The 230,686-nt window shown below is 32.8% G+C and carries 208 protein-coding genes, 3 tRNA genes and 17 pseudogenes (2 of these 228 running past the window's edge); 102 read left to right on the top strand and 126 right to left on the bottom strand.

All coding sequences use genetic code 11. The features are described from left to right. Nucleotides 1-189, bottom strand: partial view of a hypothetical protein gene (locus AD998_07410; protein ID KOY85993.1) — the 5' portion only. It extends 564 nt beyond the left edge of the window; 189 of the gene's 753 nt are visible here — the first part of the coding sequence; its start codon is at nucleotides 187-189; its stop codon lies off the left edge, out of view. A gap of 107 nt (nucleotides 190-296) precedes the next feature. Between AD998_07410 and AD998_07405 the strand changes: the two genes are divergently transcribed. The 7 genes and pseudogenes from AD998_07405 (at nucleotide 297) to AD998_07375 (ending at nucleotide 6,614) form a co-directional block, all read left to right on the top strand. After that, nucleotides 297-1,472, top strand: coding sequence for a thiouridylase (locus tag AD998_07405; protein KOY85992.1), 1,176 nt, complete (start codon nucleotides 297-299; stop codon nucleotides 1,470-1,472). Between the two features lie 4 nt (nucleotides 1,473-1,476). After that, nucleotides 1,477-1,800, top strand: a complete 324-nt coding sequence (locus tag AD998_07400; GenBank protein ID KOY85991.1) for a hypothetical protein — start codon at nucleotides 1,477-1,479, stop codon at nucleotides 1,798-1,800. A gap of 348 nt (nucleotides 1,801-2,148) precedes the next feature. Beyond that, nucleotides 2,149-2,790: a superoxide dismutase gene (locus tag AD998_07395; GenBank protein ID KOY88104.1), complete on the top strand. Its 642-nt coding sequence runs from the start codon at nucleotides 2,149-2,151 to the stop codon at nucleotides 2,788-2,790. A gap of 83 nt (nucleotides 2,791-2,873) precedes the next feature. After that, entirely contained in the window at nucleotides 2,874-3,257 is a 384-nt protein-coding gene (locus AD998_07390) for a hypothetical protein (GenBank protein KOY85990.1), read from the top strand. A 4-nt stretch (nucleotides 3,258-3,261) separates the two neighbouring features. Continuing rightward, the gene (locus AD998_07385; GenBank protein KOY85989.1) at nucleotides 3,262-4,428 is read left to right on the top strand and encodes a DNA polymerase III subunit gamma/tau; all 1,167 of its coding nucleotides are present in this window, start codon (nucleotides 3,262-3,264) and stop codon (nucleotides 4,426-4,428) included. A 71-nt stretch (nucleotides 4,429-4,499) separates the two neighbouring features. Further along, nucleotides 4,500-4,940, top strand: coding sequence for a hypothetical protein (locus AD998_07380; protein ID KOY85988.1), 441 nt, complete (start codon nucleotides 4,500-4,502; stop codon nucleotides 4,938-4,940). 240 nt (nucleotides 4,941-5,180) lie between these two features. Further along, nucleotides 5,181-6,614 (top strand): annotated as a pseudogene (locus AD998_07375) (hypothetical protein). An 80-nt stretch (nucleotides 6,615-6,694) separates the two neighbouring features. Here the strand turns inward: AD998_07375 and AD998_07370 are convergent. From AD998_07370 to AD998_07330, 9 genes and pseudogenes are all read right to left on the bottom strand, one after another. Beyond that, nucleotides 6,695-7,366, bottom strand: a complete 672-nt coding sequence (locus AD998_07370) for a hypothetical protein (protein KOY85987.1) — start codon at nucleotides 7,364-7,366, stop codon at nucleotides 6,695-6,697. A 255-nt stretch (nucleotides 7,367-7,621) separates the two neighbouring features. Beyond that, nucleotides 7,622-7,810 (bottom strand): annotated as a pseudogene (locus tag AD998_07365) (hypothetical protein). Between the two features lie 31 nt (nucleotides 7,811-7,841). Continuing rightward, nucleotides 7,842-9,248: a cytochrome C oxidase gene (locus AD998_07360; protein KOY85986.1), complete on the bottom strand. Its 1,407-nt coding sequence runs from the start codon at nucleotides 9,246-9,248 to the stop codon at nucleotides 7,842-7,844. Between the two features lie 99 nt (nucleotides 9,249-9,347). Beyond that, entirely contained in the window at nucleotides 9,348-10,838 is a 1,491-nt protein-coding gene (locus AD998_07355) for a hypothetical protein (protein ID KOY85985.1), read from the bottom strand. Then, on the bottom strand, nucleotides 10,813-11,298 hold the full coding sequence (locus AD998_07350) for a hypothetical protein (GenBank protein ID KOY85984.1): 486 nt from the start codon (nucleotides 11,296-11,298) through the stop codon (nucleotides 10,813-10,815). The genes AD998_07355 and AD998_07350 overlap by 26 nt, the downstream gene beginning before the upstream one ends. A gap of 6 nt (nucleotides 11,299-11,304) precedes the next feature. Next, a complete protein-coding gene (locus AD998_07345; protein KOY85983.1) occupies nucleotides 11,305-11,595 on the bottom strand; it encodes a hypothetical protein in 291 nt (96 codons plus the stop codon). Between the two features lie 149 nt (nucleotides 11,596-11,744). After that, on the bottom strand, nucleotides 11,745-11,963 hold the full coding sequence (locus AD998_07340) for a phosphate ABC transporter substrate-binding protein (protein KOY85982.1): 219 nt from the start codon (nucleotides 11,961-11,963) through the stop codon (nucleotides 11,745-11,747). A 76-nt stretch (nucleotides 11,964-12,039) separates the two neighbouring features. Further along, on the bottom strand, nucleotides 12,040-13,026 hold the full coding sequence (locus AD998_07335; protein KOY85981.1) for a pyruvate dehydrogenase: 987 nt from the start codon (nucleotides 13,024-13,026) through the stop codon (nucleotides 12,040-12,042). 86 nt (nucleotides 13,027-13,112) lie between these two features. Then, nucleotides 13,113-13,946, bottom strand: coding sequence for an MBL fold metallo-hydrolase (locus tag AD998_07330; protein ID KOY88103.1), 834 nt, complete (start codon nucleotides 13,944-13,946; stop codon nucleotides 13,113-13,115). Between the two features lie 89 nt (nucleotides 13,947-14,035). Here AD998_07330 and AD998_07325 point away from each other — a divergent pair, with 89 nt between their 5' ends. After that, entirely contained in the window at nucleotides 14,036-15,001 is a 966-nt protein-coding gene (locus AD998_07325) for a hypothetical protein (protein KOY85980.1), read from the top strand. Then, nucleotides 14,998-15,597, top strand: coding sequence for a dephospho-CoA kinase (locus AD998_07320; GenBank protein ID KOY85979.1), 600 nt, complete (start codon nucleotides 14,998-15,000; stop codon nucleotides 15,595-15,597). The genes AD998_07325 and AD998_07320 overlap by 4 nt, the downstream gene beginning before the upstream one ends. Here the strand turns inward: AD998_07320 and AD998_07315 are convergent. The 4 genes from AD998_07315 to AD998_07300 are packed head-to-tail and all read right to left on the bottom strand — an operon-like array spanning nucleotide 15,587 to nucleotide 18,512. Next, complete coding sequence (locus tag AD998_07315; protein ID KOY85978.1) at nucleotides 15,587-15,994, bottom strand: hypothetical protein; 408 nt, start codon at nucleotides 15,992-15,994, stop codon at nucleotides 15,587-15,589. The two genes, AD998_07320 and AD998_07315, sit on opposite strands and share 11 nt — an antisense overlap. A 3-nt stretch (nucleotides 15,995-15,997) precedes the next feature. Then, nucleotides 15,998-16,486: a GTP-binding protein gene (locus AD998_07310; GenBank protein ID KOY85977.1), complete on the bottom strand. Its 489-nt coding sequence runs from the start codon at nucleotides 16,484-16,486 to the stop codon at nucleotides 15,998-16,000. Continuing rightward, nucleotides 16,425-17,360 (bottom strand): hypothetical protein, encoded by a 936-nt coding sequence (locus tag AD998_07305; GenBank protein ID KOY85976.1) that lies wholly within the window; start codon nucleotides 17,358-17,360, stop codon nucleotides 16,425-16,427. The genes AD998_07310 and AD998_07305 overlap by 62 nt, the downstream gene beginning before the upstream one ends. Nucleotides 17,361-17,375: 15 nt before the next feature. Further along, nucleotides 17,376-18,512, bottom strand: a complete 1,137-nt coding sequence (locus tag AD998_07300) for a cell division protein FtsW (GenBank protein KOY85975.1) — start codon at nucleotides 18,510-18,512, stop codon at nucleotides 17,376-17,378. A gap of 143 nt (nucleotides 18,513-18,655) precedes the next feature. On the opposite strand from AD998_07300, the gene AD998_07295 reads away from it, so the two are divergent. Together AD998_07295 and AD998_07290 are read left to right on the top strand one after the other, a co-directional pair. Further along, the gene (locus AD998_07295; GenBank protein ID KOY85974.1) at nucleotides 18,656-19,423 is read left to right on the top strand and encodes a triosephosphate isomerase; all 768 of its coding nucleotides are present in this window, start codon (nucleotides 18,656-18,658) and stop codon (nucleotides 19,421-19,423) included. Nucleotides 19,424-19,531: 108 nt separating this feature from the next. After that, nucleotides 19,532-20,851 carry a hypothetical protein gene (locus tag AD998_07290; protein ID KOY85973.1) on the top strand — a complete coding sequence of 440 codons (1,320 nt, stop codon included), beginning with the start codon at nucleotides 19,532-19,534 and terminating at the stop codon, nucleotides 20,849-20,851. A 12-nt stretch (nucleotides 20,852-20,863) separates the two neighbouring features. Here AD998_07290 and AD998_07285 read toward each other — a convergent pair whose 3' ends face one another. Both AD998_07285 and AD998_07280 read right to left on the bottom strand, forming a co-directional pair. Further along, nucleotides 20,864-21,595, bottom strand: coding sequence for a methyltransferase type 11 (locus AD998_07285; protein ID KOY85972.1), 732 nt, complete (start codon nucleotides 21,593-21,595; stop codon nucleotides 20,864-20,866). Nucleotides 21,596-21,678: 83 nt separating this feature from the next. Next, the gene (locus AD998_07280; GenBank protein ID KOY85971.1) at nucleotides 21,679-22,158 is read right to left on the bottom strand and encodes a hypothetical protein; all 480 of its coding nucleotides are present in this window, start codon (nucleotides 22,156-22,158) and stop codon (nucleotides 21,679-21,681) included. A gap of 174 nt (nucleotides 22,159-22,332) precedes the next feature. Here AD998_07280 and AD998_07275 point away from each other — a divergent pair, with 174 nt between their 5' ends. Continuing rightward, complete coding sequence (locus AD998_07275) at nucleotides 22,333-23,055, top strand: hypothetical protein (GenBank protein KOY85970.1); 723 nt, start codon at nucleotides 22,333-22,335, stop codon at nucleotides 23,053-23,055. 56 nt (nucleotides 23,056-23,111) lie between these two features. On the opposite strand, the gene AD998_07270 is transcribed toward AD998_07275, so the two are convergent. After that, entirely contained in the window at nucleotides 23,112-23,774 is a 663-nt protein-coding gene (locus tag AD998_07270) for a hypothetical protein (GenBank protein ID KOY88102.1), read from the bottom strand. Nucleotides 23,775-23,794: 20 nt separating this feature from the next. Continuing rightward, on the bottom strand, nucleotides 23,795-24,394 hold the full coding sequence (locus AD998_07265) for a hypothetical protein (protein KOY85969.1): 600 nt from the start codon (nucleotides 24,392-24,394) through the stop codon (nucleotides 23,795-23,797). Between the two features lie 431 nt (nucleotides 24,395-24,825). Between AD998_07265 and AD998_07260 the strand changes: the two genes are divergently transcribed. Then, a complete protein-coding gene (locus AD998_07260; GenBank protein KOY88101.1) occupies nucleotides 24,826-26,964 on the top strand; it encodes a hypothetical protein in 2,139 nt (712 codons plus the stop codon). A gap of 1 nt (nucleotide 26,965) precedes the next feature. Here the strand turns inward: AD998_07260 and AD998_07255 are convergent, their stop codons facing one another. From AD998_07255 to AD998_07240, 4 genes are read right to left on the bottom strand one after another with little or no spacing between them, the layout of a single operon-like run. Next, nucleotides 26,966-27,439, bottom strand: a complete 474-nt coding sequence (locus AD998_07255) for a hypothetical protein (protein KOY85968.1) — start codon at nucleotides 27,437-27,439, stop codon at nucleotides 26,966-26,968. 40 nt (nucleotides 27,440-27,479) lie between these two features. Further along, complete coding sequence (locus AD998_07250; GenBank protein KOY85967.1) at nucleotides 27,480-28,226, bottom strand: hypothetical protein; 747 nt, start codon at nucleotides 28,224-28,226, stop codon at nucleotides 27,480-27,482. 24 nt (nucleotides 28,227-28,250) lie between these two features. Beyond that, nucleotides 28,251-29,024: an AMP nucleosidase gene (locus AD998_07245; protein ID KOY85966.1), complete on the bottom strand. Its 774-nt coding sequence runs from the start codon at nucleotides 29,022-29,024 to the stop codon at nucleotides 28,251-28,253. A gap of 1 nt (nucleotide 29,025) precedes the next feature. Then, nucleotides 29,026-30,126: a hypothetical protein gene (locus AD998_07240; GenBank protein KOY85965.1), complete on the bottom strand. Its 1,101-nt coding sequence runs from the start codon at nucleotides 30,124-30,126 to the stop codon at nucleotides 29,026-29,028. A 99-nt stretch (nucleotides 30,127-30,225) separates the two neighbouring features. On the opposite strand from AD998_07240, the gene AD998_07235 reads away from it, so the two are divergent. From AD998_07235 to AD998_07220, 4 genes are read left to right on the top strand one after another with little or no spacing between them, the layout of a single operon-like run. Then, the gene (locus AD998_07235) at nucleotides 30,226-30,810 is read left to right on the top strand and encodes a hypothetical protein (protein KOY85964.1); all 585 of its coding nucleotides are present in this window, start codon (nucleotides 30,226-30,228) and stop codon (nucleotides 30,808-30,810) included. 57 nt (nucleotides 30,811-30,867) lie between these two features. Beyond that, nucleotides 30,868-31,767 carry an epimerase gene (locus AD998_07230; protein ID KOY85963.1) on the top strand — a complete coding sequence of 300 codons (900 nt, stop codon included), beginning with the start codon at nucleotides 30,868-30,870 and terminating at the stop codon, nucleotides 31,765-31,767. Next, complete coding sequence (locus tag AD998_07225; protein KOY85962.1) at nucleotides 31,768-32,793, top strand: hypothetical protein; 1,026 nt, start codon at nucleotides 31,768-31,770, stop codon at nucleotides 32,791-32,793. It begins immediately after the preceding gene. Then, on the top strand, nucleotides 32,790-33,950 hold the full coding sequence (locus AD998_07220; GenBank protein ID KOY85961.1) for a hypothetical protein: 1,161 nt from the start codon (nucleotides 32,790-32,792) through the stop codon (nucleotides 33,948-33,950). The genes AD998_07225 and AD998_07220 overlap by 4 nt, the downstream gene beginning before the upstream one ends. Here AD998_07220 and AD998_07215 read toward each other — a convergent pair. The 9 genes from AD998_07215 to AD998_07175 all read right to left on the bottom strand — a co-directional run bounded on the left by AD998_07215 (nucleotide 33,910) and on the right by AD998_07175 (nucleotide 41,173). Then, complete coding sequence (locus tag AD998_07215) at nucleotides 33,910-34,638, bottom strand: hypothetical protein (GenBank protein ID KOY88100.1); 729 nt, start codon at nucleotides 34,636-34,638, stop codon at nucleotides 33,910-33,912. The two genes, AD998_07220 and AD998_07215, sit on opposite strands and share 41 nt — an antisense overlap. A 26-nt stretch (nucleotides 34,639-34,664) precedes the next feature. Continuing rightward, complete coding sequence (locus AD998_07210) at nucleotides 34,665-35,462, bottom strand: hypothetical protein (protein ID KOY85960.1); 798 nt, start codon at nucleotides 35,460-35,462, stop codon at nucleotides 34,665-34,667. A gap of 4 nt (nucleotides 35,463-35,466) precedes the next feature. After that, nucleotides 35,467-36,897 carry a radical SAM protein gene (locus AD998_07205; protein KOY85959.1) on the bottom strand — a complete coding sequence of 477 codons (1,431 nt, stop codon included), beginning with the start codon at nucleotides 36,895-36,897 and terminating at the stop codon, nucleotides 35,467-35,469. 2 nt (nucleotides 36,898-36,899) lie between these two features. After that, entirely contained in the window at nucleotides 36,900-37,832 is a 933-nt protein-coding gene (locus AD998_07200; GenBank protein ID KOY85958.1) for a hypothetical protein, read from the bottom strand. Nucleotides 37,833-37,837: 5 nt separating this feature from the next. Further along, nucleotides 37,838-38,698 (bottom strand): hypothetical protein, encoded by an 861-nt coding sequence (locus AD998_07195; protein ID KOY85957.1) that lies wholly within the window; start codon nucleotides 38,696-38,698, stop codon nucleotides 37,838-37,840. Between the two features lie 24 nt (nucleotides 38,699-38,722). Further along, entirely contained in the window at nucleotides 38,723-39,265 is a 543-nt protein-coding gene (locus tag AD998_07190) for a hypothetical protein (GenBank protein KOY85956.1), read from the bottom strand. A 45-nt stretch (nucleotides 39,266-39,310) separates the two neighbouring features. Beyond that, nucleotides 39,311-39,676, bottom strand: coding sequence for a hypothetical protein (locus tag AD998_07185; protein KOY85955.1), 366 nt, complete (start codon nucleotides 39,674-39,676; stop codon nucleotides 39,311-39,313). 4 nt (nucleotides 39,677-39,680) lie between these two features. Next, nucleotides 39,681-40,100, bottom strand: coding sequence for a hypothetical protein (locus tag AD998_07180; GenBank protein KOY85954.1), 420 nt, complete (start codon nucleotides 40,098-40,100; stop codon nucleotides 39,681-39,683). Nucleotides 40,101-40,303: 203 nt separating this feature from the next. Beyond that, nucleotides 40,304-41,173 carry an NmrA family transcriptional regulator gene (locus AD998_07175; protein KOY85953.1) on the bottom strand — a complete coding sequence of 290 codons (870 nt, stop codon included), beginning with the start codon at nucleotides 41,171-41,173 and terminating at the stop codon, nucleotides 40,304-40,306. A gap of 160 nt (nucleotides 41,174-41,333) precedes the next feature. On the opposite strand from AD998_07175, the gene AD998_07170 reads away from it, so the two are divergent. From AD998_07170 to AD998_07160, 3 genes are all read left to right on the top strand, one after another. Continuing rightward, entirely contained in the window at nucleotides 41,334-41,687 is a 354-nt protein-coding gene (locus tag AD998_07170; protein ID KOY85952.1) for a transcriptional regulator, read from the top strand. Nucleotides 41,688-41,791: 104 nt separating this feature from the next. Then, nucleotides 41,792-41,876 (top strand) — tRNA-Leu (locus AD998_07165). Nucleotides 41,877-41,945: 69 nt separating this feature from the next. After that, nucleotides 41,946-43,355, top strand: coding sequence for a hypothetical protein (locus AD998_07160; protein KOY85951.1), 1,410 nt, complete (start codon nucleotides 41,946-41,948; stop codon nucleotides 43,353-43,355). Nucleotides 43,356-43,406: 51 nt separating this feature from the next. Here the strand turns inward: AD998_07160 and AD998_07155 are convergent, their stop codons facing one another. Continuing rightward, the gene (locus tag AD998_07155) at nucleotides 43,407-44,438 is read right to left on the bottom strand and encodes an ATP-dependent DNA helicase RuvB (GenBank protein ID KOY85950.1); all 1,032 of its coding nucleotides are present in this window, start codon (nucleotides 44,436-44,438) and stop codon (nucleotides 43,407-43,409) included. Nucleotides 44,439-44,668: 230 nt separating this feature from the next. Between AD998_07155 and AD998_07150 the strand changes: the two genes are divergently transcribed. The 3 genes from AD998_07150 to AD998_07140 are packed head-to-tail and all read left to right on the top strand — an operon-like array spanning nucleotide 44,669 to nucleotide 46,631. Beyond that, nucleotides 44,669-44,941 (top strand): hypothetical protein, encoded by a 273-nt coding sequence (locus AD998_07150; GenBank protein ID KOY85949.1) that lies wholly within the window; start codon nucleotides 44,669-44,671, stop codon nucleotides 44,939-44,941. Nucleotides 44,942-44,949: 8 nt separating this feature from the next. Next, nucleotides 44,950-46,446, top strand: a complete 1,497-nt coding sequence (locus tag AD998_07145) for a biotin carboxylase (protein ID KOY85948.1) — start codon at nucleotides 44,950-44,952, stop codon at nucleotides 46,444-46,446. Next, nucleotides 46,446-46,631 carry a hypothetical protein gene (locus AD998_07140; GenBank protein KOY85947.1) on the top strand — a complete coding sequence of 62 codons (186 nt, stop codon included), beginning with the start codon at nucleotides 46,446-46,448 and terminating at the stop codon, nucleotides 46,629-46,631. The genes AD998_07145 and AD998_07140 overlap by 1 nt, the downstream gene beginning before the upstream one ends. 28 nt (nucleotides 46,632-46,659) lie before the next feature. Here the strand turns inward: AD998_07140 and AD998_07135 are convergent, their stop codons facing one another. From AD998_07135 to AD998_07115, 5 genes are all read right to left on the bottom strand, one after another. Beyond that, a complete protein-coding gene (locus AD998_07135; GenBank protein ID KOY85946.1) occupies nucleotides 46,660-47,646 on the bottom strand; it encodes an alcohol dehydrogenase in 987 nt (328 codons plus the stop codon). Between the two features lie 116 nt (nucleotides 47,647-47,762). After that, a complete protein-coding gene (locus tag AD998_07130; GenBank protein ID KOY85945.1) occupies nucleotides 47,763-48,644 on the bottom strand; it encodes a 5,10-methylene-tetrahydrofolate cyclohydrolase in 882 nt (293 codons plus the stop codon). A 68-nt stretch (nucleotides 48,645-48,712) separates the two neighbouring features. Beyond that, nucleotides 48,713-49,249 carry a hypothetical protein gene (locus AD998_07125; protein ID KOY85944.1) on the bottom strand — a complete coding sequence of 179 codons (537 nt, stop codon included), beginning with the start codon at nucleotides 49,247-49,249 and terminating at the stop codon, nucleotides 48,713-48,715. Nucleotides 49,250-49,256: 7 nt separating this feature from the next. Further along, complete coding sequence (locus tag AD998_07120; GenBank protein KOY85943.1) at nucleotides 49,257-49,670, bottom strand: hypothetical protein; 414 nt, start codon at nucleotides 49,668-49,670, stop codon at nucleotides 49,257-49,259. Next, complete coding sequence (locus tag AD998_07115; GenBank protein ID KOY85942.1) at nucleotides 49,671-50,492, bottom strand: hypothetical protein; 822 nt, start codon at nucleotides 50,490-50,492, stop codon at nucleotides 49,671-49,673. 324 nt (nucleotides 50,493-50,816) lie between these two features. Here AD998_07115 and AD998_07110 point away from each other — a divergent pair, with 324 nt between their 5' ends. From AD998_07110 to AD998_07095, 4 genes are all read left to right on the top strand, one after another. Beyond that, complete coding sequence (locus AD998_07110; GenBank protein ID KOY85941.1) at nucleotides 50,817-51,515, top strand: hypothetical protein; 699 nt, start codon at nucleotides 50,817-50,819, stop codon at nucleotides 51,513-51,515. 61 nt (nucleotides 51,516-51,576) lie between these two features. Further along, the gene (locus AD998_07105; GenBank protein ID KOY85940.1) at nucleotides 51,577-52,038 is read left to right on the top strand and encodes a YHS domain protein; all 462 of its coding nucleotides are present in this window, start codon (nucleotides 51,577-51,579) and stop codon (nucleotides 52,036-52,038) included. A gap of 216 nt (nucleotides 52,039-52,254) precedes the next feature. After that, the gene (locus tag AD998_07100; GenBank protein KOY88099.1) at nucleotides 52,255-53,193 is read left to right on the top strand and encodes a hypothetical protein; all 939 of its coding nucleotides are present in this window, start codon (nucleotides 52,255-52,257) and stop codon (nucleotides 53,191-53,193) included. Further along, the gene (locus tag AD998_07095) at nucleotides 53,190-53,690 is read left to right on the top strand and encodes a hypothetical protein (protein KOY85939.1); all 501 of its coding nucleotides are present in this window, start codon (nucleotides 53,190-53,192) and stop codon (nucleotides 53,688-53,690) included. Before AD998_07100 ends, AD998_07095 begins: the two co-directional genes overlap by 4 nt. Before the next feature lie 167 nt (nucleotides 53,691-53,857). On the opposite strand, the pseudogene AD998_07090 reads toward AD998_07095, so the two are convergent. Both AD998_07090 and AD998_07085 read right to left on the bottom strand, forming a co-directional pair. After that, nucleotides 53,858-54,580 (bottom strand): annotated as a pseudogene (locus tag AD998_07090) (hypothetical protein). A gap of 1,298 nt (nucleotides 54,581-55,878) precedes the next feature. Beyond that, entirely contained in the window at nucleotides 55,879-58,992 is a 3,114-nt protein-coding gene (locus AD998_07085) for a hypothetical protein (protein ID KOY85938.1), read from the bottom strand. 441 nt (nucleotides 58,993-59,433) lie between these two features. Here AD998_07085 and AD998_07080 point away from each other — a divergent pair. Further along, nucleotides 59,434-59,730: pseudogene (locus tag AD998_07080) on the top strand (hypothetical protein). 24 nt (nucleotides 59,731-59,754) lie between these two features. Here AD998_07080 and AD998_07075 read toward each other — a convergent pair. Continuing rightward, nucleotides 59,755-60,522, bottom strand: coding sequence for a hydrolase TatD (locus tag AD998_07075; GenBank protein ID KOY85937.1), 768 nt, complete (start codon nucleotides 60,520-60,522; stop codon nucleotides 59,755-59,757). A 177-nt stretch (nucleotides 60,523-60,699) separates the two neighbouring features. On the opposite strand from AD998_07075, the gene AD998_07070 reads away from it, so the two are divergent. After that, on the top strand, nucleotides 60,700-61,650 hold the full coding sequence (locus tag AD998_07070; protein ID KOY85936.1) for a translation factor (SUA5): 951 nt from the start codon (nucleotides 60,700-60,702) through the stop codon (nucleotides 61,648-61,650). Here the strand turns inward: AD998_07070 and AD998_07065 are convergent, their stop codons facing one another. After that, on the bottom strand, nucleotides 61,651-62,037 hold the full coding sequence (locus tag AD998_07065; protein ID KOY85935.1) for a hypothetical protein: 387 nt from the start codon (nucleotides 62,035-62,037) through the stop codon (nucleotides 61,651-61,653). Between the two features lie 139 nt (nucleotides 62,038-62,176). On the opposite strand from AD998_07065, the gene AD998_07060 reads away from it, so the two are divergent. The 4 genes and pseudogenes from AD998_07060 (at nucleotide 62,177) to AD998_07045 (ending at nucleotide 68,802) form a co-directional block, all read left to right on the top strand. Next, entirely contained in the window at nucleotides 62,177-62,806 is a 630-nt protein-coding gene (locus tag AD998_07060) for a hypothetical protein (protein KOY85934.1), read from the top strand. A 120-nt stretch (nucleotides 62,807-62,926) separates the two neighbouring features. Beyond that, on the top strand, nucleotides 62,927-64,210 hold the full coding sequence (locus AD998_07055) for a hypothetical protein (GenBank protein KOY85933.1): 1,284 nt from the start codon (nucleotides 62,927-62,929) through the stop codon (nucleotides 64,208-64,210). 51 nt (nucleotides 64,211-64,261) lie between these two features. After that, entirely contained in the window at nucleotides 64,262-65,371 is a 1,110-nt protein-coding gene (locus AD998_07050) for a hypothetical protein (protein KOY85932.1), read from the top strand. A 35-nt stretch (nucleotides 65,372-65,406) separates the two neighbouring features. Next, nucleotides 65,407-68,802: pseudogene (locus AD998_07045) on the top strand (copper transporter). Nucleotides 68,803-69,137: 335 nt separating this feature from the next. Here the strand turns inward: AD998_07045 and AD998_07040 are convergent. The 10 genes and pseudogenes from AD998_07040 to AD998_06995 form a co-directional block, all read right to left on the bottom strand. Then, nucleotides 69,138-71,519: a hypothetical protein gene (locus tag AD998_07040; GenBank protein KOY85931.1), complete on the bottom strand. Its 2,382-nt coding sequence runs from the start codon at nucleotides 71,517-71,519 to the stop codon at nucleotides 69,138-69,140. Nucleotides 71,520-71,634: 115 nt separating this feature from the next. After that, entirely contained in the window at nucleotides 71,635-71,946 is a 312-nt protein-coding gene (locus AD998_07035) for a FeS assembly SUF system protein (GenBank protein ID KOY85930.1), read from the bottom strand. A 38-nt stretch (nucleotides 71,947-71,984) separates the two neighbouring features. After that, nucleotides 71,985-73,319, bottom strand: a complete 1,335-nt coding sequence (locus AD998_07030) for a hypothetical protein (GenBank protein KOY85929.1) — start codon at nucleotides 73,317-73,319, stop codon at nucleotides 71,985-71,987. A gap of 87 nt (nucleotides 73,320-73,406) precedes the next feature. Then, nucleotides 73,407-82,208: a hypothetical protein gene (locus AD998_07025; protein KOY85928.1), complete on the bottom strand. Its 8,802-nt coding sequence runs from the start codon at nucleotides 82,206-82,208 to the stop codon at nucleotides 73,407-73,409. A 36-nt stretch (nucleotides 82,209-82,244) separates the two neighbouring features. Then, nucleotides 82,245-83,618: a hypothetical protein gene (locus tag AD998_07020; protein KOY85927.1), complete on the bottom strand. Its 1,374-nt coding sequence runs from the start codon at nucleotides 83,616-83,618 to the stop codon at nucleotides 82,245-82,247. Continuing rightward, nucleotides 83,602-84,735, bottom strand: coding sequence for a hypothetical protein (locus tag AD998_07015; protein KOY85926.1), 1,134 nt, complete (start codon nucleotides 84,733-84,735; stop codon nucleotides 83,602-83,604). The genes AD998_07020 and AD998_07015 overlap by 17 nt, the downstream gene beginning before the upstream one ends. A gap of 78 nt (nucleotides 84,736-84,813) precedes the next feature. Continuing rightward, nucleotides 84,814-85,659, bottom strand: a complete 846-nt coding sequence (locus tag AD998_07010) for a hypothetical protein (protein KOY85925.1) — start codon at nucleotides 85,657-85,659, stop codon at nucleotides 84,814-84,816. 434 nt (nucleotides 85,660-86,093) lie between these two features. Next, a pseudogene (locus tag AD998_07005) lies at nucleotides 86,094-87,968 on the bottom strand (High-affnity carbon uptake protein Hat/HatR). A gap of 11 nt (nucleotides 87,969-87,979) precedes the next feature. Next, nucleotides 87,980-89,428: a hypothetical protein gene (locus tag AD998_07000; protein ID KOY85924.1), complete on the bottom strand. Its 1,449-nt coding sequence runs from the start codon at nucleotides 89,426-89,428 to the stop codon at nucleotides 87,980-87,982. 40 nt (nucleotides 89,429-89,468) lie between these two features. Then, nucleotides 89,469-92,621, bottom strand: coding sequence for a hypothetical protein (locus AD998_06995; GenBank protein KOY85923.1), 3,153 nt, complete (start codon nucleotides 92,619-92,621; stop codon nucleotides 89,469-89,471). A gap of 82 nt (nucleotides 92,622-92,703) precedes the next feature. On the opposite strand from AD998_06995, the gene AD998_06990 reads away from it, so the two are divergent. Continuing rightward, nucleotides 92,704-94,194, top strand: a complete 1,491-nt coding sequence (locus AD998_06990; GenBank protein ID KOY85922.1) for a hypothetical protein — start codon at nucleotides 92,704-92,706, stop codon at nucleotides 94,192-94,194. On the opposite strand, the gene AD998_06985 is transcribed toward AD998_06990, so the two are convergent. The 3 genes from AD998_06985 to AD998_06975 form a co-directional block, all read right to left on the bottom strand. Beyond that, nucleotides 94,178-94,633: a hypothetical protein gene (locus AD998_06985; GenBank protein ID KOY85921.1), complete on the bottom strand. Its 456-nt coding sequence runs from the start codon at nucleotides 94,631-94,633 to the stop codon at nucleotides 94,178-94,180. The two genes, AD998_06990 and AD998_06985, sit on opposite strands and share 17 nt — an antisense overlap. 23 nt (nucleotides 94,634-94,656) lie before the next feature. Beyond that, nucleotides 94,657-95,190, bottom strand: coding sequence for a hypothetical protein (locus AD998_06980; protein KOY85920.1), 534 nt, complete (start codon nucleotides 95,188-95,190; stop codon nucleotides 94,657-94,659). A 69-nt stretch (nucleotides 95,191-95,259) separates the two neighbouring features. Beyond that, entirely contained in the window at nucleotides 95,260-95,970 is a 711-nt protein-coding gene (locus tag AD998_06975) for a hypothetical protein (GenBank protein ID KOY85919.1), read from the bottom strand. 201 nt (nucleotides 95,971-96,171) lie between these two features. Between AD998_06975 and AD998_06970 the strand changes: the two genes are divergently transcribed. The 3 genes from AD998_06970 to AD998_06960 all read left to right on the top strand — a co-directional run bounded on the left by AD998_06970 (nucleotide 96,172) and on the right by AD998_06960 (nucleotide 99,624). Then, nucleotides 96,172-97,209, top strand: a complete 1,038-nt coding sequence (locus AD998_06970) for a 23S rRNA (adenine(2503)-C2)-methyltransferase (protein KOY85918.1) — start codon at nucleotides 96,172-96,174, stop codon at nucleotides 97,207-97,209. Between the two features lie 203 nt (nucleotides 97,210-97,412). Further along, the gene (locus AD998_06965) at nucleotides 97,413-98,696 is read left to right on the top strand and encodes a hypothetical protein (protein KOY85917.1); all 1,284 of its coding nucleotides are present in this window, start codon (nucleotides 97,413-97,415) and stop codon (nucleotides 98,694-98,696) included. Between the two features lie 64 nt (nucleotides 98,697-98,760). Then, nucleotides 98,761-99,624, top strand: a complete 864-nt coding sequence (locus AD998_06960) for a hypothetical protein (GenBank protein ID KOY85916.1) — start codon at nucleotides 98,761-98,763, stop codon at nucleotides 99,622-99,624. A 37-nt stretch (nucleotides 99,625-99,661) separates the two neighbouring features. On the opposite strand, the gene AD998_06955 is transcribed toward AD998_06960, so the two are convergent. The 3 genes from AD998_06955 to AD998_06945 form a co-directional block, all read right to left on the bottom strand. Next, entirely contained in the window at nucleotides 99,662-101,032 is a 1,371-nt protein-coding gene (locus AD998_06955; GenBank protein ID KOY85915.1) for a cystathionine beta-synthase, read from the bottom strand. A gap of 110 nt (nucleotides 101,033-101,142) precedes the next feature. Beyond that, on the bottom strand, nucleotides 101,143-101,679 hold the full coding sequence (locus AD998_06950) for a hypothetical protein (GenBank protein ID KOY85914.1): 537 nt from the start codon (nucleotides 101,677-101,679) through the stop codon (nucleotides 101,143-101,145). Between the two features lie 22 nt (nucleotides 101,680-101,701). Further along, on the bottom strand, nucleotides 101,702-103,486 hold the full coding sequence (locus AD998_06945) for an elongation factor 4 (GenBank protein KOY85913.1): 1,785 nt from the start codon (nucleotides 103,484-103,486) through the stop codon (nucleotides 101,702-101,704). Nucleotides 103,487-103,631: 145 nt separating this feature from the next. Between AD998_06945 and AD998_06940 the strand changes: the two genes are divergently transcribed. From AD998_06940 to AD998_06930, 3 genes are read left to right on the top strand one after another with little or no spacing between them, the layout of a single operon-like run. Next, nucleotides 103,632-103,910 (top strand): hypothetical protein, encoded by a 279-nt coding sequence (locus tag AD998_06940; GenBank protein KOY85912.1) that lies wholly within the window; start codon nucleotides 103,632-103,634, stop codon nucleotides 103,908-103,910. 46 nt (nucleotides 103,911-103,956) lie between these two features. Next, entirely contained in the window at nucleotides 103,957-104,742 is a 786-nt protein-coding gene (locus tag AD998_06935; protein KOY88098.1) for a hypothetical protein, read from the top strand. Nucleotides 104,743-104,746: 4 nt separating this feature from the next. Beyond that, the gene (locus AD998_06930; GenBank protein KOY85911.1) at nucleotides 104,747-105,859 is read left to right on the top strand and encodes a hypothetical protein; all 1,113 of its coding nucleotides are present in this window, start codon (nucleotides 104,747-104,749) and stop codon (nucleotides 105,857-105,859) included. Here the strand turns inward: AD998_06930 and AD998_06925 are convergent. The 5 genes and pseudogenes from AD998_06925 to AD998_06905 all read right to left on the bottom strand — a co-directional run bounded on the left by AD998_06925 (nucleotide 105,850) and on the right by AD998_06905 (nucleotide 109,772). Further along, nucleotides 105,850-106,452: a hypothetical protein gene (locus AD998_06925; GenBank protein ID KOY85910.1), complete on the bottom strand. Its 603-nt coding sequence runs from the start codon at nucleotides 106,450-106,452 to the stop codon at nucleotides 105,850-105,852. The two genes, AD998_06930 and AD998_06925, sit on opposite strands and share 10 nt — an antisense overlap. Before the next feature lie 60 nt (nucleotides 106,453-106,512). After that, nucleotides 106,513-106,959: a hypothetical protein gene (locus tag AD998_06920; GenBank protein KOY88097.1), complete on the bottom strand. Its 447-nt coding sequence runs from the start codon at nucleotides 106,957-106,959 to the stop codon at nucleotides 106,513-106,515. Nucleotides 106,960-107,090: 131 nt separating this feature from the next. Further along, nucleotides 107,091-107,757: pseudogene (locus AD998_06915) on the bottom strand (hypothetical protein). A 4-nt stretch (nucleotides 107,758-107,761) separates the two neighbouring features. Continuing rightward, nucleotides 107,762-109,033: a hypothetical protein gene (locus tag AD998_06910; protein ID KOY85909.1), complete on the bottom strand. Its 1,272-nt coding sequence runs from the start codon at nucleotides 109,031-109,033 to the stop codon at nucleotides 107,762-107,764. Next, nucleotides 108,999-109,772, bottom strand: a pseudogene (locus AD998_06905) (hypothetical protein). Before AD998_06905 ends, AD998_06910 begins: the two are co-directional and overlap by 35 nt. Before the next feature lie 1,499 nt (nucleotides 109,773-111,271). Here AD998_06905 and AD998_06900 point away from each other — a divergent pair. From AD998_06900 to AD998_06875, 6 genes are all read left to right on the top strand, one after another. Beyond that, nucleotides 111,272-113,218: a hypothetical protein gene (locus AD998_06900; protein ID KOY85908.1), complete on the top strand. Its 1,947-nt coding sequence runs from the start codon at nucleotides 111,272-111,274 to the stop codon at nucleotides 113,216-113,218. Nucleotides 113,219-113,306: 88 nt separating this feature from the next. Then, nucleotides 113,307-113,720: a hypothetical protein gene (locus tag AD998_06895; protein KOY85907.1), complete on the top strand. Its 414-nt coding sequence runs from the start codon at nucleotides 113,307-113,309 to the stop codon at nucleotides 113,718-113,720. Between the two features lie 34 nt (nucleotides 113,721-113,754). After that, nucleotides 113,755-114,207, top strand: a complete 453-nt coding sequence (locus AD998_06890; protein ID KOY85906.1) for a redoxin domain protein — start codon at nucleotides 113,755-113,757, stop codon at nucleotides 114,205-114,207. 72 nt (nucleotides 114,208-114,279) lie between these two features. Beyond that, nucleotides 114,280-115,959: a hypothetical protein gene (locus AD998_06885; protein KOY85905.1), complete on the top strand. Its 1,680-nt coding sequence runs from the start codon at nucleotides 114,280-114,282 to the stop codon at nucleotides 115,957-115,959. A gap of 22 nt (nucleotides 115,960-115,981) precedes the next feature. Next, on the top strand, nucleotides 115,982-116,710 hold the full coding sequence (locus AD998_06880) for a hypothetical protein (GenBank protein ID KOY85904.1): 729 nt from the start codon (nucleotides 115,982-115,984) through the stop codon (nucleotides 116,708-116,710). 28 nt (nucleotides 116,711-116,738) lie between these two features. After that, the gene (locus AD998_06875; protein ID KOY85903.1) at nucleotides 116,739-117,176 is read left to right on the top strand and encodes a hypothetical protein; all 438 of its coding nucleotides are present in this window, start codon (nucleotides 116,739-116,741) and stop codon (nucleotides 117,174-117,176) included. Between the two features lie 17 nt (nucleotides 117,177-117,193). On the opposite strand, the gene AD998_06870 is transcribed toward AD998_06875, so the two are convergent. After that, complete coding sequence (locus AD998_06870; GenBank protein KOY85902.1) at nucleotides 117,194-118,171, bottom strand: cation diffusion facilitator family transporter; 978 nt, start codon at nucleotides 118,169-118,171, stop codon at nucleotides 117,194-117,196. A 216-nt stretch (nucleotides 118,172-118,387) separates the two neighbouring features. On the opposite strand from AD998_06870, the gene AD998_06865 reads away from it, so the two are divergent. From AD998_06865 to AD998_06820, 10 genes are all read left to right on the top strand, one after another. Next, nucleotides 118,388-119,083 (top strand): hypothetical protein, encoded by a 696-nt coding sequence (locus AD998_06865; protein ID KOY85901.1) that lies wholly within the window; start codon nucleotides 118,388-118,390, stop codon nucleotides 119,081-119,083. 33 nt (nucleotides 119,084-119,116) lie between these two features. Beyond that, nucleotides 119,117-120,367, top strand: coding sequence for an ABC transporter permease (locus AD998_06860; GenBank protein ID KOY85900.1), 1,251 nt, complete (start codon nucleotides 119,117-119,119; stop codon nucleotides 120,365-120,367). Between the two features lie 27 nt (nucleotides 120,368-120,394). Further along, the gene (locus tag AD998_06855; protein KOY85899.1) at nucleotides 120,395-121,633 is read left to right on the top strand and encodes an ABC transporter permease; all 1,239 of its coding nucleotides are present in this window, start codon (nucleotides 120,395-120,397) and stop codon (nucleotides 121,631-121,633) included. 56 nt (nucleotides 121,634-121,689) lie between these two features. Further along, complete coding sequence (locus AD998_06850) at nucleotides 121,690-122,838, top strand: RND transporter MFP subunit (protein KOY85898.1); 1,149 nt, start codon at nucleotides 121,690-121,692, stop codon at nucleotides 122,836-122,838. Nucleotides 122,839-122,969: 131 nt separating this feature from the next. Next, on the top strand, nucleotides 122,970-123,896 hold the full coding sequence (locus AD998_06845; protein ID KOY85897.1) for a hypothetical protein: 927 nt from the start codon (nucleotides 122,970-122,972) through the stop codon (nucleotides 123,894-123,896). Beyond that, nucleotides 123,897-124,250 carry a hypothetical protein gene (locus tag AD998_06840; GenBank protein KOY85896.1) on the top strand — a complete coding sequence of 118 codons (354 nt, stop codon included), beginning with the start codon at nucleotides 123,897-123,899 and terminating at the stop codon, nucleotides 124,248-124,250. It begins immediately after the preceding gene. A gap of 14 nt (nucleotides 124,251-124,264) precedes the next feature. Continuing rightward, entirely contained in the window at nucleotides 124,265-124,615 is a 351-nt protein-coding gene (locus tag AD998_06835) for a hypothetical protein (GenBank protein KOY85895.1), read from the top strand. Then, complete coding sequence (locus AD998_06830; GenBank protein ID KOY85894.1) at nucleotides 124,612-124,953, top strand: hypothetical protein; 342 nt, start codon at nucleotides 124,612-124,614, stop codon at nucleotides 124,951-124,953. The genes AD998_06835 and AD998_06830 overlap by 4 nt, the downstream gene beginning before the upstream one ends. Next, a complete protein-coding gene (locus tag AD998_06825; GenBank protein ID KOY85893.1) occupies nucleotides 124,950-125,252 on the top strand; it encodes a hypothetical protein in 303 nt (100 codons plus the stop codon). Before AD998_06830 ends, AD998_06825 begins: the two co-directional genes overlap by 4 nt. Before the next feature lie 4 nt (nucleotides 125,253-125,256). Next, nucleotides 125,257-125,793, top strand: a complete 537-nt coding sequence (locus tag AD998_06820; GenBank protein KOY85892.1) for a transcriptional regulator — start codon at nucleotides 125,257-125,259, stop codon at nucleotides 125,791-125,793. Here AD998_06820 and AD998_06815 read toward each other — a convergent pair. After that, a complete protein-coding gene (locus tag AD998_06815; protein KOY85891.1) occupies nucleotides 125,774-127,069 on the bottom strand; it encodes a hypothetical protein in 1,296 nt (431 codons plus the stop codon). The genes AD998_06820 and AD998_06815 overlap by 20 nt on opposite strands. 87 nt (nucleotides 127,070-127,156) lie before the next feature. On the opposite strand from AD998_06815, the gene AD998_06810 reads away from it, so the two are divergent. Both AD998_06810 and AD998_06805 read left to right on the top strand, forming a co-directional pair. Further along, on the top strand, nucleotides 127,157-127,450 hold the full coding sequence (locus AD998_06810) for a hypothetical protein (protein KOY88096.1): 294 nt from the start codon (nucleotides 127,157-127,159) through the stop codon (nucleotides 127,448-127,450). A gap of 1 nt (nucleotide 127,451) precedes the next feature. Then, nucleotides 127,452-127,781 (top strand): hypothetical protein, encoded by a 330-nt coding sequence (locus AD998_06805; GenBank protein ID KOY85890.1) that lies wholly within the window; start codon nucleotides 127,452-127,454, stop codon nucleotides 127,779-127,781. A gap of 41 nt (nucleotides 127,782-127,822) precedes the next feature. Here AD998_06805 and AD998_06800 read toward each other — a convergent pair whose 3' ends face one another. Then, entirely contained in the window at nucleotides 127,823-129,322 is a 1,500-nt protein-coding gene (locus AD998_06800; protein ID KOY85889.1) for a glycine--tRNA ligase, read from the bottom strand. Nucleotides 129,323-129,471: 149 nt separating this feature from the next. On the opposite strand from AD998_06800, the gene AD998_06795 reads away from it, so the two are divergent. Continuing rightward, nucleotides 129,472-130,053, top strand: a complete 582-nt coding sequence (locus AD998_06795; GenBank protein KOY88095.1) for a hypothetical protein — start codon at nucleotides 129,472-129,474, stop codon at nucleotides 130,051-130,053. Nucleotides 130,054-130,063: 10 nt separating this feature from the next. Here the strand turns inward: AD998_06795 and AD998_06790 are convergent, their stop codons facing one another. From AD998_06790 to AD998_06770, 5 genes are all read right to left on the bottom strand, one after another. Further along, the gene (locus AD998_06790) at nucleotides 130,064-130,516 is read right to left on the bottom strand and encodes a hypothetical protein (protein KOY85888.1); all 453 of its coding nucleotides are present in this window, start codon (nucleotides 130,514-130,516) and stop codon (nucleotides 130,064-130,066) included. A 4-nt stretch (nucleotides 130,517-130,520) separates the two neighbouring features. After that, nucleotides 130,521-131,123: a hypothetical protein gene (locus tag AD998_06785; GenBank protein KOY88094.1), complete on the bottom strand. Its 603-nt coding sequence runs from the start codon at nucleotides 131,121-131,123 to the stop codon at nucleotides 130,521-130,523. Between the two features lie 107 nt (nucleotides 131,124-131,230). Next, nucleotides 131,231-132,685, bottom strand: a complete 1,455-nt coding sequence (locus AD998_06780) for a UDP-N-acetylmuramoylalanyl-D-glutamate--2,6-diaminopimelate ligase (GenBank protein KOY85887.1) — start codon at nucleotides 132,683-132,685, stop codon at nucleotides 131,231-131,233. A 19-nt stretch (nucleotides 132,686-132,704) separates the two neighbouring features. Continuing rightward, on the bottom strand, nucleotides 132,705-133,502 hold the full coding sequence (locus AD998_06775) for an alpha/beta hydrolase (GenBank protein ID KOY85886.1): 798 nt from the start codon (nucleotides 133,500-133,502) through the stop codon (nucleotides 132,705-132,707). A 20-nt stretch (nucleotides 133,503-133,522) separates the two neighbouring features. Next, nucleotides 133,523-135,163, bottom strand: coding sequence for a hypothetical protein (locus tag AD998_06770; GenBank protein ID KOY85885.1), 1,641 nt, complete (start codon nucleotides 135,161-135,163; stop codon nucleotides 133,523-133,525). Nucleotides 135,164-135,314: 151 nt separating this feature from the next. Between AD998_06770 and AD998_06765 the strand changes: the two genes are divergently transcribed. Next, the gene (locus AD998_06765; protein ID KOY85884.1) at nucleotides 135,315-137,324 is read left to right on the top strand and encodes a hypothetical protein; all 2,010 of its coding nucleotides are present in this window, start codon (nucleotides 135,315-135,317) and stop codon (nucleotides 137,322-137,324) included. A gap of 18 nt (nucleotides 137,325-137,342) precedes the next feature. Next, nucleotides 137,343-141,422 (top strand): hypothetical protein, encoded by a 4,080-nt coding sequence (locus AD998_06760; GenBank protein KOY85883.1) that lies wholly within the window; start codon nucleotides 137,343-137,345, stop codon nucleotides 141,420-141,422. Nucleotides 141,423-141,602: 180 nt separating this feature from the next. On the opposite strand, the gene AD998_06755 is transcribed toward AD998_06760, so the two are convergent. The 4 genes from AD998_06755 to AD998_06740 all read right to left on the bottom strand — a co-directional run bounded on the left by AD998_06755 (nucleotide 141,603) and on the right by AD998_06740 (nucleotide 145,032). Continuing rightward, the gene (locus tag AD998_06755; protein KOY85882.1) at nucleotides 141,603-143,033 is read right to left on the bottom strand and encodes a hypothetical protein; all 1,431 of its coding nucleotides are present in this window, start codon (nucleotides 143,031-143,033) and stop codon (nucleotides 141,603-141,605) included. 90 nt (nucleotides 143,034-143,123) lie between these two features. After that, nucleotides 143,124-144,212, bottom strand: a complete 1,089-nt coding sequence (locus AD998_06750) for a hypothetical protein (GenBank protein ID KOY88093.1) — start codon at nucleotides 144,210-144,212, stop codon at nucleotides 143,124-143,126. A 161-nt stretch (nucleotides 144,213-144,373) separates the two neighbouring features. Next, nucleotides 144,374-144,856: a hypothetical protein gene (locus tag AD998_06745; protein KOY85881.1), complete on the bottom strand. Its 483-nt coding sequence runs from the start codon at nucleotides 144,854-144,856 to the stop codon at nucleotides 144,374-144,376. Beyond that, complete coding sequence (locus AD998_06740) at nucleotides 144,853-145,032, bottom strand: hypothetical protein (GenBank protein KOY85880.1); 180 nt, start codon at nucleotides 145,030-145,032, stop codon at nucleotides 144,853-144,855. The genes AD998_06745 and AD998_06740 overlap by 4 nt, the downstream gene beginning before the upstream one ends. 171 nt (nucleotides 145,033-145,203) lie before the next feature. On the opposite strand from AD998_06740, the gene AD998_06735 reads away from it, so the two are divergent. The 3 genes from AD998_06735 to AD998_06725 are packed head-to-tail and all read left to right on the top strand — an operon-like array spanning nucleotide 145,204 to nucleotide 148,700. After that, entirely contained in the window at nucleotides 145,204-146,484 is a 1,281-nt protein-coding gene (locus AD998_06735) for a histidinol dehydrogenase (protein ID KOY85879.1), read from the top strand. After that, nucleotides 146,484-147,893, top strand: a complete 1,410-nt coding sequence (locus tag AD998_06730) for a hypothetical protein (protein ID KOY85878.1) — start codon at nucleotides 146,484-146,486, stop codon at nucleotides 147,891-147,893. The genes AD998_06735 and AD998_06730 overlap by 1 nt, the downstream gene beginning before the upstream one ends. A 3-nt stretch (nucleotides 147,894-147,896) precedes the next feature. After that, nucleotides 147,897-148,700, top strand: a complete 804-nt coding sequence (locus AD998_06725) for a hypothetical protein (protein KOY85877.1) — start codon at nucleotides 147,897-147,899, stop codon at nucleotides 148,698-148,700. Between the two features lie 3 nt (nucleotides 148,701-148,703). Here AD998_06725 and AD998_06720 read toward each other — a convergent pair whose 3' ends face one another. Next, the gene (locus tag AD998_06720; protein KOY85876.1) at nucleotides 148,704-149,894 is read right to left on the bottom strand and encodes a hypothetical protein; all 1,191 of its coding nucleotides are present in this window, start codon (nucleotides 149,892-149,894) and stop codon (nucleotides 148,704-148,706) included. A gap of 217 nt (nucleotides 149,895-150,111) precedes the next feature. Between AD998_06720 and AD998_06715 the strand changes: the two genes are divergently transcribed. After that, on the top strand, nucleotides 150,112-151,875 hold the full coding sequence (locus AD998_06715; GenBank protein KOY85875.1) for an antibiotic ABC transporter ATP-binding protein: 1,764 nt from the start codon (nucleotides 150,112-150,114) through the stop codon (nucleotides 151,873-151,875). 180 nt (nucleotides 151,876-152,055) lie between these two features. Here AD998_06715 and AD998_06710 read toward each other — a convergent pair whose 3' ends face one another. The 3 genes from AD998_06710 to AD998_06700 all read right to left on the bottom strand — a co-directional run bounded on the left by AD998_06710 (nucleotide 152,056) and on the right by AD998_06700 (nucleotide 156,076). Then, a complete protein-coding gene (locus tag AD998_06710) occupies nucleotides 152,056-152,472 on the bottom strand; it encodes a hypothetical protein (GenBank protein KOY85874.1) in 417 nt (138 codons plus the stop codon). Nucleotides 152,473-152,683: 211 nt separating this feature from the next. Next, nucleotides 152,684-154,372 carry a hypothetical protein gene (locus tag AD998_06705; GenBank protein ID KOY85873.1) on the bottom strand — a complete coding sequence of 563 codons (1,689 nt, stop codon included), beginning with the start codon at nucleotides 154,370-154,372 and terminating at the stop codon, nucleotides 152,684-152,686. A gap of 459 nt (nucleotides 154,373-154,831) precedes the next feature. Continuing rightward, nucleotides 154,832-156,076: an MFS transporter gene (locus AD998_06700; GenBank protein ID KOY85872.1), complete on the bottom strand. Its 1,245-nt coding sequence runs from the start codon at nucleotides 156,074-156,076 to the stop codon at nucleotides 154,832-154,834. A 105-nt stretch (nucleotides 156,077-156,181) separates the two neighbouring features. Between AD998_06700 and AD998_06695 the strand changes: the two genes are divergently transcribed. The 4 genes and pseudogenes from AD998_06695 (at nucleotide 156,182) to AD998_06680 (ending at nucleotide 159,452) form a co-directional block, all read left to right on the top strand. Continuing rightward, complete coding sequence (locus AD998_06695; GenBank protein KOY85871.1) at nucleotides 156,182-156,766, top strand: ACP phosphodiesterase; 585 nt, start codon at nucleotides 156,182-156,184, stop codon at nucleotides 156,764-156,766. 118 nt (nucleotides 156,767-156,884) lie between these two features. Then, entirely contained in the window at nucleotides 156,885-157,901 is a 1,017-nt protein-coding gene (locus AD998_06690) for a GTPase CgtA (GenBank protein KOY85870.1), read from the top strand. Nucleotides 157,902-157,947: 46 nt separating this feature from the next. Further along, the gene (locus AD998_06685; GenBank protein KOY85869.1) at nucleotides 157,948-158,448 is read left to right on the top strand and encodes a Fur family transcriptional regulator; all 501 of its coding nucleotides are present in this window, start codon (nucleotides 157,948-157,950) and stop codon (nucleotides 158,446-158,448) included. Between the two features lie 650 nt (nucleotides 158,449-159,098). Further along, a pseudogene (locus AD998_06680) lies at nucleotides 159,099-159,452 on the top strand (hypothetical protein). A gap of 78 nt (nucleotides 159,453-159,530) precedes the next feature. On the opposite strand, the gene AD998_06675 reads toward AD998_06680, so the two are convergent. The 15 genes and pseudogenes from AD998_06675 to AD998_06605 form a co-directional block, all read right to left on the bottom strand. Continuing rightward, on the bottom strand, nucleotides 159,531-160,016 hold the full coding sequence (locus AD998_06675) for a hypothetical protein (GenBank protein ID KOY85868.1): 486 nt from the start codon (nucleotides 160,014-160,016) through the stop codon (nucleotides 159,531-159,533). Between the two features lie 4 nt (nucleotides 160,017-160,020). Beyond that, nucleotides 160,021-160,287 (bottom strand): hypothetical protein, encoded by a 267-nt coding sequence (locus tag AD998_06670; protein ID KOY85867.1) that lies wholly within the window; start codon nucleotides 160,285-160,287, stop codon nucleotides 160,021-160,023. Between the two features lie 6 nt (nucleotides 160,288-160,293). Then, the gene (locus AD998_06665; GenBank protein KOY85866.1) at nucleotides 160,294-160,551 is read right to left on the bottom strand and encodes a hypothetical protein; all 258 of its coding nucleotides are present in this window, start codon (nucleotides 160,549-160,551) and stop codon (nucleotides 160,294-160,296) included. A gap of 72 nt (nucleotides 160,552-160,623) precedes the next feature. Further along, the gene (locus AD998_06660; protein KOY85865.1) at nucleotides 160,624-161,385 is read right to left on the bottom strand and encodes a hypothetical protein; all 762 of its coding nucleotides are present in this window, start codon (nucleotides 161,383-161,385) and stop codon (nucleotides 160,624-160,626) included. A gap of 8 nt (nucleotides 161,386-161,393) precedes the next feature. Next, nucleotides 161,394-162,509, bottom strand: coding sequence for a hypothetical protein (locus tag AD998_06655; GenBank protein KOY85864.1), 1,116 nt, complete (start codon nucleotides 162,507-162,509; stop codon nucleotides 161,394-161,396). Next, nucleotides 162,506-162,781, bottom strand: coding sequence for a hypothetical protein (locus tag AD998_06650; GenBank protein ID KOY85863.1), 276 nt, complete (start codon nucleotides 162,779-162,781; stop codon nucleotides 162,506-162,508). Before AD998_06650 ends, AD998_06655 begins: the two co-directional genes overlap by 4 nt. An 88-nt stretch (nucleotides 162,782-162,869) precedes the next feature. Further along, nucleotides 162,870-163,508, bottom strand: a complete 639-nt coding sequence (locus AD998_06645) for a hypothetical protein (GenBank protein KOY85862.1) — start codon at nucleotides 163,506-163,508, stop codon at nucleotides 162,870-162,872. A gap of 11 nt (nucleotides 163,509-163,519) precedes the next feature. Beyond that, the gene (locus AD998_06640; GenBank protein KOY85861.1) at nucleotides 163,520-163,798 is read right to left on the bottom strand and encodes a hypothetical protein; all 279 of its coding nucleotides are present in this window, start codon (nucleotides 163,796-163,798) and stop codon (nucleotides 163,520-163,522) included. A 58-nt stretch (nucleotides 163,799-163,856) separates the two neighbouring features. Next, complete coding sequence (locus AD998_06635; protein KOY85860.1) at nucleotides 163,857-164,921, bottom strand: hypothetical protein; 1,065 nt, start codon at nucleotides 164,919-164,921, stop codon at nucleotides 163,857-163,859. Between the two features lie 39 nt (nucleotides 164,922-164,960). Next, nucleotides 164,961-165,863 (bottom strand): hypothetical protein, encoded by a 903-nt coding sequence (locus AD998_06630; protein KOY85859.1) that lies wholly within the window; start codon nucleotides 165,861-165,863, stop codon nucleotides 164,961-164,963. 43 nt (nucleotides 165,864-165,906) lie between these two features. Further along, the gene (locus AD998_06625; protein KOY85858.1) at nucleotides 165,907-166,431 is read right to left on the bottom strand and encodes a hypothetical protein; all 525 of its coding nucleotides are present in this window, start codon (nucleotides 166,429-166,431) and stop codon (nucleotides 165,907-165,909) included. Between the two features lie 11 nt (nucleotides 166,432-166,442). Next, nucleotides 166,443-166,928 carry a hypothetical protein gene (locus tag AD998_06620; protein KOY85857.1) on the bottom strand — a complete coding sequence of 162 codons (486 nt, stop codon included), beginning with the start codon at nucleotides 166,926-166,928 and terminating at the stop codon, nucleotides 166,443-166,445. Between the two features lie 19 nt (nucleotides 166,929-166,947). Further along, nucleotides 166,948-168,123 carry a hypothetical protein gene (locus tag AD998_06615; protein ID KOY85856.1) on the bottom strand — a complete coding sequence of 392 codons (1,176 nt, stop codon included), beginning with the start codon at nucleotides 168,121-168,123 and terminating at the stop codon, nucleotides 166,948-166,950. A gap of 321 nt (nucleotides 168,124-168,444) precedes the next feature. Further along, a pseudogene (locus AD998_06610) lies at nucleotides 168,445-168,816 on the bottom strand (hypothetical protein). After that, entirely contained in the window at nucleotides 168,813-170,915 is a 2,103-nt protein-coding gene (locus AD998_06605) for a hypothetical protein (protein KOY85855.1), read from the bottom strand. The pseudogene AD998_06610 and the gene AD998_06605 overlap by 4 nt, the downstream one beginning before the upstream one ends. A 302-nt stretch (nucleotides 170,916-171,217) precedes the next feature. Between AD998_06605 and AD998_06600 the strand changes: the two genes are divergently transcribed. Both AD998_06600 and AD998_06595 read left to right on the top strand, forming a co-directional pair. Then, on the top strand, nucleotides 171,218-173,722 hold the full coding sequence (locus tag AD998_06600) for a DNA topoisomerase IV (protein ID KOY85854.1): 2,505 nt from the start codon (nucleotides 171,218-171,220) through the stop codon (nucleotides 173,720-173,722). A 190-nt stretch (nucleotides 173,723-173,912) separates the two neighbouring features. After that, nucleotides 173,913-174,263, top strand: a pseudogene (locus AD998_06595) (hypothetical protein). 217 nt (nucleotides 174,264-174,480) lie between these two features. Here the strand turns inward: AD998_06595 and AD998_06590 are convergent. Beyond that, complete coding sequence (locus tag AD998_06590) at nucleotides 174,481-175,560, bottom strand: acyltransferase (GenBank protein ID KOY85853.1); 1,080 nt, start codon at nucleotides 175,558-175,560, stop codon at nucleotides 174,481-174,483. 17 nt (nucleotides 175,561-175,577) lie between these two features. Then, nucleotides 175,578-176,123, bottom strand: coding sequence for a hypothetical protein (locus AD998_06585; GenBank protein ID KOY88092.1), 546 nt, complete (start codon nucleotides 176,121-176,123; stop codon nucleotides 175,578-175,580). A gap of 281 nt (nucleotides 176,124-176,404) precedes the next feature. On the opposite strand from AD998_06585, the gene AD998_06580 reads away from it, so the two are divergent. Genes AD998_06580 through AD998_06570 form a run of 3 tightly spaced genes read left to right on the top strand, consistent with a single transcriptional unit; the run spans nucleotide 176,405 to nucleotide 178,835 of the window. After that, nucleotides 176,405-177,013, top strand: a complete 609-nt coding sequence (locus AD998_06580; protein KOY85852.1) for a hypothetical protein — start codon at nucleotides 176,405-176,407, stop codon at nucleotides 177,011-177,013. A 38-nt stretch (nucleotides 177,014-177,051) separates the two neighbouring features. Next, nucleotides 177,052-177,834: a hypothetical protein gene (locus AD998_06575; GenBank protein ID KOY85851.1), complete on the top strand. Its 783-nt coding sequence runs from the start codon at nucleotides 177,052-177,054 to the stop codon at nucleotides 177,832-177,834. After that, a complete protein-coding gene (locus tag AD998_06570) occupies nucleotides 177,831-178,835 on the top strand; it encodes a hypothetical protein (GenBank protein ID KOY85850.1) in 1,005 nt (334 codons plus the stop codon). Before AD998_06575 ends, AD998_06570 begins: the two co-directional genes overlap by 4 nt. Here the strand turns inward: AD998_06570 and AD998_06565 are convergent. Beyond that, a complete protein-coding gene (locus tag AD998_06565; protein ID KOY85849.1) occupies nucleotides 178,832-180,202 on the bottom strand; it encodes a DNA repair protein RadA in 1,371 nt (456 codons plus the stop codon). The genes AD998_06570 and AD998_06565 overlap by 4 nt on opposite strands. Nucleotides 180,203-180,302: 100 nt before the next feature. Beyond that, a complete protein-coding gene (locus AD998_06560; protein KOY85848.1) occupies nucleotides 180,303-180,650 on the bottom strand; it encodes a hypothetical protein in 348 nt (115 codons plus the stop codon). Between the two features lie 257 nt (nucleotides 180,651-180,907). Here AD998_06560 and AD998_06555 point away from each other — a divergent pair, with 257 nt between their 5' ends. Both AD998_06555 and AD998_06550 read left to right on the top strand, forming a co-directional pair. Continuing rightward, on the top strand, nucleotides 180,908-181,909 hold the full coding sequence (locus AD998_06555; GenBank protein ID KOY88091.1) for a homoserine O-acetyltransferase: 1,002 nt from the start codon (nucleotides 180,908-180,910) through the stop codon (nucleotides 181,907-181,909). Between the two features lie 83 nt (nucleotides 181,910-181,992). Next, a complete protein-coding gene (locus AD998_06550) occupies nucleotides 181,993-185,274 on the top strand; it encodes a peptidase S41 (protein KOY85847.1) in 3,282 nt (1,093 codons plus the stop codon). A 296-nt stretch (nucleotides 185,275-185,570) separates the two neighbouring features. Here the strand turns inward: AD998_06550 and AD998_06545 are convergent, their stop codons facing one another. From AD998_06545 to AD998_06530, 4 genes and pseudogenes are all read right to left on the bottom strand, one after another. Further along, nucleotides 185,571-186,017: a thioesterase gene (locus AD998_06545; protein KOY85846.1), complete on the bottom strand. Its 447-nt coding sequence runs from the start codon at nucleotides 186,015-186,017 to the stop codon at nucleotides 185,571-185,573. A gap of 969 nt (nucleotides 186,018-186,986) precedes the next feature. Then, nucleotides 186,987-187,823: pseudogene (locus tag AD998_06540) on the bottom strand (penicillin binding protein transpeptidase domain-containing protein). A gap of 44 nt (nucleotides 187,824-187,867) precedes the next feature. Then, the gene (locus AD998_06535; protein KOY85845.1) at nucleotides 187,868-188,281 is read right to left on the bottom strand and encodes a hypothetical protein; all 414 of its coding nucleotides are present in this window, start codon (nucleotides 188,279-188,281) and stop codon (nucleotides 187,868-187,870) included. 262 nt (nucleotides 188,282-188,543) lie between these two features. After that, a complete protein-coding gene (locus AD998_06530; GenBank protein ID KOY85844.1) occupies nucleotides 188,544-190,763 on the bottom strand; it encodes a hypothetical protein in 2,220 nt (739 codons plus the stop codon). 310 nt (nucleotides 190,764-191,073) lie between these two features. Here AD998_06530 and AD998_06525 point away from each other — a divergent pair, with 310 nt between their 5' ends. The 9 genes and pseudogenes from AD998_06525 (at nucleotide 191,074) to AD998_06485 (ending at nucleotide 197,555) form a co-directional block, all read left to right on the top strand. Beyond that, nucleotides 191,074-191,586 carry a hypothetical protein gene (locus AD998_06525; protein ID KOY85843.1) on the top strand — a complete coding sequence of 171 codons (513 nt, stop codon included), beginning with the start codon at nucleotides 191,074-191,076 and terminating at the stop codon, nucleotides 191,584-191,586. 122 nt (nucleotides 191,587-191,708) lie between these two features. Beyond that, nucleotides 191,709-192,245, top strand: coding sequence for a hypothetical protein (locus tag AD998_06520; GenBank protein KOY85842.1), 537 nt, complete (start codon nucleotides 191,709-191,711; stop codon nucleotides 192,243-192,245). 261 nt (nucleotides 192,246-192,506) lie between these two features. Beyond that, on the top strand, nucleotides 192,507-193,088 hold the full coding sequence (locus AD998_06515) for a cyclic nucleotide-binding protein (protein ID KOY85841.1): 582 nt from the start codon (nucleotides 192,507-192,509) through the stop codon (nucleotides 193,086-193,088). A 66-nt stretch (nucleotides 193,089-193,154) separates the two neighbouring features. Further along, nucleotides 193,155-193,724 (top strand): annotated as a pseudogene (locus AD998_06510) (hypothetical protein). 78 nt (nucleotides 193,725-193,802) lie between these two features. Next, a pseudogene (locus AD998_06505) lies at nucleotides 193,803-194,282 on the top strand (hypothetical protein). Between the two features lie 11 nt (nucleotides 194,283-194,293). Continuing rightward, nucleotides 194,294-195,106, top strand: a complete 813-nt coding sequence (locus AD998_06500) for a short-chain dehydrogenase (protein KOY85840.1) — start codon at nucleotides 194,294-194,296, stop codon at nucleotides 195,104-195,106. Nucleotides 195,107-195,386: 280 nt separating this feature from the next. Next, nucleotides 195,387-196,040 (top strand): hypothetical protein, encoded by a 654-nt coding sequence (locus AD998_06495; protein KOY85839.1) that lies wholly within the window; start codon nucleotides 195,387-195,389, stop codon nucleotides 196,038-196,040. After that, nucleotides 196,037-196,591, top strand: a pseudogene (locus AD998_06490) (short-chain dehydrogenase). The gene AD998_06495 and the pseudogene AD998_06490 overlap by 4 nt, the downstream one beginning before the upstream one ends. A 258-nt stretch (nucleotides 196,592-196,849) precedes the next feature. After that, nucleotides 196,850-197,555: pseudogene (locus AD998_06485) on the top strand (hypothetical protein). 217 nt (nucleotides 197,556-197,772) lie between these two features. Here the strand turns inward: AD998_06485 and AD998_06480 are convergent. Beyond that, nucleotides 197,773-197,857: transfer RNA gene (locus tag AD998_06480), tRNA-Leu, on the bottom strand. A 121-nt stretch (nucleotides 197,858-197,978) separates the two neighbouring features. Between AD998_06480 and AD998_06475 the strand changes: the two genes are divergently transcribed. Both AD998_06475 and AD998_06470 read left to right on the top strand, forming a co-directional pair. Continuing rightward, complete coding sequence (locus tag AD998_06475) at nucleotides 197,979-198,602, top strand: hypothetical protein (protein ID KOY85838.1); 624 nt, start codon at nucleotides 197,979-197,981, stop codon at nucleotides 198,600-198,602. Between the two features lie 127 nt (nucleotides 198,603-198,729). Beyond that, on the top strand, nucleotides 198,730-199,611 hold the full coding sequence (locus AD998_06470) for a hypothetical protein (GenBank protein KOY85837.1): 882 nt from the start codon (nucleotides 198,730-198,732) through the stop codon (nucleotides 199,609-199,611). A 2-nt stretch (nucleotides 199,612-199,613) separates the two neighbouring features. Here the strand turns inward: AD998_06470 and AD998_06465 are convergent, their stop codons facing one another. Further along, the gene (locus tag AD998_06465) at nucleotides 199,614-200,516 is read right to left on the bottom strand and encodes a hypothetical protein (protein KOY85836.1); all 903 of its coding nucleotides are present in this window, start codon (nucleotides 200,514-200,516) and stop codon (nucleotides 199,614-199,616) included. 196 nt (nucleotides 200,517-200,712) lie between these two features. Here AD998_06465 and AD998_06460 point away from each other — a divergent pair, with 196 nt between their 5' ends. Next, complete coding sequence (locus AD998_06460) at nucleotides 200,713-201,555, top strand: hypothetical protein (protein KOY85835.1); 843 nt, start codon at nucleotides 200,713-200,715, stop codon at nucleotides 201,553-201,555. 23 nt (nucleotides 201,556-201,578) lie between these two features. Here AD998_06460 and AD998_06455 read toward each other — a convergent pair whose 3' ends face one another. From AD998_06455 to AD998_06395, 13 genes and pseudogenes are all read right to left on the bottom strand, one after another. Then, nucleotides 201,579-202,415, bottom strand: a complete 837-nt coding sequence (locus AD998_06455) for a hypothetical protein (GenBank protein KOY88090.1) — start codon at nucleotides 202,413-202,415, stop codon at nucleotides 201,579-201,581. 20 nt (nucleotides 202,416-202,435) lie between these two features. Next, on the bottom strand, nucleotides 202,436-202,618 hold the full coding sequence (locus AD998_06450) for a hypothetical protein (GenBank protein ID KOY88089.1): 183 nt from the start codon (nucleotides 202,616-202,618) through the stop codon (nucleotides 202,436-202,438). A 94-nt stretch (nucleotides 202,619-202,712) separates the two neighbouring features. After that, entirely contained in the window at nucleotides 202,713-204,896 is a 2,184-nt protein-coding gene (locus AD998_06445) for a cytochrome C oxidase Cbb3 (protein ID KOY85834.1), read from the bottom strand. A 17-nt stretch (nucleotides 204,897-204,913) separates the two neighbouring features. Then, on the bottom strand, nucleotides 204,914-205,105 hold the full coding sequence (locus AD998_06440) for a cytochrome C oxidase Cbb3 (protein KOY85833.1): 192 nt from the start codon (nucleotides 205,103-205,105) through the stop codon (nucleotides 204,914-204,916). A gap of 30 nt (nucleotides 205,106-205,135) precedes the next feature. Then, nucleotides 205,136-207,601 carry a hypothetical protein gene (locus tag AD998_06435; GenBank protein KOY85832.1) on the bottom strand — a complete coding sequence of 822 codons (2,466 nt, stop codon included), beginning with the start codon at nucleotides 207,599-207,601 and terminating at the stop codon, nucleotides 205,136-205,138. 2 nt (nucleotides 207,602-207,603) lie between these two features. Then, nucleotides 207,604-207,927 carry a hypothetical protein gene (locus tag AD998_06430; protein KOY85831.1) on the bottom strand — a complete coding sequence of 108 codons (324 nt, stop codon included), beginning with the start codon at nucleotides 207,925-207,927 and terminating at the stop codon, nucleotides 207,604-207,606. A 294-nt stretch (nucleotides 207,928-208,221) separates the two neighbouring features. After that, a complete protein-coding gene (locus tag AD998_06425) occupies nucleotides 208,222-208,659 on the bottom strand; it encodes a hypothetical protein (protein KOY88088.1) in 438 nt (145 codons plus the stop codon). 53 nt (nucleotides 208,660-208,712) lie between these two features. Then, entirely contained in the window at nucleotides 208,713-209,498 is a 786-nt protein-coding gene (locus AD998_06420) for a short-chain dehydrogenase (GenBank protein ID KOY85830.1), read from the bottom strand. A 30-nt stretch (nucleotides 209,499-209,528) separates the two neighbouring features. Then, nucleotides 209,529-210,038: a hypothetical protein gene (locus AD998_06415; protein KOY88087.1), complete on the bottom strand. Its 510-nt coding sequence runs from the start codon at nucleotides 210,036-210,038 to the stop codon at nucleotides 209,529-209,531. Between the two features lie 84 nt (nucleotides 210,039-210,122). Then, the gene (locus AD998_06410) at nucleotides 210,123-210,659 is read right to left on the bottom strand and encodes a hypothetical protein (protein KOY85829.1); all 537 of its coding nucleotides are present in this window, start codon (nucleotides 210,657-210,659) and stop codon (nucleotides 210,123-210,125) included. After that, nucleotides 210,659-211,699 (bottom strand): hypothetical protein, encoded by a 1,041-nt coding sequence (locus tag AD998_06405; GenBank protein KOY85828.1) that lies wholly within the window; start codon nucleotides 211,697-211,699, stop codon nucleotides 210,659-210,661. The genes AD998_06410 and AD998_06405 overlap by 1 nt, the downstream gene beginning before the upstream one ends. A gap of 82 nt (nucleotides 211,700-211,781) precedes the next feature. Then, nucleotides 211,782-212,114 (bottom strand): annotated as a pseudogene (locus AD998_06400) (hypothetical protein). A 5-nt stretch (nucleotides 212,115-212,119) separates the two neighbouring features. Further along, nucleotides 212,120-212,737 (bottom strand): hypothetical protein, encoded by a 618-nt coding sequence (locus tag AD998_06395; GenBank protein KOY85827.1) that lies wholly within the window; start codon nucleotides 212,735-212,737, stop codon nucleotides 212,120-212,122. 157 nt (nucleotides 212,738-212,894) lie between these two features. On the opposite strand from AD998_06395, the gene AD998_06390 reads away from it, so the two are divergent. Both AD998_06390 and AD998_06385 read left to right on the top strand, forming a co-directional pair. After that, nucleotides 212,895-214,283: a hypothetical protein gene (locus AD998_06390; protein ID KOY88086.1), complete on the top strand. Its 1,389-nt coding sequence runs from the start codon at nucleotides 212,895-212,897 to the stop codon at nucleotides 214,281-214,283. 84 nt (nucleotides 214,284-214,367) lie between these two features. Next, nucleotides 214,368-214,955 carry a hypothetical protein gene (locus tag AD998_06385; protein ID KOY85826.1) on the top strand — a complete coding sequence of 196 codons (588 nt, stop codon included), beginning with the start codon at nucleotides 214,368-214,370 and terminating at the stop codon, nucleotides 214,953-214,955. A gap of 36 nt (nucleotides 214,956-214,991) precedes the next feature. Here the strand turns inward: AD998_06385 and AD998_06380 are convergent, their stop codons facing one another. The 5 genes from AD998_06380 to AD998_06360 form a co-directional block, all read right to left on the bottom strand. Beyond that, a complete protein-coding gene (locus AD998_06380) occupies nucleotides 214,992-215,375 on the bottom strand; it encodes a hypothetical protein (GenBank protein KOY85825.1) in 384 nt (127 codons plus the stop codon). Further along, nucleotides 215,335-215,574: a hypothetical protein gene (locus AD998_06375; protein ID KOY85824.1), complete on the bottom strand. Its 240-nt coding sequence runs from the start codon at nucleotides 215,572-215,574 to the stop codon at nucleotides 215,335-215,337. The genes AD998_06380 and AD998_06375 overlap by 41 nt, the downstream gene beginning before the upstream one ends. Before the next feature lie 21 nt (nucleotides 215,575-215,595). Then, a complete protein-coding gene (locus AD998_06370; GenBank protein KOY85823.1) occupies nucleotides 215,596-216,063 on the bottom strand; it encodes a hypothetical protein in 468 nt (155 codons plus the stop codon). A 115-nt stretch (nucleotides 216,064-216,178) separates the two neighbouring features. Then, a complete protein-coding gene (locus AD998_06365; protein ID KOY85822.1) occupies nucleotides 216,179-217,243 on the bottom strand; it encodes a branched-chain amino acid aminotransferase in 1,065 nt (354 codons plus the stop codon). Between the two features lie 76 nt (nucleotides 217,244-217,319). Then, on the bottom strand, nucleotides 217,320-217,874 hold the full coding sequence (locus AD998_06360) for a cob(I)yrinic acid a c-diamide adenosyltransferase (protein ID KOY88085.1): 555 nt from the start codon (nucleotides 217,872-217,874) through the stop codon (nucleotides 217,320-217,322). A gap of 353 nt (nucleotides 217,875-218,227) precedes the next feature. Between AD998_06360 and AD998_06355 the strand changes: the two genes are divergently transcribed. From AD998_06355 to AD998_06345, 3 genes are all read left to right on the top strand, one after another. After that, the gene (locus tag AD998_06355; protein KOY85821.1) at nucleotides 218,228-218,959 is read left to right on the top strand and encodes a hypothetical protein; all 732 of its coding nucleotides are present in this window, start codon (nucleotides 218,228-218,230) and stop codon (nucleotides 218,957-218,959) included. Between the two features lie 46 nt (nucleotides 218,960-219,005). Next, a complete protein-coding gene (locus AD998_06350) occupies nucleotides 219,006-219,692 on the top strand; it encodes a hypothetical protein (protein KOY85820.1) in 687 nt (228 codons plus the stop codon). A 97-nt stretch (nucleotides 219,693-219,789) separates the two neighbouring features. Continuing rightward, the gene (locus AD998_06345; protein KOY85819.1) at nucleotides 219,790-220,083 is read left to right on the top strand and encodes a hypothetical protein; all 294 of its coding nucleotides are present in this window, start codon (nucleotides 219,790-219,792) and stop codon (nucleotides 220,081-220,083) included. Nucleotides 220,084-220,272: 189 nt separating this feature from the next. Here the strand turns inward: AD998_06345 and AD998_06340 are convergent. Then, a tRNA-Phe gene (locus tag AD998_06340) sits at nucleotides 220,273-220,348 on the bottom strand. A 109-nt stretch (nucleotides 220,349-220,457) separates the two neighbouring features. Between AD998_06340 and AD998_06335 the strand changes: the two genes are divergently transcribed. From AD998_06335 to AD998_06310, 6 genes are all read left to right on the top strand, one after another. Beyond that, entirely contained in the window at nucleotides 220,458-221,789 is a 1,332-nt protein-coding gene (locus tag AD998_06335; protein ID KOY85818.1) for a Fe-S oxidoreductase, read from the top strand. A 171-nt stretch (nucleotides 221,790-221,960) separates the two neighbouring features. After that, nucleotides 221,961-222,707: a 3-ketoacyl-ACP reductase gene (locus tag AD998_06330; protein ID KOY85817.1), complete on the top strand. Its 747-nt coding sequence runs from the start codon at nucleotides 221,961-221,963 to the stop codon at nucleotides 222,705-222,707. 81 nt (nucleotides 222,708-222,788) lie between these two features. Beyond that, a complete protein-coding gene (locus tag AD998_06325) occupies nucleotides 222,789-223,598 on the top strand; it encodes an rRNA methyltransferase (protein KOY85816.1) in 810 nt (269 codons plus the stop codon). A gap of 54 nt (nucleotides 223,599-223,652) precedes the next feature. After that, the gene (locus tag AD998_06320; protein ID KOY85815.1) at nucleotides 223,653-224,759 is read left to right on the top strand and encodes a hypothetical protein; all 1,107 of its coding nucleotides are present in this window, start codon (nucleotides 223,653-223,655) and stop codon (nucleotides 224,757-224,759) included. A gap of 10 nt (nucleotides 224,760-224,769) precedes the next feature. After that, nucleotides 224,770-225,099, top strand: coding sequence for a hypothetical protein (locus tag AD998_06315; GenBank protein KOY85814.1), 330 nt, complete (start codon nucleotides 224,770-224,772; stop codon nucleotides 225,097-225,099). 473 nt (nucleotides 225,100-225,572) lie between these two features. Beyond that, nucleotides 225,573-225,968 carry a hypothetical protein gene (locus AD998_06310; GenBank protein ID KOY88084.1) on the top strand — a complete coding sequence of 132 codons (396 nt, stop codon included), beginning with the start codon at nucleotides 225,573-225,575 and terminating at the stop codon, nucleotides 225,966-225,968. Between the two features lie 30 nt (nucleotides 225,969-225,998). Here AD998_06310 and AD998_06305 read toward each other — a convergent pair whose 3' ends face one another. Continuing rightward, nucleotides 225,999-226,850 carry a hypothetical protein gene (locus AD998_06305; protein KOY88083.1) on the bottom strand — a complete coding sequence of 284 codons (852 nt, stop codon included), beginning with the start codon at nucleotides 226,848-226,850 and terminating at the stop codon, nucleotides 225,999-226,001. A 241-nt stretch (nucleotides 226,851-227,091) separates the two neighbouring features. Beyond that, nucleotides 227,092-227,727 (bottom strand): hypothetical protein, encoded by a 636-nt coding sequence (locus AD998_06300; GenBank protein KOY85813.1) that lies wholly within the window; start codon nucleotides 227,725-227,727, stop codon nucleotides 227,092-227,094. A gap of 190 nt (nucleotides 227,728-227,917) precedes the next feature. Here AD998_06300 and AD998_06295 point away from each other — a divergent pair, with 190 nt between their 5' ends. Continuing rightward, nucleotides 227,918-228,391, top strand: a complete 474-nt coding sequence (locus tag AD998_06295) for a hypothetical protein (GenBank protein ID KOY85812.1) — start codon at nucleotides 227,918-227,920, stop codon at nucleotides 228,389-228,391. 21 nt (nucleotides 228,392-228,412) lie between these two features. Here AD998_06295 and AD998_06290 read toward each other — a convergent pair whose 3' ends face one another. Beyond that, nucleotides 228,413-228,679, bottom strand: coding sequence for an acyl carrier protein (locus AD998_06290; protein ID KOY85811.1), 267 nt, complete (start codon nucleotides 228,677-228,679; stop codon nucleotides 228,413-228,415). 201 nt (nucleotides 228,680-228,880) lie between these two features. Between AD998_06290 and AD998_06285 the strand changes: the two genes are divergently transcribed. Next, nucleotides 228,881-229,261 (top strand): histidine kinase, encoded by a 381-nt coding sequence (locus AD998_06285; GenBank protein KOY85810.1) that lies wholly within the window; start codon nucleotides 228,881-228,883, stop codon nucleotides 229,259-229,261. A 41-nt stretch (nucleotides 229,262-229,302) separates the two neighbouring features. After that, nucleotides 229,303-229,683: a hypothetical protein gene (locus AD998_06280; protein KOY85809.1), complete on the top strand. Its 381-nt coding sequence runs from the start codon at nucleotides 229,303-229,305 to the stop codon at nucleotides 229,681-229,683. A 2-nt stretch (nucleotides 229,684-229,685) separates the two neighbouring features. Here the strand turns inward: AD998_06280 and AD998_06275 are convergent, their stop codons facing one another. Next, nucleotides 229,686-230,686: the final stretch of an alanine racemase gene (locus tag AD998_06275; protein KOY85808.1), read on the bottom strand. It continues 1,465 nt past the right edge of the window; only the last 1,001 of its 2,466 coding nucleotides appear in the window; its start codon lies off the right edge, out of view; its stop codon occupies nucleotides 229,686-229,688.

Raw genomic sequence — 230,686 nt, 5'->3', positions numbered from 1 at the left:
TAAAATCTGTAAAATTTCTTCTGCTTTGTAACCATTTGCCCAAAAAGCTCCAATAATTGCTCCCATACTCGTTCCTGAAATACAAGAGATTTCGATTTTTTGTTCTTCTAAAACTTTCAGTACACCTACATGAGCAAAAGCTCTTGCTCCGCCTCCCGAAAGGGTAAGCCCAATACGTTTATTTCCCAAGTTTGTAGAGTTTTGAACTATGAAAAAAAGAAAATTGTTGGTTGTTTATAATGCTTCAAATATGGAAGCAATTTAACATTTAGATTTTACAATTAAAATACAAAAATATGTCGAAAAGAGTTGTTGTAGGGCTTTCTGGTGGTGTTGATTCAAGTGTTTCAGCCTATTTGCTCAAAGAACAAGGCTATGAAGTAATTGGAATTTTCATGAAAAATTGGCATGACGAAACGGTCGTAATCAATAACGAATGTCCTTGGATAGAAGACAGTAACGATGCCCTCATTGTTGCTGAAAAGCTAGATATTCCGTTTCGTGTGCTGGATTTGAGCAAAGAATACAAACAACGTATTGTAGATTATATGTTTGCAGAATACGAAGCAGGCAGAACGCCCAACCCTGATGTGCTTTGTAATAGAGAAATTAAATTTGATGTATTTTTGAAAGCAGCCATGCAATTAGGAGCTGATTATGTGGCTACAGGACATTATTGCCAAAAAGATAGCATTGAAAAAGATGGAAAAATAGTACACCGTCTGCTTGCAGGCAAAGACCCCAATAAAGACCAAAGCTATTTTTTGTGTCAACTCACTCAAGAACAACTTTCTAAGGCTCTCTTCCCGATTGGTGGCTTGCTCAAGCCTGAAGTAAGAGCTATTGCAAAAAAAATAGACCTGATTACAGCCGAAAAGAAAGATTCTCAAGGACTTTGTTTTGTAGGTAAAATTCGTTTGCCCGAATTTTTACAACAACAATTATCACCCAAAACTGGTAAAATTATTGAAATTAATGCTGATAGCTTTGTTTTTTCTGAGCAAAATACGCAAGATACGCTCGAAAGCCTCACTGCACCTTTTCGTTATGAACCAGAGTATGGAAAAGTAGTGGGAGAACACATTGGCTCTCATTTTTATACGATTGGGCAACGAAAAGGCTTACAGGTAGGTGGAAAGCCCAAACCTTTGTTTGTAATAGCTACTGATGTAGAAAAAAATGTAATTTATGTAGGACAAGGCAACGACCACCCAGGACTTAACAGAAAAGGGCTTTTTGTGGCAAACCCTGATACACACTGGATTCGAGAAGACTTAAAAATGAATATTGGTGAAAAACGTGATTATATGGCTCGTATTCGTTATCGCCAGCCACTCAGTAAAGTTACTCTACACCAAGAAGCAGAAGGTTTATATGTTATTTTCAATGAAAAACAGCAAAGCGTAACCCCTGGGCAGTTTGTGGCTTGGTATGATGGCGAAGAATTGATTGGCTCTGGAGTGATTGCGTAGTGTTATGGATATTTTAGTTAAGAAAAAAGTTCTTTATCTCTTCAGTATCAAAGATACTTGTCGGCAAGCAGTTATCAAGTTTCTCACTGATAAAATAGCACCTTTTTATTCCATTTTTGGAGATATTTATTCTTTTCCAGAAATTAAAGACCTTGATTTTTATGACTTACCTTTGGCTGAAAGGGAAACACTTGCTATACCAAGGTGGAAAGATAATATTATAAGTTCTCCAACAGATATAATGCCTCCTGTTGATATTGATTATCAAAAATACATTTTATTTGCAGATTTTGGATGGGGTTCAGATACACCACTTGCTCTAGATTAGAGAGAGAGTTTAGAAAATCCATCTATATTACTGTATTTATGGTGTCATGAAGACGACATCACAAATAGATGGCTTAAAATCGCAGAATGGGAATATTTATCAACTTATTTGAAACAAGTACAATAATCCATCTAATTTTTACTATTCAAGTTTATCATACAAGATTCCAAAATTTTAAAATTTTGGAATCTTAGTGTTTAAGAATATTTTTCCCGTTTTTATTAGTGTAGTATTTGAAAAATCGTTATTTTGAAGTCTATTACTACTAAACTGTTTTATATGAAACGCCGTAATTTTATTGAAAAAAGTGCTATTTTAGCATCTGTATTGGCTATTCAGCCCGATTTTATATGGGCAAACCCCCATCAATCTCTTGCTTTTGAACTTCCTCCTCTACCCTACGATTTTGCAGCTTTAGAGCCTCATTTTGACACTCAAACCATGCAGATTCATCATGGCAAGCACCATGCAGCGTATGTAAAAAATCTCAATGAAGCCATCATAGGGACACCTTTTGAGAAATTAAGTTTGGAAAATATTTTAGTAAAACTAACTACCAAAGATACTAAAATACGCAATAATGCAGGTGGACATTACAACCATAGTCTTTTTTGGAAGACACTCAAACCACAATCCGAAGGAAAACCCTCTGGAAAACTCGCTGAAAGTATTAATCAGCAATTTGAAAGCTTTGAAAAGTTTAAAGAAATTTTTACAGAAAAGGCTAAATCTTTATTTGGTTCAGGCTGGACTTGGTTAAATTTTAATAAAAAAAAGGGCTTATTCTTGGAAAATACACCGAATCAAGATAATTTGCTCATGAAAAACATTTATACTACTTCTGCAACTCCTATTTTGGGTTTGGATATTTGGGAACATGCTTATTATCTAAAGTATCAAAATAAAAGAGCCGATTATATTCAAGCCTTTTGGAATGTAGTAAATTGGGAAGAAGTGAGTAAATTGTATGAGATAGCTATGAAAAAATAATTTTCAATCTTATTTCCATAATTAATATCTCAACTTTATGTCTTCATGATGTTTTAAAAAATCAACTTCAGCACTTAATGATAATGAGTAAAAGTTATTTTTATATAGTTATAGATGATGATAAAATCAATAACTTAGTTTGTGAATCTGTGATTAAAAAGGTTCATGAAAATAATCAAGTAGTATCATTTTTAAGAGCAGAAGAAGCTCTTAATTATCTTTCTAATGCTAGCAACAATCATCCTGATGTTATTTTTTTAGATATTAATATGCCTGAAATGGATGGTTGGGAGTTTTTAGAAAGATTTTTGCCTATACGCAAAAATGGTACTTATGTGTTTATGCTTTCTTCTTCTATCAATCAAGCTGATTTTGATAAAGCTAAAAAGTATGCAGAAGTTTTAGATTATGTTGTTAAACCTTTTTCTAAAGAAAAATTATTGAAAGCAGTAGAAATGCTGCCTTAAAAATATGGATAATTTTATAGTTTCGGCTCGTAAATACAGACCTGCAACATTTGATACAGTTGTAGGGCAAGAACATATTACGACTACCTTAAAAAATGCTATTCAGAATAATCATTTAGCACAAGCCTTTTTATTTTGTGGACCCAGAGGTGTTGGAAAAACCACTTGTGCAAGAATTTTAGCAAAAACCATTAATTGTCAAGATCTTACACCCGAAGGTGAAGCCTGTGGCAAATGTGATTCATGTGTCGCATTTCAAAATAATGCTTCTTTCAATATTCATGAATTGGATGCTGCCTCTAACAACTCTGTGGATGATATTCGCAATTTGGTTGAGCAGGTTCGCTACCCACCTCAAAACGGAAAATATAAAATCTACATCATAGATGAGGTTCACATGCTTTCTAATGCGGCTTTCAACGCATTTCTGAAAACGCTTGAAGAACCTCCCAAATATGCTATTTTTATTTTAGCAACTACCGAAAAGCATAAAATCATCCCTACGATTCTTTCTCGTTGCCAGATTTTTGATTTCAATAGAATTCGTATTCAGGATATTGCTGGACATCTGGCTGGTATTGCTCAAAAAGAAAACATCAAAGCAGAGCCACAAGCTCTGCATCTGATTGCACAAAAAGCTGATGGAGGTTTACGTGATGCTCTTTCAATGTTCGATTTAATCGTTACATTCTCTTCTGATAACACTATTAATTATCAAAAGACGATTGAAAATTTGCATATTTTAGATTACGATTATTATTTTAAAATTACAGATGAGCTCATTAACAGCAATTTGAGTCAATCATTGCTTTTATTTGATGAAATCTTGAAAAAAGGCTTTGATGGACACTTGTTTGTAGTGGGTTTGAGTGAACATTGGCGTAATTTACTTGTTAGTAAAGACACTATTACCCTTCAACTTCTTGAAACTGCTGATGAAGTAAAAAAACGCTACGCTGAACAAGCTTCAAAAGTTTCTCTTTCTTGGCTTATTTCTGCCATGAACAGCCTCCAGCAAGTTGATATTCAGTATAAAAGTAGCAAAAATTCAAAATTGCTTGTAGAGATTAGCTTGATGAAAATTGCTCATTTACAACAAGCTATTGAGTTAGCTAAAATCCCTCCACAAGCTATCTCGGAAGAAGTAAAAAAAAAAGCCCTGAGCAATTAAGCACTGAGACTAAAAAAGAGGATTTTAAAAGTACTTTTACTATTCCAAGTACTACAAGCCTACAAAATAAATTGGTTGAGCAAGCCAAACACGCCTCTGTTACAGAAAAGAAAGATGCTCAAGAACATCATGTTGTATTTGGCATACGAGATATTGCTTTAGAAGAACTACAAGAGGCTTGGCATAATCTTTTGGAACACAAACGTCAAATGGCTGAGTGGCTCGAAGTAACAATTTTAGATAGAGTATTTGAATGGAAAAGCCCTGTGATTTATCTAAAACTGGATAATCCTATCCAACAAGAGCATGTCCAGAAAAACAAAGGAGCTTGGGTATTATTTCTGCAAAAACAACTGCAGAATGGCTTTTCGATACAAATTGAAACAGAACTCTTGAAAACTGAAGAGCGTAAAGTAGTTCCTTATACCAACACAGAAAAATGGCAGTTTTTAGCTCAAAAGCATGCATTATTAGATGATTTACGCAATCGTTTAGGGCTTGATTTGGAATAAAATATGGAATATTCTAAAGAATTTCAGAATCTTTTAGAGCTACTTGATAGCGAAGATGATACTAATTTAGAATTAGCTCTTCTTTTGGCAGAAAACCATCATGAAGAGTTTGAATCTCATTTTGGGCATAGTGTAGAGGCATACAAAGAGTTGGTTGAGTTTCTATATAATACTCCTTCTAGTAAGCATTCTATAAAACAAGTAAAACATTTAGATACTAGTTATAGTAAAATCACAAAAATACCAGAATCCATTGGGCTTCTTTCAAATCTTGAATCTATTCACTTAGAAAATTCTGATTCTCAGATTACAAATTTGCCTGAAAGCATTGGAAAATTATCTAAAGTCAAAAGTATTACCTTACATTGCTGTAGTATCACTCTATTACCTGAAACTATTGGAAATCTTATTTTACTGGAAAAATTTCATGCACACCATTCTTCTTTAATAAATTTACCTGACAGCATTGGAAACCTTTGTCATTTAAAAAGTTTAAGTTTAAACAAGATGCCTTATCTTGTGGAATTGCCTAACACTTTGTCTTTGTTAAAAAATCTTGAGGAGTTATATATCATGAATAATCATGGTCTCAGGATTTTACCTAGTTTTGAAAGTTTCACAAACCTAAATGCATTAAATTTAAGATATAATCAATTACAAGATTTTCCTCAAGGTTTTGAGAATTTAGTATCTCTTAAAACCTTAGATGTAGAATCCAATCTTATTCAAAATTTACCCGATGATTTTGGAAATTTAAGAAGTTTGAAAACTCTAAACTTAAAAAAGAATCAAATCACATATTTACCTGAAAACTTTGGAAATCTTACGAATTTAATCACCTTACATTTAGAATATAACCAACTCCAAACTCTTCCAGAGAGTTTTGGAAATCTCTATAAACTCATTGATTTAAGCTTGGTAAACAATAAACTAGAGAGCTTACCAAAAACATTTGGAAAAAAGATTTTTGGTAATACGTTGGCTCTTGATAAAATAGAAATACAAAATAATCAGCTAACAGCCCTTTCAGAGGGTTTTGGAGAGTTGGAAAAACTAAAATATTTGGATGCCCAAAACAATCAAATTCAATTGTTGCCCGAAAATTTTGGCAACCTCAAATCTCTCAATTATTTAAACTTAAAAAACAACCAAATACAAAAATTACCCGCTTCTTTTCAAAATTTAAAGGCTTTAAAAAAACTCGATTTAAGTCAAAATCAGATTGCAGATTTGAATTTTATTTTTGATATACAATATTTATCTTTTCTTAGTTTGGCTCATAACAAACTGGAAACATTACCCGAAAGTATTGGCAGATTACATAATCTAGCAGTTTTTAATATTATTCAGAACCAGATTTTCAGTCTTCCTGAAAGTTTTTTTGAGTTAAATAAACTTACAGAACTCCATTTAGATAACAATCAGTTGCATTTTTTATCAGAAAAGATATCTAATTTTCAGAATTTAACAGTTTTAAATATAGAACATAATGCTTTAGAAAGTCTCCCAGAAAGCATCGGAACACTCAAGAAATTAAGAAGACTTGCTTTGTCGCATAATAAACTTGAAATACTTCCTGAAAGTATTGGAGAGTTGGAAAACTTACAAACACTAACATTGGATGGTAATTTACTGAAAGAATTGCCCAAAAGTATCCAAAACCTAAAATATTTAAAAAAGTTAAAATTGCGTAAGACAGGTTTGAATATCAAAGAAATTAAGCCATATATCCCTTATGGTTGTAAAGTGTATATTTAGTGCTTTACCCCACACTCTACTGTTTGAGAAGCAGGCTCAATATATGGACTTACATAAGGTATTCCTAAATTTAAACCTCTAAAAATAAGCAAAACGCCTACCATTACTGCAAACATAGGCATCATTTTGAATATCTTTCTTCTCCATTCTGCTGTCAACAGATTTTTATAGATTGTAAGGCTCAACATCATTGGAAGCGTTCCTACACCAAATAAAAACATATACAAAGCTCCTTCTAAAGGTTCTGCCATTACTACTGACCCAATAATTGCCAAGTAAATCAGACCACAAGGTAAAAAACCATTTAAAATACCTATCATCAGTAAAGAAAAGTAATTCTTCCTCTTGAAAAAAGGTGTAAATAACTGTTTGAATTTGGTAAATGATTTATCTAAAACAGAAAATTTGAACAGATAAGGTATAAAAACAGCTACGATAATCGCTATGCCTAAACCAATAGAAATATATTGTTGTACACCTATCAAGTTTAAGCCTTTTCCGAAACTACCAAATAAAAAGCCTATGAGTGTATAAGAAAATATTCTGCCTACATTATAAAGTAAATTCCCAAAAAATGTTCTTGAGGGTAATGTAAGAGCTATTGCCCCACACATCCCAACACAATGCATACTACCAAATAAGCCTGTCAGAAAAGCTAACCACATAATTATTTTAGGTTAATATTTTATCCATTCAAACATTTTACTTTGATACAATTTGTCATTCATTTGCCATTGAACTTGTATTTTCCACAAGCCTTTTTGCAATTGCTCTGCATCAATTGTTTGAGTATAATTCTTTTCAAGTTTCATCTCAAATATTTGGTCTTTTTGGGCATTATCAGGGCGTAAAAACAATAATTTCCCTTTATATTCTTTCATTTCTTTTGGAAAGGAGAATGTTAAATGATTGTTTGCATTGTCTAAAACTATTTCTGCTGAAAGATTTTGAGCATTGCGTTGAGCCTGAATTTCTTTTTCGTACATTAAATCTCTCTCATAGTAGTCTTTTTCTACTTTTTCATTATTTGATGTTATCATAAAAACACCCAAAGAAACAATGAAGGCAATAAATGCCCCTAAAGAAATTACGATTTTTGTTCCCCAATTCATAAGTGTAAAAGGTGTAAAATGAATGATTTTATTATTCAACTGGAGCTAAAAAGGTGGTTTTGATATCTGTAAAAAACTCTCCATTCTTAAATACTTTAATTTTGAGCTTAATATGATTTTCAGTAATACTTTTATTAGGTATTTCTATAAAGAATGTAGCCTTGCTAATTTCTTGTGGTTTTAATTTTACAGAACTCTGATTACCAAGAAGTTTGATTTTTCCTACTTGCCCATCTTCTAATTTGAGAGTTATTTCTTTGTTATCAAACGATTTATTAACTAGTGAAATACTGTACAAATTGGCCACTGTATGGGCATCTATCTGTTGGTACATCATCCCTGGTGTTCTCATTATATTAGCTTGTACATCTGTTCTTGTAAACAAAGCTACTCCAATGATTACAAGTAAAAGCACCAAAACAGAGGAATATCCAATAATACGAGCTGAAAGTTTTAATTTTTTCCCTGATTTGATACCATTTACAGAATCATAACGAATAAGTTTTTTGGGTTTATCAATTTTTACCATTACATCATCACAAACATCTATACAAGCTGTACAATTGATACATTCTAATTGTGTACCATTACGAATATCTATTCCTGTTGGGCAAACTTGTACACAAAGCTTACAATCAATGCAGTCACCTTTAGGTGTTTCATCTCCTTTTTTCATTTTCCCTCTTGGCTCTCCTCTTACAGTATCATAAGCTACCACAATCGAATTGCTATCGAGCAATACACTTTGCATTCTACCATAAGGACAAGCCACAATACATACAATTTCTCGCATAAAAGCAAATACTGCATAAAATGCTCCTGTAAAAAGAAGTAAAACCAAAAAAGTTACCCAGTTTTCTACAATACCCTCTGTAATTACTTTTTTTACTTCGTCTATTCCTATCAGATAAGATAAAAATGTATGGGCTATCAGGAATGAAATTGAGAAGAAGATAATATGTTTGGAAGTTTTTTTAATGACTTTTTCTGTCGTCCAAGGGCTTGCATCAAGGCGTTTTTGAGCATTGGCATCACCTTCTATCCAATATTCTATTCTTCTGAAAATCATTTCCATAAAAACGGTTTGGGGACAAGCCCAACCACAAAAAAGTCTTCCAAAAACGACTGTAAATAAGGCAATGAATATAATAAAAGCGATAATGCTTAGAGCTAATATAAAGAAATCTTGTGGGAAAAATGGAATTCCAAAAATGATAAATTTTCTTTCTAAGATATTAAACAACATAAATGGATGCCCATTGACTTTTATCAAAGGCATTCCAAACAAAATTGTAAGTAAAAATATTCCAAAAATAGTACGAGCTTTATAGAAAAAGCCCTCTACTTGTTTAGGGTACATCCATTGCCTTCCACCTTTTTTATTTAATACTCCGAGTTGTTCTCGAAAATTATCATTGGATGTCTCTTGGGTAATCATTGCTGTAATTTTATTTTTACAAAGATTCCCCTAAAAAACTTAAATAAAGATGATTTTAGTCAGGTGAAGTGTTGATAATTGGGGTGTTTTTGTACGAAATTAGTGTTTCAGGATTTTTTTGATTTGTTCTTTTATTATTATACTTTTTTCATTTGGGTGTTTTATTTTTTCTATCTGCTCAAAAATACCAAGAGCTTGCCAATAGTCTTTTAATATAAAAGCTATTTCCATTTGTTTTTCAAGTACCTCTATTTTTAACTCATTCAAATCTATATTTGCTACACGTTTTACCATCCACACATATTCTGGATTATTTATAAGCAGTCTAAGCTGTTTATAGTTTTTCTGAGCTTTTATATATTCTTTTGCTTTCCAGCACCAATCAGCTAATTGAACTAAATGCTGATGTAAAAAAGTAATATCTATTCGTGTATAATAATTGCCTTCTAAATAGTAATATTGGTTATTTTGAGGCTCATAAGAAACTTCAAAATATACTTTTTTTATTAGGGAATTGGCAGTGTTCCAAATTTCAATTTTCTGTTCAAGGAGATGAATCGCCTCATTGATATGCCCTTGTTTATATTTTAAGTCTGCCAAAAGCTGATATGGAGCTAGAAAGTTGTTTTTTTGTTTGTTGATAGCTTCTTGTAGATATTTTTCAGCTTCTCGAATATCATCATTTTGAATACAAATTTCAGCTAATTGAGTTAAAGCAGTTTGAACAGAAGGCGAATACATACGTTCGTAAGCACATTCACAATAAAATTTGAAAATATTATCAGGAAGCAAATTGGGTTCACTTTCAATAAATTTCAGATAGTATTTTTTAGCTTCGTTGGTGTTTTGTTTATGAAAATTTTGCCATTGAGCATAATATAGATATATCAAACCCAAATGACTTTGTAATTGAGTAAATATATCAGTTTGGATAGGTGGCTTGTCGTAATCTGGGCGTATTTCTCTTTTATCTCTTAAATTGATATAATGGATTGGTTGCTTGGGATTTAAGAGAATAGCTTTTTCTAAAAAATACCCTGAAGCCTCTTGACTAAAATAATCTTCATACTTATCACCAACCCAACGGCAATGCTCCCACATTACTTGAGCCGTAGTTATCCATTCATTATCAAATATTTCAAATTCACCTAAGATTTGTTCAAAGTAATGCCTATATGGTTTGAAATTTTCCCAAAGCATAGGAACATTTTCATCATAACCTTTTGTATCTCCATTTCCCACAGAAACCCATCTGGGATATGCAACATTGAATATTTTTCCCGCCAACAAAACTGTATCTGTTTCTTTTTCAGATAGATACTGCTTTATTTTATCTCTAATTTTCAGAAAAATAGCATTTCTAATTTCTTCTGTATGATTAACAAATTCTCTCCAGCCTTGTTGGTTACACTGAAAATAAGTAGTGGAAGTATAAATACGATGATAACTACCCGATTCGTTCCAGTAAATCCATCTGTTAGCTATCCAAGCCCACAAACCTATTTCGTTGACGTTTGAGATTTGATGATTTTCTAAAAAATTTAAAACTTCATAACCATCATGACTAAGAAGTTTTTTCAGTGTTTCCATTAGTTTCAGTTTCTATTTCATCATTATTTTTATCTAAATTTTTCCCTGCTCTTTTGGTAAGCCATTTATCCACAGGTCTTAAAATAGCATTGATAAACAAAATAAGCCCCGTACCTATAAAGGCTTCCATAAAGTAGCCTCCTGCTGCCAAACAGCCAATAGCAGCACTACACCATACGGTAGCTGCCGATGTAAGTCCGTGTATGTTTGTTCCTTCTCTAAAAATAATTCCACCACCCAAAAAGCCTACTCCAGTTACTACCTGACCAATAATTCGGGTTGGGTCTCCATTTTTTTCAGTTGTCTCAAAAGAAAGCAATACAAATAGAGCCGAACCAATAGCTACTAACGTATTGGTTCTCAAACCGGCCGATTTATGATGCCATTGTCTTTCAAATCCAATAATAACCCCTGCGACAAGGGCAGCAAGTAACCGAAGTACAAACTCATAGACTTCCATAATTTTCTATACTTTGGTAAATGTAAAGCCTCTGCCTTCTTGGGTTTCTTCAAAATCTACTTGAATATCAATAACATACATCAAATGTTTTTTATCAATATATACAGGGACATTTTGAAATAGATACGCTTCATCTGTTGGTTTTTCTTTATCAAAACCCAACATAAAAGTAGCTCCACAACCTCCACCTCGGATGCCTATTCGTAAACCATATTCAGCAGGAATACCTTTATTTTGCATGATATTTCTTACTTCTACAATGGCTTCTTCTGTAAAATTAAGTGGTAAATTTTTCATAGGTAATAGATATGATATTTTAGACATAAAAAAACTAAAGTCTTAATAGTCTAAGTTTAAAGATAATATTTTTTATTAAGTGTTAAATGATTTTATTATAAAAGAAAAACTACTGCAAAAAGGTTCTTTTTTGCAGTAGTTTTGTGGTTTTATTTCCACTTTGTTTTTCTAAACTTTTTCCAATTTCTTTGTCTTTTGCCTATTGTAGAGTTTGTGGTTTCATATCCATGAGGAAAGCATCTTGAACATCCCATATCATTACCATAAAGAACTCTTGATACTTTTACATTTGAAATTTTGATAGGATAATCAACAAGTCCCCATTCATTTACACCAAACGCTTTTTTTAGACATTTTACTTTTTTCATAAAGGTTTCTATTAAGTGAATACTTAATAAAAATTCCCTTCATGGTTGTTAGAGATTGAAAACATATTTTAAACTTCTATTTTTTATAAGCTACTGCTTTGATGGCGTCCAAAGTACGTTTTACATTTGGCAAAATGGCATCAATAAGCGTAGGTGCATAAGGAAGAGGTACATCCATACTATTCACACGGTACACAGGTGCATCCAAGTAATCAAATGCATGACGTTGAATATAATAAGCTATTTCAGAAGAAATGGCAGCTAAAGGCCAAGCTTCTTCTAAAACTACCAAACGATTTGTTTTCTTTACAGACTCAATGATTGTTTTATAATCTATAGGGCGTACAGAACGCAAATCAATCACTTCAACAGAAATACCCTCTTTAGCAGCCTCATCAGCAACACTATGAGCTATTTTCATAAATTTACCAAAAGAAACAAGCGTTACATGATTTCCAGCACGAGTTACTTTTGCACTTCCGATAGGAATTAAATATTCTTCTTCAGGAACTTCTCCTTTATCACCATACATCAATTCAGATTCCATGAAAATAACTGGATCATCATCTCTGATAGCAGATTTCAACAAGCCTTTTGCATCATAAGGATTAGAAGGCACAACAACTTTAAGCCCTGGTGTATTGGCATACCAGCTTTCAAAATTTTGTGAGTGTTGTGAACTAAGCATACCAGCATTACCTGTAGGACCTCTAAATACCATTGGTACAGAATATTGCCCACCAGACATAGACATCATTTTGGCAGCCGAGTTAATCACTTGGTCTATTGCCACCAATGAGAAATTGAACGTCATAAATTCGATAATGGGTCGTAAACCATTCATAGCAGCTCCCACTCCAATTCCTGCAAAACCTAATTCGGCAATGGGCGTATCAATCACACGCTCTGCACCAAACTCAGCAAGCATGCCTTGGCTTACTTTATATGCTCCATCATATTCTGCTACTTCTTCACCCATCAAGAAAACACGAGGGTCTCTACGCATTTCTTCGCTCATTGCTTCACGCAAGGCTTCTCTGAATTGTATGATTCTGTTGCTCATTCGATTTCAATGTTGTGTTTTATTCGGTTAAATTTGGACTTTATTTATTTTTTTTCCAAAAATCTATTCAAAAATTTTCCAAAAACCTACAATGATTTTAATTCTATGGTTTCTTTCATTCGAATTCCTTTTTCTGTATTTTGTAAACTACAAGCCTCTATCTGAGCATCATGCTCAAATGCTAATAACCAATTTTCTGTAATGGCTTTGGCTAACAATTCTTCTTTTTCTTGAATAGTTTGCAGAGGACGCATATCATAGCCCATCACATACGGAATAGGAATGTGAGCTGAAGATGGTATTAAATCTGCACAATAAAGAATTTTAGAGCCTTTATAATTGATTAGTGGCAACATCATTTTTTCTGTATGTCCATCTACTTTTACAATTTCGATATTTTCAAAAGGCGAAGTTTTATCAATAAATTTCAAATGCCCACTTTCTTGTAATGGCAAAATATTTTCTTTGAAAAAAGAAGCTTTTTCTCTTGCATTGGGTTTGATGGTTGCCCAATCCCAATGAGCCTGATTAGACCAATAGGTTGCATTAGCGAATGTAAGCATTAATTTTTCATCTTTTTTAGAAACAGCTCCTCCACAATGATCAAAATGAAGATGGGTAAGTAAAACGTCTGTTACATCTTCAGGGTTATACCCAGCATTTTTAATGGATTTTATAAGTTCTCCTTCTCCATGTGGTTCGTAGTAACCAAAAAATTTAGCATCTTGCTTTGTTCCCATTCCACAGTCCACTAAAATAAGTTGTTTACCATTTTCTATCAAAAGACAACGCATTGCCCAAGTACAAAGATTATTAGCATCTGGAGTTACTAATTTCTGCCAAATTGTTTTAGGAACTACCCCAAACATAGCCCCTCCATCCAATTTGAACAAGCCTGTATTTATGGTATGTATTTGCATATTTTTATAGATTGTAAATTCATTTGGCAAAATAGAAAAAAATTGTTTCTTTTGTATTAGGTCAAATAAAATATCCAAAAATCTTCCATTTGCATTTTTTTAGAAACATATTGCATTGGCTCAAAGAGCTTATCATAGGTGAGGAACAAACAAACTTCAGAGCTATGATTATGAGTGTTTTATTTGCTACACTCTTTTGGTTTTTTAATGCTTTCAATGCAGACCATAGTTATACTTTTGCTATGCCTATCAAATTGCAGTATGCTAATGGTATGAATGCTGATACAATTACAAGAGATATACGTTTTACTGTAACAGGTACAGGTTGGAAAATAGCAAAAGAATATCTTGCTAATCAAGAAAAAAAGCTTGTTTTTTATAAAATGCCTATTAATCAGCAACAAAACTATGTAATAGCAGGTTCTTTGAAAAACTTACTGGCTCAGAAAATTGATTCAGATTTACGTATTACAGAGATTTTTACAGATACTTTTTTTGTTAATAACAACCGTAATGTTAGAAAATTAGTCAAAATTGTTGTAGATAAAGATAAAGTTGCCTTAGCAGAAGGTTTTCGTATTTCAGGACCTATCAAAGTAAACCCTCAACAAATATTTTTTGAGGGTAGTGTAGAAAAAATTAATCAATTGCCTGATTCTATAGCTGTCAGTATTAAAGAAATAGGCATTCGTAAAAGTTTTGATAAACTTGTAAGTTTATCTTATTTGGAACGCCCTAACTTGAAAGCTCAGCAAAGCGTAAAAGTAACCTTTGATGTAGAAGAGTTTTTAAGTAAAAAAGTCAAATTTAATATTGAAAAAATCAATTTCCCTGAAGGTTATGAGCTTCCTATGGAGCAAGCTGAAATTATGTGTGTGTTTAAAGCTCAGATGGAAACCAATATTGATTTAACTGATTTTAAAGTAGTAGCAGACTACTCTAAATTTCATATAGAAGATTCTACGGTTACTTTACAGTTAGAAAGAATACCACAAGGCATAGAAGATGCTAAGGTTATCAACCCACATACAAAAATAAAAATCCCCAAAAAATGAATAAAAAGCCTTTAGAAGTAGGTATTACAGGTGGTATTGGCTCTGGAAAAAGTACAGTTGCTCATATATTTGCTGTTTTGGGAGCCCCTATTTATGATGCAGATAGTAGAGCAAAATATTTAATGTCTCACAATGAACCTCTCAAAAAATCTATTCAAGAAGCTTTTGGCAAAGAATCATACCATGAAGATGGCTCTGTAAATAGAGCTTACTTGGCTTCTCAGGTTTTTAATGATGAACAAAAAGTAAAGCAAATCAATGCTTTGGTACACCCTAAAGTTGCTGAAGACTATATCAGTTGGGTACAGGAACAAATTGGAAAACCTTATGTTATCAGGGAGGCAGCTTTGATGATAGAGTCAGGTTCTCATAAATTTTTAGACAAACTGATTACTGTTTTTGCTCCTGAAGAAATTCGTATAAAGAGGGTAAAAGCGAGAGATCCTCAACGTAGTGAAGAAGAAATTAAAGCAATTATAGGCAAACAATTACCAGAAGAAGAAAAACTTCGTTTAGCAGATTATATTATTTATAATGACGATACAAAACCTGTTATAACTCAAGTATTAGCGTTGCATAAACTTTTTATTTCTTGAGAATAACCATTTCCTTACTGATAACAGCCTCATTACGTTCTTGTTGTATTCTAAACAATTCTTGATAATGCCATTCTACATTTTGAAGAATCACAAAGAAGAATATAGCATTTTCTTTTTCAAAAGACTTAATAATACAACGATATTTGATATTTTTCTGGTTCAGATTAGCTTCTAATAAATTGATACTTAGTTCAGGGATATTGGGCTGTAGTAAATGCTCTAGAAAGGGAAAAATAGAGTAAATTGGTTGTCCATAAAATGGCTCAAGATTAGTCAGAGTATTGTTACTACATAGAACTTCTGCTTCTTCATTTAAAAGAATTGTTAGGTAAGCCTCTTGTACAAAGTCTTGATGAGCTTTTTCAAATAATTCTATATACAAAGATTTTTCCATTTATTATTGGAGCATTGCTTGTGTAAGTTTTAGAAAAGTCTCCTCTACGTTTTGTGATGTTTTTGCACTACATAAAAAATCGTAAGGGACAGAAAGATTAGCTATTTGTTCTTCAGTAAGTAAATCAGCTTTATTAGCGACTCTTAATATAGGTGCATTTGGTAATAATTTCTGAACATATTCTATGTCGGCCTCCATTTGTTCATAAGTAGAAGGTCTAGAAAGGTCAAATACATAAATAACCCCATTAGAACCCAAATAATAAGATGTACTTACACGTGTTTGGCTTACCTCCCCTGCAATGTCCCATATCATAAGGTTCACTAAATCATTACCTATTCCTATTATTTTTTTATCTATTTTTACCCCTAAGGTAGTGAGGTATTCATCGGAAAATTTTTGATAGACAAATTGACGAGTAAGTGATGTTTTACCAACGCCAAAATTTCCAATTAAAATTACCTTTTTGCTTAATGTTTTGCCTGTAATCATTGATTTTCTGTGCTATCAGATTATAATTAGGAAAATCTTCAATATGCTTTTTTAGTATTTTATTCAAATCTTTTTCTGTTATTTCCTCATCAGTAGCATTACTTAAGTGTGTTTCATAAAACAATTGCATATAACTTTGCAAACGTTCTTGAAAGCCTTTATCTACTACCCCAGATACAACAGCTACTAAATAGAAGCGGACTGCACTAAATATTAGTATTTTAGAATTACCATATTCAATAGTTTCAAGATCCGCACTATTTCTAAAAGCATCATTGATAAACGATTTAATAGCTGTTAACATCCCAGCTACCATATCATCATCAATTACATCTTCTTTACTATAATGAGCATGCAATATACCTGAATTTTGATAAATCACAAAAAATTCATTAATAGTAGCTTGTGAAGCTTGTGCTAAAAGTATATCTTCTTGTTTGATACCCAAAAGTCCTAAAAGTTCTCTCCGAATTGCTTCCCACGAAAAACTATTGTCTAATTGTTTATTGATATTTTCATTAAGTTTTTCTAGTTCTACTTTGATAAATTTTTGAACCAATTTTCCCATAATTGGGTACAAAGCATCTATCATTTCAGGTTGAGATTCTCGTATTTCCTTTTTGATAATAATACTGATATTGTTGATTTTACTCAATTCTTCTTTTACCCTTTCTACTTTTTCTTCTAAAACAGGATTTAATTTTTCTTGAATTTTGATTTCTTCTTGGCTAAGAGCTTCCTTTATATTCCTAATTTCTTGGGTAATTCTTTGCTCTATTTGTTGATTTTGCTTGTGCAAAACATCTTCAAACATATCAAAAAATACATTTACCTTACTGAAAGCATCTTCGGTATATTTGGTATTTTCTGCCATATATTTTTATTGGTATTAATTTTCTTGAATATCCCCTCTACTAACGCTTAATATGATACCTATGGCAATCCCTGTAAACAACAAAGATGTCCCCCCCATACTTAACAAAGGCAAAGGCAAACCTGTAACAGGAACAAGCCCTAAAGTTACACAAATATGTACAAGTGCCTGTATCACTAAACTAAAAGCCAAACCAGCCGCTAGCAAACCTCCAAAGGCTCGGTTTGTTCGAGACATGATAATCATGCTTCGATATAGTAAGGCAAGATACAAAAAAATAACGATTGCACCACCCAAAAAACCATATTCTTCTACCAAAATTGCAAACATAAAGTCAGAGTAAGCCTGAGAGAGAAACTCCTGCTGGCTACTTCGCCCTGGTCCTTTGCCCCAAAAACCTCCTGTTCCCACAGCAATAAATGATTGCTCAATTTGAGTGTGTTCAGCTTTGTCTGGAGTCTTAATAATTTCTATATATGACTGAATACGAGATTTAAAGGTTCCTAAACGAGAGCCTGCCATTAATGCCACAGATATTACTAATACACCTCCTACTCCTAACATCACAAACTGTCGAGTAGGTACTCTTCCTATAAACATCACCAACATTGCTGTTGCAAATAAAACAAATGATGTAGAAAAATTATTGGTCGCTATCAAACCACATATAATCCCTACCCAAATCATCATGGGTACAAGTGATTCTTGAATATTTTCTATGTTTTGTTGCCTTTTAGAAAGCATAGCTGCCAAGTGAGATATTAAAGCTAATTTCGCCAAATCTGAGGGACGAAACGAAACATTGATAATTGGAATCGTTAGATTACGAACAGCTTCATCTTTTACATCACCAAAAAGCATGGTCAGAATGAGCAGTGGTACAGAAAACTGCAAAGCATATTTAGAAATTTTTGAATAATAACGATAATCTATCCGATGGGCAAGCCACATAACAACGAGTGCAAATAACAAGAAAAAGCTATGTTTTTTCAGGTAATAAACCGTATCTCCATGATTTTTTTGATATGCCAAACTTTGTGTGGCACTATATACAAGCAAAATGCTAATAATGGAAAGTGCAAGCACTATATACCAGATAATGGGGTCTCCTTTAAAAATAGAGTTTTCTTTTTGTCTAACTGTTAAATCCATCTTTACTTTTCAATTCTGTTATCAAATCATCCAAAAAATATGAATAACTAATTCTGCAAATTTGCTAAAAAATTTCTATGTATTGACGCAATTTTAATAAATTTGCCCATCAATTTTTACTTTTTAGTCTAAAACTCATTTATATGGCTCAGAAAATAGTCGCAGGAAACTGGAAAATGAACCTTTCGCTACAAGAGGGACTTACCCTTATCTCAGAAGTTACCAATATGCTTAAAGATGAAAAAAGAAATGATGCAAAAGTGATTTTTGCAACACCTTTTGTTTATCTCCATGCTGTTCGTAATTTAGTGGAGCAAACATCCGGAGCATATTTAGCAGCTCAAAACTGCTCTGAACATACCAAAGGTGCTTACACAGGCGAGACTTCCGCTTCTATGCTTGCTTCTATTGGCACTCATTATGTTATTATTGGACATAGTGAAAGACGCTTGTATAATCATGAAACCCATCAGCAATTAGCTGAAAAAATTAATAGAGCTTTAGAAGAAAAACTACAAGTAATATTTTGTTGTGGAGAAACCCTTGACGTCAGAGAAAAAAATGAACATATACCGTTTGTACAAAAACAAATTGCAGAAAGTTTATTTCATCTAAACAACGAACAAATGAAAAATTTGGTAGTTGCTTATGAACCAGTTTGGGCAATTGGCACAGGTAAAACAGCTACTAATGAGCAAGCTCAAGAAATGCATGCAGAAATCAGAAAATATTTATCTGGAAAATTTGGAGGTGAAATAGCTCAAAATACAAGTATTCTGTATGGAGGAAGTGTAAATGCAGGAAATGCAAAAGAACTTTTTGCCTGCCCTGATGTGGATGGTGGACTTGTAGGTGGAGCATCCTTAAAATCAAGAGATTTTACTGATATTATCAAAGCTTACAATCCATAATGAGATTTTAGGTTTTTAGACATGAGAAGATTATCTTATTTTATTCTTCTTATGTCTAAACACTGACATCTTATATCTAACTTCTTACATCTAAAATTCAATAAATAAATGGCTGAAATTCTACCTTTTAGAGCTTGGCGTTATGCTGAACACCTTGATATTGATGAGTTAACTTCCCCTTTGTTTGATGTAGTTTCTGCTAAACAAATAAAAGCCTTGTATGCCCAAGAATACAATAGTATTCATCTTTCTGTACCAGCTTATGGAGTTTCTTATCAACACATGGCTGACCTACAAGAAGAATGGAAAGCTAAAGGGATTTTAGTACAAGACAAACTGCCAGCCATTTATGTTTATTACCAGTATTTTTCGCTTTCAGGTAGTTCTAAAAAATATTGCAGAAAGGGCTTTATTACCATGATTAAAGCTTATAATTGGGATGAAAATCAGGTTTTACGTCATGAAAATGTCTTGCCTCATTCAGTCAATGACCGTACTGAATTGCTTCGGCATACCCAAATGAATATTGCTCCTACACATGGACTTTACACAGATTCTCAATTTGAACTTGAGCAGTATTTAGATGAAAGCATGAAATCTCCTATCTACGAAACAGAAGATTATCAAGGCGTTAGAGATGTTTTAAGTGTTATTCATGATGTCAATATAATTCAAAAATTTATGGATGTTTTGGGTAAATCTAAAGTGATTTTAGCTGATGGACATCATAGATACACAGGTTCTTTGGAATATAGAAAAGAGCAAATGGCTCTAAACCCTAACCATACAGGACAAGAACCCTACAATTATCATTTAATGTATTTAACTAATACAGAAAGTGATGATTTGCGTATTCTCCCTACTCACCGATTGATTGTTGGGTTAGAAAATTTTGATGAACAAACCTTAATTGATAAACTCCACCTTTATTTTGACATCAAGCCAGTGGTTGAAGCCGAACAGCTTCCTGATGTAATTACAGGTAAAAAGTGGACTTTTGGACTGGTAACCAAGAATCTTTCTTGTAAAATCAGACTCAGAGAAGATGCTTTTGAGAAAATGACTTGGCAATTTCCTGATGCTGTGAAAAAACTAGATTTGACGGTTTTACATTATTTTGTAATTCAGAAAGTATTGGGAATCAGTAAAGATGAACAACTCAAAGGGGAACATATTCAGTTTGTACGTAGCCTCCATGAGTGTTTGGAAAAAGTAGAACACAATGAAGCTCAAATAGCCCTGATTACGCAAGAGGTAAGTATTGAAGAGGTAAAACAAGTTTGTGAAAGTGGTTATACCATGCCTCAAAAATCTACTTATTTTTACCCCAAAGTAATTTGTGGTTTTACATTTGCCAGCCTTAAATCTCAAGAAAATGAAGGGATGTTGGATAATTTCTTTAAAAATAAAGTAAAAGCCACTTCTTAGTGGCTTTTTTTCTTAGAATATCCTGACCTCTTGTTCATTTTTAGTGGTCAGCACAGCATACGAACTAGGCTTGATACCTCTAAAATAAGGCAATAGTTTGAGAATAAAATGTTTGATTTGTGTTTTAAGAAGCCCCATAGCATTGTTTTTATAACTCATTTTAAGTACCTCTGAGTGATAAAGATGACAATGGTCTTTTAAAGTTTTAAACCCTTCGGATAGCAATAAAAATCTAAATAATCCAGGCGTATAGATATTGATATGCCCGTAGGACAAAAAATGTTTGAGTTTTTTATCTACATAAAAAGAAAAATCAATGGGAACTTCAAATATCTGATGCTTTGAAACTCGTTTAATTTCCCTTAAAAGAACTCTTTCGTGTTCAACATGCTCCATTACATGCGAGCATATCACCAAATCGAAATGATTATCAGGATAAGGAATTTTGTAACCATCAAAAAGTAGTATTTCTTTCAAATTTTTGATATTCTTCTCTTTAATCTTTTCTATTCCACTTTCTGAAATTTCAACACCATACAGATTTTCTGAAAAACTCCATTCGGAGAGCCAATTTAAGATGCTTCCTTCTCCTGCTCCAACCTCCAATACATTTTTGAATGTTATATTTTTAGCTAAATCAACAATATTTTGAGCTTTATACTTAGCTCCAATATTACGCCATTCAGCCATTGAAGCATCATATTGTTCTTTATATGCTTCTTTGATATGATTAGAAACCTCCATACACTACTATATTCGTTTTGAGCTACAATATTGCATTTATAGACAAACTTTTCCAAGTAGATGAAAGAATTTATATTGCTTGTTTAATCTTCTAATAACCTCAATGCCTGTTGCAGAGCAATTTCATTGAAGCCTAGTAAAGGTTTTGTACATATCCAACGTTCCTTGATATTTTGAGGCAAACCATATAAAGAAATATCATCATCAATAATAATATATGTTGTGGGGATTTCTTGTCGACCTACCCAATTTTCGATTTCTACAATCCTACTATTCAAATTTTCGATTTTTGAAACATTATTGATTTTTGAAATTTTATTGATTTTTGAAATTTTATCAAAATTCAGACCTCTAAAAGCAAATATCTCTTTCCAAATATTTTCCTCATAACTAATTCTGTGTGTAGATGTTAAAACGATTTTTATCTCTCTATTTTGACAAAAAAGATTCAAGTTTTTAGTAGCCATTTCATTAAATTTCATAAATCCATCAGCTAGTAACTCTACGCTTTTCCAAGAGGGGGTTGTCACAAGTACGCCATCTATATCTAAAAGTACAAACATGCTTTATTTAAGTTTTTTCACATATTTTTCTAAATCAAAAGGGAAAAGAAATCTAAGATTAAATTTCTTTTTTCAGAAAACTTATTTAAATTTACTTATACTACTTTAGCTTTCAATAGAGATTAGACTATAAAATAAGTATGTTATTAAAACAAAAATTAACCTTCTCAAAATATGAAAAAAAATCAGACAAAAATACTCCAATTGTGTATAGCACTACTTTTTTTGTCCTTTACATCTTGGGGACAAATCAAGGTTTACACGATGGATGGTTGTGGAAGATGTAGTTGGACTGTAAATTACCTTAAAGAGAATAAAATTCCATTTACAGAACTCAATACCACAAAAGATGAAAAAAACAACCAAGAAATGTGGGATTTATTGAATAAAAATGGTGGGACTAATGGCTCTATCACAATGCCTGTTGTTGATAACAATGGAGCAGTAGCTCATAGCATTCCAGATTTGGAAGATTATGTAGCCAAACTCAATAAGAAAGGTAACACAAATCTGACAAGTACGACAAATACCAAATCTGGAATCAAGGTTTACACGATGGATGGTTGTGGAAGATGTAGTTGGACTGTAAAATATCTCAAAGAAAATAAAATTCCATTTACAGAACTCAATACCACAAAAGATGATAAAAACAATCAGGAAATGTGGGATTTATTGAATAAAAATGGTGGGACTAATGGCTCTATCACAATGCCTGTTGTTGATAACAATGGGGCAGTAGCTCATAGCATTCCAGATTTGGAAGATTATGTAGCCAAACTCAATAAGAAAGATAATACAAATACGACAAATACCAACACCAAACCTGAAATTGTAGAGGAAAAAAAGCCCACTACAAAGAAAAAGATTATTCCAGCCAAACTTAAAAAGAACGGGTAAAAGGGACTGTAAAAAAGGGATTTCTTAAATAAGAAATCCCTTTTTTACGTTATTGATTAATAATTGGTAAATGCGTAAAACAAAATATTCGCTCCCATACGCAAGGCTTGTTGTCTTACTTCTTCAGGGTCATTGTGTACAGATTGGTCTTCCCAACCGTTACCCAAATCGCATTCATAGCTATAAAAACACACCAAACGCCCTTCATAAACAATACCGAAGCCCTGAGAAGGCTTGCCATCATGTTCGTGAATTTTAGGTAAACCTTTTGGAAATGAATATTTTATATTATAAACAGGATGATTGAAAGGTAATTCTACGAAACTCAGTTCAGGAAATACTTTCTTCATTTCTGTACGAATGTATTTATCTAAACCATAATTGTCATCGATGTGTAAAAAACCTCCTGCTATGAGATAACGACGTAAATTTTGAGCCTCTTGAGTAGAAAAATTCACGTTGCCATGCCCTGTCATATACAAATATGGATACGAAAAAATATCAGGACTACCCACTTCTACCACTTCTTCCTCCACTTTCAAATTCATTCTCAAATTTTTACGGCAAAAGTCTATCAGATTTGGTAATGCTGTTTTATTAGCATACCAGTCGCCACCACCATTGTATTTGAGTTTGGCAATTTTAATAGTACCTAACCTTTGGGCAAAAACATTGCTCTGAAAGCATACAAACAAACAAATGAATAATATTTTCTTCAAGCGAAACAAAAATTTAGATTTTAGAATTCTCTAGCATCCACACGAATAACACCTGTTTTACTTTCAAACCAACGCAAAGGTTCTTGGGTCTTATCACCTGTTTGAGTATCACATACAAAAAACAAATAAAACAGTTCCAAATTATCTCCTAGTCGAGTTATTAATTCTTGGAGCTTTTTTTCTGCTTTTACCTGATTTTGTTCATGACGCATTTTACGCCATGCATGATAGGCTTCATCGTGTAGTTCTATCACTTCCAAAACGGAGTTATCTGCAATATATTGCTCTGAAAATTCTTTCGCAATAAAAGCATGATGATTTTTTCCAACTTTGGCAATCGTTTCGTTTACTTTATGCTTGAAAGTATCGTGAATAAGCGTGATGAGTCTTAATTTTTCGTACATTTCTAAAGATACTCGAAAACGTAGATTTTCTACGTTTTCGAGTACTTCATGAATATGATTGATGATTTTTCCTTCGGGATGTCCATGACGAGGTTTACCATAAAAAAGGCCTTCTTGCCAAGCCGAGTCTTCCATGATTTTTACTTCCAAATCTGAATGAGCTTCTAACTCAAAATACCCCCAAGGAGTTTGAATATATTGTAAAGTTCTTATCATAGAAAAATTGTAAGGATAAAAAACTTGGTAATAGATGTTTGAGTTACAAAGATACTGCCAAACAAATTCTCTTTTAGTAAAATATCTGATAAGTTATAAAGAATGTTGTATGCAAGTACAAAAAATTCTACTTTTTCTAAGTTTTAATTGTATTTTTCTAATATTAACTTTCTGTTATTTTTTTTAATAAATATCATTACGAGCCTATTTTTATATTTTGATAAATATATTTTAAAATTTTAGACTAGCCTAAAATTTATTTTTTATATATTTGTACAAAATTATATAAATATAATTTTGTAATAAATGCAACAATGTTGCATTTAAAGCGTTATCATTGTATAACATAACATTTTCAAACCTATATGATTAGAATTATTCTTATTATAACTATCTTTTTTTTAACAAGTTACAATTTAAAAGGGCAACATATTCTTGAAGGTTACGTGAAAGATAAGACTCAAAAAGGCTTAGCAGGTATTACCATTCGATTAGACAAAACTTCTTTGGGAGCTGTTACAGATAGTGTAGGTTTTTTTAAAATCAGCAATATTTCTAATGGAGATTATACCTTGTTTGTCAATGGAATAGGTGTTGAACCTTTAGCAAGGAAAATTACGATAACTGAACAAAATAGTACATTAGAGCTTATAGCCACTCTTACAGACGAGTTGGAAAGTATTGTCGTTTCTGGGACACTCAAAGAAACGGAAATTAGTAAAAGTCCGATTTTAGTAGAGGTTTACAATGATCGTTTTTTACAGAAAAACCCTGCTCCCACTTTTTTTGATGCTTTACAGAATGTAAATGGCATTCGTCCTCAAATTGCTTGTAGTGTTTGTGGTACTGGAGGCATCCAAATAAATGGTATGGAATCACCTTATACAATGGTGCTGATTGACGGTATGCCCATTGTAAGTGGTTTGGGTACAGTTTATGGGCTAAGTGGCATTCCTACCAGCCTTATCAAACGGATTGAAATAGTCAAAGGTCCAGCTTCAACACTGTATGGTTCGGAAGCTGTGGGAGGGCTGATTAATATTATTACGAAATCTCCTAAACAGGCAGATAAAATAGCCTTTGATGTATTTGGGACATCTCATTTGGAAAGTAATATAGATGGAAGTTTTTCCAAAAAATGGAATAAAATTTCAACCATGCTAAGTGGTAATTTTTACCATTTTAACAATAAAAGAGATGTAAATCAGGATAATTTTATTGATATTCCTTTACAACAACGATTTTCTGTTTTCAATAAATGGAAAGTAGAGAGAATAGATGAAAAAGTTTCTTCTTTGGCTCTCAGGTATATCCAAGAAAACAGAATGGGTGGCGTTTTGGATTTTAACAACAGTTTAAGGGGTTCAGACCAAATCTATGGAGAGAGTATTTATACCAAACGTTTTGAAGCAATTGGGCAATATGATTTACCTACAAAAGAGAAAATATCTTTGATGTACTCTTTTAATTCACATAACCAAGATTCTTTTTATGGTAATACTCCTTATATGAGTACACAACGCATTGCGTTTGGTCAAATACTTTGGAATAAGCCTCTTTCTAAGAAAAATGATTTTTTGGCGGGAACAGCCTTCAGATATACTTTTTATGATGATAATTCGCCTGCTACGGCTTCCCCTAATAATATAGATACAAATCAGCCTAGCAAAATTTACTTACCTGGTGTCTTTGTTCAAAATGAAACCAAATTCAACGACAAACACAGTTTGCTCGTAGCCACTCGTTACGATTATAACTCAGCTCATGGAAGTGTAGTTACTCCTCGTTTAGCTTACAAATTTACAGCCAATGAAGATAACATTGTCCGTTTGAATATAGGGAAAGGTTTTAGAGTAGTCAATTTGTTTACAGAAGACCATGCTGCTCTTACTGGAGCAAGACAAGTAGTCATTGCCAATAATTTAAGACCTGAAGAATCGTGGAATGCAAATTTGAGTTATCAAAAAACAATGGTATGGAGCAAAAATGTGCTAACATTGGAAGGAAATGGATTTTATACACATTTTATCAATCGTATTCTTCCAGATTATAATACCGACCAAAATCAGATTATTTATGATAATCTAGATGGTTTTTCGACTGTAAGAGGTTTTAGCTTAAATGCAGATTGGATGAATGACAAAGGTTTTAAACTCAATACAGGCTTTACTACTATGCAATCTTTTATACAAGAAAATGATCAAAGAACTAATCAGGTACTAGTATCGCCCTTTTCAGCAACTTTTAATGCTAGTTATACTTTTGCAACTCTGCGTACAACCATAGATTGGACTGGAAATTTATATAGTCCTATGCCTTTGGTTCTTGTAGAAAATGATCCCAGACCCAGTAAATCGCCTTGGTATAGTATTCAAAATATACAACTGACTACTACACTTGCTCATAATATTCAGATTTATGGAGGAGTGAAAAACTTTTTAAATTTTATTCCAGAAAATCCACTGTTTAATCCAAGCCAGCCTTTTTCAGAAACATTTGATACAGCATATGGTTTTGCATCTATGCAGGGCATTAGAGGCTTTTTGGGTGTAAGATGGCATTTGGATTAGGTTATTTTTCTTCAGCAGGGGAGCTATTTGAAGCAGTTTTAAGGTGCTTTTCAACTGCTTCTTTGCAATTTTGGAAACGAGGTCTATCTGCTTCTTTCACAAAACTATCATTGGCATCTGATTTCAAAATACGTACACTTCCATTCCCATAACGCATTTCGAGTTGTACCCCACCTCTATCAGCTACAGGCATTGAGCTTGTTGCAATTGTTTTAAAGTCATTTTTTTCAAAAGCTTGTACAATCGTTTTCATTTCAGATTTTGACAACACTACTTTTTGAGAATTTTTATGCAATTCGTGTTGTTCCATATTTTTGAGAGATGTAGAAAGCAAAGTATGACGAACTCTACCTGTAAAACCTTCATCAAAGGTATAACAAATAACTACATCTTTAGGTGTGGTATTATTTTCACTTTTTTTACAAGCTCCCAAGATAAATATGCTTAAAAAGAGTACTATTTGAAGGTTTTTCATGATTTTGAATGTCTAAATATCTAACGTCTGAAATCTAAAATCAATTCCATTTGCTTTGTTCGAAAAATTCTTGTTTGAGGGTATTTTCTAAAACAAGAGCTTTTGGAAAAAGTATTTCATTTTCGATATAGGCGTGCTGTTGTAGATGGTGTTCCAAATCTTGTAAATGAAAATACACTACTTGCACAAATAAAGAAGCTTTTTCAGGTAGTTGATAATGATTGGTAAGTTGTCTGATACCCTGCATTTCATCATCATGAGTATCATGAGCCAAAGCAAACTCTTGAATTGAGTATTTTTGTAATAACTCATAGAGTTGTGCTTTATTTATTATAGATTTTGAGGCTTTTACTAAAGATAGGATATAATAGAAAAAAGAGTCTTCTTCTTCATGAATATGATGAATAAAATCCTCAGCGAAAAGCGGGAACATCAGTTGCAAATCTGTAAATAATCGTTTTTTTTCAGGCAGATTTTCAATAAGATGAGCTATAAAAGGTATCTTTTTTTGTAAGAAAAAGATATGTTGATGCTTCAGATAACCTATAATAGCCTCTACTGTAGTGTTTTTTAATTTCCGAATTTCAGAACCAATAGAAAAATTTGCTTCAGAAAGTAAATGCAAAACATAGTCTATTTCAAGTTTCTTTTGTTGGCAAACACTCTCTAAAGCTATTTTTTCGTAATGATAAAAAGGAATCCCCAAACTATACAATACGAAAGCATTATGATAGTTCTTTTTGATAATATCTTCTATCAAATCTGTATGGTGAAATGTGGGGTTCAATGATTGTCTAGTATTTTAAAATGGTTAATCCCAACGTAAATGTTTTACTGACTCTCCTGAGTGAGCAAGTTCCAAAAGTGCATCAATTCCTATCTGAATATGTTTTCCTACAAAATTAGCTGTTACTTTTTTGTCACTTTCAGAAGTTTTTACACCTTCGGGAGTCATAGGGTTATCAGAAACTAAAAGCAAAGCCCCACGAGGAATATCATTACTAAAACCTACTGTAAAAATAGTTGCTGTTTCCATATCTATAGCAGCAGCCCTGATTTGCACCAAATAATCTTTGAATTTCTCATCATGCTCCCAAACTCTTCGATTGGTAGTGTAAACAGTTCCTGTCCAGTAGTCCAATTCGTGTTTTTTAATCATAGAAGAAACAGAACGAAGCAAGCGGAATGAAGGTAAAGATGGTACTTCTGCAGGCATATACTCTTGGCTTGTTCCCTCACCACGAATCGCTGCAATAGGAAGAATCATATCTCCAATTTCTGTTCTCTTTTTGAGTCCACCACATTTACCCAAAAATAAAACTGCTTTAGGACTAACTGCTGTTAGTAAATCCATCATGGTAGCAGCCATAGCACTACCCATTCCAAAATTGATAAGGGTTATTTCATCTGAGCTTACTGCTTGCATTGCTCTATCTTCACCATATATTTTTGCATTGAATTGCTCTGCAAAAATATCTACATAGTTTCTAAAGTTTGTAAGCAAAATATAAGGCTTAAACTCCTCTAAAGGCATACCTGTATAACGTGGTAGCCAATCTTTTACAATGTCTTCTTTATTTTTCATATTATTTTGATTGTTTCCTTGTAAATGTTTTGTACAAAACTCCTATACCTATAATTACCATTGGGATACTTAAAAGTTGTCCAATATTCATACCAATAGCATCTTTAAGTGCATCTTCTCCAGAAACTTGGTTCTCTTTAAGGAATTCGTATAAAATTCTTAAGCTAAATAAAATTACAACAAATAAACCAAAAAGCAAACCTTCAGGTGTATTTTGTTTGTAACGATAGTAAAGACTTAATAAAAGCACAAAAAGCAAAAATGTAGAAATAGATTCGTATAATTGAGATGGGTGTCTTGGTATACCATAAACCTGCCATGTTACTTGAATGGTTTCTCCATCTTGTATAGCTACAAATTTAGGATTAGGGTGTAATTTAATATGTTCTCTTAAATCTTCACTACTAGCATAAAAAACTGGTATATTTTTTCGAAGGAATGTTATTGCCTGTTGTTTATCTGTAACATTACCATCAAAAGAAGTAGTAATTTTCAAAGGGATTACTAATGTATCACCTATTTTTATTTCTTGTCCCTCTCCTTTCTCTGTATAATTCTTTTTATATCCAGACTTCTCAGTTTCTTCATAGTTTTCAAAAGAGTTTTCCATCCATCTATTTGCAAATACAAATGCATAAGGTTCATCAGTAGGTTTTCCAATAATCTCAGAGTTCATCAAATTCCCCATACGAATAAAAGCACCTCCCAAAGCCACTACAATCACTAGTCTGTCTAAAATCCATAAGTACGAAACCTTATAACGTTTGCTATATAAATAAGTAGCATATAAGATCCCAACTGTTGCCCCATGACTTGCTAAACCTCCTTCCCAAATTTTAAGTATTTCTAAAGGATTTCTCAAATAATAGTCAGGTTGATAAAACAAACAATGCCCTAATCTTGCTCCTACAACTGTAGCAATAATAATATAAAAAGTAAAGGCTTCTAAATCTTTTTCAGATTTCTCCTCTATCTTAAATATTTTAGAAAGAACATACTGACCTGCCAAAAAAGCAAGTGCAAAAAGAAGTCCGTACCATGCAGCCTTTACAGGACCTAAATGAAACATTTCGGGATGGACATTCCAAATAACAAAACCCATTTGATTTGTAGTAAGTTAAAAGTTAAAAATTTTGTCTAAAATTAGCTTTTTTTGAAAAGAATCACCAATTTATCCCAAAAACTTTACTTTCCAATCAGTATGAAAAATATTTTTGTTGTAATTGTTTGTTTGCTTTTAGGGCTAAAGAGCAACATTCATGCCCAAAACACAGCTTTAGATGCTTGGAAGGGCATCTGGAAAGGTAAATTAGAAATTTTTACTGGAGAAGGTAAAAAGCAGGAAATCCCAATGGAACTCCATATTCTACCTACAGATTCAGCTCATAAATTTACTTTTAAAATTATCTACGATAAATCGCCAAGAGATTATACTTTGGTTGTAAAAGATGCCACCAAAGGTATTTATACACTTGATGAAAACAATGGTATCAAGATGGATATGGTGCTTTTAAACAATAGTTTTGTAAGTTGTTTTGAAGTGATGGACAATATTTTAATTTCATCTTACCGTTTGGAAAACAATCAGATTATATCTGAAATATTTTCATGTTCAAAAAAACAGGCTCTCAAAACAGGCAATATGCCTGAAAAAGATATTCCTGAAGTCATTTCGTACCCTCCTAAAGTATTACAAAGAGCTATTTTGAGGAATACGAAGGTAGAAGATGATTTTTTGAAACAGGAGAAAGTAAAAGGGAAAAAAGAGAAAAGAAAAAAGAGGTAAACAAAGTAATTTCACAAACAGTTTAAAAAGTGAATATCCTTCAAACAATCAATATTTATGAATGTACTTATTACTGGTGGAACGGGTTTAGTAGGCAAAGTTCTCACAAAACTTCTTCAAGAAAAAAATTACACAGTAAGTTATTTGAGCAGAAGCAAGCAAAGTGGCTCTATCAAAACTTATCATTGGGATATAGAAAAAAAACAAATAGATATTGAAGCTATATCTCAAACTGATTATATTGTTCATTTAGCTGGGGCTGGTGTAGCTGATAAACGTTGGACAGATTCCTACAAAAAAGAAATTATTGATAGTAGGGTTGTTTCTACACAACTACTTGCAGAAGCTATTGAGAAAAGCTCTAAAAAACCAAAAGCATTTGTATCTGCCTCTGCTGTCGGTTTTTATGGTTTTGATACAAAAGATATTCTCCTCACTGAAAACTCTCCCAAAGGAGATGGTTTTTTGGCAGAAGTTACAGAAAAGTGGGAAAAAAGTATTGAAGCAATTAGCAATTTAGGCATCAGAACAGCTATTATGCGTATTGGAATTGTACTTGCAAAAGAAGGTGGTGCTTTGGCTAAAATTATGCAGCCTATACAGTTTTTTGCAGGTTCTGCATTGGGAAGTGGTAAACAATATATGTCTTGGATACATATTAAAGATATGGCTCGTATGCTTGTATATGCTTTTGAAAATGAAAATATTCAGGATATTTATAATGCTGTAGGAAATAAACCTGTCACCAATGAAGATTTTACAAAAGCAATAGCAAAAACTATGGGCAAACCTCTTTTTCTGCCTAATGTACCATCATTTGCTCTAAATTTATTACTTGGCGAAATGGCAAGTATGGTGGTTGGTGGAAATAATGTTTCTAATGAAAAAATCGTAAAAGCTGGTTTTGAATATGAATTTGCTACTTTGGAAAGTGCTTTAAAAGATTTGATTCGCTAAATGTCAGAAAAAATACAATGTAAAAAATGGAAAGAAACTACTCCACCCAAACGAATACTCGTAATTCGCTTGCAAGCAATGGGTGATGTAGTCATTACATTACCTTATATTCAAAGCCTTAGAACGCAATTACCAGCAGACACCATTATTGATTTTCTAACTCGTGATGAAACAGCTGATATCCCTCAAAATATCGATCTTTTCAATAAAATTTTTATCATAAAAGGAAAGAGAAATTTTAAAAAGCACGTCTTTTATACACTTCTACTTATTCCAAAGCTACTTTGGAGAAAGTATGATGTGATTATAGATTTACAAAATAATAAAATCAGCCATTTGGCAGGTACTTTTCTATTTCCAAAAGCATGGGCATTGTTTGATAAATTTTCTCCTATTTTTGCAGGTAAACGCAACAAGCGTACCATTGACGCTTTGGGCTTTGTAGAATGCTCTATTGACCACGATATTCGTTTTAAACAAAAATCTTTATCAGAAGACCTTTTAGAGAAATTTTCAATTTCAACACCTTTTATCATTATTAATCCTGCAGGTTTTTTTGAAACAAGAAATTGGCAAATAGATAATTATATAGCTCTTTGTAAAATAATTAAAGAAAAATTACCAAGTATTGTTTTTTTGGTGATTGGTATTGGTTTGATAGCCGAAAAAGCTAAGATTTTACATGCTTATTTGGGAAAAGAAAATTGCATTGATTTAGTTGGAAAAACTTCATCCTCAGAGGCTTTAGCAATTGTAAAAAAAGCTCGCATGGTTATTTCGGAAGATTCTGGACTACTACATTTTGCTTTTGCTGTTGGAACCCCTACATTAGTAATTTTAGGCTCTACGCCAAGTTATTGGATGAATTCGGGATTATCAAACACTTGTTTTCTTGATTCTTCGGATTTGGAATGTGGCAATTGCTTCAAAGAAATTTGTAAAAGAGGCGATATTCATTGTCTTACTCGTTACACTCCCGAATTTGTAGCAGAAAAAGTATTTGACCTTTTAAACAAAACAAATTGAAACCCAAAATAGCTATATTGACTGTTGGAGGTATCGGCTCAGGGTATTTTTCGCAAGGTGTACCTGTACTGATGGAATTGGTTGAACATCTCAGAAAAGATTATGAACTTTCTGTTTACTCACTTACAGCACCCAATCAGGGTTTTAAACCCCAAGGTTTTCGTCTCAGGGCTGTTCCTTTTGGATATAAGGTTTCTCTTGGAATTAGGGTTTTATGGTTGCTGGGTTTATTTATCAAAGATTTAATTATTTATAGACCACGCCTTATACACGCTTTTTGGGGTTATCCATGTGGAGTATTAGCTGTTATTTTAAAGATTTTGTTTAGAATACCTGTTATCATTCATTTACAAGGAGGCGATTCGGTAGGTATTGCTGAAATTGGATATGGTATTTTTCAGAAAAATGGTAGAAAAGCTAAAATTGCAAAATGGGCTTACAGCAAAGCTAATGAACTAATTTGTCTTACTCATTTTCAAAAACTCACACTGGAGCAAAATGGTATTACAAAAAAACCTCTTGTTATTCCATATGGTGTTGATACAGCTATTTTTATACCTTTAAACACAGAAAAAAATATTTCAGAACCTTTGAGACTCGTTCATGTAGCTGATTTGAACCCTGTAAAAAACCAAAAAATGTTGCTTTTGGCTTTTCAAGAAATTTTGAAATATACACCAACAGCAACACTTACTATGATAGGTTTTGATACACTCAAAGGCAAAATACATACTCTTGCGAAAGATTTAGGCATTGATAAACAAATTAATTTTTTAGGAATCTTACCAAGGATAGAGATTATTCAGCATTTACAAAAAGCTCATATTCTTTTGCATACTTCTTTGTATGAGGCTCAGGCTGTGGTCGTAACAGAAGCAATGGCATGTAAAACTGTCGTTTGTGGTTCTGATGTAGGCTTAATTAGCGATTTAAGCCCTGAATATGCAGAAAGTGTGCCATCTAATAATTATACTGTTTTGGCTGAAAAAGTCATGTATTTACTCAAAAACCCTGATATATATAGAAAATCACAAGAAAGAGCCTTTGAATGGACACAAAAGCATGATTTTGTATGGACGGTTAATCAAATTAAGAATGTATATTATTCTATTCTTTTTAAGAAACAATCCGAATCCAAGGAAAAGGTGAATGGCTGATATTCAACCAATTTTTCCAGTTGGCAGGTTTATATAAAATTCGATACTCATCTTTTTGGAGTGTTTCCCAAGTATGATGATGATAATACTTTGCCATCTCTGAAAAACCTAATTCTGTATAATATTGGAGGGTTCTTTTTTTAGCCTCTTCTTTTTGATCTCTAGTATAGAAAGGACTATCAAAAATATGTATTTGACCTTTTGGTTTTAAAAGAATAGATAATTTGTCTATCAAACCATTTATATCTGCAAAATATTGTATACTACTAGCAATATAAATAATGTTAAAACTTTTGGGAGGAAATATATGCTTTTCAATATCTCCATACACCCAAGAGATTTGCTTATTTTCAAATACTCTTGCAGCCTGTTCAAGCTCTAAAACATTCATATCCAATCCCATATACGTATTTTCAGGAACATTTGTAGCCAAATAATTTAAAAGCCAGCCATTTCCACAACCAACCTCTAAAATCGTCTGATTTTTTAAACCTTGTATATAAGTTAGAAATCTTTTAGAAGATTCTTGCCTTAAAAGCCATTCCTGATAATTTGGGAAGTATTCATTTACAAAAGGGATTTGTGAAACCTCTGTATCTGTATAAACCCTATTTTCTTTTTCTCTGACTTTTAGGTATATATTTTCAAAATCCTGCTTTTTTTCTGAAAGATAGTATACTCCTTCTATATATGTTTTATCTTGTAGTAACTCCATTAACCTGTATATTGCAAAGTGATGATAAAATGGTCTGCCCAAGCATTAAACGGAAAATAGACTCTTAGTTTTTCATCCCACTTTATCAATTTCTGAAATAATTTAGGATGTTTTTCAGGAAAATTTTCCTTGCTTGGTGGAGGCATGATACCTCCCATTCCTTCTAAAGATACCAATTTAAATGATTTTCCAAAAGATTTTTGTACTTGTGAAGGGGTAAAATAAAATACATCAAAGTATTCACCTTCTAAATGAGCTTTTGTACCATTTTTTTTGAATCTTCGTAGAGCAGACGCAAATTGACCTTTAAAAATATCTTTTATTTCCCACAAACAAACAGGAGGCATAATAACCCAGCTTATATAAGCTCCTTTTTTGAGCATGTTAGGCAAATATTTTGTTACTTCTCGTAAGTCAGGAATACAATTAAGTCCTCCAAAATTAGAAAAAACATAATCGAATTGATTGGCCTTGACATGGTCAAGTTCTGTGTAAGAGCATTTTTGAAGTTGTATTTTCTCTTGCAAATGAGGGTTTGTGTCTAATTTTTTTTGAAATCGCTTCAGCATTCCATCTGAAATATCTGTTGCATGAATGCTACAACCATAATCAGCAAAAAAACAAGCATCTAAGCCTGTACCAGCGTTGAGTTCAAGTATATAATCATTTTTTTTTAGAAACCTAAGTACATGATTGCGTACTTGTGTACGCATATACACCAGTATTTCGTTGCTATAGTCATATTCATCAAAATATACTGATTGCTTAGAAAAGGCTGCATTTACCTCTAAATTCATAGTGTTATTTAGATAAATTCAAACGACCAGCCTCTAATTTTTCAATAACAGCATGATATGTATAAGCCATCAAAGAACGCATTTTTTTAGAAAAAGGTGTTTGATTATGTTGTATTTGATGTTTATGTTTTGCTTTTCTATATACTCTGTGTACATACCGATGGAGATATTTGTAATATTGAGGAGCATAAGTAGCTTTATACATCATTGCTAAATCGTCAGAATCTACCCAATTTTGTTTTTCTGTGAGTTGTGATTTGACAATGTCATAAAACTTGGTGTTGGGCAAAGGATAAGAAACTGAAATTCCAATATTATCAGGCAAAAGTTCTTCTACCATTTTTATTGTTTTTTGTATATCTTCTTCTGTTTCACCTAAATATCCGAATTGAAGAAAAAATGCTACTCTAACTCCCTTTGCTTTAAGCAAGTGAGTTGCTTGATAAATTTCTTCTACTTTTGTCCCTTTATCCATAGCATCCAGTATTTTTTGAGATGCACTCTCAGCCCCTACCCACACTTCATACAGCCCTGAAGCCACTAAACTATCTATGGTATCTTCTTTTAAAAGTAAATCTACTCTTGACTGAATTTTATATTTAATTTTTAACTGATTTTCTTGAATAAGTTTGTTAAATTCTTGAACCCAGTTGGGTTTTAAACCAAAAATATCATCACACATCCAAAAATTACTAATATCAAAACGCTCCACAAGCATTTTTATCTCATCTACCACTTTTTCAGGTGAACGAACATTATACCGATTGCCATAGATAGGCTTGGCACACCAATTACATTTATAAGGGCATCCTCTTGTAGTAGCAATATTCAGCATAAAAGAACCATGATGCTTCTCCCAAATTTGCCTGTAAGCATCCATATCTACCAAATCCCATGCAGGAATAGGCAAAATATCTAAATTTTTAAAAATCTCTCTTTTGGGAGTTGTTTTGATTTCGTTTTCTGTTTTGTAAGCAACTCCTCGAATATGTTCTAAATTTGTAGGTTTTTCTATGATTTCAAGTAAAGTTTGCTCCGCTTCGCCTCGAATGACTATATCAGCACCCTCTTGTAAATATTTTTCGTAGTGGTCTGTGGAATCTGAGCTTGAAACAATAACTGTAGCCTTATATTTTTTTCCATATTTGCACATTTCAAAACATGCTTCACGCATAGTAGTAAGGCACATTTTAGTGAGATAATTAAAACTATCATCATACACTACTAAAAAATCAGGCTGAATAGCCTCTAATTTTTCTACAAAACTATGTGTATTTTCTTGCAAATTGGAGTCCCACAAATAGACTTCATGCCCTTTTTCTCGCATCCATGCAGCCACAAGTAGTGTTGCATAAGGTGGGTAAGGCTGTTTGAATGACCACTGTTTTGAGTCGAACAAATAGAAGTAAGAATGTGTGAAAAGGATTTTAGCCATAATTAAAGCAGTGAAATCTGCATTTTATCCTCAAAACTCTGAATTTTTTCTTCATATTTTTCTGTAATTGCATGATAATGTGGTTTCATATTATCTTTTGCAATATAAGATTGGAAATTAGAAAGTTTGATGGAATCACTAAAAATATGTTCGCCAAATAACTTTATTTTTCTTTTTTTAGTTTGATGCATGAGCCTATTATTTAGTTTTTTCACTCCAATTGTTTGAAGTGTAGACTCTAATAACGATTTAAACCAATTTTTTGAAGTACTCGGAACCTTTTGAATAGGATAGTTTGGATAATATTCTTCTATCCATGTATTTGCCTCTAAAAATTGTTGATGAATACCATCTTGATACATAGGTATCAAAGTTACTATTTCAGTTGCTATATAAATACTTTGATGTTCAGTTTTTAGATGTTCTTCATCAATCATGTAGTTAAAGCAAAAAAGTTTTCTACTTCCCAGTAATCCAATCCTTCTAAAAAGAACAAATAGGGTTCTTGTTACCCACAAATAATTAGCTTTGGTAATCACAAAATAATCTATATCACTGTTTTCATCAATATAGTTTTTTGATATTGATCCAGATAAAAATATTCCTCTTACAAAAGGGAAATATTTGAGAACATTTACAATTCTTTTGGAGATTTTCAAGTATTGTTGAGCTAACAAATTGGCTTTCAACCTTCTTTCTATATTTTCAGAGTTATTTTGTAATGTATAAAAGTCTTTTATTTGGAAAACAACTTGTTTTTCAACCAGTTCAGCTAATCCTTTTTCTAACTCTTTTATACTTAAATTTTTAAGTGGGTGTCTTTGGGCTATTTCCTCTTTTGTGAGTGGATATTGAAATACATCAGAATATAATAGAACCTTCATTATTCCCTTGTAAACAAGAGAATAAGAATCAGTTTTTCCTAATGTTTCCATAAGATTTATCTTTTACCCAATGTAAATACTCTTGCTACATTGAATCCAAAATAAATATCTCCTTTTTCCCAAAGTCCTGTTGTTTCAGGCACGAAATATCTGTCTATCATGCCTTGAGAATTGGTAAAATGTAACTGAAACACATGCCCACCTGTTTCTATATCTAAGCCTAATGATACAGATTGTGTATTATTAGGCATATCTGTAAATGTTGGAATATATTCTGCTGTAATGGCTAATCTTTTGGTAAATTTATATCTGCCTCCCATAGCCACAGCAAACACTCGATTGGGGTCTTGGGGAGTATTGACCAAGTTTCTGTGTACAATGGTAGGCGACACTTGAAGAGAAAATTTACTTGAAAACTTTCTTGCTAACAAAAGTTGATGTGTGTAAGCCATACGCCCTCCCAAGAAATCGTCTTGAGCAGGATTTGTATATGAAAGTGTATTGGCTGCCATACTTGAAAACCATGAAACAGATAATGGTATTCTGTTATCAGCCGTTTGTTTGAGCAATTTAATTTTCACAAAACCATCCAAAGTTTTGTTTAAAGAACTTCGCCCCAAACCAACAGCAATATTGTCGTTGATACCATATTCTAAACCTAAACGGATAGTAGCTTGGTCTAAACCAAAGAACTCCGAAATTCCTTCATTAAGCCTCCCAAAACGGTGAGAAATCAGAAAGATAAGGTCTTTACTTGCAGGGTTTTCTATGGATTGTAAATTGATAATTCTAGTTCCTTTGAATGTAGAGAAGACAGCTGTAGTGTCTTTTGTTCCATTCTCCAATTCCTTAAGCAAATCTTCTTGTCCATAAGCAGAGAAGCCTATCAGCAATAATACAGTAAATATATACTTCATAAGATTTTGTAGTTTTAGTTGTTTTTATTTTTTCAAGGGTTTGCAATCAGCATTCACTACAATTTTAACTGTACTTGATATTTTATCCTTCACCACACTTGGGATATCAATTTTATAATCTTTAAGTCCAATATTAAATTCTGCTTGTAAAATAGCTGAACCTTGTTTTACTGTAATTTTGCCTTTAGTCTGTACTTGATTGCTTACACCATGTATGTTCATAGTACCTGAAACATTGACATCATATGTTCCTTCTTTGGTAACATCTATTTTTTCAGCTATTTTGCCCCTAAACTCTGCTTTTGGGTATTTATCAGATTCTAAATAATTTTCATTAAAATGCTCTTGCATCAGAGCCTTTTCAAACTGAAATCCTTTTATCAGAACAGTAAAAGCCACATCTCCAGTACTAAATTCTACAACACAAGAGGCTTGTTTATTAGTAGCCTCGATATTTTCCATAGGTGCTTTCGAGTAGAAAGATATAGAACCTGTACGAGTAAAATATTTTTGAGCAAATGAATTGGTAACTACAAAGAGGGCGATAAATAAGAAAAGTTTTTTCATAAACTTAAAGTAGATTAGAATAAGATGAATAAAGTTTTGGCGATTTTAGTCGTTCAATGCTCCGTTTTCAATCCATTTACGGATTTTATCAATATCACATTGAAGTAGTTTATCAGCTCCAGCAGGCATTTTAGAAAAGCCAGCTGTATGATTTACCACATTAAAAAGCAAGTTATTTTGGGTAGCTCTGTTTACATCTGCATAAAGCTTCAGATTATAGCCTTTAGGTGGATTGTTTTCATTATGGCATTTGATACAGCTCGCATCTAAAATAGGGCGTATATCGAGGCTATAACTTGCTCTTAGGCTTCCAGAATAGCAACTTGCTTCTGGAAATTTATCTACTGCGTTTTCTTTCAAGCAAGATTGTAAAACAATAAGTGCAAATACAAATAGTAGACTTTTTTTCATGAGTTTATGGTTTTTGAATTGAACATTTATTTAAAACTACATCCATTGTCATCCCTGTACATACACCCTTAATAACAATCTGACTCCCCACAGCTGGATTTTGGCTATCTTTGGCATCAAATCCACAGCTTATTCCAAACATTTCATCGCCCGTTTCAAGTACAATAGTTGCTCCTCCTTTATTATCTGTAGGCAAAGTAACTTCTTTGACTACTCCTTTTACTACAATTACTTTGTCCAAATACTTTTTGTTAGCTTCTTGCTGATTTTTAGAATACTCATCAAAAAGTTGTTTGGCTTCTACTGTTACAAAAGCATTCTCACCTTTGACATCTCTATGAGGTTTATTATATACATAATAAATCCCTGTTACACCTATTAAAAATATTGCCAAAACTGATGTAATAATTATTCGTTTTTTCATACTTTTTTTATCTAACTTAAAGATATTTTATATCAAAACAAAATCATTTGCAGAAATATTTTTTGTTTTTAAAATTTATTCAACAAATATCAAGCCAAAAAGCGTTATAACTTTTAATGTTTAAACATTTTTTAGAACATAAAAATAGAAGCGTAAGATTTAGTCTGTTTTTTAACAAAAAAACAGACTAAATGCTAATATGATTACAAAGAATATGTTTCCTTTAAAAAGCCTTTTAAGTCTAAAGCCTTACGCCCAAGTATTGTTTCTAATATTGAGTTAGGTGTATCAAAGTCATTATTTTTTATACCCATTGAAAAAAGAGATGAGATACCAACCACTTCATCAGGTAAGCCCCACTGTTTGAGTGTATCTTCAAAAACTTTACTTTCTGGACTTATATATGGCACTTTTTTGCCTGATAACTCTGATAAAGCTTCAGCAATCTCCTCAAACGAATACGACATAGGTGCTGTGAAGTGATATATTTTATTTTCATGTCCTTCGCTAGCAAGAATATTGGCTGTTGCCTCACCCAAATCTTTACGAGAAGCATAGGCAACCTTACCTGCTCCAGCTGGCAGAAAAATACCTGTTTCAAGTACATTTTGCCCAACAAAAGTAGGTATCACCTCCATATACAAACCATTACGCAAAAATGTATAATGAAATCCCTGACTCTGAATATATTGCTCTGTTTGAAAATGACTTTCTAACAAAGGCTTCATCACAGACTGTTCAATATCTTTCATGGTTACACCTGTATAAAAAACATGTTTCACACCTGCTTCTTTGGCAGCATCAATCACATTTTTATGTTGCCCGAACCTGTCATTAAAATCGCTAGAAGATATTAATAGAACAGTATCTATGCCTTGCATGGCATTTACTAACGATTCTCGTTTAAAATAATCGCCTTCTCTAACATTTATCCCCTTTGTTAAAATATCTGTTGCCTTAGAGAGATTTCTTACCAAAGCTGTAATTTGTTTGGGTGGCATTTTTGAAACCAAATGTTCGATGACAGTTGTGCCCAAGTGGCCTGTTGCCCCTGTTATTAAAATATTTTTCATACGATTAATAGTTGAGGAATTAAAATAATACTTACTTTTGTAGAGCAAATATACTTTAGTAAGTATATTATAAACAAGAAGGCACTAGAAAGTAGGCGACTTACTATCAAGTAACTATTGTTGTAAATCAAGGCTTTCAAAATAGAAAAATTCAAAAAAAATGAAAAAAAGTGATTCTAGTGTTCTCAATTGCCCAGTCAGAAGTGTATTAGACCGTTTTGGTGATAAGTGGTCTATTCTCGTTTTATTAATTTTGGGTGAGAAGTGTACACTTCGTTTCAATGAAATTTACAAAGAAATAGGCTCTGATATTTCTCAAAAAATGCTTACAGTAACCCTGAGAACTCTTGAAGCAGACGGACTTTTAGAAAGAACCATTTATCCAGAAGTACCTCCAAGAGTGGAATACACCATATCAGATTTAGGTAAGACGCTTATTCCTCACATCAAAGGTTTGGTACAATGGGCTGATGAAAATATGGCTTCTATCAAAGCTTCTAGAGAAAACTTTTAAATTTATATCTTTGCATATCAGGCATGTTTTATTTTTTTATAAAAAATTTTATAAAAAAACTTGCACTATACTTTTCTAATATCTACATTTGCATCTCAATTTTTGCGGATGTGGCGTAATTGGTAGCCGCACCAGACTTAGGATCTGGCGGAGCGATCCGTGGGGGTTCGAGTCCCTCCATCCGCACCCGATACAATCCTCTGCAAAAACAGCAGAGGATTTTTTTTAAGTCAAAAATTTAGTCTATTAATCAATCGTATGGAAAGTACTTTCATAAAAAAAGATTCAACATTAGGTACACTGAAAGTGGTGATACGCACTGAAGATTATCAGAAAGCCGTTGAAACTGAAACGAAAAAGATCGCTGCAAAAGCTCATCTAAAAGGCTTCCGTCCTGGAAAAGCTCCTCTTGGTGTTATCAAAAATTTATATGGTAATCAGATTCTTTCTGATGAAATTAATAAACTTTTTGGTAATGCTGTCAATAGCTATCTTGTTGATAACAAAATAGATTATTTGGGTGAGCCAATGCCTTCAGAAGAGTACAAAGATGAATTTAGTTTTGACTGGAAAACTGCTTCCGATTTTACATTTCATGTAGATATCGCAACTTCTTCTCCTTTTGAGCTTTCTTTTGATAGCATCAAAGCAACCAACTATCAAGTAAGTTTTGATGATGCAGCCATTGATGAAGCTATCAAAAACATTACAAGTAGATTTGCTTCAAGACAAGAAGTAGAAACCTCTGAGGCTACTGATGTCATTATGGGTAACATGGTATCTGTAAATGTACTTGCTGGTGATGAAGCTCCTTTTGAAACCAAATCTGTGTTTATCCCCACCGAAAGAGTAAAAGAAGAAGCTAAAGCTCAATTTGTAGGTCTTTCTAAAGATAACCAAATTACATTCACTCCTTCTGATTCATTTGATAATCTGAAAGATGTTCGTTATATGTTGGGCATTTTTGATGAGGCTGTTCTTGATAAAATTGAAGGTGAAGCATTCACACTTACAGTTACTAAAATAGAGCGTAGTTTGCCTGCCGAAATGAACGAAGAACTTTTTGAGAAAGTATTCCCAGGTGAAGAAGTAAAAGACGAAGCAACTTTCAGAAACAAAGTAGCTCAAATAAACACAGAGTCTTTACAAAAAGAAGCCAACACTTTCACGACTGCTATTATCAAAGATAAATTGATGGAAGCTCATTCTTTTGAGTTGCCACAAGCATTCTTGAAAAAATGGTTGATGTTCTCAAATAAAGGAAAAGTATCTGTAGAAGATGTTGAAAAAGAATATCCTATGTTTGAAGAAAGCCTTCGTTGGATTGTAATTCAAAGAAAAATTGTTGCTGCAAATAATATCCAAGTAGAAGTAGGTGAAATCGAAAGTTATGCAATGGATATGTTGGCTAACCAAATGAGACAATACGGTATTTATACAGAAGAAAACTTAAAAGCTCTTCCAAATATTGCTCGTAAAATGCTTAAAGAAAATAATGGTAAGCAATTTAGAGATATAGAAAACATGCTTTTTGAAGAAAAAGTACAAACTGTATTATTGGCTCAAGTACCTATGACTGCTGAAAGTATCGCTTGGAAAGATTTAGTAAGCCTTTCTGAAACGTATTACAAAGAAAAAGCAGAAAAAACAGGAACTGCAACAGCTTAATAAAACATACATATAATTAAAAGCCTTCTAAACAAAGTTTAGAAGGCTTTTTTATCCTCCAAATAAATCTATTCCTTGTGTAAAGTGGCTGATACCAAGATGTTTATAAGCTTGTTCTGTAGCTTCTCGTCCTCTTGCTGTACGCTTGATATACCCTTCCTGAATTAAAAATGGCTCATAAACCTCCTCAATCGTTTCAGCATCTTCACCACAAGCAGTAGCAATCGTGGTTATTCCCACAGGTCCACCCTTAAATTTCTGAATAATAGTCAGTAAAATACGATTGTCCATTTCGTCCAAGCCATTTTTATCTACTTCAAGGGCTTGGAGGGCTATTTCTGCAATTTTCATATCAATCTTACCATCTCCTTTTACTTGTGCAAAATCTCGAGTACGTCTGAGTAAATTATTGGCAATACGAGGCGTTCCTCTGCTTCTGCGAGCTATTTCGTAGGCTGCATCTTCGGAAATGGGCATTCCCAAAATACCACAAGAACGTTTCACGATTTGTGTAAGAAGCTGTGCATCATAATATTGCAAACGAGAATTAATAGCAAATCTGGCTCGAAGTGGGGCTGTTAGCAAGCCCGAACGAGTGGTTGCACCAATGAGTGTAAAAGGGTTTAGTCCTATTTGTACAGTTCGGGCATTGGGACCCGAATCGAGCATAATATCTATTTTATAGTCTTCCATTGCCGAATACAAGTATTCTTCAACAATTGGATTCAACCGATGAATTTCATCTATAAATAGTACATCATTAGTATTGAGCTTGGTAAGCAAGCCCGCCAAGTCGCTGGGTTTATCCAAAACAGGTCCCGAAGTGGTCATCATTTCTACGCCCAGTTCATTGGCAATGATGTTAGAAAGTGTTGTTTTTCCAAGCCCTGGAGGTCCATGCAATAAAACATGGTCAAGAGCTTCTTGGCGTTGTTTGGCAGCCAATACAAACACTTTTAAATTTTCTACAATTCTATCTTGTCCTGTAAAATCATCAAAACTTAGGGGGCGTAAGGCTTTTTCTATTTCCTTATCTGAAGACGAAAGCCCATCGTCATTGCCTGTCAAATAATCTTTTCGCATGAAATATAAATTTTATCAAACCTATAAGGTTTCGATTTGTATATCAGTTAGTTGTAAAAGAAAATATTCATAAACCTTATAGGTTTCAATATAGTCTGAGTCTTAAACAAAGATAGTAAATTTTCAACATTTTGCCTATAGGCATTACTACATAAAGGTGTTATTTTTATGAAAAAATCAAAAAAGTATTTAGATTCGCTGAAATAATTATAAGTGGTGAATGATAAATTATGAAAGTTGCCATTTTTGAAATCATAGATACTTTTAGAATTACAGGCAGAGGTGGTGTGTTAGTAGGGAATTTGATAGAAGGAAATTTTGGCAAGGGTGATTTTATCTACATTTTTGATAAATTTATCACAATAAAAGCTATTGAAATGATTTCTATAAGAAATCCTAATATCAGACCTGAAGAAAAAGTAGCTTTTTCGATTTCATTCAAAGATTATGATGAAATAAAAGATTTAGAGATAAAAAATAAAACATTCGACATATTTGAATAATCTGTTTCATGAAAAAAATACAAAAACTTTTAGTAGCCAATCGAGGAGAAATTGCTTTGCGTGTCATGCGTTCAGCCAAAGAAATGGGTATCAAAACAGTGGCTGTATATAGCACCGCCGATAGAAAAGCTTTGCATGTTCGTTATGCTGATGAAGCTGTTTGTATTGGCGAAGCACCAAGCAACCAGTCATATTTAAGAGGCGAAAAAATTATTGAAGTGGCAAAACGTTTGGGTGTAGATGCGATTCACCCAGGGTACGGTTTCCTTTCAGAAAATGCTCAATTTGCTAAAATGGTAGAAGAAGCAGGACTTATTTTTGTAGGACCTCCTGTAAAAGCCATTGAAGTAATGGGTAGTAAATTGGCTGCGAAAGAATCTGCTAAGAAATTTAATGTACCAATGGTACCTGGTACAGCTGGTGCAATTTCGGATATTACAGAAGCTAAGAAAATTGCTGAAGAAATTGGCTATCCTGTACTCATCAAAGCCTCTGCTGGTGGTGGTGGAAAAGGTATGCGACTTGTAGAAAACGAAAAAGAGTTTGAAGAACAAATGGAAAGAGCTGTAAGTGAAGCTATTTCCGCTTTTGGTGATGGCTCTGTATTTATTGAAAAATTTGTATTGGCTCCCAAACATATTGAAGTTCAGATTTTGGGTGACCAACATGGTAATATTGTGTATCTCTTTGAAAGAGAATGTTCTATCCAACGCAGACACCAAAAAGTAATTGAAGAAGCTCCCTCCCCCATTCTTACGCCCGAAGTACGCAAAGCCATTGGTGAGGCTGCCGTAAATGTGGCTCGTTCGTGTGGGTACTTCAATGCAGGAACAGTAGAGTTTGTTATGGGACAAGATTTAAAGTTTTATTTCTTGGAAATGAACACTCGTCTTCAAGTAGAACATCCTGTTACAGAGCAAATTACAGGTATAGACTTGGTCAAAGAACAAATCAAAATTGCTCAAGGCGAGCCTCTGAGTTTTAAACAAGAAGATTTAAAAATATTAGGGCATGCTCTTGAAATCAGAGTATATGCTGAAGACCCAACAAATAACTTCTTGCCTGATATTGGTACACTCACAACATATATACGTCCACAAGGGGCAGGTATTCGTGTAGATGATGGTTTTGAGCAAGGTATGGAAATTCCTATTTATTATGACCCTATGATTGCAAAACTTATTGCCACAGGCAAGGACAGAGAGGAAGCTATCAACAGAATGAAAAGAGCCATTGATGAATACCAAATTACAGGTATTGAAACTACGCTTGGGTTCTGTAAATTCGTATTAGAACATGAGTCTTTCATTTCAGGGCATTTTGATACCAATTTTGTGAAAGATTATTTCACTCCTGAGAAACTGGTAAAACCAAAGAACCAAACTAAAGCAAAAGTAGGAGCAATGGTTGTAGATTTGCTTTTAAGTCAGAAAAAAAGCAGCCAAGCAACTGACCAACAACCTACTACAAGCAAAAGTAATTGGAGAAAAAGAGCTAAATTGTAATGACTCTCGAAGAATATTTTGAAAAGAAAAACATTGATTGGCAAGCTTTACAAGAGCAAGAACATACGCTTTGGCTTGCCTTACGTTCCGATTTTGAACAAATGCATCCCAATAGTTTTGAGATGCGTAAGAAATTCATGATTAATAAAATTCGTAGAAAATATCCCAAAGAAGTTTATTCATAAAAAAGCTCTTGTTTCCAAGAGCTTTTTATTAAAACATAGGGTTTACAGGCGTATTCTCTAAAATAGCTTCAATTTTAGCCATTACTTCTGGTGTTAGTAATGTGTTGGCTACCTCAATAGCTTTTAGATTTTCTTGTAACTGGCTCGTTTTAGAAGCCCCTGTAATTGCTGTGCTGATATAAGCAGGTTTAATTGCCCACGCCAAAGCCAAAAGAGGCATGGTAGTACCCAATTCTTTGGCAAAAGTTGTCAATTTTCTTACTTTTTCGATTTTTCTTTCAGTAAGCTCTCTATCTTTGAGCCACTCTAAACCCTCTATATTCAATCTTGTATCATCTGGGAAATTTTCGTTGTATTTACCTGTTAATATTCCTGATGCCAAAGGAGACCAAATAGTCGTTCCTAAGCCAATATTTTTATAGAGTTGAGTATATTCTACTTCTACTCTATCTCTGTGAAGCATATTGTATTGAGGTTGCTCCATTGTGGGAGGAATCAGATTATATTGTCTTGCTACAGAATAAGCCTCTTGAATTTCTTGAGCTGACCACTCTGATGTTCCCCAATACAACACTTTTCCCATTCTAACCAAATCGTTCATTGCCCAAACTGTTTCCTCAATGGGTGTATTTTTATCTGGGCGATGACAAAAATATAAATCTAAGTAATCTACTTGCAGGCGTTTTAAAGCTGCATCACAAGCTTCAAAAACGTGTTTTCTGCTCAAACCTGTTTGATTTGGCAATCTGCCACCTGCTCCAAAAAAGACTTTACTCGATACCACAAAAGTATCTCTTGACCAGCCCAATTTTTTCAAGGCATTTCCCATTACTATTTCTGATTGCCCTTTGGAGTAGATTTCAGCATTATCAAAGAAGTTGATGCCATTATCATAAGCAATTTTCATAAGGTCTTCGGCTGTTGTATCGCCTATTTGTTTGCCAAATGTAAGCCAAGAGCCAAAAGAAAGTACACTAACTTGTAAACCTGATTTACCTAAACGTCTATATTCCATAAATTTGATTTTATAAAAATTAATTGATACATCTTTATTAACAATCTAATGATGTGTTATGTTCTTTAAACTTTCCAAAATAAAAAAAGGTGAAAAACTTCACCTTTTTAAGCTTTTTATTGATAAACACGTTTTTGGGCAGCTAAGAGTGTGTTTTGCATTAAAGAAGTTACAGTCATCAAGCCCACTCCACCTGGAACAGGAGTAATAAATGATGCCTTTTGGCTTACTTCGTCAAAACGTACATCACCCACTATTCGATAACCCGATTTTTTGGTGTCATCTTCTACTCTCGTAATTCCTACATCAATAACAACAGCTCCTTCTTTTATCATATTGGCAGTCAAAAACTCAGGTTTTCCCAAAGCAACTATTACAATGTCAGCTTTTTTGGTAAATTCTTCTAGATTTTGGGTTTTACTATGACAAAGTGTTACAGTACAGTTACCTATCTTGGTATTTCTTGCCATCAGTATACTCATGGGTGAACCTACAATGTTACTTCTGCCTATTACTACACAATGCTTTCCTGATGTTTCAATATCGTATCTTTCAAGCATTTGTAAAATACCATAAGGGGTAGCTGGAATGTATGCAGGCAGGTTTTTTGCCATTCTACCAATATTGATAGGATGAAAACCATCTACATCTTTCTCTGGAGCTATACTTTCAATAACTTTATTTTCAGAAATATGTTTAGGAAGGGGCAATTGTACAATAAAACCATCTACTTCAGGGTTGTTATTAAGATTTTCAATGGTTTGTAATAGCTCATTTTCAGAAATACTAGCTTCCAAACGAATAAGTGTAGAGCCAAATCCTACTTCTTCACAACTCTTTACCTTACTGGCTACATAGGTTTCACTTGCACCATCATTACCTACCAAAACAGCAGCCAAATGAGGAATTTTTCCGCCTTGTTGCCTGATTGCATCAACTGCTAACTTTAATTCATCTTTAATTTCTTGAGAAGTTTTTTTTCCATCGAGGAGTATCATGAGAAGTATTATTTTGAGGTGGTTGAATGCTTACAAAGATAAGCGTTCATTTTATTTTTTCTCAAAAATTATCTTCCTAAAATTTTTAAAATTGTATGCCATGTGATATAAGCATCCAGACGAAAAGAAATAGATTTTACATAACGAACATCCCAAAGCGTTTTTTCAGAAAGAGAAGCATTTTTACTTTCTTTGATTTGGGCAAGCCCTGTAATACCTGGTTTTACATGGTGTCTTTGGTGTTGTTCTGTGGTATAGACATTCAAGTATTCCATTAATAATGGTCTGGGACCTATCCAACTCATATCTAAAAGTAGAATATTCAATATTTGAGGCAACTCATCTAAATAAGTTTTGCGTAAAATTTTACCTATTGGAGTAGCTCTTTCTTCATCAGTACCTTCTTTTTCATCATATAAAGTTCTAAATTTGAATATCTTAAAAGGCTTCCCATGTAACCCTGGTCGTATTTGTGTGAAAAATACTCTACCTTTATTGAAAATCAAAAGCAATAAAAAAACTGCCAAAAATATTGGCAGAATAAAAGGTAAGGTGATTATTGAAAATAAGATGTCTAAAATAGGCTTTAAAAAACGAACATACATGCGTTTATCATTTCTGCAAGAATACTCTTTTAGTGTTATTAATGCGTGCATTGCCTACTTCTACAATGAAAACTTCGGAACGACTGCTACTCATATCAAATTCTTTTGCAAAACGTCCTTTATGATTAGATATTTCTTGAGCCACTTGATTGCCTACCATGTCATATACTTTCACATAAATTGAATTACCATCAGGATTTTCGAAAATCACGGCAAATCGGCGGGGAGCTGTTAAGCGTACCTCAAATTCTATATTTGTTGGATTGTATTCTTCTTCTTGAGTAATAGCTGTATCAGAGGCTTTTACGGGTTCTACAAAACCTATATAAACACTCAAGAGAATTAAAATATATGTAAACAGTTTTCTCATTTTGCAATAATTTGGAATGAATACTACCAAAACCTTGCCAAATGAATCCAATTATGGATTTTTTTTATTGTATTTAAAAATTAGCATTTCTTTTGATGTAAAAAGATACACATAATTGGTGCTAATTAAAAAAAAATCTTTGTAATTGTATTCTATAGGCAAATGAAGTTTATGTTGAACATCTGTGTAAAGATGACGTAAATATAACACATTTTTATCGATATATGCTATATCATCTTTAACGAAACTGATAAAATTTATGTTACTAATTTGTAAATTTTTTTTGTAATTTCCAAAATTATCGAAGATAAAAATTCCTGAATTTGAATCTACTAGAAAAACCTGATTCTGATATTCCCTCAGAAAGCTCAGAGAGTATATTTTTGGGTTAAAAATCAAATCGCATGGAGTTTTAATATGAACTGTATTAGTATTCGTTTGATATTTTTTTAAAGAGAAATCTTGTTCATCAAATAACCATAAATTACCATCATTAGCATAAGTAAGTAGACGAGCAAATCCTATTTTTTCACTATCTAAGTTTTGAGTTTCTAAAGGTACAAGAAACCGATTTAACCAAGTATAACGTTGTAAGTCTCTGTAAAACAGAAGTATTTCAAGCCCTTTCCATGCTTCTAAAGAATGTAAGTTTGCCACTTGTTCAGGAGCAAAACGCTTCAAACTATCTCCTTTTTCATTGTATTGTGTTAAATTTCCTTGGCTATCTGCAACATAGATATTTCCATAGAAATCCATAGAAACATTTTGAACAAAAGGGATTTGGACAGTTTTTATAAGATTTATGTTCTGGGCAAACACCTCTGCCTTCAACAAAACAAAGAAAAAAAATATTCTTTTAAGATAACTTATCATTAAATATGGATTTAATGTTAAAATGCATTTTTACTATTAAAATTAAAACATAGTTTTTACGAAAAAAATTAAAGCCTTCTATATTTTATCATCTAACTTTATTACTTCTTCACACAAAGGCTCAAAAGTATTTTTATTCTTCATTTTCTATATAAAACGTAATTTTTTTAGTGTTGTTATAGCTCTAAGGCCGTAAGCTCAAAAAAGAATATTATTAAATTGTATTACTTAAAAAGTAAATAACTAGATTTAAGCTACATAATAAGAGTTTATGAATTGTAGTAACTTGATTTTAGTCAGAATTCATCAGCAAGTAAAAAAGATATGACATCAAACCTAAAATATTGGTATTTACATGAACATAAACTCTTTAGAAATTTGAGTTTTTCTGAAATAGACGCTTTATGTATTTTAAAACGGTTTAAGAAATCTAAAAAAAATGAATTAATAGATTTACCCTTTAGTGATAAGGAAAGAATTTACTTTTTAAAACAAGGTACTATCAAACTCATCAGTATTAATGAAGAAGGTGAAGAACTTTTGATAGATATTCTTCAAAAGGGTGATATGTTTGGCGACTTAAATTTAGAAAAACCTGGAAAAAACGAAGAGTTTTTTAAGGTAGTTTCAGATGAGGCTATCATTTGTACTTTTTACAGAGAAAAATTAGAAGAAATAATGTATAAAAAACCTGATTTTGCTTTGAATTATATAAAATTTATTGGTTTTAATTTCAAAAAAATTCAGAACAGCTATAAAAATATTTTATTTAAAGATGCTAAAACACGCCTACTACTACTTTTAAATATGATTATTGAGAAAGAAAATGTACAGTCTTCTACATTTATATTACCCAATTATTTAACTCAGAAAGATATTGCACAACTCATTTGTACCACAAGACAAACTATTATATCACTTTTCAAAGACCTTGAAAAAGAAGGTATCTTAACCTATTCTCAGAAAGAAATTATTATTCCTAATATAGAAATTATTAAAAACTTTGTGCAAAATGTAAAATAGTTTACATTTTGTTTTCTCAAGCTTATTTATTTTTGTCTCATAATATTTAAATCAAAAAAATATGAGATATTTCATTTTAGTTCTTTTATTGAACATTTCCTCACAACTTTTCGCTCAAAATACAATAACAGAGAGGAAAAAGCATTTTAACTTAGAAAAAGGACTTGCTATACAAGGCTATGATCTTATTGCTTATTTTACCTCTAATAAAGCTATTAAGGGCAAAGCGAATTTTTCAGTAACTTACGAAGGTGTTATTTACTACTTTTCCTCTGAAAATAATAAGAAACAATTTTTAACCAATCCAATAAAGTATGAGCCTCAATATGGAGGTTGGTGTGCTTTTGCAATGGGAGATTCTGGGGAAAAGGTGGAAGTAGACCCTGAAACTTTTAAAATTTTAGATGGCAAACTATATCTTTTTTATAATGCTTATTTCAACAATACTTTGAAAAGCTGGAATAAAGATGAAAAAAATCTAAAAGGAAATGCAGATAAAAATTGGTTAAAAAATATTAAATAAAAAACAAGAGTATTGTTTCTTGAGTTTTAAGACTTATAACAATCATTATACTTTGTACTATGCATAAACCGAGTTTATTTTATTCATTCAAACATTCAAGTCATGAAAACTAATATCATTTACTTGTGGTGCTTAATGCTTGTGAGTTTTACAAGTTGTGCTCAAAACAAGACAAAACAAAAAGATAATTCTTTAGATAAACCCCCTATTTCAAAGATGAAATTAACAGAACAAGAATGGAAAGCCAAATTAACACCTGAGCAGTATTACATACTTCGTGAAAAAGGTACCGAAAGAGCATTTACAGGAGAATTTGTTTTTACAAAAGAAAAAGGTACATATAAATGTGCTGGTTGTGGGGAAGCCCTTTTTTCTGATGATATGAAATTTGATTCTCATTGTGGTTGGCCGAGTTTTGACAAGGAAATAGCAGGTGGAAAAATTATTCAAACTGAAGATAACAGTCATGGAATGAAAAGAACAGAAATTACCTGTGCTAAATGTGGTGGTCATTTAGGGCATATCTTTGATGATGGCCCTACTGAAACAGGTAAACGTTATTGTGTAAATTCAGGCTCATTATCTTTTGAACCAAAAAAAGAGATCGTTAAAACTGAAAGTATAGAAACCATTACTCTTGGAGGAGGATGTTTTTGGTGTATTGAAGCCATTTTTGAAGAATTAAAAGGTGTAAAAAGTGTCGAATCTGGTTATAGTGGAGGCAAAACAATAAACCCTACTTACAAAGAAATATCTAATGGTGATACTGGTCATGTTGAAGTAGTTCAAGTTACTTATGACTCCAATATTATTAGTTTGGAAGAATTACTAGAAGTTTTCTTTTCATTACATGATCCTACAACATTGAACAGACAAGGAGCAGATGTGGGCACACAATATCGTTCTGCTATTTTTTATCATAATGACAAGCAAAAAAAACTTGCTCAAAATGTTATTACTACATTAAATACCAACAAAGCTTTTGATAATCCTATAGTTACAGAAGTGTCAGCATTCAATAAATTTTATAAAGCTGAAAACTATCATCAGGAATATTACAAGTTAAATCAAGAACAACCCTATTGCAAAGCCGTCATAAAACCCAAAATGGATAAACTACACAAAATTTTCTCTAATAAACTAAAAACAAAATGAATCAATCATCTATAAATATTGAGGCTAGAACTGTTTTAATACAACTTATTGATTCTATCAATCAATTAACTTATGATGAATATACCCAAAAAATTGGTTTATTGAGTAATGCTACAATTGGAGAACATACTCGACACATTATTGAGTTGTTTCAACAACTCCTTGTAGGTTATGAATCTAAAAATATTAATTATGATAAAAGAAAACGTGATATTCACATACAAGAGAATGTAGATTTTGCTATTGAATGCATTGCAAATGTTATACAAAACTTAGAGAAAGATAATAAAACATTATATCTTACTACACTTTACAACAACCAAGATATAATTACGATAACAAACTACCATAGAGAGTTAATGTATAATATTGAACATTGTATTCACCATCAAGCCATTATTAAAATTGCTTTTTTATATTTCGAAAAAACTAATATAGATGAGAATTTTGGGGTTGCAAAATCAACAATTGAGTACAGAGAACAAGGTATACAATAAGACTTTGGATTAATAATCAAATTATATAGAACTTTAAAATGCAAAAAGAGACACAGAAATTATATACTCTGTGTCTCTTTTTATTTACTTACTAATAACAGATATTTCAATTACACACATGAAAAATTATTTAAAAAACAGTTTGTAATGTATAGTATAATCTTAAACTATACAGTTTGTGTAGCTGTTACAGAAACGTTTTCAGGTTCCGCCAAATTAGGTATTTCTATTTTAAAGATAGTGCCAATATTAAGTTCAGAATGCATATCTATTTTACCATTGAGTTTTGTAATAGTTTCTTTTACGATATACAAACCTAAGCCTGAACCCTGACTTTTCTCACTAGCTCGATAAAACATATTAAATACTTTCTCCAGATGCTCTCTACCTATTCCTTGCCCATTATCTGACACAGTAATAAGTGCTTTTTCCGTATTAACTTCTATCTGTATCTTCAAATGCGACTGAATTCCTTGTCTATAATACTGAATACCATTACTAATCAAATTGCCCAGCAATACAGCTAATCTATTCTTATCAGAAGCAAAAGATATATCCTGTTTGATACTGATAATTTTCTTTACTTTATCATATCCTAAATCCGATTTTCTTTGATTAAGTACTTCATTAAGCAATTCTCTGAAATGAATAGATTGTTTTTGAATATCTATACGAGCATTTCTAAGCAAATCTGTAAGTTCTCTTGTGTATAAATCCAGTTTGTGAATACTTTTTTCCTGCATTTCCAAATAAATAGCCAAACTATCAGGATCTTTATCTTGTTTCATGAGTTGGATAAGCCCAATGAGAGATTTGAGTGGTGAGCTTAATTCATGAGAAATACTATATACAAATCTATCTAATTCTGCATTAAGTTTTACAAGTTCATCATTTTGTTGTGTGAGAGCTAATGTTCTTTCTTTTACAATTTTCTCAAGTTCTATATTTTTTTCTCTCTCTACGTCTTTTTTTGCTTTTTCTTTTAAAATTTGATTTTCTTTATGTACTACTTCTAGTCTCATTCTATTAAGCTTTCCTGCTATTCCAAAAGAAATGGTGAGTATATATAACATATAACCTACATGCAGGCCATAGTTGTTCCACCAAGGAGATGTAAGTGAGCCAAACATAGCTAGAAGGTTGATACAAGCCCCTACAATCAGAAATACGTTAGCAACCATCAAATATTTTGCTAAAGCTACCTTATTTTGATACGCCCACACAAAACCCCAAATGGCCATCATGATATAAAGAGGTACTAAACCTATTAAAACATAGATTCCAAAAATAGGCGTAAACAGACTTACTAGTGTATTAACAAAAAAGAATCCTGATAATACTTTTAGAATATCAGAGAGTTGAGAGTTTTTTGGAACATTTAGAAAAGACCTTGTAAAAAGTATAGAAAACCCCATACCTATACTAATTAAAAAAGATTCAGGAGAATAATTTAAGTTATCATAAACCCAAGGCAAATACGCTGAGAGCATTCCATCATAAGTGCCTACACCTGCTGTAAAAAATAGAACACTCAAAGTAAAATAGATAAGTAAATCTTCTTTTGAAACGAAAAAGCCCAGTAAATTATAAACTACCATCAAAAACATTAATCCATAGAATATACCTAAAAAGAAACTTGTTGAAAATACTTCTGCTTGAAAACTTTCTACTTCCTTTATTTTGATAGGAACAGTCATAAAACTATTAGTTCTGATCCGAAGAAAAACTTGGACTACCTGATTTTTAGGAATATGAATAGGAAAAGCAATCGTGTTACCTTTCAGTAGCTGTTCTTGATTTAAAACTTTTGTACCACTTTTAGAATAAAGAATCTCTTGATTTTGAGTATTCAGTACATATATTTCTACTAATGTGAGTGATGGATCATCAACATATAAGATATACTTATCATTTTCATTATTGTTTTGTATCTTCCCTTTAACCCAAAAAGTAGATTTTGTAAGCCCAAAGTGAAATAGTGGATTGTCTTTAGGGTATTTAAATTGATTTCCACTTGTCAAAGCATCTTGAAGAGTCATCTTTCCTGTTGCATCCTCTGCTACTTTAAATGAGGCATTGATAGCTATATTCAATGTTTCTTCTTTAAGCACGAGAATATCGTTGCTTGCCCACACAAACACACTTAAGAACCAAAAATATATAAAAAGATAATATCTCATATTATGTTTTAAGTCTTTTCGACAAGATTTTGAACTGATTTTTTTTCTGTTTTTTCGTAGAGTGGAAGACTAAACAAAAATTTAGATCCTTTTCCTTCTTCACTTTCAACTTCTAAGTTGCCTCCATTTTTTTCTACAAACTCTTTTACTAAAACCAATCCCAAGCCTGTTCCTACTTCACTGGCTGTTCCTTTGGTGGTATATCTGGAGTCTATTTGAAATATCTTTTTTATTACTTCTTTGTTCATCCCAATACCAGTGTCTATCACTTGTATTTCTACTTCTTTCTGTTTAAGAATAGTCTTAATTGTAACTGTTCCATCTGTAGATGTAAATTTGATGGCATTAGAAAGTAAATTTCTGAGAACTGTATTGATAGAGTTTACATCTATCCAAACTTTTAAGTTCTTGACAGCCTCATTACTCAAGTGTATTCCTTTATTTTGAGCTGAAACAGCAAGTAACTGAATGTTATTTTCAATCAATGTGTATAGATCCGCTTCAGTATAAGTATATTCTAATACTCCCATTTGAGAACGAGACCAAGAAAGCACATTTTCGAGTAAGCTATAAAGGTTTTTTACAGACTTATTGAGGTTTGAACTCATAAAACGAATATCATCTTGACTCATCTCATCAAGATGGTCAGTCATAATATTTAAAAATGCTGTTAAAGAATTCAAGGGGCCTTTTATGTCATGTGCAAGAATAGAGAAAAATTTATCTTTGGTAGCATTGAGTTGCTGTAAGTTTATTTTTTGTTCTTCAATTTCCTTTTTTTGATGAATAAGTTCATCATTTTGAGATATGAGTGCTTTACTAGCTTCCGCAATCTTTATTTGTAGATTTTTTTTCTGATTCTCTACAGAAACAAATCTTTGGCGGACTAAAACAACTACAACTAAACCTACTACAAGAAAAATAAGCACATAAAACCACCAAGTCTGCCAAAATGCAGGTTGAATTACAAAGGTATATTCTGTAATTTGCTCTCCACAAGCTCCATTAGGTAAGCATGCCCTCACTTTAAATGTATATGTACCAGGTGGAAGATTTGTATAAATAGCTTCTGTTTTAGAGCTTTTTTTACTCCAATTATTTTCTATACCTTCTAATATCCATTGATACTCAAATGATTCGGCATATTTATAATTGGTTGGTTCAAACTGAAATGAAAGATAATTTTTATTATATGGCAATTTTAATTCTTTGGGTAGAAAAGACCATTGAATGAAACCTTTGTGGAAAGTATTTAATTCAGCTTCTAACCAATTGGTTTTTTGTAAAAACAATTGTAGTTCTGTCAAATTTACTTGTAATATCTCATCTGTTTGGTTGTCTTTCTCTGGACTATATTTAATAAGCCCTCTTACTGTTCCAAACCAAATATTACCTGCTTTATCTTCATAAATAGCTTTTTCATTAGCTTCTAAGCCTGCAAAACCACTATGTTTGTCATAATTTCTTATTTTTAAAATATTACCTTTTGCATCAATATTTAGCCTACTTATTCCTATTTGAGTTCCTAACCAAACCTGATTCTTTTTATCAACTAAAATTGCATACAGATTATTTGATAAAATTCCATTGGTTTCTGTAATTAAGTCAAACTTTTGAGTTTCTCTTGAAAATCGTAGAAGTCCTCCAAAAGTAGCTATCCAAACATTTCCATTTTTATCCTCAGTAGCATTAATGGTATATTCACTGGGTAAATCATTTTTTTTAGAGTAATTTGTTATTTTTCCTCCATCATAAATAGAAATTCCGTAATTCGTACAAATCCAAATTCTCTTATGAGAGTCTTCAAAAATATCATTAACTAAATCACTTACAAGGTTATGGCTTTTTGTGTTAATCCATGTGGTTTCACCAGTTTGATAATTGTAATAGTACACTCCGTCTTGATATGATGCAAACCATATTCCACTTTGAGCTACACAAATATCAGTAGTATGTAAATCTTCTGGCAATCCATATTTTTTAAATACATTTACTAAAACACCTCCTGTATATTGCCAAACGCCTCTTACTGTACTCACAAGCAATTCATTTTCCAGTGTTTCTGCAATGGTTTGTACTCTTTTTAAATAAATATTCCTTTCAACAGGAATATGAGTAAATTTATTTTTTTCAAAAGCACAAAATGGGTTACTACCACTTTCACCCACCCAATATTTTCCACTTTTATCTTCATAAAAAGCCCAAACTAAACCACTTGTAAGCCCTTCATTATTATAATACTGAGTAAACTGATCTCCAATGTAACGTATCAAGCCTTTTCCATAAGCACTTAACCAAATATTACCAGAATCATCTGCTAAAATAGCTTCTAAAGAATTGATAGGCAATCCATTAGAAGTAGAGAAGTTTTTTATATCTCCATTAGTATCTATTTTAAAAAAACCTTTCTTATCCACTGAAACCCATATATTTTTTGCTTTATCTTCCGATAAGCTCAAAAACTCCAGTAGTGTAAATTGTCCTAAACTTCTATCTAAAGTAAGTCCTCCATTAACATACAAGTACAAATCAACTGTCTTATTAACAGGATTTTCTACTAATATTCGGGGTAGTTTATCACGATTTGAGCCATATAAACGGGCTGTTTTCCCTTTTTCCTTCAATAATTCGTTGAGAGGTGAACTTATCAATTTTTCGTCTTTATATTCATAAAAGCCATTATCTGTTTGTATAATAAGTGCTTTATTTTGATGAATGGCAATTGATTTTACATTGTTATTTTTCTGTAGTTGTAAATTTTGAAATGTAAGATCAGTAAAACTGTCATTGTTATAATATACAATTTTATTAGCCCCTTTTTCTTTTTTAATCAAAAACCACAATTTCCCTTCATAATCTTCTGTTACTTCAAAATCTACTCCATTGCTAAATCCTTGTGTTTCTGTATATTTTTTAAAATTTTTTCCATCATATTTAGTAATTCCTCTTTCAGAAATAAACCACAAATTCCCTTGTTTATCTTCATAGAGTTTTTTCACTCTGTTATTAGCTAACCCATTTTGTTCATTATATGATTTAAAGGAAATTCCATTGAAACGAGCGACTCCTCCTCCATTTGTCCCAACCCAAATACTTCCTCTTCTATCTTCTAAAATATCCATTACTTCTGATTGTGGCAATCCTTCTTCAAGTGAATAGGTACTGAACCGATATTGTTGAGCTTTTGAAACTAAACAGTAAGAGATGAAAAAAATTATATATAGATATGTATATTTTAGTTTGTGCATAGGCAGTCTAAAAGACTTCAATAACTTTATATTAAAGATGCAAAAATATATTGATTTTACGAAAAATTTTCAATACAAATGCTTTTTTTTTGTTAAAACTGTTTCTCTTTTCTAATTTTACAAAAAAAAGACATGAATTTTTGCAAAAAAAGCTACTTATTAGGTTTCATATATTTTTGTTTACAATCTTGTGTAGCACAAAAAGATAATAAAGAAATTATTTCTAATCGTATCAGTGTTTTAGATAGAAAAATCTCCCAAAACCCTCAAGATGCATCTTTATATCTTGAAAGAGCTCATGCTTTAGATAGCACTCAAAATTATTTAAAAGCTCTTACAGACGTCAATGAAACGCTGAAATTAAATAGTAAAAATATTGATGCTTATTATTTGAGAGGCATTTTAAAAATAAAATTGGATGATGCATCAGGAGCCATCAACGATTTCAATAAAGTTATTTTATTAGACTCTAAAAATGCTCCAGCTTATTACCAAAGAGGTTTGATACGATTATCTGTGAATGATAAATCAGGAGCTTGTTTAGAGTTTAAAAAGGCTTTGGAGTACAAATACTCAAAAGTTCAAGAAATGATAGACAAAAACTGTAAATGATAAAAGATTGCATGAAACAGTCTTTTATATAATTTCACCAAACATTTTCTTAGCATTTTTGGTAGTAGCTTGTGCCACAGCTTCCACACTCACACCTTTTATTTGAGCAATGGTTTTGGCAATGATAGGAATATAGCTACTTTCATTTCGTCCACCTCTATGTGGAACGGGTGCTAAATATGGGCTATCTGTTTCTAAAACCAAGTGTTCAAGGTTTATTTGTGGCAATACTGTATCTAAACCTGATTTTTTGAAAGTTACAACCCCACCAATCCCTAAATAAAATCCCAATGCAATTATTTTTTCAGCTTGTTCTACTGTTCCCCCAAAGCAATGAAATACTCCTCTGAGCCCTTCTATTTGCAAATCCTCAATAAGCTGGATTGTTTCATCCATTGAATCTCTGCAATGAATAATCAGGGGTAAATCGTATTCTTTAGCCCACAAAGCTTGTATTTTAAAAGCCTCTACTTGCTCTTTCCAATGTGTTTTGTCCCAATACAAATCTGTACCCATTTCGCCAATAGCCACAAATTTTCGTTTTTTGAGCCAATCTTCTATAATATAAAGTTCTTTTTCAAAACCTTTTTTCACAGAACAAGGGTGTAAACCCATTGTAGCAATACATTCTGGATGCTTTAATTCCAATTCAAGCATACTATCTATGCTTTTTACATCAATATTGGGTAAATAAATTTTCTCTAACCCTGCGTCCTTACTACGATTCACTGTATCTGAAAGGTCATTTTTAAATTCTTTCAAATACAAATGAGCATGTGTGTCTATAAACATTTTTTTATATTTTTATTTCTTTTTTTTAATTATCTACAAATCAACATTTTATACAACAACAACAATTTATAACTCATAACTTGTCATTCAAATAAAGAGTTTTTAGTTATTTTTGTGCAAAAATAGCAACAAATAAACCAAGAACAAAGCATTTGCTTTGACTCTTTATTTAAACACATGATAAGCAAAGATTTACAATTAGCAGAAAAACTCCTAAGAGAAGGAAATTTGGTAGCCATACCCACTGAAACTGTATATGGGCTTGCTGCCAATGCTTTGGATGTAAAAGCTGTAGCTAAAATCTTTGAAGTCAAAAATAGACCAACATTTGATCCTCTCATTATACATACCAATTCTATTGACAAAATAAACCAATTTGTAGAGTATATTCCTGAGCAAGCATGGTTATTGGCTCAAGCATTTTGGCCTGGTTCACTTACTTTATTACTTTCCAAAAGGGATATTATACCCGATTTGGTTACTTCGGGGCTCTCAAGGGTGGCTGTTCGTATTCCCAAACATACACTAACACTTAATCTATTAGAAAAGCTTGATTTTCCTTTGGCTGCTCCCAGTGCAAACCCTTTTGGGTATATCAGCCCCACCAAAGCCGAGCATGTAGAAGCTCAATTAGGTAATAAAATTTCTTTAATTTTGGATGGCGGAGCTTGTGAAGTAGGTATTGAGTCCACAATTGTTGGTTTTGAAGAAGGAAAAGCTATTATTTATAGATTAGGTGGCATCAGTGTAGAAACCATTGAAAATGTGATAGGTAGTGTAGAAATACGCCCTCATTCCAGCTCCAACCCCAATGCCCCTGGCATGTTAGAAAGCCATTATGCCCCTCGAAAACCTTTTTTCTTGGATAATAAAAATGCTCTTTTAGAGAAATTCCTTCCTGAAGAAATTGGGGTATTATCTTTTTTTGAATTTAAAGAAGATTTTCCTTTGGAGAATCAAAAAATACTATCCCCCAACAAAGACTTTTTAGAAGCAGCTCAAAATCTGTTTTCCTTTATGCGAGAACTCGACCAAATGCCTATAAAAGTCATTATTGCTGAATTATTACCCGAAGAAAATTTAGGCAAAGCCATCAATGATAGGCTTCGTAGAGCTGCCACCAAATAACTAAATAGGCTGTATCATATCCCAAAGATTACCATATAAATCTGCAAAAACACAAACCTTACCATAAACTTCTACAATAGGCTCTCTAACAATTTGTACATCTTTGTCCAATAAATTTTGATAATCCCTTTCAAAATTATCAGTGTACAGAAATAAAAAAACTCGCCCACCTGTTTGATTTCCCACTCTGCTTGCTTGTTCATCATTATTTGCTTTAGCTAATAATAATGAACAATCTGAACCATCAGGTTTTACAATGACCCAACGTTTAGTTTCTGAGAGTTTTGTATCTTCTATAAGTTTAAAATTGAGTTTTTGAGTATAAAATGTTATGGCTTTGTCGTAATCATCAACTACCAAAGCAATATGTGCAATAGATTGAGGCATACAGATATAGAAAATGTGAAAGTAGAATACTTTGAATAAACTTCAAAATTAAAAGAAAAAGTCATAAAAAAAACTGAAAAAACTTTGGAAATTTTTAAAGTTTCCGTAGTTTTGTGTCGAAAAATATTTTAAAATTTAAGTGGAAACAAAAGAACGCATATTAGCCAAAGCAGAAGAACTTTTTATGAGATATGGTATCCGTAGTATCACGATGGATGATATCGCAAGAGATTTGGCTATGTCTAAAAAAACAATTTATCAATTCTTTAAGGATAAAGATGATTTGGTATATCAGATGGGAGTTCGTCATTTTGAGCAAGATAAAAGTGAAATTTGCCAAATCATGCAAAGTGCAGGAAATGCCATAGACGAAGTAATTGGTATGAGTCGACATCTTAAAAATAATTTAAAAGGTGTCAATCCATCATTATTTTTCGACTTACAACGTTATCATCCAAAGGCTTGGAGTTTATGGCAAGAGCACAAAAAAGGCTTTATCATCGAACAAGTAAAGAAAAATATTGAACAAGGTGTACAAGAGGGTTTATACAAAGCTGATTTAAACATCGAAATTTTAGCTATTTTAAGAGTAATGCAAATAGAAATGGCTTTTGATGGCACTTTGTTCCCTCCTGATAAATTTGACATCTTAACAATTCAAATTACGTTTTTAGAGCATTTTATTAGAGGTATTGTTACTCCAAAAGGCTTTGCTCTGCTTGAAGAGTATTTTACAAAAGAACCTCAAAAAGTTTTTAATAATCCTTAAAATCTACCTTTAACCAGCTATAAAAGTTTTACTCTTTATTTATTTTAATGTATGAAACAACTAATCTATTTGACATTTTTGCTGTTTGCACATTTTTCTTATGCACAACAACGCCACACCATGACGCTCCAACAATGTTTGGAATATGCCTACACAAATTCTGCTACCATTCAAAAATCATTGTTGGATGAACAAATTGCCAAAGCCAGAGTAAATGAAACCATTGGTATTGGTTTACCGCAAATTAATGGCTCTGCGAGTTTGTTGTATAACTTTGAGTTAGCCCCTAATTTTCTACCTGCTAACTTTTTTGACCCAACAGCCCCAGCAGATGCAGATTTTATTGCAAGAAGAGGTATTTTTAGTCCAAAATTTTCTAGTAGTGCAGGAATAACCATCAATCAGATTATTTTCAATGGTTCTTATTTAGTGGGTTTGCAAGCCGCTCAAACATACACTCAATTATCCAAAAGAAATACAGAAACATCTAAAATAGCTACAGCCGAAAATGTAACCAAAGCGTATTTTTCATTATTGGTTGCTAAAGAGAGAGTTACACTATTAGATAATAACCTATCCCGTTTAGATTCATTACTCAAAGATGTAAGAGCATTGAACAAACAAGGCTTCGCAGAAAATCTAGATTTAAACCGTTTGGAAGTAACAGCCAATAATTTGCGTTCAGAGAAAAACAAAGTAGATAGATTGATTCAGTTGAGCAATGAGCTTTTAAAATTTCAAATGGGAATGCCTGCTCAAGATCAATTGGATGTGACAGGTTCTATTAGAGATTTTCAGTTGGAGCAAATCCCTGAACAAAATGTAAAAGCTGACTACAAAAGTAGAATTGAATACAGCACTCTCGAAACAGGTATTGCTTTATCTGAACTTAACAAAAAGAATGTACGCTCAGGTTATCTACCCAATTTAGTAGCTTTTGGGCAAATGGGTTATCAGACTGGTACAAAATATTTTGCCAATATTGGAGATTTCAAAAATCGTTGGTTGGGTTATGGTACAGTTGGCTTGCAACTCAACGTTCCTATTTTTGATGGTTTACAGAAAAAGTACAAAGTCCAACAAAGTAATTTAGAGCTTCTCAAATTGGAACAAGATAGAAAAAATCTTGAAAAAGCTATTGATTTTCAGACTAATCAGTCTCAAATCACGCTTCGTAATGCCTTAGAATCTTTGGAAATCCAAAAACGTAATATGGAGCTTGCCAAAGAGGTTGTGAGAGTATCTCAAATTAAATATAAGCAAGGTGTAGGTACAAGCTCAGACATTGTAACCGCAGAAAGTGCAGTTAAAGAAGCTGAAACCAATTATTATGCTTCATTATATGATGCTCTCATTGCCAAAGTAGATTTAGATAAAGCATTAGGAAAACTTATCAAAAACTAAAATATTCAGCCTTCAACCTTTTATTTTTATTGAATTTAAACTTTTTATAATATGAAACCCATACTATTTTTTACACTCTTAGTTTTTTTAGTAAGTGCCTGTGGAGGCAAAGTAGATAAAAAAGCTGAATTAGCTCAATTAAAATCTCAAAAGAAAGAGATAGATGCTAAAATTGCTCAATTAGAAAAAGAACTTGGTACAAATACCAAGCTGATGAAAGCCAAAAATGTAATGATAACCTCTTTACAAAGTGGTAGTTTCTCTAATTATGTAGAAATACAAGGAAGATTTGAATCTGACCGTATTGTAAACGTTGGGGCACAAGTACCTGGTGTAGTACAAGCCGTATATGTACGCAGAGGCGATTTTGTAGGTGCTGGACAGGTTGTTGCAGTGATTGATGGAAGTCTCATTCTCAAGAATATGGCTCCTCTCAAAACACAAATAGAACTTGCAAAAACTGTTTATGAGAAACAAAAAACCCTTTGGGAACAAAAAATAGGAACAGAAATCGCTTATTTACAAGCTAAAAGTACCGTAGATGGTTTAGAACAACAAATGTCTGCTTTGCAAGAACAATACTCTAAAACGAGAGTTGTGGCTCCAATGGGTGGAACAGTAGAAGAAGTTTATATGAAAATGGGTGAAATGGCTTCACCAGGTATGCCAGGTATCAAGATTGTAAATGCTTCTGATTTGAGAGCTGTTGCGGATGTGCCTGAAAGCTACTCAGCTCAAATTAAAAACGGAGCAGAGGTGATTGTTCATCTTCCTGATTTAAAGAGAGATGTAAAAGGTAAAATTGTCTTTACAGCACAAACCATCAATCCTCTGAATCGTAGTTTTAGAGTGGAGGTAGTTATTCCTTACGATAAAGACATTCGTCCTAACATGATTGCAACTCTTAAAGTAGAAAATTATCAAAAAGATGCTTCTATTACAGTGCCTATCAATGTAGTACAAAGTAGTACTGATGGTAGTTTTGTAATGGTAGCTGTTGAAGAAAATGGACAAAAAGTAGCTAAAAGAAGAAAAATCCAAGTTGGGCAAATTTATAATCGTTCTGCCGAAATTTTAGGAGGTTTACAAAATGGTGATAAAGTAATCACTGTTGGTTATCAAGACCTCAATGAAGGCGATTTAATTAGCTACAAGCTTTAAAACTTTACACTTAAACCATTTGACCTCTTATAGTTATGAGTCATAAAATGAAAGAATTTTTCGCCTCAAGTTGGGCAATTAATAATAAAACTGTGGTTTATGTAATTACTGTATTTTTATTACTTGCTGGCTTATATTCTTACGATAAATTGCCCAAAGAACAATTTCCTGATATTGTAGTCCCTACTATTTATGTACAAACTACTTATATTGGAGCATCACCAAAGGATGTAGAAAACCTTATTTCTAAGCCTATTGAAGATGAATTGAAATCTGTAAAAGATATTAAAAAGGTAACATCTACTTCTGTAGAAAACTTTTCGGCTGTAATGGTAGAATTCAACACCAGTGTTACTACAGAAATTGCTAAACAGCGTGTAAAAGATGCTGTAGATAAAGCTAAACCCAAATTACCCAATAGTACTTTGCGTAAAGAACCTCTAGTTCAAGAGGTCGATTTTTCGGAGTTTCCAATTATGTATGTCAATATTTCAGGAGACTACCCTTTAGATAAGCTCAAGAAATATGCAGAATTGTTGGAAGAAAAAATTGAAGGTTTCTCTGAAATCAGACGTGTAGATATTGTGGGAGCATTGGACAGAGAAATTCAAATCAATATTGATAAATTTAAAATGGAAGCTGCCAATATTTCTTTTGGAGATATTGAGCGAGCTGTGGGTGCAGAAAACGTCACCATCCCTGGTGGTGTAATTCAATTAGATGCAGTTCGCCGTTCTGTAAGCATTTCAGGAGAATTTAAAGATATTGATGCCCTCCAAAAAATGGTTATTAGTAGTGCCTCAGGTGGAAATGTGTATCTCAAAGATATAGCTGAAATCAAAGATGGCTTCAAAGAGCAAGAAAGCTTTGCAAGAATGAATAATAAGGCTGTTGTTACGCTTAATATTATCAAGAAAGGTGGAGAAAATCTTATTTCTGCATCAGATAAAATAAAAGACTTAACTAAGATGCTTCAAACAGAAGGTAAATTACCTTCAGCATTGGCAGTAGATTTCACTGGTGATCAATCTAAAAATACTCGTATCACACTACACGACTTAATAAACACCATCATCATTGGTTTTGTACTTGTTACTATTATTTTAATGTTTTTCATGGGTGTAACCAATGCTATTTTTGTGGCAATGTCTGTACCTTTATCTGTAGCATTAGCCTTTTTGGTTTTCCCAAGTATAGGTTTTACACTTAATTTCATTGTACTTTTTGCTTTTTTACTCGCATTAGGTATTGTGGTAGATGATGCCATTGTCGTTATTGAAAATACACACCGTATTTTTGATAATGGTAAAGTGCCTATCAAACAAGCTGCTAAAACTGCTGCTGGTGAAGTGTTTTTACCTGTTCTTTCGGGTACAGCTACTACCTTAGCTCCTTTTATTCCACTTGCTTTCTGGCCTGGTATTATTGGAAAATTCATGTACTTTTTACCTGTAACACTGATTGTTACGTTGGTTGCTTCGCTTATCATTGCTTATATCATCAACCCTGTATTTGCTGTTGATTTTATGAAGCCTCATGATGACCATACGAAGAAAAAAGAAGGTACTTTTTACCAACGAAACAAAGGAACAATTACAGTAGGTGTTATATTCCTGTTTTTAGCTCTTATTTTTTATGCAGCAGGCTCTGTGGGCATGGGTAATTTTACATTGACTCTTTTTGCTTTCTTTTTACTAAATAAATATGTTTTAACAAAAGTTATTTACAATTTCCAAAACAAAACTTGGCCTGCTGTACAAGATGCTTATAAGCGTTTGCTTACTTGGCTTCTCAAAGGCTTAAGACCTGCCATGTTGTTTGTAGGAGGAATTGGTTTGTTTATTTTCAGTGTTATTTTGATTGGTATTCGTAAACCTGCTGTGGAGTTTTTCCCACAAGCAGACCCTAATTTCGTGTATGTGTATGCTTCTTTGCCTATTGGTACAGACCAAACTTATACAGACTCCGTGATGAAAGTTTTGGAGAAGCGTGTAAATAATATCATTTACCCCAATGGCAAGAACAACCCTTTGGTTTCATCTGTTATCAGTAATGTAACAATTGGTGCAAGTGAAGACCAAAATGATAGAAGCCCAACACCTCACAAAGGTAAAATTCAGGTAGCATTTGTAGAATTTGCACAACGTAATGGACAATCTACACGAGATTATATGAATAAAATCCGTGATGATATGGCGAAATTGGATATACCTCATACCATCAAGATTGTAGTGGACCAAGAAAAAGGAGGACCTCCAACAGGAAAACCCATTGCTGTAGAAATTATGGGTGAAAATTTGGATGAACTTGTCATTGTTGGAGATTCACTTCAAAAGTTCTTGGAAAATCAACAAATTGCAGGTGTTGAAAAGTTACAGTCTGATATTCAAAGAGATAAACCACAGTTACGTGTAGTTATTGATAGAGAAAGAGCTAACAGAGAGGGTCTATTTACAGGACAAATTGGTGGTGAAATTAGTACTGCTGTTTTGGGGAAAGAGCTTTCTAAACTCAAAGAAGGTGAAGATGAATATCCTATTATGCTTCGTTACAGAAAAGACCAAAGAGACAATCTAGCAGCCTTGATTACCCATAAAATCACTTTTAGAGATATGGCGAAAGGTGGCGTATTACGCCAAGTACCTGTTTCAGCTGTTGCAGATTTGAAGTATGATAACACTTTTGGAGGAATTAAGCGTAAAAATCAGAAGAAAATCATTACCATTGGTTCAAATATTTTATCAGGTTATGACCCCAGCCAAGTTGTAAAAGAAGTAGAAGACCAAATTAGTGTTTTCAAAGATAAATTTGACGTTCCAGAAAATGTAACCATTGTTATGGGAGGCGAACAAGAGCAACAAAAAGAAACTTCCAGTTTCTTAGGGCTTGCTGGTTTAATAGCTTTGGGTTTGATTTTAGTAATTCTCATTCTTCAATTCAATTCACTTACCAAAACAGCTATTATTCTTATTCAAATTATCTTTAGTATCATTGGGGTGATGTTGGGCTTGGCTATCACAGGTATGACAGTGTCCATCATCATGACAGGTATTGGTATTGTAGCTCTTGCAGGTATTGTGGTTCGTAATGGTATTTTATTGGTAGAATTTACAGATATTCTTCGTGAAAGAGGCTTACCCATGAAAGAAGCTATTATTGAGGCTGGTAGAGAAAGGATGACACCTGTATTGCTTACAGCAACAGCTACTATTTTGGGTCTTATTCCTTTAGCAGTAGGTTTAAACATTGACTTTGCCAAACTGTTTTCTGAAGGAAATCCTCATTTATTCTTTGGTGGTGATAGTGTTGCCTTCTGGGGTCCTCTTTCTTGGACTATGATTTTCGGATTGGCATTTGCAACATTACTTACCCTTATTCTTGTACCTGCCATGTATTTAGTTTCTCAATCTTTTAAAGAAAAACTTTTAAAAAGATTCAAAAAGAATACTGATAATCATACAGAAACATTGGTAGAAAACCATGAAGAAAAAGAATTAGAAACTATAAAGTAAGCTAAATACCCTTCAACTATAATGATGAAAGCCTACCCAATTGGGTAGGCTTTTTTTGTTCCCTTCGTCATTGCGAACTGCGAGCATAGCGAATCTAAAGAGATTAGCTACGCCGAGCCTTTGGGACCTCATTTCGTTCACTCATAATGATGCAATCCTTCCGTCATTATGAGTGCAACGAAGCAATCTATCACTTCGTTTATCATAAAAAAAGCCTGCTTTGAGCAGGCTTTTAAGTAATTTGAATATATTTTTTAGAAATCCCCTCCATCAAAATCGCCACCTTGCATATCTCTTCTGCCTTTACCTTTTTTACCTTTTATTTCCCCACCAAAACGATAACTAAAACCGGCCATATAAGTACGAGTATTACCTCTAAATGTAAAATCATTATATAAGTTAGGTGTATTAACTGTTCCACCAAAACGCATATTTTTTCCTACATCACTTACTCGAAAATTCAAAGTTCCTCTATTTTTTAAAACTATTTTAGAAAGTCCTATACTATTCATAATCATATCTTTACGAGTACCCTGAGCCGTAGCAACAGGAGCTCTATAAAATATCATGGTTTGAATTCTAAAACTTTTAGGTAAGTTAAAAATAGCATTCAAGCGGGTATTCCAAGAAATCATATCGTTGAGAGCTTGGTCATCTACATTTTGAGCATTGACAACCATTCTAAAAACAGAGAAATCCCCATTGAGTGTCAGCCATTTGCCTACTCTGTAGCTTGCTATCATTTCTAAACCATAATTATCTGATGTTGCCACATTTTGCGGAGCAAATAGAGTGGTATCTCCTGATAATTGTCTAATAATAGGCTGAATTACATCTGTTGTTCCTCTATAAAATACAGAACTTGTAAGAGAAGCCTTTTTCCAATCTTTTAAATAGCCTACCTCATAAGAATTTGTATATTCAGGACGCAAGAATGGGTTTCCTGAACGCAATGTAAGTGGGTTAGAGAAATTTGCAAAAGGATTTAATTGTCTAAACCCTGGACGATTGATACGTCTGCCATAAGTCATTTTTATTTGTTGGTCTTTGGGCAAACTGTACGAAATTGCTCCATTAGGGAAAGCATTCAAATAATCAAAATTAAATTTTTCTTGCGTATTGATAAGCTCCGAACTCATAAAGGTTTGCTCTACACGCAACCCAGCTTCAAATTCTATTTTTTTATATTTTCCGAACAAAATTCCATAAGCACCCAATACCTTTTCATCAAAACGAAAGTCATTGGAGAAATTGGTATTGTTTGTCCAAATATTATTTGTCCAATCATCTAAAAGAAATTCATTATTTACCTGTCTGAAAATACTTTTATAGCCAGTTTCTACTCTCCAGCCATCTTTAAGTGGGTGTGTATAATCAGCTTGTAAAATAATCATTTGGTTTCCATTGTCTTCAGATGTTCTTTGTAAAATATCTGTGCCTTGATTTGAATTCAAATCTGTATTGTCTTCAGATTTAGCCAAAGAAGCTGAGATTTTCAGTTCTTGCCTTGGTTTAGCAAATTTTCTTGTATAACCAAAAGCATAGTTCTGATTAAAAGAACGTCCTTGTTCATCAGAAAGTCTGACAAATTCACTTATTAAGCTGTTATCTGCATTTCTATTAAAGTTATTGAGAATTTCATCAGAATTGTTACGCCCTCCTCCCAGATTCATTTCCAAACTGAAGATATTTTTCTGATTGGGAGCAAATTCTAAACCGAAACTACCCGTAAAATTCTGCCCTAAACGATTGATTGTTCTTCTTTGGTCTATGATGGGTGTTGTATTTTCAATAAAACTTTTTCTAAATACAGTAACATTTGAGATTCTTGTATCTTGGTTACCATTTATGCTTCCAAATACATTCAATTTCCCTTTTTTATAATTAAAATCAAGATTAGAATTATATCTATCAAAATTACCTCCATTGAAACCAATATTTCCACCAAAACCTTCATCAGACTGTGTTTTAAGAACAATATTGATAATTCCTCCACTGGCTTGAGCATCATATTTTGCTGAAGGATTATTAATTACTTCTATGCGTTCAATAGAACTTGCTGGTATTCTCTGAAAAACTGCCTGTGGGTTACTCCCCATCAGTCCAGATTGTTTTCCATTTATCAAAATTGTTAAATTACTTGAGCCTCTTAGTGTTACATTATTATTTTCATCTACTTGTACAGACGGAATATTTTGCATCACATCAAGAGCTGTACCACCTCTATTAATCAAGTCTTGACTAACATTATAAGTTCTTGTCCCTATATCTGTTTTGATAAGGTCTTTTTGAGCTACAATCTCCACTTTTTCTATAGATTCTGTTTCTCCAGCCATTGCCATTACTCCCATATCTACATCTGCCGATGCTACTTCTATACTTTGAGTTACATTTTTGTAGCCAATCATTTGTATTTTTACTAAATAGCTACCCATTACCACATTTGGTATTACAAAACTACCATTTTCTTCTGTTACAGCCCCTCCAACAGCTTTTTCTGTATTATCAGCTTTATACAGAAATACATTTGCAAAGCCTACTGTTTGCTTTGTTCCTTTATCCACTACTTTTCCTTTTATTACTTGAGCTTGTAATAAATGAGATAAAAAAAGCAATGATGTTACAATTTTCCACATATTTTTTGTTTTATTAAATGTTATAACACTAAAACGCAAGAGTCTTTAAAATGTTATTTAGATTTTATATTTAGAAATATTCTAAAATTATTTGTATCAAAAAAGGCTTTATGTTTTACATAAAGCCCAGTTCTAATTTAGCTACTTCGCTCATCATTTCGGTAGTATAAGGCGGGTCGAAAGTAAGTTCTAACTCCACATCATTTACCCCTTCTATTGCTTTTATTTTGTCTTTTACTTCTTGTGGTAATTGTTCCGCAGAAGGGCAATTGGGCGAAGTCAAAGTCATTTGTATATACACATTGTTTATAGGAAATATTTTTAAATCATAAATAAGTCCCAACTCCCAAACATCAACAGGTATTTCTGGGTCATAAACTGTTTTGATAGCGTCTAATACTTTTTCTTTTAAATCAGGTATTTCCATAATATATATTGTTTCTATAAAATAATAACTACATTTTTTTAAGATTGTTTTGTTTCTATTGGTTTTACAATCAACTCTGCCCCCTCTTGTCCAATCACAACAATGTGTGTGTTTTTTTCAAGAAAATCACCTTGTGTAAAAGCATCAAAAACCTGACCATCAATATACACTTTACCCGAAGGTCGTAAAACTGTATAGCTTTCTCCAATTCTACCTATCATCAAGGGTGTTTGTGAAGCTGTGTATCCTTGCTTAGAATCTTGTGAAGTTTGTAAAGTTACATGACTAAATTTTTTACTTGTAGCTAGTTTAGGAGCTAATGCTACAATTACACCAAAAGAGCCAAAAAGTCCTATACTAGTTGCTATCAAAGCACTTACAAGTGCTGCTTTGCTCACACCCTCCATACTGAAACCTACATTTCCAACCATCATGAGTCCAAGAGCTACAAATATAATTATCAATCCTGTAATAATTGCAACTTTTATACCTGGGAAAAGTAGAAGTTCAACTGCAACAAGCCCTAAACCTCCCAAAAACAAAAGTAACTCCCAGTTTTCAGCCATTCCTCTAATATAATAAGGAACAAAGTATAATACCAAGCCAACAATGGCTACAAACAAAGGAAAACCTATTCCAGGGCTCTGAAGCTCAAAATAAATTCCTCCAATAATGAGTAGTATCAAAATGCTACTTACAGCAGGATTCACAAAAAATGAAATAACTTTTTCTACAAAAGATGGCTCATAACGATAAACTTGAGCATTGGACATTTTGTATTTTGCCAAAATCTCATCCACAGAGTTCAAATTACCTTCACAATATTTATTTTTGATGGCTTCTTTGGGAGTATAAACCACTATTTTTCCTGGTGTAGCCACTGAATCGTGTTCATGGGTTTCATCTACCATAGCTTCTGCTATATCAGGGTTGCGTCCGTTTTTTTCGGCTGTAGCTCTCATTTTCCCACGTACTGCTGATCTTATTTTTTCAGAAGCATATTTGCCAGTTTGTCCATCAATGGGTGTTACAGCACCCATACTTCCTCCATCGGCCATATAAATACTATCACAAGCCAGAGCTATCATTGCCCCTCCTGAATAAGCATTGTTATTAATAAAAGCTATTGTAGGCTTTGGATAATCTAATAATAACTGATTAATAGCCATTGAAGCACTTAAATCTCCTCCAGGTGTATTGATTTCAATAATAATATAATCTGCTTTGAGGCGAGTAGCTTTAGCCAAAGCAGAATCAGTTTGAATTTGTGTATGCTTATCAATCGTTTCTTCTATCTTAAAATAATACACTTTTTGTCCATATCCCAAAAACCATGTACAAAACAAAAACGCTAACACACTAATATATCTCATAGAATTTAAGTATTTGATTATATACAAAACAAATAAAAAAAGGGGATAGTTTCTTATCCCCTTTTAGATATTTTATGATATTCAAAATTATTTTACTATTGAAAACTTACGAGTTATCATATCACCTTGTGAATTTTGTAATTTCAACACATACATTCCATCTGCAAGGTTTTCTACATTTACTACTACCCCTTGATTTCCAGATTGTAATGTTGCTTCTTTGCACATTCTACCCAATTGGTCATAGATATATATTTGATAGTTTTCAGTAGCTGTAACGCCCTCAAAACCTACGATAATTTTATCTTTAGTAGGGTTTGGATAGAGTGTAAAGTTCTGAACCAAATTATTAGGCAAAGACGTTATACCTGATGGTCTTGTACTCACATCACTGTAAAATGATTGATAAACTTGTTTATTAATTTCATTCTGTAAATAAACAACAATTCCTAACTTATTTTTATCATAAACATTCACAGGATTCCAAGATTGATTAACAACAACTCTTGCTGGTGGTATCCATACCTGATTAACCCTTGTTCCTGCTGCGTCAGGAAGCATTCTTTTCACAACATTTTTAAATTTAAGACTTCCTAAATTTACACCTGTAAATGCACTACCATCTATTTCTTTTTCTACAACTACTATTTGTACAATCAATGAGCTATCCACTCTACTCAAAGCATTGATTTCTGCAGAAACATTCAATAATTCAGCTGGGTTTGTTGGATAGGTTACCTTAATATCAAATGGTGACTGCAATAAAACTCTTTGATTATAAGCTGCTTGCCCCCAAACAGAAAATTGTGATGGATTGTTTCTTAGAGTTCCATCCAAACTTGTACGAGGTACTTGTGTAACACCATAATACAAAGCTCTAGCACTTGGGTCTGCTGTATTATCTGCATTCATAGGGTCTGTTCCAGGGAATGAAGTATGGTATTGAATGTGTACTGCCTCTCCATTTACAACACCTGAAAAATTATTAACAGCTTCATTTTCAGAATTTGATGTTGCATCAGATGAGTTTGTAAAATGCTCAATCAATACTTTTCTATTTCTTTCTCCAATAAATACTTCATCAAAAGCAAACCCATCAAATGGTGCAGGCGTAACGTTATCAGCATTAGAACCAAATGCAACTCTGAAACGTAATTTAGATTCTCCTCTGTATATATCCAATGGATAACGAGCATATACCCAATTATTCATAGTTCGACCAGACCAACCTTTCAGTCCTTGTCCACCAGGTAAACCTGCTATACCACTTGTATTATACCATTCTACTCCTTCACCAACAGAACCTAAAATATTCCATGTAATACCATCATCTTTACTTACTTGTACTACAGCTCCATCACCACCTTGGTCAGTATCATAAAATATCCTCATTTGTAGCATTGGTCTTTGTAAAGTAGATATATTAAAACAAGGACTCTCTACATACGACTGCTCATTATTCATGTATTTTGTACTATCTGCCATTCTGGCTACCCATGCTCTTGAGGAGTTACTCAAAGGCATTTTTACTCCATTTGTAGGTCTGTGGGTCCAACTATACAGCTTAGATACACCTCCTGTTACGCCATTAGGTAACCATCCTCCACTTGATGCCTCAAAATTTTCGTTATATGGAGTTGTTGGTGTTACTGTAACATTAGGAAATATAAATATTTGCTTTTTAATTGTATTAGTACATCCTAAAGTAGAAATAGTTGTCAATTCTGCCTCATACTCTCCAGGAGCAGAATATTGATATTCCGTATTTGGAGACAACGCTGGATTTGTTGAATAGATGTCTATAACTTGTGAAACACCATCTCCAAAACGCCAAATTACTCTTGCAATACTATCCGTAGGGGCTATTGTTGATGTACTAATAAATTGAACCATATCTCCTTGACAGAAACGAGATGGGTTAAATCCTGCAACTGGAATAGCTCCAATTCTAACATTTCTAATGAATGTACTACTACATCCTTGTATAGTAGATACTGTTAATTTAGCTTGATATGTAATAGCTATACTATATGTATGGCTTACATTATAGCCTTGTGATAGTGTTGGCCCAACATACGTTTCAACTGTACCATCTCCATATTCCCACTTAATTTCAGTAATACCATCATTAGCATCAATTGTAGGTAAGGTTATATTTGCAGAAAATTGTGTTACATCTCCCAAACAAGCATTGGTATAACTAAAAGCTACTGGAGGCAAACTAGAACCTATTCGTGGTAAAGGATATATTCTTAGTTCACGAGCTGGTGAGACACTTGTACAACCATTTGCATCTGTATAATGATATGTTACTTGATAAATTCCATAACTTCCACCTCCTTGTACAAGATTAATACTAGGATTAATAACATTGATTCCTGCTGGTGCATTGTATGTAAATGTTCCTATTGTAAATCTAAAGAACCCACTAGAAGGTATAAAGGGTCTTCCTCCTGAATTTACCCAAATTGGGTCTAAAGTTAATACAGTTGCATTTTCGCAGTATGTATTATCTTCATTTATACCATCTGGCTTTGGATATTCAAAAGTTAATACAGGTAAAGGATTTATAATTAATGTACGGCTAGGTGATATATTTTGGCAATTTGTGATAGGATCAATATAAGTGTAAATAATATCATAACTTCCTATACCCCCTACAGCAAATAATTCTGTTGTAATATCCACTGTATTATCTCCATTTGCTAAAACAAGATTTAAAGTAGGTGTTGTTGTTTTAGTAATTGTAAAGAATCCTCTTATTGGTGTAATAACACCTGTTCCTCCATCCAATTGAGGTATCAATGATATTACTCCTTGGTCTTGACAATAATTATCTTTATCTGAATTAGGGAATAAGAATGTAACTACTGGCAAAGGATTTACTACAATTGTAATTGGAGCAGAAGTATTTGTACAACCATTACCATCTGTATAAGTGTAGGTAATTTCGTATGTTCCTGCTTTGCTATTTCTATCTGTTAAAGTAGGATTACTACCCAATGGACTGCTTGGAAGAGGTGCTGAAGGTCTAAATAATGCTCCTGATAAATTTTCAAAAGAAGTAGCAGAAACAGCAGGTAATGTTCTTCTTATTCTGAACTGCCCTCCTGTAACAGATACTAAATTATTTAACCCTGTAATTGTTACATCTGCATCACTTATACAATAATTAGAAGCAAACCCTGTAATACTTAAATTAGGTAAAGCATTGATAATTAAGTTTTGAGATGGTGATGTATTTATACAACCATTTTCATCTGTATAAGTATAAGTTATTTGGTATGTACCTGCTCTATTAGGTGCTGGCAACAGTTCTGTTGAAGGATTGAAATTATTATCTCCCGCTACCAAATTTAGTGTAAAAGCAGGTGCAGTTCTTGTTATACGAAAGAACCCATTTGCAGGAACTATACTTCCATTTGCTCTATTAGGTGTCAGGGTAACAGAAGTTACATCTTCACAATATGCATTTGTGCCAGCATTAAACGAGAAGTTTACATCTGGTAAAGGTGTTACTATTATTTGTATAGCACTAGAAGTATTTGTACAGCCATTACCATCAGAGTAAGTATATGTTACTTCATAAATCCCAGCTTTACTATTTCTATCAGCTAAGGTAGGCAAACCAGGAAGAGGATCACTTGGTAATGGAGCGGAAGGATTAAATGTTCCACTAAAGATTTCAAATGCTGTTATTGAAGGACTTACTCTTCTGATTCTAAATGTACCACCTGTTGTTGGTAGAGGTGTCAGTGCAAAAGCACTAGCATCTACACAATAACTAGGGCTAAAACCCGTAACACTTGGTGTAGGCAACGGAACTATTGTAAGTGTTCCAACTGGTGAAATGTTTGTACAACCATTAGCATCTGTATAAGTATAGGTTACATTATAGGTACCTACACCAGGGGTTAATTGAGTAGCTGGATTAAAACTATTTACACCATTTGCTAATACCAAATTAAAAGTAGGTAATGTTCTGCCAATTGTGAAAAAACCATTAGCAGGTGTAAGCACCCCATTTGCTCTACTAGGAGTCATACTTACATTGGTAGCATCTATACAATAAGTGCTTACCCCTCCTTGAAATACAAAATCTACATCTGGCAATGTATTGACGATTACTGTTTTTGCAACAGACGTATTAATACAACCATTACCATCTGTGTAAGTATAAGTAATTTCGTATGTTCCTGCTTTACTGTTTCTATCAACTAAGGTTGGTAAACCAGGCAAAGGACTACTTGGAAGAGGTGCTGAAGGTTTGAATACTCCACTAAATGTTTCAAAACTAGTTACAGTAGGAAGCGTTCTTCTGATTCTAAATGTACCACCTATTGCTGGTAAAGGAGTTAAAACAACATCTGCATTACTCACACAATAACTTGTTCCTAGACCAACAAAATCAGGAGTAGGTAGTGCATTTATTGTCAATGTTTGAGCCACTGAAGTATTAGAACAACCATTAGCATCTGTATAAGTGTAAGTCACAGAGTAATTTCCTAAACCTGCATTGGCAAATAGTTCTGTATTTACATTAACATTCACATCTCCATTTGCCAATGCAAGAGAGAATGCTCCTTTAGTAAAGGTAAAACTGCCACCTGTAGGAGTAGGTGTTAAAGTAATATTTCCAGCATCTTGGCATGCTGAACTTGGCATTGTAAAGCTTAAGCTAGGTAAAGGTCTTACAATAAAAGTTCTTACAACACTACTTGCTGTACAACCAGAAGCATTTGTATATAAATATCTTATTTCATAAGTACCTGCTGTAAGTACAGGAAGAGGACCTGTTCCTCTCACAGGAATATCATTTACTCCATTGGCTAAGAAAAATTCTGTACCAGCTACAGGTAATGTTTGTCTAATACCAAAACGTCCATTGGTAGGTGTTGCAGGAGCACTTCCATTGACAAGTGGATTTAATGTAAACGAAATTAAATCTTCGCAATATCCAGCTAGTAAACCTGTAAAATCAGGTGTTGGAATAGGATTTACAATCAATGTTTTACCCAAAGAATTATTAATACAACCATTCTCATCTGTATAATAATAAGCTACATCGTATGTACCCACACCTGCCACAGCAAATAAATCAGTAGCAATATTTACAGTGTTGTCTCCATTAGGTAAATCAATAATGGTACCATTAGATGGTGCTGTTGTCTTTATAAATCTGAAATAACCATTAGCACTTGTCAAAGAACCATTACTACGGCTGGGAATAAGTGTTATGTCTCCTGCATCTCTACAATACTCATTATTACCAGCTCCTATTCCGCCTGTAAGTGTAAAATCTAAGGCAGGTAAAGGATAAACTGTAAAGGTTTGAATGGGTGAATTTGCTGTACAACCATTTCCATCAGTATATTCATAATACACATCGTAAGAACCTACTCTCAATGTAAATATTGGTAAAAGAATTGAACTTGAATTAAAAGGTTGTGAAACAAAAGATGGATTACCTACTTTTCTCATATACATTCTACCTGTTGCACTCATTGCAGGATTTGTTGTAACAGCAATTGTTCCCACATTTGCACATTGTCCAGCACCAGCATTAAATGTAAACGTTGGTGTTGGTAAGGTGTTCACTGTAAATGTTTGATCAGAAGAAACATTACAACCAACAGCACTTTCATAAGTATAACGCAACACATACGTACCAGCACTTAGGAAATTCACAGAAAATAAGTTTACACCCAAAGGATTTATATATAGCAAATTAGTAGCTGTTGAATTCCAAATAGAAAACTGTCCTCTTGTTTGACTATAAGCCCCCGTAGGGTCTGAGGTAGCAGAAGTATTCATATCAAATACTGTAGCATTGGCACATAATCTTGTACCTGTATTATATGTAGTTACAAGTGTTGGATCTTGATAGATACGGAATCTACGTGTTACTACATAATTACAAGTATTAGCATCGTTATAGGTAATTTGTACTTCATAAGCATTGCCCGCAGTAAGAGTAGATAAGTTAATCACATTAGATGCTGGAGCATAAGTACCTGCAACCACACGTAATTGATAGGAAAAAGAGCCTGAGCCAGAGCCTGTGCCAGCTAATATACTTGGACTAACTTGCAAATTCCCTCCATCTTTACAAAAAGCAGGAACTGTAGCAGGATTACCTACATCAAAAGGCAACCATGTTTGCGTTGGACCTCCATTTAAATTGTATTGTACTTGATCTATTTCTGGTTGTCTATTAATTGTAACCAATTGTGTATGACACCCTCCAGATAAAGCACATCCGCCCATTTCTAATTCAAATGAGTATGGATAAAAACCTCCACTAAAGGCATGTACTTGTGCCAAATTGATTCTAAAATTACCTCCTGAAAATTCAACAATAGTAGATAGACTCCGATTTCTTGTAGTAATATAATAATCTCTATTTCCACCTACACAAGGAAATGAACAAGGCGAGCCTAAGTCTAAACCAGGATTAGGATTGACAGGTCCACCTGTATATAAACTTGTACTTGGAACTAAAGGACCAATAAAACCACCTCCAGATGTACACTCAACAGGATCTATACCTATAATAGGTAGAGTACCAGAAGTAACAAAAAATGTTTGGGTTGTGCTGTTGGTACAACCATTAGGTGCTGTATAAGTATAAGTAATAATATGGGTACCTATGCCTGCTGTTGTGGGGTTAAAGGTACTTGCAGCAGTATTTACACCAGTTCCAGAATATACACCAGAACCTCCTGCTGGTATTCCAGAACCTCCTGTCAGTAGATATGGTGATTCAGCAACTCCAAAAGTACTTCTTGGAGATATATAAGTTACAGATGGTAAAGGTTTTACAGTAAAGCTTAGTGAAGTTGTTGCTGTACAACCATTTAAAGTACCTGTAGCTTCTACATTATAAGTATTTGCTGTAAGTGTATTATTGGACGTAAACTTCACCCCACCAGGAATAGTAGTAACTGTACCTTGTGTAGTAACAGGCAAGCCATCTATAGTTACTGTATAAGAGGATGCTGTACCAAAGAATGTCACTTCTATTGTCTCAAATCTACATATTTCATTATCTGCATCATTGCTGGATACTCCTATTGTAGGACTTGCAGAAATATTTATGGTTACCAAAAGAGGTGTACTCTGACATGATGTTGTAGGGCTTTCTCTTACTATATAGAAATTATGAGAGCCTGCCACTATACTACTTACCCCTAAATTGGTTCCAATAGACGCACTATTTCCTGTAAAAACTAATGTTGTTAAGGATGCATCACTGTACCATTTGTGTATGAAACTTAAAGGATTATTGATTGTTAATATGGCTGTAGCAAGATTATCTCCTACACAATAATCTGTATCAGCTCCAGCAGTTAAGGCAGGAACACTTGGTAAAGCTACACTTATAAGACTGGCAAAAGAAGAAACACCTGCCAAGCCATCCATTTGTGCAGTACTTGCCACATCTCTTGTAATATTTCCTGTAGTAGCTGTGGTATTTGCTTTTACTTGTAATCCTGAGATTGTTATTTCATTAATATTGGATGTACCTGTAATACTATATATGATAAATATTTTAGTATTAGAAATAAAAAACGAATTGATAGTTATATCTGAACCACCTGTAGCACTTACACTACCCACTCCTGGATTTAACTCAAAGTTAGTAGGCATATTAAGTATTAATAACTGTCCTGCACCAGCAATAAAATTGTCAACAGACCTTTCATCTATTACAATATCCCCCAATGACTTAAAGCTTTTGTTATCTCTACATATATCTGTCAAACTAGGGGCTGTTACCTGAATATTTCCTGTTGTTGCAAATCGCCATAGCCCAGTTGTTAAGCCTCCATAAGGTTCTGAAGATGGATTATCTGCTAGAATAGCTCCTGCATCAATAGTTACTTCATAGAGTGTATTGGCTGACAGCCCCAAACTTGCTACAGTAACTACATTTCCAGCTATTGTTATATCTCCAGAGGTGATAGCTTTTACTGTTGCTGCTCCAGCAGGTGTAATAGGTGTAATGGTAATATTTCCTGAAGAGCCTTTTTTTACATTAATATCAAAATTCAATGTTAAAGTAGCTGTAGTTAAAACATTGGTTGCATTATGAGCAGGTGATGTAGAAGCTAATACTGGTGCTATTCCTTGTGTAATAAATCGCCAATTGGAAGCTGTTATTCCTGCAAAAGCTGGACTTGTAGCACCTCCAGAGGCTACAAAAGCCGTATTAGGAATACGAACCTCATATAAAGTACCACTATTCAATGTAAAACCAGCATTAGCTATTGTTACTACATTACTTGCAACAGTTACATTAGTTCCTGTTACATCTATATTTTGGGTAGTACCAGCAGGAGTAATAGCTTGTACTTCAATATTACCTGTACCTTTTGCTACAGGCATATCAAATGTTAGTGTTAAGTTGCTTGTGGTAGCTATATTTGTAGCATTATGTGTTGGTGTACGACTGGAAAGAGTAGGAGCAGGAGCAACTGTGGTAAAACTATATATACTTGATGCAATTCCTCCAAAAGGATCATTGGCTCCTCCTTGTTCTAGAACCACTCCTGAAGGCATTGTAACTTCATAAGTACGGTTTTGCAACATTGTTAAACCAGTAATATTCAATATTTTATTACCTCCTGTAATTGTAACAGATACTGAATTTACATCAACAACAATAGCTGCCCCAGAAGGAGAGGGTGTAAGTGTAATATTTCCTGTTCCTTTGCTGATATTGATATCAAAAGTGAAAGAAACTGTAGTATTGATTGCTACTCCACTAGCCAAGTTTGTAGGATTTGTTGACTGTAAGACAGGTACAGCAGCCTTTGAGGCTAATAGTGGAAATAAGAATAGTATTAAACTGTATTTCCACAGTTTTTGCATAGTAATATAGTTCATATGCCTTAAGTGTAAAACAATAATAATTAAAAATTTTTATTTAACTAATTCGCCATTCTTATTCGCTCTAATGAGTGTTATCATATCATTATTTTCAAAGCTAATTGTTCCTAATATCAAAATATCCCCATTAGAAAGCTCTTTTACAAATTTAGCTTGGTCGTTTCGTGTACCTCCAAAAAACTTTTCCCAAACCTGATTTCCTAATCCATCTAATTTAATAAGATGAATATCAGTACCAGCAGTGGTGGTAGCAACATTTCCCAATAATAAATAGCCTCCATCAGAAGTAGGATAAATACTTTTTCCTTCATCATCACCACCTCCACCAAATGTTTTAGACCAAGCAATTCTGGTAGGATTGATTGCTTGTGGTTTACCATCTTGTAAATCTCTCGGAAAAGTTAATTTGATAGCAAACATATCTTTTCCTCCATTGCCAGAACTATTAGTTGTTCCACAAATTACATAACCATTATCTCTTGTGGGTTGAATGCTTTCACCTACATCATCACCACCTCCACCAAATTCTCCTCCAGCATCAATAGGAACAATACCTTCTCTACTAAATACTATCAATTGACTGTTAATTCTATCATCACCTTGTTTAACAGTAGAACCTATGGATACCAAATATTTGAGACTTGCAACAGGGTCTATAATTGCACTATTGGCAGAAGTGGGTCTTTTATCGGCTGGGGTATTGGCTGTTGGTATGGTTAAAGCACCATATTCATTTCTTGTTCTTTCTACTCCATCTAAATTAGTAGCAATAATAAATACAGCATTTAACTCTGTTTCGTCTATAAGTTTTGCAACAGCATTTCCCACTATATAAATCTCACTTTCTACCATTTGCATTTTTTTAATTACCTCTGACCTTGTACCTACCCCATTGTATTTTCGCACCCATAAAGGATTTCCATTGTTATCTATTTTCATCAAAGCATAATCTGTATGGGAAACCGTAGAACTAACAACCACCAATGAATCTAAACCAATAAACCAATTACCATCAGGAGCTTGCAAAACAGCTTTTGCAGCTTGCCCTGGGTATTGCTTTTTCCAGATTACATTACCAAATTTGTCAGTCTTTGTTACATAGGTTACTTCTTTTTCAATTTCACTACCTGATGCTTCATCAATAACTAATATTTTTGTAGAGCCTGCTATCATAAAACCTCCATCTGCAGTTTCTGCTACATCATGAGCTTTTTCATCAAGAGCACCTCCTAGCATTTTATAAAATGTACCTGACTCATCTAAAGCTATCTTAGGAGTCACTTTACATGAAACGATAGAAATGAATATTATAAATATGAATATATGATAGTTTTTCATGATTTTTCGTTGGATATTATTAATACTGATATAGATAAAAATGTAAACACTTTTAATTATTACTTTCAATTTTTATTTCTTCTGTAATCTTTTTATTTTTTGTTTTTCTCTTTTTAGGGTTATATAAAGGGTAATTATAGCCTAATGTGAAAGTCAAAGCCCCCATTTTATAATCGTTGTCTAAATACCCATATTTTGCTATCTCATTTTGAAGTAGATATCTGTTATTTGAGTTTACCATATTCATGAATGCGTGTTGATACTGAAGCTGCCCGAATAGATGTCCTAAACCTAATTTATATTCTACACCTGCACCTGCTACAGCAGAAAAGGTCAATTGGTTTCTTAAATCTGTCATTTGAATGGATTTGCCCTCTACAGAACGGCTTTGGTCTTCGCTTACAATATCCACTCTTTGAGCATTTCCAGAAGAACTTAATATATAATTAGGTGTAGCCCCTATCATAAAATAAGGTTTTAAGCCTCCTATATTAAAATTATATTTATCTTTTAAGTTGTATTTAAGTAAAATTGGAGCTTCTATGCGAGTTTGTGTTTCTGTAAATATAAGTGTTGAGTAATCGAAGTAGTCTCCTTCAAATCTGTATCTCATTACAGCAAAGGTTGGATTAAACATGATTTCAAGTTTATTGGTAAGGGGTTTAGATGTATTAAAATTAATTTGAAATCCTAATAAACCTGTATAAACAATACCCTGATTGGTTGCATTATCTGTACTATAAAGTGTACTTACGTTCAAAACAGGCATATTTCCTCCTCCTGCTCCTCCTATTATCAAGTAAGGACGAATACGGTATTGTTTGTATAAATCTACAAATTCAGAAGGGTCATTAGGACGTAGTCTGTATTCAGGGTTTAGTTTCAGCATGCTGTGCATGTATTCTGAAGCTTTTGCATCCTGATTTTTGTACAAGTAAATAATTGTAAGCAAACGATAAGCTCTTACTTTTTCTTCTGTGTTAAAACCTCCTGATTTCAAACATTCTTCTAAAAGTAAAATAGAATTGCTTAGTGAGCCATCTTCGTAGGCTATTTCTCCCTCTTGTAGTTTTACAGAGCAATCTGATTCACCTTCTTGTTTTTCTTGAGCAAAAAGAATATTGACTGATGTAAAAAGAAAAAAACAAGCAAAAAAAGAGATTATAGTAGTTGTATTTATTTTCATTGTGTTGAATTAAAGAGTTTCCAGATTCAGATGTAAGTAATTTGGAGATACATAATCATATGTATCTCCAAATTTTTATTATTGTCTTTGAGGAAGGCTACCACAAGTATTTTCGAATGGAACGTCACTGGGAGTTGCAACGTATCTTTCCCATTCTTCTAAACTCATATTATTTTTAATTTTACCACATAGATAATCACTCATTTTAGTGATATCAGTATACCAAAAGCGAATAGTTTTATCTTTTGTTCCTGCAATAAGTTTCAAACCATCAGCACTAAAATTGATAGCTGTTACCCATGAAGAGTAGTCATTGAATACCATAGGTTCTGTATTCAGAGCATTCAAGTTCCAAACTCTTACCGTTTTATCTCGGCTTGCAGATGCCATTTGTGCATCATCATTGCTAAAAGCAATATCAGTAATCTCTCTATTATGTCCGAATAAGTTGATAGGCTTGTCTGTACCTTTATTCAAATCATATAATTTGAGTTTTCCACCATGATTCCCAATAGACATCCATTTTCCATTATGGCTTACACGTATTGCAGAAACTGCATTATTATCTTTGGTAAAGTTTCTTTGTTCTCCTGTTGTTGTATTCCAGAAAATCACTTCGCCTTTTTCATTTCCTGTAATAATGCTTTTTCCATCAGAAGTAATTGCTAAAGCTGTAATTTGCTCAGTAGAAGTACCTAAAGCTTTTGCTTCTTTATTATTATAGAAATAGACTTTATTATTAGAAGTTACAAATGCCAAACCATTATCCGTTCTTGATGGATATGCCAAATACCATGTAGTGATTCCTTCAGGCAATACAATCGTATTTTTTAAAGATTTTGAATCTCCTTGTATGTTAAATATTTGGATTTTATTAGTATGGCTACCTACTGCTAAATTCTGTCCATTATGATTCATTGCCATTGTTGTGTTGTAAGTAGGATTCTTGATTAAGACTTCACCTTGTTTTTGGTATCTTCTAAGTCAAACCTTAAAACCTGTCCATCACTACCAGCAGAATACATGTACTTTCCTGAACTTGCAGGCACAATACCTCTGATGTAATCAGTATGTCCTTTTAATTTATTAAAGTCCTGTCCTTCAAATGTTCTGATAGCATAATAAAGTCCTTGGTATATATCAGGATGGAATTTACTACCACCATTTTCACTATGGAACTTATATGCTTGTTGAGCATTTAAAGCTTGTAGCTCAGGATCATCAGAAAGTTGTTTTGATTTTAAAGCCATTGATTGAGCAATAGACAATAAACGCTGATTTTTAGCTTTATTTTCTGCTTTTTTCGCAATATCTGCTTGCTTTCTAGCTTCTTGGCTGGCAGCTTCGGCTACACGAGCACTTTCTTTTGCATTTGCTTCACTCAAACGAGCTTCTTCTTTTGCTTTAATAGCTTCTGCACGTTGCTTTTCAGCAATATCTTTTTGTTTTTCAGCCTCTTCTTTTGCTTTTTCTGCTTCTTCTTTTTGTTCCTCTGCTTCTTTCTGAGCAAGTACAGCAGCTTCTTTTGCTTTTTCTGCTTCAGATTTTGCTTTTTCTGCTTCAGCACGTTGTTTTTCAGCTATTTCTTTTTGTTTTTCAACTAATTTTGTTTGTTCTAATGCTTTGGCTCTTTGTTGGTCTGCTTCTACTCTTTTTGCCAACGCATAAATCAAGAATGCAATTGCCACCAATGTAAACAAACCCATGATAATAGCTGTAATACGAGTACGTTTCAAAGTACGCTTTTGAAGCATTTCTTTGATACGCTGTTCTGTTTCGTATTCTTTTTGACTATAATCCAAGAATACCATTGCTCTTTCAAAGGCAGGATTATGTCTTTTTGCCCAAATAAGAGATGGTTTGTGTTTTTCACGCCAGTTTAAAGCAAGTTGCAAATCTGGTGGTCTCCACAAACCTGCTTTACCAATTTGATACATGGCAGATGCTTCTGAAAGACGTTGATACATTTGAACAGCTTCAGCTTCATCATCTACCCAGTTTTTCAAGCGTACCCAAATACGCATCAAACTTTCATGAGAAATATCTATGATAGAATCTCCTGTAAGTGTAACTCCTGCGGCAGGAGTTAATAATGAACGTCCTGGTTCTCTAAATTTATCAATAATAGCTATTACATCCTCTTCTCTTGCTCCTGCGATCGCTGTAATTTCTGAAAGTCTAGTTGGGCGACGTATTCCTTGATTTTGATCGCCTCCTTTTTCTGTAATACTTTTAAATAACTTTTCGCAAACACGCTTTTGTCCCTCTGTTAGTTCGTCATAAGCTTCATTAGCATGTAAAGAAAGAGCTTCGTTCATTGTACCAATTGCCTCATAATGATGCACATCCAAAGGCTCTTCTGTTTCTTTATGACGAGTCCAGTAATCCCAAGTACGCATCAGAGAATGCTGAAGAATAGGTAATTGATCTGGGTTATCTCCCAAATCATTCAACAATCTTTGTACTAATCGTGGCGTAATTTCACCTCCACCCACAGCTACAGGACCCGTAATAGCATTTCGTTTTTGCTCACGAGTCATTTGTGGAATCATGTAATAACTGTTATTGATAGCTCTTGTAAGTTCAGGAAAGAACGCACATTCACCAATAAAGTCCGAACGCATAGTAATAGCTACATAAATAGGCAAACCTTCATAGCGTATAGCTTCTGTGAGTAAGTTTACAAAATTAAGAGCTTCATTAATAGCCTCTGGGTCATCTTGTCTTCTAAATCTAAATAGCTCTTCAAACTGATCTATAAGAATAAGTGTATTCTTATCCGAGAACTCTTTGGTTTGCATAATAGACTCTATAAGACCTAAAGAACTACTACGCAATAAGGTAGCTATTACCTTTTTACGAATTTTTTGTTCTTCTTCAGAGGCATTAATTTGAGTAATTTTTTTATAAATAGACTCTGCAAGATTATCAATAGGAGATGCTCCAGGTCGAGCAACTACAACATTCCAATTGGAAGTTTTATTAGCTACAAATCCTCCGTACAAAATAGGTATGACACCACAATAAATAAAAGATGATTTACCACTTCCAGAAGGACCTACAACGGCCACAAACCTATTTTGATAAAGCTTCATCAAAACTTCATCACTTTGCCCTTCCCTTCCGAAAAACAAATGGCTTTCCTCTATGGTAAATGGTCTTAGTCCAGGAAAAGGATTAAAATTGATACCTTGTTGTTGAAGGATAGTGTTTTGGATTACATTCGTTTCCATATTATATTTTATTAAACTATGGTGTGTATAAACTCATTTAATTCAGGGTAAATTACTCCATCTTGGAACTGTATTACCTGTATTTGATTATTTCTAACAAAGTCATCAGGTTGAAATAATGAACCCGTTAGAATAGCTTTATATTTTAATGGTTTTTGTCTACCAAATCCTGGGGCTTTTAGTAAGTCTAATAATTTCATAGCTATCCATTGTTTACTTACTTTTCCACAAAAAATAATGGCAGCTTTACAATTTACCAGATTATCAATATGTTTTTTTCTTGCTTCTAACAAATTATTTTCAAAAGCAGGAGTAAGAACCTTATAGTTGCTATTCTTTAAATATTCTATTACATTTTTAGCAGAATCCGCATCCATTGGATCATAAATAAAATAAACACCTTCTTGGCTTGTGGCATGAGCTACAACTTCTATACTTTGAACTTCTTGTTCATTTAATACTCTTCGAATAGCTTGTTTTAAATCTTCTAAGGGTACTTGTAATATTTCAGCACCTTCTAATGCTTCTGCATTTTGGCGTAAATTATCAACAAATACTTTTTGACGTTCACTATTAAATTTGGCATAAGGGGCAACCCAAATAATTCTTGAAAAACCTCTTTTTTCATCATAAATAGAATTCTTAGTGGCTGCTACAATATTGCCATGTTCAGTAGCCAAAGAATTTTGCAATTCTAATAATGATATTCCATTCTCCTCTAAAATTTCTCCATAAGAGTTACCTATCAGATGAATAGCTAAGTCACTTCTTTCTATATCTTTTTTAAGAAGGCTCTGCATTTCTATGCGATTACTAGGTAAGTTTTTATCAGGAATTACCACACAACCAAATTTTTCTAACTCTCTTTTAATCAGGTTTCTTTCTATCAACAAATCATCTGTTGTTTCAGCTAAAAACACCGTTTTTCCTTTAAAATGAGCTGCTATTTGCTGTAAGGTTTTATTTCTTAAAACATTAAGAGCTTTGTAAGTTTCTTGAGCAATGTCTAATAATTGAGTCCAAAATATTTTCTCATTTTCTCTTCCAAAAAACTCTTTAATTTCGCTGAACTCTCCATTTTGAATATTGATAGTATATAAGTTATAAGCTAGTAAGTCCTTAACAGCTGTAGGTTGTTCATCATAAGTAACAGGATATTTAACTATTTTAATAATCCTTTTAGCAACAATTCCTTCATTTGCCTCTACAAAAGCTTGTATATCTTCTATACAGTTTATATCCTTAATAAAATTAGGAGAAACTACACAAATCATTACTCCTACTTGTGCTAAAGTAGAAGCTGTTGGCTTTTCTTGGTTAGGATAATGTAATATTACTGGTTTTTCGCCCATAAGTTGCCCTAAAGCCTCTTGAATCATTTTCTGAAGGCTACTCACCCATCCATCTTCATTATCCTTATTAGAGTAGTTAAGATAAATATCAAAATTAAGGTTGTTCATATATTATATTATTAATATCGAAAATAAAATTTAAGTCTGATTATTTGTTTTTGATAGATACTGGTGTTAAGTCTTGAGCCACAGCATCTATAAATGCTCGAGCGAATTCATGGTTTTTCTGCACCATTGCATAAAATAAATCTTTATCTATTTCATAAACTGTTGTTCCTTCTTGAGCAATGAGTGTTTGGTTTACATAATCTTCATCTCCTAGATATAGATGTCCAAATATTTCTCTAGTATTATAAGCATCCGCCACTATTCCATTTTTTATAGAATCTACTCTACCTTGTGCTACAATACAAATGGGTACTTGATTGCTATCTTGTCCTTCTTGGATAATCGTAGTAGTTTGTGGATAATGCCTCTCTTCTATCAATTCTACAATTTCTGAAACAATATCAGAAGGTACATTTTGCATAAAGTCTATATCCTTCAAAAACATTGTTTTTTCTATTCTTAAAGGCATTAGGTAATCTTTTTTTGTATTAAAAGTTCTCTCTAATACTACTTCTATATTTCTCACATTCTCAATAGGTAACCGTTCTTGCATTTTTTCATAAATTTCAGGCCTATGTTTGTAAATAGCCCATGCAGAAGTTTCATATAAGAGTGGGTCTGGGTGAAATAAGTTAGCCACCAATTCATCAAAAGAGTCTAACCTTTCTTCAAAACCTAATGCATAAATAGCACAAGCTCTTGTCCAGCGATTTGTATAAGAGTAGTCTCTACTTATCAAGTGTTTTAATACTTCTACAGAATTGAAACGCTCACGAGGGAAGAACTCTTGTAACCTCTCAATTTTTTCTTCTGGAGACAAGTCCTCTAATAGTGGAAACAATTTAGGTTTTAACTCATCTGCCAAGAAAACATTCAGTAGTTCAATAGCAAATACGTGAGCTTCAGCGGATTCACTTTCAAGATTTTGTTTTACAAGCTGTACAGACTGTGGGTCGTAAACCAAGGAAAGTAAAGTAAATATTCCTTCAAAATTATAATCTATTTCATCTTCTAAAGATTTTCTCAAATAAAACGCATGACGGTCTTTACTAATTTCTAATAAAGCTGCCATGTCCCAAGCTGCATCACCGATTTCAATTTCTATAATGTGATTGATAAATGTAGCTCTTTCGGCAGGAACACGAATATTATTATAGCTGAACGCATACAGAACTTGTTCAACTATTTCTGTATCAGGGAAATTTATTTTATTCCAAAGTAATTCCAAAGATTTTTCAGTCCCTATTCTACCATAAATTTCTGCAATACGCCTCATTACTTCTTCGTGTTGCCCTGATTTATGAAAAGCTGACTCTAATGTTGGCAGAACTGTATCTCCAGCCTGAATGAGAGCTGCTGCTGCTGCATTGGCATACACTGGAGAATTGAGCAAATCTATAAGGATAGACCATGTTTCAGGTTTTCTAATTTTTCTGCATGCATGAACAGCATACAATCTTACTCTCATATCAATATCTCTAAGCAACTCCATTAACAAAAACTCATTTTGCTCATTTACTAAATGCGGAAGTTGTTTAACGGCAAGTAGTCTATCTTGAGCATTTTTAGACTTTACAAGTTTGTATAAATCATTACTTACTGTTTTTTGTTGTTCTGGAGATATTAAACCCTCAGAGGTTATCATCAATTTATCTATTTGCTTCAAAGCATATTTTTGAGGTATTCCTTCAGTATTACTTGCTATTCTGATGAGTTCTTCTTCATAAATAGTAGGTTCTAATTTTTCAAGTAACTTTAACGCAAAAATTGTTCTATCCTCATGAACAGAATAAGCTTCTTTGCGAAGCATTTTATCTAAAGATTGTTCTGTAAAAGCACTTTGTGATATTTTATTTTTAGATTCTACCAAGGTTTGTTTGAGTGTGTCTTTGTAACCCAAATACATTTTGTTGGTTGTAAATACCCAACCTAATACGATGGGTATTAATATGATGGAGAATAATAGTAGATTGGTAAATCCTGTGTACTGAATTGCCAATAACAAAAGACCAGCTATTAAACCAGCTCCTACTTTTACAATACCATCCATACGGCTGATAACATCTAGACGTACACGAGAGTCTATTGGGAAATAATATTGTTTAAAGGCTGCATCATCCATAGATTCTTTGAGGGCAGCAGAAAACAATTTACCTAAAGCAATTGAAAGAAAGAACAACACAAAGCCTCCACTTCCATCTACAGCAGGCCTAAAACCAGAAAAAACACCTACTAAAATTGCCACTGTAGTCAGTCCACCCAAGATAATAGGATTAATCAGCAAGGCTACCCTTGTCCCATACATTTCTATAATTCTATCAACAGCAAAAATCTGGATAGTAAGTATAAAGAAATAAATAACTCCTTCAAAAACAGCAATAAAGTTTTGTAAATCTCTTTCATCAGGATATTGCTGACCAGTTGCGTTCAAGAAAGTGTAATCTACAAATTTGTGTGAGATGGTTGCCAATACCAAGAAAAATGCCATCAAAATGATGTATTGATTTTTAAACATTTTTCTGATACCAAAACGTCCAGTTTGCCCTTCTATAATTTGACGCTTACCAAAACTAATCAGTGGCGAAATTAGTACCAAAGCAAAATAAATTATTAGGATAAGTACTCCCACTACAAAGGTAACATCTATTAAATCTTCGGTAGCAGGCACTAAAGCTGAGAAAATAGGAATGGCAAAAAAGGTAGCCAAAGCAGCCAAACCTTTTCCAATATCCACACCACCCACGATACGTCTCTGTTGTTTGAGTGTAAACATTCGAGCAATAGTTCCCCAGAAAACCAAACCAACTAAAGCTTCAAAAGGTGCAAGCATTACCAAACCTCCAAAAATGATTCTATTTTTGAGAATGGGATCATCCACTACTGCAAAACCAGCTCTTAAGCCACCAACCAATATTACTACTATAATCAGCGTAGTAATGGAAAGCGTCGCATAAGAAATTTTATTTTGAAGGTAAGAAAATATATAGGTAGTTACAATTCCTATAAGCCCTGTGGCAATGGTTACGATAGGCAAATATTCGTTTTCGTCCCATTTTTGTAGAAAAAGCGTAGTAGTTGCAACGCTATATGTTGCTAAAAACACTCCAATTAAAAAACCTAAGAACAAAAGTGTCATTACTTGCGTATATTCACTTTTCTCAATGTTTAGTAGTTTGAGTAAGAATTTTTTCATAGTGTTATTTTACCTAATCTCACATTTTTTTTAGAAAAGTAAAAAAAATATTCCGAAATTACAAGACTAATTTTTAGTTTTTATGCCTTATTTATCATTAAAACAAAATAGTGTCATTCATTTTTGTCTTTTTTTCGTTATTTTATTACTTCTACACATATATGTTTTATTTTCTTTAAAACTTTTTGATTACGACTCTATCCATAATTTTCAAATTTTAGAAGAAATTCATAAAGGTGATTGGCACAATTTATTTCATCATAGTTCGCCTATCTTTTATCTTTTTTATTCTTTTTTCTTTCTGTTTTTCAAAAACATCCACAATCTCCTTTTTATCAATATATTATTAAGCATTTTTGCTATTTATTTTTTCACAAAATCAATTAAAAACTCTTTTTGGCTAGGAGGATATTGGATCGCATTTTCTTTATTTATTTCTACTTGTAGTCATTATTTTTCTATTGAGAGTTTGAGCCTTTTAAGTATGGGAGTTTTATGGTATAGAATCCATATTTTTTTACAAAACAAAGCACTTAAAAACCTCTTTTCAAGTGCTTTTATCATTGGCGTTTGGTGTGCTATTTGTATGCTTATCAATTATAAATTTATAGTTGTATTACCTTTTTTGGTATTTAGTTCTTGGACTATCAAAAAAGATATTGGTTTAATTAAAACTTTGTATTTCAAAGTTATTTATTATACATTGTTAGGATTTATATTACCTATCATTTTTTTAATGCTTTTGGGTTGGATTTTAGGGCTTCATTGGTATCAATATCCTGCTACTTTATATAGTATTTTTTCTATGTCAGGGAATTCAAATCCTACTGCTATGCAATGGGGATATTATTTTTCTTATTTTCTTAATTTTGAAAACATCTTAATAGGCATACTTCTTTTAGGTAGATTATTATCTCTGCAAATCATACCTTTCAGAATTATAGAAAAGGTTATTTCGATTGTTTGTGTAGGTGTATTTATTGTAATGAGTTTTTTGCCTAAAGCACCAAGAGGACTGATTTTTATATTACCTCTGATATATCTTTGGGCTTTTAATTTTTTTGAGATTTTAAAAGAAAAGTTTTTAACTTCAAGACTAAGAAAAAGGCTTGGAGTTAGTTTATTATTAGGTTCATTATTAGTGCAGGTATATCGAATTCAGGAAAATTTATACCCTTACAAACAAACATCTTATCTGCAAGTTGCTCAATATTTGAAAGAACAAAACACAAAGGTAGTATTTACAACTTTAGGAATGGGTATTTATCCTTATTTGGATAAATCTATCAAAATGGAAGTTCTAAGAGAAATTGCTGATACTGTTAAATTTGAACAATTTACAGGAAAAAAATATTTATTGTATGATGTTTTTTGTGAAACAGCAGGGCATCAAAGTCTTTATAGTTTGAAGCAAAAAAAGGCTATTTTAAGATACCCAGAAAAAAGCCTTTTAGCACCTACACTATTTTTAGAACACTCAGAATACACAGGGCTTTCTTTTGAAGAAAGTTTAGAATTACAGAAACATATGCAAAAAGAATCTTTTCAACTTTTGCTTATTCCTCTGCCCTAAGTGTGTCTAAAAGATTGTTGAATATTTTGAGTTGCTTTTCATCTAAAGTACTGAGCATCGAATCCATTTCAGGAGCGTATTTATCCATATCAATCAATAAATCAAATCCTTTTTGGGTAATGGTAATGTCCACACTTCGTCTATCTTCACGGCACTCAACACGCTTTAAAAGTTCTTTATTGTAGAGTTTATCTACAATTCTTGAAGCATCAGGCATCTTATCCAACATACGTTCTTTAATATATTTTAAGGAAACTGGCTTTCCATTTGCTCCTCGAACAATGCGTAAAATATTGTATTGCTGATGTGTTAAGTCATACTTTTTGATAAAACACTCTATTCTACTTTCCATAAATTTTGCTGTGTAAAGCAAATTTACGATGGCTTTGTGTCTATCATTTCTGAAACGGCTTTTGATAGATTCTTCAATAGTTTTCATTAATTTTTGCTTTTTTATTAATACTAATTTTCTCGGATAAATTCTCCTTGAAATGAGATTTTTATATCATTTCCTACAAGCCAAGCACCATTGTCTAAAATGGTATTCCAAGTAAGTCCGAAGGCTGTTCTACGAATACTAGCTTTAGCTTTAAAACCTGCCTTAATATGTCCCCAAGGATCTTTTTGAATACCTGTATGTTCTACCTCTACAGTTGTTGTTAGCGTAACATCTTTGATGGTAAGCCTTCCCTGCATCTCAAACTTTTTTTCTGCAATTTTATGAAAATTATTGCTCATAAATCTGATTTCAGGAAAATTTTCTGCATCTAGAAAATCCTCAGACATCAAATGTTTGTCTCTAGCTTCGACATTGGTAAAAATCGAATTTGCATCTGCTTTTACTTCTACTTTGGCATCCGAGAAATCTGCTTTAGTGGTTCGTATTGTAATATCAAAGTTTTTCATCAAACCTATTACTTCTGCAATTACCATATGGCTGACAGCAAACTCTATACTAGCATGTTGTTTATCTACTTTCCAGACAAAATCGTTCATAGTTTGTTTTTGGTATATACAAAAACTGTCAAGGTTACTCCTTGACAGTTTTTTGTTTGTTATATTTGATTACTGAGCTGCTACTGTTGAAATTTTAAAACCTACATGAACAGTTGGTCTGATGAATTTATCTTTTAATTTTGCTTCATCAGTTCCATACTCCATACCCCAGTCTTTACGATTAATGTTAAATTTAGCTTCTGCTTCTACTTTACCATTTGCTACATTTACTACAGCAGGGAAAGTAACAGATTTTTTCACACCTTTCAATTCTAAGTTACCTGTAATAGTATGAGTAGGGTTTGCTAAAGTGTATTCTTTGTCTTTTTCATCTACTTTTTTAGTAGTATCTGCTTTGTAAGCCTCTACAGAAGTTACCTCAAAAGTAGCTGTTGGGAATTTCTCTGCATCAAAAAAATCAGGGCTTTTCAAATGTCCAGCTAATTTGCCATTTCCTTCTTCTTTTTCAGGAATATCTAAAACTTTTAAAGAAGCTATATCCACTACAAATTTACCAGCAGCTATGTTGTTTTCTTTTACAGAAATTGAACCTTCTTTCAAATTAAAAGTTCCATTGTGTTTGCCTGTAGGTTTTGTACCTACCCAAGTTACAGTACTTGTAGCCAAGTCCAATTTAAGTTCTTGAGCATCAGATTTTTTAGTAGTATCTACTGCTTTTGCATCAGTAGTTTTTGCATCATCGCTTTTAGGAGCTTGCTCACAGCTTGCAACAGCCATAGCACCAGCCAATAAAATAGAAAGAGTCTTTAAACTTTTCATAAACTTTTTGGGTTTTTATATTAGATTTTGATGATGCAAATATATGTTACAACTTTTAATGTTGCAACACTTTTTTGTAATATTTTTATAAAACCCTCAAAATATTAATTTTATAACGTAATTATCACAATATTGTTTTATCAAATTTTCGATTAAAAAACCTATCTTTGTGATTATTTTACTTATTTCTTCCAAATACACATGCAAAAGAAAGACATCAGAGGGCTTAGTTTAGAAGCATTACAAGATTTTTTGAAAGAGCATAATCAGCCTACTTTTAGAGCGAAGCAAATATACGAATGGCTATGGCAAAAACAAGCTCAAAGTTTTAATGAGATGACCAATTTACCAAATACTTTCAGAAATTTGCTGACTGAGCATTTTGCTATCCACAAAATTGCCGTTCATACCAAACAAGTAAGTTTGGATAGAACAATCAAGTCTTCTTTTAAACTATTTGATGACCGTTTGGTTGAAGGTGTTCTGATTCCCACAGAAAAACGCATGACTGCCTGTATTTCTTCCCAAGTAGGTTGTTCATTAGATTGTAAATTTTGTGCCACTGGCTACATGAAACGTGAACGCAATCTTGAGCCTTATGAAATATATGAACAAGTAGTTGCCATTGCTGAGCAAGCACAAAGTCATTATCAAATTCCTCTTTCCAATATCGTTTTTATGGGTATGGGTGAGCCTCTTCTCAATTATGCCAATGTACTCAAGGCTATTGATAAAATCACTTCTCCTGAGGGCTTAGGAATGTCATACAAACGCATTACAGTTTCTACGGCTGGTGTAGCCAAAATGATTATGAAATTGGCTGATGATGGTTTCAAATGTAATTTAGCACTTTCATTGCATGCAGCCAATGACGAAAAACGTAGTCAGATTATGTCAATTAATGATTCCAACAAGCTTTCTGTACTCAGAGATGCCTTGAAATATTATTATACCAAAACTAAAAATCCTTTGACTTACGAATACATTGTATTTAAAGATTTTAATGACGGTTTAGAAGATGCTGAGGAACTCTATCGTTTTACAAAGCATGTACCTTCTAAAGTAAATATTATTGAATATAATCCAATAGAAGAAGCTGATTATGTGAATACTGATTTGGATAGATTAGACCAATTTGCAAACTATCTAAGAGATAAAGGTGTAACTGTGAAAGTGCGTAGAAGTAGAGGAAAAGATATTGATGCTGCTTGTGGACAATTGGCTGGGAAAAATAATTAAATTTTCATGCAACCTTTTCAAATAAGTGATTGTCTTTGATACAAAAACACTTACACTTATGAAAAGGTTAAACAATATTCAGTATCAAAATCTCGTTTTCTTGAAAATATTTTTAGGTAGCACATTTTTGATGAGTGCTTTAAAGATGTTTTTAAGCTAAGACATACTTTTACTAAAGTTTTACACCCATTTTTAAGTATTTTATGAAAAACTTACTGAATATTATTGCTCTATGCACTTTATTTTGCTTTCATAATGTTTATGGTCAAGATAGTTTGCATCGTCCTAAACTATTTATCAACTGTTCTTCTTGGGGGTGTTATGAAGATTATGTAAGAACAGAACTTTCGTTTTTTGATTTTGTACGAGATAGATTTCAGGCAGATGTACAAGTTCTCATCATCAGACAAGAAAATGGGGCTGGGGGAGCAAGTTATACTCTCAATTTTATTGGACAAGGCAGGTTCAAGTCTCAAACTGATACTCTCAAGTTTTCTACTAAGCAAGCTGATTCGGATGATATGATTAGAAAGAAATTAGTTTCTAATCTTAAAATAGGGCTTGTTCCTTATATAAAATCAACAGATTTTTTAGATCAAATAACTATTGATTTACCCAAAAGAAAAACAGAAGATGCTGTTATCAAAAAAGACCCTTGGAATTTTTGGGTTTTTACAGTAGGAATGAATGGCTCATTAACAGCCGAAAGCAATTCTAAAAACTTTAGTCAAAATAGTTTTGTCAATATCAATCGGATAAAGCCAAACCTAAAACTGCAATTTAACGCCAGTTATAACACCAATAAATCTGAGTTTATATTCCCTGAACAGGATTCCTTAGGAAATATTACAAGTACAAAAGTAACTGTTCGTAATGAAAGCCACTCAGCAAGTGGGATTTTAGTAAAAACCATTAACGAACATTGGTCGTGGGGTGGATATTATCAAAACTGGTCATCTGTAAGAAGTAATATTGATTTTGGACACTCATTAGCCCCTGCCATTGAGTACAATATTTTCCCTACTTCTAAAAATACTCAAAAACAATTTCGTTGGATAGCCCAAACAGGAGCTTGGAATTTGGATTTGAAGAGAATCAATGAAAGAGATAAAGATACAGAAATGCTCCCTTTTTATAGGATAGATGGTATCCTTTCTCTCACACAGCCTTGGGGAAATATAGAAGCTGGTGTGGGTGGTCACCAGTTTTATTTAGAAAAAGAACTGTACCGATTTGATGGATATTTGAATGTAAATTGGCGTGTTTTTGAAGGATTTAATTTTTATATGTGGTCTGGGGCTTCTTATATCAAGGATCAAGATTTGTACCTTCCTAAAGGTTCTATTGATAGAAATGCTGTACTTTTACAAGGAGCTATTCTACCTACTAATTTTAGTTATTATGCTTATTTTGGGGTAAGTTATACATTTGGCTCTATCAACAATTCTGTGGTAAACCCTCGAATGAATGGAATGATATTTAGATAAAATTCTTCAAATAGCTATTTTTTATAAAAAGTTGTGTTGGATATGACACAACTTTTTTGTTTATTTGTATAGTATGCTTATTTACAAATATTTATATATCATTTTAATTAGTTTGTTTTTGGCAAACTGTTCAGAACCTTCCCCACCTCCACCTGCTCTCAACAATGATTGGCAAAAAATGGGGTTGAGAGGGCGTGTTAAATATTGTTTTTACGAAAATCTTGAGAAGAATGCTAATATGCCTAAATCCTTCCTCTATGATAGGGTTTATCATTTCTCTCAAGATGGACGTTTAATTTTATCCAAAGAAACGGTTCATCCCATTCCTGATTGTGGATATAATCCATATATTTCAGCCTCAATGATACTAATCAAATACAAGTATTATCCCAATGGTGCCAAAGCCATTTTTCAGTATTGGGAAAATTATACCAGCAGTTTTGCTATGATAGATAGCTGGCTTTATGATGTGGAAATTCATTATCCTAAAGACCATGCTATAAAAATACATCATGTAATGGAAAAAAAAATAGAAACATACGATAGCCTGCAAAAAATTCGTATCAAGCAATCTTATTCTTTTCGAAACAATCGTATGTATCTCTATGAATATCATACAGAATATGATAGTTCTATGCACACTTCATTTTTTAAGGAGCATTCTTGGAGTAGTGATGTAAACATGAATATCAGAAGAAATATTATAAAACTAGAAAAGCTTCTTAAAAAGAAAACTTTTCCAGACAGTACTTATCATATTACTTATGCCATTTTTAATAGAAGGGACTCTAGCATGGATACTACTATTATTTTTGTTCCTAATCCTTCACACACCACAGATACATACAAATACGATAAACATGGTAATTGGATTGAAAAAACATCCAGATATGGCGACCATGTAAAACGAAAAATAGAATACTGGTAAAAGAAAAGGCGTTGTAAATACAACGCCTTTTCTTATTTTAGTTTGTCATAGCAGCTAATAAATCTGCTTGTGTAATGATATGAACCTTGTTTTCTTCGTCTCTGACAAGTAAAGCTTTGGTTTCTTTATCGATAAGTGATGAAAGCACATCCAAAGTATTATCCAAACCTACAAATTTAAAAGGTTGTCCCATCACATCTTTTACAGGCAAATCTTTTACTTCAGGGTTTTCAATAATTTGCTCTAAGATTTTAGAATCTGTCAAACTACCTACAATCACATCTCCCTCTGTTACAGGAACTTGAGAAATACCTTCTTTGGTTATTTTACGAATAGCATCTGCCACTTTGGTATTCACATCAATGGTAGAGAGGCTGTCCTTTCCGTTTCTGTTTCTGATAATATCTCTGGCTGTTGCATAATCTGCTTCCAAGAAACCATGATTTTTCATCCACTCATCATTGTAGATTTTATTGAGGTATCTTGTTCCATGATCAGGCAGGATAATCACCATTACATCTCCATCTTTCAGGTTTTCTTTGGCATATTCTAAAGCTCCATAGACAGCTGAACCACAAGACCAACCCACAAACAAACCCTCTTCACGAGCCAAACGGCGAGTCATCAGGGCAGCATCTTTGTCTGTAACTTTCAAGAAATAATCAATCAAATCGAAGTTTACGTTTTTAGGCAAAATATCCTCTCCAATACCTTCTGTCATGTATGGATAAATCTCATTTTCATCAAAAATACCCGTTTCTTTGTATTTTTTGAATACTGAGCCATAAGTATCAAGTCCTAAAGTAAATACATCAGGTTTTTTTTCTTTTAGATATTTTGAAACCCCACAAATTGTTCCACCTGTACCCACACCTGCTGCATAATGCGTAATTTTACCTTCTGTTTGTTTCCAAATTTCGGGACCAGTCGTCTCATAATGAGCAGCAAAATTAGAAAGGTTATCGTATTGATTAGGGTAAAAAGAATTTGGAATTTCTTTGTTGAGTCTGCGAGCTACCGAATAATAAGAACGAGGGTCATCAGGAGATACGTTTGTAGGACAAACCACCACTTCAGCACCAACAGCTCTCAAAATATTCATTTTTTCTTGCGATTGCTTATCAGACATGGTAAAAATACACTTGTACCCTCTTGCCACAGCCGTAAGAGCAAGTCCCATACCTGTATTGCCAGAAGTACCTTCGATGATAGTTCCACCAGGTTTTAACAAGCCAGCTTTTTCAGCATCATCAATCATTTTGACAGCCATACGGTCTTTTACAGAATTCCCTGGGTTGAGGTATTCTACTTTTACAAGTATCGTTCCTTTGATACCTTTGGTTACTTTCTGTAATTTTACAAGAGGCGTGTTTCCTACTGTCTCTATAATGGAATTGTAATATTGCATAAGTTTTGAAAGATGTTGTAGAAAACAAAATTATAAAAATTGCTTAAAATTATAGTAAGAAAAATGAGTTTTTTGGATTTGATAGTGTAAGAACTAATACTAGATAAGTTTTATTTTGCTATTTTAAACAACAAACCTTTTATTTTTTCTTTTTCAAGAGTCATTTCTATTTCATCAATAATTTTTTTAGAAGAAAAAGTGTAAACTTTGAGTTTTACCTTTATATATTTCTGGTCATATAACAATAAAATCATATCTTTAAGGACATATTTTTTATTGATACTTACCAAACTTTGTTCTTGAATTGCTCCATGATCTACATACAACTTCCAGCTTTCAACAAATTTCAACTTTTTTCCATTCAAATTTATGATTATTGTATCTTGATACCTCAATAATGCCCTAATACTCAAAATAGTTACTTTATGAGATCTTGTATCTATTGAATTTGCTTTAAAATCTATCCTTATTTCTTGACCTAAATGAGAGGTATTTAAAGAATCTAAAATTACATATTTTAGATTCCAAGCTCCTTGTGAAAATCCCTTTAAAGAAAAGAAAATTATAAAAATCACTAATTTCAATTGGGTTTTATAGTATTTTTTCATTATCCTATAAATAGTATCTAATCTAACAAAAAATCCCAACTTTAAAAGTTGGGATAATGTTTTATTCTAATTTCAAAACTGCCATGAATGCTTCCTGAGGAACTTCTACCGTTCCAATTTGTCGCATACGTTTTTTACCTTTTTTCTGCTTTTCTAAAAGTTTACGTTTACGAGAAATATCACCACCATAACACTTGGCAATTACGTTTTTACGCAAGGCTTTTACAGTTTCTCTGGCTACAATTTTCTGTCCGATAGCTGCCTGGATAGCAATTTCGAACTGCTGACGAGGAAGTAATTCTCTGAGTTTTTCACAAAGACGTTTTCCCCAGTCGTAAGCTTTTTTACGGTGAACAATGGCAGAAAGAGCATCCACAGGCTCACCATTGAGCATAATATCGAGTTTCACCATGTCCGATTCTCTCCAACCAGCTAATTCGTAGTCAAGCGAAGCATAACCTCTAGAAATGGTTTTAAGTTTGTCAAAGAAGTCGAATACAATTTCGGCAAGTGGCATATCGAAAGTAAGTTCTACTCTATCAGAAGTCAGATATACTTGGTTCTTAATAACACCACGTTTATCCATACAAAGTGTGATGATTGCCCCTACATAATCAGATTTTGTGATAATCTGAACTTTTACAAAAGGTTCTTCGATGTAGTCAATATGCACAGGATCAGGCATTTCTGAAGGAGCTTGGATACGAGATTCCTCACCTTTGATGTTAAATACCTTAAACTGTACTGAAGGAACAGTGGTAATCACAGTCATATCAAACTCACGCTCCAAACGCTCTTGAATGATTTCCAAATGTAGCATTCCCAAAAATCCACAACGGAAACCAAAACCCAAAGCAGCCGAAGTTTCAGGCTCCCAAACTAATGAAGCATCATTGAGTTGGAGTTTTTCCATCGCTTCACGTAAATCTTCAAATTCAGAAGTTTCAACGGGATAAATACCAGCAAAAACCATCGGTTTTACATCTTCAAAACCCAGAATTGCCTCAGAAGCAGCATTCATATGGGTAATGGTATCTCCTACTTTTACTTCTTTGGCTTGTTTGATACCCGAAATCAGGTAGCCTACATCTCCACATTCAATTTGATCACGAGGTTCTTTTTGTAATTTTAATACACCTACTTCATCAGCAAAGTATTCTTTGCCTGTTGCTACGAATTTTACTTTATCACCTTTTTTGATTGAACCATTTTTCACTCGAAAAATAACCTCAATACCTCTGAAAGAGTTAAAAACAGAGTCAAAAATAAGAGCCTGCAATTTTCCGTCTGCTTCACCTTTGGGGGCAGGTACACGAGTAATCACAGCTTTTAAAATATCTTCAATTCCAATACCCTCTTTACCTGATGCATGGATAATATCTTCTCTTGGGCAACCAATTAAATCTACAATTTGGTCAGAAATTTCTTCGGGCATTGCCCCTGGTAAATCTATTTTATTGAGTACAGGGATGATTGTCAAATCGTTTCCAATTGCCAAGTATAAGTTTGAAATTGTCTGAGCCTCAACACCTTGCGATGCATCTACAATTAACAAAGCCCCTTCACAAGCAGCAATGGAACGAGATACTTCGTACGAAAAATCCACATGCCCAGGTGTATCAATGAGATTGAGTGTGTAAATTTCTCCTTCATAAGTATATTTCATCTGGATGGCGTGGCTTTTGATGGTAATACCTCTTTCACGCTCCAAATCCATATCATCCAAAACTTGTGCCTGCATTTGGCGTTTATCTATTGTTCCTGTAAACTCCAAAAGTCTATCTGCCAAAGTACTCTTACCGTGGTCAATGTGGGCTATAATACAAAAATTACGTATGTGCTTCATTTTTCAACTCAAATTAGACTGCAATTTAATATTTTTTGAGCAATAAGTAAATCTTTTGAGTAAGGATTATGTTTTTATTTTGTTGTATGTTTTGTAGAAGCAACATTTTTTAGTAAATTTCCTAAAATCTAAACAATTTAAAATTATGCTTACAGATGCTCAAAGAAGGAAAATGGAAAGTTTGAAAGAAGAGTTTGGACTTTCTAACTACGAAGCCTTGAAAATGGTGGTAGAAATGGAAAAAGTAGATACACTCAAAACTATTTCAGCTATGATGTTGGGGGGAAATTTCGCCAATATGTTTGGTCAGAATATGCAAAAAGATTTTGGCAATGTTGCTGAAAATATTTCCAGTATGCTTGGAGGATTCTTTAAGAAAGATTTTAGTAAATACACAGACAAAAAAGCAGATAGAGATGAATAAACTTATAAAGAAGCCTTTTTATTTTTTTTTGCTTTTCATTTCGTTGATGAGCAATGCACAAGTTAGACCAAAATTGGCAGAAATTTTTAAAGAAAAAGAGGGTAATGTTTATAAAATTTATGCTCGTAACACCAATTTCTGCCCTATTTCTGTTTTTTTCACATATACAGCCACCAATACTTGTGGATTTCCTTCTGAGAGAGTTTTGGTAGAAGCTCAAGCTCAAAAACAATATTTGTTTACAATTAAAGCTTGTAATACGAAGGATGCTTATAATTTCAATTATAGATATACTTATTGGCTTGGAGATACAGATTTAAAATCTACTGATAAAGATTTTGTATACATGCTTCCTTTTTCTGAAGGCTCTTCTTACAAAGTAATGCAGGGTTATAATGGTTCTTATTCGCATCAGAATGAAAACTCTATAGATTTCAAAACACCTGAAGGCTCTAAAGTTGTTGCTATGCGAGAGGGAGTAGTCATAGCTGTTAAAGAAGACTCCAATAAAGGTGGCCCTAACAGCTCTTATGCCAATGATGGAAATTATATACTCATTCACCACTCTGACAATACATTTGGTTTGTATTACCATTTCAAACAAAATGGATGTGTGGTTAATGAAGGTGATGCAATAAAACAAGGGCAATTAATTGGTTATAGTGGCAATACAGGTTGGTCTTCAGAACCTCATTTACATGTCAATATTTGTTCTTACAAGCCACAAGTTAATGACAAAAACATGATTACTTATGAAACTTTTTTTGCCACAAAGGGTAATAAGAAGACCTTTTTACAAAAAGATAAAACCTATACTTCTGTAATGCCCTAATCGTATGCAGAAAGCTGTGTTTGTATCTGTACTTAAGCCAGTGGATGATATTCGCTTGTTTCAGAAAATTGCTCAAGCATGGAAAGAAGCAAACTACGAAATACACAGCATTGGCTTTGAGGCTTCGGTACAGAATTTTTCTTCAATATTTTTTTATCCGATATTCAATTTTAAGAGATTAAACATCAAACGGCTTTTTGCAGGTTGTTTGGTGTTTTATTATTTGCTTCTAATACGCCCTCAACACATTGTTTGTAGTAGTATAGAAGCTTTACCGTTCTGCATATTTTTTAAGATATATACATTAGGGAAAACAAAGGTTTTTTATGATGTACAAGAAAATTACTATCTCAACATTTTACATACAAAAGTATATCCTAAAATATTACGCTATCCCTTAGCTTGGGTTATTAGAAGTGTGGAATGGTTCTGTTCATTTTTTGTTACATACTTTTTTCTGGCAGAACAATGTTATGTCAAAGAATTAAATTTTCTTGGAAAGAAATTTATAATCCTTGAAAACAAACCTCTCCAAAGATTTTTTCAGGAAAGCACTCCCCCTCCTTTAACAGTCCGTAAATTTGCTTTGGTAGGCACAATAGCCGAAGAATATGGGATCTGGAAAGCTCTTTCTGTTTTTGATAAAATTCAACACTACGAACCTGATTCACAATTACTGATTCATGGAAAATGTGCAAAAAAAGACCTTTATGAAAAACTTAAAAATCTTCAAGACAGACACGTTGTTTGTAAAATCAGCGAAAAACCCGTTCATTATGAGGATATTATCAGAGCAATGAAACTCGCTGATGCAATTCTGATGCCTTATGAAATTAATAAATCGTATGAGAAACGCATTCCTACAAAGTTTTATGAGGCGATGGCTCTCAATAAATGGATTATTGTTTCTGATAATTACTTTTGGCAGAAATTCTTTATAAAAATGAACTACCTAAAAGTTTTTTTCTTGGATTTTGATTCTTTAGATATTGCTCTTGATTTATATGAGTTGTTAGAAGTTACAGCACAAAATTCTGAATATCAGAACTATGTAGTTCAAGAAGATTTATTTTGGGAACACGAACAAAAAAAATTATCTCAGGTAATTCAGTTCTGATTTTGTTTATACATTTTAAAGGCTGTATAAAATATCCATAGGAAGTAAAAAAGGAAAACTATTCTTTGTCCAACCCCTGGTATGTGAGGAAATACAAAAGCCCAAGCTCCAAATACAATAGAAAGCCATGTAAATGTGAGCGTTGGCATAATCACCCCTTTCCAATACACTGATTGTTTCATGAGTTTTGGAGTAGTAAACGCTCCTATCAAAAAGAAAATATATGAACCAAAAGAACCTATGGTGTGTAGTAAGGAAGAAAGAGAATTTCTATTCTCCATATCTATTGGAAATACCCCTGCTATAATCATAAAAAAACCACTCAGCATTAGTCCTATCATGGGCAGTCGATTAGACTTTTTAGGGCTTATAGCCTTAAACAGTCCCCACGAATACACCATAATCAATGTTCCTGTCCCCATAAAGCCTAAAAAATTCCAAATCCATAAATGGGGAGCGTCCCAAGAACCCATTTCACTCACAGCTTTTGTCATAAAACTGTACTCAGGTCTGAGCATGGATAATGCACTGTAAACCGTCCAAAATAAGATAGGAGCAAACATTCCAAATAAAGCAAATTGTTTTTGTGTCATATTCTTTGTATTTGATAACACAAAATTAGGTCTTTATTGTTTTGCTGATTTTGACATAAATCAAAAAGGAGTTTTTTCTGCTCTGATACGGCTTAGAGTTTCTTGTGAAATGCCTATATAAGATGCGAGCATACCCAAAGGGATTCGAGAAGCCTTATTTTTAGAATTTTTCAGAAAAAATTCATATTTTTCTTTAGCTGAATGAAATTTAAGAGAAACCATTTCTTCAGATAATTGTAGATAATAGATAGACATGAGCTGTCTGCCAAAACGTTCCATTTCAGCAAAATCTACAAAACATTGTTCCAAATCTTTGATTTTAATACCTATCAGTTTTGAGGGTTCTAAAGACTGTATGTAAAAATGGTCAGGAATATTTTTAAGGAAACTATACACGGATGTAATCCACTCTCCTTCTGCCGAAAAGCTATCTGTAATTTCTTTTTCCTGAGTTTTATAGAATACTCTTAAAAGTCCTGATTCTATAAAATACGTAGTATCACAAATTTTATGAGGTTTATGTAGAAACTTTCCTTTTTCTATAATATAAACTTTTGAAATCTTTTCTAATCTATCTCGAAGAGCCTCTGAAACTTCTACAAAATGTCCAATATGATGTACCAACGCTTCTATCATGGTTATCTCCTTTTTAAAGCTTCTTTTTTACTCAAATTGGATAATACATTTTCGTGTTCTGCTACAAAAGCGTCTACCTCCATAGGATTTGTTTTGGCATATTGCCTCAAAGCCCAGCCAATACCTTTTCGTACAAAAAAATCTTTGTGATGGGCTACTTCCAAAATATTTGAGTAGAGCAATTCTACATCAGTTTTTATTTTATAGGAAAGTTGAAAAATAATAGCCATTCGTATCAACCAGATATTTTCACTTTTAAGCCATTTACTTGTTATATCTTTTTTATATTCAGGATATTGCAAAAAAATAGTTACCTACAATTGAAGAAAATCCATCCACACTATCCCACCAAGATTTTGTAGTTATCAGCGTTTCAATATTCTCAATATCAGATTCCTGCATTTTCTTTTTAGCATATTTGCTCAAAAGTTCTATGGCACAATACTGAAACTCTCGTTCGTCTTGCTCCCAAAGGCTATTTACTACTTCCCAAACTTTTTTAGGCATGCCCTGCTCTTTCAAAACTTCCTTAAAAACAGCTTTTCGTTCAGGGCTTTTGATTCCTAAAAACTGAAATTTATTTTTCATGTATTTGGCTTGCGGAACAGCTATTTCTGGGTCAGCTAAAAATTCTAATTTTTCTCGGAGTTCTGAAATAAATTTAGACATACTTTTACAGACTATTTAAAACTTCTCTGATGGCTTTGGCTTTGAGCATACATTCTTCATATTCTTGCTCGCCAGAAGAATCGTATGTAATGGCACTACCTACTTGGAAAGAAAGATAGTGCTTTTTTGCGTCATAAAAAATAGTTCTGATAACTACATTAAAATCAAAATCGCCCATAGGATTTACAAAACCTATTGCACCCGAAAAAAGTCCTCTTTTTGTATTTTCGTAATGTTCAATGAGTTCCATTGCTTTTATTTTGGGTGCTCCTGTCATAGAACCCATAGGAAAAGCATTTTTTATTACTTCTCCAATGCTTATATTGGGTTTCATTTGAGCTTCAATGGTAGAAATCATTTGGTGTAATTGCTTGAAAGTATAGATTCCAAACATTTCTGTTACTTTGGTAGTACCTACCATGGCACTTTTGGCTAAATCATTACGCACCAAATCCACAATCATCATATTTTCAGCCATTTCCTTCTCACTATTTCTGAGCTTTTCTTTCTGTAAAAGGTCTTCTGTGGGATTTGCTCCTCTTGGAATAGTTCCTTTAATAGGCTGAGAGATAACCGTTTGTCCTTGTTTTTTCAAGAAACGTTCAGGAGAAGCACATAGAGCATATTTATCCTGAGCTTTTAGAAATACCGAAAAAGGCATAGGGCTACGCTTACACAGTGCTTTATACACTTGAATAGGCTCTATATGAGTATTTTTAGAAAAAAAATCTGTACAATAATTGAGTTCATAGATATCTCCTTCCAAAATATGATTCTTGATTTTATCTACATTTTGGCAATACTCTTGGTATGTTACACGAGTCTGGATAGTGCTTTGGGTAGCTATTTTTTCTTGGGAATCAATATTTTCCAAGATTTGCTTTTTCAAAACTTCATTTTCTATTGGAACGAAACATTCTACTTCTATTTGTCTGTCATTGAGCCAAGTAAATACAAATTCAGGTTCAAAACAAAGACTATCTTCAAAACCCAAATAATCAGGGTTTTGACTGGAGAGATTTTCGATTTGATTTTTCAAATCGTATCCTAAGTACCCAAAAATCCATTGGCTCTGAGGTAATTGTTCACTAAAAAAATTATATTCTTTTTTAAAGGAAGCTACTGCCAATATTTTTGGAAAACTCCCATTGGGGTAATTCTGTTGTTCTTTGTCAGGATTGAGAAAAATGCAATAAGAAAAGGTGTTTGCCCAATGTAAAAGAGTATTCTCAAAATCAGCATCAATATTCCAAAGAAATTTCATTGGATTGCTCATTTTTAATAGTTACTGTTTTTGAGGATATTTGATTGGGTAATATTATAATAAATTTTGTCCCTCTACCAAGTTCCGAATGTACTGTAATGTGCCCGTTTAATTTTATAACAGCCTCTTTTACAATATATAGACCCAATCCAGAGCCTTTGCTATCATAAGAAGCTCGATAAAACATATCAAAAATTTTATTCAAATGCTCATGTCCTACACCCACACCATTATCACCAACTGTAATATGTACTTTATCAGTTTTTACAACTATATCTATCTCTATGAAAGGATTTTCTTGGTTGAGATTATGATAACTGATGGCGTTAGAAATCAGATTATTGAATATAACTAATAAGCGTTTAACATCAGAATAAAAAGCTACATTTTGCTCAATTCTAATATTCTTCTTAATTTTATCGGATTGCTCTAAATAATGCAAGTTTCCATAAACCTCTTCTATCATCTCTTCCAAATTAATTTCCTGTGAAGCTACTTCCATTCTTGAGTTTCGAGAGTAATCAATAATATCTTTGATAAAATGATCAAGCTTTTGGATACTATTTTGCATCATTTCTAAATACTTAAAAACAGCTGTAGGGTCATTTTCAAGTTTAGCAATATTAATAAGCCCTAAAATAGAAGCCAATGGAGCTTTCAAGTCGTGAGAAGCACTGTAAACAAATCTGTCTAACTCTGTATTAATCTTTTTAAGTTCCTCATTTTGAGCTTCTAATTGCTCTTTAATTTCTTTAGTTTGTGTAATATCTCTGATAGCTCCATCAAAGTGCATATTACCTTCACTATCTTTTTGTACTATCAGACTCATCAAAGCCCAAAAGAGAGTTCCGTCTTTTTTACGAAACAAAACTTCTTCATTGTCAATAAATCCTGTTGTTAATAGTCTATTGATAATCTCATCTCTCCTTTTATTATCTGCGTAAAAATCTGAGGGTGTTATAGAAAAAATTTCTTCGTCTTCAAAGCCAAATAATTGTATAAAAGCCTCATTAGCATACACTAATCCATCTGGAGTACTTCGATAAATACCTTCTCTGATATTTTTACTAATAGAACTTAATAATTGTTGATTATGCTGAATCGTAATTTCAGCATTTTTTTGTCTGGTAACATTTTTACCATAAATAGAAGCTCCCACTATTTCATGATTGATGATAATGGGGAACAATTCTATTTGAATATATCTGTTGCCAAATTCAGGATAAAAATCTATGTATGTTTGTTTTTCTCCTGCAAAAGCTTTGTCGAAACGTTCTTTCCAAAATACAGTCTGTGGTAATTTTTGCATTTTCTCCAAGAAACTTTCTCCATAGCTTATACTTTCTTGGTAGGTTGTCCACATATATTGCATGAACTTTTCATTAAATTCAACCAACTTATACTCTCTATCCAAAAGCCAAATTGCCATATTACTGTTATCTACGATGGCTCTGAGGTTATACTCTTTATCTATAATTTTTTTATTTTGTTCTGATATTTCTTGTTGTTGTTGGTGTAGTTTTTGATTGGAGTGGTAGATAATTGTTTGGGCTACTATTTCACGCTGGGTCATTCGATAACGCTGAATAGCAATAAAAGTAGCCACAATAATACTTCCAATAATCAATAAAGATTCGTAATAGGCATGTGTATCAGTAAAATTATCTTTGACAGCAAAGCCGAAAAGAACAAAAGCGATACAACCTTCTATAATTATATGAGTAGTATTTATCAAAACCAATAAATGAATTGTAATATATCCAGAGGCAACCAATATCATAAAAAGTTCAGGAACTTCTAGCTTAGAGACTTGCATCATGAGCATTCCTGTTATGATAATGGAGTTGGAAAAAATATAATAGAAAGCTATATTCGCACTTTCTTTTTTCTTAAAAAGAAAGTAGGATAAAGAAATAAATGGTAAAATAAAAGCAACTGAATAGAAAGTTATGTTATTTTGCACACCACTAAAAAAGGCTATTATCAGACTAAATGCCATAATAGCTAAACTTACATAGAAGATGTATATTTGCTGTTTTTTGGCAAATATCAAGAGTTTTTTCCTGATGATTTGCTCAAAAATATCTTCTACTTTGGTGGTTTGATTAATCATTATAAAAATTCATTAAAATATAAAAGTATTATTTTCCTTATAACTTAGAAAAACTTACAAAATTAACATTTTTATAAACACTATTCAAAACTATGTACTTTCAAACTTTCACATACTGTTGTAATATTTCATTCAAAATGTACAAGTTTATTAAGAAATTGCTAAGAAATAAAGAATTTTCTTTTAAACAAAACACACTATATCTTATTTTTGTTTTTAATTTATATGCTTTCAATTTAACAGCTCAAATTCTTAACGATTCCACTCAAAATGTTTATGGAGTATCTACTACTCTTTTTACTCAAGAATATCGAGTAATTCAGAAAAAAGATTCCTTTTCTAAAATGGATACTTCACTCAAAAAATTTCACTCGTTTGATTTAGTAAGAAAAAATCGTTTTTTGTTTCAAGATTTAGGACACAATTTGGGTACTCCTGCCAAATCTATTTTTTATACATCACCTTCTCAAGTAGGTGTTCAATGGGGTATGAGAGCTTATGATTTTCATAAACTACCCACAGATAGTGTACGATATTATGATTCTCGTTCTCCTTATACTGATTTCACTTTTATACAAGGAGGAAGAGGTCAGCAAATTGCTGGTGTAGAGTTTACTAGAAATATCAATGCTCATTTTAATTTTGGATTCAAAATTTCTAGAACCAATACTTTTAGGCAATTTGCCGAAAGTGGTAATAGAACAGAAAATGCAATTTTAGAACAATATAATACTTTATTTTGGGCAAGATATTTCTCTAAAAATCAAAAATATAAACTACTGTTTCATTACTATAACTTTAGTAGTCCTCTCAAAGAACTTGGTGGTGTAAAAGGTGGAGCAAATCCAGATACCTTATATAGTTATGATGCAACCATTGCCTTGCTTGAGGGTTCGCCCAAAAGTTGGCACACCTACAATAGATTACGACTCTATCACGAATATAGTTTTGATTCTACTCGTAAATTTTCATTTTTTCAAGTGGTTCAGTTTGAACGTGAAAGAGATAATTATGTAGATGAGAGTTACTTAAAAAACCAGCAATTTTATATACAAAATGCAAAAGATTCAGTTCTTCCTGTTAATTATATTTATTCAAATGGTGTTTATGACGATTATAAGTTTCGATTACTTACCAATCAAATAGGTATCCGAACAAGTTTAAGAAAAGCAATTCTTTTGGGTTATTTTAAAAGAAGAGATTATGAACTTAATAGTTTTGTTGATGATTTTTATAAAATTAAAAATAGAAGCGAAAATTATTTAGGTGGACAGATTTTCATACCATTGCCTTTAAAATCTACATTAGAAGGTAAAGGTGAATATTGGATAGGTAGTAAAGATTATTTGCTTGAAGGGGTATTGAATAATCGTTTTTTGCAAGTTTTCATTAAAAGTTTGTCTGTATCTCCAACTTTAATGGAGAATCGTTATGTTTCGAGAATTGCCAACTGGAATAACCAAGATACTCTCAAAAATACATTTGTTCAAGAGTTATTTGCCCAAAGCTTTGTACCCTTCAAATTTGGTTTCATAAAGCCTTCTGCTCGTTATCAAATTATCACCAATCATACATATTTTATACGTGATACAGCCTTTATATTTCCCATTCAAGCAAAAAACACAATTCAAGTTTTGCAATTTGGATTAGAAACAAGATTTTCCATTAAAAACTTACATTTTGAAAATCAAATATTTTACACTCAAGACTTATCTTCTTCTAACATTATTCGCTTTCCAGAATGGCACCTTTGGGGTTCTTGGTATTATCAAAAAAGTCTGTTTAAAAATGCTTTGTTATTAAAAACAGGTATCGATTGGCACTATCGTACAGGCTATTATGCGGATGCTTATATGCCTGCTACCAAACAATTTTATCTACAAGATACCTTTTTTGTAAGAGCTTATCCTATTGTTGATATTTTTGCAAGTCTTCTTATCAAGAAAACGAGAGTGTTCCTCAAAATGAGCCATGTAAATGATGGTATTTTAGCCAAACCAGATAATGGTTATGTAGTTACCCCATTTTATGCAGGCTTACGTCGAACTTTTAGTTTAGGTTTTAGCTGGAGACTTTTTGATTAAAAACTTACATCATAGATATCTTCCATAAAAGCCCTTAGATTTCATTTGGCAGTATATTTGTATTCTCTTTTTAATAAATTATACAACTATGCTATTTCAATTTTTCAAACAGACACACAAAAAAAATCATATCAAAAACCTATTGAACTTGGCTAAATCAGATGGGTTTTTCCACATGAATGAGTATGAGCTTTTATTAGTAGTAGCTCGTAAATATGGTTTGTCTATAAGTTTTATTCAAAATTTAGATAAACAAATTGAAAGCGAAGATTTTACTCCTCCCAAAAAAGAAATGGATAAGTTTCGTTATTGGTACGATTTAATCAATATGGTACTGGCAGACAATGTTATCCATGAAAAAGAAATTGAATTTTGTGAGGTAATGGCTCATAAATTTAATTATCCTCAAAATTTCATTCATAAAACTATCTCTAAAATTCAAGAAGGTAGAAGTTTTGAAGAACTTTATCAAACTTTTTCTCAAGAAAAGGACTTTATATGATATAATCATTTTTCAATCTTCAACCAAATGCCATATGGCTTTAAAACTTAATTCTATTGCTCCCAATTTTGATTTGCCTTCAACTAATGGGAAAAATATTTCCTTAGAAAATGATCTAAAAGGAAAACCTTGTATAGTTTATTTTTATCCAAAAGATTTTACACCTGGCTGTACCAAAGAGGCTTGTGAATTTAGAGACCAATTTGCCACTTTTAGAAACTTGAATATTGATGTATTTGGCATCAGTAGAGATAATGTAGAAACTCATCTGAAATTTAAAGAGCAGCACAAATTGCCTTTTGAGTTACTTTCTGATGTAGATGGTAAAGTTTGCAAATCCTATGATGCTCTTATTCCAATTGTAGGTATTCCAAAAAGGATTTCTTATCTTTTGGATGCAGAACATAAAGTTTTAGCTGTTTATCAAGACTTTTTTGGAGCAGAAGATCACATCAAAGAAATGCTCAAAAAAATACAAACAGTTTAAATCTATTGACCATCAAAAAAGTTTTTTGTAGAATTACAAAAAACTTTTTTGGCTTTCTAATCATCATTTGTTGTGAAAAAACTTTGCTCTTTAATTTTATTTTTGAGTCTTTCCCAATTTCTACAGGCTCAATCTACTTTCGCTCCTCTCAATCAAGACTATTATCATTTACTAGAACGTTATGAAATACAATCCGGTAAATTATATCAGGGTTTTCATTCTCACATCAAACCCTATACTCGTAAAGCTATTAGTTCTTTTATCAACAGTTTGGATAAAGACTCTACATTACAGTTTTCTAAAATAGATTTAACCAATATTGAGTATCTCAAACAAGATAACTGGGAGTTTTTTAAACAAGATACCATTTACAAAAAACCTTTTTGGAAAAACCTTTATCGTCAAAATTCTGACTTTTTTCATCATCAAGAAACTGATTTTGATGTACATGTAAATCCTGTTCTGCATTTTAGTCTTGGAAAAGATAACAATACTAGTCAACTTACTTTTTTAAATAGTAGAGGTATTGAACTAAGAGGTACAATTAGTCAAAAAGTGGGTTTTTATACGTTCATTACTGATAATCAAGCATCTTTCCCTAAATATGTACAAGCTCAAATCCAGAAATTTGATGCTGTTCCACAAGAAGGTTATTACAAAGATGGCGATACTGCCGAGCCTACAAACGTAGATTTTATTCATGCCAGAGGTTATATTACTTTTAATCCTGTTAAAAATATTGGTTTACAATTCGGACATGATAGAAACGTAATTGGAAATGGCTATCGTTCTATGGTGTTGTCTGATTTTTCACCCAATTATTTATTTTTAAAACTTAATACAAATGCTTGGCGATTTAACTATCAAAATATTTTCGCTCAGATGACAGCCGAAGTATTAAATGCTGATGGTTTACGTCCCAAAAAATACATGGCTCAACACCATTTGAGTTTTAATGTGTCCAAAAATTTTAATGTAGGTATTTTTGAAACCATTATTTTTGGTCAGAGAGATACTCTTACCAACAATTCTTTTGATTTAAACTACCTTAATCCTATTATTTTTTATCGTTCTGTAGAACAACAACTTGGCAGTCCTGATAATGCTCTTTTGGGTGCTGATTTCAAATGGAATTTTGCGAAAAAGTTTTCTTTGTATGGGCAATTTGTATTAGATGAGTTTTTAATTAAAGAAATAAGAGCTGGCAGAGGCTGGTGGGGCAATAAATTTGCAGGACAATTGGGAGCCAAATACATCAATGCTTTTGGTATCAAAAACCTTGATTTACAAGCCGAAATGAATTTTGCCAGACCTTATACCTACACTCAAGAAAACAATTTCAAATCTTACACCAATTATCAACAGCCTTTGGCTCATCCATTGGGGGCTAATTTTTATGAATTTATTGGTATTTTGCGTTATCAGCCACTTTCAAGACTTCATTTGATAGGAAAATTATTTTACAGCAATTACGGTTTGGACGAAAATGGCTTGAATTGGGGTGGAAACCTGTTATTAGATAACCGTACTCGTGTACAAGAATATGGAAACAGTATTGGACAAGGCTTAAGTACCAAAACAATATTTGTAGATGCTACTATAAGTTATCAGGCATGGCATAATTGTTTTATAGAATTCAAACAAGTTTTTAGAAAAACAACCAACAACAGTGTGGATATGCTTTATAAAAATACCTCTTTTACATCTTTAACCCTCAGACTCAATATAGCTCCCCGTTTACATGAATTTTAAGCAATAAAAGTACTTTTTAACTATGAAATTCTTAAAAAATTCAGTCCTATTTATCTGTTTTTTTATTGGTTTTACACAGTGTAAAAAAGAAAAACCAAAAGAAATTTCTTTGGCAGAACTTTATGACAAAGCCACCAAACAAAAACCTGTAGAAAGTTATGAGGCTATTGACAAAGTCTTGGCAAGTTTCAAACAAGTAAATTATCAACAACTTGATAAAAACTATATTGAAAAAGCAGGTTTAATACCTCAATTATACGCATACAGAACATTTTATATCATCAAAGGCAAGGATGTTTTCAAGTACCTTGTAGGTACTTTTAGGGTACAAGACTTCTTGCCTGATGATGAATACGCCAAGAAAAATTTAGAAAACCTACAAGCAGGACATATTCAATATTTATTACTCGACCCTAAATTACTTTATCGATTTCTGGATTTATTAAAAGCTCTGAAATCAAAAGGTTATAAGCCTAAATTCAAAATTGATGATGGTTTTCGTTATCCCAACTTCAATGACAAAGTTGGAGGAGCCAAAGGCAGCCTGCATACACATGGCATGGCTGTAGATATTGATATTGCAGATGTAGATGGAAACGGTAAAACTGAAAAAGCAGACAAAAAAATCATTTTAGATTTACTGGAAAACACCATTATCAAAGACAAAGGAGGTGTTGGACGTTATCCTTGGTCACAAACCGTCCATTTTGATGTAAGAGGCTGGTATGCTCGTTGGGATAAGCAGAATTAGAAACCTAAGATTTTTTTCATTAAAAATAATGAAATTAAAAAACTATAATGTATTTAGTGCAATAATTGAGTATAGAGTGATTATTACGCTGATATTTATTACAAATATTCTAGTTTTTTTTCTTACGAAAAACTCAAATTATTCATTGCTGTTTAGCATAGTCGCTCAGATAATATTTTTCATTATTTTAACCGTCAATAACATGAGTAGCTTTTTAAATGTGAGAAATTATATCATGAATAATGAAAGTAAAATAAATGATAAATACCAAATCAGGACGAGCTTTGGATATAATTTTTACTTTAAAGATTTTACTAGTAAGGATATTGAAAAACTTATTGATTCAATAGTTAGAGATGATTTCGTTAGATGTTATATTTTTCCAATAAAAATGGGTATGTTAATAATAGTAACTTTTACGATTTTTATATTAATTTCGCTACTAGATAGAGTTTTCGCTATGTGAGGTATTCTTGTTTCACTTTACACCTTCCTAAAATGCTTAGCATCTTTTACTAAATTTTCTACTGTCCATTCAGGGCTTTTGATATATTTCAGTTCTCTCAATGCACATTCTGTATAATGACATGCCTCACAATTGGCAGGGGGCAAACAAGGGTCAGCATGAATAAAAATCTCTACTTCTTTGCCTGTATGTTCAATTACCACATCTCTAAAACCTTCTACTTCATCATGTACTTGCCTTAAATCCAGATAATAGGGCAAAGTCAAATGGCAATCTATATGCCAATTCGAGCCATAATGTTGTACTCTCAAATTGTGAACATCTATCCAAATATCTTTTCGGCTTACCAAAAGAACTTTTAATATTTCTTCAATAGAAGTTCTATCCGTTTCATCCATCAGCCCAGCCACCGATTTTCTAACTAATTGGTAACCATGATAAAGAAGGATAAATGCAAAAATAACAGACAAAATACCATCTATCCATGTGATTTTTGTAATAATAATTAAGACTATCCCCACTACCAAAAGCAAACTACTAATTGCATCACTCGTCAAGTGTTTTCCATCAGCAATGAGGGTAATGGAATCATATTTCTTTCCATATTTTTGAAGTAAAAACCCAACAAAGCCATTTACAAGTGTTGTAAATGCTATTAAAGCAAGCCCAATTGGCATTTCAACAAGTATTTTTGGGTATAGAAAACTCTGAACAGCTTCCCATGAAATTACACATGCTGCAATCATGATTAAAGCACCCTCAAAACCTGCTGAAAAAAATTCGATTTTTCCATGCCCATAAGGATGTTCAAAATCGCGAGGCTGAGACGCCAAATGAATACTATAGAATGCAAATCCAGAGGCAATTACATTGATAATGCTTTCGAGGGCATCTGTAAGAATAGCATTAGAATTTGTCAAGAAGTAAGCACCAAACTTAATAAACATTAAGATGATGCTCACAATAAAAGACAACATTATGAGTTTTTTCTTCATGATGGAATGATAAAGGCAAACAAAAATAACATTCTCTTTGCTTAAAAACAAGGTAAAAACCGTGATATAAGCAAAGTGTCCGAATTTAATTCAAAAAGTGTCCCTTTATGAACACTTTTTTTTTGAAAAAAAAACAAAAATGCCTGCAACCTATTGCAAACATAAGTTGTCTATTGTGGTACCAAGATTGATATATATTTTTAAACGCTTCTTACTATGATACATATTAAAAACTTACACAAGTACTACCCTATTGGTAAGGATAATCGCTTGCATGTACTCAAAGGAATCAACATTGATGTAAAAGAAGGTGAACTAGTATCCATCATGGGTTCTTCTGGTTCTGGAAAATCTACTTTGCTCAATATTTTAGGAATTTTAGATGATTACGATGAAGGTGAATATCATTTGGGCGGAACGCTCATCAAAAACCTTACTGCTTCTAAAGCAGCTTACTATCGTAATCAGTTTATTGGTTTTGTTTTTCAATCCTTCAACCTGATAGCTTTCAAAACAGCCCTTGAAAATGTAGCCCTACCTCTTTACTATCAAAAAATAAGCCGTAGCAAACGTAATAAAATGGCTATGGAATATTTAGAAAAGGTAGGGCTAGCTGATAGGGCTCATCATTTACCCAATGAGCTTTCAGGTGGACAGAAACAAAGAGTAGCCATTGCAAGAGCTCTCATCACACAACCTAAAATCATATTGGCTGATGAGCCTACTGGAGCCTTAGACTCCCAAACAACTCATGAAATCATGAACATTTTCAAAGATGTACATAGTAAAGGTATGACTGTTGTGATTGTAACCCACGAAAAAGATATTGCAGACCAAACAGAAAGACTTATTCGTCTAAGAGATGGTTTGGTAGAAAAAACACAAGAGGTTACTCTTGAAATAGAAGCATAGAATTACCTTTAAACTATCAAAAACTTACAATTTATGTTTGATTCAGATAAATGGCAGGAAATATTTGCCACCATCAAAAAAAATAAATTACGGACTTTTCTTACTGCTTTGGGTGTAGGTTGGGGAATTTTTATGCTTGTTTTCCTTTTGGGAGTAGGTAAAGGCATGGAAAATGGCGTAAAACGAGAATTTGCTGGAGAATCTGTAAACAGTATTTGGGTTTGGAGAGGCAAAACAACCCTTCCTTACAAAGGATTAAAACCAGGGAGAGAAATTTTCTTTACCAATGAAGATTATGAAACAGCTCAAAATAAAATGAATAACATAGATTTTATAGGCGTTCGTAATAGTCTGTGGGGTGAGTTTACCATTAATTATAAAAACAAAAATGGTTCCTTCCAAGTATATGGTTCAAACTACAACTTCTTCAAACTCAATGGCGAAAAAATCATCAATGGACGTTTCATCAATGACCTTGATATGGATGAAAAGCGTAAAATCGTAGTTATTGGCGTTCGTGTAAAAAATATTTTATTTGGTGATAAAGACCCTATTGGCGAATATATTGAAATCAAAGGTGTTCATTTTAAAGTTGTGGGGGTTTTTACAAGAAAAGGTGGTAATGGTCGTTTAGAAGAAAGGATTTATATGCCATTTACAACTTATCAGGCTACTTTTAATCCTCAAAAAAGAATTCATTTGGTAGGTATTGCAGCCAAAGAAGGTGTGCCAGCCAAAGAAGTAGAAGACCAAATCAGAACATTATTATCAGATAAATATAAATTTGACCCAAAAGACAAACAAGCTATAGGCATTAACAACAACCAAGAGGAATATGAACGAACAATGGGGTTGTTTACTGGAATTGCAGCAATTGTTTGGTTCGTAGGCTTAGGAACCCTTGCCGCTGGGATTGTAGGTGTTAGTAGTATCATGCTCATCATTGTAAAAGAGCGTACCAAAGAAATCGGCATCCGAAAAGCTATTGGAGCTACCCCTTGGTCTATTATTAGCCTAGTGCTTCAAGAATCTATTTTTATCACCTCTATGGCTGGTTATATTGGCTTACTGTTAGGTGTAGGTATTTTAGAACTTATTAGATCCCTGATTGAAAAAGTAGAAATGGATGGTGGAGAAGTAAGTTATTTTAGCCGTCCAGAAGTAAATATAAGTGTAGCCATTACCGCAACGCTTATCTTAGTCATTGCAGGTGCTTTAGCAGGGCTTTTTCCAGCAATGCGTGCAGCCAATATCAAACCCATTGAAGCTCTTAGAGCAGAATAATTACTTATTTTTAAATTATATACAAAGATGTTTGATATAGATAAATGGCAAGAAATTTTACATACCATTCGTAAAAACAAACTACGTACTATTATTACGATGCTCGGTGTCGCTTGGGGTATTTTCATGCTTGTAATTCTTTTGGGAGCAGGAAAAGGCTTTGAAAATGGTGTGAATAAACAATTTGATATTGCTAAAAATGCTGTTTTCGTTTGGTCTCAAAGAACAAGTATTGAATACAAAGGCTTAAAACCAGGCAGATTTATTCGTTTTACCAATGATGATGTTTTTGCCATCCGAAATGAAATTCCTGAAATGGGCGTGGTAGCTCCCAGAAACCAATTATTTGGTTCTTTTACAGTGAACCGAGATACAAAAAGTGCTTCTTTTAGTGTGTTTGGCGAATACCCTGACTATACCAAAGTAAGACCTACTATTATCACAGATGGTCGTTTTATCAACGATTTGGACATCAAAGACAGAAGAAAAGTTTGTGTGATTGGAAAACGTGTTCAGGAATTGTTATTCAAAGATGGTGAAAATCCAATGGGGCAATATATTAAAGTCAAAGGCGTTTCGTTTAAAGTCGTAGGTGTTTTTAAAGGTGTTGCTAAAGGAGATGATGCCCAACAAGAAGCAGAGACTATTTTCTTGCCTAGTACAACATTACAATATACCTTCAATCAGCTGAATACAGTACATTTTTTTGCTCTTACCCCCAAAGATGGCGTTCCTGCAAAAATTATAGAAACAAAAGTAAAAAGTTTATTAGCCAAAAGGCATTATGTCCATCCTGATGATGTAAAAGCATTTGGTTCTGCCAATGTAGAAGAAGAATTTCAGAGAGTACAAGGTTTGTTTTTCATCATTGGAGCATTTAGTTGGTTTGTCGGTATCCTGACAATTGTAGCAGGTGTGGTTGGTGTAAGTAACATTATGCTCATAGTCGTAAAAGAAAGAACCAAAGAAATAGGTATCCGAAAAGCTTTAGGTGCAACACCTATGTCCATTATCTCACTTATATTACAAGAATCTATCGTCATTACGAGTTTAGCAGGTTATGTAGGACTTATTGGGGGAATTGGTGTTTTGGAACTTGTCAACAGTACTGGAGCAGAAGGACCATTTTTCAGCAATCCAGAAGTAGATTTACAAGCAGCTATTGCTGCAACTGTTACATTGGTTGTTTCAGGTACACTTGCAGGTTTAATTCCTGCCAAACGAGCAGCCAGTGTTAGACCTGTAGTGGCTCTCAGTGAAGAATAATCAAGTAAAAATTAAAGATTATATCATTTTCTAACTTAAGCATAAAATTTACAACCATGAAGAAGGTAATGTATATTGCGTCAGCTGTTTTATTTGTAGCTATTTCTGGCTGGCTCATCAATTATTTCTATCAAAAATCTAAGAAAAACCCTACAATTTATGTTGTAGAAAAACCTTTTAGTACTACTATTATCAAAAAAACAGTTGCCACGGGCTCTATTACACCACGTAAAGAAGTACAAGTAAAACCCTCTGTTTCAGGCGTTATTGAGGCTCTGTATGTAGAAGCTGGGCAACCTGTAAAAGCAGGACAATTGATTGCCAAAGTAAAACTTGTACCCAATTTAGATGGTTTAAATAGAGATCAGCTTACGCTCAATACAGCTCAAAACAATTTGGAAACTGCTCGCATCAACTATCAAAATTCGTTGATAGAGTTTGAACGAAATAAAAAATTATATGACCAGAAAGTAATTTCTCATCAGGAATTTGTACGCTTCGAAACAGACTTAAATGTTCGTAAAGAAGCCTTGAATGCTGCTCAAAGAAACTTAGGACTTACCCAGCAAGGAGCTGTACAACGCTCAGGAGGTGTTTCTAATGATGTCTATTCTACTGTAGATGGTATTATTTTGGATGTACCTGTAAAAGTGGGTAGTTCTGTTATTGAAAGAAGTAATTTCAATGAAGGTACAACCATTGCTGCTATTGCTGATATGAACAGTCTTGTTTTTGAAGGTAAAATTGACGAATCAGAAGTAGGAAAGCTTAAAGAAGGAATGGTTTTAGATTTGCAAGTAGGTGCTGTAGAAGGCAAAACTTTTAAAGCTGAATTAGAATATATCTCACCTAAAGGCGTAAATGAAGAAGGAGCTATCAAATTTAATATTAGAGCTAAAATTCTTTTAAAAGAAGGTGATTATTTAAGAGCTGGTTATAGTGCCAATGCTGATATTGTGCTGGAGAAAAAAGAAAATATTTTAGCCTTGAAAGAAAGCTGGGTAGAATTTAAAGGTGATACTGCTTACGTATATATAGAAAAAGAGCCTCAAGTATTTACTAAGAAAATAGTAAAAACAGGTATTTCGGATGGTATCAATATCGAAATAGTAAGCGGTGTAGAAAAAAGTGCCAAAATCAGAGGGCAGGAAAAGAAAAACGAACCTAAGCCTGAAGAAAAAGAGAAAGAGAAAAAACAAAGTTAATATAAGCGTTTAAGTTTAACACATCTGAAAAAGCACTTAAGATTATTAAGTGCCTTTTTTATGAAAATATGTTTCATTTTTTTTTGAAAGTTTAGAAAGATTTTTTATACTTGTATAAAAAATTGAATACTATGAATCGAAAAATCGTTATTACTGGTGGAAGTGGCTATATTGGAATAGTTTTAGCAAAATATTTTCTTGACAAAAAAGATGAAGTACACATAGTTTCAAGAAATCGCCCTAAAAATTTACCACAAGGAGCTTCATTTTCTCATTGGGACAGTAAAAACTTAGGTGATTGGGCGAATACTTTAGAAAATGCTACTGCTGTTATCAATTTGGCTGGCAAATCTGTGAATTGCAGATACAATGAAACCAATAAGGCTGAGATTTTTGCCTCTCGTTTAGATTCTACAAAAATTGTAGCTGAAGCCATTTCAAAATGTAAGACCCCTCCAAGTATTTGGCTCAATTCGAGTACAGGCACTATTTACAGGCATGCAGAAGACAAACCTATGGATGAGTTTGGAGGAGAAATTGGTTCTGGTTTCTCTGTAAGTGTGGCTACCAGTTGGGAGAAGGCTTTTTTTGAACCTGTTATTCCTTCTAATATCAGAAGAATTGCCTTACGTATGTCTATTGTATTTGGGGATTCAGGTGGAGCTTTTCCTTATTATGCCAATTTAGCAAAATGGGGTTTGGGTGGTAAAATGGGAACTGGAAAACAAAAAATCAGTTGGATTGATGACCAAGATGTTTGTAGAGCTATTGACTTTTTGATTGAAAATACTCATCTTGATGGAGTATTTAATTTAGCTTCTCCAGAAGCTATCAGCAATGCAGATTTTATGACACTACTCAGAAAAGCCTACAAAATACCTTTTGGCTTGCCAACTGCTCATTGGATGCTCAAAATAGGTTCTTGGCTTTTGGGTACGGAAACCGAACTTGTTTTAAAAAGTCGTTGGGTCTATCCTAAAAGGCTTTTAGATGCAGGCTTTAAGTTTATTTCCAATACTCCAACCGAAATTATACATACTCTTATCTCTAAATCTTAAATGCTTATGGAATCTTTCAAAAAAATCGATTTTCCAGTTCAGATTGTTCTGTTACTACTATGCTTACTGCCTTTAGCCATCAGCCCTATGATGATGATGCTTTGGATGTACACCTTGCCTTTATTAGGATTATGGCAAATTATTAGTGTTATTATGCACAATCGAAATAACGTACTAACACGATTACACAGATTATATATTAAAGTTATGTTGGGATTGGTTAGTATTTATACTCTTGTGATTGTTATACTCAATAAAAATGTTACTGCACCAATCTTTTGGACAGGTATATTCACAGCTTTTGTTTTAGCCTTATTTTATTTATATATTACTTTTAAAACAAGGAAATTATAAATTTCAACAAAATTATGACTCGTTTCAAAAAAATAGATTTACCCATTCAAGTTATTTTATTGCTCATCTGTTGGTTACCGTTGGCAATTAGTCCTTGGTTTATAATTTACTGGATGATAACCATGCCTATATTGGGTTTATGGCAAATTATTAGTGTGAGTATGTATGCTTACAACAAACAACTCACTTCATTACACAAAATTTACTTAGTAGTACTTATGATTGCTGTTATTACAAGTATTATCATTGCATTTTTTTCTGCTGAAACTTTAATGCAAGCTGGTGTTGTATTAGGTTTTTCAATGGCATTATTTTATATGTTTGTTAGCTATAAAACCCTTAAAACTACACCTCAACAAGCATGAAAGATTTTAAGAAAATAGATTTCATTATACAGATTGTATTGCTGGTATTATGCATTTTAGCACCTCTTACATTTTATTTTATAGCCTATATGATGGTTCTTCTACCTGCTTTAGGTCTATGGCAATTGAGTAGTTTGGGTGTACATGCTTACAAAAAAGAACTGAGTAAATGGCATAAAATTTATTTAATGATACTTGCTCCTATTATTTTATTCATGATTTCATCGATTTATTTATTTAGTGCTGGAGAACATTTCTTTACTGTATGGATTATATCAGGATATGTAATGGGTATTTTTTATGCTTATGTTAGTTATAAAACTTTAAATGATGTATGAATCGTTTTAAGAAAATAGATTGTATTGTGCAATCTATTTTGATGATTATATCCTTGACAGTCATTTTACTTCCCCTTTTAGGTGCATGGCAAATCATTAGTTTGGCAACTCATATTTTTACAAAGAAATTAACATTTTTACATAAAATATACTTAGTTACATTATTGATTGCTACTATTATAATTATCATATATGATTCTCTTTCCAAACGTACTGATACTTTAAGTCTTTTGATTTTTTTTGGATATGTATTAGGAATATTTTACTATATCATTAGCTATCAAACTTTGAATAAATAAATTTATGGAGATTTTAGAAGCAAAAGAGCAATTTATACAAGCTTGGGGGACATTGGGCTCTTCGTGGGGAATCAGTAGGACAATGGCTCAGATACACGCATTATTATTGGTATCTTCTGAGCCATTGTCCACAGAAGATATTATGGAAAAACTCCAAATTTCAAGAGGTAATACAAACATGACTGTTCGTGAACTCATTGATTGGGGTTTGGTTTATAAAGAAATTATTGTGGGTGAAAGAAGGGAGTTTTTTGTGGCAGAAAAAGATATATGGATAGTCAGTAAATGTATTTTGAGAGAACGCAAAAAAAGAGAATTAGACCCACTTAAAAGAGTATTTGACAATCTAGCTCAAATGCAAAATAGTTCTCAAACAAAAGAGCATCAAGATTTCACAAAACTCATCAAAGATATTCAAATACTTTCAGAGGGAGCAGATACAGTCATTAGCAAATTGATTAAAGTAGAAAGGAATTGGTTTTTAGAATCTTTTCTAAAGTTGTTTGGCAAAAAAAAGAAAGTTAATAAGGATAAGGCATAATCCATTTTTTAGTTTTGAAAGTATCTTTTTCTTTCATCAAATCTATTTTGGGGTCTATGAGTAAAGCACTTGGTCGAGCATTGAGTGTTACATAAGCTTCTACTCTTACCTGTGGTGTCCCTAAACCTTGTTTCTCATAATATTTTCCCAAAAAGTGAGCAAACTGGAGAATCATATCTGGTTGCATAGCCATCTGTTTTTCTTGATGAGCATTTAAAAACTCTCGGTTATCCACCATAGTTTCTTTACCTGTTTGGATGTTTTTTACATAGAAAGTAGCTGTTCCCGCTTTTTCCATCAGCATTACTCGCCATCCAAACCGATAGCCTTGTTCAGTCCAAAATAATTTTTCATCATACAATAAAAACCGCCAAGGAAATAATATCTGAAAAAGAAAATATACACCTAAAAAAGCTTTATAAAAAGTTAAAGTTTTAAGCTTTTCTATGGGTTGAAAGTTTTGTTTTTGAGTCCATTTGCTCCAGTCAAAAAATATAAGTGTTCCTCCCATCATAACCAAAGGAAATATACCTATCTGAAATAACAAACCTGTAAGCGAATGAAAAATAATGACTGTAATGTATGCCCACACTCTTGTTTTTCGATAAGCTAAAAAAAACACTATCAAACAATCATACAGCATTCCAAACCAAGAAAATATGTATGGTGTAATTTTCCATGTGAATATTTCACCAATGACAGGCATAGAACTATTGGCTGGTAGCCATATTTTAAGAGGTAACGCCAAAATAAGCCAATCATAATTGATTTTAGCAAGACCTGCATATACATATACAAAAGCAATTTGTAGTTTAAAAATCAGAATTACCCATCTTGGTACAACTCCTGTTTTAAAATCATGAAGACTTTGGGCTACCTGATGTGGCAATATGGCTAAAAGCAAACATACACAACTTACAAAATAATAATGGTTTAGATAATAAGTGAGGTCTATGAGTTCTGTATAAGTGAATGTAATAAAAAGTGTAATAGCTGAAATTCTATAAAGTAATTTACTTGCAAACATTACTCCCAAAGCTCCTAAAATCATCAGTATATGAACCACATACAAGCCTGTTTTAGAAAGTGGCTCTATCCATTCAAAACCCCAATATTTAAAATGAAATATTGGTTCTATGTAATGGTCTTCTATCCAACCCAACCACATAAAACGAAGTGTTCCAAAGATCATCATTGCTCCAAAGAATATTCTAAAAACAAGTAATGGAGCAATGGGTGTGGGTTCTTGAATTTTTTGGATCCAATGATTAAACATAATTATAGGGCATAATAGAAGACAAAATAAATTAAAAAATTTGGATTTATGGGGTTTATATTTTACCTTTCAAAAAAGAATACAACTATGAGTCAATTTATGATTGTTGTACGTTTGCCGGAATACTTAGACAATGAATTTGTGAAACTCATTCCTAAGCAACGTTCGCATGTAGATAGACTCATGGCTGATAACACAATTTTTAGCTATTCCCTTTCTTTAGACCGTACACAACTTTGGATTATTGCAGCAGCTGAAGAAGAAAGAGAAATTATTGAAATGATGCAGGGTTTTCCCTTGTATGATTGGATGAAATATGACATCCAGCCTCTAATGTTCCATTCACACGGTTTACCAATCATTCCTATTTCTTTGAATTAACGTGAATTTTAGAGTTATTGATTATTGGGTGCATGTAGTGCTTCTTAGCTGTTTTATTGTAGCAGCCATCTATCCTACTACTCTTCTTGTTATCTTTAGTATTATATTTATTTGGCAAGTTATCAGCCTGATTTTAAGTAAACTCTTAGGAATTTTTACACCTGCCAAAAAGAAATATGCCATTTTTCTTGCCATTCTATCTGCTTTATGGCTTTTTAATTCTTTCTATCCTTCTATATTGATGTTTGCTCTGATTTTAGCAAATATTTTATTACCTGTTTGGTATTTTAGAATTATAAAAAATGAATTGGATGAAGATTATTTAAACTAAAAAGCCATTCTGAATAGAATGGCTTTTTGGCTTTGTTTCTTTTACATTTTTTCCCAAACTCTTTTCAAAGAAACCTCATGAGCTATTTTAGCATGAAGTTCCGATATTGGAATACGAATTTGCTCTGCTGTATCTCTATAACGAAGGGTTACAGTTTGGTCTTCAAGTGTTTGGTGATCAATGGTTACACAGAAAGGTGTTCCGATTAAATCCATACGAGTGTAGTTTCTTCCAATAGCTCCTCTTTCTTCATAAATTGTATTAAAGTCGTAACGTAAACTTTCAAAAACTTCTCTTGCTAATTCTGGTAAACCTTCTTTACGAACCAAAGGAAACACAGCTACTTTCACTGGAGCGATAGCAGGGTGCAATTTGAGTAAAATACGTTTTGCTTCTTCACCTTTGGCATTGATTTTAACCTCTTCGGTGTAAGCATTAGAAAGTATAGCCAAAAACAAACGATCAGCTCCTATCGAAGTTTCTACTACATAAGGAATATAGCGTTGTTTTTCTTTGTCTTCAATTTCTTCATCAAAATATTGTTGTTTCTTTTTAGAAAACTCCTGATGTTGTTTTAAATCAAAATCAGAACGAGAATGAATACCTTCCAATTCTTTGAAACCAAAAGGGAATTCATATTCAATATCCAAAGCTGCATTGGCGTAATGAGCCAATTTTTCGTGGTTGTGGAAACGAAGTTTTTCAGCAGGCAAACCAATGGCTAACAAGAAATTACGGCGTTTTTCTTTCCAGAAGTTATACCATTCCATTTCTGTACCTGGGCGACAGAAAAATTGCATTTCCATTTGCTCAAACTCACGCATACGGAAAATGAACTGTCTTGCTACAATTTCATTTCTGAAAGCCTTTCCAATTTGAGCAATTCCAAAAGGTATTTTCATTCTGCCTGTCTGCTGAACGTTTTGGAAGTTTACAAAAATTCCTTGTGCAGTTTCAGGGCGTAAATAAATTTTATCAGATTCTTCAGCAACCGAACCCATTTGAGTAGAGAACATCAAATTGAATTGACGTACTTCTGTCCAATTGGATGTACCAGAAATAGGGCAAACTATTTTTTCATCTATGAGCAATTGTCTTAAACCTTCAAAATCTTCTTTTTCAAGCATTTGGTTCATGCTTGAAATAACAGCAAGAGCTTTATCAGGAAAACCTTGCTCCTCATACTGATAAGCTTTTGCTTCAACAAGGTGATCTACTCTATATCTTTTTTTAGAATCTTTGTTATCAACCATTGGGTCATTGAAACTATCTACATGCCCTGAAGCTTTCCAAGTAGTTGAGTGCATGAAAATGGCTGCATCAATCCCTACTACATTATCGTTGAGCATCGTCATGGCTTTCCACCATACTTGCTTGAGATTATTTTTCAGTTCTACACCATTTTGCCCATAATCATAAACGGCTTGTAAACCATCATAAATTTCAGAACTTGGAAATACAAAACCATATTCTTTGGCATGAGAAATAATTTTTTGCAAATTAGCTTCTTCTGGCGTTATTTTCTTGTTTTTATCAGACATTTTCTTCAAAATTTGAAAGTACAGCAATATCAAGTGGCAAAATTAACGCTTTCTTAAAAAAAACAAATAAACAATGCTCTCTTTTTAAATGTTCATTCAAAAATAAAACTCTTATCTCTATGAATTTTTCTTTCCAAGTCAGGTCTTTTTTGGTTTTTGTTCTGATGTTTGTTTCATCTCTATTGTTGGCTCAAAATATTGATAACAACACTGATTTTCAGAATATCTATAAACAATATATCCAAACCAATAAAACAGGTATGTGGATTTTGGGTAGTTGGGCAGGCGGCAACATGATTTTTAGTGGGATAGCACTTACCAATGCTCAAGGCGAAAGTAAATACTTTCATCAAATGAATGTGGCTTGGAATGTAGTAAACTTGGGTTTGGCTGGCTTTAGTTTGTATGATGCTTACCATCCTGAATATACGGGCTGGCAAGAAACTATCAATCAGCACCACAAAATACAGAAAATCTTACTTATCAATGCTGGATTGGATACAGGCTACATCATGACGGGCCTTTTCTTGATGGAGAAAGCTAAAAACACACAAAAACTCCCTGAAAGGCTTTCGGGTTTTGGGAAATCTTTGGTATTACAGGGTGCTTTTTTATTGGTATTTGATGTAGGAATGGTATTTGCTCACCAAAAAAATGGCTCTCAAATTCAGAAAGTTCTTGAAAAAGTAAGCATCAGTGCTAATGGCGTTTGGGTGAGGTGGGTGTTTTAAATTTTGCCATTTATTCCAATTCGTTTTTTATATAATCCATAGCGTTCTTTTTACCTTTCTCACATTGATACTTAATTAAAGCTAACTGAACACGTTTTAGTATTCTTTTTTTTTCCTTATCACTTAAATCACTATCCAAACCGTCTAAAATTTGATTTCTAATGTTGGGATTATAAACATATCTAACAGAATAAAAATCTTCTGCTATACCCACTAATTCTTTTGGGGGTTCATCAAAATAAATAACTATTGATGGAAAAGGTTGATTCTTGAAATTATTACACTCATCTATCCAATTTTTATCTGGTAAAATATTTACCGAATATTCTTTTTGTAAGAAGAATTCTATGGAGTCAGGCAAACATAGACTTGATAGGGCCCCTATATGGCTTGTTCTTTCATTGACACCATAGCAAGATGATAGCAATAATGCTATCATCAATACATAAAAAACATTTTTCATAATTTTATCTAAAGTACTTTTTCAGCCTTCTTGCTACTAATCTAAACTCTCTCCACCATAAAGAAAGCTTATCTAAAACGGAAGGAGTATAAATACTATTTTGCACAAAAACTGTATCTGAGCCATCTTTATACCAAACAACATAACCGTTCGTTTTTGCCCATTCTTCTATTTCTTTGATAAATGGATTGACATAAAACTTTCCATGTGTTTCTATGGAGATAACTTTGGGCTTGCTTTTAAGGTGTTTTATCACATACCACTCACAACCCTCTGTATCTACACTCAGCAAATCTATATTTCCTGCATCTATTTCCGAGAAAACTTTACAAGGTACTTCAAAAGTTTCGTGTTCTTCTACTTTAAATTTATCATTTACTACAGCAGGGCTGTTTCCAATTTCTGTAGCAAATGTAGAAGATTGAGCTTTTGAGAATTGTAGAGTACCATTGGTATCCCAAACTGCTACAGGTACCAATTCAATATTATTTCTATCAGCAAAGTACTTTTTTATTTTTTCTATAATAATGGGATCAGCTTCTACTAAGGTGGTTTTTACATTATCTTTTATAAAATCTATCACATTGGACGTTTCAGGCAAATACACGCCCACCTCACATACATGATTTACTTGTATATTTTGGGACTTAATAGCTTGATAAATCTTTTTCATATTCTTTATTTTCAAAAATTTAGAAGTTGATTGGATAGAAACTAATCTTTATTCATAGCTTCTCCCAATACTTTTTTATCATCAAAATCGTATTTTACACCTTGTATTTCTTGGTAGGTTTCATGCCCTTTTCCTGCAAGCAAGATAATATCTTCGTTTTGAGCAAGTTCGCAAGCTTTTTCAATCGCTTCTTTTCTGTTCTCAATTACTAAAACCTTTTTACGTTGTGTAATGCTCACTCCTTTTTGCATATCAGCAAGAATTTGCATAGGATCTTCGTTACGAGGATTATCAGATGTTAAAATTATTTTATCTGAATACTTACAGGCTATTTCAGCCATGATAGGACGTTTGGTAGCATCTCTGTTACCTCCTGCTCCAACAATTGTAATAATTTGTTGATGTGGATTTCTTAAATCTTGAATGGTTTGTAGCACATTTTCAAGAGCATCTGGGGTATGTGCATAATCTACAATCCCTACTCTTTCTTTGGTATCCATAATTTGCTCAAATCTGCCTCTTGCCGCTGAAAGAGCTGATAAAATTGGCAAAATACGTTCTTTTTCCTCTCCTAAGAGAATGGCTGAACCATAAACACCCAAGAGATTGTAAGCATTGAACATCCCTGTCAGTTTACACCAGACTTGTTCACCATCAAAATCTATCAATAAACCTTGTAAAGTATTGTCTAGAACTTTTCCTTTGAAATCAGCGGGTTGTTTGAGAGCAAAACTTTGGCGTTTGGCTTTGGTATTTTGTAGCATCACAGCACCACGTTTGTCATCAAAATTGGCAAGGGCAAAAGCTGTTTTAGGCAAATCATCAAACAATCTTTTTTTTGCTTTGATATAATTATCAAAAGTGCCATGAAAATCGAGGTGGTCATGAGTAATATTTGTAAAAACAGCCCCTGCAAACTCCAAACCAGCTATTCGGCGTTGTACGATTGCATGGGAACTGGCTTCCATAAAACAATATTGACAGCCAGCTTTCACCATTTCAGCAAGTAATGCGTTAAGCTGAATGGCATCTGGCGTGGTATGCGAAGCTGGAACAACTTTATCATTGATATAATTCTCTACAGTTGAGAGCATTCCTGCTGAATAACCCAAACCACGAAACAAATTATACAAAAGTGTAACATTGGTAGTTTTTCCATTTGTGCCTGTTACACCCACTAATTTAAGTTTTTGAGAAGGATTTTCATAGAAATTGGTTGATGCAATTCCCAAAGCCTCAGAACTATCAGGGGTTTGGATGTATGTGATACCTTCTTGTATTATATCAGGCATATCTTCACAGAGAACAGCCAAAGCACCATTCTCAATTGCTTTTTGGATGTAGGCATGTCCATCTGTTTGTGTACCTTTAGTAGCAATAAATAAATAATCTGGCTTTATTTGGCGAGAATCGAAGTGTAAAGCCTCAATTTCTAAGTTTGTAGAGCCAGATGTAGCTGTAATGTTTACTTTGTAAAGAATGTTCTGAAGATTCATAAAAGAACTTATGATTTAATTATTGTATAAAATCTTTTATCAAGGAAATAGTTTGTGGGATAGCTTCCAAATTAAGTGTATGCCCTATATCTTCAATTTCAACATAAGAAGCGTTAGGTAGAGATTCTACAATATTATGATGCATCTCGGGAGTGCATAATAAGTCTTCTGAACCACACACAACCAATGTAGGAATGTGAATATTTTCTAACTCTTTTCGAAAATCATCACTCATAGCAGTAGCCATCATGAGTTTACTTAATCTATCAACACTCAAATCGTTAGAAACTCGCATATGTTTGAGCATTTCTATTGGAATGAGAGGATTTTGAAAGTAATGCCTACCCAATACAAATGGAAGCATGACATCCAACATCAAAGAATAGCCTCCTGTATCCAAAGCTCTTTGCCAAGATGTTCCTATAGCATCAAAAAATGGTGTTTTATGAGCAAAAGTAGCCATTAAAACTGCTTTTTGTATTTTTTGAGGAAAATAATGCATCAAACGCATGATGACAGCCCCACCATAAGAAATTCCTATAGGAATCAATTTTTTAATAGCAAGATGATTCAAGAGGTGTTCTATATCTTGAGCATGTTCTTGGAAACTCCTAAAATTGGCGGGGTTATCAGACTGCCCTTGGAACATCAAATCTACTAATAGGATTTGATAGTTATCTTTAAAAGCAGGGATATAAGCATGCCAAGCTATGGTTGTTTGCGAAAGCCCACCTAAAAATAGTAAACTTGTTTCGGCTTCTGAGTTGCCATGTACTTCGTAGTACAAATTATTGCCATCGGGCAGTGTAAAGTTCATATAATTATTTTTAGGTTATTTTATTCTACTATAAATTTCTCTGTAATCTCCCAGTTTTCACGAAGTGGAATTTTTTTGGTGTAATAAATTACTTTTTCAGGTTGTTGGCGTTTTTCAAAATCTCCTGCATCCCATTTTCCATTTTTATTACTATCTACAATTACTCGAACTACATAAGTATTAGCCATTAAGTAGTCCCAAACAATACTTTTTGATTTTAAAGGAGACTTCAATTGCCTTACTATTTTACTTTTATCATCTAAAAGTTCCACAATTATGTTGGGTTCTTTGGTTTCCAAATCGAGTTTGATGGTACCAAAACGAATTGGGTTTTTGATTGGATATTTTTGCAGTAATTTGCCTGAAAAATCCTTTTCCACACTCTCAAAAGCCATAGAATCTACAAACACTCTTAATTCTTCTTTAAATTTAATTGTTTTTTCGATACTTAACTTGGTTTTATATTCATCCCAACGATATTCATTTGCTTGTAATTCGATAAATGTAATACTATCTTTATCTTTTTGGAAGCGTATTTTCTTAAGATCTTCATTAGCAATAGGTTTTGAGAAAAGAAGTTCCAAAATAAATGTATTGTTTACACCCTCACCCTCACTTTTATTGAATATTTGAACTTTCAGTTGTTCCTTTTTGGGTTTAGAACTTTTAATTTCCTTTGGAAACAATACTTTTTTCTCTATTTCTGTAATATTGTCTAAAGAATCCGTAGCTATTATTTTAAGGCTCAACGAATCATATACTTTAGGTGTATTGAACAAAACCACTTCTTTACCATTATTCGAGACTTGATAAGCGATTTTAGGTTCACTTTCTATTTTAATGTTAGAAATACCTTTATTAAAATCTATAAAAGCTCTATCTACCTGCGAATTAGATGGTCGAATTCTGAGCAGTTTGCTGGCTTTTTTATCAGAAACAGAGAGCAAAAGCTTTAAAGAATCTATATTTTTTGAAGAAAGCTCCACATCAGTTGTTAAAAATCCTATAGCCTCTTGCTCTGGGTTTAAGATATTATTGTTATTATTATCTTTAAACACATAAAGTGAGTATTTACCTGCCTTTAGGTTTTGCAGTTTAAAGTTACCATTTTTATCTGTTTGGGTAGTATAATAAGGGCGATGCTTATCTACCTTAAGAGTATCATCAGCAAGGGCAAGCCATACTGTACACTCTGATGCTGGTGTGTTTTCTAATGGGTAAACAGCATTTCCTGCGATTTGTAATGAATCCAATTTATCACCTGTACTAAAAACTACTTTTAAATCTTTTACAGTATTATTTTCTGTTACATCACCTATCCCCTTTCCAAAGTTTAGTGTGTAAGTAGTGTTAGGGTTAAAAGGTTTTTCAAACTCCAATACAATTGTTTTTTTAGAATCTATCACTTTGTAATTACCCGTAATAGAAGGAGTTATGATTAACTCTTTTTGAAGATTGTTTATTTTCACCCATTCGCTGAATTCAAGAATTATTACTTTACCTGTATAGTTGGTGGTTTTATTGGCTGGAAGGATTTTAGTAACTTTTGGGGCTAATGTATCTTTTGCTCCTCCTGTTATTCCTTTTGGATTTGCACAACCCCACAAAAAAAACATTAAGAATATAGCTATACTGTTTAATAAAATTGCAGGGAAAGACATTTTTTTCACTAACTTTAATAGTTTGATATAATGATTGGGTATTTTAAGGTGTAAATTTAGGTATTTCAACGTTTTTTTCATATATTTCGTCTAAATAATAATTTTGATTAGATTTTTATTACTTTTTTTGTAAAAACTACAATCATTTTTGATGATGCGTCTAGCATTCATATTATATATATTTATTCTTTTACCCCTCCATCATTTTGCCCAAAGCAAAAAAGCTTTGGACAGTCTCAGTAATTTATTAAATACTCATCCAGAGAAGGATAGTGTTCAACTCTATGCTCTTGTTGAGTATGCTTGGTTAGTACGTAACTCCAATATTAGTCAATCCTTTGAATACAGCCAAAAAGCATTGTATTTGGCAAAAGAACTCAAAAATGAAGCCATTTTAGCCAAGCTCAACAATCATCGTGGAGTTTATTACAGAAATATTAGTGATTATCCTGAAGCAGAACGCAGATTTTCGGAAGCTTTACAAATTGCCGAAAAATATAATAATAAACTCGAAATGGCTTATGCCAATAATAATTTAGGTGATTTATTGAGGCTGACTAACTATCCTACTGAGGGTATCAAGTTCATGCAAAGAGCCAAAGATATATTTATTTCTTTGAAAGATAAAAAAGGAGAAGCTTATACCTATATTCGTTTGAGTGAAGCTTATCAAAAGTTAGAAGAATATAAAACATCTTATGATTATGCAGAAAAATCTTTAACTATTCGTAAAAATTTACAATCTCAAACAGATATTTCTGCCTCATTAAATAGGATTGGAGATATTCTTACTATTGAAAAAAAATATCCAGATGCTATCAAATATTATAAAGAAGCTTTATCCTTGGCTATGAATAATAATGATGCTACTGGAAAAGTTGCTTCTTTACAGGATATAGGTAAAGTTTATATCCGAACTAAAAGATTTAGTGACGCTGATAGTGTTTTGAGAATAGCTTTAAATATTGCCAAACAAATAGGAAATAGAGAGCAGGAAAGTAATATATATGAGTTTTTTACTGAACTTTATGAAAAACAGAATATTACAGAACAAGCTTATTTTTTTTACAAAAAAAGACAAGAAATTAGAGATAGTGTTTTTAGTAATCAACGTATGTTGCAAATTTCGCAAATGCGTGTCCGTTCCGACTTAAAAGACAAGGATTTGCAAAACAAAGCTTTACAAGTTCAATTAGAAAAAGAGCAGTTTATCCGAGTAATTGGTATTTTGTTTTTGATTATTGTAGCTTTTGGTGGTTTTTGGATATATAGAAATAGTATCAAACTCAAAAAGGCAAATGAAGAGCTTGAAAGGAAAAATGAGGAAATTAATACCACACTTGAAAGTTTAGGGCAAGCCAACAAGGCTATTTCTCAAAAAAATCAGGAAATAGAACTTAAAACAAGAGATTTATTGCATAGTATCGACTATGCTTTGACTATTCAACAGGCTATTTTACCTACACCAGAACAATTGAATAAACTTGTAAAAGAGCATTTTATCATTTGGGAGCCAAAGGACGTTATCAGTGGAGATTTTTATTGGGTAGCTGACAAAGGCTCTAAAATAATTGTGGTAGTTGCAGATTGTACTGGACATGGTGTGCCTGGTGCTCTGATGAGTATGATGGGTAATAACCTACTTAACAGTGTTATTCATGATAAAGAAATTCATCAGCCTAATATAATTTTACAGCATGTTCATCAAGATTTGCTTACTAATTTGCATACAGAGGAAACTAAAATCATTAATGGAATGGATATAGGAATATGTGTTTATGATAAAAACACATCTATGTTACAATTTGCAGGTGCTGGTATTCCATTATATTATACACATGAGAACCAATTATACACTTTGGAGTCTGCTAAAACATCTGTAGGAAATCCACATAAAAATGATGAAGAATTTCTCCTACATAATGTTTCTGTTCAGAAGAATATGACTTTCTATATGGCTTCTGATGGTTATAAAGATCAGTTTGGAGGAACACATAATAAAAAATTTGGAACTAAACAGTTTAAACAAATGCTAGTAGATATTCAAACATTTAATATCCAAATGCAACATGATACAATGTTAAGAACCTTATATTTATGGAAAAAAGATAGTTATTATGACCAAATTGATGATATTACAGTTTTAGGATTCCAACTTTAAAATATAATAGATTATCTTATGCACTTTATAAAACTTGTTTTCTTATGTATTTTATTAACTTGCATTTCTACTCGTTTGCAAGCACAAGAAATCAATGAAAACCTTTTAGAAGCTATTGAAGCAAATAATCTAGCAAAAGTACAAGATTATGTTGCTAAAGGAGCAGATGTAAATTTCAGAGACGAGAACAATGCATCTGTACTTTTGTGGGCAACTTATAAAATGGATTTAACAACCATCAAATTTTTAATAAATAAAGGTGCTAAAGTTTTAAAAGATGATGGATTTATCTGGTTAAACGATAAAAAGGATAGTTATTATGGGAGTCTCATAGCTACTGCAACAGCTGAAAACAAGTTAGATGTATTAAAATATTTTGTAGAAGAACACAAAGTACCTGTTGATAGTAAAGAATTTTCTCCTTACGAAAATAAATACATTGGTTGGACAGCCTTACAATGGGCTGCTTATAAAGGACATACTAATATTACAAATTATCTTATTAAAAGCAAAGCCAATATCAATGACCATCTTTTCAACGAAAGTCCTTTGTATTATGCTTTAACCAATAAAAGAGAAGAAACAGCTCTCTCTCTCATACAAAATGGAGCAGATGTAAATCAGAAAGATAGTTATGGAAATACACCTCTTTATTTAGCAACTTTTTATGATTTAAAAGAAATTGTAAAAGCTATTACAAACAAAAAGGGTTATGAAATTTCTGACACAAATTTATTAGAAGTAGCCCTAGAGAGAGGTAATTTAGAGATTTTTGAAATGTTGGTGAAAAAGAAAATCCCTTTAGATCAAGCCTTTAAAGATGGAACATTTGCTCTACACCAAGCTGCAAAAAATGGTTACACAGATATTGTCCAATTGCTCTTAAGTAAAAAATTTCCAGTTAATCAGGTTGATAAGACAGGAAATACAGCCCTGATGTATGCAGCATACAATAACCAAACAAAAATTTGTAAGATTTTAGTAGAAAAAGGAATTGACAAAGAGATTAAAAACAGTCAAGGACAAACAGCTTTAGATTTTGCTAAAATGCGTAATCTAACAGAGTCTATAGACTTTTTAGAAAAAGGGACTTACAAAGAACCTGATACTTGGCACAGTCTCAATCAGGATGCTGTTCGATATTATAATCAAGGCAAAATAGACAAAGCTTCTGAAGCTATGGAAAAAGCTTGTTTTTATGTTGCTCAAAAGAATGGAGAAGAAAGTGAAGATTATGCAACAGCTCTTCATAATTTTGCAAGACTCAAAAAAAGTACAGGTAATTATCAATTAGCTGAGACTTTATTTTTAAAAAGTTTAAAAATAAGGGAGAAAAACAATTCTAAAAATCAGAGTTCTTCGCTCAATGAACTTGCTGGTAATTTTTATGAAAAAGGCAATTATCCAAAAGCCTTAGAATATTACTTAAAATCATTGAAAATCCAACCAGAAAACAGCTTTGAGTATGCTTCTACACTCGATTTGGTTGGGAATATGTATTATTTGAATACCTCTTTCAAAGAATCTGAAGAAGCCTATAAAAAGAGTCTTGATATTTTAAAAAAACTAGGGAAAGAAGAAACTTTCGATTACGCTATCACACTGAGCAATTTGGGTAATTTATTACAAGACATGGCTCGTTATAACGAAGCTAAATCTGTTTATCGTCAGAGTTTGAATATTTTTGATACTCATCACAAAAAACCTGAATATGATATTCTTCAACATCTAACAGTTATGAGTAACTATGCAGATGTATTTGTAGCGATAGGTGACTATAATATGGCTGAACTTTTTTTAAAAGAAAGAGTTCTTGATGCTATTCCCAGTAATAAAGAATTTAGTAACAGAGCTAGCGTATTAAACAATTTAGGTGTTCTACATTTACAAACCAATAGATTAGATGGTGCTGAATACTATTTAAAAGGATCTCTTGATTTAAAAAGAAAATCTCTAGGAGAAAATCATCCAAAATATTTAAGTACGTTGAGTTATTTGGCAAATTTATATCTCATGAAAAAAGAATATGCCAAAGCAGAAAAAATATATAAGCAGATTTTAAAACAAACAAAAAAAACGCTCTCTGAGAAAAATGCTCTCTATCTCAATACACTCAATAGTTTAGCAGAATTATACTCTGAAACCTCCAGAAATAACGAAGCTGAAAGTATGTATTTAAAGCTTTTAGAGCTTTCTAAAAATGACAAAGATGTAAGACAAAATGAATATGCCTCTTATGTTTATAATACTGGTACTTTTTATACCCACATTAAGAAATATAGTTTAGCAGAAAATTATTTGCGAGAAGCTCATTCTATTAGAAAAAAAGTATTAGGAGATAAACATTTGTTGTATTATCACTCTGTATTTGGTTTGGCTAAATTCTATTTTGATACAGGCAATATGAAAGAAGCCAATAAACTATTCAAAGAAAGTAATGAATTGTTGATGTATCTTATTCGTAAAAATCTGCCTTATATGTCAGAAAAAGGTAGAACTGAATTTGTAGAAAAGTTTCAAAGTCAATATGCTATTTTTACTGATTTTGCATTGGAATACAGCAAACAGGATATTTCTATTTTGGGTGATTTGTATAATCTTCGATTGGCTACCAAAGCTATTCTTCTAAATACTGAAACTGATTTTTATAAAAAAATTCAAAATACCACTGATTCTAAAATTACTGATTACTACAATTTATATTTACAAGAAAAAGACATACTATATAAAATTCAAATTAGTACTCAATTTGAAGCCGAAGCAAATATTCAAAAGCAAGTTGCTCGTGTAGAGCAGATGGAATCTGTTTTAAGTACACATTTAAACATCAAAAAAGATACTACATTACAAAATATTTCTTGGAAAGATGTACAGAAAAAGTTATTGCCCAATGAAGCAGCTATTGAAGTAGTAAAACTGGTAGGAGTTGATGAGAAAAATAAATATCAAGTTTTTTATGCATTTCTGATTCTTAAATCCAAAGGCTCTCCAGAGGTTATTAGATTAGATAATGGTCTTGAATTGGAAGAAAGTGGCTTAAAATACTTCCTGAATTCCATTAAGTATAAGAAAGAAGATAAGTTTTCTTATAACTTATATTGGGCTAAAATCGCTGAAAATATTAAGGGTATTAAAACTGTTTATTTATCACCTGACCATGTTTATACACAGATAAGTTTGAATACCCTTAAAAATACTACTACCAACAAGTATCTCAATGAAGAAGTTGAAATTGTTTTGTTTAACAATTTAAAGGAATTATTTACTTCAAAAAATAATGCTAATAAAGCTACAGATGCCATATTTTTTGGATACCCAAACTACCAGCTTGATAAACAAGAGTATTTACAAGCTCTCAATCGTGTCAAGAACAATCAAAATACTCTTTCTGAAATAGATAATGTAGATTTGGCATTGGCTTATAGCAACACAAGGGATTTTAGTTCGCTTACTCTTACTACCCTTCCTGGCACAAAAGCAGAAGTAGAAGCTATTGAAGAAATGTTTAAGAAAAAAGGTATCAAGACTCAAACATTTATGGCTGAAAATGCTTTGGAAGAATCTATTAAGAGTATCAAGAATCCTAAAGTATTGCATATTGCTACACATGGTTATTTTCTTTCTGATGTTCAAAGCAAAAATGACCAAGATAAGCTCATGGGTATCAAGCAGTCTGTACTTGCAAAAAATGTTTTGATGCGTTCGGGGCTTATGCTTGCAGGTGCAGAAAGCAATTTGAAAGCAACATCATCCAATACCGAAAATGGAATTTTAACGGCTCAAGAAGCCATGAATTTGAACCTTGGAGAAACTGAATTGGTTGTGCTATCTGCTTGCGAAACTGGCTTAGGTGAGATTAAGACAGGCGAAGGGGTTTATGGCTTACAGAGAGCTTTTAAAGTGGCAGGAGCTAAAGCTATTTTGATGAGTTTGTGGAAAGTAGATGATGAAGCTACGAAAGAATTGATGGTTAGTTTTTATGATAACTGGCTTAAAACCAATAACAAAAAACAAGCTTTTAAATTGGCTCAAGCCAAACTCCGAACCAAATTCCCTCATCCTTATTATTGGGGAGCATTTATCTTAATTGGTGAATAAAAACATTGATTATAGATAAACAAAATCAAATATTAGATAAGTAAAACTCCATTGCAGGAAAGCAAAATCGAGTTTTAAGTTTTTGAAACTAAATTGTAAGTTTCAAATGATTTGATGAATCCAATCACCAAAAAAATTAGCATATATAATAAAGCCTTCTAATTTCTTAGAAGGCTTTATTTATTTATCGGGTGGAGGGCTTTTCGGGACTCGCAAGAGCCATGCATCTCCTATTCCCATTTCTGTTTCAGCTCGTTGTTCCATCTTTTCAGCCTCATCAAAATCATCTGTTTCAAGGATGTATACATTATAAAACTTATTGGCTTTATTAAACCTTACTCTTCCATTTACAGCATAACGAGCCTTTAAATTTCTGAGCATTCTATCTGCATTCCCTTTTACTATAAAGGAACCTACAATCACATAATTTCTATAATCCTGACTTTTTAGTTCTTTTCTTTGTGCATCTGAAAGTGTATCAGGGTTTACCATGACTTCTCTAACAGTATCTTGTTTTGCCAATACCAACGTGTCTTCTATAAGTACTGAATCCATGGCAACTTCATCATCATAAATGGTAGAATCCACTGCTTTATCTTGAATATCTAAACCTCTTTCTTCAATTTTTGAGAGTCTTCTTAAGTTATAAATAAGTTGAATCTCATGAACAGGATTTTTATTAAAACCAGCTTTTTGTCCATTAAATTTGTAAGAGTAACTAATTCCTAATTTACTTTTATAAAACTTAGTACCCACAATGGCTGCAAAACCATAATTTTGAATCCAGCTTCCTCCAACCCAATGATGTCTTAAACCTTCATAATAATTAATCATATTATTGATTTCCAAAACTTTTTCTTTGTTATCAAAGGTTCTGAAAATAGCCAGAGGCTTCATGTACCAGTTTTGCAACTTTTGGGTTTGTATTTGACGAGAAATGGACAAAAACCAATTGGATATAGGATAAAATCCAGAAACTGTGTTGTCCAGTTTTGAGGTTTTGAATAAACGAGGCAAACCACCACCCAATTCCCAAACACTTGTTCCTGATTTACCACCAAAAACATATAAAAAGCCAAATTGCCCCACAGGACGAACAGGCTTATCTCTTCTATTGACAATAGCAGGGTCTGTAAGTAATTGATCGTCATCAATATTAAAACCATCTGCTTCAATACCCATTGAAAGTCCCAAACGCAAATTATTGACAGGTAATCCAAAAGCATTTACTTTGAGTTCACGAGCATACGCCAGCCAGCCACCTGTTGTTTGCCAAATGCTTCTTCTAAAATTATAGAGATTACCACCCCACGAATTTGGTGTAGGTGACTCAGCATTGAAGTTTTTATTAAAACTTAAAGATGTATATATTGGAACGTTGTCAAAAGCCCCTATTTGTTGCCTATGATGCGTAAAAAAGAACAAAGGATCTTCAGGAATACCAAATAAAGGGGGTAAACCAGTAGCAGCAGGATTGAGTAGAGGATAGTTGTTAAAATTATGTAAATGGAAAGGGGTATTTGGAATCCCTTGTGCCAATAACTGATTGGTTAGTAGCCCATAAAAGAATATAAAAAAAAATATTTTTTGTATCTTCTTGATAGTTAGCACTGTTTAAATATTGATAATGTGCAATGATAGAAAAAAAACAAATAGCATGCAAAATTATCTTTAATGTACGTAAGTTTCTATAAAAAAGTTTTAAAGTTTCATTTTTTTACGAACAGTAAGAGGTATTGCATCTTTGTGTACTACAATAGCAACGGTTTTCATTTTGAAATATTCTTCACTCATGTATAAAAATCCTTTGAAGTCGCTAATCTCACCCCATGAATTCTTGATATAATACCAATGTTTAGGTTGTTCTTTGGCTTTTTTATTCTTTTTAGAAATATTGACTTTGTCTTTAGCAAGCCCCACAATATGCATGACATGCTCTATTTGAGTTGTTTTATTATCAATATCTCTTTGTCTTGTTTTTTGATTTACTATGGTTGTATCAGATAAGTAGGCATAACCCTCTTCTGCTTTGAAAGTAGGTTCTACTGCATCTCCATCCCAAAGAACTGTATAGCCTTTTTTAAGGGCTTCATTAGTGATATTTACAAAATCCTCCAAAGGGACATTATAGTACATATCTTTTGTCCAATTATATTTATCTTCTAATATAAATTTTGTGTAGAAAGGTTGTGTTGTAATTGAGGTTATTTCGATATAATCGTCTGGATTGAATCCAAAAGCATTTTTTAAGAAATTTTGAGGTGTATATTGTTTTCCTTGATAAGAAAAAGTATTGGGTGGCGTCCCCAAAAAAGTATTCAAGACTGTTTTAGCAAAGTTTTCGTCTGAGGAGGATAATTCTTTTTTATTATTTTTTAGTAGATTAATGGTATAAGCTTGCATAATACTATCCAAAGGTGGGTGATAATGTCCTTCAAAAAGACTTTGACCTTTGTAGGCAGATTGTGGCAAAATACCATATTTTTTCACTACTCGCATTACATCATGAAATTGCCCTCCTGCTGTAAAAAAACTTTGTCCTTGGGTAGCCAGATGCTGTTCTATTTTAAATAAATAGGAATAATATGCTAAATACATTTCTGAGAAGTTCATTTTCCCCTTTCCCATCCTAAGTAGTTCGCTTTCAAGGAAAGATGTAGAACCAAAGCTCCAACAAGTACCAGACATTTGCTGATTCTCCACTGGAGTACATTGAATTAGTATTTCCATTTCAAAATCTTTGGATGGCTGAGCCCAAAGGTTTAGGGAAACAAAGCATAGTAGAAAAATAGTTAAGCGATGCATATCTATCTATTTTTATTTGTGTATCAGAGCAATATAAGTTTTTATTTTTTAAAATCCATATAAAAGAAAAAAACTGTCATCAAAAACGACAGCCTTTTTACGTATGCTTATTAAAATCAACTTAATTTACTATTCTTAATTGCTTCTTATTTCTTTTTATAACCAGAAAATGCTTTGATGTAGTCTTTCACAGTTTCTACCATCATATTATAACCTACACCCGATGCCGAAAACTCTTTTAAAGGACGCATAAACGGCTCAAACCAACTTGTATAAAGTTTATTCCAAACTTCATTGAGTTGTTCAATGTTATTTACATTGAAACTTTCTGGATTGAAAAACTGATTGTTGTTGTTTTTCAGGTAGTCATCCCATTTTGTTTGCATTTTTTGCAAATCGAGTAAATGGTTTGGCATATTCACACCTGCATGCTTTTGCATTTGCAAGTTCATTTCTTGGATCAGTTTGGATTGCTCTTCAAGCCATGTTTTATAAGCTTCTGAAAAAACCTCCACAAAGTTATCTTTTCCCCAAGACTCAGATATTTTCTGGATAGTTTCTAGGAAAATCTCCATCTGTCTTATTTGAGTTTTACTCAATATCTCCAGTATTTCCTTGCCCTGATTCATAATCTTATCTGATTTTGATGACACAAAGGTATAAACAAAAAGGCTAACACGCAAGTTATTTTTTGTGTTTTTTTATAAAAAAAAACCTTTGGTTTGATTTTTTCAATAAAAAAATTGTATTTTTCTAATTTCAAACAAAATTTATTCAGATCGATAAAATGTAGTTTTATAAGCATTTTATTCTATAAAATTTTGTGTAATCATTAAACGAAAATATATTATTTTACAATACATAGATTCTTACAAATCTTTATCAATTGGTGATATAACATTTATTATAAGACGAAATAAAATCCAAAGAATTATTATAAAATCATTAGATTTGCCTCTCAATTTTGAAATTCGTTATGAAAGTTATTAAAAATCCATCTCATAATACGTGGGCTAATATCTTGAAACGCCCCGTTCAGAGCAATATTGACATCATAGAACAAATTAAGCCTATTTTGGAAGAAATAAAAGAAAATGGTGATAAAGCAGCTCGCAAGTATAATTTAAAATTTGATAAATATGTAGGTAGTTTGCTTGTATCAGAAGAAGAAATGAAAAATGCTGAAAAGAAACTCCCTAAAGAGCTCAAACAAGCCATTGAACAAGCCTATCAGAATATTTATACATTCCACAAGCCTCAATTTTCTAAAAAAGTTTCTAAAATAGAAACAATGGATGGTGTGGTCTGTTGGAGAAAAAGCATTGGTATTGAAAAAGTAGGTTTATACATCCCTGGAGGTACTGCTCCTTTGTTCTCTACAGTTTTAATGCTGGGTGTTCCTGCTCAGATTGCAGGTTGTCAAGAGGTTATTTTATGTAGCCCTCCTAAAGGTGAACACTTACACCCTGCTATTTTATTTGCAGCTAAATTGGTAGGTATCAAGAAAATATTTAAAATAGGAGGCGTACAAGCTATTGGAGCAATGGCTTATGGAACAGAAAGTATTCCTAAAGTTTATAAAATTTTTGGACCAGGTAATCAATATGTAACTGCTGCCAAACAGTATGTATTACAAGAGAGTGTAGCCATCGATATGCCAGCAGGACCTTCGGAAGTAATGGTTTGGGCGGATGATTCAGCTGTAGCTGATTTCGTGGCTGCTGACTTACTTTCACAAGCTGAACATGGTGTAGATAGTCAGGTAATTTTATTGACAACTTCAGAAAAATTTGCCGAAAAAGCTAAAAAAGCTGTTGAAAAACAGTTAAGACAACTTCCCAGACAAGAAATTGCAAAAAAAGCTTTGGATAATAGCAAAATCATCATTGTTGAAGATGAAGATACAGCCTTAAAAATTAGCAACTTGTATGCTCCTGAACATCTCATTTTAGCTATTAAAAATGCTGAAAAAATAGCTGAAAAAATTATCAATGCAGGTTCTGTATTTATCGGTAATTATACTCCTGAAAGTGCTGGTGATTATGCTTCAGGTACAAACCATACTTTGCCTACTAATGGCTATGCAGTTGCTTATAGTGGTGTTTCTGTAGATAGTTTTGTGAAGAAAGTAACTTTCCAAAAAATTTCTAAAAAAGGTTTAGCAAATATCGGTTCGACTATTGAATTGATGGCAGAAGCTGAAGAGCTATTTGCTCACAAAAATGCAGTGTCTATTCGTTTAAAGCACAAAAAATAATGTCAAAAAAGACCATCACTATCATTGGGGCTGGTTTTAGTGGGCTCATGACAGCCATTCATCTAATTATTTCAAAAAGAAAAGATATTGAAATAGTTGTAGTGAGCCCTCAAGAGTGTTTTACAAAAGGTATTGCTTACAATACTTATAGTAAACATCATTTGCTTAATGTGGTGGTGGGAAAAATGAGTTGTTTTCCTGAACAGCCTGAACATTTTTTGGAATGGTTAAGTCAAAAAGAACCTTATCATCAATTAGATAAAAGTCTTTTGGCTACTGTTTTTGCTCCAAGAGAACTCTATGGAAAATACTTGGAAGAAACGTGGCATAATACAATCAAAAATTACAAACCTGATAATCTGAAAATTATACATCAAAAAGTTTCAGATATTTCGTATTTGCCAGAAAAACAACAATACCATTTTTTTACTACTGATAACCAGAGTTTTACAACAGACTATATAGTTTTAGCAACGGGCAATGAGCTTCCCAAAAATCCTACTATTTTAAATCATCATTTTTTCAAAAACAATCACTATTTTCAAAATCCTTGGGCTTATGAAAGTGTTGAGGGTGTTGAAAAATTAGAAAGTATTTTACTAATAGGCAATGGATTAACAATGGTAGATGCTGTATTAGGATTACAAGAAAATAATTTTCAGGGAAAAATTTATTCTTTATCTCCTAACGGTTTTCAAATTTTACCTCATAGGCATAATGGTGTTCCTTATCACCAAATGCTTCCTGAAATACAGCCTCCTTATTCCATCACAAAATTATTCAGTATTTTCAGGAAGCATATCACATTTGTTCGCCAATTTGGTATTTCGGCAGAGCCAGTAATTGATTCTGTAAGAAGTATTTCACAAAAAATATGGCAAGAGTTAAGTTTATTTGATAAGCAAATTTTTATCAGGCATGCAAGGCATTTGTGGGGAGTGGCTAGGCACCGATTACCTACTTACATTCATGATAAAATACAAGATTTACAACGAAATCAATATTTACAGATATTGAAAGGTAAGTTGCTAAATTTGGAGGAAGAATCTCCTCAAAAAATAAAAGTAAGTTATTGGGATAGAAAAAAGAAAAAAGAAAACTATATTTGGGTAAATAGAGTTATTAACTGTACTGGACCCAATACTGATATTAGTCAATCCAATAATCTTTTGATTCAAAATTTGTATCAAAAGAAAATAATCCAAACTGATGATTTAAAGCTTGGTATTCGAACAGATATACATGGTGCTATTTATCAAGATAATAATGAAATTAATCATCGTTTTTTTACTTTAGGAAGTTTGCTAAAAGGTATGTTGTGGGAAAGTACAGCTGTACCAGAATTAAGAGTACAAGCCAAAAATTTAGCACAATTTATGCTTGAAACTATAGATAAAGACCTTTCATAAACTATGTTTAATAAACTATTTGCTTTCTGCCTTTTTATCTTCATTGCTTTCACAACAAATGCTCAAAGTGTATTTGAAGATGATTTTACAAAAGAATACACTTTTGGTATCAATCTCAATACCAATGGAGGTTTCCCTTCAGGTGTAAGTTTTAAGTATGGCAAAATTACAGACAATGCTCGTGTCAACACTACCTATGCCATTGAATTAGTGGGTATTAGGCATCCACAAGAGTACAAATTTTCAGGCGTTACTTATATAAATTCTCAATCGTTTGTTAGAGCTAAACAAAACTATTTGCATAGTTTACGTTTACAATTTGGAAAAGATGGTATTTTATTCAGGAAAGCCGCTCAAGAAGGTGTACAAGTGAATGCTGTAGTTGCAGGAGGTTTAAGTTTAGGTTTTTTGAAACCTTATATGATTCGATATGATGTATCGACAGCAACAGGTGTGGGTGAGCAAATCGAAGATATTCCTTTTTATAGTTATAATTTTGAAGATGCTAACAAATTTCAAAGTTTGTATGGTGTACCTTTGTCAGAAGACCGTATCATTGGCAGAGGTTCTTTTTTTGGAGGTTTTGATGGTTTACAAGTTGTCCCAGGTTTTAATGCCAAAATAGGCTTATCTTTCGAGGTTGGTGCTTTCAAAACCAACCTTACAGGTGTAGAGGCTGGTTTTACTTTTGAAACTTTCGCCAAGAAAATGCCTATTATGAATGTAAACAGTGTTCCCGAAAAAATGAAAAACTATGGCACTTTTGCAGCCATGTATATTTCATTTTTCTTTGGTGGCAGACGATAAACGTTATTGCCACCTTGCAGGAATATCAAAACTAATTTTAGAGTTTATATTGGTCAGAATACTGATAAGCACCAATGTCAGTCCATACAATTCTAAATGCTGATAAGCGTATAAAAATCCCCATGATATCACAGAAATAATTGAAATAGTAATAGCTCCCCTCACAATATAGGTTAGTATTTTATGAAATATGGGTTGATCTAAAAAATAGTAGGTATAAGTATTTTGTAGATAACGATAAAAAGCTATTAATTTATCAGAGAAGAAACTTACTAGCAGTCCAACAAGTATCGTATAAAGTAAATCATTTCTTTGGTAGCTCATTCCACCTTTAAGCCATGAAGCAGGTAAGTAGTAGTACAAGATTCCAAATGTAAGTCCTATACTAACAAGTAACATTCCTCCTTCGGCGTATTTATGATATTTATTCCACAATTGTCCAGTTATCATTGCTTTACCAATTCCAAACAACATTAAGAATGAGGCAGATAAAACAAGTGGTAAAAGAGAAAAATTGATATGATTTCCATAAACTTGAGCCAGTAAAATACTGCATATCAGAGTAATCATCAAAGCATCTAATCTTTCGTTACTAATAAAAGAGCTTTCTATATTTTTAGGATGTAGACTATCATTGTATTGCCACAAACGAAAACTGCCAATCACAAAACTTATTCCCAAAAAACTACTTGCCAAAATAGCCAGTAATGTCTTTGTTCCTAGAATAGCAAAAAAATGATTATCAAGTAAATAAGCATTTAAAAACAAGCTTCCTCCCAAAGAGAGAATACTAAAAGGAGTATTTTTAATCTGTTTTAAAAGAGCATGATTGGTTTTGAAAAGATGAGAAATTCCCACATTTACAATCCACCATACAACATTTGCCCAAAAAAACACAGATAAAACACTTGCATTTACACTCCCTCCTACCCATGCAAGTACAGTAAGACAAAGTACAGGTACTACCCAAATTTTGTATTCATATCGAATAAAATAAACAGCCTGATAACGCAAAATACGCCAAAACTGTGCTATTTTAATCCCTGAATCAAATTTCAAAAATTGTCTAATCACTCTAAAACTTGTAATTAAAACTGTCAGAACGCCCCATAACGAGACATTGTTCCAAACTTGTTCCATAGTCAAAAATATGTTGGTTACAGCTTGCAAAATTACGTCATTTGCATTTATCATAAAAGCTTTTTTTATTATAATTACCAAATAACTCATTATCAATACTATAAATACAAGTAAAATTGCACTTAACTAATATCAGGGTTGTATTTTCAATAGTTTGAACCAAAACAAGCTTTTTTTAGTTTTAAAAAAAGACCAAAAATACATATCACTTCAACGACTTTTTTCGTTAAATTTGGTAGAGTTTTCACGATTATAATTTTCAGTTAATACTTTGGAACCAGAACAGAAAAAAAAAGGCAGAATCATTGATAGCCAAATACTTAAAAGGCTTTATAGCTTTACAAAACCTTATAAACTTACTTTTTATTCCGTTATATTTCTTACCTTATTTTTAGCTTTATTAGGTCCAATACGCCCTTATTTAGTTCAATATAGTGTAGATAACTACATGAACGAAGGGCAAGAAGGTATGTTACTCACTTTGACTATGTGGATGATTGCCCTGCTTGCCTTACAGTCTGTGGTACAATATGCTCACACATTTTGGTCTGGTTGGATAGGGCAAACCATTGTAAAAGATATACGAGTACGCCTTTATGATAAAATGTTGAGTTTGAGACTTAAATTTTATGATAAAACTCCTGTTGGAAGACTTGTAACACGAAATATTTCAGATATTGAAACACTTTCTACTGTATTTGGAGATGGAATAGCAGCCATTGTAGCAGATATTTTGCAAATTATCGCTATTTTGTTTATGATGTTTTATACCAACTGGAAACTCACACTGGTGAGTCTTTCTATGTTGCCTTTTTTACTTATTACCACTTATATTTTCAAAGAAAAAGTAAAAGTAGCTTTTGCAGAAGTAAGAAATGCCGTTGCAAATCTCAATACTTTTGTACAAGAGCATATTTCGGGAATGAATATTGTTCAGATATTTGGAGCAGAAAAAAGAGAAGTAGAAAAATTTAATGATATCAACAAAGAACATAGAAGGTCTAACTTAAAATCTGTTTTATATTACTCAGTATATTTCCCTGTGGCAGAGATTATTAGTGCAGCAGGTACAGGTTTGATTGTATGGTATGGAGCAAAAGAAGTTATTGAAGAACAAACTACTTTGGGTGTCCTGATTGCCTTCATGATGTATATATCTCTGTTTTTTAGACCCATCCGAATGATTGCTGATAGATTCAATACACTCCAAATGGCAATTGTAAGTTCTGAACGTATCCTTAATTTATTGGATAACCAAGAAGATACTGTTGAAAATGGTTCTCATAAACCTGAAAGTTTAGAAGGCTATATCCAATTTGAAAACGTATGGTTTGCTTATAATGACGAAGATTACGTACTCAAAAATGTTTCTTTTGAAGCTCAAAAAGGTGAAACCCTTGCATTTGTGGGTGCTACGGGTGCAGGAAAATCCTCTATCATCAATTTGATTAATCGTTTTTATGAAATCAACAAAGGTAAAATACTGATTGATAAAAAAGACATCAAAGAGTACGATTTACAGACGCTTCGCTCTCATATTGGTGTCGTTTTACAAGATGTATTTTTGTTTTCAGGTTCTATCAGAGAAAATATTACTTTGGGTGATTCCGAAATTTCTGATAAAACCATTTGGAGAGCAGCCGAACTAGTTGGTGCTAAAGATTTTATTGAACGCCTGAACGGCGGACTCGACTATCAGGTGATGGAACGTGGAGCTACCCTTTCGGTAGGGCAACGCCAGCTTATTTCGTTTGTCAGGGCGATGGTTTACGAACCTGAAATCATTATTTTGGACGAAGCGACCTCTTCTGTGGACTCCGAAACCGAAGAAATGATACAAAATGCTATCAATAAACTCATGAAAGGCAGAACAGCCATCGTGATTGCCCATAGACTTTCTACCATTCAGCATGCTCATAAAATTATTGTTTTGGATAAAGGGGAAATCAAAGAAGTAGGTAACCATGAGGAACTACTCAAACAAAACGGTTATTATACCCAACTTCACCAAATGCAGTATAAAGAATTGGCTTAGATTTTTTTGAGACAAAGGAGTATAGAAAAAGGAAAAAAGATACAATATCTTTTTTCCTTTTTTGTTTGGATTAAATTCATAATAAATAACGCTAGTGAAGCTATGTGATTTTAGTTTATAAAACATATTTTAATCACGAACAGTAAGAAAAAACTAATCTCTCTTGTCTCATGTCTAAATCTACTTTTTATCTTTGTTATCAAAAATAGCAAGTAGAAACTCCAATTGAGCCTTTATTTTTTCTAAATCTTTCTCAAAAGCTTCTTTATTACTATCTTTCGTATTCTCTTGATTATAAGTAATATTTGTTGTACCAATATTTACATTCTGACCATTTTGGCTATTCTTACCATCAAATTGATTTTCATAAATATTATCAATGAGTGTTCTGGGGTCTGTGAGCAGGCTGATAATTTTTTGTGGGTCTAATTGGTACACGTCTTGGGCTATTTTTTCTAAAATAGGCATTTGTATCTCATTTTCTTGCTCGAGTTGGGCATATTCTGAGCTTGTAAAGCCTATTTTGGAGGCTACTTGCTCTTGTGTATATTTATACAAATCTCTCACAATTTGTAGCTTTTTCCCAATATTTTCCATATTCGTAAGATAGTAAGTGATTTATGTACAAAAGTACAAAAAACTTATCAGATTATACTAACTTTAATCTTATCATTGGAAATCTCATATAGATTAGCTTCGTTGAGACCGTTCAAGTTCGCCTTTGGCTTGTAATAAACATTGTACATCATTGCGACTACGAACAAAGTGAAGCAGAAAGCGATCCAAAAAAACCTAATAGCAGTAAAAATTACTCAGGTATTCCTTTTCTATTATTATTATCTAACCATTTTTTTATTGAACCTATAAAATCCCACACATCACCATTTGATGGTTTCACATAGTTTGATTGTTCGGGATTTTCGCCCATTTTCTCAAATACATCAATTAACCAATTAGACTTATCACGTGTTGGATTAATGTATTTCATCCAAGATTCAAGCTCGCCATTTCTAACTACAAATACGCCATAGTTTTCTAATTGGTCAAAAAAACTATTACATGCTTCTTGTTCATTTGTATTTAGTATTTGTATTCCACCATCTATTTTCCAATTTCTCTCTGTTGCATTTAAAGCATCATAAAATGACTTTCTTTGACTTTCCAAGCCTTTATGGCTAAGTTCAGGAATAAAAGCTCCATCAAGTAATTTTCCAAATGTTCTTCCTCCTTCTTTTAAAACATCAATGTCAACCACTCCAACTGTAGGTATACCTAATTCACGTAAAGGAGCAACTATACTCCAAACTGTTTGTTTATTCTGAGCATTAATAAATAAACAATTATTAATACCTCTTGAATCATTTTCAGATAATAATCTCTCATTAATTTCTTGGTAAAAAGCTCTATCAGAATCAGCTTCTGTAACAATAACTGATTCATAAAATACTCCATTTAAAACACCTGTAGAACGTAATAAGGGGTGCCTCATTAAATGCAATATTTTATCTTGTGGCAACAATCGTGAGGTTGCTAAACCATTTTTATAAGTCAATCTAACTATATTGAGAGGCGTTCCAGATTGAATGCATCCCATAAGAAATGAGGCACTATGAGTAGAAGCAAAAAAGCGTTTTTTAGTGCCTACCAAAGTCTTACATATTTCTTTACCCAGCCTACTTGCTAATGAAGGATGTAAGAATGCTTCAGGCTCATCAATCAATGTTATTTTAGAATCTCCAGCCATTATACTAGTAATAATTCCACAAAAAGCCTTTATCCCATCACTCATATCATCAATTAACTTTGCATTACTATGAAACAAAATAGACTTTTCTGTCCATCCTCTTTCCTCTTCTTCATCAACAGGAGGCACATCTGATAATCTGACTCTTAAAGATCTTACATTAGTTAAATCTATCACAAAATATTTACCAAAAGCATCATAAATTTTTTGTCTTATTTTAGCCCTCAATTCATTATTTTTAAATAAATAAGTGAGTAAATTTTGGGGGAAGTTTTGTAAATCACTGGTTTCAGCTTCTCTCAATAAATTTAATCTGTTATCACCTCGTAAACCGAGTACATACATTTGTAAAAACTTAAGATAAGAATCATCATTTTGAGTACTATTAGGGTTTTGGGCGTTATGAATTAAGTTATTCCTAGATATATTATGACGTACTAAATTATTTATTGCATGAATTTTACTTAACCTAATGAATCCACTCCCTAATATTGAAACATCTTGAATAGGGATTTCTATAAGTGAAATTTCATATTCTATTTCTTCTTTGGTGAGAGACGAAAAAACTATATGATCTAATACAAGATTATTCTGATATGATTTTGAAGAATAACAATTACTCTCTATTTCTTGAAGAACCTTGCTTTTTCCTGAATTATTGGGACCAACAAATATAGTAACAGGTGTTAAATCTACTTCTAAATTAGGTTTTCCAACACAAGAACCAGATTTTAGTGTTATTTTGTCTATCATAATACTTTAAAATTATTATCTCCAGCTTTTACTAAGCCAATCTAAACAATAAAAAACTCCCACGCATCAGGGAATCCCTGATTTTTGGGGTGTGTAAGAAAAACATGAATATTTTTAATAAAAAGTGAATTATAAGAAAATTAAGGTGTATTTAAAAACAAAAAACACCTAAAAATCGTGTAATATTTTAGGTGTTTTTTAATATTTTAACAAAAATAATAGTATCACTACTATTTAAAATTTCAAAGTTTGTAAGTTTTATAAAGATTACTTCACCACTTCGTGGCTCGTAATGACGCTGTACGTCTTTGCGACTGCGAACAAAGTGAAGCAGGAAGCTGATTTTGGCTTTATGTCAGACGATAGTCAGACAAAGCCAAAGTATTCAAATCTGACTAAAAATAAATTCCTTTTTCTTTTCTTCAATATCTTTTTTCTCATGTCTTACATCCCAAAAAACTACCATTTCCTTTTCTGATAACCCTTGTAGCCATAATAAGCGATAAATAAGTATGCTGGTACAAGAAGCCAATAGGCATTTTGCAGACCAATACTTTTATTATCTGCCAAAGCTCCATACAAAAGTGGTAAAACAGCCCCTCCTGCAATAGCCATAATCAGCATAGCAGAGCCTGTTTTAGTCAGTTTGCCCAAATCGGCAATGGCAAGCGGGAAAATAGCAGGCCACATCACAGAATTTGCAAGACCCAATAAGGCAATCGCCATGATAGAAGTTTCTTTTTCTGTAAAAACAGCCACCAGACTAAACAGTACACCCAACATAGCACAGATAGTCAATATTTTTTGCTGAGAAATATATTTGGGAATTGTAAAAATAGCTATTACATAACCCACGAGCATTCCTACAAGTGTATAAGATGTAAAATACTTTACATCCGTAAAACCCCAAAATTTACCATAACCTGCAATGGTATCTCCAGCCATTACCTCCACCCCTACATACAAAAACAAAGCGATTACCCCCAAAACGAGTTGCGGATACTCTAAAATATTGGTATGTGGTGTTTTTTCGTCTGTTGTATCTGTTTTAGATTCTTCTATTTGAGGTAGTTTGGCAAATCTGAGCATCAGAGCTAATAATACCAATACTGATGACATAATAGCATAAGGTATTATTACTTTAGAAGACAAAGTACTTAAATACTCAATACGAACATTACCCTCCAAAGTTTTGAGTGTTTTTTCTACATCACCTGCATCAGACAAAATAATTGTTCCCACTATCACAGGGCTGATAATTCCTGCCACTTTGTTGGCAATTCCCATAATACTGATGCGTTGAGCAGCACTTTCTGGGTTACCCAAAACAGCTACATACGGATTGGCTGCCGTTTGGAGAATGGCTAAACCTGTTCCCTGCACAAACAAACCCAATAAAAAAAGCTCGTAAGTACGAGTATTGGCAGCAGGTATAAAAATAATAGCCCCTAATGCCATGACTCCAAGCCCCAAAGACATTCCATTTTTAAAACCTATTTTATTAAGAATTCCAGCAGAGGGCAATGCCATCACAAAATATGAAATATAAAAAGCAAAAGTTACCAAATAAGCTTGTACATCTGTTTTGAGTTCGCAGGCTATTTTTAAATAGGGAATCAGAATACCATTCAGCCATGTAACAAAGCCAAAAATAAAAAAGAAGATGCCAATAATAATAAGCGGGAACGTATAAGAACGGTTCATAAAATATCTGTCAGGATTTTGATGTCAAGATGCAAAGATAAAAAAGCCTTTGTTTTGACCTAAAAATAAATTAAGTTTGTTATAACACAAACAACCTTTTACACCTTGAATTTTTTAGCTCATATTTATCTTTCAGGCGATTCGCTTAAAATCCAAATCGGAAATTTCATTGCTGATTCTATCAAAGGTAAACAATTTGAAAGTTTTGATGATGAAATCCAAAAAGGGATTCGTTTGCATAGAGCCATTGATGCCTACACAGACCAACACCCTATTGTACAACAAAGTACCGAAAGACTCAAAGAAACGCAAAAAAGATATGCTCCTGTAGCTGTAGATATATTTTATGACCATTTTTTAGCTAAGAATTGGGAAAATTATCATCAAGAACCTTTGGAAAGTTTTGTAAATAATTTCTATGAGAATATACAGCAATATCATGATATTTTGCCTTCCGAAATTCAGTATATGCTCCCCTATATGATACGCCAAAATTGGCTTTATAACTATCAGAAAATGAAGGGAATTGAAAGAGTTTTTGAGGGAATGAATCAAAGGACAAGTTTTCAGTCTAATTTTTTACAAGCTCCTCAGGATTTACTCACGCATTATGCAGATTTTGAGCAAGATTTTACATTGTTTTTCCCTGAACTGATTAGTTTCTCTAAAGATTTTGAAAAGGAAATATAATTTCTAATCATTCTAAATTTTAAAATTGTTAATTTTGCAAAGATTTTCCCTTAAAATCATAGTAAACACAGTATAATTTCTTATATCTTGTGTGTAATATCTAATTTATCTAAAAAGTATGGGTTCTCCGAATTTCATAGATTACGTAAAAATAAATTGTCGCTCAGGAAAAGGTGGAGCTGGTTCGATTCATTTCAGAAGAGAGAAATATATTCCCAATGGTGGCCCCGATGGTGGTGATGGCGGACGTGGTGGACATATCATTTTAAAAGGCAATGCTCAACTTTGGACGCTTCTGCACCTAAAATATAGAAAGCATGTAAAAGCCAAAGATGGTGTCAATGGGCAAAGTGCCAACAAAAAAGGTGCTGATGGTGAGGATGTTATTTTAGAAGTTCCTCTTGGTACAGTCGTAAAAGACCCTGAAACTGAAGAAATTTTACTTGAAATTACCACAGATGGCGAAGAAAAAATTCTATTTTCTGGTGGACGTGGTGGTATGGGAAATTGGCATTTTAAAACCCCTACAAAACAAGCTCCTCATTATGCCCAACCTGGTGAAGAAGGCATTGAACAATGGGTAATTTTAGAATTAAAAGTTCTTGCAGACGTAGGTTTGGTAGGCTTCCCAAATGCAGGCAAATCTACACTTCTTTCTGTGGTTTCGGCTGCCAAGCCCGAAATTGCAGATTATCCGTTTACAACTATCACTCCAAATTTGGGCGTGGTAAAGTATAGAGAATACCAATCTTTTATCATGGCTGATATCCCTGGTATTATTGAAGGTGCTTCTGAAGGTAAAGGATTAGGCTTGAGATTTTTAAGACATATCGAACGAAACTCTATTTTGTTATTTCTTGTTTCAGCAGAAGTAGAGAGTCTCAGTAAAGAATATAGAATTTTATTGAATGAGCTCAAAGAGTATAATCCAGAGCTTTTGGATAAAAAACACCTGTTGGCTGTAAGTAAATGTGATTTGATAGATGAAGACCAAATGAAAAAACTGAAAAGAACACTTCCTAAAAATGTTTCTGCCATCTTTATTTCAGCACTTGCCAACCAGAATATTGATACACTCAAAGATATGATTTGGAAGACTCTGGAAGAAGAAAATTTGGTAAAAGAGGAAGATTAATTTTTATTGCTGTTAGATTATTCACAATCTTGATTTTTAATTTTTTATGCTTGATAACAAACTTTTTGAAGAAGTAAAGAAAATTTTCGTTGCTTATTTAGAGAAAAAAGAGCTTCGTAAAACACCTGAACGTTTTGCTATCTTAGAAGAAATTTATTCTCGAAAAGACCATTTTGATGTAGAGGAGCTGTATATCAGCATGAAAAATAAAAATTACCGAGTAAGCCGAGCTACTGTTTACAACACCCTCGATTTATTAGTGGATTGCGACTTGGTTACGAAACATCAATTTGGGAAAAATTTAGCTCAATATGAAAAATCGTATGGTTTCAAACAACATGACCATTTACTTTGTGTAGAGTGTCACAGAGTTCTTGAATTCTGCGACCCTCGTTTGCAACAAATCCAAGATATGGTAGGCGAATTGATGAAGTTTGATATCCTGCATCATTCATTAGTCTTCTATGGACAGTGTACCAACCCTACTTGTGATGGGAAAAAAGAACCAAAATCTACTCAAAAACGCAAATATGAAATAGAGGATTAATATTTTTAATTTTTGTTTTTATCTATATGGGGCAGCCCAAATCCATACATCTCGAGTACGTTCATACAGTTTTTAAACTTTCACATGATGAGACTAAACCACTCATTACAGATGAAGTAATTAGACAAAAAGCTCTTGAAATCAGTATTACTGATGAAGAATGGAATGCTTTAATTGAAGAATTCAATGATTTCTTTGCTCGTGGTGAAACTTATTTGAATCATAACAACCCAACAGATGCTTTAGAAGAATTTGGGCATGCCATTTCATTGAATCCCAACGATTCAGAGAGTTTGTATTATTGTGCCCAATGTCATCATCAGCTTTGGAAACAACATAAAAGTAAACAACATAAAAATAAAGCCTTAGAATTTGCTGAAAAGTCTTTGGAGATAAATCCGAAACAAAACAAGGCTGCTAGTATCATATCCCAAATTCAAGAAGCAGAAAACAATAAACCTCCAAGAGATTATAGTGGCGTTTTTAAGTTTCTTAAATTTGTATTATTTGTAGCCATTTTATCAACTCTTGGTTTCTTTATTTATAGACATAAAGATGAATTGATGAATAAATTTTTCACCAAGAAAAACACCCCTAACGAACATAACAAGGCTGAAGTCAATGATAATTGGGAAAAAATTGACCCTTACCAAGGTGAAGAGTTTATATTGAAAGAAGTAGTTTTTGATTTAGGTAGTTTGCAATTAAATAACACAGCCAAAGAGCAATTGGACCATTTGGTTGCATTTTTGAATAAATATCCGAATGTATTGGGTATTTTAGAAGGACATACAGACGATATTGGAGATGCAAACCAAAATATTCAACTCTCTAACACTCGTGCCAAAATGGCTTATGACTACCTGATTTCTAAGGGAATAAGTTCTAATCGTATTAAATATGTGGGCTTTGGTAGCTCTAAACCTTTTGTACCCAATACCAGCGATTTGAACAGAGCCAAAAACAGAAGAATTGATTTTAAGATTACTGAACTCAAGAAGTAACTTCTATTTTTTGCCTTTTAAGATAATCTTTTATTTTCTCTATCATTTCAAACAGCTTTCTGCACTGTTTTTAGGAGATTATTTTTTCTTATGTTTTTTCAGCCATTCAGGGTTTACCTCGCCAAAATGATATGCTTCTGTTGTGAGATATTCGGGTATGCCATCTTCATCATAGTTAATTCCCAATTTTTCATTCGGAATATCTTTATGAGTAGTAGGTTTTGGGTCTTTCTTAGTATATTTTTTTACCCATACAGGATTTTCTATTCCTTTGTAATGATCATCCGTTGTTAAATATTGTGGAATACCCTCTTCATCATAATTAATGCCTTCTGTTGAGTCCTTTTCAGTAAAGTGTTCTTCCAACTTTTCGGTAAATTTGGTATATGAGAAAGTATCTTTTTTATTTTCAATAATCTGATTTTGGTTGTTTTGTAATGCTTTGTATTCATCATAGCCTTCAGGCTTAATAGGCTCACCTACTAAATGCTTTGCATGTTCATCTGCACCATAATCTATAAACATTTGCAGATGTAATTCGTAATCAATAAATTTTTGTTTCATGAGTTTAAACAGTATAATTAGTTTCTCTTAATTTTTTTATCAAATCCGCCTTAGAAATCTCAAAAGCACCAAAATACTTTTTATCAGCATAATCTAAGTCAGAAACATCTTCCCAAGTGTATGAATTAGTTTGTGGATAATATATAACTTCATAACCATTTCGTGTATAACCACTCCACGAACTACCATAAGCCACATCAAAATCCCAATGTGTATGGTCTTCGCTATGATGGAGTTGTTCCAAAATCTGTTGTATCTGTTCTTCTGTCATGTTTTTTTATTCCTTTATTGCCTTCAATTTTTCCATTAACTCTGCTTCTGTAAGTTGAAAAGAGGCAACACTATAACTACAACCTTCTGCCGTTTCTGTGTCGTCCCAATCATAAAAACCTGTTTTAGGATTGTATTGAACAGTATAGCCCCAAGAAAGGCTACCTCCCCACACATCAGCAGAGCCACCAAAAATGCCCCAACTCTTTTCCTGTGGGTTCTTTTTGAGGTACTCCAAAGTGTATTTTATACTTTCTTCTGTCATATTCTTTGAAATAAACGTAATTTTTTTGGGTTAGGGGCCTTTTTACTCAAATTACCTTTTCTCGTACTATTACTATTCTACAGACCTTTCCTTTTTTACTTTCAAAATATAATCATCTTTGATATTTATCAAAATCCAACCGTTGTGGATTGGTTGTTCATGCAACATAGGGTTAAAAATAGGGTTATAGTCTATCACTTTTTCTAAGTCGCAGGGTGCATACAAGTATTCTATTTTCTTGTATTTATTGGCATATTCCCACCTTTCTGATTTTTTTATATTTTGATAACCAATAGGATAGTATTCAAAACTGCATATTTTTTCACCTTCCTTACAGTTTTCATTTAAAATCACAATATTGCGTATGTAATATTCCAAAGGTAAAAAATAATTAAAATAACCTAATTCAAGCGTATAAATATCTATAGGCTTACTCCAACAAGGTAAAATCTTAATATTGTAAGAGTAACTTTTATGAGGACGAAAATATGGATTTGTATTTTCATTCTCATCCATCTTTTGCACCACATAAACCCAATCTGTTGGTGAAAATCCATTAGTTGTCAAATCCTTCAAATGTCCATCATTAGTTTCTCGAAAATAATCTATAAGAGGCTGATTGATTTCTACTATTTTACAAGTAAAATCTGTCTCAAGGTTTAAAAGTTGGTTTTCTGTACTCCAATGTGCCATAGGCTCTCCTACACCCACCACTCTGCCAACAGGCAAGTGTTCATCAATCCCAAACATAAAACAATGGACAGGACAGCAACTAATTTCATACAAATCATTGCCTAATTCTCTGATATTGGTTTGGTTATGATAATATTCCATATTTATACTTAATCAAATCGTCCCATTTCATACCATTCTGCAAACATTTTCTTTGTTTTTTCGGGGTTGAGTGGTTTTACTAACATTATCCAACCTTTATTATAAGAATCTTTTATCAAAATTTCACAAGCGTTATTAAGTTGTAAATCATTCCAAATTATTGGGTTTATTTCTACTATTTCCATATCAAATTCTGCAGTAAACCATCTTCCCATAGGTCCATTTAAATCAATTTCAAAAATATATTCACTCGTAGCAATATCTTTAACCTTAAAAATCTTGCCGACTTCCGCACAACGTATAGGATAAATAGGTTGATGAATTTGTATATATTCATCACCTTTTGTATCTAAACCTATGCGTATCAAATCTCCTTCTGGTTTATACCAACAAAAATAATCTCTATAATAATTTACTTTTCTTTCTACTTTTAAAATAAAATCCTTTTTGATATTCATCAAGATCCAACTGTTAGGCTGTGGATTGTATTGAGCTTCTAATAATAATTTTTCATTAAAACTTATCTTTTCAAGATCGTAAGGAGCATACAGATAAGCAGTTTTCTTATTTTTTTCTATAAAACCCCATTTTTCTTCACCCAAACCAGTATAATTGGGGCAGTATTCAAAACTGCAAATCCTTTCCTTTCTTTTGATATTTTCACCTAAAACTTTAAAATTTCTTATGTAATACTCCAAAGGCAAATATTTATCAAAAAAACCTAATTCAGATGAATATGGTTTGATGTATTTGAGCCAAGTATTTGGGAAAATGGTTGGTGGTAATTCGTCATATTGTTTGTGTTCGCCAAAATAAGAAAATTGATTTTCTTCATAACCTACTTTTTGAACTCTGCAAATCCAATCTGTTGGCGAAGAAAAACCCCATGTTGCTCGCAAACTATCTATAAAAAGCTGATTAATTTCTACTATTTTACAAGTAAAATCTACAGAAATCCCCAACATTTGAGATTCTGTTACAAAACTTACTATCTCCTCTTTGCTCCCTACAACTTCACCTACAGGCAAATATTCTATCATCTGAAACAAGGTATCAGGAGCAAAAGGAACACTAATCTCGTATAAATCATTGCCTAATTCTTTGATAGCTGCTTCTAAAATCATGGGAGCATCATTTTATAGTTGAGGAAAAAAGAAGCTATCAACAAAACTAATATACTGTATTTGAATATTATAGCTTCTTGGTAATTCAATTTTACCTTCAAAGAATCTAATACAAAATTGACTAATTTCGCATAAATCATCATAATCAGTAAAAAACCACCAAATGTGTGTAGGTGATTATGGAAATAACCAAGTTTTATCAATAAAATTGATAAAAAATATTGCACAGTCAAGGCAAAAACAAAGCAAAACACAACAATGAGGTATCGCATTATTTTAGTTTTTTTTATCTTTGAAAGTATTTTTTAGGTTGTCCATTTTTTTGCAAACACTCTAAAATTTCTTGGATAAGTTGTTCTTTCATTTGATTATTTTAAAAAAATAATGATTACGAGTGGAGTAGATAAATTCAAGTGTATCGCCTACTTTTTTTCTAGCATAGATGGTATCATTTTCAATCAACATATCTATTTTTTTAATAACATGATTTTCCAAAAAACTACAAGAAAGATAAGGAATTTTAGCCCCTTTCCCTGTTATTGTTCTATATTTTTTGATAACAATACCTTTTACTTGCCTACCAAAGTGCTGAAATTCGTATTTTTCGCTTTCATCTTTCAGATGTAAATTCAGAAGAAAACTTCCTAACAACAATAAAACTACGCCTATTTTCATTGTGGTGCTTGTTTCACGCGAATATTGTAAGCTTTCGGTATTATACTTAGACCTTAATTGCGTGTATGCTTTGTACTCTGATATGGGCATTTTTTTAATTTCTATTTCTGATATATATTTAGGGTAAGGGGTTAGCTTAGATTCTATGAGCCATTTTGCCAAATACATATATAACAATCCAAACATTGCTATCCATACAATAAATCCACCCATTGGATATATCCAACCACTAAAATAGCTTATCAAAATAAGCCCCCACGAAGCAGCATATTGGAACAGAAAAGTAGTTATTAGACACCAAAGACCTAAAAGGTAAGTTTTCATATTTTTTTATTTTACCAACAAGATATTTTATGCTTAATTTGATTCAGAAGATACTTTATAGTTTGCTCTTCATCTAAATATTCATAAGAAACTTCAGGTTCAGTATTGTATTGGGAGGCATAAAAGTTTGTTTTTAGAATAAACTCTTGCGTTTCAGAATTATATTGTATTTCATAATTCCAATTTGCACCTCCACCATAAGGGTCAGGGTCATATTCTCCACTTATTCTAAGTGTTTCGCCAATTTTCATTCTTTGAATAAAATCTTCAATTTCAGCAAGTGTGAGCATTTATATTTTTTCAGTTAGATAATCAATATCTAAATTTTTGTTTAGACTTTCAAGATTTCTATTTTGTAATTTCAAAAGCATATTCTTCTATTTTGATACGTTGGTCTTCAGCTTTTCCAAAATCTTGACCATAGACACTCAATTTATACTTACCCAAGGTTGTATTTTTTTCCAAAAGAGAATGTAAATCTATGTCAATGATAAAATTATTGTTGTATTCTGCTCGATAGCCACTTCTTTCATGAAGTCTGTGTTCTTTAGATGCAATTATTTTACCTTCAGGGTTGGTACATTCCAAAGTAAATATCCCTGTTTGACGCAGTAAAAACTCAGCTTTAGCAGTGAGTCTATAACTTTTGTTAGTAAAATCTTGACTTAGGCTAAATTGATTTTTAATAATGGGAGGATTTTTTTTATCCCATTCCAAAAGAGGTAACAATCCTATACTTAGATGAGGATTAGCCAGTTTGAAAGAAATTTTTTGCGTATGCAATAGCTTTTTATCAACCCAAACTTCTACTCTCCAGTCACCTAAATTTTCAGATTTAATTTCAAAGCCATAGAATCCAAAACTGCTGATAGCAAAATTCAAATCCTTCTTATCATAGCGATAAGCAACATTATTTCTTTCTTCATGCAATTTACCTTTTGGTGTAAACAACTTATAATCAATTTTATAAGTCCTATATTGAGGCTCTAAAAGCTGTAATTGACAAGTCAAACTTTTGTTTTCTAAAGCATAAAATTCTTGTATATTTTCTGTACCACCATAATACAAAAAGTTTTTCTCGTTGGTAGTCAGATATACTTCAAATTTACCTTGATATGCCCCACGAGGAAGGGAAAAGTAAATGATAACGATTGATAAAACTGCTAAAATACTTGCCCAAATAATGAGTTTTTTGCGTTTTTCTTGTTTTTTGAAAACTTCACGTTCAGCAATTTTTTTATCAATGTAGTAAAGCTCTTGTGCAGTCTTAAATTCTTCTTCACTGATACCCAATTCCTTGGCTGACTCTTTCAAATCATTTTCCAATTGAATATTGTTTTCTCGCTCAAAAGCCAATTTGAGAATTTCATTGAGTTCCTCTTGAGTGTGTTTTTTATTTTCCATATCAGCCAATATTGCCTATTCTTCAAAAATAATTACTTTTTGATACAATTACATTGCCTGCCAAATTAAATAAAAGTTTATCAGAATAAAAGATATAATTGTAACCACAAAAGCCCATTTATCTACTTTCTTTGCCAATGGGTTTCTCTCAGAAGCAAAAAGTCTATAAGCTATGACAGTCATAATAAGACTAATTAAGATATAAATGAATGTAATCACATGAATTTTATCTACCAAAGTATAATTATTCGTTTCGGGCAAAATAGAATCCACCACATATTTATTTGCTACTGCGGCAAATAACGAACCTACCAGCAACCCAAATCTTTCTGCATTCTCAGGACCCATAAAATAAGGCAAAAGAGAAATAACAAATGCCACATACAAACCTGTAAACAATTTAAAAAATAGCCCTCCACTATCCCTTTTGAGTGTAATAGAAGTTATAAAATTGCTATATGAGGCTTTACCTTTGATCTCAGGGTCACCATAATTGCTATTGTAAGTTCTTGTTTTTGTTATTACCTTAAATTCATCTATTTTCCAGCCTTCAATCTTGATATTGGAGCTGTCGTAACTACTATTTTTTATATCAGGGATAAAAATGAGTTCGTTAGTTTCTGCGTCTCCACTTTCTATAATAATATTTAGCTTTTGTTCGTCAAAAGGGAAATCAGTAATATTCCAATCTTTTTTAAGTGTAGCTTTTGCTTTTTGGGCTGCATAGTTCAACTTTTCACGCTTTTCAATCGTAGGCAAAAGATATTCGTGTTCTTTGGCTTCGATGAGTTCTAAATTTTCAAGAATTTTGAGACTATCTTTTTGGTACAAACCCCAAAGCCAAAATTTGGCGTTGAACGATTTTTCAGCTAAGTTCAAATCATAAATATCTGTTATAAAGATACCTACTTTGCAAGTATCTTGAGCAACACATTTGCTTCCCAAAATCATCAGCAAGCATATTATAATAAAATATTTTTTCATGATTTTCGTTTTAAAGTTGTGTTTTTGAAGCAAATTCCTCTGTTTTCTGTTTTAAAAAATCAGCCCCAACTGCTCCTACACCAAAAGAAAGTATATTTTTTCGGCTTCCATCTTTTAAATACACCATAAAATCATAACCATCCTGTGTTTTTTCATCGAAAAAACCTTTTTGTTGGCTGTATTTACGATTACCTGTTTTTGAATATGTTTTTTCAAGAAAAACGCTATCAAAATCTTTCATAGCAAACTTATCATCACTCCAAATCATTGGAAAAATACCATGCTTGGCATGAAAAAACTCTTGATTGATGGTGATAGTAATCACATTGAAAACACCACGCAGACCTATATAGAAAACAAGGAATGCAATAGATGCATAGAAAAAATATTCAGATACAAAAAGGACTCCACATAAAAAACCTCCCAAAAGCATTGGAATGACGTACCACAAAAAACCCCTGTACTTACGTCTAAGGATTATTTGTTGAGGGCTTTCTTTTACAGAAAGAAAACCCTCAATTTTTAGTTTGTTCATATCGTTATAATTTATTTTCCAAAATTTGCTGTTTTGAAAAATTCTTCTGCATTTTGTGGATATGCTGTTTCAGAAAGCACCATTAACTGATACACTACATTATCCACCACTACCAAACGAAGTTCTGTATAAACTCCTTTAGGTGTTTGATAACGAGCTTGTTTGCCTTTGTAACCATTAAGGGTATAATCTCCTTGACTCTGAACTTCTTTTGCCTTAGTTGTAATTTTTGTTAGAGATTTTTCTACTACACTAAAAGGTAGATTTTTCTTAGCTTGTGTTGCTTGTGCTACATAAATAACACCATCTTGAACACTTGTGTAATTGTAGTTTTTTGTTGTTTTCTCTGTTATTTTCTTGGTGGGTTGTTTGGGGAAACTGATTGACAAAGGCAATCCATCTGTCGAAAAATTGTAACTCTGCCATGTTTGAGAAAACACATTCATCGTTGCCACAAACAAAAACAATACACTGATAATCAATATTTTATTTTTCATATTTTTAGAGCTTTAGACATTATTTTATTTCAATTTTTAATTCGTAATCTCCTGATGTGAAGCCTTTTGCACCTGCCACACCTACAAAAACTTTCATTCTTGAGCTAATTGCATTAAATTCAATGCTCTGTTCTCCTGCACTTTTGGTAAAATCTGGAGGATTGTTAGCAACCCATTGCTGAAAACCTGCTTCACAACTGATACAGCGAGGTAAATCGGGAGGAATAAATTTGAAATCAAAACTTATAAAACCATATACATTTACTCTTGGCTTGTTTCCTTTGGGCACAACTGTGATTTTTACAGTTGACTTTTTGGGCAAATCAAACCAATAAAAAACATGATTACCTTGAAATTCTACATTTCTGATACCCACCCAACACGCATTGGCACTACTTTCTGCCCACTCCAAGTCTTCCATAATACTACCTTTTGAAAGATTACCATTTACAGATAATACTTGTCCTCTTTTAGCTGGAACATATTGAACTTTCCCTTGGATATTTAGATTCATAGGGCGTACATTTTTGGCTTCTACAGCTTCATCATACGTTTCTGCATAAGCATCATAATTCACAAAATATTTTCCGTCCGTTTGTACTTTAAGAATAATAGCAGGAAGCCAAGAGTCGCCACGTACTGGGTCTTTATAGAAAACTTCTACTCTATCACCCACTGCATAAGAGGCTTTTACACCTGTTTCATCAGCAGGTAAAGCTGTAATCAATAAACTACCAAAAAACTTATCACTATTGGCAAAAGTATTTGTCTTTGAAATAATCAACATTTGGATATTTATCTTTGAATGAGCTACATACTGAGCGTTCATAAAATTACCATTGTTCATTTCTGCTTGAGCTTTGTAAGCCTCATACTTCTGATAAGAAAAGGCTTCTTGTTTTTGTATTTTTTTCAGATTTTTAGAAGAATTTTCAAAAGATTGTTTTGCATTTCCTTTCGGAAAAACTCCCGTAGAAGTACTTGCCACAAGCATATAAACATCTGTACCTACAGTACTTCTATAAGTATAATTGGTTACATTTCCGTTTTGAGCCACAGTTTTGGTGGGTGGAGCAGGAAAATTCACTTTAGCTCCAACTCCATCCGCCGAAAAGTCGTAGGTTTGCCAATCTTGTGCGTATATTTTCGATGTTATTAAGACAAGGAAAATGCTGAAATAAATACTTCTTTTCATAATATTTATGAGGTTTTCGTTTTAATACAAAACTAAACACTCTATACAGCATCTTTATCACCCTTTAGAGTGATTTTAAATTTTACATCTACTAAAGAGGGTCATAGCCTCCATACGTGAACCTACTTCTAATTTTAAAAAGATATTTTTCAGGTGGGTTTTTATAGTATTAACAGATACAAAGAGTTCATCTGCAATATTTTGATTTCTTTTTCCTTCTATAAGTTTTAGTATAATATTCTTTTCTTGAGAGGTAAGTTCAGTATGAGAAAATTTACTTAGTTTTTTAAAATCAAAGGAAGTTTGATTGTCCATGTATGTATAAAAAAGCTCCAAACCAAGCTCTAAAACAGCCACAATATCTTTTCCATTAAAAGGTTTTACAATATAGCCCACAGGATGCAAAACTTTAATCTGCTGAATAGAATCTTTATCAGCATAAGAAGTAATAAATGCAAAAGGTAGATGAAAATTAAGATTGATTTCTCTTGCTAAATCTACCCCAGTTTTTGAAGTTCCTAAATTATAATCTAAGAAAACAAAATCAAAATCATGATTATTTAAGGAATCAACAGCCTCTAAATAAGTATGAGCTACTGATGTATCAGTGTATTCTGCTAATGAAAGATAATACGATATATCTTCTGCAATTAAGGGTTCATCTTCTACAATTAATATTTTTATTATTTTCATATTTTTATAAACTTCAATTGTACACAAGCACCACTATTATTAAAGTATTCAACACTTGCATTTAGTTTTTTTGCAAACAATGATATTAGTTTTACTCCAAGAGAATTTTGTTTTGATGGTTCAAAATTATTGGGAAATCCCTGTCCATTATCTTTTATGGTTAGAGAAACTTGATTATCTATTGTTTCAAGCATAAATTCGATGATACTATTGTTATGATTTATACCATATTTAAAAGCGTTTGTTACCAATTCATTGGCTATCAAACCAAGTGGAATTAGAACATCAATATCTAAATATAGTTCTTCAATTTTTAAAATAAGTTGACGAGAATTATCAGAATCAAATGTATTTTGAAGGTTTTTAGAAAGATTAGTAAAGTAAGTATTTGCATTTACAATACTCAATGCTTCAGTTTGATAAATTTCTTTATGCAATAAAGATATAGCATTTATTCTTTCTTTACTTTCATTGATAGCTTCAATAGCTTTGGAATCATCAATATAACGACTTTGTAAATTTAATAAGCTGGAAATAATTTGTAAGTTATTTTTAACTCTGTGGTGTATTTCTTTTAATAATGTTTCTTTTTCAATAAGATTTTGGGCAATGATTGCATTCTTCTTTTTGTTTGTAATTAAACTTTGTATAATCACAAATAGAATAAGAAACATCAAAAAGGCTATACTACTTACAAAAATAATGATAAGTCTGCTTTGTTCAGCATCTTTTTTAGCAGATAATTGCATTTTTTCTTTTTCGGTCTGACTTTGTTTAAGCTCTAAGTTGGATTTTGTAAGATTTAAAGATTTCAATTTATCTGCCTGTTCCAAAATCAAATATGATTGTTGTTGCTTTTCTAAAATATATTGCTGTTGCTCTAATTTTGAGTGATTTAATATATTTTGTTTTTCAAATTCTGCTTGTTTGATAGCTTGTTGTTTTTCGTATTGAGCCTCTGTGATGGCTTGTTGCTTTTCAAATTCATATTGAATTTGTGCCTTCATACTTTTTTTGTCGTTTTCTACATTAAAAATACTATCTCTATACACAATATACTTTTTATAATTATCCAAAGATGCTTCATAATTACTTTCTTCTTTATAAAGTGTAGAATATATAAAATAGGTATGTTTAAAGTCTTCTAAACTATTCATCTCTTTGCTAAAAACCATACTTTTATCCAAATACGCTTTTGCTTCTTTGTATTTTTTTTGTTTTATACAAACATTTGCAATATTACGCCACATTACTGCTATGCCATATTTATCTTTGATTTCTTCACGTAGTTTTAAGCTTTTCTCATAATATTCATTCGCTTTTTCATAGTTTTCTAAATAATGATAAGTACTTCCTATGTTGCCTAATGTAATACCACGTCCTTTTTTATTATTTGTTTCTTCTTGCAATAAAATGGCTTTTTGTTGATAAATAAGTGCTTCTTGGTGTTTTTTGAGTGCATTATAATTGATGGCAATATTGTTATAAGACCTTGCAATACTTGCTTTTTCTTTGAGTTCTTCCATTATTTTTAAACTCAAAAAATGATATTTTAGGCTTTCTTCATAGTTTTTTTGGAGATTATAAGTGCTACCAATATTATTATATGAGTTAGCAATGCTTATTTTATTACCTAATTCTTCCCTTATTTTTAAGGCTTTAAAATGATAAACTAGTGCTTCTGCATAATTTCCCAATTGATAATACACATCACCTATGTTATTGTAAGAATTACCAACACCTTGTTTGTCTGTGATTTTTGCTTTGATGAACAGACTTTTTTTGTGGTATGTTAATGCTTCTTGATAATTCCCTAAATTTGTATAAATAATACCCAAAATCCCATAATTATTAGCCTCAAATTTTTCAAAACGAAGCTTTTTAGAAAGCTCTAATGATTTTTTGGTGTATTCAAGAGCTCTTTCGTTTTGAGATTTGCCTCTAAAAATATCTGAAATACGATAAAGCACCTTCACTTGATTGGTGTCTTCTTTAGATGTTTTTAAAACATCTAAAAGTGAATCTAATTTGGTATTTTGAGCATTAACAAAGGTAATGCAACAAACGAAAAGGTAAATTAATAAGCACTTTTGATTCATTTTGAAAATTATTTAAAATACTTTTTATCAGAAAATGTTGTAATTATAAAAATAATGTTGCCTTACACACATAACATATAAACATATCATAATCCAACAATCTCAAACAAAACACTGATTATCAAATATAAGTAAATCTTTTAGTAATTTATTCGAAGCCTTCATGTTGTTAAGAAAATATTTTCTTTTCCCTACCACCTCATTTTTACGGACTGTTTTTTATATCTTTGCACTCTCTAAGCTCTCTCATCAGAGCTATGAAACATAATTAATTCCCTGAAATTTAATACATTATATATATTATGAGTAAAGAGCTTATACCTGTAAATGGACTTTTTGAAAACTGGTTTTTGGATTATGCATCTTATGTTATTTTGGAAAGAGCTATTCCAGCCATAGATGATGGTTTGAAACCTGTACAAAGACGTATCTTGCACTCTATGAAACAGATAGATGATGGAAGATACAACAAAGTAGCCAATATTATTGGGCAAGCCATGCAGTATCATCCACATGGAGATGCTGCTATTACTGAAGCAATGGTAGGCTTAGGACAAAAGGATTTACTCATTGATACTCAAGGGAATTGGGGTGATGTACGTACAGGTGATAGTGCTGCTGCATCTCGTTATATTGAGGCTCGCCTGACCAAATTTGCTCTTGAAGTAGCCTTCAATCCCAATACTACAGAGTGGCAACTTTCTTATGATGGAAGAAAGAAAGAACCTATAGCTTTACCAATGAAGTTCCCTTTATTGATTGCACAAGGTGTAGAGGGTATTGCAGTAGGACTTTCTACTAAAATTTTACCTCATAATTTTTGTGAGTTGATAGAAGCTTCCATTGATATCTTAAAAGGTAAAACACCTCAAATCTTCCCTGATTTTGCAATGGGTGGCATTATGGATATCAGTGATTATCGTGCGGGCTTACGAGGTGGAAAAGTGAAAGTAAGAGCTAAAATAGAAAAATTAGATAATAAAACTCTTGCTATCAGAGAAATCCCTTTTTCTACCACTACTACAGCACTTATAGATTCGGTTCTGAAAGCTGTAGAACAAGGAAAAATCAAGATTAAAAATATTGTAGATAATACAGCCAAAGATGTTGAGATTTTAGTCAATCTGCAAAATGGTATATCTCCAGAAGTAACCATTGATGCTTTGTATGCTTTTACAGATTGTGAGGTTTCCATCTCACCCAATGCTTGTGTAATTGTCAATAATAAGCCCATATTTACAACTGTTGATGAAATTTTAAAGGTTTCCACAGAGCATACCAAAGATTTATTACGCCAAGAACTTGAAATACAGAAAGCTGATTTATTAGAAAAAATTCTATATGCTTCCTTAGAAAAGATTTTTATTGAAAATAAGATTTATAGAAGAATTGAAGAATCCGAAACTTGGGAAGCTGTCTTACAGACCATTAGCTCAGGTTTAGAGCCTTACAAATCTCAATTTTATAGAGAATTGACTGAAGATGATCTTGTACGCCTCACAGAAATTAAAATCAAACGTATTTCTAAATTTGATGCGAAAAAAGCAGATGAACAAATGATTGCTTTCAGAACGGATTTGGATGAAACTGAAAACAATCTGAATAATCTTACCAATTATGCCATTGCTTATTTCAAGAATTTACTCAAGAAATATGGAAAAGGTAGAGAACGTAAAACTGTTATTTCAACTTTCTCGGCTATCCAAGCAACACAAGTAGTAGCAAACAATACAAAACTTTATGTCAATAAAGCTGATGGTTTTATTGGTTATGGCTTGAAAAAAGACGAATTTGTTTGTGATTGCTCTGATATTGACGATATTATCGTTTTCAGGGCTGATGGAAAGTTTTTGGTTACCAAAATTTCTGAAAAGACTTTTGTAGGCAAAGAAATTTTGCATGTGGGGGTTTTTGATAAAAATGACAATCGTATGACTTACAATTTGGTTTATCGAGACGGTTTGGCAGGAACAAATTATGTCAAACGTTTTCCAATTGGAGGTATTACAAGAGATAAAGAATACGATTTAACCAAAGGTGAACCCAAATCGAAAGTTTTATATTTTACAGCAAATCCAAATGGTGAAGCTGAAAAACTAAGAATCACACTTTCAGCCAATTGCAGTGCTAAAAACAAAGTTTTAGATTACGATTTTGCTGAACTTGATATCAAAGGCAGGTCGAGTATGGGAAATATTCTGACAAAATATCCCATCAAAAAAGTAGAAAAAATTTCTGATGGAGTATCTACACTTGGTAAACTCAAAATCTCTTACGATTCTGTAACAGGTGAACTCAATACTCAAAACAGAGGACTTGCTTTAGGGCATTTTGAGGGTGATGATAAGATTTTATTGATTTACAAAGATGGTCAGTACGAAATTAAAAATTATGATATTCGCCGTTTTGAGCCTATACAAATAGCTCTGATAGAGAAGTTTAACCCTCAAAAAACGATTTCAGCCATTTATTACAGTGGTGAGCACCAACAGTATTTTGCTAAGAGATTTAAAATAGAAACAAGTACCCAAGATAAGATGTTTCCTTTTATCAATGAAGACAAAAAGTCTAAAATGCTCTTAGTAACTACAAATGAACAACCTCAGGTAAAAGTTACTTACCAAAAACCCAATGAAAAACTTTTAAGTGAGTTTGTTTATGATTTAGATATTTTGGCAGAGTTAAAAGGCTGGAAAGCAATTGGTAATAAAATGCCTATTCAAAGTTTTAAAGAGGTGGAACTTGTAAACTTTGAACCTGCAAAAGAAAAAGAAGATGCTCAAGCACAAATGAGTTTGTTTGTGTAATTTGATAATTTTTTAAACAAAAATACTCATTAAATCGTATTAGCTCTGAAACCTTTATTGTATGTATAAAGTATTTATCATCGGATTTTCTCTTGCTACTCTTTTTGCTTGCAAAAAAGATAGTAGTGAGCCTCAATTTACTGTTGAAAGTATTAAAAGAAATACAGCATCAGAAAAAATTGTTACAGTAGGCAACGACACTTACACCACAGGGTATGCCCAAGTAAGTAGTAACAACCAAGATGCGTATGTAATTAAAGAAACAAATGGTAAAACTATTTGGGCTAAATATTATGATAAATCTCCTGACGATTCTCGTGGAGAAGCCTTAGCCATTGAGGGCAATACTTTGGTGGTTGCTTTTAGTTGTACAGGTGGCAACACAGAGCTTACAGCTACACAAAGTAGTTTTCAAAATAGCTATGGCTCTGGTGGTGGACCTAAAATCACTTTTTTAGCTCGCCTCAATGCCCAAAATGGTAATGTAGAGGCTGCCACTTTTATTGGTTGCAAACTCAATGATGGAAAAACCAATACTTTACGTCCTGAAGATAATAACCCCAACCCTATTAGTATTTTAGCCAATGGCAATATACAATTTAGAGCAACCAAAGCTTACGACAAAGGCGATGGAAGACTCACACCCAATATCGGAGCAGATGCCGATTGTAATGTTTCTGGAGGTAAGTGGGTTGGACTTTTTAACGCTCAAATGCAATTATTAGAAGGAGATTGTTTACCATAATCTCCTTCTTCTTTTATTGTACAACTTTCTCTTTTCTCATTTCTTTTTTGATGCTTAAACCAAATAAGAAACGAAGTACAATCAATCTTTTTATCAAAAATTCATAACTTATAAAGCTGCCTGCTACTGTAAAAAATAAAATAAAGAAGAATTTTAAATAAACTACCATATTTAGTGGCAGTATCAGCAAACAACCTACTCCAAGAAAAATCATGTGAGTGATATACATGGGATAAACAGCTTCACTTAAATAAATCAATTTTTTACTTGGTTTGTTTAGATACTGATAACTAAAAGCTAAAACAGTATAAATCCATAAATTTGACTCTATAACCAACTGTACATCTGACACTTTCATAAAAGGTTGAAAAATCCTATAAATGTACAAAGCTGTTGCCAAAATTATCCATACCCATTTCCATTTCACAAGTGTATCCCAAAAAGAAGTTCCACACATGGCAAAACAAAAACCAAATAAAAAAGCTATCAGCCCCAAGAAAAAACCATGCCATGTCATTACGTATAGCTCATAGATAGCAGGTTTTACCATTAAAACTTCTATAATAAAAAAGATAAACACACTCAATAGTCCCAATGGGTGTACAAATGCTTTTTTTACAAATTGGATTGCTCTTTCATTATTTTTTAAGTAAAAGAATAAAGGAGATAATATGATTACATACACAAAAATATTCCCTAAAAACCACAAATGGGCAGGATTAGGAACATATTCTTGCTCTCTTTTATAATAGTATTGTAAAAGGAATATGTATATGGGTGCGATAACTAACACTCCAAATACAAAAGGTATCAAAATTCGAATGGTTCTTTCTGTAAGTAGTTGTTTGAAATCTCGGTTTTGTATTGAAAAATAAACACCCATTCCTGACACAAAAAATAAAAGAGGTATCCTCCATACATTGAGCATTGCCATAGGAACCCACAAGGTTTCCCACGATGGAATGTTGGTCATAAAACCCACCATTGTTCCCCAAGGCTGAAATACAATAGATGTATGATATACTAAAAGCAATCCTATGGCAATTACCCTAAGCCAATCTATATCGTGTCTTCTTTGGTGTATTTGAGACATAAATTATATTTTTTATGTTATTTTAAGGTTTGTGCAATTTGAGGTCTGGTTTTTTCGATATAAACATAGTCTAGTTTTAAACCCATAGGTTCTAAACTTTTACCTATCATATCGTAAAATTGTTTTACTTCACTAAAAGGAGCTTTTACAGAATCATAGGCAGTTTGTCCATATTTATTCTTGATATTTTTATTTGCATTCTTATCCAATAACATTTTTACAATTTCAGGGCGACAAAAGAAAGCAGCAGCAATGAGTGCTGTTGAACCATCATTATTCTGTAAATTCAAGTCTGCTTTAGCATTGATAAGTAATTTTGCAATTTCTGTTCTCCCAAAAACACAAGCACTTATCAAAGGACTTGAACCTCCAAAAGGCTCTTTTTCATTGAGGTCTGAGCCAAAAGCAATGTGTTGCTTCACAGATTCTATATCATTTTTAATAACTGCTGTATGCAAATCTACTTTGGGTTTCGTAATAGTGTTTTCTGTTTTTTCTAATTTGCTGTCTTTCTGTTTCCCTTGACATGCTGATACGAATGTAAAACAAAAAATTATTTGGATTACTCTAAAGATTTGGGGGCTTAATTTGAATCTCATTTTTCTTAGAATTTAAGGTTTAACATGATAATGATACAAAAATAATTAAAATTTATTGCTTATCAATAAAAATTTATTGATAATTTTGTCAATAAATTTCACTTTACTCCATTATTCGTACAACCATCAAAAAAATCACAACTATTACAAAATATTTTTTTACTAAAATCTTGAAATTTTTTGAGAACCTTACCATCTCTTTTTGCGTATAAGCTATTAGAATTTAATTCTCAAATTTTATTGTTATGAAGAGGTTAGTATTTCTCTCTATATTTTGTTTAACTGTTTGGGTTTGTACAGCTCAAAACATTTCTGATTTGTTCAAACAATTTCCATACAAACAGCCAGGCACACAATTCAAGGATTTGCCCAATAATCGTTTGTATGCCAGCAATAACGATGCCTTCATCAATATTGAAAACATCTCTGACATGACCACAGAGCAATCTTTTATTGCTTTTACAAAAGCTGATGGCTCAAAAATTTATGGTTATAGATATTATGAAAATGGTGGAAGAGAATATGAAAGTGTGTATTCAACACGCTTCTACAATGAACAAAAAGGCAAATGGACTGAATTACCTCAAATTTTATTGTTATTAGGCTACGACACTTTTTGGGGCTCAACCAAACCTCTTCCTCCCAAGGAATATTTACAAAAGTTCGCTATTGATTATGTATTACCTCGTAATGGTAATGTAATAGTCGTTCGTCTACGCCCACAACCTATCTTTCCTGAAGATAATTTGGATAAAGTAAAACTCCAGCAATATGCAAAAGAGTTTAGATATGCCCAGATTCAACTGATTTGGAATCCTCAGAAAGGAGTTTTTGAATTAGGTAAAAAATTGTAGTAAATTGTGGCGTTTTGTATAAAACGCCACAATCATTTATGAACAAACGACTTTTATTCTTTCTTTTCTTTTTACCTTTTTGGAGTTTTAGCCAAGATTCTACCACCTACGAAATAGCTACTGACAGACCCAGTGTAAGCAATTCGGCTTTTACAACTCCTAAAGGCTTTTTAATAGCTGAAACTGGTTATTTTCAAAATAAATTTCGATTAGGAACATTTTATATACCAAGTATTTTTCTTCGTTATGGAATCAGTAAACGTGTAGAAGCTCGTTTGGGCGATGAATATTCACATTTATCCCAAACTATTTTTTCAATACCTCTTACTATTTCAAACTTTTCACCAATCTCGGTTGGGCTTAAATATAGAATTAATAACCCTGAACAAGAAAAATTTGCCTTAAGTGTTTTATGGACAAGTAAAATACCTATTCCTACATCTCTTGAAAAAACTGCTTTGAGGCATTATGGAAAAGCTCTGATGCAGTATAATTTTGCTTCTAAATGGTATGCATTTTCCAATATGGGTTTAGAATTCTTAAATATTCAGACCAATATTACACAATTTGCCTATACATTGGGCATCGGTTCAAATATAACCAATGGTTTTTATACTTATTTTGAAACATTTGGATATGAACCTTTTCAAAAAAGTATTTCTGTTTCTAGTTCACATAATGCTAATATTGGGATGATTTATATTATCAAAAAACGTTATCAATTAGATGCCTCTTTTGGAGGAGATTGGAATCAGCCCCTTTCTACCTATCATTTTTTCAATGTCGGATTTTCAACATATCTAAAAATAAATGCCAAGTGAAGTATTTTGGTTTGCTGATTGCCTTACTTTTTTGCCTTTTTATTGGTAATTTACTGATTGGTTCAGTTTCCATCAGTCCTTTAGAAATTCTTAAAACCTTTGTTGGTAAGCAAGAAAACGAAGTTTGGAATCAGATTATTTTAGCTTTTCGCTTACCCAAAGCCCTTACAGCCATTTTAGTAGGCATAGCTCTATCTGTTTCAGGACTTTTGATGCAGACTTTTTTTGCAAACCCACTTGCAAGTCCTTCAGAATTAGGTATTTCTGCTGGTGCAAGTTTAGGGGTGGCTTCCATCACACTTAGTTCTGGTTTAAGTTGGGCAAGTTTACAAAACTTAGGAATTGGTGGTTATTGGCTCATTGCCTTTTTAGCCATTGCAGGAGCTATGAGTGTAATGTTTCTCATGCTTTTGATAGGTTTAAGAGTACAGAACAATGTAATATTGCTTATTGTAGGCTTAATGCTCAGTAGCTTAGTGGTTTCTTTCATTGGTTTGTGGCAATTTATGAGTAGCCCAGAACAGATTCGAGATTTTTTGTGGTGGACATTTGGCAGTTTAGGAGCAACCAATTATAGTCAAATTATTATCATGACTGTAATCATTTTTGGTATGAGTATTCTTGTTCTTTTCAATGCTCAGAAATTCAATATTCTTTTGCTTGGAGAAAAATATGCAAAAAGTATGGGAGTCAATACCAAGAAACTTCGCTGGCTTTTAATTATGGTAGTTGGTTCGCTGGCTGGTATTACGACTGCCTTTTGTGGACCCATTGGGTTTATTGGAATTGCCGTTCCTCATATTGCAAGAAGCGTATTTAAAACACAAAATCATTGGATACTTATACCTTCTTCAGCTCTTTTGGGGGCTATTGTACTATTGGGTTGCGATATTTTGTCAAATATTATTTATCCCAATTTTGCTTTACCTATCAACACCATTACAGCACTGATAGGCTCTCCTTTGGTTATTTGGATTATTTTGAAACGAAAAAGTTTTTAAAATATCTCCCTAAAAACTTCATCCAATTTGCTGAATGCCTTTACTTGTATTTTATAATTGGATAGATTCAAGCCTTTTAGATTATATTTTGAAATATAAATGGTCTGAAAACCCAGTTTTTCAGCTTCAGTAATTCTGTTTTCTATTTTGGTAACGGCTCTTATTTCTCCTCCAAGCCCTATTTCGGCTGCAAAGCATATTTTAGGATTTGTGGGAATATCCTCATGGGAGGAAGCAATAGAACAACATACAGCCAAGTCTATGGCAGGGTCTTCGACTCTCAAACCTCCTGCAATATTCAAAAATACATCTTGCGTACCCAGTCTAAAACCTCCCCTTTTTTCTAAAACAGCCAAAAGCATATTCAAACGTTTGGCATCAAAACCTGTGCTACTGCGTTGGGGCGTTCCATAGTTTGATGGACTTACAAGTGACTGTACTTCAATGAGTAACGGTCTATTCCCTTCTAAAGTTGCCCCAATACTCACACCACTCAAACTTTCCTCACGTTGTGAAATCAGTATTTCTGAAGGGTTGCTAACTTCTCTCAACCCTGTTCCTACCATTTCATAAATCCCAAGTTCGGAGGTAGAGCCAAAGCGATTTTTTGTAGTACGTAAAATCCTGTAAACCAAATGCCTATCACCTTCAAATTGCAGAACAGTATCTACCATGTGTTCAAGCACTTTTGGTCCAGCAAGCGTTCCTTCTTTAGTAATATGCCCAATTAAGAATACAGGTGTACCTGTTTCTTTAGCAAATTTCATGAGTTCGGCTGTACACTCTCGTACTTGTGAGATACTCCCTGCTGAAGATTCGATAAACGAAGAATGAAGTGTCTGAATAGAGTCAATGACTACAATGTCAGGCTCTAAATTTTCTATCTGTTTGAATATATTTTGTGTAGAGGTTTCTGTGAGCAGATAACACTCAGAACCTTTTTGTTCTAATCTCTCTGCCCTCATCTTGATTTGCTGTTCGCTTTCCTCTCCAGATACATATAATACCTTTAAGCCATGCAAACTCAAAGCAATTTGAAGCATCAGTGTAGATTTTCCAATTCCTGGCTCACCACCAATCAGCACCAACGAACCTGCCACAATGCCCCCACCAAGTACTCTGTTCAATTCTTTGTCTGGAGTAACTAAACGAGGCTGTTCTTCAAAATTGATTTCATCAATTTTTCGTGGTTTGGCTGTTATTTTGGTAGAAGAAGATACTTTCCAACTGCCTTTGGTAGGTTCCTCTTTCTGAACTAATTCTTCTACAAATGTATTCCACTGACTACAAGAAGGGCATTTACCAAGCCATTTTGGTGATTGGTAACCACAACTCTGACAGAAATAAGTGCTTTTTGCTTTTGCCATGATATTTTTTATTTGAAAAACTTTTGGAGGGTCTAAAATTTTCCAAAAGTTAAAAGTAAAAGTCAGTATTTACTACGTAATTTTATGGAGGAGTATTTTTTTATCTATCAATTATAAAATCTTGGGGCTTTTTGCCTGTCAGTCCTCCTACTCTATCAAAACCCCATTTTTTTGCATCTGCTTCATCTTTAATGAGCCATGCAATTTGTAACATAGTATTTTCGGCACTTGTGTTCATCGCATCCATATAAATTGGATATACAAGTGTAAAATGAGGTAACAAAATAGCCTGATTTTCTTTCACGAAACTTTCTAGCCTGCTTACTCCATCAGGGATATGCAAACAATTTTCTAAAATATGCGTTTTACCTCCATCCAAACCCAATTCAATATTGAATGGTGGATTGGAAGCAGGATGAGCCAAAAACAAAGCATAATGGATTTGCATAATTGTAAGATTTTAGGATTGATAATGAGTTTATTACTTTTTATTATCTTGATATAATTTAATTCTTTCTTGATAAACAGCCCATGAACGATGCTTTTGTACATAGAGTAAAACTAAAAAAACTATCCGTAGAATTAATAAACATACTATAGTCCCTTTAAATACTTTTTTCCAAAACTTCATTTTTTCAACAAGTATGAACCTAAAAAAACATATTTTTACGCAAAATTCCTAATCCTGATATGACAGAGCCAGCTATTTTTCATTATAAACAACCTTTTACTTTAGAAAATAAACAAGTATTATCCGAATTAGAAGTTGCCTATCATACTTTTGGTACACTGAATGCCGAAAAAAGCAATGTCATTTGGGTTATTCATGCTCTTACAGCCAATTCTGACGTTTCGGATTGGTGGTCTGGTTTGTTTGGCAAAGGCAATATTTTAGACCCTGAACGTTATTTCATTGTTTGTGCGAATAATCTGGGTTCTTGTTATGGTTCTACACATGCTTTATCTGTCAACTCAGATACAAAAAGTCCCTATTTTCACGATTTCCCTCTTATTACCATTAGAGATATAGCAAATTCCTTAGAGCTACTTCGTAAACACCTTGATTTGCCCAGAATTCATTTGCTTTTGGGTGGCTCATTGGGTGGTCAAATTGCTATGGAATGGGCTATTATGCAAAATTCTATATTTGAGAATCTTGTTTTACTAGCTACCAATGCCTTTCATTCGCCTTGGGGAATTGCCTTCAACGAGGCTCAAAGAATGGCAATTGAAGCTGATTATTCTTGGAAATACAGCCATATCCAAGCTGGGATGCTTGGTCTAAAAGCAGCAAGAGCCATTGCCCTGATTTCTTATCGTAATCAGTTTACGTATAACCAAACGCAAAAAGAAGAAGATTTTGATAAAACAGATGACTTCAAAGCATCTTCTTATCAGCAATATCAAGGTGAAAAACTCATGAGGCGTTTCAATGCTTTTGCCTATTGGACACTCTCAAAGGCTATGGATAGCCATCAAGTAGCCAGAAACAGAGAAACTATTGAAATTGCTTTGGGGGCTATCAAAGCTAAAACAACTGTTATAGGCATCAGCTCTGATATTTTATTCCCTGTTGATGAACAGAAGTTTCTAGCCAAACATATCCCCAATGCAATTTATCACGAAATAGACTCTTTCTATGGTCATGATGGCTTTTTATTAGAATTTGAAGCCATTTCTAAGGTTATTCAAAAACATTTATCTTAAAAAAACAAATCTTTATATACTGAAAGCAAGCACAAAAACGTTCTAGTGAGATATATTTTTATTTCTTAAACTTTTGTGCTTATATGTTTAAATTTTTCAAATCCCAAATTTGGGCTTTTTTAGCAAGTTTTTGGCTAAGTTTCAATGCTTTTGCTCAAGACTCTCCTCTTTGGATGCGTTATCCTGCTATTTCGCCTGATGGACAAACCGTTGTTTTCAGTTATAAAGGTGATTTATACAGAGTTGGTGCTACTGGAGGGCTTGCCGTTCCTCTTACCCTTCACGAATCTCACGATTTTATGCCTGTATGGAGCAAAGATGGAAAACAAATTGCTTTTGCATCAGACAGATATGGCAATTTTGATGTATTTGTAATGCCTGCAATGGGTGGAGAAGCCAAACGCTTGACATTTCACTCATCAAGTGATTTTCCAACAGATTTTAGTACAGACAATAAAAACATCATTTTTCAAAGTGCTCGGCAACAAAAAGCCGAGAATATGCAGTTCCCAAGAACAGAACAACTATATAGTGTTGCTGTTTCAGGTGGACAAGCCCAAATGCTTCTAGATTTGAATGCAGAAAGTGCAAGATACAATACTGATGGCTCTAAAATTGTTTATCAAGACTGGAAAGGTTATGAAGATAAATGGAGAAAACACCATACTTCTTCAGTAACAAGGGACATCTGGGTGTATGACACACAAAATCAGTCTTATAATAAAATTTCTAATTTTGAAGGTGAAGACAGAAACCCTATTTTTGCCTCAGGAGGCAATCAGGAAGTATTCTTTTTAAGTGAAAAATCTGGTATATTCAATATCTGGAAAACAAGTATTACCCCAAATTCTCAAGCCAAACAAGTCACGAATTTTGAAAAACATCCTGTTCGCTTTCTTTCACAAGCTAATAATGGAACACTTTGTTTTACTTGGAACGGAGAGGTTTACACCTTAAAAGAAGGGGCTCAACCTCAAAAACTCAATATTCAGATTGCTACTGATAGCCGTTTGAACACTGAAAAAATTGTATCGATTACAGGTGGAGCAACTGAGTTTACGACCTCTCCTAATGGCAAAGAAATCGCTTTTATTTTTCGTGGAGAAGTTTTTGTAAGTTCTGTTGATGGCAGTGTTACCAAACGTATTACCAATACTCCTGAGCAAGAACGTAGTTTGAGTTTCAGCCCTGATGGAAGAAGCCTTGTATATGCAGGTGAACGCAATAACAATTGGAATATCTACCAAACAAGCATCACACGCAAAGAAGAACCTTATTTTTATGCTTCTACAGTACTCAAAGAGGATGCCATTATTGCCACAGATGCTGAAGAGTTTCAACCTATTTTCTCCCCTGATGGTAAAGAAGTAGCCTATTTAGAAGAAAGAGTAACACTAAGAGTTTATAATTTAGCAAGCAAAGCCATTCGTACTGTTTTACCAAGTCAGTATAATTATTCGTATTCAGATGGCGATCAGTATTTTACATGGTCACCTGATAGCAAATACTTGCTTTCAAGTTTTATACCTAAAGGTGGGCAAATTTTTATGAATGAAATAGCTCTGATACATGCTGATGGAAAAAGTGACCCTATCAACTTAACCCAAAGTGGATATAGCGATAATAGTCCAAAATGGGCAATGTCAGGTAAAATGATGATGTGGTTTTCAGATAGAGATGGCATGAAAAATCATGGTTCGTGGGGTGGTGAAACAGATGTTTATGCTATGTTTTTTGATAAACAAGCATTTGATAAATTTAAACTAAGCAAAGAAGAATTAGCTCTGCTCAAAGAAAGAGAAGACAAAGATAAAAAAGACAAAAAAGAGCCTGAAAGTACAGAAACAGGTAAAAAAGACAAGAAAAACAAACAAACAGAAACACCTTCTAAAGAAAATAATGCTTTAGTTCTTGATTTGGAAGATTTAGAAAATAGAAAAGTAAAACTTACTATACATTCCTCTCGCCTTTCAGATGCTGTACTTTCTAAAGATGGTGAAAAACTATTTTATTTAGCTCGTTTTGAAAAAGATAACGATTTGTGGGTAACAGATTTACGTACCAAAGAAACAAAACTACTTGCTAAAAATGCAGGAACTGATATGGAAATCAGTCAGGACGGAAAACACCTCTTTATTCTTTCTAATGGAAATATTGCTAAAATTGATGTAGAAAGTGGTAAAAAAGAGCCTATCAACATCAGAGGCGAAATGAATTTGAATTATGTAGCGGAGAAATCATACATTTTTGATCATGCTTGGAGGCAAGTTGTTAAGAAATTTTATGTAAAAGATTTACATAAAGTAGATTGGAATTTTTACTACAAAGAATACAAACGTTTTATTCCTCATATCAATAACAACCACGATTTTTCTGAAATGCTTTCAGAGCTTTTGGGAGAGTTAAATGCTTCACATACTGGATGCAGATATTCTCCACAAACAACTAGTACAGATGCAACTGCCTCTTTGGGTATTTTCCCTGACCACTCTTATAAAAGCAATGGTGTTAAAATTGCTGAAATCATTTCCCGTAGCCCACTTGATAATGCTCAATCTAAGATTAAAGCAGGCATGATTATCGAAAAGATTGATGGTGAAGCTATTACTTCTGAAAAAGATTGCAGTATTCTACTCAACAGAAAAGCAAATCAGTTGATTTTACTTTCTGTTTTTGATCCCAAAAGCAACAATCGTTTTGAGGAATCCATGAAACCTATTTCAAGAGGTGAAGAAAGCGAACTACTCTACAAACGCTGGGTGGCTCGTCAGGCCAAAGAAGTGGAGAAAATTTCTGGTGGTAAAATTGGTTATGTACATGTACGTGGTATGAACGACCCCAGCTATAGAACAGTTGTAGATGATGTTTTGGGCAAACATATTGCCAAAGAAGGCTTGGTGGTAGATACTCGCTTCAATGGTGGTGGATGGTTACATGATGATTTAGCCACCTTTTTAAGTGGAAAAAAATATATGGAAATGGTACCACGTGAGCAAAAAATGGGTGTAGAGCCTATGCGTAAATGGTCAAAACCTTCAGTAGTTCTGATGAGCGAAAGTAACTATTCTGATGCTCATCTATTTCCAGTTACTTACAAATCGTATGAAATCGGAAAAACTGTTGGAATGCCTGTACCAGGAACAGGAACAGCCGTTTGGTGGGAAACACAAATAGATCCGACCCTTGTATTTGGCATTCCACAAGTAGGTATGACAGATATGCAAGGAAAATATATGGAAAACACACAATTAGAACCAGATGTAAAAGTACCTAATGAGCCAGCTCAATTACTTAAAGGTAAAGACCAACAATTGGAGAGAGCCATTCAGGAATTACTCAGAAAAAGCGAAAATGGTTTAAAATAAGAATGCTTGAATAACATATTACAAAAAAGCTCAAAATCTTTTTGAGCTTTTTTATTTTTTCAAAAACATGTTCAAGTGTTTTACGATTTATTCCAAATGAAAGCAGGTAAGATTTTGGAATGTGATTCAATCTGTCTCTACTACAGATTTAGCACATAATAATAGAATGTTCAGGTTTTAATCAACCTTATCAATCTCTTTTCAAAAGTCCAGAATATTTTCATAAAGATGTTCTGGTTTTTCTTTTTCTACTGCCGTTTGCCTGCTTTTACCAAACTAACGTGTTATATCATTCATTACTTATAACCTATTTCTTCATTCAATTCAATCCGGCTTTTCATGAAATTGCCAGTCCCTCGACCAATTAGTTTATTGTTTTCATCATATAGGTTTGAGTCAGCAATAAATAAATTGTTGGATTTAAATTTCAATTCTCCAATTGATTTAATGATGCCCTCTGTCGCAGGCCTCAATATCTGAATATTGAAAGAAACTGTGTAAACAAATACATCTTCAACTATAGAATTAACAGCAAAAAAAGCAGCATCATCCAACATTTTAAAGTAAACAGAGCCATGAAGTGAATTAGCTGCATGAAAAAATTTCGGTTCAATTTTAAGCAATAACTCTCCTCGCTCATTTGAAACACTCAATTTAATACCACTATAAACATCTTTATTTATAGGTGCAGAAAGTAAATACATTCTTTCAAGCTTTCTAAAATGCTGGTCAATGTCAGTCATAGCATGATTATTTTTTGTGTCTAAGTATTATTAATTTTTTTATGATGTTACACATAACATTTTAGGGCTGGTTTTGAAAAACGTTAACTCTACTATTGCCCATACGATATTAACGAAAGGTTTTCTTTGACTAGTAAGATTTATCTATTCAGTAAATATCATAAAAATGTTGTAACCTTTAAAATGAATTGTTGTCTTGGTCTTTTCATATTTTATGTTGTCATTTTGCTTTATTTGTTTGTTGAATGTTTGAAGTGAATTTACTTTGATTTCGAAACCACAAATTCCTTGCATTTTTTTTGAATTAAGTAGTTGATTTATTTTGAATGACTTTTTACCATCTAACAAATACAAATTACTCTTTCCTATTTTAAATAGTTTGTAGGATGTTCCTAAAAACTCACCATTTTCAGCTTCTGTAAAACTAAGAAGTTTATATTTTTTCGCTTCTTTATCAATGTTATCATTTAAAATGTATGTTGAATTTAGTGAAATGGCAGTATTTAAATGAGTAGTATTTGTTGAATTTTCTTTCCAATTTTTATTAGTGTATTCAATAAAGAACCATTCCGAGTTTTCAGGTTCAATAGTTTGCCAAATTTTATTACTGTCAGCAGAAAATGAAATATTTTTTTCTGATAGCACCTTCTTTGCTAAGTCAGTATTTTTGATAGATATACCCAATGAAGTGCTACCTTGTCTTATTTTTAAGAAATTAGTATAATACTTTCCAATAGACTGAGAACTATCCAATGGTTCAATGAATTCAAGATAAGTGCCATCTTGAAATTTCACAAAACAGTTTTTTATACCTTCATGAGTTTTTCCTTCTTTTATTGTAAAATTTAATTGGTTTTTAAAAATATCTTTGACTTTTTCTAAATCGCTTACCACAATAGGAATATGGTCAATAGAATTGAATAGATAATTGCCTTTTTTAAAACTTTCATCATTATTTTTTAAAAACCCCAAATCATAGAATATTTTCTTTGTGATTTCTTTTCTGCAACTTCCAAAATCGTTTCTGTTTTTATTCCTGTCTTGTAATAAACGAGTTGCAAAGAAATAAGTATTGTTGTTAGCTTCTAAATAACCAACCCACCAACCTGTATTTGTGTTATTCTCTCTTGTCCATCCTGTTTTTGCTCTTATAGTGTAGTTATCAGTTTCTTCAGTTATCATTACTCTTTTAACTATTTCTATATTTCTCTTTGAAAAAGGCAATTTTTCTTCATATATTTTTTTGATAAATTCTACTTGATTCATAGGTGAAATGGCAAAGTTACCAATGTTCCAGAAGTCATCATTTTTTTCAGTAAGGTTAAGATTACCATAATTACAAGCTGATAAGTATTTTTTATATTTTTCTTTGCCTATTTTTTTTGCTAACTCAATAAATACCCAACCTGCAGAAACATCAAATGCTTCATGAACAGACATATCGTGATAAATTTCTGGTCTATAACCATATTTTACTGTGTCAGTTTTACCAACCCATTTTATAATTTCTTTTTCGTCTTTTATGGTTTTAGTTTCTAATGCAATCAGTAAATTGATAATTTTGAAAGTTGAAGCAGGCAAACTTTCAGTCTTAATACTTGTTGTATCTAATAAAATCCATTCTTGATTATTTTTATCAAAAATTACAATTGTACCTGCAACTCCACACTTGTCGAAATAAGTTTTAAATTCACCATGAATTTTATAATTACTATTCTTAGTGTTGAAATGTGTTTCACTTCTCTTTTGAAGCGAACAAGAAATACAAAACAGTATTGTTGTAAGTGTTAAGATTATACTTTTCATTTTTAATTATCTAATTTCTTTTCCTTGAGCTGTTCTAGTGTTATTTAATATATGTCGAACCACAATTCAATACCAAGTTCCGCAAGTTTTGACAATTGTTGTTGCGACAATGTTGGTCCACCTTGTCCACTTTCAGATTCCCAAAAACAGCTTATGTCAACTTCGCTCCCGTCTGCAATAAGCGATTTCAATTTACTTTTTATTGGTAATAACTTGTCTGCTAAATAGTCAATGTGTCGTCTACTATCCTTAGATTTTATAATATTTTCTGTTGTCAAAAACCAACCATTCTTTTCAATTAATTTATTAGTCAGCTGTTTACTCTCCTGTCCTTTTATTTGTGTTTCTGAGGGCAAAATTCCAAGGTATTCAGTTAATTTATCTGGTTGAAAAAGGTCGCAATAAATACGAAGTGTTACATAAGTTTTTGAGCATGTTTCATAATTGTCATTATACATATTGATCTTTTGTCTTTACAATTAATACTAACTTAATAAATATAAACAGTATCCATTTTTGTCAGAAAATTTATTGAAATGCATTTTTTCCTCTAAACAGCTATTTATCGTCACTTTATATCAACTACAATACAGAATATACTTTTTAGCTTATAAGTATTTCTTTATTCCTCTTTGTATATGAACAAAAAAGGGAAAAAATACTTTTTCCCTTTCTGTAAAATTTAATTTTTTCAATAATTATTATTTAAAAAGCTTTGACTTATTTCTTTTTCTTCAAAATCACTTGCATTTCTTTGTTTTTTGTAGCTTTGGCAAGGTCTAAAGCTGATTTTCCTTGAAAGTTCTTATCTTTTGGACTACCACCTTTTGACATCAAAAGTTTAGCTATCTCTTGTTGGTCTTTAAGAACAGCAATATGAAGTGTGTTTTCTCCATTCATATTGGTATAATTTGGAGAAGCTCCTTTCTCTAAAAAAACCTTTACAACTTCCAAATAACCATTTTCTACAGCACGATGCAAAGGATAGCCTTTGTATAAACTAGCTCCTTTTTCTAACAATAAACGGGCATTTTCAGGTTTATCCACATAGGCAAGAATAGTATTCCCTTTTCCATCTGTATGGTCTATATTGGCTTTTGCAGTTAGTAACATTTCTAATATTTGAGGGTCTTTTGCTAAAAAAATAGCAGTCTGACCATTTTTATTGGTTATTTCTGTTTTTGCACCTTTTTCCAAGTATTTTTTTACAAGTACTTTCTGATTTCTTTCTGTTGCAAGCATAAGCAAACTAGTAGTAGAGCTATCAGCAAGCGAAATAGGCATATTTACATCTAAATTCTTCTCAAGAAGGGTGGTAATAATAGGTGTAGAAGCATCTGTTGTAAGGCTTTCGACGGCATAGTTAAAAGCAATTTTACCCGTATTATCTCTTATATTTGCATCTGCATTTTGTGCTACAAGATAATCTACAATATCTTTCTGATTATTGATGGTTGCTAAAATCAGTGCTGTTTGTCCCAAATCATTGATTTTTTCATTTTTATCAACTTTCATACTTTCCACAAAATAACGAACCAAATCTATTTTATTATAGAAAACAGCTATCCCTAAAAGTGTTTTTACAGCATTTTTCTTTTCTTTATCCAAAAAAACATTGCCTTTGAAGCTCTTTGGGGCATTTTTGCGTGCAAGCATACGTATTACTGAGGTATCTGCTTTACCCAATGCATTGGCAAGTGTCATGATAGCGATAGGAGGCACACCAGCCTTATTTGTTTGATGAATGTCAGTACCAAGTAGTTGTAAAAGTGTAAGTTCTTTCGTTTTATTTTCCAGCAATGCCTGCATAAAAGGGGTTATTCCGTTGCCTTCAAACTCTACAATATCTTCACCCAAAACTTCTGTCAAGGTCATATCACGACCTTTTTTTAACCTTTCTGCATAGTTTTTAGCATCTGCCAAAAGAGCTTCCCTTTGTTTTCTTGTTTCTTCTTCTGAAAGTCTTTTGCTTTCTGCTATTTTCTTTTCAAGGTCATCTGCAATTTTACGGGCATCTTCTTTCTTTTTTACTTTTGCATAAAACTTAAAAGTTTTTACAACTTGTTCTTTAATTTTGATGATAGCAACCTGCTTAATGGCAAGTTTTGGCTCTACCACAGGTGTAACTTCAATATATACCTGACCTGGATTGACAAGTGCCTTGTAACTTTCATTTGCCTCAACAGTCTTCATCAGTACACCATCAATTTTAATCTCTGCTTTTACATCAACCATAAACAAAATATACCCTGAACTTTCCATTTTACGGATTTCTAACTCTTTATTAAGTTTATCTGCTTCAAATTTTTGTTGTTCTGCCTTGCGTTTATCCTCAAGGCTCATCTTATCATATTCTAATTTACGTTCTTCTTCTTTTTGGCGTTCTATACGCTTCTGCTCGTCCTCACGCTGTTTGATAATTCTTGCATTTGCTTCTTCTTTCTCTTTTTCAAGACGTTTGCGTTCTTCTTCTAAAAGTTGTTTTTCTTTATTTTTTTGATCATTCAGTTGTTTTTGTGTGTTATTTACCACATCCAACATGAGTAACTTTATTTGACTACTTGGAGTGACACCAGTAAGTAAAAACATGGTATAAGTTTTTTCTGTAACATCACCACCATTGAGTGTAAAAGTCTCTTTCTGAACTTCAGGAGTGGTGCTTCCTGCTCTAACGCAATTTGGAGAAGAAACTACAGACAAAGAACTCACCACACCCAAATTGTCATTGGTTGTGTTAATAAAATAAACTGTAACTTTGTATTCATCACAACTATTACCCAGATTGTCTTTGACATTGCGTAAGTTTTGTAGACTATAAGCCACTTTTAGTCCAGATTTTTGAACCATAAAATTATCGCCTTGTGCATATATATGTATTGGCGAAAATATAGATAAGAAACTAACTATAAAGATAAAAATGGTTGTATTGACACGAATCATAGATATTATTTTTCTATTAGAAATGTTATTATAATTTTTGTAAAGATAAAAAAAGTATTCAAACTACACACAATTTTAATTTCATATTTTATCATTATAATTCATTGATAATCAATGCTAAATATTAAAATATTTATTCTCTAAAAATGATATTGCTCTATTTGAATCGTTATTTTTCACATAACTACAAATATACACTTTCTTTATCTTTTTATCTCATCATACTTTCTAGAATATAATTTTTTATTTTATATTTTAAACCTTTTGTATAGTAAATCATCTAACCTTCAAACTTAAATTAAAAATTATTATGAAAAAGAATATTGTTCTTCTATCACTTTTATTGCTGATTGCTATAAGCTCTTTTGCTCAGCGTGGTGGACGTGGAGGAAATGCTCAAAAACCTAAAAATCCTGAAGAAAGAGCAGCCAGATATACTCAAATGATGACCAAAAGGCTCAAATTAAATGGTGAGCAAAGTACTCAAATAGGTTCTATCAACAAAGAAACAGCCTTACAAATTGCCAGCATACGTCAAGAAGTACAAACTAAACGCAAAACAGGTGAAGCTGTAGATATCAAAGCTTATAGAGAGAGAATCAAAGAGGCAAACCAAGTAAGGGATACAAAAACAATTGCTTTGCTTAATAACAAACAAAAAACTGATTATGAAGCTTTAAAAGCTCAAATGAAACAAAAAGCTCAAGAACGTAAAAATAATAAAAGCAAAGGGGGAAAAGGTAGAAAACTCAATGGAACAGATCAAGGAGGTTTAGAAGAAATGCAAGAAGACGAACTTGATACTGAAGAAGATGATTTATAATGGATAGTATATGCGTTGTTAAACGCCACAAAACCTCTGTAAATATTTTACAGAGGTTTTTTTATTTTTTGTAATTTTGTATGTCCAATTATCTTCTAACCAATCCAACAAAATATTTTTCTATGAAAAAACTGATTCTTACACTTTTATTTATCCTTTCTACAAACTTGGTTTATAGTCAAAAAAATGGCTTTTTATTAGACTCCTTAGTTATGTGGGAAAGTTTTGGTAAAAAAGATACTGTTTTCTCATCTGTTTTATTTACTGATAAAAATGAAACCCGAAGTATTGGTTTTTCAATAAGGTTTGGTTTAATGAGAAAAGCTAATAACAATGCTTTGAGTATTGCCATTAAAATTGTAGGAGATAATATGTGCATGCAATACAATGAAAGAATTAATTTCCTTCTATTAGACAGAAAAAATATTACCCTAGCAAATAAGAAAGATAGCAATTGTAATGGAGAACTTATTGTGTTTTTTAGTAAATCCATGAAGAATCTTGATAAGTTAGAATGGGTTATAGATTCAGAATTAGGAGCAATTTCAACAGGACATGAAAAACCTACTATTTATATTCCAATTAAACCTAATCTTAAAAAAGATTTGAATAGAGTCTTACATTTCTTAGCTAAAAAACTCCAGTCTTATGAGGAATAAAACAATCTAAAATTTATAATTTCAATTAAATTCTACAAAATATTATACCCATTTTTGATGTTTTTTATTGATTAATAGATATAGGATAAACAGTTTTATGTGAAAAACATAATAAGCTTAACATCATGTAATTTATTCAATAAAAGCTTCTAGCTAAATTAAAGCTCAACTTTTTTGTTTGTTTAAAATTTGTATATTAGCCAAGCAGATTGGTTTTAATTCTACAATTGTGTTAATACATTAAACACTCATTTAAAATAAATGGAGCAGCAAATTAGACAAGTAATGAAACAAATGATTACTGTTTCAGAAAATGAACTCAATGATTTTCTTAGTCAAACTATTACCAAAACATTTAAACGACAGGAAACAATAAGTCAACCTAATGCTATTCCAAATGAAATATTCTTTATTAATAAAGGACTTATCAGAGTTTTAATAACTGACCATAACGGAGTAGAACATAGTATACATTTTGCACTTGAAAATCAATTTATAGCTGATTATTCAAATTTCATTCAAAAAAAACCTTCCATTTATAGTTTACAGACATTAGAAGAAACAGAAACTGTTATTTTACCACGTTCTGCTATAGAATGGGGTTATAAAAACCTTAGAGAAGGTCAGAAAATGGGGCGACTAATTGCTGAATTTTACTTTATTTATCAAGATGACCGAATTAAAAACATGTATATAAGAACGCCTAAACAGCGTTATGATAATATAACAGCCATTTTTCCTGATATTCATAATAGAGTACCACAACACATGATTGCTTCATATTTGGGTATAACTTCTGTACATTTAAGTCGACTAAAAAAAGCCAAAATCCCAAAAGTATAAACATTTGTTATCGTTTAGAATCTTCTAGTTTACTGAAATTTACATTGTAATTTAAATTTAATTGCAATGGCAAAATTCATTTTCATACTCACATTATTTGCTTTAACATTCTCTGTTTTTGCACAAAACAATGCTGTAAAGTCTTATAAGACCAAGAAGTTCTCCCCTTCTACCAATCTCGTGGTATGGCCAGAAGAATTTAATCCTTCAAAAGCCAAATGGTATGTTCATAACGAAATTGAAATCAATGCCAAACCTGAAACGGTTTGGAATATTTTAATTGATGCAAAAAAATGGCATACCTTTTATAAAGGCGTAGAAAGCCCAGTAGAATATTTAGATATTACTGCAACAACTTTGAAAAATAATTTGGCTTTTAAAATGCATACCATGGGCTTACATCTTGTGCCTATTATGAAAGAGTTTGTACCTAATGAAAGAATGGCTTGGGAAGTCCGCAGAGGAAATCTAACAGCCTATCACGCTTGGGTAATTGTACCAACGGCCAATGGTTGTAGGCTAATAACACCAGAAGCCCAAAATGGTTTTTTGACTTTCCTACAAAAAGTATTTCAACCTAATAAACTACTTAATCTTCACGAACACTGGCTCGAAGTAATAAAAACAAGAGCAGAGGAAACAACACCTCAACTAACCGAAAAGGAAAAAATGAAAATGAAAGAAATTTTAAATAACTCAATGTTAAAATTTAATGAAGCAATACAAAATCTAACTGAAGTACAATTAAATTATAGACTGTCTGAGAACAAGTGGACTATTGCCGAATGTATAGAACATATTACTTTAGCTGAATTGGAATTTTCAAAAATTCTCGAAAAAGAAATGCAACGACCTGCTGACCCAAAACTGAGAAAAAAAATAAAAATACAAGACAATGAAATACAACCAAAAATGACCAATAGGAAATGGAAAGCAAAAAGTCCTGAAGTTTTTAAACCATCCAACAAATTCGCTAACATACAAGAAGCTATTGTTACTTTCCAGAATCAGAGAAACAAAACACTTATTTACATTGAATCTACAAAAGATGATTTAAGAAATCGTTACTGGAAACATCCATTAACAGGTAAGATAGATTTGTATCAAACACTTTTATTGATGTCCGCACACTTAGAAAGACATATTGAACAAATACAAAGCATCAAATTATCAAGTAAGTTTCCAACTAAATAACCTTTATCCAAATGAAACTATCCAATAACGAAAAAACAAGGCTCAAAACTAAATATGGTGAATGGGCTATTATTACAGGTGCTTCCTCAGGAATTGGACTTGAATTAGCTACTCAACTAGCTTCCGCTGGGTTAAATCTTGTTATCAACTCAAGAAATTTAGAAAAACTACAAGAAATTGAAACTCAACTAAAAATAAACACCAATATTAAAATAAAAATTGTTGCTTCTGACGTTTCAGAAGCAGATGGAATTGACAAAATTATCCAAGCAACACAAGGTTTAAATGTTGGGCTTTTAATTGCTTCCGCAGGTTATGGAACATCAGGAAGATTTATTGATAGTTCAATACATTCAGAAATCAATATGCTGAAAGTAAATTGCGAAGCATTATTAACTCTCACACATTATTACAGTCAGCAATTTGTACAACAAAAACGGGGAGGAATTATTTTAATGAGTTCAATGGTTAGTTTTCAAGGAACACCCTTTGCCGCAAATTATGCAGCTACAAAAGCCTATGTACAAAGTTTGGCAGAAGCTTTGGCTGTAGAACTAAAGCCATATGGTGTTGATGTTTTGGCTGCTGCACCTGGACCTGTAGAAAGTGGATTTAGTCAGCGAGCCAATATGAAAATGTCTATGTCTATGACACCTTCTCAAGTTGGTATTCCAATTTTAAAGGCTTTAGGACGTAAAACAACCGTTTTACCTGGTTTTTTAACAAAATTATTAGTTTATTCTCTAAGAACTGTTCCAAGATGGGGTAAAGTAAAAATTATGGAAAAAGTTATGGGTGGTATGACTCAGCATCAGCGAAAATAATATTAATTACATTTTTTGGATAGAGAAAGTGGTAAGTATTTTGATAAAAATAGGGCTATACTCTCCTCAAAAGATAGTTATGATTTAGAAAAGCACATTTACTTTGGGATGAAAGTAATAGCATATTGCAAAATAAAACAAATTAGAGGCATGTCTAAACATTCAGGAAAAACCTTTATAAAGAAACCATATTGTGTATTTATTTGAAAAAATTGAAACTTTGTAACACATTTTAAATTTTCTGTCTAAGAGTTGTTTCACATTTAAAACCTTAAAAAAAATGGCAACTTATAGACTTCTTATAGTAGTTGTGATGCTTTCACAAAGTGTCGTTTCATGTAATGGGAATCATGTAAATAGTACACAAGCATTAAAACCTTATCAAAGTGTTATTACTGATACTACTTCATCAACTATTTTGACCATTACGAAAGTTAAAAAGCCTTGGTATGCTTGGCGGAGTTTAATTATTGGCAAAATGGAAGAATCCATTCCTGAATACAAAGCTATTAAAGGGCTTAACCAGAAATTATATTCTTTTACCGAAAATCACAAACAGTTTGGTGGTATCTATCTTTGGAAAACCGAAAAAGATGCTAAAACTTGGTTCAATCAGGCTTGGTATGATAGAACTGAAAAAAAATATGGCAAAAAAGGAATTGTTGATTTTTATATAGTTCTTGATATCAGAAGTTTTGCTGAATTTCCATCACAAAATGGGAACTATTGGTGTGTTATGACTCCCTCAGAAAATCAAATTAATTTTTCAACAGCAAAAGGTATTATCAAATCTATGAAACTAAAAAAAGATTCTGGAACTACTTTTTATCTGACTATTTGGGTAGATAAACTTTCAGCCATGAAGTTTTTTAAAAATAAAAACTTTGTAAATGAATTCTTTGATACACCTATCATGATTCAAAACCAGCAATGATGCAAACAGCTGTAATAACGGGTGCTTCATCAGGGATTGGTAAAGCAACAGCCTTATATTTCGCCAAGCAAGGCTGGCAGGTATTTGCAACTATGCGAAATACTACGAATTTCAACAGTCCTCATTCAAATGTAATTCCTTTGGAAATGGACGTTACTAATATTGATAGTATTCAAAATTGTTTACAATATGTTTTAAAACAAACCAATAAAATTGATGTTATCGTAAACAATGCAGGTTTTGGTGGCTTTGGTGCCTTTGAACTATCTACACCTAGTCAAAGACAAGAAATGTATGATGTAAATGTTTTTGGGTTAATGAATGTGATTCAAGAGTTTTTGCCACATTTTAGGAAGAATAAATCAGGTGTTATTATTAATATCTCTTCTATTGGTGGCTTAATGACTTACCCTTTATTTAGTGTCTATCATAGTACAAAATGGGCAGTTGAAGGTTTTTCAGAAAGTCTTTATTATGAGTTAATGAAATTAGGTATTCAGGTAAAATTAGTAGAGCCTGGTGCCACAAAAACAGATTTTGCATCTCGTTCACTTATGGTAAAAATTCGCAAATAAATGATTACAGAGCTTATCAAGAAAGACTACAAGAAAAGGCTCAAAATGCTTTTATCAAGGCTTTGGAACCTGAAAAAGTTGCTAATACAGTTTTTGAAGCAGCAACTGATAATAAAAATAAATTACGTTATGCTATAGGTAATAGAAAATCAATGACCATTTTATATTTGAGAAAACTATTACCCATTTCTTTTTTTATGAATTTGATTAATAAATCCTTTGAAAAATAAAACTATGTTTTCTTCAAAAGACAATAATACAAACGACATAATGCTTGTTGAGCAAGCATTGATAGGAGATAAAAAATCCTTAGAGCAACTTATTAAAAAGTATCAACATTATATCTATAATATAAGTCTCAGGTTATTTCTTGATCCTGATGATGCCTTAGATGCAACACAAGAAGTGCTAATTAAAGTAGTTACACATCTCAAAACATTTAAAGGTGAAAGCAGTTTCAAAACTTGGCTTTATAGAATAGCATTCAATCATTTTTTGAATACCCCTAAGAGAAAAATGGAAAAGATAATGATTGAAAACTCTCAAAATTTTGCTGGATTCTCAGATACAACCTCTAATACTCTTGGAGAAGAAGAGATAAGAAGAAGTCCGTATAATGTGTTCTACTGCTATGCTTATGTGTTTAAATCGGGAGCAAAGATTAATTTACATTATAGGAGATGTTTTTGAAGCCAATCATAATTTAGGAGCTGAGTTATTTAACATAACTCCTGCTAATTATCGAGTAAAATTACACAGGGCAAAGACAGAATTACTAAACTTTGTTTCAGGCAAATGTGGCTTGGTCAATTCTGATAATCCTTGTCGTTGCCCTAAAAAAACAAAGCTTCTGGTAGAAAATGGGGTTGTAAATAAACAAAATCTAAAGTTCAATACTGATTTTGAAAGCAAAAACAAAGATTATAGTTGGTTTACAAAAAAATGAAATCAGTGATGATATTCAACTAAACCTAAAGTTTTTGTTTACAGAAAGCCCTTTTCAAATAAAAAAAGAACTTGACAAATTATTGTCAGAAATAGTAATATAAAATTGCTCTTACTTTACCAATGGAGTGATTTTTTAAATATGCTATATTTACTGACACGAAAGTGTCCCTAAACATAAAAAAACCTTTTAATTTTAAAATTAAAAGGTTTTGTGCGAAAGGGGGGACTCGAACCCCCACGAGTTGCCTCATACGCACCTCAAACGTACACGTATACCAATTCCGCCACTTCCGCAAGCATTTTAGGAGTGCAAATGTAGCTATTTTTATTTTTTTATCAAAAAAATAAACGAAAATATTTCTACTACTTCAAATTTTGGTATCTTTGCCCCGCAAGAAATCAAAAGTCAATCAACATGAAAAAAATTACTATCCTTTTTACCTTCTTAAGTTTAAGCGTATTAGTAGCTTGTAATTCAGATAAATCGAAAGATAACAAAACTACCAAAACGGAAACAACCAATAAACCAAGCGATAATATTGACAAAAGTGTGGTGTATGTAAACACTGATAGCCTTATTGCAGGTTATGAGTTATACAAAAAAGCAAGCAAAGATATACAAGTAAAAGGCAACGATTTCAGTAGTGATATTGAAAGACAAAAGACAGCTTTTCGTGACAAAGTATTGAAAGCAGAACAAAATGCTCGTGCCATGACAGTAGGCGAAATTGAAACTATGAAAAAAAGCCTTGCTGAAGAAGAACAAAGAATTATGCAATATGAAAACTCTTTGAGTCAAAATTTAGGCAATATGCAAAAAGAGTCTATTGACAAAATCAATAAAAATATTGATGATTTTATGAAGCGTTATGCTGAAAAAAATGGTCATAAAATGATTTTAAGCTATAAACAAGGTGTAACGGCATGGTACGCTGATAGCCGTTTGGATGTAACAACAGATGTAATGAAAGGTTTAAACGAAGAATACAATGCTCAAGGTAAGGAAACAAAAACAACTACCGATTCTACCAAGAAATAAGTATTTTTAAGAAAGTCTTAATTTAGATAATTCTAAAGCCCTTATTAGAACATAAGGGCTTTTTTTATGAATAAAACATTGCGATAATTCAAAAAATCTATAATTTTGATATTTAGAGCATATAGAATTGGTTATGAAAACAATTTTTATTTTTATTTTGAGTATCAGTCTTTGGAGTATTTCGTATGCACAATTACCCAAAAAAAGGTGGCTTCCTCAACGTTCTTATCAATCATCAAGACCTTATTGGGCTATTCAACCATCATTAGGTATGAAGAAGCTAGCCATGACACCTACCAATTTTCTTTTAAACTATAATCATCCATTTACAGATAGCCTATTTCCTAATCAGCAAAATATTAAAGCAAGTAAATCAGCTGGTGGACAAACTACTGCTTTCAATGCAACTTTAGCTTTTGAAACTGGTTTTACAAAAGGGTTACTTGGTGAGATTCGTATTGACCTGATTTTCACAAAACCTCTCCTTAGGAGTTTTGAAGTAGGTGCAGGCTGGAACTTTGAACTTACTTATTACGAAAATGAAAGATTACTTACCATACGCCCTGTTTTAGATTTAGTATGGCTCACCAATAATATTAAAATTGGCTCTTACACATTTCCTGAAAATGTACCCAGCATTGCTATGGTAGATGCTATATTTGAACGTAAAGCTGATTTAAATTTTAAGCTCAAGAATAGAGCTGTTGGACTAAGGCCTCGTTTGAGTCTCTCTACACCTGTCAATGACAAGTGGCTTCTCAGAGCTGATGTAGGCTATTTATTTATCTTAACCAAGAAAAGTGAATTCAAAATTACACAAGAAAATATTAATCAAGCACCTTACTATCCTGAAATAAACGATCCAAGACTCAATTTCACCATGAATGGAATACTCAGCAATAAAGATTTGTTTACTTATAGTGGTTTGTTTACCCAATTAGGCATTGCAAGGAAATTTGGTGATAATCGAGATAATGGCAGAAAATATAAAAACCAGCGTTGGAGGTAATTTTAATTCATCAGCCAATACCAAAAACTAACAGTTAGAAGGGAAAGAGGAATACCCACAGCCACCAAAAAGCTTGTCAGGCGTGGGTTTAAGTCATGTTCGGAAGCCATGAGTGATGAGGTTATCATGGGTGCCATAGCTGCCTCCAAAACCATGACTTTGTCAGGCAAAAGAGTTGCTTTTTGGAGCAAAATATAAAAAAACAAGGGAGCTAAAAACAGTTTATAACTCAAACCCACAACCCAATATCTCCAAGGAATTTCTTCTCCTTTCCAATTAATCTGCCAACCCACTGAAAACAAAGCAAGTGGCGTGAGCGTATCGGCAAGCCTTTTAAATACGATTTGCAAGCTTTCAGGAAAATTGAGTTCTAAGGTGGCCATCAGAATTCCAATCAAAAAAGCCCCAAAAGAAGGAAAATATAGAAGTTTTTTAAACATATACATGGTGCTTGCCTTCTTATCAGAAAAATAAACAGCCAAAAATACACCCAATGTAGAAAGCACTAAAAATGTGCCTTGATCTATCAGAACAGCCGTTTGGATTCCCTCTTTTCCATAAAAAGCTTCTACCAATGGATAGCCCATAAACGACACATTGCCAAATCCACAACTCAGTACCAATGCACCCAAAGTATTTTGGTTATAGCCTATAATGTTTTTAAGTGCATAAAAAAACAGGATTGAAAACCCTAAAATCAGTATTCCTGTAGCAAAGGGTAAAGCTATTTCCCACGAAAATCGAATTTGCGGAACATAATACAATGCCATTGCAGGTAATGATACATACAATACAAAACCATTGATACTCTGATGGGTATGGACAGGTAGTTTTAATTTTTGATGGTATTTTTTCAGAAAAACACCCATACCCAAACTGATGATTATTAAAATAAAATTACTCAACGTTTTACTATTTAAGTATAAATTTTCTGAATATATGAACTGTTTCCTTTGCTCTATTTTATTTTTTCTATAAAATTATCTAATCATTTGAGACTCTTAATAAATTCAAATATAACTGATAAATTAAATACACTCAATATTCTCCTTTCTCAAATCTTTTTTTTTATTTTTGAAAAACTTAACATCAATACACTTTATGAATATCAGAAATTATGTATATGGTTGTTTGCTTATAGCTCTTACAGCTTGCGAAACATCCAAACCTATTGCCAACAATCCAGCACAAGACAAATCAAGTTTTTTCAAGCAAGCCAATATCTTTTTTGATGATAGTAAATTACACACTGAGCTTGAAAAACTCAAAATTTCTGAAAACGAGGTTGTAGAGTTTTGTAGAAAAAGTGAAGATGCTGCCCTCAAAACTAAATTTGCTGCTGCTGTATATTCTAATAAAAATTACAATAAAACTCCTGCAAAAAAAGAGTTTTGGGCTGCTATCAGGTATAATTTAGGGCGTTTTGTAGAAACTGTGATGCTTATTAGAGAACCCAATCAAAAAGTATTCATGGATATTGGTTCGGGAAATGGAGAAAAGCTTTTTACTTCACTTTGTATTGGTTTTGATAAAGCTTACGGTTTGGAGTATAGTCAAGAATCGTTTGAAGAAAGCAAAGACAATTTAAAAGGTTTTAATAAAGAAATTGAAATTGTAAAAGGAGATGCTTTGGAGATTGATAGTACTTTTTATCAAAAAGCTGATTTTTTGTATATGTACTCACCCATCAAAGATGATGAAATTGCCGCCAAACTTTTCAAAAGAGTGATTGATAACATGAAAGACGGAGCTATTCTTTTAGAAGTAAGATGTGTGTATATCAATCAATTACGAAGACTTACTAAACTTAATTTCCCAAGTCTGAGAAGTTGGATAGCCATAAAAAAACAGAATGGAAAGTTTTTTTATAAAAACGTGATTGATAACTCTTACAATTACAACAATACTGAAACAAAAAAATGGATAGAGGTAGAATCTTTATAAAAAAGCCCCATCTGGGGCTTTTTTTATTTCATAGAAACTGCTTTTTCTTCATTTTTTGGAACATTTTCTCCTGATTCTTTCTTTCCTTGAGGCTCTTTAGCACCTGGAGGGTTTGTACCTTTCATGGTATGGATAAAACTTACTACTTGTTGTATCTGTAAAGGGTTTAGCTGTTTTTGCCAAGCCTGCATTCCTTTATTTGTTCCATACTTAATTGTTTTGAATACTTCATTTGCCGAACTACCATACAACCAATATTCATCTGTAAGGTTTGGTCCAATTTTCCCTTCTCCTTTCTCTCCATGACAAACCATACAATTTGCTTTGTACAATTCTTGCCCTTTTTGCAATTCTTTAGCATCTTTAACAATTTTTACATTTTTTTCATCAATGCTGTTAGCTATTTTTTTCAAGTATTCTTCCTTCTTGATTTCAGCCACTTTTACTTCTTTATCGTATTCAGTCTCCTGAACATCAGCAATATTCCAGATGTGATAAGCAGGAAAATATAAGAGAGCAAAAACAACAGTAAGTCCAAAAAACCAGTTAAACCAAGCAGGAATAGCATTATCTAATTCTTTAATACCATCAAAATCTTCGTCCAATAGCAATTTTTGTTCATGCGATTTAGGCTGAAAGCCAACCAATCTTTCCCAAATGGTATATTTTTCTCCAAGAGACTTGCTTGTTTCTTTTTGTAATATACTTATCAATTGTACAGCCACAACAATCAATAATATAACAATAGCTACTGATAAACCAAGCAATCCCAATAGAATCCACTGTATCATTTCTTCTTCTCCTGTTTTGGGCGTGGTATTCTGAGCAGATAGTGATGTACTCATTCCTATGAGTAGCATCAGGCTTGCTAATTTTTTTTTCATAAATTTTGCTGATTTAGAGGTTCATCGTTAAAAGGTATATTTTTTGCCTCCTGAATGTAAGTTTTGTTAGCCCTTACAAGCCATATAAGCATACCCACAAAGAATGTAAAAAATATCAGTAAGGAGATTATCAAGTAAGTATCAACTCCTTCTACTCCATTTAAAAATTGTCTCATAATAGTATGATTTTGATAGTAAATATTTGGATTCAGGGAACAAGAAACAGGATATAAGGCTCTAATTTTATATATTTCTTCTTGTTTCCTGTTTCTATTATTTTTGTGCTGTTTGAGGTTTTTCTGCTTTAATATCAGTTCCCATCCTTTGCAGATATGCAATCAAGGCTATGATTTCTTTATTTTTATCAGTTTTCACTTTATCTTTTTTCAAAGATTCAACAATAGCAGTTGCTTGCTCATCCATGCTTTTTTTAGCATTCTTAACGTCTTCATCAGAATATGGAACGCCTAATATTTTCATCACTTTGAGTTTATCTTCAATATGAGAAGCATCTAAGTCATTTTTTGCCAACCAAGGATATGGAGGCATAATTGAGCCTGTTGAAATAATTTGAGGATTCAACATGTGATCATAGTGCCATGAATCAGGATATTTTTTACCTATTCTCATCAAATCAGGTCCCGTACGTTTAGAACCCCACAAGAATGGGAAATCATATACATACTCACCAGATTTGGAGTATTGTCCACCATTGGGGTCGTATCTTTCTACTTCCGAACGGAATGGGCGTATTAATTGTGTATGGCAAGCATTACAACCTTCTCTGATGTATAAATCTCTACCTTCAAGCTCAAGAGGTGTATAGGGCTTCACGCTGGCAATGGTGGGGATATTTTCTTTTATTACAAAAGTAGGTATCATCTGTACCAAACCACCAATAGAAACCACTATCAAAGACCCCACAAGCATCAATAAAGGTTTTGTTTCAAATACTTTATGCCATCCATGAAGTTCACCAATGGGTTGAGAGCGGAAAGAAACTGCTTCTGCATTCTCATTTGCCATAAATTTTCCTTTCAAAGCAGTTTTCCAAAGGTTATACACCATCACTATTACACCAGCATAGTATAAAAGCCCTCCTACTCCACGCATTGCATACATAGGAATAATCTTGGTAACAGTATCTAAGAAATTGCCATAACGTAAAATGCCTTCCTCAGTAAATTCTTTCCACATCAGACCTTGTACAAAACCAGATACATACATAGGCACAGCATAAAACACAATGCCTAGTGTACCTAACCAAAAGTGTGTATTGACCATCTTTTTAGAATATAGCTCCGTATTCCAAATTTTAGGGAAGATGTAGTATAAAACTGCAAAAGTCATCATACCATTCCAGCCTAAAGCTCCTACGTGTACGTGAGCTACAATCCAGTCAGTAAAGTGAGCAATAGCATTTACATTTTTGAGTGAAAGCATAGGACCTTCAAATGTTGCCATCATATATGCTGTAATGGCTACAATCATCATTTTTAAAACCCCATCATCTCTCACTTTATCCCATGCTCCACGAAGTGTAAGCAAGGCATTGATACCACCACCCCAAGAAGGAGCAATCAGCATGATTGAAAATACTACACCCAAAGATTGTACCCAGTTAGGAGTAGAAGAATATAACAAGTGGTGAGGACCAGCCCAGATATAAATGAATATCAACGTCCAAAAATGCAGAATAGAAAGTTTGTAAGAATAAACAGGTCTATTTGCCATTTTGGGCAAGTAATAATACATCATTCCTAAGAATGGCGTTGTCAAGAAAAATGCTACTGCATTGTGTCCATACCACCATTGTACCAAAGCATCTTGTACACCAGCATATACAGAATAACTTTTGGTGAGTGTTACAGGTATCTCAAAGGAGTTTACAATGTGTAGGATTGCAATGGTTACCCATGTAGCAATATAAAACCAGATAGCTGCATAGACATGCTTTTCTCTGCGTTTAAGAAGCGTTCCGAACATATTGATACCAAATACAACCCAAATCAGGGTAATGGCTATATCAATAGGCCACTCCAATTCTGCATATTCTTTGGAACTTGTAATTCCCAAAGGTAGTGTAATAGCTGCCGAAAGAATAATTAATTGCCATCCCCAAAAGTGAATTTTGCTTAGTACATCACTAAACATTCTTGTTTTGAGCAATCGTTGCATAGAATGATAAATTGCCATAAAAATAGCATTACCTACAAATGCAAAAATAACGGCATTGGTATGCAATGGACGAATACGCCCAAATGTAGTATAGGGTAATCCGAGATTTAACTCAGGAAAAACCAGTTGGAAGGCTATCAAAATCCCGACCAACATACCAACTAAACCAAATACAATGGAAGCAATCCCAAAATTCCTTACGATTGCATTATCATAACTGAATTTCTCGACTACGCCATGAGAAGTCTGGTGTGAGTTTTGAATAGTTTGAATAGACATAAGTTATACAATTAAAATTATTGATTAGTTTGATTGTCTTGTTGAGGAGTCTTGATGCTTTGTGCAGGCACTGTATCATCAAATAACATTCGGATAGCAGGCGTATAATCGTCTTCGTATTGCCCACTGCGTAAATTCCATAAGAACACAAGCAAGAAAATACTTGCCATCAGTACACTTATTCCGAGTAAAACATAAATCACAACCATATTTTTCTATTTTTAGGTGGATATAAAAAATCATTTTGTACTGCGTATATTTTTAATCACCTTCTCAAAATTGCTTACTGAAAGGGTGGTAAATGCTACAACTGTAATAGAGCTAATGGGCATCAGAATGGCTGCAATCAAAGGAGAAAGTGTCCCCTGCACTGCAAAAAACAACCCAATGATGTTGTAAATCAGAGATATTACAAAACTCCATTTGATTACTTGCATCGTTTTTTTGGCAAATGCTGTGAATCCACTCAAATAAGACAGATTTTTAGCATCCAAAATGGCATCTGAAGCAGGCGTGAAATAAGCTATGTTATCTGTTACAGCTATTCCTACATCTGCTTTTTGTAAAGCTCCAGCATCATTCAAACCATCACCTAACATCAAAACAGATTGCTTATTTTGTTGCAAAGCATTCACAAAAGCCCATTTATCTTGTGGTGATTGATTAAAATGCAGTTTTTCGGGACGTAAAAAATAATGTTCTAAATAAGTAGCTTCACCTTTGTTATCTCCAGAAAGCAAATGCAAGTCATATCCTTGATTCAATAAACTACTTGTCAGATTTTCCAATCCTTTTCTGTATGTATTATGGAATAAGAAATATCCTTTCAATGTCCCATCTATTTCTACAAATACTTTGGTGGTATAATCATTACTATCTTTGGGTACACCCACATATTGCGAAGAGCCTATTTTTACAGATTTATTTGAAATTTTTGCTTCTAAGCCCCTTCCTATGATTTCTTTAAAACTTTCTAAAGGAATTTCTTGTACTTTTTCCTTTTGGCTTAAATGATGATAAATATGCTGAGATAAAGGGTGGGTAGAGTTTCTTACCAAATTCCCTATCATTTGTATTTCTTCAGGGTTTAGGTTTTCTGTTTGGTTTATAAACTCTACTTGTGAACTTTCTCTCTCTGTAATTGTACCTGTTTTATCAAAAATGATGGTTTGTACTTTTGCCAAATTTTCAATGACAGATACGTTTTTTAAGTACAATTTCCATTTACCCAATATTCTCATGGCTGTTCCTAAAGCAAACGGACTTGAAAGAGCCAATGCACAAGGACAGGCAATTATTAAAACTGCTGTAAACGCATTGATAGCTCTAGGTAAATCACTTTTGACAAGCCAAAAACTCAATGCCGAAAAAGCCACTATAAGCAATCCATAAGTAAAATATTTGCTTAAAAAAGACTGTAATTGTAGCGTTGTTTCTTGTGTATAATGTTTTTTCTGAAAATCTTCCTTATTCCAAAGTTCTGTTAGGTAGCTTTGAGAGACAGACTTCATCACTTCGAGTTCTAAAGTCGCTCCTATTTGTCTACCACCTGCATAAATCATTTCTCCCAGTACTTTTTCAGTGGGCATAGCCTCACCAGTTACAAAACTATAATCAATATTGGCTTCGCCTTTGAGTAAAATAGCATCTGCTGGAATAAGCTCTTGGTTACGAATTACGATACGATTCCCAACTTTTAGCTGATTGATAGGCTTCTGAACTTCCTGATTTTCTTCATTTTTGACTGCCACAGCCACAGGAAAATAAGATTTGAAATCTCGATTGTAACGAAGAACATCATAAGTTTTTTGTTGAAACCATTTACCCAAAAGCAAGAAAAATATCAGCCCTGCCAGTGTATCGGTATAGCCTGCTCCTACTTCTGTTATAATTTCAAATAAACTTCTGATAAATAGCACAATAAGCCCCAAAGCCAAAGGAAAGTCTATGTTCAATACGCCTTTTTTCAAGTTTCTATATGCTGATGTCAGGTAATCCCAACCTCCAAAAAAGAACGAAGGCAATACCAAAGCAAAATTTACATACTGAAAAAAATGCTTGAATGAACCTTCAGAATGACTATCAAATCCGAAGTATTCAGGAAAGCTAATGAGCATAATATTTCCAAAAGAAAAACCAGCTACAGCGATTTTAGCAATTATTTTTCGTTGATTCTTGCTCAAATGCTTGTATTCTTGGTCTTTTTCTTCTGTATCATTGAGTGTAATATGGGGTTCGTAGCCAATTTGAGAAAGCAATGTGGCAAGTGCTTGCAAGTCTGTTTGCTCTTCTGAGTAAGTAATAGACACTTTCTTTTTTAAGAAATCTACTCTCGACTGTCTTACACCACTATTGAGTTTATGTAAATTTTCTAAGAGCCAAATGCAAGAACTACAATGAATTTGAGGCAAATACAATGTAACTTTGGCAATTTTACCATCAGAAAAATCTATAATCTTACTTTTTACTTCGGGTAGGTTGAGGTACTCAAATTTTTCAGCCCTGACTGCATTTTTCACAGAATTACCAGCTAAATCATTCAAATTATAATATTCACAAAGATTGTTTTCTTGAAGAATGGCATATACATTTTGGCATCCTGTACAACAGAATTGTTTCTCATGGTATGAAATCACCTCTTTGCAAGTATCTCCACAATGATAACAAGTTGTTTTTTCTTCAGTATGTGTATGATTGATTGCCATAGCTATTTATCTAAAAGGTAATTTTCTTTAATTTCCAAAGATATTTTTTGAAGAGCTTCTTCTGTAATATCCGTAGGTTTATAGCGAGCCACCTCTTTACCATTGTGTATGACAAGTAACTTTGGAGTAAGTTGAACGGAAAAACTTTTAGCCAATTCAGGGTGCATATCTATATCCACAGAGAACAAATGGAGATTGTTTTCATTTCCAAAAATCTCTTCCATACGTCCCCATAAGCCTTTATCTGTTTTCCCTTTATAGAAAAATAGTAGTATGAGGTTATCTATGCCTTGTTCTTTTGTATAAAATAGTTCTTTGACTGTCATAATCGTAGTAATTCATGGTTTCAAAACTACATAGCTCTCTGCAACATTTGAATGAGTTTGGTAGGCATAAAAAACTGATTTTGCTCATAAAAATCAGAAACGAGGATAGCAAAGCCAACCTCGTTTACCATTAGTTTTACACCTAAGTTTTGATTAGAAAAGTTTATTGTTATGATGATTTTCGCTTTCTATGCTAATACAAATTAGCAGAAAAAAAATCAGTTCGCCCATGACAAGAATCATAGAACAAACTGATTTTGCAACAGAAAAGCCCTTAAAAATTTAAGGGCTTTTTCATTTATTTTTAGGATTATAAATCACTACAGAGTCCACTATCATATCATGGATGGCTCTTTTTTGTTTATCTGCTGTAACAGTGAAAAAAGAGACCGTTCCAAGTAGTATTTTTGAAACAAATCGTATATAAGATTGCAGTATATTAATTCTTTCTGTTGGGTTCTTAATTTTCCTCACTCGTATTCCTACTATATAATTTCCAAGAGTACACCCAAGCACCATACATAGTGGTTCATAAACAAAAAATAATGACACCCACAAAATCCCTTTTATCCATCCCATTTCTTCTTCATTTGTATTGGCAAATAATTGACTCAATAAAAACAAGCACGCAACAATAAAAAATTGGTCTATCATCAAAGATTGAAATCTTTTGATAAGTGTTGGATAGATTAAGGGTAGAGAGTTTTCTCCTTTCGTATCAATTTGTTCCATAAGTTCAATATATCGGAACAATTATAAAAAAAAGATATGAATATGAGATATTTTTATTTCGATTTCTCTTGCATACTTCTTACCAAACCACGCACCAAAGCACGAGGCGTAAAACGTACAGAGTTTGCAAGCAAGTAGTTCATCATGCCATGAATAGCCACTACTGTACCTTTTTGCATTTCTTTGTATCCATACAAAGCTACATCGTAAGAAGTTGGTAGTTTTTTACCTTTTACAAGCTTCGATTCCTCCATAGCTGCAGCTGCTTGGAAGCCCGATTCGGTAGCCCCTGGGCAAAGAGCTGTCACTGTTACGCCTGTTCCCTGCAATTCGTTGGCAATTCCTTCCGAAAAATGCAATACATACGCTTTCGTTGCATAATAAACAGCCATCAAAGGTCCAGGCTGGAAAGCAGCCGTAGAAGCAACATTTAAAATTCTACCATATTTTTTAGCCACCATATTGGGCAAATATGAGTGTGTAAGCTCAGTAAGGGCATGGATATTGAGTTGTAACATTTCTTGTTGTTTTTGCCATTTTGCTTCATGGAATTTACCAAAATCGCCAAAGCCAGCGTTGTTTACAAGTTCATGAATTTCAATATCTTGGCTTTGAGTCCAGTCATATACTTCTTTGGGAGCTTCAGGGCGTGATAAATCTTTCCCTATAACCCAAACTTTGTTGTTATATTTTGCTTCTAATTCTTTTTTGAGTTCAATAAGTTTATTTTCATTACGAGCTACCAAAACCAAATTATATTGGTTTTGAGAAAATATTTTGGCTAATTCGTAGCCTATTCCGCTACTTGCTCCTGTAATTAATACATTTTTTTGTGCCATGATTGCAAAATTTATATTTTTTAATGAATTTTATTGAAATTGAAGGTTTTTTTCTAACTCCATGAGTTGTGCCGTATATACATCAGCTCTACTTTCTGCAAAAAAATCAGCCCCCAACATAATACTACTTTGTAGAGCCAGCCCTATTCCTATCCCCAACCAAAAAGGCTTATCTTTCATCCAAAACATCTCTACTACAATAAGAGCTAAACCTATTACAAGCAGAGCAATTTCTACATATTTATAAATATCAAAGTTCTTGTTTACTACTATCATTCTTTCAAGTTCTTCTTTTACATATTTTTTAGGTTCTTTTTTGTATGCTTCTATAAGATTTTTGAGTTGCTTATCTGTACGAAAATAAACTGTCGCTCCTACTGTAATTTGAATAAAGGCAACCAGTATTAGAGGTATCGCCATACCATTCCACATAGGTTTTTTAAGATAAAAAATCCCTATCAAAGCTCCTATAATGGCGATGATACCCACCAGCATAAAAATCACTGATTCAGCTTTTTCAGCTACAAAGTAAGTTTGCATTTTCTGTTCCATATTGCATAGTTTTTAAGGGTACTTACAGATATTTTCTCTAAGCTAACCATTTAGACACAATAATACAACTCCTTAATTACCAAATTGTTGAAAGTGGTGATTGCAGTGTATCATGATTAACTTCCCCCAAGCTTTTCTTGTCATTTCGCCAAAATAAGTATGCCTTCCCCAATCATTATCAGATTTTGTAGCATAAGCTTTTTCTAATATTTCTTTTAGCTTTTGTTTTTCTGTTTCAAAATCAAAGTTTTCTGTAACTTTTAAAGGTTTAGCTGTTTTTGTATTGGTCGGAAATTTTTTCAAAACGTTTAAAATCAAAAACTGATTAAAACCTCTACTCATAAAACTGCTGTTATCAGGTAGTGTATAATATCCCAGTCCACTTCCAATTGCTAAATTCAAATGATGTAGCATCTGAGAAACTGTCATTGTTCCCCATTTCCTTTGTGAATTGGGAGTAATATTATCCAGCCTTTCTATTAGCTTTTTATAATCAGATTCTTTATAAAAATCTCCTTTTATTTTTTGATATTTCATAATTGATGTATTTTGAGCATTCAGCGTGAAGAAGGAATAGATAAAAGCTACTATTAATATTTTCTTAATCATTATAAGGTTGTTTTTATTTGCACATTCAAGTTTTCTAAAATTTTTGTTCCATACATTTTCGCTGGCGTTTGGAAACCCGCCTGCCAATGATTTTCTAAGATATATTTTGCAATTTGAGTAACTGTTTGGGCTGTAAACATATAGGCTTCTTGCCCTTCTATACTTACTGTAACTTTTTTCCCTTTTTTATTTTGAGCCTCCACATATACCCATGTTTTTCCTTCTTTCAGTTCTTTTTCTGTAGGACCTTGAGGAGCTTTGGCTATGAGTTTTTGTAGAAGTGTACTTTTTGTAAATTTTCCAAAAAGCCACTTATTTCTCATCATAAATACCAATGGTGCAGGAAATGCCGAATATGCCTTGATATTGGGTATTTGAGTGGTATAATATGCCGAAAATACATCTGCTCTCCAAGGATTGCTTACACATGCATGTTTTTTACCTCCCAAAGCAAAAGAAAAATTACTTTCTGCTGGTTTACAAGAAGTTAGTTTGCCATCTATACGTTTCACACCTACCTCATTCATGTCTTTGAGAACAGTTTTGAGTGTCCCTTGCGAAACGCCTCCTTGTGTAGCAAATGCAATGGTAAGCTCATGAGCGTCTGGCAAATTTTGTTTGGCAATATATGAAGCCACATCAGTTGGTACTACACCAAACCCTATACCTGCCATCAGCATAATTTCTGCTTCTTGGGCTGGTTTGTCAAAGCTATATACTTTTTCAAAATCTTTTACTTCTCCCGCAATGTCTGTATAATGGGTGTTGGTACTGAGGCATGCCTGAATCAATTTTTGGGCTGTAAGCTGAAAGGGTCCTGCCAAATTGACCACAAGCATTATATCAGTTATATTTTTTTGAATATTTTCTGAGTTTTCTAAATCAAAAATTCTGGTTTGTAAACTGTACTTTTTCCCAATCGCCTCCACAGATTTACTTCTTCCTGCTAATATTGGTTTGATGCCTTTTTTTAGCATTTCTTCGATTACCAACTGGGCTGTATAACCTGTTGCTCCATACAACAAAACCTTATTTTCCATTTTCAATTCGTTGTTTTAATATCTGATTATGTTTTTCAAAAGTTTTCTTCATCATATTGGTGATAAAGGGAGGTATGAAATAGGATAAAACACCTTTAAATTCCTCTCCATGTAATAAAAGAGTCTTATTTCCTTTTGGTTCGAGTCTGTAATAATGCTCTCCACAAACTATCCAGCTTGCTCCCAAAGCTCCCAACCATGTCATTTCTTTTTGAGGCTGAAAGACTGTTAGTTTTGCTTTAAAATTAGATTTGAGAGGAATGATATAAATTTTGATTTCGTTACCCTCTTTCAAATCCCCTTGAATTGTTTTTACCAACGGATTCCATGTTGGATAGCTTTCAATGTTCATCAGCTCTGCCCAAACTCGCTCCAAAGGAGCATCAATTTCTATAGATGTATGGTAACTTGCCATTGTTTTTAGGAATTAAGACCTTTCAAAATCAGTTTGGTAATCATTTCTATCTTTTTTTCTGCTTTCGAATAATCCACAGATGCCATATCAAATGTATTGGAACGAAATGTCGCTTCATGTTTGAGAGCATCGGCAATGGTAATGAGTACCTCTGCAATTTGTAATGAGTTATGCAATTCAAATACTTTTTGCTTAATTCCCTGCTTTAAAATACTTTCCAAATAAGCAATTTCTTCATTTTTAACACTCTGATAAACTTCGTCAAACTTGGGTTGTATTTCCTGAACAATCGTTACTGACAACTGATGAAGATTCAAGACATCTCTATAATATCGCATTCGAGCAATTAAATAAGTAACTATTTTTTCTTCTATGCTTTCTGCTTGTAATGCTGAGTTTTGTAGCTTTTCTATAAAATCTTTGGCTTCTGATAACACCACCTGAATAAAAATATCTTCTTTGTTTTTGAAATAATAATACAACGAAGCCTTGTTGAGTCTTGCTATTTTTCCAATATCGTCCAAAGTAGTTTTTTCGTAACCATAACGAGCAAAACAGTCTTTGGCTGCTTTTAAAATAGCTTTTAGTTTTAATTCACTTTTAGATATTTTCGTTTCTTCCATGTTTTTCATTTTGATACTACAAAGTTAAATTAAAATTTTCAAACAAAAAAACAAATTGTTTGAAAATTTTTATAAAAAAATAAAAAAGCCTTAAAATAGCTTTTTAAAGGTTTTTTTATTAATTTGGTTCAAAAAAGGATAGATTGTGTTGGCTGTTTTGCGTATTTATATTTTTGTTTGTTTCTTTTTACAACATTTCTTGAGTCTCGCTCAAGATTCAACGCAATATATAATTGTTGGCAAAATTGTGTTGGAAGGCAATAAAAAAACACGCCCAAGCATTATTTTCAGGGAAATTGATATTCAAGAAGGCGATACTATTCCCAAGCACAAACAAAAATTAATTTTAGAGAACATTCAGAATCGTCTGTTCAACATTAATCTTTTTATAGCTGTTGAACCCCAATGGATAGAAAAAGACTCTTTGGTTTCTGATTTACGCATTTTGTTCAAAGAACGTTTCTATTTTTTTGCTGCTCCTATTTTTGAACTTGCAGACCGTAATTTCAATGAATGGTGGTACGATAGAAAACGAGATTTGACAAGAACAAATTATGGGGCATTGCTTGTTTTAAAAAATGTACGAGGACGTAATGAGGCTTTAGAATTCAATGCTCAGAGTGGTTTTATAGGCAGATTTAGGCTATCTTATAAAATTCCTTATTTGGATAAAAAACAACAATATGGGCTTACCTTGTATTTTTCGTATCATCAGTACAAAAATTTAGCTTTCCAGACAGAAAACAACAAACTTCTTTTTTTAAGGTCTGAAAACCTACTCAAAGAGCGATACAATGCTGAAATTAGGCTTCGTAAACGAACAGGATTTTATACTTTTCAGAATATAGATATTCGGTTTATGAAAAACCGAATTTATGATACTATTGCTATTTTAAATCCTAATTATCATTTGAATAACAATCCATTTCAGCAATTTTGGATGTTGGGATATGATTATATATATGATAATCGAGATTTTGCAAGTTATCCACTCAAAGGCAAACGAATATTTGCTCGTTTTGAAAAACATGGTATTTTCAAAGCTGATGATTTGGATTTATGGTTCCTAAAAGCTGCTTATCAGTATCATAAGCCTCTTTCTCAAAAATTTTATAGTAGTTTTGCTCTGGGAGGCAGACTCTTGTATCATCAAGGGCAACCCTACTCTTATGCCTCTGCCATGGGCTACGGCAATGATTTAGTCAGAGGGTTTCAGTTGTATGTAGTGGACGGACAACATTATTTAATGGCTAAATCTACACTCAAATATCAATTGGTCAATATTATTAAGAATGTACGTTTTATGCCCTTAAAACAGTTTAAAACTATTCCTTTGGCTATTTATCCTAAAATTTATGCCGATATGGGTTATGCTTCGGATAATGTTTTTTCTAAAGAAAGAAATCCCCTTGCTAATCAACTACTTTGGGGTACAGGTGTTGGTGCTGATTTTGTAACTTATTATAATAGTGTGTTTCAAATAGACTTAACCTACAACAAATTGGGGCAATTTGGTTTGTTCTTTAATTTTGAAAGTAGTTTTTAAGAAAAAAAAGGCTATTTTCTTTGTGTTTTTAATTGTTTTATCTAAAATAGCATTTAATTTTGCTAAAACATACGTAACTAAATTATGAAGTGTACACTGATTTTGGATAAAAGTGGCTCAATGACAATCAGAGACCAGAAAAATGGACGTTCTCGTTGGGAAGCTTGTAAAGAAGCCATCACTGCTTTGGCTTACAAAGCTGAACAGAAGGATACAGAAGGGATGACTCTATATATGTTTGCAGGTAGATTTAAACGTTATGAAAAAGTAACCGCTCCTAAAGTAACAGAAATATACGAAGAAAATGAACCTGGTGGAGGAACTGAACTAGGTGATGTATTAGAAGATGCATTCGAGTTCATTGCACAAAGAAAAGCTAGTGGTGTCAATGTGCCCGAATTAGTATTGGTAGTTACAGATGGTGAACCTGATAATAGAGAAAGTGTTTCTCAAAGTATTGCCAGAATGTCTCATAAAATTAAAGACCGTTCAGAACTTGCTATTTCGTTTATCCAAGTAGGTACAGACCCTGCTGCTTCAGAGTTTTTGAAAACCTTGGATGATGATTTGACAAAAGCAGGTGCTGCTCTTGATATTGTTGATACTCTTACTCTTGAAGAAATGGAGGATTATTCGCTTACACAAGTTTTTGATAAAGCATTTAAAGATTAAGATTCTTTATAAAAATAAAAGGCTAAACATAAATGTTTAGCCTTTTTTATGAGCAATTCTTTCAGGTTTGTATTCAAAATCTCCAAATACATGAATAAACATAGATTTGGAATAGCGTAAATTAAAAGGAGCAAGTATAATTACTAAGGGTATAATAATAACGGCATATACCCAAGGTTCAGGGTCGTTGAATAGATAGAAAGTTGTAAAACCTACTACAATAAATAAAGCTACAGAGAAAGCATAACCTATATACATTGCACCTTGAAAAAAATCAGGTTCTTTTTCGTAGCGTACATTACATACAGGGCATTTTTCTCTAGCTTTAGGAAATCCAAAGCCTTTCTCAAATAAATCGCCTTCTCTACACTGGGGACATTTACAAGCTATGATGGCTTGCAGTTTTGTTCTTTTTTGCATCTTTGTTTTTCTTATAGTTCTTATACCAAACATAACCCAAAGCAGAAAGCAACAAATAAGGGAAAAAAGCCATGTATAAGATTGCACTATTGATCCCATTTCCTTGTCCAGAGCTTTCTGATACAGATTTACACATCACACATTGAGCTTGTATGAGATTAGGTAAAAAGATAAGTGCTAAAACAATCAATTTTTTCATAAGAAACTTTTTTATTATGCTTTATAGCATGGGTTTAAATTGGAGTTTCATTTTTTGTCCTTTAAACTCATACACCAATATCATTTGTTCTTTTTCTATTTTTTCGATATTCAGAGGTAAATCTACATCTTTAATATTTAAAATCAACTGATTTTTATCACTATCATAACGCCACTTAGCTGCATCTACACTTTGCCCTGCTACCGAAAATTGAAGTGTCCCATCTTTCTGGAAATCAAAATTAGCCTTCAAAAGCTTATTTTGAGCTTCTTTGAGTACAAAATCTTTGGCTATATCAAAAGCTCCTACTTTATCTAGCAATGATGCCCCTGGTATGAGTTCTTTCAAGAAACTCCCTGCTATTTCGCCACCTGGGATTTCAGCATTTTCTACTTGCCACTTCTTCTGAATTAACCTTTTTTTACCTTGTAAAAGTTCACAAGAAGACACTAAAAATAAAAACAAAGCTAATACGATATATTTATGCATAATTTTGAGATTAAGTTTATGACAAATTTATAAAAACTTCGTTATTCTACAACAAAAAAGATGTAAAACACTTGCTATTAGTGTTTTACATCTTTTTTTATGAGTAAAATCTTGATTAAATTCTCATTAACCAATTGTATTTATCTTCAATTTGTCCGTATTTGAGTTTGGTAAGTGTATCCAATACTTTATTGGCAAACTCTCTTTTTTCAAGAGCAGGAAGGTGATAATCAGCACCTTCGTGGTGAATAGCCTTCACATGAGCCACTACAGCAGCCGTTCCCAGACCAAATACTTCGTCTATTGTATTATTTTTCAAACCTTCTACCAATTCAGTAACTTTCACTTTACGCTCTTCTACATCATAACCCCACTCTTTAGCCAATGTAAGTACGCTATCACGTGTAATCCCTCTCAAAATGGTATCGCCGAGTGTAGGCGTAATAATTTTGTTACCCATTCTAATCATGATATTCATAGTCCCTACTTCCTCAATATATTCATGCGTATCGCTATTTGTCCAGAGTTGTTGGTGATAACCTGTCTTTTGTCCTTGTACAGCAGGGTACAACGAAGCAGCATAGTTACCAGCCGTTTTTGCACAACCAATTCCACCTTGAGCCACACGAGAATAATGTGTTTGAATATTGAGTTTTACAGGCTCAGAATAATAATTACCCACAGGACAAGTAAAAATGATAAATTTATACTCGTGAGAAGGTCTTACACCCAAAAATGGCTCAGAAGCAAACATAAAAGGTCTGATATATAAACTCGCCCCTTCTTGTTTAGGAATCCAGCCTTTATCCAACTCAATAAGTTGTCTCATACCACCAATAAAAATTTCCTCAGGGATAGCAGGCATACACATTCTTTCAGCAGAGGTTAGCATTCTTTTATGGTTTTCCCAAGGTCTGAAAACGGATATGTCGCCATCTTGTGTATATTGAGCTTTTAAACCCTCAAAGATACTTTGTCCATAATGCAAAGCTGCCATAGCAGGACTTAATTGCATATCGCCATAAGGCATCACTTTACAGCTCACCCACTGTCCATCCTTATAATCAGCAACCAACATGTGGTCTGAAAAAATTCTACCAAAGCCTAAGTCGTTGAAATCAACTGTCTCTAAACGAGATTGTTTAGTTGTTTCGACTTCGATTAAGAAAGTATCAATCATCTTTGTTATGGTTTAAAGAGTTATTAGATAAGGAGGTCTTTAGGTGTGTTTGTTTATGTCCAACCTCCGGTTTAAATTAGATTCTTGGTTTCCAAGGAATTTCCTCAATATTGAGTTCTTGGTGCATTTTTCTACACAATACGAACAGGTAGTCCGAAAGCCTGTTGAGATAGCGAGCTATCAACCCTCCTTCTACAATTTCCTCTTGCTGAGATAGTTTGAGTACAAGTCTTTCGGCTCTTCGGCAAACCGTACGAGCCACATGCCCAAAAGAAATAGCAGGATGCCCCCCAGGTAAAATGAAGAAACGCATGGCAGGCAGCACTTCGTCCATTTTGTCTATTTCTTTTTCCAAAAACTCCACATCTGTATCAAATAAATCGGGTACTTTTTTCTTCTGATTCTCTGGTTCTGAGGCAAGTAATGAGCCTATGGTAAACAATCTGTCTTGTATTTCTTTGAGTGTATCTTTTCTTACCTCATTGACTTCTTGGTCTCTTAACAAACCCACATACGAGTTTAGTTCGTCCACAGTCCCATAACTTTCTATGCGTAGATGAAATTTATCTACACGCTTCCCGCTTACAAGTGAGGTCTGACCTTTATCGCCTGTTTTTGTATAAATTTTCACAGATAAAGTTTTGTTTTTTGAAGTCGCAAAGTAGCTATTTTTCTCTAAATAAAAAAATGGTTTTGCTATCTTGACCCACAACGATTTTCGCTTTATTTCATTGTATAAGTCTGTAAAATATTCTTGTTGCAACATTTAATTTTATATTTTTATGCAAAAACCTCTCAAATATTACATCTATTTTCTGAGTGCATAATTTTATAATATCCTTAAAACAAGAAAATTAATTTCTTAAAACGTTCAAAAAAAATATTTTATTACACCAATGCAAAATCAGGGATTCCCTGATGCGTGGAAACTTTTTGTTTTGTAGATTTAGGCAAAGATAATTAGAAATTTAACTATAAGAATTAATGGAGAAGCCTATACTAAAAATTAGATATGATGCATTTACTTCAAACTATGATTTTGAAGATTTTATGTATATGGATGAATTCAAGGAAAATCTATCAAAAGAGTATAACCATTTTATTAAACCAAAACCTGCCATTGGAAGAGGTGGCAATGCATATGAATTAGCAGTAGAATTTTTTCTGAATACCGATTTACAAACCTATCTTACAATTATTGGAGGTTATATAGGAGGAAAAGTTATTGATAAATTTGCAGATGGACTTTTAGATAAATACTTATTTAAGCCTTTCTTTGAAATTTTTAAAAATTTTAGTAAAAAACATAATGGTGTTGAAATATGGGAATTTAAAATTGAACTTTATAACTCAGTAATTATTATATATAAACTAAATGGTTTTCCAATAATTGAAATATTTGATAAGATATTGGAAACGATTTATCATAAGTTAAATAAATTAGTGATCAATGATGAATTATTCCCTTCTGTAATTACAATTCCTGTATTTGCAGAAACAATTAAAGAAAGTATAGTTTTTAGACCACCACTGGGAATAGGTGAAACAAAAGAAGATATAACTGAGAATGATTATTTCAAATTATGGAAATTAGATTATGAATTTACACACACATCAAAAGTTTATGATCTTGTTAATGATATTTTAATTGATAATATTGATTATGTAGATGAAAATGAATTTTATACAAGATGGCAAGATGATTCTACCCTCTAACTAGTTTCAGGTGATAATACCTGAAACGGTAAAAAAAGACTTATATATGAATGAAATAATAGAAATTAGCAATGGAAAAGGCAACATTCATATCAAGGGGAATGCTATGGAAAGCTATTTATACATAAAGAAAAAACCCAAAATTGCTATATTTTTTGTAAACTATAATACTATTCTCAGATACCAAATCAGTACAGAAATAACACAAGAGATTCTCCAAGAGAACTATATTTATGAAAATATAGTTTCTAATGGAATACTCCAAAAAAAATTATCTCTATCTGAGCAATTTTCTCATCTTACTCAACTTCTTACAAATGGTCTCTACCTATTGAGTTATGAAAAATCAGAATTCCAAGTTCAAATTACATCTATTTCTCCATTTGAGGGATCTTATGGCAGGACTGTTTGCTTTTCAGCAACTCAATCATATATTAATTCTGCATTTGTAGAACATTACAAAAAAAAGATTAAGGCTGGTATTTATCCTATTCCTGTATTACTTAAAATAAAAGACTCTAATACTCAATACATTTTAGATGGGCATCATAAACTCAAGGCTTATCAAGATTTAAAAATAAAACCATACACATTAACTATCAATAAACTTCAATCTGATGATATAGAAACACACAAAGGAATTGAAATAATGAATCTTATAGATTACAATAATACTCAAAAAATAATAGATGTTTATACCAAACAAAAATCACAAAAAATAGATTTCTCATAAATTAAAAAACAACTTTACGCCATGTCAGGTGTTATTCACCTGACATAAATAACACCTGAAACGGTAAAACCTCAAAATATTCAAAATAACACAAAAAATGAAAGTTAAATGTAAACATTGTTTATCAACAGAAGAAATTGAAATACCAGATTTTAAGCAGGAAGAAAAATTAAAATTGAAAGAATTAATAGCTGTTGCTCTTCTTCTTCATTCAGATAAGTATCTCATAGATACTTACAAAGTAAGTCTTACACATGCAAAATATATTACAAACCATATCAATAAAATCTATGGGCATTGTAATCGTTGTAGTTTTGATAAGCTTGATGAAGAATACATCAATTGCCCAAAATGTGGAGCTTTAAATTTTAACTGGAAAATAGAAGAATGAAAAATTTTTTCAAGATTGCTTCGGCTCATTATATTCGCCTCGCAAAGACGAAAATGCTCCTTAAATTACAAAAATAAAAAACTTTTTTCACTACAAAAAGTTGAAGTTCTAAATTCAGATTTAATTTTTATATTTGGGCTATAAAACAAAAAACCTTCCAATATTGCTACTGAAAGGCTTATTTTGAGGAGGTGGTGTGGGGCGGGATCGAACCGCCGACACAAGGATTTTCAGTCCTTTGCTCTACCTACTGAGCTACCGCACCATATTTTCCGTAAAAAGTGATGCAAAATTAGAGAGGATTTTTATATTTGCAAATAAATAGTTACTTTTTTTATTAATTTTTTATTAAAAAACTTATAAACAACCTCATTATGAGTTACATACTTCAATTTCTTTTTATAGCTTTAGCAGGAGCTGCATCGTTTCTCATCTATAAAAGAGTCAGCATTATTCGTAAAACTATCTTACTTGGCAAAAGTGCTGGCAGAAAAGACAAACCCAGCGAAAGATTTAAAACCATGCTTTTGGTTGCCTTCGGACAAGGCAAAATGTTCCAACGCCCAATTGTCGGCTTGATGCACTTTGTGATTTATGTTGGTTTTATCATTGTCAATATCGAACTTCTCGAAATTGTCTTGGATGGAATTTTAGGAACGCACCGTTTGTTTGCCCCTATTTTGGGTGCAGGCTTTTACAGTTTCCTGATTAATGTGTTTGAAGGATTAGCAGTAGGTGTAATTGTTGTTTGTGTGGCTTTCCTTGCTCGCAGAAATGTGCTTAAAATCAAGCGTTTCTGGCAAAAAGAAATGACCAAGTGGCCTCGTACAGATGCAAACCTAATTCTTGTCTATGAAATTGTCTTGATGACCTTATTCTTGACTATGAACGCTACAGATGCTGTTCTTCAGGATAGAAATGTAGAGCATTACGAAAAAGTAGGCAGATTTGCATTCAGTCAGTTTTTAATTCCTATGTTTGAAGGCATGGATAGTGGCGTACTCGTAAGTATCGAAAGAGTGGCTTGGTGGCTTCATATCATCGGTATTATGGGTTTTGCGTTATATGTTACCTACTCAAAACATTTGCATATCATGCTTGCTTTCCCCAATACATATTTCTCGAATTTACGTCCCAAAGGCGAAATGGTCAATATGCCTACTGTTACCAATGAAGTAAAAATTGCTTTGGGTTTGATGAATGCCAATGATGTACCTGCAACACCCATTGCTCGTTTTGGTGCAAAAGATGTAAACGATTTGACTTGGAAGCAACTCATGGATGCGTATTCGTGTACGGAGTGTGGTCGTTGTACGTCACAATGCCCTGCAAACCAGACAGGTAAAGAACTTTCTCCTCGTAAAATCATGATGGATACTCGTGATAGATTGGAAGAAGTCGGAAAGCATATTGCTAAGGGCAAAACCACTGAAGAGGCTTTGAATGATGGTAAATCTTTGTTTGGAGATTATATTTCTAAAGAGGAAATTATGGCTTGTACCACTTGTAATGCTTGTGTAGATGCCTGCCCTGTAAACATTGACCCTCTTTCCATTATCGTGGATATTCGCCGTTTCATTGCTATGGAGCAAGCTGATACCCCTGCTTCTTGGAATGCTATGTTCGGAAATTTAGAGAATAATATGGCTCCTTGGAAGTTCTCCCCTTCTGATAGATTCAACTGGATCAATAAGTTAAACGCTTAGAAATAACATATTTTCATGAAAAGCCTGTGAACAAACTTGTTTACAGGCTTTTTTATTGTTATAACACCTAGTTCTAAAAAAACTGCAAAAAAATCTTAAAAAATTATTATTTTAAGAAAAAAAAATTAGTTTTGTAGCAAATGGTCTTTTACAAATCTCTCTTTTAAGATTATGGATAAAAATGGAAAACGCGTAGCCCTTGTAACGGGTTCTACTGGTGGATTGGGTACAGCTATGTGCCAACGCCTTCAACAAGATGGTTATAGAGTGGTTGCTCACTATCGTAACCCTGATAAGGCCAAAGAATGGTCAGATAAAATGAAAGCTGAAGGCTTTTTATTTGATTTGTATGCTGCTGATATCAGCGATTATGTGTCTTGTGGTGAAATGATTGCTAAAATTGAAGCTGAAGTAGGTCCTATTGATATTTTGGTAAACAACGCAGGTATTACCAAAGACAAACCTTTTCATAAAATGAGCTATGAAGATTGGGATGCCGTTTTAAAAACCAATTTGTACAGCGTTTTCAATTGTACTCGTCAGCTAATAGATGGTATGCGTGAAAGAAATTTTGGACGTATCATCAATATTTCGTCTGTAAATGGACAAAGAGGGCAATTCGGACAAGCCAATTATTCGGCTGCTAAAGCTGGTATGCATGGTTTCACGAAAACACTCGCTATGGAAGTAGCTTCTAAAGGAATTACAGTAAATACCATTTCGCCAGGTTATATTGGTACAGATATGGTAATGGCTGTAAGAGAGGACGTTCGTAATCAGATTATTGCTCAAATTCCTGTGGGTCGTTTGGGTGGAACAGAAGAAATCGCTTATTTGGTTTCATTCTTGGCTTCTGATAAAGCAAGCTTTATTACAGGGGCTAACTACTCCATCAATGGTGGTCAGCACGTATATTAAGACTAGATTTTTTATTGATTTCAAAAAGCAGGTGTAAATACCTGCTTTTTTGTATTTTTGTGTCTTATCAGCCTAAGTGTTATGTCCTACGAGATTATTACATCCTTACAAAATCCTAAAATCAAAAATATTTTACGTTTAGAGGAAAAAGCCTCAGAACGTAAATCTCAAAATCTGATTGTTATTGAAGGCACAAAAGAGCTTGAATTGGCTATCAAGGGTCATGTAGATTTTCAAAGCCTTTTTTTTTGTTATGATTTGATTTCTGAAAGAGATTTTGAGAAGATTTTTAAAGATTATCTTCAAAAAACACAGATTTTTGAAGTAAGCAAACAAGTTTTCGAAAAAATAGCCTATCGAGAAAATATTTTTGGTGTGGTAGCTCTTGCTAAACCCAAGTTTTTAACATTAGACACCCTCAAACTTTCTAAATCTCCTCTTATTTTGGTACTTGAAAATGTAGAAAAACCAGGAAACTTAGGAGCTATTTTGCGTACTGCTGATGCTGCTGGTGTAGATGCTATTTTGGTTTGTAATCCTCAAACAGATATTTTCAACCCCAATGCTATTCGTTCGGGTTTGGGTTGTGTTTTTACCAAACAAGTAGTCGCTTGCACCAACGAACAAGCCTTAGAATTTTTGAAAAAGAATAACATTCAGATGCTTGCAACTGCTCTTACTGCTTCCAAACCTTATACACAAATAGATTACAAAAAACCTACTGCTATTATTTTAGGTACAGAAGCCACTGGACTCACAGATTTTTGGATAAAAAATGCCTCACAAAATATCATTATTCCTATGGGTGGCGAAATAGATTCCATGAATGTTTCAGTAACGGCTGCCATTGTTACCTTTGAAGCTATCAGGCAACGAGATAGCCACGAATAAATTTGCTTTTTTTCTAAAAAAGTTGTAGTATAGCACATTAAAACAAAAATAATTATGGTTTCGCAATATATTAAAGAATTGTTGCAAGAGTCTGATGAGGTAATTGTGCAAGATTTAGGTACATTCCAGACTTCTTATCATAGTGCAGAAATTCATCCTGCTACACATGCTTTTACGCCTCCCAGCAAAAACATAAATTTCAATACAAAACTCAAAATGAGCAATTTTCTTTTGGAGAATTATATTGCTCAAAAAGAAAATATCCCTGTTGATACTGCTAAAGAAGAAGTACAGAAGTTTGTTAGTAGTTTAAAAGTTAATTTGGGTATTGAAAAGCGTATTCCTTTAGATATATTGGGTGATATGGTTTTGCAAGTTTCTGACGAATTAGAATTTAAACAAGACAAACAGATAAATTTGCTCAATGATAGTTTTGGTTTGCCTGAAATTTATGCCAAACCCATAGAAAGAGGTAATTTTACGCAGAAAAATAACACCCCTAATAATACTCAGAAAAAAGCTATCAATACTAAAACCCCAGTTGAAGAGCCAAAAAGCACTTGGGGAACAATTGCAGCCATTGGCTCACTTGCATTTGTAGTACTTGCTGTCATTTATGTAGTGGCTGTAGATAGTAGTTTGAATCCTTTTCATAGTTTGTTAGGAAATTCTAAAAAAGAAAATGAGAAAAAAGAAGATACAAACAAAACAGTTGAAAATAACAATACTCTCCCCGAAGATAAAAAAGTAGAAGAAAACAATATTACTACTACTCCTGAAGATAAAAAAGTAGAAGAAAACAATACTACTACTCCTGAAGATAAAAAAGTAGTTGAAAATAATACTACACCTGAAGATAAAAAAGTAGTTGAAGAGAAAAAAACAGTAGATACTCCCAAAGGTGATGGTATTTTGGTATCAGGAAAAGAAGGTAAATATTTTATTGTAATTGGTGGCTTTGCCAGTCAAGCAAATGCTTATAAAAAAGCAAATGAAGGGAAGTCTAAAGGTCTTGATAACATGAAAGTTGTCCCTCCCTTCGATAATAAAAATCTTTATAGAGTAGCTGTAGGCGGATTTAGTACCAAAGAACAAGCAGAGGCAAAGTTAGAAGAAGTAAAAGGAACTTTTGGCGTAGATGCTTGGGTTTTGAAATACTAATGAAGCATTCATGCGAACTATTATTTTGCTTGTACTCTCCAATTTATTTATGACTTTTGCATGGTATGGACATCTTAAATTCAAAGATGTCCATATTTGGAAAGTGATTCTTGTGAGTTGGGGAATTGCTTTTTTTGAATATTGTTTACAAGTACCCGCCAATCGAATAGGTCATCAAACATTTTCGGCTACACAACTCAAAATCATGCAAGAAATCATCAGTTTGGTTGTATTTGCAGGTTTTTCTATTTTATATTTAAAAGAATCTATCCGTTGGAACTACATTGTAGCTTTTTGTCTGATAGTTTTAGCAACCTTCTTCATGTTTAAAAAGTGGTAATTCAATCTCACTTTTCTTTATGACGAAAGTCATAGGCTTAGGATATGTTTTTAGAGATTTTTGTTCTAAATACACTTACTATCATGACTATTCCATCACTAAAACCTGTACAAACTTTCTTTGAACAAGTTTATCAGCCTGTACTCATTACAAATGAGCAAGATAAAATAATTTATGCCAACCCTGCTAGTTTGCAACTCTTTAACTGTACTTCCAGTGATTTATTTCAAAAATTATTGAGTGACATAACAAGTGTAACTTACAATGGAGATGTAGAGAAAACAGTTGTAGTTCGTAAACTGAATGGAGAAAATGCTATTGCCAATATGCTTCTAACAAGCATCAATTATGAAGGTGAGCTTCATAGACTTATTCTTTTAAGTCCTGTGGAAACTGTGGCTTTAAGTATAGAAGAAAAAATGAAGATGCTTATTAAAACTATTCATAAAGATATTGCTCAAAGAGAACTTGAAATGGACAAGCTTTCTAATGAAATAGAGGCAAGAACCAAAGTACTCAATGCTGCTGCCATTGTTTCAGAAACCGACCAATTCGGAACTATTACCTTTGTCAATGAAAATTTTTGTCGTGTAGCCAAATATACCAAAGAAGAACTGATAGGAAAACCTCATAATATTGTCAGACACCCTGATATGCCAAAATCTGTATTCAAAGAAATGTGGGAAACTATTAAAAGTGGAAAAATTTTTCAGGGAATTGTAAAAAATAAAGCCAAAGATGGTACACCTTATTGGGTAATTGCCACTATTGCCCCTATATTAGACAATGATGAAAAACCTTATAGATATATTGGTGTACGTGTTGATATTACTGAACTTATTCGAAGAGGTGCTAAAATAGAAATGTAAAAGGTTGGAAATTTTCCAACCTTTCTTTTTTTAATAAAGACTTGGCATTGCATCGCCTCCCCATTTGGCACGTAGCACTGTCTGACTGTTGTTGTTTTTAGTATCAACATCCCAAAAACTAAGACCAAATTTTTCTCTATGAAACCAAGGTCCAGTATGTCCACCCCAAAATCCTTCTGCTTTTAAAGTAGAACAGAAACCTCTCGACCATTTTACTGACCAAGGAATATTTGACTTCGTTGAGAAAACACCTTCTGAACCTGGCCCAGCAGTACAAGCAGCATGATCCTTAGGAAGATAAGGTATCTGATCCGTTGCATCAGGGATAAAACTTGCTCCACAATGTGCATTACCAGATCCTTGACAAGGACCAGCAGCAGAACCTACTGTACCTGGATATTTAGCATCCCAAATAGTTGTAAATTTACGCTCATCACCCCAATGTGCTCTCGCAAATAAACAATAATCTTTTTTTACTTGTCTGTCTTCACTTGTATAACCAACCAATGCACGAACATGATTGATAGCTATTCTATGCCACTCATCGATTTCTGCTTTGGTAGGGTTTTTATTATCAGCAAAAGGTTTGTGTTTATAAAAGACTTCTCTTATTCCCCTAACTTGATCCACATGTGGACACATACAGTCATAGAACTTCTCTGGAGTCATCTTGGTTGGATCATAAATAGTGCCATCCCATTGAGCTTTTACCCAAGAATCTGCACTTAGATAACTTACTCCATCAGGATCATGAGATGTATTACCACCCTCAAAAGGTTTTTTGGCAAATGTCTCCCAATTTGCTGCATTTGGGGTGTACTGATTCTCAGGAACAATACTATTATTGGGCTTAACATCCTTTTTGCATGAAAACAGAGCAATACAGATGAACAATACAGACGTTTCAATAATTTTTTTCATACAAATAAAGTTTTTTTGATTTATAATATAAAATTATAAATATTTATTAGAAATAAAAACTTTAAATATTAATTTTCAACTCATTATGCTTAGCTTAGTATCTAAGTTACTATTTCACTATCAACGGCTTTTTGTAGAAAAGTAATAATAGAATTAATTATTCTTTCATAGCATTCATTTATTTTAAGATTTCAGATAACTATTACTGTTTTTCTTCCCAAAATTTCTCCCATATTTGTTTGGCTTGTGTCAAAATTGGTGCTGGAGCATTGGTAAAATTATTTTTATCTATACTACCTTTATAATTTAAAATTTTTGAGCTTATCGTTCCCTCCATCTCATATTTACTTTCATCTGTAAATGTAATAAGTTTGAGTTGGCTGGGTACTACAGCACCAGCATACATATAATGTTTTATCAAAAATGTAGCCTCTCCTATATCATTTTTATCAGAATCCACAACCGTAGTAGCTTCTTTGATAAACTTTGCATCTATATCAAATACCTTATGAGATTCTACTATCAAGTATTTTTGTATTTGTATTCCGTTTTTAAATAAATAAGCTTGAGCTTCTACTTGGTTTATGGAATCGTTGGGTGATTCTTTACTCAGTTTCTTAAAAAGAGGTATTTCTACAAGAATGAGCAAAAAACTGCCTTGCTTATCCTTCCATTTAGCTCCACCTATAATTTTAGCTTTTTCTTGTTTTTTAATATTTTCTGGTATATCTGTCTCGCTGAATGTTTCAGGGGTAAACTTCTCAACTTGCTCTGTTTGTGTTGTTTTAGAGTCATCTTTTTTAGCTTCCTGACAAGCAAACATACCTATCAAAGCCAATAGTCAATATTTTTTTCATATAAGTAGTTTTATATAAGTAACATAACAATTTTTTTACTCATACAATTGGTTGTTCTTATGAACAAATATCTTTAGCTTATGAAAAAGTATTTCCTTTTTAGTAAAGAAAATTTACAGGAAAATTTTGTTGAATAGAGTTAAAATAAGAAATTTGATAAAATTTTGGTATATGAATCCACACAATGCAGATGCAGTAGGCTTATATTTTTATTTATTAGATAAACTCTATCAGAGACTTTTAAGCTATGACTTAGACTTTACAGGATTAGAACGATATTTTATGGTTTTGTGGGCAATTGATGAGAGTGAAAGCCTGACTCAACAAAATCTGGCAGATTTACTAAAAATAGACAAAGCTTCTGTTGTAAGAATCGCTGATGATCTAGAAAAAAAAGGATTTATCCAAAGAGTTATGAATCCTATGGATAAGAGAGCATACTTTTTGGAATTAAGTAAAAAGGGTAATAAGTACATCAAAGATATACATGAAGGAATTGACAATCTCAATTCAGAAATGTTTATAGGCTTTACCCAAAAAGAAAAAGAAATATTTGTAGAGCTTTTAAATAAAGCCTACCTCAATCTCTCTCAACAACCTGAAAGCGATTTTTTATTAAAATTTTTAGCAGAAAGACAGGGGTAATAATTTTACCCCTTTGAAGTCTTAAGCAACTTTTTCGTTTTCGTCTTGTGCTGCAGCTACTCTGTCTTCTATGTAATCAATAGCCGAGCCAACTGTACGCATTTTTTCTGCATCTGTATCAGGAATACTTATGTTGAAAGCTTGTTCAAAAGCCATGATAAGCTCAATATAGTCTAAAGAGTCAACACCCAAGTCTTTGATAAAACTGGCTTCCATTGTCATGACTGACTCACTTAGTCCCAATCTTTCTTTCAAAATATCTATTACGGTTTGTTTAACATTTTTCATAGGCAGAAGATATATAAGATGGTTAAAGGTAAAACTTCTACAAAACTACGGAAACTTTTTAATTTTCTAAAGTTTCTTGATTTATTTTTTTCACGATTTGTTATAAACAATTATTAAGCCTAAATTGAAAAAATGAAAATATTATTTTTTCTTTACAAAAAAGCTTTTTTTTATTAAAATTGAATTAAATTTTGACATATCATGATGGCTGATAAAGTAGTACTAATTGCAGAAGATAGTTCTGTAATCCAGAATATGGCTAAAAAGGTTCTGGAATTTCAGAATTTTAAGATACTGATTGCCAAAAATGGTGAGAAAGTATTAGAAATTATGAGCGAAACAGATGTGGATGTAGTTTTACTTGATTTGAACATGCCCATCATGAATGGCATGGAATGTGCAAAAGCTATCAGAGCTTTGCCTGATGAAAAACACTCTAAAGTACCCATCATTGCAATCACAGGGAACGCCCCAAATTATACTTTGGAGCAATTCAAAACTATGGGATTTGATGCATACATTCCCAAACCCATTAATTTTGATTTATTAATTGATGTAGTCAAGAAAATGAGTAATGCCTGATTCAGGTAAAACTCATCTTTTAATCCTCTTTATCTTGTTTTATGGAAAATAAGGTTGTTTTGATTGCTGAGGATTTTTTTCTTATACGAAATATCATTCAGAATAAATTAGAGCCTCATGGTTTTAAAATACTGAGTGCTGAAAATGCAGAACAAGTCTTAGAAACAATTGAGAAAAATGATGTAGATATCATTTTGTTGAATCCCAATATTCTTATGCCAAATGGCAAGAGTTGTGTGAAAGCTATCAGAAGTATAACTCATGAGAAAAAAGCAAATATTCCTATTATTGCCATTACAGGCAATCCCTTCAACCATTCTCTAAAACAATTTCAAAAAATGGGCTTTGATGCCTATGTAGAAAAACCCATTAATTTTGATTTATTAATTGATATGTTAAAAGAAATCATTCAATTAGATTAAATTTACTCACTATAAAAAACTCTTTTTACTCTTTCACTTACATTGGTGAGTATTTCATAAGGAATTGTCCCTATGGAATCAGCAAGTGTTTGGATAGAAAGGCGTTCATCAAAAATAACAACTTCATCACCTACTTGTACATTAGGAATATCTGTAAGGTCAATCATAGTCATATCCATACAAACATTCCCTACAATAGGTACTATTTTATCTCGTACTCGTACTTTGCCCACCCCTTGACTAAAAGCCCTACTGAAACCATCTGCATAGCCAATTGCAATAATGCCTATTAACATAGTTTTTTTAGCAACTCCTTTTCGTCCATAACCCACTGTTTCTCCATTTTTGATGTGTTTGATTTGGGAAATTACTGTTTTCAGTCTGCTAATTGGTTGTAATTGTTTTTGATATTTACCTCCAGCCTCAACTCCATACAAACCAATACCCAAACGAACCATATCCATTTGGCTTTCAGGGAACCTTACAATCCCTGGTGAATTAAGTATATGTTTTAAAAACTTATATTTTAGTTGTTTTTCAAAGCTTTGAGTTATTTTTTCAAAGTTTTTAATCTGTTTTAAAGAAAATTCATCATGTTGGGGTTCATCAGCAGCAGCCAAGTGGCTCAAAACAGAGGCTACCTTTAAGGATGAGCTATGTTTTAAAATTTCAACCAAAGAACTGATATTTTTTTCTTCAAATCCAAGTCTTTTCATACCTGTATCAAACTCGATATGTACTTTAAAGCCTTGTAGGTTTTCATTTTTACAAAAATCTATCAATTTTTGAAGCATCTCAAAACTATACACTTCTGGCTCTAAGTTATATTCCGAAAGCAATGGAAATGACTCTTCTGATGGATTCATCACCATGATGGGTAAATGTATACCATTTTTTCTAAGCTCTACACCCTCATCTGTGTATGCCACAGCCAAATAACTTACTCTGTGAAATTGCAACAGATTAGCGATTTCTACACTTCCACTTCCGTATGCAAAAGCTT

This window comes from bacterium 336/3 (assembly GCA_001281695.1).
Classification (GTDB): domain Bacteria; phylum Bacteroidota; class Bacteroidia; order Cytophagales; family Thermonemataceae; genus Raineya.
This window is presented reverse-complemented; position numbering and strand designations above follow the sequence as displayed.

Excerpts from the sequence above, each read along its gene's own strand:
- AD998_07405 (KOY85992.1), top strand. The coding sequence starts at position 297 with ATGTCGAAAAGAGTTGTTGTAGGGCTTTCTGGTGGTGTTGATTCAAGT.
- AD998_07400 (KOY85991.1), top strand. The coding sequence starts at position 1,477 with ATGGATATTTTAGTTAAGAAAAAAGTTCTTTATCTCTTCAGTATCAAA.
- AD998_07390 (KOY85990.1), top strand. The coding sequence starts at position 2,874 with ATGAGTAAAAGTTATTTTTATATAGTTATAGATGATGATAAAATCAAT.
- AD998_07385 (KOY85989.1), top strand. The coding sequence starts at position 3,262 with ATGGATAATTTTATAGTTTCGGCTCGTAAATACAGACCTGCAACATTT.
- AD998_07360 (KOY85986.1), bottom strand. The coding sequence starts at position 9,248 with ATGATTACCCAAGAGACATCCAATGATAATTTTCGAGAACAACTCGGA.
- AD998_07355 (KOY85985.1), bottom strand. The coding sequence starts at position 10,838 with ATGGAAACACTGAAAAAACTTCTTAGTCATGATGGTTATGAAGTTTTA.
- AD998_07350 (KOY85984.1), bottom strand. The coding sequence starts at position 11,298 with ATGGAAGTCTATGAGTTTGTACTTCGGTTACTTGCTGCCCTTGTCGCA.
- AD998_07345 (KOY85983.1), bottom strand. The coding sequence starts at position 11,595 with ATGAAAAATTTACCACTTAATTTTACAGAAGAAGCCATTGTAGAAGTA.
- AD998_07340 (KOY85982.1), bottom strand. The coding sequence starts at position 11,963 with ATGAAAAAAGTAAAATGTCTAAAAAAAGCGTTTGGTGTAAATGAATGG.
- AD998_07335 (KOY85981.1), bottom strand. The coding sequence starts at position 13,026 with ATGAGCAACAGAATCATACAATTCAGAGAAGCCTTGCGTGAAGCAATG.
- AD998_07330 (KOY88103.1), bottom strand. The coding sequence starts at position 13,946 with ATGCAAATACATACCATAAATACAGGCTTGTTCAAATTGGATGGAGGG.
- AD998_07320 (KOY85979.1), top strand. The coding sequence starts at position 14,998 with ATGAATAAAAAGCCTTTAGAAGTAGGTATTACAGGTGGTATTGGCTCT.
- AD998_07315 (KOY85978.1), bottom strand. The coding sequence starts at position 15,994 with ATGGAAAAATCTTTGTATATAGAATTATTTGAAAAAGCTCATCAAGAC.
- AD998_07310 (KOY85977.1), bottom strand. The coding sequence starts at position 16,486 with ATGATTACAGGCAAAACATTAAGCAAAAAGGTAATTTTAATTGGAAAT.
- AD998_07305 (KOY85976.1), bottom strand. The coding sequence starts at position 17,360 with ATGGCAGAAAATACCAAATATACCGAAGATGCTTTCAGTAAGGTAAAT.
- AD998_07300 (KOY85975.1), bottom strand. The coding sequence starts at position 18,512 with ATGGATTTAACAGTTAGACAAAAAGAAAACTCTATTTTTAAAGGAGAC.
- AD998_07295 (KOY85974.1), top strand. The coding sequence starts at position 18,656 with ATGGCTCAGAAAATAGTCGCAGGAAACTGGAAAATGAACCTTTCGCTA.
- AD998_07290 (KOY85973.1), top strand. The coding sequence starts at position 19,532 with ATGGCTGAAATTCTACCTTTTAGAGCTTGGCGTTATGCTGAACACCTT.
- AD998_07285 (KOY85972.1), bottom strand. The coding sequence starts at position 21,595 with ATGGAGGTTTCTAATCATATCAAAGAAGCATATAAAGAACAATATGAT.
- AD998_07280 (KOY85971.1), bottom strand. The coding sequence starts at position 22,158 with ATGTTTGTACTTTTAGATATAGATGGCGTACTTGTGACAACCCCCTCT.
- AD998_07275 (KOY85970.1), top strand. The coding sequence starts at position 22,333 with ATGAAAAAAAATCAGACAAAAATACTCCAATTGTGTATAGCACTACTT.
- AD998_07265 (KOY85969.1), bottom strand. The coding sequence starts at position 24,394 with ATGATAAGAACTTTACAATATATTCAAACTCCTTGGGGGTATTTTGAG.
- AD998_07255 (KOY85968.1), bottom strand. The coding sequence starts at position 27,439 with ATGAAAAACCTTCAAATAGTACTCTTTTTAAGCATATTTATCTTGGGA.
- AD998_07245 (KOY85966.1), bottom strand. The coding sequence starts at position 29,024 with ATGAAAAATAAAGAAGACATTGTAAAAGATTGGCTACCACGTTATACA.
- AD998_07240 (KOY85965.1), bottom strand. The coding sequence starts at position 30,126 with ATGGGTTTTGTTATTTGGAATGTCCATCCCGAAATGTTTCATTTAGGT.
- AD998_07235 (KOY85964.1), top strand. The coding sequence starts at position 30,226 with ATGAAAAATATTTTTGTTGTAATTGTTTGTTTGCTTTTAGGGCTAAAG.
- AD998_07230 (KOY85963.1), top strand. The coding sequence starts at position 30,868 with ATGAATGTACTTATTACTGGTGGAACGGGTTTAGTAGGCAAAGTTCTC.
- AD998_07225 (KOY85962.1), top strand. The coding sequence starts at position 31,768 with ATGTCAGAAAAAATACAATGTAAAAAATGGAAAGAAACTACTCCACCC.
- AD998_07210 (KOY85960.1), bottom strand. The coding sequence starts at position 35,462 with ATGAATTTAGAGGTAAATGCAGCCTTTTCTAAGCAATCAGTATATTTT.
- AD998_07205 (KOY85959.1), bottom strand. The coding sequence starts at position 36,897 with ATGGCTAAAATCCTTTTCACACATTCTTACTTCTATTTGTTCGACTCA.
- AD998_07200 (KOY85958.1), bottom strand. The coding sequence starts at position 37,832 with ATGGAAACATTAGGAAAAACTGATTCTTATTCTCTTGTTTACAAGGGA.
- AD998_07195 (KOY85957.1), bottom strand. The coding sequence starts at position 38,698 with ATGAAGTATATATTTACTGTATTATTGCTGATAGGCTTCTCTGCTTAT.
- AD998_07190 (KOY85956.1), bottom strand. The coding sequence starts at position 39,265 with ATGAAAAAACTTTTCTTATTTATCGCCCTCTTTGTAGTTACCAATTCA.
- AD998_07185 (KOY85955.1), bottom strand. The coding sequence starts at position 39,676 with ATGAAAAAAAGTCTACTATTTGTATTTGCACTTATTGTTTTACAATCT.
- AD998_07180 (KOY85954.1), bottom strand. The coding sequence starts at position 40,100 with ATGAAAAAACGAATAATTATTACATCAGTTTTGGCAATATTTTTAATA.
- AD998_07175 (KOY85953.1), bottom strand. The coding sequence starts at position 41,173 with ATGAAAAATATTTTAATAACAGGGGCAACAGGCCACTTGGGCACAACT.
- AD998_07170 (KOY85952.1), top strand. The coding sequence starts at position 41,334 with ATGAAAAAAAGTGATTCTAGTGTTCTCAATTGCCCAGTCAGAAGTGTA.
- AD998_07160 (KOY85951.1), top strand. The coding sequence starts at position 41,946 with ATGGAAAGTACTTTCATAAAAAAAGATTCAACATTAGGTACACTGAAA.
- AD998_07155 (KOY85950.1), bottom strand. The coding sequence starts at position 44,438 with ATGCGAAAAGATTATTTGACAGGCAATGACGATGGGCTTTCGTCTTCA.
- AD998_07150 (KOY85949.1), top strand. The coding sequence starts at position 44,669 with ATGAAAGTTGCCATTTTTGAAATCATAGATACTTTTAGAATTACAGGC.
- AD998_07145 (KOY85948.1), top strand. The coding sequence starts at position 44,950 with ATGAAAAAAATACAAAAACTTTTAGTAGCCAATCGAGGAGAAATTGCT.
- AD998_07140 (KOY85947.1), top strand. The coding sequence starts at position 46,446 with ATGACTCTCGAAGAATATTTTGAAAAGAAAAACATTGATTGGCAAGCT.
- AD998_07135 (KOY85946.1), bottom strand. The coding sequence starts at position 47,646 with ATGGAATATAGACGTTTAGGTAAATCAGGTTTACAAGTTAGTGTACTT.
- AD998_07130 (KOY85945.1), bottom strand. The coding sequence starts at position 48,644 with ATGATACTCCTCGATGGAAAAAAAACTTCTCAAGAAATTAAAGATGAA.
- AD998_07125 (KOY85944.1), bottom strand. The coding sequence starts at position 49,249 with ATGTATGTTCGTTTTTTAAAGCCTATTTTAGACATCTTATTTTCAATA.
- AD998_07115 (KOY85942.1), bottom strand. The coding sequence starts at position 50,492 with ATGATAAGTTATCTTAAAAGAATATTTTTTTTCTTTGTTTTGTTGAAG.
- AD998_07110 (KOY85941.1), top strand. The coding sequence starts at position 50,817 with ATGACATCAAACCTAAAATATTGGTATTTACATGAACATAAACTCTTT.
- AD998_07105 (KOY85940.1), top strand. The coding sequence starts at position 51,577 with ATGAGATATTTCATTTTAGTTCTTTTATTGAACATTTCCTCACAACTT.
- AD998_07100 (KOY88099.1), top strand. The coding sequence starts at position 52,255 with ATGAAATTAACAGAACAAGAATGGAAAGCCAAATTAACACCTGAGCAG.
- AD998_07095 (KOY85939.1), top strand. The coding sequence starts at position 53,190 with ATGAATCAATCATCTATAAATATTGAGGCTAGAACTGTTTTAATACAA.
- AD998_07085 (KOY85938.1), bottom strand. The coding sequence starts at position 58,992 with ATGGATATTTTAGAAGATAGAAGAGGAAGTATTTGGGTTGGGACAAAT.
- AD998_07075 (KOY85937.1), bottom strand. The coding sequence starts at position 60,522 with ATGTTTATAGACACACATGCTCATTTGTATTTGAAAGAATTTAAAAAT.
- AD998_07070 (KOY85936.1), top strand. The coding sequence starts at position 60,700 with ATGATAAGCAAAGATTTACAATTAGCAGAAAAACTCCTAAGAGAAGGA.
- AD998_07065 (KOY85935.1), bottom strand. The coding sequence starts at position 62,037 with ATGCCTCAATCTATTGCACATATTGCTTTGGTAGTTGATGATTACGAC.
- AD998_07055 (KOY85933.1), top strand. The coding sequence starts at position 62,927 with ATGACGCTCCAACAATGTTTGGAATATGCCTACACAAATTCTGCTACC.
- AD998_07050 (KOY85932.1), top strand. The coding sequence starts at position 64,262 with ATGAAACCCATACTATTTTTTACACTCTTAGTTTTTTTAGTAAGTGCC.
- AD998_07040 (KOY85931.1), bottom strand. The coding sequence starts at position 71,519 with ATGTGGAAAATTGTAACATCATTGCTTTTTTTATCTCATTTATTACAA.
- AD998_07035 (KOY85930.1), bottom strand. The coding sequence starts at position 71,946 with ATGGAAATACCTGATTTAAAAGAAAAAGTATTAGACGCTATCAAAACA.
- AD998_07030 (KOY85929.1), bottom strand. The coding sequence starts at position 73,319 with ATGAGATATATTAGTGTGTTAGCGTTTTTGTTTTGTACATGGTTTTTG.
- AD998_07025 (KOY85928.1), bottom strand. The coding sequence starts at position 82,208 with ATGAACTATATTACTATGCAAAAACTGTGGAAATACAGTTTAATACTA.
- AD998_07015 (KOY85926.1), bottom strand. The coding sequence starts at position 84,735 with ATGAAAATAAATACAACTACTATAATCTCTTTTTTTGCTTGTTTTTTT.
- AD998_07010 (KOY85925.1), bottom strand. The coding sequence starts at position 85,659 with ATGGCAATGAATCATAATGGACAGAATTTAGCAGTAGGTAGCCATACT.
- AD998_07000 (KOY85924.1), bottom strand. The coding sequence starts at position 89,428 with ATGAACAACCTTAATTTTGATATTTATCTTAACTACTCTAATAAGGAT.
- AD998_06995 (KOY85923.1), bottom strand. The coding sequence starts at position 92,621 with ATGAAAAAATTCTTACTCAAACTACTAAACATTGAGAAAAGTGAATAT.
- AD998_06990 (KOY85922.1), top strand. The coding sequence starts at position 92,704 with ATGCCTTATTTATCATTAAAACAAAATAGTGTCATTCATTTTTGTCTT.
- AD998_06985 (KOY85921.1), bottom strand. The coding sequence starts at position 94,633 with ATGAAAACTATTGAAGAATCTATCAAAAGCCGTTTCAGAAATGATAGA.
- AD998_06980 (KOY85920.1), bottom strand. The coding sequence starts at position 95,190 with ATGAACGATTTTGTCTGGAAAGTAGATAAACAACATGCTAGTATAGAG.
- AD998_06975 (KOY85919.1), bottom strand. The coding sequence starts at position 95,970 with ATGAAAAGTTTAAAGACTCTTTCTATTTTATTGGCTGGTGCTATGGCT.
- AD998_06970 (KOY85918.1), top strand. The coding sequence starts at position 96,172 with ATGCAAAAGAAAGACATCAGAGGGCTTAGTTTAGAAGCATTACAAGAT.
- AD998_06965 (KOY85917.1), top strand. The coding sequence starts at position 97,413 with ATGAAAAACTTACTGAATATTATTGCTCTATGCACTTTATTTTGCTTT.
- AD998_06955 (KOY85915.1), bottom strand. The coding sequence starts at position 101,032 with ATGCAATATTACAATTCCATTATAGAGACAGTAGGAAACACGCCTCTT.
- AD998_06945 (KOY85913.1), bottom strand. The coding sequence starts at position 103,486 with ATGAAGCACATACGTAATTTTTGTATTATAGCCCACATTGACCACGGT.
- AD998_06940 (KOY85912.1), top strand. The coding sequence starts at position 103,632 with ATGCTTACAGATGCTCAAAGAAGGAAAATGGAAAGTTTGAAAGAAGAG.
- AD998_06935 (KOY88098.1), top strand. The coding sequence starts at position 103,957 with ATGAGCAATGCACAAGTTAGACCAAAATTGGCAGAAATTTTTAAAGAA.
- AD998_06930 (KOY85911.1), top strand. The coding sequence starts at position 104,747 with ATGCAGAAAGCTGTGTTTGTATCTGTACTTAAGCCAGTGGATGATATT.
- AD998_06925 (KOY85910.1), bottom strand. The coding sequence starts at position 106,452 with ATGACACAAAAACAATTTGCTTTATTTGGAATGTTTGCTCCTATCTTA.
- AD998_06910 (KOY85909.1), bottom strand. The coding sequence starts at position 109,033 with ATGAGCAATCCAATGAAATTTCTTTGGAATATTGATGCTGATTTTGAG.
- AD998_06900 (KOY85908.1), top strand. The coding sequence starts at position 111,272 with ATGTACAAGTTTATTAAGAAATTGCTAAGAAATAAAGAATTTTCTTTT.
- AD998_06895 (KOY85907.1), top strand. The coding sequence starts at position 113,307 with ATGCTATTTCAATTTTTCAAACAGACACACAAAAAAAATCATATCAAA.
- AD998_06890 (KOY85906.1), top strand. The coding sequence starts at position 113,755 with ATGGCTTTAAAACTTAATTCTATTGCTCCCAATTTTGATTTGCCTTCA.
- AD998_06880 (KOY85904.1), top strand. The coding sequence starts at position 115,982 with ATGAAATTCTTAAAAAATTCAGTCCTATTTATCTGTTTTTTTATTGGT.
- AD998_06875 (KOY85903.1), top strand. The coding sequence starts at position 116,739 with ATGAAATTAAAAAACTATAATGTATTTAGTGCAATAATTGAGTATAGA.
- AD998_06870 (KOY85902.1), bottom strand. The coding sequence starts at position 118,171 with ATGAAGAAAAAACTCATAATGTTGTCTTTTATTGTGAGCATCATCTTA.
- AD998_06865 (KOY85901.1), top strand. The coding sequence starts at position 118,388 with ATGATACATATTAAAAACTTACACAAGTACTACCCTATTGGTAAGGAT.
- AD998_06860 (KOY85900.1), top strand. The coding sequence starts at position 119,117 with ATGTTTGATTCAGATAAATGGCAGGAAATATTTGCCACCATCAAAAAA.
- AD998_06855 (KOY85899.1), top strand. The coding sequence starts at position 120,395 with ATGTTTGATATAGATAAATGGCAAGAAATTTTACATACCATTCGTAAA.
- AD998_06850 (KOY85898.1), top strand. The coding sequence starts at position 121,690 with ATGAAGAAGGTAATGTATATTGCGTCAGCTGTTTTATTTGTAGCTATT.
- AD998_06845 (KOY85897.1), top strand. The coding sequence starts at position 122,970 with ATGAATCGAAAAATCGTTATTACTGGTGGAAGTGGCTATATTGGAATA.
- AD998_06840 (KOY85896.1), top strand. The coding sequence starts at position 123,897 with ATGCTTATGGAATCTTTCAAAAAAATCGATTTTCCAGTTCAGATTGTT.
- AD998_06835 (KOY85895.1), top strand. The coding sequence starts at position 124,265 with ATGACTCGTTTCAAAAAAATAGATTTACCCATTCAAGTTATTTTATTG.
- AD998_06830 (KOY85894.1), top strand. The coding sequence starts at position 124,612 with ATGAAAGATTTTAAGAAAATAGATTTCATTATACAGATTGTATTGCTG.
- AD998_06825 (KOY85893.1), top strand. The coding sequence starts at position 124,950 with ATGAATCGTTTTAAGAAAATAGATTGTATTGTGCAATCTATTTTGATG.
- AD998_06820 (KOY85892.1), top strand. The coding sequence starts at position 125,257 with ATGGAGATTTTAGAAGCAAAAGAGCAATTTATACAAGCTTGGGGGACA.
- AD998_06815 (KOY85891.1), bottom strand. The coding sequence starts at position 127,069 with ATGTTTAATCATTGGATCCAAAAAATTCAAGAACCCACACCCATTGCT.
- AD998_06810 (KOY88096.1), top strand. The coding sequence starts at position 127,157 with ATGAGTCAATTTATGATTGTTGTACGTTTGCCGGAATACTTAGACAAT.
- AD998_06800 (KOY85889.1), bottom strand. The coding sequence starts at position 129,322 with ATGTCTGATAAAAACAAGAAAATAACGCCAGAAGAAGCTAATTTGCAA.
- AD998_06790 (KOY85888.1), bottom strand. The coding sequence starts at position 130,516 with ATGAAAAATGTTTTTTATGTATTGATGATAGCATTATTGCTATCATCT.
- AD998_06780 (KOY85887.1), bottom strand. The coding sequence starts at position 132,685 with ATGAATCTTCAGAACATTCTTTACAAAGTAAACATTACAGCTACATCT.
- AD998_06775 (KOY85886.1), bottom strand. The coding sequence starts at position 133,502 with ATGAACTTTACACTGCCCGATGGCAATAATTTGTACTACGAAGTACAT.
- AD998_06770 (KOY85885.1), bottom strand. The coding sequence starts at position 135,163 with ATGTCTTTCCCTGCAATTTTATTAAACAGTATAGCTATATTCTTAATG.
- AD998_06765 (KOY85884.1), top strand. The coding sequence starts at position 135,315 with ATGATGCGTCTAGCATTCATATTATATATATTTATTCTTTTACCCCTC.
- AD998_06760 (KOY85883.1), top strand. The coding sequence starts at position 137,343 with ATGCACTTTATAAAACTTGTTTTCTTATGTATTTTATTAACTTGCATT.
- AD998_06745 (KOY85881.1), bottom strand. The coding sequence starts at position 144,856 with ATGAATCAGGGCAAGGAAATACTGGAGATATTGAGTAAAACTCAAATA.
- AD998_06740 (KOY85880.1), bottom strand. The coding sequence starts at position 145,032 with ATGCTTATAAAACTACATTTTATCGATCTGAATAAATTTTGTTTGAAA.
- AD998_06735 (KOY85879.1), top strand. The coding sequence starts at position 145,204 with ATGAAAGTTATTAAAAATCCATCTCATAATACGTGGGCTAATATCTTG.
- AD998_06730 (KOY85878.1), top strand. The coding sequence starts at position 146,484 with ATGTCAAAAAAGACCATCACTATCATTGGGGCTGGTTTTAGTGGGCTC.
- AD998_06725 (KOY85877.1), top strand. The coding sequence starts at position 147,897 with ATGTTTAATAAACTATTTGCTTTCTGCCTTTTTATCTTCATTGCTTTC.
- AD998_06720 (KOY85876.1), bottom strand. The coding sequence starts at position 149,894 with ATGATAAATGCAAATGACGTAATTTTGCAAGCTGTAACCAACATATTT.
- AD998_06710 (KOY85874.1), bottom strand. The coding sequence starts at position 152,472 with ATGGAAAATATTGGGAAAAAGCTACAAATTGTGAGAGATTTGTATAAA.
- AD998_06705 (KOY85873.1), bottom strand. The coding sequence starts at position 154,372 with ATGATAGACAAAATAACACTAAAATCTGGTTCTTGTGTTGGAAAACCT.
- AD998_06700 (KOY85872.1), bottom strand. The coding sequence starts at position 156,076 with ATGAACCGTTCTTATACGTTCCCGCTTATTATTATTGGCATCTTCTTT.
- AD998_06690 (KOY85870.1), top strand. The coding sequence starts at position 156,885 with ATGGGTTCTCCGAATTTCATAGATTACGTAAAAATAAATTGTCGCTCA.
- AD998_06685 (KOY85869.1), top strand. The coding sequence starts at position 157,948 with ATGCTTGATAACAAACTTTTTGAAGAAGTAAAGAAAATTTTCGTTGCT.
- AD998_06675 (KOY85868.1), bottom strand. The coding sequence starts at position 160,016 with ATGAAACAAAAATTTATTGATTACGAATTACATCTGCAAATGTTTATA.
- AD998_06670 (KOY85867.1), bottom strand. The coding sequence starts at position 160,287 with ATGACAGAAGAACAGATACAACAGATTTTGGAACAACTCCATCATAGC.
- AD998_06665 (KOY85866.1), bottom strand. The coding sequence starts at position 160,551 with ATGACAGAAGAAAGTATAAAATACACTTTGGAGTACCTCAAAAAGAAC.
- AD998_06660 (KOY85865.1), bottom strand. The coding sequence starts at position 161,385 with ATGGAATATTATCATAACCAAACCAATATCAGAGAATTAGGCAATGAT.
- AD998_06655 (KOY85864.1), bottom strand. The coding sequence starts at position 162,509 with ATGATTTTAGAAGCAGCTATCAAAGAATTAGGCAATGATTTATACGAG.
- AD998_06650 (KOY85863.1), bottom strand. The coding sequence starts at position 162,781 with ATGCGATACCTCATTGTTGTGTTTTGCTTTGTTTTTGCCTTGACTGTG.
- AD998_06645 (KOY85862.1), bottom strand. The coding sequence starts at position 163,508 with ATGAAAACTTACCTTTTAGGTCTTTGGTGTCTAATAACTACTTTTCTG.
- AD998_06640 (KOY85861.1), bottom strand. The coding sequence starts at position 163,798 with ATGCTCACACTTGCTGAAATTGAAGATTTTATTCAAAGAATGAAAATT.
- AD998_06630 (KOY85859.1), bottom strand. The coding sequence starts at position 165,863 with ATGATTTTGGGAAGCAAATGTGTTGCTCAAGATACTTGCAAAGTAGGT.
- AD998_06625 (KOY85858.1), bottom strand. The coding sequence starts at position 166,431 with ATGAACAAACTAAAAATTGAGGGTTTTCTTTCTGTAAAAGAAAGCCCT.
- AD998_06620 (KOY85857.1), bottom strand. The coding sequence starts at position 166,928 with ATGAAAAATAAAATATTGATTATCAGTGTATTGTTTTTGTTTGTGGCA.
- AD998_06615 (KOY85856.1), bottom strand. The coding sequence starts at position 168,123 with ATGAAAAGAAGTATTTATTTCAGCATTTTCCTTGTCTTAATAACATCG.
- AD998_06605 (KOY85855.1), bottom strand. The coding sequence starts at position 170,915 with ATGAATCAAAAGTGCTTATTAATTTACCTTTTCGTTTGTTGCATTACC.
- AD998_06600 (KOY85854.1), top strand. The coding sequence starts at position 171,218 with ATGAGTAAAGAGCTTATACCTGTAAATGGACTTTTTGAAAACTGGTTT.
- AD998_06590 (KOY85853.1), bottom strand. The coding sequence starts at position 175,560 with ATGTCTCAAATACACCAAAGAAGACACGATATAGATTGGCTTAGGGTA.
- AD998_06580 (KOY85852.1), top strand. The coding sequence starts at position 176,405 with ATGAAGAGGTTAGTATTTCTCTCTATATTTTGTTTAACTGTTTGGGTT.
- AD998_06575 (KOY85851.1), top strand. The coding sequence starts at position 177,052 with ATGAACAAACGACTTTTATTCTTTCTTTTCTTTTTACCTTTTTGGAGT.
- AD998_06565 (KOY85849.1), bottom strand. The coding sequence starts at position 180,202 with ATGGCAAAAGCAAAAAGCACTTATTTCTGTCAGAGTTGTGGTTACCAA.
- AD998_06560 (KOY85848.1), bottom strand. The coding sequence starts at position 180,650 with ATGCAAATCCATTATGCTTTGTTTTTGGCTCATCCTGCTTCCAATCCA.
- AD998_06550 (KOY85847.1), top strand. The coding sequence starts at position 181,993 with ATGTTTAAATTTTTCAAATCCCAAATTTGGGCTTTTTTAGCAAGTTTT.
- AD998_06545 (KOY85846.1), bottom strand. The coding sequence starts at position 186,017 with ATGACTGACATTGACCAGCATTTTAGAAAGCTTGAAAGAATGTATTTA.
- AD998_06535 (KOY85845.1), bottom strand. The coding sequence starts at position 188,281 with ATGTATAATGACAATTATGAAACATGCTCAAAAACTTATGTAACACTT.
- AD998_06530 (KOY85844.1), bottom strand. The coding sequence starts at position 190,763 with ATGATTCGTGTCAATACAACCATTTTTATCTTTATAGTTAGTTTCTTA.
- AD998_06525 (KOY85843.1), top strand. The coding sequence starts at position 191,074 with ATGAAAAAGAATATTGTTCTTCTATCACTTTTATTGCTGATTGCTATA.
- AD998_06520 (KOY85842.1), top strand. The coding sequence starts at position 191,709 with ATGAAAAAACTGATTCTTACACTTTTATTTATCCTTTCTACAAACTTG.
- AD998_06515 (KOY85841.1), top strand. The coding sequence starts at position 192,507 with ATGGAGCAGCAAATTAGACAAGTAATGAAACAAATGATTACTGTTTCA.
- AD998_06500 (KOY85840.1), top strand. The coding sequence starts at position 194,294 with ATGAAACTATCCAATAACGAAAAAACAAGGCTCAAAACTAAATATGGT.
- AD998_06495 (KOY85839.1), top strand. The coding sequence starts at position 195,387 with ATGGCAACTTATAGACTTCTTATAGTAGTTGTGATGCTTTCACAAAGT.
- AD998_06475 (KOY85838.1), top strand. The coding sequence starts at position 197,979 with ATGAAAAAAATTACTATCCTTTTTACCTTCTTAAGTTTAAGCGTATTA.
- AD998_06460 (KOY85835.1), top strand. The coding sequence starts at position 200,713 with ATGAATATCAGAAATTATGTATATGGTTGTTTGCTTATAGCTCTTACA.
- AD998_06455 (KOY88090.1), bottom strand. The coding sequence starts at position 202,415 with ATGCTACTCATAGGAATGAGTACATCACTATCTGCTCAGAATACCACG.
- AD998_06445 (KOY85834.1), bottom strand. The coding sequence starts at position 204,896 with ATGTCTATTCAAACTATTCAAAACTCACACCAGACTTCTCATGGCGTA.
- AD998_06440 (KOY85833.1), bottom strand. The coding sequence starts at position 205,105 with ATGGTTGTGATTTATGTTTTACTCGGAATAAGTGTACTGATGGCAAGT.
- AD998_06435 (KOY85832.1), bottom strand. The coding sequence starts at position 207,601 with ATGGCAATCAATCATACACATACTGAAGAAAAAACAACTTGTTATCAT.
- AD998_06430 (KOY85831.1), bottom strand. The coding sequence starts at position 207,927 with ATGACAGTCAAAGAACTATTTTATACAAAAGAACAAGGCATAGATAAC.
- AD998_06425 (KOY88088.1), bottom strand. The coding sequence starts at position 208,659 with ATGGAACAAATTGATACGAAAGGAGAAAACTCTCTACCCTTAATCTAT.
- AD998_06420 (KOY85830.1), bottom strand. The coding sequence starts at position 209,498 with ATGGCACAAAAAAATGTATTAATTACAGGAGCAAGTAGCGGAATAGGC.
- AD998_06415 (KOY88087.1), bottom strand. The coding sequence starts at position 210,038 with ATGCAAACTTACTTTGTAGCTGAAAAAGCTGAATCAGTGATTTTTATG.
- AD998_06410 (KOY85829.1), bottom strand. The coding sequence starts at position 210,659 with ATGATTAAGAAAATATTAATAGTAGCTTTTATCTATTCCTTCTTCACG.
- AD998_06405 (KOY85828.1), bottom strand. The coding sequence starts at position 211,699 with ATGGAAAATAAGGTTTTGTTGTATGGAGCAACAGGTTATACAGCCCAG.
- AD998_06395 (KOY85827.1), bottom strand. The coding sequence starts at position 212,737 with ATGGAAGAAACGAAAATATCTAAAAGTGAATTAAAACTAAAAGCTATT.
- AD998_06385 (KOY85826.1), top strand. The coding sequence starts at position 214,368 with ATGAAGTGTACACTGATTTTGGATAAAAGTGGCTCAATGACAATCAGA.
- AD998_06380 (KOY85825.1), bottom strand. The coding sequence starts at position 215,375 with ATGCAAAAAAGAACAAAACTGCAAGCCATCATAGCTTGTAAATGTCCC.
- AD998_06375 (KOY85824.1), bottom strand. The coding sequence starts at position 215,574 with ATGAAAAAATTGATTGTTTTAGCACTTATCTTTTTACCTAATCTCATA.
- AD998_06370 (KOY85823.1), bottom strand. The coding sequence starts at position 216,063 with ATGCATAAATATATCGTATTAGCTTTGTTTTTATTTTTAGTGTCTTCT.
- AD998_06365 (KOY85822.1), bottom strand. The coding sequence starts at position 217,243 with ATGATTGATACTTTCTTAATCGAAGTCGAAACAACTAAACAATCTCGT.
- AD998_06355 (KOY85821.1), top strand. The coding sequence starts at position 218,228 with ATGGAGAAGCCTATACTAAAAATTAGATATGATGCATTTACTTCAAAC.
- AD998_06350 (KOY85820.1), top strand. The coding sequence starts at position 219,006 with ATGAATGAAATAATAGAAATTAGCAATGGAAAAGGCAACATTCATATC.
- AD998_06345 (KOY85819.1), top strand. The coding sequence starts at position 219,790 with ATGAAAGTTAAATGTAAACATTGTTTATCAACAGAAGAAATTGAAATA.
- AD998_06335 (KOY85818.1), top strand. The coding sequence starts at position 220,458 with ATGAGTTACATACTTCAATTTCTTTTTATAGCTTTAGCAGGAGCTGCA.
- AD998_06330 (KOY85817.1), top strand. The coding sequence starts at position 221,961 with ATGGATAAAAATGGAAAACGCGTAGCCCTTGTAACGGGTTCTACTGGT.
- AD998_06325 (KOY85816.1), top strand. The coding sequence starts at position 222,789 with ATGTCCTACGAGATTATTACATCCTTACAAAATCCTAAAATCAAAAAT.
- AD998_06320 (KOY85815.1), top strand. The coding sequence starts at position 223,653 with ATGGTTTCGCAATATATTAAAGAATTGTTGCAAGAGTCTGATGAGGTA.
- AD998_06315 (KOY85814.1), top strand. The coding sequence starts at position 224,770 with ATGCGAACTATTATTTTGCTTGTACTCTCCAATTTATTTATGACTTTT.
- AD998_06310 (KOY88084.1), top strand. The coding sequence starts at position 225,573 with ATGGACAAGCTTTCTAATGAAATAGAGGCAAGAACCAAAGTACTCAAT.
- AD998_06295 (KOY85812.1), top strand. The coding sequence starts at position 227,918 with ATGAATCCACACAATGCAGATGCAGTAGGCTTATATTTTTATTTATTA.
- AD998_06290 (KOY85811.1), bottom strand. The coding sequence starts at position 228,679 with ATGAAAAATGTTAAACAAACCGTAATAGATATTTTGAAAGAAAGATTG.
- AD998_06285 (KOY85810.1), top strand. The coding sequence starts at position 228,881 with ATGATGGCTGATAAAGTAGTACTAATTGCAGAAGATAGTTCTGTAATC.
- AD998_06280 (KOY85809.1), top strand. The coding sequence starts at position 229,303 with ATGGAAAATAAGGTTGTTTTGATTGCTGAGGATTTTTTTCTTATACGA.